The organism is Pseudomonas fluorescens (genome assembly GCF_902497875.1).
Classification (GTDB): Bacteria; Pseudomonadota; Gammaproteobacteria; order Pseudomonadales; family Pseudomonadaceae; genus Aquipseudomonas; species Aquipseudomonas fluorescens_BR.
The window spans coordinates 56,388-247,500 of sequence record NZ_CABVHY010000007.1 but is presented as its reverse complement, the minus strand read 5'-3'; the positions used below and the strand labels follow the sequence as shown (position 1 = coordinate 247,500).

The following is a 191,113-nucleotide window of genomic DNA, read 5'->3' as shown; positions in this document are numbered from 1 at the left end:
CCACTACCAGGCAGATTCCTAGGCATTACTCACCCGTCCGCCGCTCGCCACCAGGTACAAGTACCCGTGCTGCCGCTCGACTTGCATGTGTTAGGCCTGCCGCCAGCGTTCAATCTGAGCCATGATCAAACTCTTCAGTTCAAACATCTTTGGGTTTTTAAGAAACCCTAAACTTGGCTCAGCAATCGTTGGTTACATCTTTGATTTCTCGCGGAGTAACTTGTGATGCTGATAATCTTGTTGACTATCAGTCTGACTCCACAAGCACCCACACGAATTGCTTGATTCAGTTGTTAAAGAGCGGTTGGTTAAGATTTTTCGTCTCAACCGAGGCGCGCATTCTACGCTTTCCTCTGCTGCTGTCAAGCGGTTATTTTCAGAAGTTTTCAAAGTTTCCTTTTTAACTTCAACCACTTGGCGCTTCCGATCACTCGTTAGCGGGAGGCGAATTCTACAGCGTTACTCGCTGCTGTCAACACCTGTTTTACACCGCTTTCGACCGAGTGGATCGAACCGTCAATAGGGCCAAACCCGCCGACCTTACCAACTCCCTCTGGGCTTCGATGAACTGAAGCAGCCCGCTGTCGAAAACCGCGTAACTCTTTGTTTACCAAGGAGTTTTCCGTTTCGACTGCGCCGGAAGTGGGGCGAATTATAGACTTCCAGGATCTGCCGTCAAGGACTAATTACACCTTTGTTGCAGAAGATGTCTTTTTAGCTGTTAACCGGGGAATTCGGCGCATGACGGATGGAATACGCAACGCTAATAGCAGCGCGCCTATAGAAGCATAGATCGCCCACTCCTTCAGATCCGCCCGGACGATCCAAAGCATATGCAGCAGCCCAAGCCCCAGGATCACATAAGCCAGGCGATGCAACTTCTTCCAGCCAGCACCGAGGCGCCGCTGACTGTAACGATTGGAAGTGACCGCCAATACCAGCAAACCCAGAAACCCAATACTGCCGACAATGATATAGGGCCGCTTGCGCAACTCGACCCCCAGCTGCGACCAGTCAAGGCCGAGGATAAACACCAGGTAGGCCGCCAGATGCAGGACCACGTAAGCAAAGCACCACAAACCCAACTGTCGGCGCACGGCAATCCATCCCGCCCAACCGCTCAGCCGCTGCAGAGGCGTAATGCTCAGGGTGATCAACAATAGGGTCAGCGTGCCCAAACCCAGGCGATCAACCAGCACCTTCCCCGGATCCGGCCCCAGGGCGAAGATCCAGGCCTGGTACAACCAGAGCAGCGGCCACACCGCCGCCACTATAAAGACGCCAATGCGCCATAACGGATAACGCATTAATAGTTCGTCCGCAGATCGAGGCCGGCATATAAAGAAGCCACCTCATCGGAGTAGCCGTTGAACATCTGCGTCTCGCGCACATTGGGACTGAACAGCCCGCTCGGTAGACGCCGTTCGCGCGCCTGAGTCCAGCGCGGATGGTCCACCTCAGGATTGACGTTGGCGTAGAACCCATACTCATCCGCCGCAATGCTCTGCCAGGTGGTTTTCGGCTGCTCGCTGACCAGGCTGATGCGCACGATGGATTTGATGCTCTTGAAACCGTATTTCCACGGCACCACCAGACGCAACGGCGCGCCGTTCTGATTAGGCAGCTCACGTCCATACATACCCACGGCCAGAATCGCCAAAGGGTTCATCGCCTCATCCAGGCGAAGCCCTTCTACATAGGGCCAGTCGATCAGGGCAAAGCCGGAACGCTGGCCCGGCATGCTCTTGGGATCCTGCAGGGTTTCGAAACGGATGAATCTTGCCTTGGAGGTCGGTTCGACCTGCTTGAGCAACGCCGAGACGGGAAAGCCGATCCAGGGGATCACCATCGACCAGGCCTCGACGCAGCGTAGACGGTAGATCCGCTCCTCCAACTGATAGGGCTTCATGAAGTCTTCCAGGGCATAACGCCCGGGCTTGCCGACCTCACCATCCACCACCACGCTCCACGGCTCGGTTTTCAGCGTACCGGCGTTTTGTGCCGGGTCACCTTTATCAGTGCCAAACTCATAGAAGTTGTTGTAGTGGGTCGCGTCTTTGAATGGGGTGATCGCCTCATCCTTGACCGTGACAGCCTGCCATTGGGTTGTCGGCAGCTTCTCGGTAAACCAGGCCGGCGCCTTACCCGGCTCGACATCCGCATAACGTGCGGCCGTATCGGCACTCGCCCAGCGCGGCAGACTGCTGACAGCCAGCGCGGTCATGGCGCCGCCCAGCACGCTGCGGCGAGAGTAGTAGAGAGATTCTGGCGTGACATCCGACTCTTGGCAGTCAGACGACTTGGGCAACTTGATTAACATGACAACTCCGCAGCATTGGAGGACTGATGCACCAATAGACTGCGGAGTATGAGGGATATTACATCACTCGACTTTTTTGTGACGGCGCAGACGCAGCAAGTACTGCACCGGGCCGGAAGCCGCATAGGCGAGGAATACCAGCAGCAGAATGCGCGGCGGATCACTGAACACCACGGCGAACACCAGCACCACCGCGAGAATCGCGACAAATGGCACCCGCCCTTTCAGATCCAGCTCCTTGAAGCTGTTGTACTTGATGTTGCTGACCATCAGCATACCGGCAGCCGCCACCATCAGCGCCACGAGGAAGGACATCTTGGAACCCTGGATGCCGTAGTCGCTGAACGCCCAGACAATCCCGGCGACTACACCTGCCGCGGCCGGACTGGCCAGACCGATGAAATAACGTTTGTCCGCGGTACCCACCTGAGTATTGAAACGTGCCAGACGCAACGCCGCGCCCGCCACATAGATGAAAGCGACCATCCAGCCCACTTTACCCATGTCACCCAACGCCCAGCCAAATGCCAGTAACGCGGGTGCGACACCAAAGGCGACCATATCGGACAACGAGTCATATTCAGCGCCGAAGGCGCTCTGGGTGTTGGTCATTCGGGCAACACGACCATCCAGCCCGTCGAGCACCATGGCGACGAAGATCGCGATCGCAGCAAACGCAAAATACTTGCTCGCGCTGACCGCGTCACCGGCACTCAAGGCACTTTGGGCGCTCATGGAGCTGATGATGGAGTAGAACCCCGCGAACAGGTTCGCGGTGGTAAACAAATTCGGCAGAAGATAGATACCACGATGCCGGACTTTACGGCCTTCAGCGTCATGCCCTTCTTCGACATGCTCATCGATCGGTAGCAGGCTTTCGGCGTCAGAGGCCTTGTTTGGCTCTTCGGGACGTTCGCTCATGGACATTACCTTGCAACGGTGTGGAGAATTTCGACAGGTGTCTGCGACGAGGGTTCGCGCGCAAACGATCCAGCTTTATACCAGAACCTGTCTGCCCAAACGAAAAAACGCGGCCTAAGCCGCGTTTTCTCTTCAAGGCCGGAACTTAGTTCTTGGCTTTGTCGACGATTTTGTTGGCACCGATCCACGGCATCATCGAGCGCAGTTGCTCGCCGATGATTTCGATACCGTGAGCGGCGTTGTTACGACGCTTGGCGGTCATCGATGGGTAGCCGGTAGCACCTTCGCTGATGAACATCTTGGCGTACTCACCGTCCTGAATGCGTTTCAGGGCGTTGCGCATGGCTTGACGGGATTCGGCGTTGATCACTTCCGGACCCGTCACGTACTCGCCGTATTCAGCGTTGTTGGAGATCGAGTAGTTCATGTTGGCGATACCGCCTTCGTACATGAGGTCGACGATCAGCTTCAGTTCGTGCAGGCATTCGAAGTAGGCCATTTCCGGCGCGTAGCCAGCTTCAACCAGGGTTTCGAAACCGGCTTTGACCAGTTCAACGGTACCGCCGCACAGAACGGCTTGTTCGCCGAACAGGTCGGTTTCAGTCTCGTCCTTGAAGGTGGTTTCGATGATGCCGGTACGACCACCGCCAACGCCGGCAGCGTAGGACAGCGCAACGTTTTTGGCGTTGCCGGAAGCATCCTGATAGATAGCGATCAGGTCAGGGATACCGCCGCCTTTGACGAACTCGGAACGCACGGTGTGGCCTGGAGCTTTCGGCGCGATCATGATCACGTCGAGGTCAGCGCGTGGCACTACCTGGTTGTAGTGGATCGCGAAGCCGTGGGAGAAGGCCAGAGTTGCGCCCTTCTTGATGTTCGGCTCGATTTCGTCTTTGTACAGCGCGGACTGGAACTCGTCCGGGGTCAGGATCATGACCAGGTCGGCAGCGGCAACAGCGCTGGCAACGTCGGTCACTTTCAGGCCGTGAGCTTCGGCCTTGGCAACGGTGGCCGAGCCTTTACGCAGACCGACAGTGACGTCAACGCCGGAATCTTTCAGGTTGCAAGCTTGTGCGTGGCCTTGTGAGCCGTAACCGATGATGGCTACTTTCTTGCCCTGGATGATCGACAGGTCACAGTCTTTTTCGTAATAAACTTTCATGAATTTCCCCTATATATCCAGGCCGTTCAGGCCATTCGCTAATTTGGTTTAGATGCTCAGCACTTTGTCGCCACGGGCAATCCCGGTGACGCCACTGCGTACGGTTTCCAGTATCGCGGCCGTGCCGATAGACTGAATGAAGCTGTCGAGTTTGTCGCTGGTACCGGTCAGTTGAACGGTATACACGCTGGCACTGACATCGACGATCTGCCCACGATAAATATCGGTAGTGCGCTTGATCTCGGCGCGCTGGGCGCCAGTGGCCTTGACCTTGACCAGCATCAGTTCGCGCTCGATATGAGCACTTTCCGACAGGTCGACCAGCTTGACCACTTCGATCAGCTTGTTCAGGTTCTTGGTGATCTGTTCGATCACTTCATCGTGCCCCACGGTGGTCAGCGTCAGACGCGACAGAGTCGGGTCTTCGGTCGGCGCCACAGTCAGGCTTTCGATGTTGTAGTTACGCTGCGAAAACAGGCCGACAACGCGAGACAAGGCGCCCGGTTCGTTTTCCAGAAGCAAGGAGATAATGTGCCGCATGATTAAGTACGCTCCGTCTTGCTCAGCCACATATCGCGCATCGAGCCGTCTTTGATCTGCATCGGGTAGACGTGCTCGCTGGTGTCGACTGCAATATCGAGCACCACCAGGCGATCCTTGAGGGCGAACGCCTCCTCCATCTTCGACTTCAAGTCTTTCGAGTCGGTAATGCGCACGCCGACGTGACCATAGGCCTCTGCCAGCTTGACGAAGTCAGGCAGCGACTCCATGTAGGAGTGCGAGTGACGGCTGCCGTAACTCATGTCTTGCCACTGGCGAACCATACCCAGAACACCGTTGTTCAGGATGACGATTTTTACCGGCAAACCATATTGCAAACAGGTGGACAGTTCCTGAATGTTCATCTGGATACTGCCCTCGCCCGTCACGCAGACGACGTCGGCATCCGGGAAGCTCAACTTGATGCCCATGGCCGCAGGGAAACCGAAGCCCATCGTGCCCAGCCCACCGGAGTTGATCCAGCGGTTAGGCTTGTTGAACCGGTAGTACTGCGCCGCGAACATCTGGTGCTGACCCACGTCGGAAGTGATGTAGGCATCGCCTTTGGTCACTTCGCTGAGGGTTTCGATCACGGTCTGCGGCTTGATGATGCTGCCGTCGCCCTTATCGTAAGGGAACAGGCCACGATCACCGCGCCACTCCTCGACTTGCTTCCACCAGCTGGCAACGGACTCCTTGTTCGGGGTCTCGCCGATCTCCTTGAGGGTCGCGACCATTTCGGTCAGCACGCTCTCGACCGGACCCACGATAGGCACGTCTGCCTTGATGGTCTTGGAGATCGAAGCGGGGTCGATGTCGATGTGAATGATCTTGGCATTCGGACAGAACTTGGCCGGGCCGTTGATTACCCGATCATCGAAACGCGCACCGACCGCAAGGATCACGTCGGCATGGTGCATGGCAAGGTTGGCAGTGTAGCTGCCGTGCATGCCGAGCATGCCGATGAACTGCCGATCAGTGCCAGGGTATGCGCCCAGGCCCATCAACGTATTGGTCACCGGCAGATTGAGCATTTGCGCCAGTTCGGTCAGCGGTGCAGAACCGCCGCCCAGAATCACCCCACCGCCCGCATAAAGCACCGGACGCTTGGCCGCCAGCAGCATTTCCGCGGCTTTGCGGATTTGTCCGGAGTGCCCGCGAACAGCCGGGCTGTAGGAGCGCAGCTTGGCTTTTTTCGGGAAGATGTATTCGAACTTCTCGGCCGGGTTGGTCATGTCTTTCGGGATATCGACCACGACCGGGCCAGGACGACCGGATTGCGCCAGGTAGAACGCTTTCTTCATGACTTCCGGGATTTCCGACGCATGCTTGATCATGAAGCTGTGTTTCACGATCGGCCGGGAGATACCGATCATGTCGGTTTCCTGGAATGCGTCGGTGCCCACCATGGTGCTAGGCACCTGGCCGGAAATGATCACCATCGGAATGGAGTCCATGTAGGCCGTGGCAATACCGGTGATGGCGTTGGTCGCGCCCGGGCCAGAGGTCACCAGTACCACGCCGGCTTTACCGGTGGCACGAGCGTAGCCGTCAGCCATATGGGTCGCAGCCTGTTCGTGCCGAACCAGGATGTGAGTCACTTCCGGTTCTTTGAACAGCGCATCGTAAACATGAAGCAGAGCACCACCCGGGTACCCGTAGATATATTTGACGCCTTCGTCACGCAAAAAGCGGACGAGCATCTCACCGCCAGATAAAAGCTCCACGTTGTTCACCTCTAAAACGCCAGAATACCGTCCACTCACAAGGGAACGGGTCTTAATAGGTTTACTGCTTAGCAGAGCATGAGCGACGGTGGTCGCCGACTACGTCAGCACTGACTGAGCAAGTATTGGGAACTCCCCAAGTGTTGCGGGGGTTTCCCACCCAGCGCGAGGTAACGCGTTGCGGGTGTAACAGGTCGGCGCGGATGTGCACCTCATGATCTGCTGAGCGGGTCTGCTTCTGGCAGTCCCTCTACAGCGGACTTTGGATTCTTCTGTTTCGCCCTCTCCAAGTCAAGTCGTCAAATGCTTTATTCGAACTAAGCGCATGAGAAAGCAAGAAAAAACCTCTAAACAGCATCTGTGTTAGCTTCAATTGCGCAACCCATGACAAGGAAATGGCATGCGAACGTTTTTCTTCACTGCGAGCTTGCTGATCAGCCTGAGCCCTTTGTGCATGGCCGCTCAGATCTACAAATGGGTCGACGCTCAGGGCGTTACCCACTTCGATGCACAACCGCCCCAAGGCCAGGCCGCCACCACCGTGACGCCCTCCCCGCCCGCCGGCAAACCGACCGCAGCGCCGCCACACAGCAGCGCCATCGGCGATCAACAGGCCATCGACAACAAAGTGAAAAAGCAGGTTGCCGAGCAGCAAGCCCGGTTAAAGGCGTTCTGTGAGCAGGCCCGAACCAATCTGGCTCAACTGCAGAACAATCCGCGCTTACGGGAGGAGGTCGACGGTGGGATGCGCCGCCTCACCGACGAACAACGTCAGGATCGCATCACCGAAGCACAGAAGCAGATTGCGGATAACTGCCAGTAGGTACCTGTAGGAGCCGAGCTTGCTCCGGGCGGCGTTCCGACGATGACGGCCTGACATTCAAAAGATATGTTGAACGTTACACCGCTATCGCGAGCAAGCTCGGCTCCTACAAGGGTTCGGGGTCAGCGGGAGGCGGTGATCAGCAGATCGAATTCCTTGAGCAGGATCTGCAGCCGCCGATCCTTGCCCTGGACATTTCGGGCAGCGAAGACCATTTCGGCCATCTCCTGAATACCCGAAACATTGGGCAGCGGTAGATCGTTTTCCAGAATCGCTTTCATCCGCGGCAGAAAGATCCATTGCAGCCATTGCTCGAAGTCCAGGGTATCGATCGAGAATGGTTCGACACTGCTTAGAGCTTCTGCCGATGGCGAGACTTCGTCCCACCAACCCTGCACCCGCAGTTCACGTTCGATCAACAGCAGCTGCTCGGCGATCTTCGGAAAGCGCGCATCCATCAGAGACTTACCTTGGCCTTCTGCCGGGCCAGTGCGGCACCCGCTGGATCACCCTGCTTCTCACGCGCCTGAGCGATCAACCCCCACAGGCTTGCCTGAAGAGCCGGGCGACCATTGGCGAAGCTCAGCCCGCGACGAGCGAACTGCTCGGCTTGCGCCGCATCACCCTGGGCCATGCGCACCTGCGCCAAACGGTAGAGCACTTGGGGTTCGCGCGGGGCGACACGCTGGGCGCGTTCCAGGCTGGAGGATGCGCCGTTGAGGTCGCCGCCGGCCTGTTGCTGCTGAGCAGTGGTGAGCAAGGCCAGTACCGGACCGTCCAGTTGTTCGTCGGCCGACAGCCCGCCGGAGTTCGACGGAGGAATCCCGCTCGGCGTCGACGGCAGGTTGTAGGTGCCCTGATTGATCGGTGCCGATTGAACCGGCGCAGAATCCATCGGCCCGGGCGTGATCGGCCCCGGGGTAATGGGTGTAGTACTGATCGGTGCCGAAGCGGCTGCAGCGCCACCCGGGATCATCACCATCACGCCTTCGCCTTGCGGAATGGCTTGAGTCTGGGCTTGCGTCGGACGCTGTACGGTCGTCTGACGGGAGCCACCATTGGCCTGGATCCGCTCACTGTTGGAAACGGCACTGCCGGAGTCCACCACCGGGATCGAACCGCGCTGCACACTGGCGCAACCATTGAGCAAAGCCAGAGCTGTAATAGCTGGAATCCACCACTTGTTCACTTCAAACCCTCTTCGCTTAATTCATCCAGCCTTTGACCCAATCCATCACCGCATCGGCGGGTGCAGGGCTTTCGCCAGCACACGCGGCACCGGGTGGTGGTTCACTGCCGCGAATATACGGCATCTGCACCGCGCCTGGACAACTCGCTTCGGAACCCTGCCCGGTACGGGAGTCGACCCAGGCCTGAACCACATTATCCGGCTGTGGCATATCCAGCGGCAACGGATCCGCCTTGCGCATGAAACTGGTCCAGACCTGCAGGGCACCCGTGGCACCGGTGAATGGCGTCTTGCCGTTGTCATCGCGACCCATCCAGACCACCGCCAGCAGATCCTGGCTGAAACCGGCGAACCAGCTGTCCCGCGAATCGTTACTGGTGCCGGTCTTGCCCGCCAGTGCCAGAGTTTTCGGCAGGGAGTTGTAGACCGAACTGCCGGTACCTTCACGCATCACCCGCTGCATCGCGCTCTGAATCAGGAAGATCGAACCCGGATCAAAGCGCTGCTGAATCTGGAATGGATAACGCTTGAGCGGTTCGCCTTCGGCGGTCAGCACGCTACGAATCCCGCGCATCGGCGTATTGAATCCACCGTTGGCCAGCGTCTGGTACATGGTCGCCACTTCCATCGGGCTCAAGCCGCCGGCCCCCAGCAACATCGACGGGAAGGCCGGAAATTCACGCTCAACACCAAGCCGCGCGAGCGTCTTGAGGACATTCGGCACGCCGACTGCCAGGCCAAGCCGGGCGGTCGACAGGTTGTAGGAGTGCGCCAAACCTTGATACAGGAATACCGTGCCGTGGGAGCGACGATCATAGTTCTGCGGCTTCCAGACCTGCCCATCGGCGCCTTTCACCGAAAAAGACTCATCGGAGAGCCAACTGGTCAAGGTGTACTGGCTCGGCTTCTCAAGCGCGGTCAGGTAAACCGCCGGCTTGATCAGGGAGCCGATCGGACGCACTGCATCCAGCGCCCGGTTGAACCCGGCAAAACCAGCCTGACGACTGCCAATCATGGCCTGGACTTCCCCGGTTTCCGGGTTGGTCACCACCATCGCGGCTTCGACCTCATCCGAGCCCTTGCGCCCGGCCAGACGCTTGAAGGTATCGTTGACCGAAGCCTCGGCCTTCATCTGCAGGATCGGATCGAAACTGGTGAAAATCCGCAAGCCCTCTTCGGTCAAGTCTTCGTCGCGGTAATCTTCGCGCAGCTGGCGCTTGACCAGGTCAATGAAGCCCGGGTACGAAGTGTCGGCCAGACTGCCGCGCTTGGTCACGCCCAGTGGCATCTTCTTCGCCGCGGCCACCTGCTCGGCGGTCGCGACACCCTGCTCTTGCAACACATCGAGCACCAGGTTACGCCGCTCGAGCGCGCGCTCTGGATTACGCCGCGGGTTGTAGGAAGACGGCCCCTTGACCATGCCCACCAACAACGCCACCTGATGCAGCTTGAGTTCAGACAGCGGTTGGCTGAAGAAGAACTGGCTGGCCAAGCCGAAACCGTGCACCGCACGCTGACCGTCCTGACCGACGAAGACTTCGTTGAGGTAAGCCTCGAGGATTTCGCGCTTGTCGTAATGCAGCTCAAGCAGCAAGGCCATCATCGCCTCGGTCAACTTGCGGGTCAGGCTGCGTTCGTTGGTCAGGTAGAAGTTCTTGACCAGTTGCTGGGTCAAGGTACTGCCACCCTGGCGCATGTGTCCCGACGAGGTGTTGATCCACACAGCCCGGGCGATCGACTTGGGCGAGACGCCGAAGTGATGATAGAAATCCCGGTCCTCCACCGCGACCAGCGTCTCGAGCAGGTATGGCGGTACCTGATCGATCTTGATCAGGATGCGATCCTCTAGATTTTTCGGGTAAAGACCGCCGATCAACAGGGGTTCAAGACGCACCACCGCGACTTTCGAACCGTTAGTCCCCGAGAGCCCGGCCACATAGTCGCCGGAGAAACGCACGCGTACCGGCTGAGCCTGCTCCATCCCTTCATAGAACTGGAAGCCGCGGGTATTCAAGTCGACCGTGTTGCCACTGACCGCGGCTGCGCCCGGACCATTGGCGACACTTTCGCGCCGGTAACCGAGCGCATCGAGCTCGATCAGAAAATCTTCCTTACTGAGCTTTTGTCCGACGAACAGCTCCAGCGGTCGGGCATAAACCTTGGCCGGAATGGTCCAGCGCTTGCCGGAGAACTTCTCCTGGACCACGGCATCGAGATAAACCGCAAAGCCGGCGAGCACCACCAGGGCGACCAGACTGAGCTTCAGAGCCCAGCCCAGCCAAGGGCGCAGGCCAGCAGACGGGGGTTTGGAACGGGAACGGGGGGATCGGGTACGAGTCATGGCGGCGGATTATACGCACTTTATTCATACTCAACAGGAGCCCTCCGAGGTTTGCACGACAGCCGCATGCGGCCATAATGACGTCCTTGAATTTTCCCGACTCTGAAGGATCGCCTGTGAGCCAGTCCCTGATCGCCGCCCTGCAAAACCCGGCCCTCTATCCCCATCCCGTAGACGGTTTCCAGGTTATCGAGACGCACATCTCCTGGGTGCTGCTGACAGGCCCCTACGCCTATAAAGTGAAGAAGCCGGTCAATTTCGGCTTCCTCGACTTCACCGGCCTGGAGGCTCGCGAACACTTCTGCGGCGAAGAACTGCGCCTGAACCAGCGCCTGACCCATGATTTGTATCTGGAAGTGCTGCCGATCACCGGCAGCGCCGATGCACCGCAATTGGCTGGCAGTGGTCCGGTGATCGACTACGCGCTGAAAATGCGCCAGTTCCCGCAAAGCCAGTTGCTCAGCACCTTGCAAGCCAATGGCGAACTGACCACCGCACACATTGACCAGATGGCCCGGCAGATCGCCCTGTTCCACCTCAGTGCGCCCGTGGTCCCGACAGACCACGAAGCCGGCACCCCGGAAAGCGTGATGGCACCGGTACGGCAGAATTTCGAACAGATCCGCCCGTTCCTCAGCGACAAGGCCGACCTGCTGCAACTCGAGGCTCTGCAAGCCTGGGCTGAAAGCAGCTTCGAGCGCCTCAAGCCACTGTTCGCCCAGCGCAAGGCCGAAGGTTTTATCCGCGAATGTCATGGCGACATTCACTTGGGCAATGCCACGGTAATCGACGGCGAAGTGGTGATCTTCGACTGCATCGAGTTCAACGAACCCTTCCGTTTCACTGACGTGTACGCCGACACCGGTTTCCTTGCGATGGACCTGGAAGATCGCGGCCTTAAAAGCCTGGCCCGACGGTTCATCAGTCAGTACCTGGAGCTGACCGGCGATTACCGCGGACTTGAGCTGCTGAACTTCTACAAAGCCTACCGCGCGCTGGTTCGCGCCAAGGTCAGCCTGTTCAGCATGCCCGCCGAAGCCGATCCGGTACTGCGTGCGACCACCCTGCGCCAGTACCGCAACTACGCCAATCTGGCAGAAAGCTACAGCACCATCCCATCGCGCTTTCTGGCGATCACCCACGGTGTTTCGGCCGTCGGCAAGAGTTATGTGGCCACGCGCCTGGTGGAAGCACTGGGTGCGATCCGCCTGCGCTCCGACGTCGAACGCAAACGCCTGTTCGGTGAGCAACAGGTGCCGAATGATCCACAAGTCGGGATCTACAGCGCCGAGTCGAGCGCTGTCACCTACGCCCACCTGCATGAGATTGCCGCGGTCATTCTGCGCGCCGGCTTCCCGGTGGTGATCGACGCCACCTACCTCAAGCGCGAACAGCGCGATGGCGCCGCGAAAATCGCCGAAGCCACCGGCGCGCCGTTCCTGATCCTCGACTGCAACGCACCGCAAGCGGTGATCGAGAGCTGGCTGGCGCGACGTCAGGCGGACAAGAACGATCCGTCCGACGCGACCATGGCGGTTATCGAAGCTCAGCAAGCCACTCGTGAAGCGCTGACGCCAGCAGAGATCCTCTGCAGCAAACGCGTCCAGACCAATGAAAGCGGCACCCTGGATACCGTAGTTGCACAAATTCGCCAGCGCATGCCCGGCCTGTAAGCAACTATCGAGGTCGTGGAACCGATAACAGTTTCGCGACCTCAAGACAGTGGCACTATACTGGCGTCATAAATCCAACAGGTGACGTCCCATGAGCCAGCCAAAATTCCTCGACACCCCGCTTTACGCGCTGCTGCACAAAGACGACATTACCGGCTTCAATAACGAGAGGCCAAAAGACGCGCCTGTCGATATGCGCGGCGGTGATTTCCGCGGCCTCGATCTGCGCGAACTGAATGCCGAAGATATTGACTTCACGGATGCCTACTTCCGTTCGGCTGACTTGCGCGGTCTGGACTTGCGCAGTGCCTGCATGGAAGGCGCAAGCCTGGCACATGCGCAAATCTCTGGAGCGTACTTCCCGCCAGAACTGACGGCAGATGAAATTCTGATGTCGGTCAATTTCGGTACGCGCTTGCGCTACCGCACCAAGTAACGTCTTCCCCTCCTCAGAGTCCGGCGCCCTTGCTGTGCGCTGGGCAGGGCGTTGCGCGCCTTGCAGTCATCCAGCCTGCCCGCCGACAACTTCCCCCCTACTGCGCTTACAGCGCTTTCCATAGCCCTCTGGGCGGGCGGCTTAGAAGCTTTTTCAACGAAACCGACCAAACAACCACGCTTTTCCTACTGACCGCTACACTCCTTGAAACTCGCCCACGCTTGTTCGGCCGTCGCAAGGAGGCTTGATGAATGATGAACTGCAACACCTGAAGAACCTTGGCAAGACGTCGGCGCAATGGCTGCATGCCGTGGGCATCCATAGTGCTTCGGACTTGCGTCGACTGGGAGCGGTGGATGCGTATCGCGCTGTGCGAACCAGGGGGTTTCGCGCGTCGAAAGTGCTGTTGTATGCCATTGAAGGGGCTCTGATGGACGTGCATTGGAACGACATTCCGGCAGAGCGCAAAGAGGCCTTGAACAAACAGCTGGAAGCCATATCGGCACGCCATAAAAACTGAGCCGACGCGATTGTCATTTACTTACTCGGGGGCACCGGCCTGCGCCGAGGCACTGATCAATCGACTGCTACCTGGTCCAGGACCTGCGGAGCAAGAAAATCATCCATCCGGTTCGCCTCAAATAAACTCTCCGGGCCCCTGCTTACCGGGCGAGCCGAAAGAGTCTGCCACTCGATTCAGCGAAATGCGTAAATCAGCTGTTGACACAGAAATGAGAATCGTTATGATTGGCGCAACTGGTCGCGAGATCAGTCGATGACCTGGAAGACCAGTGGTTCGGACTCTCAGATTATCTCCTCATCAGGCTAATCACGGTTATTTGACCCGGCTTTTTTGCCGGGTCTTTTTTTGCCTGTCAAAAAGTCGCTGAAGCCTTTGCCAAGCGCCAGATCAACGCTACCGGCCAGGTCCTTGCTCCAGACAGGCGAGCAGTTCATCCAGCAAGCCCGAAGCACCAATGCGCATATGACTGGCACTTACCCAGTCGGCCCCCATGCGCTGCCGGGCAAGCCCGATATACAGGCGGGCATCCGCCAGCGTACGAATCCCCCCGGAAACCTTGAGGCCGACCTCGGCTCCCTGCTCGGCGATGGCCTCCAGCATGATTCGCGCGGATTGCTCCGTGGCATTGATCGCCACCTTGCCGGTGCTGGTCTTGATGAAATCCGCGCCTGCGGCAATCGCGTCCAGGCTGGCCCGGCGAATCAGCTGCGGATCGCGCAGTTCACCGGTTTCCAGAATCGCTTTGAGCAGCACCGATCCTGAACAGACTTTCCGGCAGGCGGCCAGCAACTCCCGGCCGATGTCGCAATCCCCTGCCAGCAACCCATGAAAGGGGTAGACCACATCTACCTCATCCGCTCCCGCAGCTATAGCCTGCGCGACCTGGGTGACGGTTGAAGCGATGTTGCTACCGCCGTAAGGGAAGTTGGCAACGGTTGCCACCCGGACCTGCGCCCCTCCCAGGCTGTTCAGGGTGTTGCGTGCCAGGCCGACAAACCGCGGATAGACGCAGACCGCCGCCACCGGACCAAAAGGAGTCATTGCGCGCAGGCAAAGCCTGACGATAGCTGCGTCATCATCATCGGCATTCAGCGAGGTCAGATCGAGCAAGCTGATTGCCAGGCGAGCCAGCTGTTTATCCGGTTGATCCATAGGTTCCCCCACCTTCAATGGTCGGCACAATGGATAAACAATAAAGCAGTCAGTCGAATGAGTGCCTGACTTTGAACCAGTTAGGACACTAACTACGCGACTAACAGAAACTTCCGATACAGGAGGTATGCCTTTGATCAAATCATGCAGTTCCTTCGCCCCATCTGCACGCAGGCAGGACGGCGAATGCCTCAACTGAGGTTTATGGACCAAGGACGGGCGTGAACGCAACGTGCCTGACTGTGGATGCCCCCCCCGTTGGCGGGTCTGCCGCCACCCAGCAAGCCCAGGACAAGGCTGCCCGCCAGATCATCAGCCGCGAGCTGGGCCATGAGAAAACCCGGATTACCGCCGTGTAACCTGGGGCGACAGCACCGACATATCTGACAGTCCAATACGCCAAGCGTAGTAGGACGTCTCTCGATTGCCACGCCTCTATTGAGGCGTGAAATGACGTCTGCCTAGAGTGCGATACAAGTTGGCTGATTGACTGACGCTACCCCCCTGGCAAGGAGCGCTCATGCCCCGTCAAAGCGACCTACATTTTACCTTCGAACCCTTACAAGGGGAAGCCTTCGAAGTGGTCTCCTTCAAGCTCGATGAAGGCCTGTCCCAGCCCTTCAAGCTGAAGTTGGAGTTGGCCAGCCATGACAACGGCTATCGACTTCAATCGCGTGCTCGATCTGGCCGCACTGTTCACCCTCCCGCAGACGCGATCGGAACGGGCAATCCGTTTGCAGATCCGCAGCCCTCCCCAGTGCCGCTTGGCGCATTCCTCGGGCGCTACACGTCGCTGAAGAACAATCAGCGTGCCTTCGCTGGCTATCGGTATCGCATCACCGATGGTGCGGCCGTGCTTGCCGAAGGTCTGACCCGTTCCTCTGGCGAAACGGACTGGGCCACCACCGAGGCGACTCAATCGGTGCGAGCCCATAAAGCAATCATGCGTGACGATCAGCGAATCACCGAGGCCTGGCATTCCAATGTAGCAGCCACCGGCGACCAGGTCTTGAGCTGCACTTCTGACGAGCTTTTTCAGGATGACTTTCTTGATAAACACACCGGAGACCTTGACTGATGCCAGCCCCTGCCGCCGTACCACTTCTTGCGGGCGCGTACCGCGCCTATCGCGTGTATCAGGCTCACGAAGCCACCATGACCGCCGCCGATATGGCTCAGCTTGCACGGGAAATTGCCGAGCGCCAAGGCCAGATCAAGCAAGTGCTGCGCGAGACCATCGAAGCGCTGACCCGTGAAATCGATATCAAGAGTTCGACCTTTGCCGTAGTGGATCGGGGCGGCAACAGCACCGTCTCCCGACGCGGTAATGAGAACGTGACCTTCAAGGAATACATCGAACGCAAAGTGCCGTTTCGCCCGGCCATCAGCCAGGTGTGCAACGTCGCGTTGCAGATGCCGATCAAGGTGCCAAGGCGCATTCGCAAGAAAATCGCCGGCGATATCGTGGAAACCACCATTGAGATCGCCCTCAAGCAAACCACCGCCTCGTTGTTGTTTGAAGCCGTGGACGAGGTGCTGGATTGGCGCAGCCCGCTCAAGGCCGAGCCCAATTACAACCAAAGAAGTCAGAAGGCGCTGCTGGGCGAGCCCGCGACCCGCCCCAAGCGATTTGGCAAGGTGTTCCCGTTTTGGCCGCGCCCCAGGGAAAGCCTGGCGCCGGATCTGGTGGTCGTCGAGTACCGGCAGGAGCCCTTTGAAACCGAGAACGTGTTTGCCGCGATCGAGATCAAGTTTCCGCGGGATTGGGTAAGGGATGAACAAATGAAAGATTACGTGGAGCTCATGAAACCAAGAACAGGCATCAACCCGGAGAAAATTGGCAAGGAGAAAGTGGCGCTGTTGCGGGTGCCGGAGGATTGCACCGGTTTTGCAACGGATGACAAGAAGACACCCTCACACAAAGGTAAAGGCGGAAGGAGCTAAGGATGAGTACCACCCATGGATTGTTTGATGACGAAGAACGTGAAGAATTTATTGAGTTGCTCAAGGACTGGCCTAACTCGTACTGGGGTACAGATGAAGCCCAGCACAGCGTCAGCCCGTTTATCAGTTTCTACTTCCCGGCGGGCCCGGAAAATCACCTAGAAGCATCGCTGCTGCTGGTGGATATTCACGAAGCCTTTGAACAGCTGCTTGGGGAGCCTTACACCATTGCTATGCACCCAGCCGCCGCACGTCCCCATCGTTATCCCGCACGCCGGCCAAATCTACGCGAGCAGGCCAGAAAAACCTCCCAATACAAGTATTTTGTTTTCTCTTTTACTGATGAAGAGAACCATGCCACTTCTCCTACGACTGCGGGCTATTTTTGGCGCAGTTGGTTTAAGGGTGAGGATCGTAAAACGGGTTACTCATCAATTGTGTTTTATTACCGCTGGCAATGGTGGCAAGACAACCGTGAGGCATGGCGCCGCTTTGTCCTGAAGACGATTGACCTGCTCAAGGCGCATCAGGTCTACAGCGGTTTTGCCATGGCCAATCCTCTTGAGTTTGGCACGCGAGCAGCCGTCACCACCTGGGAACGGGCGTTGACGCCCGCCTTCCATGGACTGGATATCGACTATGCCTATGGCATGGACGATGAACTACTGAACGGCGTTCGTCCCCCCACCTGGGCCTTCCTGCTCGCCAATCACTGGCGCGACAAACTGGGCCTGACCCGTGAACAGGTACGCACGGCATTGGCGCATCCGCGCATCAGCATCACCGAATTGCACAACGGCCAGTGGATCGAACTGGGCGAACAACCGGAGCTCTATCCGGTCGAGCAAGGTGTGCCAGAGCTGCCCATGCTCCTGAACAAGCTGCTGAAGCCCATCCGTTACGACGACTTGGGCCTGCTGGGTTTCGGTCAATGGGATGGCGATCCCAACGAGCGTTTCACCGACGCCGACAGCCGACGCTGGATGGCCCGTTTTGACGCCGACAGTGACTGGCCGACACCCGCATCGCGTTTCATCGCGCCGCCGTCCACCTCAGGTCACGCTGGTCCCCAGCTGCCTGTCAGTGTCATTTCCGGCATGGCCTGCACTCAAGCCGGGTGGTGGCTCGTCCCAGGTCAGTCGGATTCCCGGCGAGCATTCAAGCAGGGCGATAGGTTGCCTGCCTTTGCCAGCGAGTCAGACGACGGATTGGTGCTCTGGCAACGTGACCCTGATCAAACCCCGCCTGAGCCAGCCCGTCACGCCCGCAGCAATGAACCGGCCCCTCGCGCAGGGCGCTGGGAAATGGAGAAAGATCGCTGCGTCGACTGCGATGTCCGGTTGAACGAACCTCTTCCACGCCATGAAGGCCAGATCGTTCGCTGGCACTGGACCGTCAGCGGCATGCGCGCGCGCAGTGGCGAACCCTGTCCGTATCCCGGCGCTTGGCTGTGCGAGTACAAACCGGGAAGCAGGCACGTCATCGAATACGAAACTCCCATGCCGAAGGTCGATGGCGAAATCGTCGTCTGGCTCTGGATGGGGCTAGAGCCCACCTGAGCCCGATAATCGGCTGCCAAGGCGCGGATATCGGGCCCAGCCTGTTACTGCCCTTCAATGACAGCCCGTAGCTGCACAATGAGATTGCTCGCTCGAATTATTTGCCGATACGCCATCATCTATTTACGCATTTCAGCGCAATAGTCCTGCTCCGGCCTGGCCGCGGTGTACCAGACGTAATCCGCCACTTCTGGTGCGACCTCGGCACCTTGCTCGGCCAGCATCAGCACCAGCGTCCCATCCGCCGCCCCGAGATCAAGCAGATGCACCGGCACACCGACATCCTTGCGCGCGTGGTAAGCGCCGACAAATAACAGCGAAGGGGCAGGTGCCGCCAGCAGGCGCTCAGCCATCCGCCGGTCTCGTTGCTGTTGGACTGCCAGCATGGCGGGCATTTGCGATTCCGGCAGCAGGTCACAATGGGATTCGCGGATTTGTTCCAGCAACTCGAGCCTGACCGAATCGGAGTTCGAACGAGCACCGCTCAACGCTGGCGCCTGGGTATAAATCTTCCGTATTTCAGCGCTGTCCAGGTTGGCCGCCAGCAATGGATAAGGCTGCGCCAGGGTAAAGCGCACGATAGGTCCATACAGCTTCCAGTCCCAGCCGGATTGCCATGCCAGGGCTTCAGGCAAGTCATCAGGCCAACCCGTGATCTTCTGTTGAATGCGGACCTGGTCGACGCTGGGTTGCTGGTCTGGCGTCAGCATTTCCAATAGCAGGCTGCCTTGGCCACGGCGCTCAGACAACGCCTGCAACAACTTCAATTGCAGCCGATGGTGATCGGGGTTGTCGTGCTGCTCGCCGACGATGACCCGTGGCGCCTTGGCCAGGCGTGCGACCAGTTCATCGGCAGTCAGCGATTGCCCATTGCGCAGATCACGAATCATGCCGGCGCGCTCTTTCGAACTGCTTGTTGCCGGCTCGATTGGCGACACCCTCGCAGTTTGACAAGCGCTGAGCAGTATCAAAGCCAGTAGCAGAATCGCGCGCATGGGTTCCTTCCAGAAAATCGGCTTAACGGGCAATGATCAAGGGATGCCCACGTTCCGGATGGGGCTGCACCAGCACCTCCAGACCGAACACCGCTTTGAGCGGCTCCGGTTGCAGCACCCTCCCCGGGCTATCCAGCGCATAGGGGCGTCCACCCGCAAGCAGCAATAGACGATCACAATAGCGTGCTGCCAGGTTCAGATCATGCAGAATCACCAGCACTGAAGCACCACGACCGGCAAACTCGCGAATGGCCTGCAAGGTGGTGTGCTGATGCAGCGGGTCGAGCATCGAAGTCGGCTCGTCGAGCAATAATGTCTGCCCTGCCTGCCCAGGCCACAATTGCGCCAGGACCCGCGCCAAGTGTACCCGCTGTCGTTCGCCTCCGGACAACGCCAGGTAACTGCGACCGCTCAGGTGCCCGGCGTCAGCAGCCTCCAGCGCGGCGGCGATAATTTCCTGGTCGCGGACTCGGCCGCTTTGATGGGGCAAGCGCCCCATGCCGACCACTTCCTCGACCCGAAAGGCAAAATCCAGGGTTGAAGTTTGTGGCAATACCGCCAGACGTTGCGCCCTTTGCACGCCCTCCCAGTGTCCCAACTCACGCTCATCCAGCCAGACCTTGCCCTGACTTGGCGGCAATTCACCGCACAAGGCGCCGAGCAAGGTGCTCTTGCCCGCACCGTTGGGCCCAAGTACGCCGAGCACTTCGCCTGGCTGGAGTTGCAGATTGATATCCGCTAGCACCGTCTGCTTGCCGCGGCGGACCTGGAGGTTTTCCGCTCGCAGCATCAGGCGCGCCCTCGCAACAGTAAATACAGAAAGAACGGTGCGCCGATAAACGCCGTGACTATGCCGATCGGCAGCTCGGCAGGGGCCAGGGCCAAACGCGCCAGGAGATCGGCAAACAGCAGCAGGCTCGCCCCCGCCAATACCGAGGCCGGCAACAAGACTCGATGATCCGGCCCGGCCAGCAGTCGCACCAGATGCGGTACCACCAAGCCGACAAATCCGATCATGCCGGCCGCCGCAACAGCCGCCCCGACCCCGAGCGCGGTGCAGAACACCAATTCACGTTTGAGTCTTTCGACATCGATGCCCAGATGGCTGGCTTCCGACTCGCCCAGCAACAGCGCGTTCAGCGCCTTGGCCCGCCGCGGCAACCACAACGCTACCGCCGCACTCACCAGCAACAGCGGCCAGAGCCTGGAATAACTGGCGCCGTTAAGACTCCCCAGATTCCAGAAGGCCAGGGTGCGCAAGGTGGCGTCATCCGCCAGATAGGTGAACAGGCCGACCGCCGAACCGGCCAGCGCGGTCAAGGCGATGCCTGCCAGCAACATGGTCGCCACATTGGTTTGGCCATTGCGCCGACCGAGGCGATAGACCAGCGCCGTCACCCCCAACCCGCCGATAAAGGCACAGAGTGAAAGCAAGTAGGGCCCCAGCGCCTCAGGCAGGCCACCAAACAGCGAACCACCGACGATCGCGATCGCCGCGCCCAATGCCGCGCCGCTGGAAACGCCGACCAACCCCGGGTCGGCCAGTGGATTACGAAACAGACCCTGCATCGCCACGCCGGACAATGCCAGGACCCCGCCTACCGCCAGGCCCAACAAGGTCCGGGGCAGACGGATCTGCCCGAGAATCAATTCGGCCTGTTCCAGACCGTCCGCGGCTATTGGCAGCCCGAGCAAACGCAACGCGGCGCGCAAGGTGTCGAGCAACGGCAGACTGACCGGTCCGAGAGCCAATGACAGCCAGATCGCCAGCAAACACAGCAGGCTCAGCCCGATAAACAACGCTCGCGGTTTAACCAGAATGGTCATGGGGCAGTATTAGCCTTGGCCGGTTCAGCGGGGTAAAAACCACTCGAGAGTTTCACCAGGCTCGCCGGCAGACGTGGCCCGAGCCCACCCACCAGCAAGGTCGGATCGAGCTCGAACACCCGCCCGCCCTTGGCGGCACGGGTTGCAGCAAGGATCGGATTCTCTCTGAACAGCGCGGCGCGGGCCGCCTCGCCGGATAGACTGCGGTCGGCGAACACCAGCACTTCGGGATTGAGACTGGCCAGCGACTCGACCGAAAAGGCTTTGTAGCCGCTATGGGTCGCCAGATTCTGACCACCGGCCTGTTGCAGCAGCCAGTCTGCCGCGGTGTCCTTGCCAGCCACCAAAGGCTTGCCACCGGCATTGCCCACCAGTAACAACACCCTCGGGGCCGATTGCCGGGTCTGCGCCTGACTGACCCAGGCTTTGTGCTGCGAAAGTTGCAGCTGATAGTCCTGGAACAGTTGCGCGGCTTGGTCTTCGTTCCCCAAGAGCTTGCCCAGATGCTGCAAGTTACCCTGCAAGGCCGGCAGCTCCGGCTGCGCCGAAAACAACTCGACCTGCACGCCGGCGCTGCGAATCTGCACCAGCGTCGGCGGCGGGCCCATTTCTTCGGTCCCCACCAGAATCTGCGGGCGCAAACTTAAAATGCCTTCAGCCGACAACTGCCGCTGATAGCCGATACTGGGCAGCGCCTTGAGTGACTCCGGGTGCTGGCTCGTAGTGTCCACCCCGACCAGCTTCGACTCGCCGCCCAATGCACTGACCCATTCCGACAACGCGCCACCGGCACTGACCCAGCGCTGCGGCAAATCGGCCGCAGCGCCCCCCCGGCTGAGCAGAAGTGCGACACAGAACGCAATAGCGCTGGTACTCAGGCGCATAAAAGGTTTTCCTTTGAAGGGGCGGCACACTGGATCACGGGTCAATCCGAGATCCCGAGGATCCTCGGCAGCATACTCCGCAAGCACGTGGACAACGGGCGAGCGGCCATTTGATAATTGTTTGCATTTGCACGTCAAGCACCGACGTGTTTCGTCACATACCCTGCGAGCACGCCATGACAGCCACGGCGCAGAGCCTGCGGCACCTGAGGATAGCCATGAAGTTTCTTTGCACCCACGCCGAGCTGGTCAATGCCAGCAGTCGCGGTTTTGATATCGACGGCCAGAAGCTGTTTGCCGTGCGCCGCGAAGGCGAGGTCTACGTCTATATCAATCGCTGCCCGCACCGGGGGGTTGCGCTGGAATGGCAGCCCGACCAGTTTCTCGACCGCAGCGCCAGTCTGATCCAGTGCGCCACCCACGGCGCACTGTTCCTGATCGAAACCGGCGAATGTGTTTCCGGTCCCTGTGCCGGGCAGTCCTTGACCGCCCTCACGTGCAAGGAAGATGACCAAGGCATTTGGGTCCAGCTTTAGTTCAGAATGACCTGCAGGCGGCGGTCGACGCAGACCTCTTCAGCCGTCAGCCGCACACCGTAAGCCAACACCTCGACCCCGCACGCAACCGCCTCGCGCAGCGCCGCGGCGTACACCGGGTCGATTTCCTCGGCCGGACGTACTGCCTCGATGCCGGTCAGATTGACGCAATACAACTGCACCGCGCGAATGCCGTCTCGCGCCAGACAAGCCAGCTCGCGCAGGTGTTTGGCCCCGCGCTGGGTCACCGCGTCAGGAAAGGCTGCTATCGCCAGGCCATCAAAGCCTAGCGTGACACTTTTGACTTCGACAAAGGCCGGGCCGCCTGGGTAATCCAGGCGGAAATCGATCCTGCTGCTTTCCTGCCCGTAAGCGACTTCGCGCTTGAGCCCGGTAAACCCATTGAGCTCAGTGATCAGACCGGCGTGCAATGCCTCCTCGATCAAACCATTGGCCCGCGCCGTGTTTACGCACGCCAGGCGCCCCTGCGGGGTTTCGCTGATCTCCCAGGTGCCGGGCAATTTGCGTTTGGGGTCATTGGAGCGACTGAACCAGACCTGCCCACCCTCGACCATGCAGTTGAACATCGAACCGGTATTGGGGCAGTGAATGGTCAGCAACTCGCCGTCAACGGTTTCGATATCCGCCAAAAACCGCTTGTAGCGACGAATCAACCGACCTTCTTCGAGTGGAGGATGAAAGCGCATCAGCCCTGCCAGCTCCGCAAACCGCGGGCAATCCGCTCGACGGCTTCCTGCAGACGATCCAGATTCTGGGTGTAGGCAAACCGCACATGATGGCCGGCCTGATAACGACCGAAATCCAGCCCCGGGGTAATCGCCACGTGCTCGGTTTCGAGGAAATGTCGGCAGAAAGCGAAGGCATCTCCGCCAAACGCGCTGATATCCGCATACAAATAGAACGCGCCTTCCGGCTCCACGGCAATCCCGAAGCCCAGTTCGCGCAAGGCCGGCAACAGGAAGTCACGCCGGCGGCCGAATTCGGCGCGACGCTCTTCAAGGATACTCAGGGTATCGGGCTCGAAGCAGGCCAACGCGGCGTGCTGGGCCATGCTTGGGGCGCTGATGTAGAGATTTTGCGCGAGTTTTTCCAGTTCTCCGACCGCGGCGGGTGGCGCCACCAGCCACCCCAGGCGCCAGCCGGTCATGCCGAAGTATTTCGAGAAGCTGTTGAGGACAAACGCCTCGTTATCGACCTCTAGCACGCTGGCCGCATCAGTGCCATAGGTCAGGCCATGATAAATCTCGTCCACCACCAGATGACCGTTGCGCGCCTTGATTGCGGTCGACAACCTGGCCAGCTCGTCACGCGTCAGAATCGTCCCGGTCGGGTTGGCTGGAGAAGCCACCAACGCCCCGACGCTGTCCTGATTCCAATGGCGTGCGACCAGCTCCGGGGTCAACTGATAACGCACATCCGGGCCGACCGGCACCAGCTGCGCCGCGCCTTCCACCAGACGCAGAAAGTGCCGGTTGCACGGGTAACCCGGATCCGCCAGCAACCAGTGCTTGCCCGGATCGACCAGCAAACTGCTGGCGAGCAACAATGCCCCCGAACCACCGGGGGTGATCAGAATGCGCTCGGGATCGATGTCCAGGCCATAACGCTGCTGGTAGAAACCCGAGATCGCCGCGCGCAACTCCGGGATCCCACGGGCGGCGGTGTAACGGGTCTTCCCCGCAGTCAGCGCGGCCTGGCCGGCCTTGATGATCGGCTCGGCCGTGGTGAAGTCCGGCTCGCCGATTTCCAGGTGAATCACATCGTGTCCGGCCGCCTGCAGCTCGTTGGCACGCGCCAGCAACGCCATAACGTGGAAAGGTTCGATAGCGCGGCTGCGCGCACTGTAGGGCTGAGCCATTAGCCTTCCTTCAAGGGTGAGCAAAAACCCGATTCTACCCAACTTCTACCCAGTGGCGGGAACGAGCGAGAGCCTAAAACGGTCTTAACCATCAGATAGCTGGAACAACTCATGCGTTTGGCCCGGGATTGACTAAAATCAATATTTGATCAGGCCTCCAGACCCGCCAGACAAGGGTTTGCAACCTTTTGCAAGCATCGCGGACCGCAGCCTCGTCAACAGGGAGTGGCGCGGTCCGATTTGATCTGGTAAGTTCGCCCGCTTGCAGCCGCAGGGCCGGCAGGTGTCGGTGATGGAGCAATCCTGCGCAATGGATTACAAGAGTAGAGGCGGTCCTTCATGCCCACCCAAGCAAAGCAACAGAGCAGCCAACTGATTAGCGGCTTCGAACCCTACGTTCCGACCAAGGGTGAGGAGTACATGGGCGAGCCCATGCGCAAACATTTCACCAAGATCCTGAACAAGTGGAAACAGGACTTGATGCAGGAAGTCGACCGCACTGTTGATCATATGAAAGACGAAGCGGCCAACTTCCCTGACCCGGCCGACCGTGCCAGTCAGGAAGAAGAGTTCAGCCTTGAACTGCGCGCCCGTGATCGCGAGCGCAAGCTGATCAAGAAAATCGACAAGACCCTGCAACTGATCGAAGATGAAGAATATGGCTGGTGCGAGTCCTGCGGCGTAGAGATCGGTATTCGCCGACTGGAAGCACGCCCTACCGCCGACATGTGCGTTGATTGCAAAACCCTGGCGGAAATCAAGGAAAAGCAGGTCGGCAAGTAACAGCCGGCCTGAACGAAAAAACGGAGCGTGCGAACGCTCCGTTTTTGTTTGTGGCTTTTGATCTCCAATAATCCCCGGATTTCCCAGTAGCATCCGCCCCATGACTGCCATCACCTCATCCGCTTATATCGGGCGCTTCGCCCCCACTCCCAGTGGTCATCTGCACTTCGGGTCGCTGGTCGCCGCCGTGGCCTCGTACCTTGACGCCCGCTCTATCGGCGGACGCTGGTTGATGCGCATGGAAGACCTCGACCCGCCACGGGAAGAGCCCGGCGCCCAGGCCGCGATCCTCAACGCCCTGGAAAACTACGGTTTTGAATGGGACGGCGAAATGGTTCGCCAGAGTGATCGCCACGACGCTTACGCCCAGGTGCTCGACCGCCTGTTCAATCAAGGCCTGGCCTACGCCTGCACCTGCTCGCGCAAAACGCTTGAGCCCTATCACGGCATTTACCCCGGATTCTGTCGCAACGCTGGCCACGCCCGCGAAGGCACCGCCATCCGTCTGCGGGTACCGGAACTGGAATACCACTTCGAGGACCGGGTACAGGGCGAATTCCGTCAGCACCTGGGTCGCGACGTGGGTGATTTTGTCATCCGTCGCCGCGACGGGCTGTATGCCTATCAACTGGCGGTGGTGCTCGACGACGCCTGGCAAGGTGTGACTGACATCGTCCGCGGAGCCGATTTGCTGGACTCCACGCCGCGCCAGCTCTATCTGCAGGAGTTGCTCGGTTTTCCACAACCGCGCTATCTGCACGTGCCGCTGATCACCCAACCGAACGGTCACAAGCTGGGCAAGTCCTACCGTTCGCCGCCGTTGACCGACCATCAAGCCACGCCGTTGCTACTGCGCGCGCTACGTGCGCTGGGCCAGAACCCCGCGAGCGAACTGGACGACGCAAGCCCCCGGGAAGTGCTGAACTGGGGTATCCGGCACTGGGATGCGCTGAAGATACCGCGCACACTGACGCTGCCCGAAGCGCAAATACGCTGACGCCACTTGCAGCTTGGCGCCCATCCGTTACCATCGCCGCACGTTTTCGGGCACGCGCACTATAAAGAGAGGCCAGGATGTACATCTATCGTTTGGTCCTGCTCCTGGTAGTCGGGATCTATCTGTTCTCCCCGGCCATCATGGATTGGTGGATCGACGCCACTGGCGCCTGGTACCGCCCTTATCTGCTCTGGCTGATTCTGATCGTTGTGACCTTCATCCTGCAGAGCCAAAAAGATGCCGATGAGCTTTAGCCTGACCCAGATGATCCTGATCAGCGCCGCCTACCTGGCGGTGCTGTTCGGTGTGGCCTGGATCAGTGAACGCGGGATGATCCCGCGCTCGATCATTCGCCACCCGCTGACCTACACCCTGTCACTGGGTGTGTATGCCAGCGCCTGGGCGTTTTACGGTACGGTTGGCCTGGCCTATCAGTACGGTTACGGCTTTCTTTCCAGTTACCTCGGGGTTTCCGGGGCCTTCCTGCTGGCGCCGGTGCTGCTCTACCCGATCCTGAAAATCACCCGCACCTACCAGCTCTCGTCCCTGGCTGACCTGTTCGCGTTCCGCTTTCGCAGTACCTGGGCCGGTGCACTGACGACGATTTTCATGCTGATCGGGGTCTTGCCGCTGCTGGCATTGCAGATTCAGGCAGTCGCCGATTCCATCGGCATCCTTACCCGCGAACCAGTGCAGCATCGCGTGGCCCTGAGCTTCTGCGCATTGATTACCCTGTTCACCATCTTCTTCGGCTCCCGGCATATCGCGACCCGGGAAAAGCACGAAGGGCTGGTGTTCGCGATCGCCTTTGAGTCGGTGATCAAACTGATCGCCATCGGCGGCGTCGGCCTGTATGCCTTGTACGGCGTATTCGACGGCCCGCAACAGCTCGAACTGTGGCTGCTGCAGAACCAGACCGCCCTCGCCGCCCTGCACACACCACTGCAAGAAGGCCCATGGCGCACGCTGTTGCTGGTGTTCTTCGCCTCGGCGATCGTCATGCCGCACATGTACCACATGACGTTCACCGAGAACCTCAATCCGCGCTCTCTAGTCAGTGCCAGCTGGGGCTTGCCGCTGTTTCTGCTGCTGATGAGCCTGGCAGTGCCGCTGATCCTCTGGGCCGGCTTGAAACTGGGCGCCACCACCAACCCGGAATACTTCACCCTGGGTATCGGCATCGCCGCCAACAGTAAGCCCCTGGCGTTATTGGCCTATGTCGGCGGGCTGTCGGCAGCCAGCGGACTGATCATCGTCACCACCCTGGCACTGTCGGGGATGGCCCTGAACCACCTGGTGCTGCCGCTCTATCAGCCGCCGGCCGAAGGCAACATCTACCGCTGGCTGAAGTGGACCCGCCGGGCGCTGATCGTCGCGATCATCATGGCCGGCTACGCGTTCTACCTGCTATTGGGCGCCGAGCAGGATCTGGCCAACCTCGGCATTGTTGCCTTTGTTGCCACTTTGCAATTCCTTCCCGGGGTGTTGTCGGTGCTGTATTGGCCGACCGCCAACCGTCGCGGCTTCATTGCCGGACTGCTGGCGGGGATTCTGGTGTGGCTGGTGACTATGTTGTTGCCGTTGATCGGCAATCTGCAGGGTTTCTACATTCCGCTGCTGAACATGATTTACGTGCTCGATGACACCAGCTGGCATATGGCAGCCATCGCCTCGCTTGCTGCCAACGTGCTGATGTTCACCCTGATCTCGCTGTTTACCAATGCCAGCCCCGAAGAGGCCAGCGCCGCCGAAGCCTGCGCGGTGGATAACGTTCGTCGCCCGCAACGCCGGGAACTGCACGCCGCCTCGCCTCAGGAATTCGCCACGCAACTGGCCAAGCCCCTGGGAGCCAAGGCCGCGCAGAAAGAAGTCGAACAGGCCTTGCGCGATCTGTATTTGCCCTTCGATGAGCGCCGCCCTTATGCCTTGCGCCGGCTACGCGATCGCATCGAGGCCAATCTGTCGGGCCTGATGGGGCCGAGCGTGGCTCAAGACATGGTCGAAACCTTCCTGCCGTACAAGGCCGGCGGCGAAAACTATGTCACTGAAGATATCCACTTTATCGAAAGCCGCCTCGAGGACTATCACTCGCGCCTGACCGGCCTGGCCGCCGAGCTCGACGCCCTGCGCCGTTATCACCGGCAGACCCTGCAGGAGCTGCCGATGGGCGTCTGCTCGCTGGCCAAGGACCAGGAAATCCTCATGTGGAACAAAGCCATGGAGGAGCTGACCGGTATTGCCGCCCAGCGTGTGGTCGGTTCGCGCTTGAGCACCCTGGGCGATCCGTGGAGGGAGTTGCTGCAAGGCTTCATCAACCTCCCGGACGAGCACCTGCACAAACAACACCTGGCCCTCGACGGTCAGACCCGTTGGCTGAACCTGCACAAGGCCGCCATCGACGAGCCGTTGGCTCCCGGTAACAGCGGACTGGTGCTGCTGGTGGAAGACCTGACCGAAACCCAGATGCTTGAGGACAAGCTGGTACACTCCGAGCGGCTGGCGAGTATCGGCCGCCTGGCGGCCGGCGTGGCCCATGAAATCGGTAACCCGATCACCGGCATCGCCTGCCTCGCGCAAAACCTGCGTGAAGAGCGCGAAGAAGACAGCGAACTGACCGAAATCAGCGGGCAGATCCTCGAACAAACCAAGCGCATCTCGCGCATCGTCCAGTCACTGATGAGCTTTGCCCACGCCGGCAGCCATCAAAACAGTGACGAGCCGGTGTGCCTGGCCGAAGTAGCGCAGGATGCCATTGGCTTGCTGGCACTGAACCGACGCAACTTCGAAGTGCAGTTCTACAACCTGTGCGACCCCGAACACTGGGTCGACGGCGACCCGCAGCGGCTCGCCCAGGTTCTGATCAACCTGCTGTCCAATGCCCGCGATGCCTCACCGCCGGGCAGTGCAGTACGGGTCAAGAGCGAAGCCGGCGAACACACGGTCGACCTGATCGTCGAAGACGAAGGCAGCGGTATCCCACAGAACATCATGGACCGATTGTTCGAACCTTTCTTCACCACCAAGGATCCTGGCGAAGGCACCGGTCTGGGCCTTGCACTGGTCTATTCCATCGTTGAAGAGCATTATGGACAAATCACCATCGACAGCCCGGCTGACACACAAAGCCAGCGCGGCACCCGTATCCGGGTGACCTTACCGCGTCATGTCGAAGCGACGTCCGCTGTGAACTGAGACCGTCGAGAGTATCGAATCAATGCCGCACATTTTGATCGTCGAAGACGAAACAATTATCCGCTCCGCCTTGCGCCGGCTGCTGGAACGTAACCAGTACCAGGTCAGCGAAGCCGGTTCCGTGCAGGAAGCACAAGAGCGTTTCAGCATTCCCTCGTTCGACCTGATCGTCAGTGACCTGCGCCTTCCCGGCGCACCGGGTACCGAGCTGATCAAGCTTGGCCAAGGCACTCCGGTGCTGATCATGACCAGCTACGCCAGCCTGCGCTCGGCCGTCGACTCGATGAAGATGGGCGCGGTGGATTACATCGCCAAGCCTTTCGATCACGACGAAATGCTCCAGGCCGCTGCACGGATCCTGCGTGACCGGCAAACGGCGCAGAGTACCGCGGGCGAACCGGTCGTCGGCAAAGCCAGCAATGGCGCCGCGAAAAACGCTGTCGACAACAGCAACGGCGAGATCGGCATCATCGGCTCCTGCCCGCCGATGCTGGATATGTACAGCAAGATCCGCAAAGTCGCGCCCACCGATTCCAATGTGCTGATCCAGGGTGAATCCGGTACCGGCAAGGAACTGGTGGCCCGCGCCCTGCACAACCTGTCCAAACGCGCCAAGGCGCCGATGATTTCGGTGAACTGCGCGGCTATCCCGGAAAGCCTCATCGAGTCCGAACTGTTCGGCCACGAAAAAGGCGCTTTCACTGGCGCCAGCGCCGGTCGCGCCGGTCTGGTCGAAGCGGCGGATGGTGGCACCTTGTTCCTCGATGAAATCGGCGAACTGCCATTGGAAGCCCAGGCGCGCTTGCTGCGCGTGCTGCAGGAAGGCGAGATCCGCCGCGTCGGCTCGGTGCAGTCGCAGAAGGTCGATGTCCGACTGATCGCTGCTACCCACCGTGACCTCAAAAGCCTGGCAAAGATCGGCCAGTTCCGCGAAGACCTGTATTACCGCCTTCACGTCATCGCCCTGAAACTGCCGGCGCTGCGTGAACGTGGCGCCGACGTCAACGAAATCGCCACCGCTTTCCTCGCCCGGCAAAGTGCCCGGGTCAACCGCACGGACCTGAGGTTCGCCGCGGACGCCGAGCAGGCGATTCGTCATTATTCCTGGCCGGGTAACGTGCGGGAACTGGAAAACGCGGTGGAACGCGCGGTCATCCTGTGCGAGAGCCCGGAGATTTCCGCCGAACTGCTGGGCATCGATATCGAGCTGAGCGATCTGGAAGACGATGACTTCATCGGCCTGGCACCGCAACAGGGCAGCGCCAGCAACACCAGCCACGAACCTACCGAAGACTTGTCGCTGGAAGACTACTTCCAGCATTTCGTTCTCGAGCATCAGGATCACATGACCGAGACCGAGCTTGCCCGCAAACTCGGGGTCAGCCGCAAATGCCTGTGGGAACGGCGCCAGCGCCTGGGCATTCCACGACGCAAGACCGGGGTTGCCAGCGAGAGCTGATGCGCGCGGGTAACACCCGCACCCGTGAAGAAACTGTTACCTCAGGTTTTTCACGTAACAGAAGCCGGGGTTTACGGTAACGAAACCCCGGCTTTTTTTCGCCCGAAAAAACCTCTCAAACCCTCCAAACCCCCGGTTTTACTGGCCTTTGCAAAAGTTGGCACGACACCTGCTATATGTTTAGTACAAAAACAATAACAAGCAATGCAACAAACAATAAAAATAAGACGAAACGGCTCACGCACAATAAAAACAACACGGCGGAGGCGCAGCTAACTGATTCTTTTGGAGAGGCGTTGTATTTGGGGCTTGCCCCGCAACCAGGCCGAGAACAACAAAAAACTGTCCTAAGACAGAGCCTGAACTGGTTGGATCACTGGATCATGCAACACAGCGACCAAAGCAATCCGTTTGCTCTTGGCTCCCGATTGGGAGGGTCACGAAGGTAAGAACGCGTGACGAGGGCACTCAACAAAAACAAAAAGCCCGACACCAATAATAAAAATAGAGCATGCAACTACTTCTTGGGGAGCTTCGGCTCCCCTTGTGGTTTCTGGCGTTTGACCTACACGCAGCCGGACGCAGCCTCGCAAACCCGGTCAGCTGCTACAGCTTTGCGCACGCTTCCTACACCATCCCCCGACTAAATGCTAGAATCCCGGCCCATCATGCGGTCATTCTTCGTTATGGCCGAACATTCCTTCAAACAGTGCATCCCATGCTGAAGAAGCTGTTCCAGTCATTCCGTTCTCCCTTGCGTCGTACGCAACACATCCGCAGCACGCCTGAAGTGCTCAACAGCAGCCAGCATTCGCTGCAGCGCGCTCAATTCAGCCGTTATGCGGTCAATATCGTCGAACGCCTGCAGAACGCCGGTTACCAGGCTTACCTGGTCGGTGGTTGCGTGCGCGACATGCTGCTCAATATCACGCCCAAAGACTTCGACGTCGCCACCAGCGCCACGCCGGAACAGGTTCGCGCCGAATTTCGCAATGCGCGAATCATCGGCCGCCGGTTCAAACTGGTGCATATCCACTTTGGTCGCGAAATTATCGAAGTCGCGACCTTCCGCGCCAATCACCCGCAAAACGATGAAGAGGAAGACAGCAACCAGTCCTCCCGCAACGAAAGCGGGCGGATACTGCGAGACAACGTCTACGGTACGCTGGAAGAAGACGCCCAGCGTCGCGACTTCACCATCAATGCCCTGTATTACGATCCGATCAGTGAGCGCATTCTCGACTACGCCAATGGCGTACACGACATCCGCAATCGCCTGATCCGCCTCATTGGCGATCCACGGCAGCGTTATCAGGAAGATCCGGTACGGATGTTGCGGGCCGTGCGCTTCGCCGCCAAGCTGGATTTCGGCATCGAGAAGCACAGCGCTACGCCGATTCGCGACCTGGCGCCGATGCTGCGCGAGATCCCTTCGGCACGACTGTTCGAAGAAGTGCTCAAGCTGTTCCTCTCGGGCCATGCCGCAGACACCTTCGAGATGCTGGTGGACCTGCAGTTGTTCGATCCACTGTTCCCGGCCAGCGCCGAGGCACTGGAGCACAACCCGACCTACACCCACACCCTGATCAGCGAAGCCTTGATCAACACTGACCTGCGCATCAAGCAGAACAAGCCGGTCACCCCAGCGTTCCTCTTCGCTGCCCTGCTCTGGCCTGCCCTGCCGGCTCGCGTACTGCGCTTGCAGGCCCGCGGCATGCCGCCGATTCCAGCCATGCAGGAAGCGGCTCACGAGCTGATCAGCGAGCAGTGCCAGCGCATCGCGATTCCGAAACGCTTCACCCTGCCGATCCGCGAGATCTGGGACATGCAGGAACGCCTCCCACGGCGCAGTGGCAAACGTGCCGATCTGCTACTGGATAACCCGCGCTTCCGTGCCGGTTACGATTTCTTGCTGCTGCGCGAAAGCGCCGGCGAACAGACCGATGGCCTGGGCGAGTGGTGGACCGATTATCAGGACGCCAACGACAGCGAGCGTCGCGACATGATTCGCGACCTCAGCGGCAAGGACGACGGTGCCAGCGGTGCCCCGCGCAAGCGTCGCCGTAGCGGCGGCAGCAAACGTAAACGCACGACCACGGTCGGCACTCCGAGCGCTTCGGGCGAGTAAAGCGATGGAACGTATCTACATCGGCATGGGCAGCAATCTGGCTGACCCGGCGGACCAATTGCGCAATGCCATCGATGCATTGGCGCAATTGCCGCAGACCGAACTGTCAGGCGTCTCGGCCTTCTATCAAAGCGACTCCCTGCTCCCCGGCCAACCACGCTATACCAACGCAGTGGCGGCGCTGGACAGCCGTCTCGCGCCCCTGGAACTGCTCGATGCGCTGCAAGCCATCGAAAACGCTCAGGGTCGCGAGCGCAATGAACGCTGGGGGCCGCGCACGCTGGACCTGGACATCCTGCTGTTCGGTGACCGGTTGATCGACGAACCACGCCTCAAAGTTCCGCATTACCACATGCAAGCCCGAGCCTTTGTGCTCTATCCCTTGGCCGACCTGGCCCCGCCGGACCTGCAACTGGCTGACGGACGCCTTCTCAGCGCCTTGCTCGCCGACTGTCCGTTTGTCGGACTGGAACGTCTGCCAAGGTTCGATTTTGATTTTCTGTAGGAGCCGAGCTTGCTCGCGATCGAGACGACGCGGTCTATCTGCAACACCGCGTTATCGTTCATCGCGAGCAAGCTCGCTCCTACAGAGTCTGCAGCGCTGCTGAATCGCATCAGTTACACGGGTAACACTGCCTGCGTAACAATGCGGTAACACACACAATTGACTTCCCGAGTTCTCCTCACGACTATAGGCGTCCCACTGCCGCCAACCCGGCATTAAAGGGCGCCATCCAGGCCTTATAAGCACGACAAAAGACCGTGCGCCTGTATAAACGAAACATCACGCGCGTTACTCGCAGTAGTTTTCACAGCGCCTGAATGAGGACACTTTTCATGCCAGACATTACCCTGACCACCTTGCAGAGCCTCAAGCTCAAAGGTGAAAAGATCGCCATGCTGACCTGCTATGACGCGACCTTTGCTCACGCCTGCTGCGAGGCGGGCGTCGATGTGCTGCTGGTGGGCGATTCCCTCGGCATGGTCTTGCAAGGACATGACAGCACCCTGCCAGTCTCCACCGCGGACATGGCTTACCACGTTGCCGCAGTCAAACGCGGTAACGCCGGAGCACTGATCCTCGCCGACCTACCCTTCATGGCCTATGCAACCACCGAACAGGCGATGATCAACAGCGCCCTGCTGATGCAGGCTGGCGCACACATGGTCAAAGTCGAGGGCGCGCTGTGGCTGGCGGACTCGATCCGGCTGCTGGCCGAACGTGGCGTGCCGGTCTGCGCGCACATGGGGCTGACGCCGCAATCGGTGAACATCCTTGGCGGTTATAAAGTCCAGGGTCGCAATGAAAACCAGGCCCGGCAGATGCGCGCTGATGCCATCGCCCTGGAGCAGGCAGGCGCCGCCATGTTGCTACTCGAATGCGTACCGAGCGAGCTGGCTGCTGAAATTACTCAGGCGGTGGGTATTCCAGTGATAGGAATAGGCGCCGGTAGCGCCACCGACGGTCAGGTCCTGGTGCTGCACGACATGCTCGGCCTGTCGCTGACTGGTCGCGCGCCGAAGTTCGTGAAAAATTTCATGGCCGGACAGGACAGTGTTCAGGCGGCCTTGAGCGCCTATGTCACTGAAGTCAAAGCGGTAACTTTCCCTGGACCTGAACACGGATTCTCTGCATGAACACTGTCAAGACCGTGCGCGAACTGCGCGCCGCCGTAGCTCGCGCCCGCAATGAAGGCAAGCGGATCGGTTTCGTGCCGACCATGGGCAACCTGCACAGTGGCCATGCGGCGCTGGTGACCAAGGCGGCCCAGCGGGTGGACTTCGTGGTGGCGAGCATTTTCGTCAATCCGCTGCAGTTTGGTGCCGGCGAAGACCTCGATAAATATCCACGGACCCTTGCCGCCGACCAGGAGACATTGCTCCAGGCCGGCTGCCATTTGCTGTTTGCCCCGACCGTCGAAGAAATGTACCCGGACGGCATGACCGGCCAGACGCGCGTCAGTGTTCCGCAATTGTCCGAAGGCCTGTGCGGCGCCAGCCGTCCCGGTCACTTCGAAGGCGTGGCGACGGTGGTCAACAAGTTGTTCAACATGGTCCAGCCAGACCTGGCGATCTTCGGTGAGAAAGACTTCCAGCAACTGGCGGTTATTCGCGCCCTGGTCCATGACCTGAACCTGCCGATCCAGATCATTGGTGAGCCGACCGTACGCGCGGCTGATGGCCTGGCGCTGTCATCGCGCAATGGATTCCTCAGTGAAGAGCAACGCGCCATCGCCCCGGAGCTGTATCGCAGCCTGAGCCAGATTGCCAAAGCCATTGAACAGGGCGAGCGCGATTACCCCAAGCTACTGTCGGCGCAGAAACAACAGCTCGAAGGCGTCGGTTTCCGGCCCGATTACCTGGAAATCCGCCAGGCAATCAGCCTGCGTCCGGCCACCGCGGATGATCGCGACCTGGTGATCCTCGTCGCGGCCTTTTTGGGCACTACACGGTTGATCGACAACTTGCATCTGAACCTCGACGCTGCGGTTCAAACGGCAAAATCAAAAGATTAAACAGCACGATCAAACAATAACGGCAAGATCCAAAGATCGCAGCCTGCGGCAGCTCCTACGCGCCTGTGGGCGCTGCCCGCCGTTCGATTCCACCCTGGAAAAACACTTATGCACGCCATCATGCTCAAAGCCAAGCTGCATCGCGCCGAAGTCACCCACGCTGTGCTCGACTACGAAGGCTCTTGCGCCATCGATGGCGAATGGCTGGACTTGTCCGGGATCCGTGAGTACGAACAGATCCAGATCTACAACATCGACAACGGCGAACGCTTTACCACCTACGCGATCCGTGGTGAAGAAGGTTCGCGGATGATTTCGGTCAACGGCGCGGCCGCGCACAAAGCCAAGGTCGGAGACCGGGTGATCATTTGCGCCTACGCCCATTACAGCGAAGCCGAATTGCTCAACTTCAAGCCGCGCATGCTCTACATGGCACCGGGCAATGAACTGAGCCATACCAGCAATGCCATCCCGGTACAGGTCGCCTGACCCACTGCGCATTTCTCTGCATTGAAAGCCCGCCTGTTGCATTCACCTGACGCGCCGGTATAAAAAAGTACCGGCCGCAGGGCAGACAAAGCCAAGACAGATCAAGACGCGAGGTTTACTGTAATCGCCCCTGCGCAACTAAATCGTGTCAACGTAGGCTGACCGGAGTGGGTCTTGCGATTGAGCGAGACATTCCGGGCTTTTCAGTGTCCAAAAGGCAGTTCTAGTAAAAGGAAATCCGCAGCGATGGCGTACTACCGCACTCCACACGACGTTACCGCTCTGCCCGCTTGGCAAGCGTTGAATGAACACCGCGAAGCCATGCAAGACTTCAGCATGCGTGAAGCCTTCAATGCCGACCCTCAGCGCTTCAATGAATTCACCTTGAGCAGCTGTGGGCTGTTTCTCGATTATTCGAAAAACCTGATCAACAAAGAAACCCGCGACCTGCTGGTTGGCCTGGGCAAAGAAGCCGGCCTGCAAGAGGCGATCAAAGCACTGTTCGACGGCGAACTGGTCAACTCCTCGGAGGGTCGCCCGGCCCTGCACACCGCACTGCGCCGCCCGGTGGGCGACAAGCTGTCGGTGAACGGCGTCAACGTGATGCCGGAAGTGCATAAGGTCCTGAACCAGATCACCGAGCTTGTTGGCCGTATCCATGACGGTCTGTGGCGCGGGTACACCGAGAAGCCGATCACTGACGTGGTGAATATTGGGATCGGTGGGTCGTTCCTCGGTCCGGAGCTGGTCTCCGAAGCGCTGCTGTCCTACGCCCAGAAGGGCGTGCGCTGCCATTATCTGGCGAACATCGATGGCAGCGAATTCCACGAACTGTCGATGAAGATTCGCGCCGAGACCACACTGTTCATCGTTTCATCGAAGTCTTTCAACACCCTGGAAACCCTGAAAAACGCTCAGGCCGCTCGCGCCTGGTACCTGGCCCAGGGCGGCTCCGAAGCCGAGCTGTATCGTCATTTCATCGCGGTCTCGAGCAACAATGCTGCCGCTGTGGCGTTCGGTATCCGCGAAGAGAACATCTTCCCGATGTGGGACTGGGTCGGCGGGCGTTACTCGCTGTGGTCGGCCATTGGTTTGCCCATCGCGCTGGCCATTGGTATGTCGAACTTCAAGGAACTGCTGTCCGGTGCCTACACCATGGACCAGCACTTCCAGAGCGCGCCATTCGAACAGAACATGCCGGTACTGCTGGCGCTGCTCGGCGTCTGGTATGGCAACTTCTGGGGCGCGCAAAGCCACGCGATCCTGCCGTACGACCACTACCTGCGCAACATCACCAAGCACTTGCAGCAGCTGGACATGGAATCCAACGGCAAGAGCGTGCGCCAGGACGGTACACCGGTGACTACCGACACCGGTCCGGTGATCTGGGGCGGCGTCGGTTGCAATGGCCAGCACGCCTACCACCAGTTGCTGCACCAGGGCACCCAACTGATTCCGGCCGACTTCATTGTGCCGATCGTCAGCTACAACCCGGTGGCCGACCATCACCAATGGCTGTACGCCAACTGTCTGTCGCAAAGCCAGGCGCTGATGCTCGGCAAGACTCGCGCCGAAGCCGAATCCGAATTGCGTGACAAAGGCCTGGCCGAAGACGAAGTGCAAAAGCTTGCACCGCACAAGGTGATCCCGGGCAACCGTCCGAGCAATACCCTGGTGGTCGAACGCATCAGCCCACGTCGCCTCGGCGCACTGGTGGCGATGTACGAACACAAAGTCTTCGTGCAGAGCGTGATCTGGGGCATCAACGCCTTCGACCAGTGGGGCGTGGAACTGGGTAAAGAACTTGGCAAGGGCGTCTACAACCGTCTGACCGGCAGCGAGGAAACACCGGCTGATGATGCGTCCACCCAAGGCCTGATCAACTACTTCCGCGGTCGTCACCGCGGGTGATACGCTGACGGGGCGGTTTGCCCGCCCCTGCAGTTTGCAGCTTACGACAGTTCCTACGGCACCGGGTTGACCGCAAAATCGGTGGCGTGCTCGGTCCCTGTAGGAGCTGCCGAAGGCTGCGATCTTTTGACGTTGAAGATCAAAAGATCGCAGCCTTCGGCAGCTCCTACGAGGGTCGCACAGCTCCCCTCTTGTCGCAAAAACAAGAATAAGGAACCGTCATGATCGATATCAGCCAATTTCCTGAAGCCGATGCCGTCCGCCGGGCTGCACAACTGAGTCAGGACGACTACCAGCGGCTGTACCGCCAATCCATCGAGCAACCCGATATCTTCTGGGCCGAACAGGCCACGCGCTTTCTCGACTGGTCGACACCGTGGCAAAGCGTGCAACAGGCGGACCTGAAAACCGGTGCGGCAAGTTGGTTTGCCGGCGCTCAGTTGAACGTCAGTTACAACTGCATCGACCGCCATCTGGAACAGCGCGGCGATCAGGTCGCAATCATCTGGGAAGGCGACGACCCCGTCGAATCGGCGCAGATTACCTACAAAAAACTCCATCACAACGTCTGCCGGCTGGCCAATGTGCTGAAAAGTCGCGGCGTGAAAAAAGGCGACCGGGTCTGCATCTACATGCCGATGATCCCCGAAGCCGCTTATGCCATGCTCGCCTGCACGCGGATTGGTGCGGTGCACTCGGTGGTCTTTGGCGGTTTTTCCCCGGATTCCCTGCGCGACCGGATTCTCGACGCCGACTGCCGCACAGTGATCACCGCCGATGAAGGCGTACGTGGCGGCAAATTCATCCCACTCAAGCAGAACGTCGACAAAGCGCTGCTCAGTTGCCCGGACGTCAGCACGGTGTTGGTGGTCGAGCGCACTCAGGGTGAGGTCAACTGGGTCGAAGGCCGTGACCTCTGGTATCACCAGGCTCTGCGCAGCATGACCGATGACTGCCCACCCGAACCAATGGACGCCGAAGACCCGCTGTTCATCCTCTACACCTCCGGCAGCACCGGCAAACCCAAAGGCGTGCTGCACAGCACCGGCGGCTATTTGCTGCAAGCGGCGATGACTTTCAAGTACGTGCTCGATTACCGGGATGGCGAAGTCTTCTGGTGCACCGCCGATGTCGGCTGGGTCACCGGCCACAGCTACATTGTCTACGGCCCGCTGGCCAATGGCGCGACTACGCTGATCTTCGAAGGAGTGCCGAGCTACCCGAGCAGCTCACGGTTCTGGGAAGTGATTGACAAGCATCACGTCAATATTTTCTACACCGCACCGACCGCCTTGCGCGCCCTGATGCGCGAAGGACCGGGGCCGCTGAAGGAAACCTCGCGCAGCAGTCTGCGGCTGCTGGGCACTGTAGGCGAACCGATCAACCCGGAAGCCTGGGAATGGTATTTCAATGCCGTCGGCGAACAACGTTGCCCCATCGTCGATACCTGGTGGCAGACCGAGACCGGCGGCATCATGCTCAGCCCGCTGGTCAGCGCCAGTCGGGTCAAACCTGGCTGCGCCACCCAACCGATGTTCGGCGTGCAGCCGGTACTGCTGGACGATCAGGGTAAGGAAATCAGCGGTGCCGGCAGCGGCATACTGGCGATCAAGGCCAGCTGGCCAGCGCAGATCCGTAGCGTTTACGGCGACCCGAAACGCATGCTCGAAACCTATTTCAAACCCTACCCCGGTTACTACTTCACCGGCGACGGCGCCCGACGCGATGAAGACGGCGACTACTGGATCACCGGGCGTATCGATGACGTGATCAACGTGTCCGGGCACCGCATCGGTACCGCTGAGGTCGAAAGCGCGCTGGTGCTCCACGACAGCATCGCCGAGGCCGCCGTGGTCGGTTACCCCCATGACGTGAAGGGCCAGGGGATCTATGCCTTTGTCACGCCGATGAATGGCACCGAACCAAACGATGCCTTGAAGCAAGAACTGCTGGCCCATGTCAGCAAGGAAATCGGCAGTTTTGCCAAACCGGATCTGATCCAGTGGGCGCCGGCCTTGCCGAAGACCCGTTCAGGCAAGATCATGCGGCGGATTCTGCGCAAGATTGCCTGCAATGAACTGGACAGCCTTGGCGATACCTCGACCCTGGCCGATCCGAGCGTGGTCGAGGGTCTGATCGACAAACGCCTGAACCAATAACCCTGCGCGGCCGATGCCGCGCCTTCACCTGAGCGGTCATGGAATTCATTCGTCGTCGTATCGAAACACAGGTCATGAGCCTGACCGGCTTGTCCCTGGGCAAGCTCGACCTGGAAAACCCCAAGGGCGATCCCGGCCTGTTCGGCCCGGATTCGGTCAGCTGGCAAGTGCATGGCGACTTCAGCAGTATGTTGATCGGCGGCATCAGCGCCTTGATGCTACAGGCCCTGCATCCGCTGGCCCTGGCCGGTGTCTGGGATCACTCGAACTTTCGCGAGGACATGCTCGGCCGCCTGCGACGCACCGGCCAGTTCATTTCCGGCACCACCTTCGGCTCGCGGCAGGATGCCGAGTGGCTGATCGACAAGGTTCGCACCATCCACCTGCAAGTGGTCGGCACCGCGCCCGATGGCCGGCCTTATGCCGCCAGCGATCCGGATCTGCTGACCTGGGTGCATGTAGCCGAGGTCAGCAACTTTCTGGCGGCCCACCTGCGTTACCGCAATCCGAATCTGTCACTGGCTGATCAGGACCGCTATTACGCGGAAATCGCCCTGGTCGCCGAACGTCTTGGCGCCCGAAACGTGCCGCGCTCTCGAGAGGAGATCGCCGACTACCTTGCACGAATCCGCCCGCAGCTGTTGTGTGACCAACGCAGCCGCGAAGTGCTCCGTCTACTGCTGGACGCGCCTTCACCCAGCCAGTTGGCCAAGCCCTTCGGCGCGTTGATGATGCAGGCCGGTATCGACCTGTTACCGGACTGGGCCAGCGCCATGCTCGGTGTCAGCCAGGGTCCGGTGCAACGCCAGCTGATCCGTGCCGGCGTCAAGCGCAGTGCGCCGCTGCTGCGCTGGGCCGTGCGCAACGGCTCGGTGCATCGCGCCAGAAGGCGCATGGGCTTGCTGAGCTGAGAGCGGTTCATACCTGCGGGCTTGGCTCTATGCCCGAGGAATGTGCAAAGCCAAAGATTCCCATTGCCCTTAGCTGTTAAACTCTCGCGCCAAATTCCCCTGCAAGGCGCCCAGCATGTCTTCCTTGAATCAGGCGCTGCGCGCCGCTCTCGATCATCGCCAGGACCTGCTGGCTGAGCTGCATCGGCAAGGCACCGACTGCTATCGGCTGTTCCATGGCAGCCAGGAAGGCGCCGCCGGCCTGACTATCGACCGTTACGGCCCGCAACTGCTGGTGCAAAGCTTCCATCAGTCGCTGGAGCGCGACGCACTCCTGCAACTGCACGAAACCATCAATCAACACCTCGGCCTGCACAGCCTGCTGGTTTACAACGACCGTTCCAAGGGCAATTCGCGCATCGATCGGGACGACCCGGTCTACCGTGCCGAAGACGCTGCGCTGGAAGATCTGGTCGGCCACGAATGGGGCCTGAACTACCGGGTCCGTGGCCGCCACGCCGGGCAGGATCCGCTGTTGTTTCTCGACCTGCGCAATGCCCGCGGCTGGGTCAAGGAGCACAGCGCCGGCAAAAGCGTGCTGAACCTGTTCGCCTACACCTGTGGCGTTGGCTTGAGTGCTGCCGCTGGCGGCGCCAGGGAAGTGTGCAACCTGGACTTTGCCGAGGGCAACCTGGCGGTCGGCCGTGAGAACGGGCAACTCAATCCACAATTGCCGAAGATGCAGTTCATCCAGTCCGACTATTTTGCGGCGATCCGTCAGCTGGCCGGTTTGCCGATCATTCAGCGTCGCCACAAATTGCCGAGCTACCCACGCCTGGAACAGCGCCAGTACGACCTGGTCCTGCTCGACCCGCCAGCCTGGGCAAAAAGCGCTTTCGGCACCGTTGACCTGTTACGCGACTATCAAAGCCTGCTCAAACCGGCCCTGCTGACCACCGCCGAAAATGGCGTGCTGATCTGCTGTAACAACCTGGCAAAGGTCAGCATGGACGACTGGCGTGAACAGGTTTTGCGCTGTGCCGAGAAAGCCGGACGACCGGTGCGCGACTGGCAGGCATTGCCCCCAGGCAGCGATTTCCCGTCCATGGATCAGCAACCACCACTGAAAACCTTGATCCTGCAACTCTGATCCAGACAAGTCCTGCACGAATAAAGGCAGTTACTTCGGAACCGGAATCGCGTGCCATACTCCAACGCACTTCCGATCCAGATAGATGACGCCGCACATGCCCAAAGGATTGATCCGCGCCCTTGGCGCCTTGTTAACCGCTCTCGCCCTTTATAGCTTGCTGGGGTTTTTGATTTTACCGGGCATCGCCTTGCGGGTCGCCAATCAACAACTGGCCAACTACGCCACGGTACCGGCACGCATCGAGCGGATCGAGCTCAATCCGTTCAGCCTTGAACTGAACCTGTGGGGGCTGAAAATCGGTGAGCCGGGCAAGGAGCAAGTGGCGTTCGAGCGCCTTTACGCCAACCTGCAGCTTGATAGCCTGTGGACCCGTACCCTGCACCTGGCCGATGTCGAATTGCTCAACCCCAAGAGCGAGATCCTCTTCGCCAAGGACGGCAAGCTCAATCTGGTTCAGCTGTTCAAGCTCCCGGCCAGCGAGCCGACTCCGGCCGATCCGGACAGCAAGCCCTTTCCGCTACGCATCGAACGGATCAAGCTGGCCGGCGGCTACATGCACTTTCAGGATGTACGCCCCAGTGAGCCGATCGAGTTTCTCTATGACAAGCTCGACTTCGAGCTGAAAAATCTCAGTACGTTGCCCGACGATAACGCCGATATGACCCTGGTCGCCGTCGGCCCCAACGGTGGGCAACTTGACTGGACCGGTAACTTCAGTCTGGTGCCGATTGCCTCCGAAGGTAAGCTCAAACTCACCAACGGCCAGATGAAAGCCGTTTGGCCCTATGTGCGTGATGCCGTGCCGTTGGTCCTGGAAAACGGCGTTTTGAATCTGAGCACCGATTACAAATTCAATCTCTCCAAAGAAACCGAACTGCTCCTGAGCAACGCCTCGTTGAGCGTCGCGCCCTTCGCCATCAAGGCCCTGGATGGTCGGCCGCTGGCGCGTCTCGCACGGCTGGACATCAGCGAAACCACGGTCGACCTGGCCAAACAGCAGGTGGTGGTCGGCAAGATCCGTAGTCAAAAACTGGAACCCTGGGCCGCTCGCGAAGCCGATGGTCAGCTCGACTGGCAGAAATTGTTCGCCAGCCAACCGGCCAAACCCGTAGCGGAACCGGCGCCAGCCACTGCCTCGCCCAAGCCAGAGCCCACGGCACCGAGCAAGCCATGGCAGGTGCTGCTCAAGGATGTGCAATTGCGCGACTACCAGGTCCATCTGGTCGACCGCCAGGCGCAACCTGCGGTGGAGCTGGATCTTGGCCCGCTGAACCTGGACCTGCAAAACTTCGACAGCCTCAATCAGTCACCCTTCACCCTCAAACTCGATAGCGGACTGGGCAAGCAAGGCAGGCTCCAGGCCAGTGGCGAAGTTAATCTGAACCCGGTCAGCGCCAGGCTGCAGGTGCAGACCAAAGACATCGACCTGCGCGTCGCCCAGTCCTATATCAGTCCGTTCATTCGCCTGGAACTGCGCAGCGGCATGCTCGGCAGTGATCTGGCGGTCGATCTGAAAAGCACCGAGCCGCTGGCGTTCAACGTCACCGGTCGGGCTCAGGTCGATCAACTGCACACCCTGGACACCTTGAAGACCCGCGACTTCCTCAAGTGGCAGCAACTGGTGCTCGAAGGTTTGAATTACCAACATGGCGACAGCCTGTCGATTACCAGGGTCAACCTGTTTCAGCCCTATGTGCGCTTCATGATCAACGAGGATCGCACCACCAACATCGATGACCTGCTGATCCCGCAACCCACCGACAGCGCCAGCAAAGGCGCGGCGAAACCGGCCGCCAGCCAGGAAAAACCGCTGGGCATCCATATTGGTGAAATTGCCATCAACGATGGTTCGGCCAACTTCGCCGACTTCAGCCTGACGCCCAACTTTGCCACCGCCGTTCAACAACTCAATGGCCAGATCGGCACCATCGACAGTCGCCAGACAAAACCGGCGAATGTGGATATCAAAGGCAAGGTCGACCGTTACGCACCGGTCACCATCAAAGGCAGCGTGAACCCGTTCGACCCGATGGCCGCGCTGGATATCGCCACCAGCTTCAAACGCGTCGAGCTGACCACCCTGACCCCCTACTCGGGCAAGTTCGCGGGCTTTCGCATCCGCAAGGGTCGACTCAATCTCGACCTGCATTACAAGATCATCAAGGGCCTGTTGACTGCCGAAAACAAAGTGGTGGTCGAGCAACTGCAACTGGGTGAAAAGGTCGACAGCCCGGATGCCGTGGACCTGCCGATTCGCCTGGCGATCGCGTTGCTCAAAGACACTGACGGCAAAATCTCCATCGAGCTGCCCGTCAGTGGTGACTTGAACAACCCTCAGTTCAGCGTGATGCCGATTGTCTGGCAGACCCTGCGCAATCTGGTATTGCGCGCCGCTCAAGCGCCGTTCAAGTTCATTGGTGGACTGGTCAGCGGTGGCGGCTCCGAGGAACTCGGCACCGTGGCGTTTGCCCCAGGTTCCAGTGACCTGAGCAAAGACGCCGAATCAGCCTTGACCAAACTGGCCAATGCCCTCAAAGAGCGGCCAGCCCTGCGCCTGGAGATCGAAGGCACCAGCGCGCAAACCAGTGACGGCCCATTGATTGCAGAACAGCGGCTCGAACGTGAGTATCAGTACAACTATTACAAAATCCTCCAGCGTCGCGGTGACAAGGTCCCGGCCCAGGCCTCGCTCCTGGAGGTTCCGGAGGATGAGAAAGCCCCGCTGCTCGAAGGCATCTACCGTATCCGCCTGAAAACCCAGCCACCGGCCGAATGGAAACAACTAAGCCGCGATGAACGCACCGCAAAACTGCGCCAGGGTGTGATCAAGTTCTGGAGCGAAAGCGAAGTGCTCCTGCGCCAATTGGGACAAGATCGGGCCAGCAGCATCAAGGATTACCTGGTGGACAAAGGTCAGTTGGCCGATGACCGCGTGTACTTCATCGACGCCAGCCTTGGTCAGGCGCAAAGCGATGGCCGGGTGATCACGCCGCTGCACCTGGAGGCGGAGTGATCATGGGCGTCCGTTCGTTCATCGGCCTGGCATTGGCGCTTACCGCCAGCCAGGCGCTGGCGGCCGATACCCTGCGCTGTGGCAGTCAATTGATCAGCGTGGGAGACCGTTCCAGCGAGGTGATGCAGAAATGTGGCGAGCCGGCTTCCCGTGATGTTCTGGGCTACAAACGCAGTGTCAACAAACGTGAGGAGTTTCAGGTCGAAGAGTGGATATACGGGCCCAACAGCGGCATGTATCAGTATCTGCGCTTTGAAGGTAATCGATTGGTGCAGATCAACAGCAAGCGCGGCAACTGATACCTCCCCGCCATTCACCCGCAACTTTCCTGCCGCCCAAATAGAACAGGCCCCGACACGACTGCCGGGGCCTGTAATGACCACATCCTTGTGGTCTTTCGCATGAACTTTGAAGGGAAGACCGGCGTATTACTGGATCGCCTGCCGTCCCTCTTCTCCCGGTCCAGGCGAGAAGCTTGAACCTTACTCGGATTTCAGGCCATCAGCCGAAACCGCTTGAACACCTTTGATTTTCTTGGTGATAGCGACTGCCGTTGCTTTCTGTGCGTCAGTTACCGCGACAGTAGAGGACAGCGATACCACACCTTTGTTGGTCTCGACTTTGATGTCGGTACCAGGAATGCCTTTTTCGGTGAGCAGATCAGCCTTCACTTTGGTAGTGATATAGGTGTCGGAAGCAGCTTCCTCGACCTTGGTGACTTCACCTGCCGCGAGGACCATTGGCGCCTGAGTGGCTTGAGTGGTCTGGGCGAACGCAACGTTGGCCATAGTCAGGGTCAGAGCGGTAGCAGTTGCGGCAGCGATTGCGAACTTCTTCATACGAGTAACTCCTGTTTATCTAGAAATTCTGCGCCGTGTCACTGGGGCAGGGTTACTGGATATATTGCAGGCGCTGTGCCAACTACCGATCAAAAAATAAATACATATAAATCAATAGGTTACGAGATACGCAAAAATCCGGAATCGTGCAGATTGCATGACCCGTGCGTAATCTGCATGCAAGTTGCGGGTTTTCAAGAAGACCTAACGCCCTGAATTACCGACACTTTCCGGCGCATTCTTGGGGTCGGAAGCCATGACGGTAAAAAAACCGATCCAGTCGTCAACAAATAGTTAAAAAAATGCCCCATCAGGGACGGGGCATTTGAACCTGCATTACGGCTAAACCTTGGCCACGGCTGCCTCACAGGCTTTTGGAGCGTAATCAGCCGGCACAGTAGTGCCACAGGTCCAGACTCCGGTAGCGGAACGCGTGATGGTGATTGATTGGCCTAGCACTGGAGCTGGAGCATTCACGAACGTGCAAGCCATACTTCCTGTTCCATCAGCCGGTGTACCCGCCACTACGATGGTGCAATTGGATGTAGTCGCCGTACCACCAATCGTAGTTATGGTTGGCGTAGTACCCTGATTCATGTTGTCTTCAAACCCGACTTTAAGTGCGGTGATCTCTGCCAAACCGGCAGTGACTTTGGCTTTAGCTTGATACTTGGAGTAAGCCGGTAGTGCAAACGTGGCCAAGATGCCGATGATCGCGACCACGATCAACAGCTCAATCAAGGTAAAACCCTTTTGATTATGCATAGACAAGCTCCAAGCATTAAGTGAAGTCTCATGACTTTAACAGGTAAAAGCACAGCACATGCCAAGCCCTTTGGAGCCTTTTCTGTAGCCGCGCATAGGTGATGTCGCACCGCCATCACCGCGAAAACTGCACACACTGAGGTTTTTTGTCACCCAACCTCCGCGATTAGGCTCATCCGCCGGACTAGGCTATAAGTCTTTGACTGTTTGCGGTTGGTACTCGAATGAATGACATCGCCCTTTCCGGTCTGGCCAAGCAATTGGTGCTGGCCGAGTTGCTCACCGACAAAGGCGCGCAACATGCGTCTCAGCAGGCCCAGCGCAGTCACCTGTCCCTGGTGACCTACCTGGTGCAGAACAAGCTGGTCAAAAGCCGGCAAGTGGCACGCATCGCCTCTGAACATTTTGGTATGGCCTTCCTTGACCTGAGTTGCCTCGACAAGGAAACCCAGCCTCGCGGTCTGATCAGCGAGAAGCTGGCGCGTCAACATCAGGCCCTGCCCCTCTGGCGGCGTGGCAACAAATTGTTTGTCGGCATTTCCGACCCGACCAATCATCAAGCTATCAACGATATCCAGTTCAGTACCGGGCTGACCACCGAAGCCATCCTGGTCGAAGATGACAAGCTCAGCGACGCCATCGACAGGTTCTTCGACACACCGTCCAGCAGCCTGGATGAACTGGCCGATGTCGATCTGGATGGCCTGGACATCGAGTCGGCCGATGACAAAAAACCCGATGCGATTGCCGGACAAGACGCTGACGATGCGCCCGTGGTGCGCTTCGTCCACAAGATGCTGCTGGACGCAATCAAAGGCGGCTCCTCGGATTTGCATTTCGAACCCTATGAAAAGCTCTACCGGGTCCGTCTGCGTACCGATGGCATTCTGCGCGAGATCGCCAGACCGCCCATCCACCTCGCGGGCAGGATCGCCGCGCGCCTGAAGGTCATGGCCAGCCTGGATATCTCCGAACGCCGCAAGCCCCAGGACGGGCGGATCAAAATGCGCATCTCGAACAGCAAGTCCATCGACTTGCGGGTCAACACCCTGCCGACGCTCTGGGGCGAAAAGGTCGTGATGCGGATTCTCGACCCGTCCAATGCGCAGATGGGCATTGATGCCCTCGGCTATGAGCCCGACCAGAAAGACCTGTACATGACCGCGCTGAAACAGCCTCAGGGGTTGATTCTGGTCACCGGGCCGACGGGGTCAGGCAAGACCATTTCGCTGTATACCGGACTCAACATCCTCAATACCGTGGACATCAATATCTCCACCGTCGAGGACCCGGTCGAGATCAACATGGAAGGCATCAACCAGGTCAACGTCAATCCCAAGCAGGGGCTGGATTTTGCCCAGGCCCTGCGCTCGTTCCTGCGTCAGGACCCGGATGTGATCATGGTCGGTGAAATCCGCGACCTGGAGACCGCCGAGATCGCCATCAAGGCGGCGCAGACCGGGCACCTGGTGCTGTCGACCCTGCACACTAACAGTGCCGCGCAAACCCTTACCCGCCTGCACAACATGGGCATTCCCGGGTTCAATATCGCCACCTCGGTGCACCTGATCATCGCCCAGCGCCTGGCCCGCAAGCTTTGTAGCGACTGCAAGAGCGAAATCGACGTACCGCACGAGACCCAGCGCAAGGAAGGCTTCGGTGAGGAACATATCGGCACGTTCAAGATCTATGAACCGGGCGGTTGCGATCATTGCAATGGCGGATACAAGGGCCGCGTCGGGATCTTTGAAGTGGTGAAGAACACCCATGACCTGCAACGCCTGATCATGGCTGAAGGCAATTCATTGGAGATCGACGCCCAGATGCGCAAGGACGGTTTCAACGACTTGCGTACCTCCGGCCTGCTCAAGGTCATGCAGGGTATTACCAGCCTTGAGGAAATCAACCGGGTCACCAAGGATTAATCAATGGCGGTCAAAGCAGTAAAAGTCAGTGTTTACACCTGGGAAGGCGTCGACAGGAAAGGCACCAGAATGACCGGTGAACTGAGCGGTCACAACCCGCCACTGATCAAGGCACAGTTGCGCAAGCAAGGTATTACTCCGGGCAAGGTACGCAAGAAAAGCAGCTCGATCTTCAGCGCTGGCAAACGGATAAAACCCCTCGATATCGCCCTGTTCACCCGTCAGATGGCAACCATGATGAAAGCCGGAGTGCCATTGCTGCAGTCCTTCGACATCATCGGTGAGGGTTTCGATAACCCGAACATGCGCAAGCTGGTGGACGAGGTGAAACAGGAAGTTGCCGCCGGCAACACCTTTGCCGCCGCGCTGCGCAAAAAGCCCCAGTATTTCGATGACTTGTACTGCAACCTGGTGGACGCCGGTGAGCAGGCCGGGGCCCTGGAAACCTTGCTGGAACGGGTGGCGACCTACAAGGAAAAGAGCGAAAGCCTCAAGGCCAAGATCAAGAAGGCCATGACCTATCCACTGGCGGTGATCTTCGTTGCAATCATCGTGACCGGCATTCTTCTGGTCAAGGTGGTCCCACAGTTCAAAACGGTATTTTCCGGTTTTGGCGCAGAGCTCCCGACCTTCACCCTGATGGTCATCGCCCTCTCCGAGTTCATGCAGGAATGGTGGTGGCTGATATTGATCGGGATCGCCGCCGTCCTGTTTGGTTTTCGCCATGCACGCAAACGCTCTCAACGCTTTCGCGACTGGCTGGACGTCAACCTGTTGAAACTGCCACTGGTGGGCGCGCTGATGTACAAATCAGCGGTGGCCCGTTATGCCCGTACGCTGTCCACCACCTTTGCCGCCGGAGTTCCGCTGGTCGAAGCCCTGAACTCGGTGGCTGGGGCCACGGGTAACGTCGTGTTCAAAAACGCGGTCAATCGCATCAAGCAGGATGTCTCGACCGGCATGCAGCTGAATTTTTCCATGCGCACCTCCGGGATCTTTCCGAATATGGCGATCCAGATGACCGCTATCGGCGAAGAGTCCGGCGCACTGGACGATATGCTGGAAAAGGTCGCAACTTATTATGAGGGCGAAGTCGACAATATGGTCGATAATCTGACCAGCCTGATGGAGCCATTCATCATGGTGATTCTTGGCATCGTCGTCGGCGGTCTGGTGGTTGCCATGTACCTGCCTATCTTCCAACTTGGTTCTGCGATCTGAATATGCCCTTGAGCGATTTTCTGGCCAGCTATCCGCTGGCCTTTGTTTTATCTGCGCTGGCCCTGGGCCTGATCGTCGGCAGCTTCCTCAACGTAGTGGTCTGGCGCCTGCCAAAAATGCTCGAACGCGAATGGCGAGACCAGGCCCATGATGTGCTGGAATTACCCGCGGATCCTCCCGGCCCGACCTACAACCTGCTGCTACCGCACTCCCAATGCCCGCACTGTGCTCACCGGATCCGGTCCTGGGAAAACATTCCGCTCCTCAGTTATCTGCTGCTCCGGGGCCGCTGTTCGAAGTGCAAGGCACCGATCAGCAAACGCTACCCGGTCACCGAACTGGCCTGCGGCCTTCTCAGCGCCTTCGTCGCCTGGCATTTCGGTTTTGGCTGGGAGGCGGGGCTTGCATTGATCCTGAGCTGGGGCTTGCTGGCGATGAGCCTGATCGACGCCGACCATCAATTGCTGCCGGATGTGTTGGTGCTGCCGTTGCTCTGGTTGGGACTGATCGTCAACAGTTTCGGTCTGTTTACATCGCTGCATGATGCGTTGTGGGGCGCGGTGCTCGGTTACCTGAGCCTGTGGTCGGTGTATTGGCTGTTCAAGCTGCTCACCGGCAAGGACGGCATCGGCTATGGCGACTTCAAGCTGCTGGCGATGCTCGGTGCCTGGGGCGGGTGGCAAATTCTGCCGCTGACGATTCTACTGTCATCCCTGGTCGGTGCCGTGCTGGGGCTGATTTTATTGCGCCTGCGTGAAGCGAAAACCTCGACGCCCATCCCTTTCGGTCCCTATCTGGCAATTGCCGGCTGGATTGCGTTGCTCTGGGGTGGTCAAATAACCGACTCCTATTGGCAGTTTGTCGGTTTCAAATGACTAGCTCTGTTCTCAAGCCCTGGATTCTTGGCCTGACCGGCGGCATCGGTAGCGGTAAAAGCGCCGCTGCCCAGCACTTCATCGATCTGGGCGTGCATCTGGTGGACGCCGATCATGCCGCCCGCTGGGTGGTCGAACCGGGGCGTGCGGCATTGGCGCAGATTGCCGAGCACTTCGGTGGCGGTGTGCTGCAGCCGGACGGCCAGCTGGATCGCGCGGCGCTGCGCAAGCTGATCTTCGAAGTTCCTGAACAACGGCTCTGGCTCGAATCCCTGCTGCACCCCCTGATCGCAAAGGAGATCGCCAGTCATCTGGCCCGTGCCGAGTCGCCTTATGCGATTCTGGTTTCACCGCTGCTGATTGAGTCCGGGCAGTACGCGCAGACTCAACGTATTCTGGTGATCGATGCGCCAGAACGGCTGCAAATCGAGCGAACCCTTCAACGCGACCAGACCAGCGAGCAGCAGGTCCAGGCAATTCTCAAGGCCCAGGCCAGTCGTGAGGATCGCTTGCGCCATGCCAACGATGTGCTGGTCAATGATCGCGATCTAAACTGGTTGCATAGCGAGGTCGAACGCCTGCATCACTTTTATCTTACTTTGCGTGGAGGCCAGTCATGAGCCAACCCCTGACCGTCGAATGCCCAACCTGCGGCGCCCCAGTGGAATGGAGCGCAGCCAATCCCGACCGGCCGTTCTGTTCGCAGCGCTGCAAACTGATTGATTTGGGCGCCTGGGCGTCTGAAGAGCACAAGATCCCGGTCAGCCCGGATGCCGAAGACGAGATGTTCTCGGAGGACTTCGATCCGCGTAGGCACTAATTATAAAATCACGGCCGCATAAACCCGTAGTCCTTGCCTTCGTCGAGGTTTTCGGCAAGAAACTGTAACTCATCCGCCAGATCCTCGAAACTGCGCACGCCCTTGCTCTGCTGCACCACTGCACTGAGCAAGGCGCGCAGGCTCAACCCCGGGTCAAAACCCACTTCCTGCGCCGAATCCAGACTTCTGTTCAGTTCCTGTCTTGCCCACTCATAGACACTCATGTTCATACTCCTGAAGATTTTCCAGAGCATGCAGGGCTGGAGGCGTTCGGGCCTTGATGTGGATCAAGGTCGTCACCGCCCTGGCTCGTCGTCCTTCCAGGGTGCCGACAGATAGCGGGTTCGATTGAAGGTCTCCAGCCATTCGGGGTAGAACACCACCAACGCACTGACCACCATGCCGTTGATAAAGGCCTCGGGAAAAATGATCAGCCACAGATAGCCGACAAAATCCTCCAGCCATTCCGGCATCGCGAAGCGCCCGTCGAACCACAACAGGCCGAGGGCCAGCAGCAGGCACAGCAACGCCGAGAGTGCCGCGGCAAAAAACCCCGAGCAAAAAATATACACGAAGGGATTACGCGGTTGCGCCCGCTCGACAAGGATTGCGCAACACTCGGTGACCAGCACCGGTAGCAGGACCAGCAAAGCGCCATTGATCCCGACGGCCGCCAGATCCTGACGGCCCAAAGCCACCAAGCCGAGTTGCGCGACCAGGCCGCCGACGATTGCCAATGGCCAGTCCAGCAGCAAGGTCACCGCGGTCATGCCGATAAAGTGATAGGACACGCCGGTATCGAAGTCCCGGCGCACCAGCCACAGCACAAACAGCGTGAACACCGTACCGAACAGCAGATGCTGACGCCGACGGTCAGTGAACAGTTCGACCCAGGGCGCTCGCAGCACCGCCCAGGCCAGCACCGGCGCATAAATCAGCCAGCCGACCGTGAGGGTTTCCGGCGCCAGCACCTGTGCACTGATCATGGCCAGGCGTGCTGCTGTGCCGCGCCCACGTTCAGCGCCGGCGCCCACATCGGCACAAGGCTCAGTAACACCACTGGGCAAAACTTCACGTCAGACTCCTCGCCGCACAGGAACATGTGGTCAGTCTACACCGCCCTTCCCGCCCTCTTCGATCAAGTCTGGCCCTGAACGTTCAGGCCCAATGCCGCGGATCGTTCATCACCGCTTCGTGCTCGGCAAACAACCTGGGCAACTCTGCCTTGAGAAAATCTACCCAGGTTCGAACCTTGGCATCGAGAAAGCTGCGCGACGGATAGACTGCATAGACATTGCGCTCCCGCGGACGATAGGCCGGCAGCAGGCGCACCAGCCGGCCCTCGCTCACCGGCTGCGTCGCGCTATAAAACGGCAGCAGACTGATGCCCATGCCGGCTTCGGAAGCCTTGACCATCGACTCGGCAACATTGCACTGAAAGGTCTTGCCGGGAATCACGCAGTGCTCACCCTGCTCGTCATGGAACAGCCACTGATCGCTGTACAACGGGTCAAGCATGCGTAAACAGCGGTGCTCATTCAGCGCCGCCGGGTTGCTCGGGACCCCGTGGCGTTGCAGGTACTCCCGTGAGGCGCAGGGCACGCTGTAGATCTGCCCGATGACCTGGGCGACAAATTGTGAATCAGCCAATTCCTGGGCAATCGAGATGACCACGTCATGACCTTCTTCCAGCAGGTCGGGATTGCGTTGCGAGAGGGTCAATTCGAACACTACATCGGGGTAGAGCTCTGAGTATCGAGCGATCAGCGGGGTAATCAATACACCCAGGGCGTTCATGCTGTGGACCCGCAAGCGACCGCTGGGTTTGAGATGAGCGCCGCGGGCTTCGGCAGTGGCCACGTCCATGTCCTCGAGTATCTGCCGGCCACGCAACAGAAATCGTTCGCCGGCGTCGGTCAGGCCCAGACGCCGGGTAGTGCGTTGCAGCAGGCGCGCTTGCACATGCTGCTCCAGATCGGCGACCAACCGCGAAACCTGCGCGGTCGATAAGTCGAGCGCCTGCGCTGCCGCGGTAAAACTGCTGCTGTCCACCACGCGGACGAACACCCGCAGGCTATTGAGCAAATCCATTATTTCTCCAGACGCTTTGACTGTTGCACTTCATGTAAGGCTGCATCAAGCAAAGCCCTCTTTATCCACAGCAGGCAAGGAATAAACTTCAAACATCGGAATCACCACAGAGAACAATGAAATGAAAAACTTGATCAGCCTGGTGCTGGCGGTCATGGCCACCTCGGTCATGGCGGCCGACAACGAGCAAATTCCGGCCACTACGTACAACCCTGCGCAGCCTCCGGATATCGCCAAGGTCATCTCGGTAACGCCCACTGCCAACGCCTGCGAAGTGGTGCCCGCGACCATGGTTTATGTCGATCACCAGGGTCAGACCCATCGCCTGGATTATCAGGTAATGGGCGGCTGCTCGGGCAGTTCTTGAGCAACGCCTGAAAACCAGGGCGGGCAGCACGATTCACGAGACTATCCGTTTCGCCTGCAATGCCAACTGATGCAGACTGGCCAGGCGCTGCAGGATGCGTTCGACCACTTCCACCCTGGCCGTCGCACCGCTTTTCAGCTCGCCCATCGAGTGCAACGCGATCTCGGCCTTTTCCAGGCCCAGGCGTGTCGAACCCGCCAAGTGTTCGATACCCTGCCGCGCATGCTCGGCGGACTGTTCCAGGCCGGTGGCGATCTGTCGGATCTGCGCGCTGGACTCGGCAGCCTGGCGCGACAGATTGCGCACCTCGTCCGCCACCACCGCGAATCCGCGCCCATGAGCGCCAGCTCGCGCCGCCTCGATGGCGGCATTCAAGGCCAGCAGATTGGTCTGCCTGGCGATGTCCTGAATGCTGCCGACAATGGCGCCGATTCGTACCGACTGGCTGCCCAGCTCGTTGAACACCTGATCCAGCCCCTGCATGTAGAGGTTGAGATCGCCAAGCACAGTCGCCGAAGATTGCATGCTTTGCGCACTTGATTTCACCCGTTCGCCCGCAGCTCGGGCCAACTGATCGGCGAAACGCATGTCTTCCTCGGTCTGCAACACCGCCTGGGTCAATTGCTCCAGAGTGGCCTGCACCTCGCCCGGCCATAGCGGTTCGGGAATCTGCGCCGCGGGCGGGACAACAGCCACCGGCGCGCTGAAGACGGCCACCTCCGGCTCGCGCGCTGGCGGAGCCTGTTGCACCACCGTCGGCTGGCGATGATAAAGCGTCGCCGCGAGCAACAATGCGAGGTTGATCCCGCCAGCCAGCAGCAAGCGCCCGCTATCGCCCCAAGCCAACACCACAGCACCCACGCCTGCGATGAGCAGCAGCAGACCCGCCGAGAATTTAGCTGTCATATGAACCTCCATGCCTATCAGAGCAGCGTCCAGGTGTAACTGAGGATCAACCGGTTCTCGTCGATATCGCTACGGTAGTTTGAGCGCGCCATGACGTTGCGCACGCGCATCCCGAGCCCTTTCAAGGTTCCATTCTGCACCACGTAGCCGATATCCAGATCGCGCTCGCGATCCTTGCCTTCGAAGCCCTTGCCGGTGTCGACGTTATTGCCGGTGATGTAACGCACGGTGCTGGTCAGGCCAGGCAAGCCCAACGCCGCAAAATCGTAGTCATAACGCGCCTGCCAGGAACGCTCATCGGTGAAGGCGAACTCATAGGTCGGTACTTCGTTGCCCAGCGGTGAGATGTTGGCGAATACCCGCGGAAAAGCACTATCGCCATACATGCCCTGATAGCCGACATAGAAGGTATGGCCACCGCGCTTGGCCGAGAGCAAGGAGAAAAACGCCTGGTTATCGATGTTGCCCAGCAGCTTTTTACCGTCCTCCCGGGAGTCGAAGTAACCGAGGTTGGCCCCCAGGGTCCAGTCACCGAACGGCTCGCTGTGCTTGAGGCCGAGGAAGCGCTGGTTGTAGATATCCTCCAGCTGCCCATACCAGGCACTGACCGAGGTGCGCTTGTCATTGAAGGCGTACTCGCCGCCGGCAAAATTGAAACCGTCACTGCTGACCTGGCGTTGCGGCACATGACCGAGCATCGCCTGCATTTTTTCGTCGCCAGCCTCGTTGCGCAGGCTGGTTGAATTCAAATGACCGCCCTGCAAGGTCAGGCCATTGATCTCGGCGGAGCTGATGCTCGCCCCCTGGTAGCTGGGGGGCAGCAAGCGAATATCGCTGAAGGCCAGCACCGGTAGATTGGGCTGCAACTCCCCGACTCGCACCTCGGTCCTGGAGTAACGCAGCTTTAGTGCGCCCTCCAGGCGGCTGTACTCATCCGCCGCGCGACCATCGCTCTGCACCGGCAACAACCCGGTGTTGACCCGGTCCGGGCTGCTGTCGAGCTTGATCCCCAACAGGCCGATGACATCCACGCCGACGCCGATCGGCCCCTGGGTGTAACCCGATTTGACGTTGAGGATAAAGCCTTGCGCCCACTCCTCGGCCTTCGACTGCTGGTTGGCCCCGACGATGTCGGAAAAATCGCGACTGAAGTAATAATTGCGGGCCTGCAGGGTAGCGCTGGCATCCTCGAAGAAGCCGCTCTCGGCGGCCATCAGGCTGCTGGAAAAACCCAAGGCGAGAGCCAGGGACAACACTGAACGAGTTGCTTGGAAAGTCTGTTTCATCGTTTTGCTCTTATTGTTATTGGTCGACAGGTTGCAATGCTCCACCCGGGCCTCTTTCGCTGCGGGTGGTGAGGGACTTCAGCGCGCCACCTCCTGGCCGCTGGTTGTCGGAGTCGCGGGGGCTGGTCGCCGGGCACTCAACAACAGGTGCGCGGCGATGCCGAAAATCAGCCCCCAGAAAGCCGCGGACAAGCCGAACAGTGACATCCCCGAGGCGGTGACCAGAAAGGTCACCAGCGCTGCCTCGCGGTCCTCCGCTACCGCCATGGCGCCCGCCAGCGCGCCGCCAATCGCGGCGAACAGCGCCAGCCCGGCCAGGGCCGCAATCAACTCTTTGGGGAAGGCGGAAAACAACGAGACCAGGGTCGCGCCGAAGATCCCCAGCAGCAGGTAGCAGAAACCGCCCACGACCCCGGCGACATAGCGCTTGCGGGGATCCTCATGGGCCTCGCGCCCAGTGCAGATGGCCGCAGTAATCGCCGCCAGATTCAGCCCATGGCAGCCGAAAGGCGCCAATAGCGCAGTACCCAGCGCGCTGCTGGCAATGATCGGGCTGGCCGGCGTGGCATAACCGCTGGCCCGCAGCACCGCCATGCCCGGAACGAATTGGCCGGTCAGTGCCACCATCACCAGCGGCAAGGCGATGTTCAGGGTCGCGCTCAGGCTGAACTGCGGGGTGATCCACACCGGTGTGGCCAGGCCGATCACTAGCGCCTCGCGATGCAGGTCTCCGGCGATAAAGGCGATGGAGCAACCGACCAGCAGCACCATCAACACCGCATAACGCGGCATCAGCCGCTTGCACACCAGGTAAGTGACAAACATCGCCAGCACCAGCATCGGCTTGCCCTGCAAGGAAACGAACAACCCGGTGCCGAAGCTGAACAGAATGCCCGCCAGCATCGCCGCGGCGATCGCGGAGGGCAGCTTGCTGATGATGCGATCGAAGGCCCCCGACACCCCCACCACAAAGATGATCAAACTACTGACCAGGTAGGCGCCCACCGCCTCCTCCATGGAGATCCCCGGCAGCAGCGCCACCAGCAATGCCGAGCCGGGTGCCGACCAGGCAATGATCACCGGCACCCGATAACGCAGGCTCAGGCCGATGCCCAGCACTGCACTGCCAATGGAAATCGCCCACACCCAGGACGACAGCACTTCCCGGGACAGCTGGGCGGTTTCGGCCGCCTGGAAAATGATCACCAGGGGACCCGCATAGGAGATCACCGTGGCGATAAACCCGGCGACCGCTGCGGACAGAGAAAAGTCGTGGAAAAATGCTTTCATGAAACCTCGCCGCAAGATTCATCAGGCGATCCGTGGCGCGCGGCCTGGATGCTCTTGTCTGGGGGAAATCGAGTCGTTCACGCGTAACCGGCGGCACGGCACACGGCCGCACCACCGGTCGTCAGACTCAGGTGCTGGTCGTCGACAGCGTCGAGGCAACGCCACGTGCAGAGCGTTGGCTGCTGATGGCGAACAAGGTCATGGCGATGGCAGCAATAGCCCCCGGCACAGCGAAGGCCATGAAGTTGAGCTGCAACGGCAGGTTGATACCCAGCAGCGCGCCGCCCAACAGCGGTCCGACGATGGCACCATTGCGGCCGATGCCCGAGGCCCAGCCCAGGCCGGTGGAGCGAATGGTCATGGAGTAAAACTGCGCGGCACAGGCATACAGCAGAATTTGCGAACCGATGGTGGTCGCACCGGCGATGGCGATCAGCAGGTACAGCACGGGCGTCGGGCTCTTGAAGCCGAGCAAGGTGATCGACACTGCGGCAATGGTAAAGAACACCGCCAATACTCGCGGCAGGTTGAGTTTGTCGCCCAGCACCCCGCCGCCTACCGCACCGAAGATTGCACCGAAATTCAGTACCAGCAGGAAGGACAGGCTCGAACCCAGGCTGTAACCGGCATTGGCCATCAACTTCGGCAGCCAGGAGCTCAAGGCGTAGACCATCAGCAGGCAGCAGAAAAACGCCACCCAGAGCATCAGCGTGCGCATTGCCCGACCTTCACGGAACAGTTGCAGAACCGGCTTGCCAGTACCTTTTACATCGGTCATGTGCAACTGGTCGGAGACTTGTGCCACATACGCCGGGTCGATCCGTTCGAGGACGTTGCGCGCCTCCTCATTGCGCCCCTGGCGCAGCATGAAACCTACCGATTCAGGCAGGAAGTACATGATCAGTGGTAACAGCAGCAACGGCAGCGCCGCCACATAGAACACCGACTGCCAACCGAAGCTGGGGATCAGCACAATGCCCAGGCCGGCGGAGAGCATGCCGCCCACCGAGTATCCGCTGAACATGATGGCCACCAGGGTGCTGCGGATTTTCTTCGGCGCGTACTCGTTCATCAGCGCCACCACATTGGGCATCACGCCGCCAATGCCGAGGCCGGCAATGAACCGGCAAATACCGAATTCTGTCGGGTTACTGGCAAAACCATTGAGTACGGTGAAGCCACTGAAGAGTATCACGCAGATGGTGATGGCCTTTTTCCGGCCGATCTTGTCCGAGAGCGGGCCGAAAAACAGCGCCCCGAACATCATGCCGAACAGCGCATAACTGCCTAGCGCGCCGGCTTCAAGCGGGCTCAAACCCCACTCCTTCATCAGCATCGGCAATACCACGCCGTAAATCACCAGGTCATAGCCATCGAAGATGATGATCAGGGCACACCAGAACAGCACCATCCAGTGGAAGCGGTTGAAGCGAGCGTTGTCGATAACCTCATGTACGTCGATATTGCGCATGGCATCTGTCTCTTGTTGTTGTTTTTAGAACGACGGACGAGAACTCCATCGTTTTTTATGCAGGCCAGGTCAGGGTAGGGAGGCAAAACAGCCTGCAATATCCGCTTAGTGCAGATCGCTATCCGTTTTGTGCACGGGCGTGCTCAAGGGTCCAAGGTCGGAAATCTCAGTTCGCAGACAGGGCCTTGTTTATTTTTGTGCGACAGAAAGTATTCTTTCGGATCACATTTGGACGCTAAGCTTGGGCTATGGATGACTCAGATTATTTACGCCTGCTTACCATCGCGGCCGAACAGGCCAATGCGTTCCTGTCCAATGCCCGCAAATGGGAGCGTGAGCGTTGGGTCTGCCAGCGCCTGCTGCAAGGCTTGAACATCCCCTACCGCGTCGACGAATTCGCGCCCGCCGCGGAGCCGCCGGATGTGCTGTTCCGTGACGCCAGTTTCGAGGTGTTCTTCGTGCTCGATGAAGGCCGACGCCTGAACGATGAGTGGCGAGATGAGCTGCAGCGCCGGCGCAGCGCGTTTTCCTTGAGCCAGCTGGTGCGCCGCGAAGCCAAACCCAGGCGTATTCCGGCCAACGAATTCTTGTTACGGCTGGCGCCGACCCTGCGCAAAAAAGCGCATAACTACAAGGAACGCGGCATGGACCTGGGCGAGCTGGATATCATCGCCTTCGCCAGCCTCAAGCGGGAAGTGCTCGATCTCAACAGCCACTTCCCACCGCCGACCGAGTACCTGCGCCAAGGCTGGCGCTCGCTGTCGCTGGTCGGTCCGACCTTCGCCCGTGTGCTGTTCGCCCACCCGGACGCGCCGGATTTCCTGCGCAACAACCTGGGCCGCAGTATCGTCTTCGACGTCGGTATCAGCCTGTGAGTCCGTTGCAAGAATTGCTTGCCGATGTTCCCCAGCAGGGTCGGGTGCGCTGGATTGGTGTGCGCCCCGAGTCGCGTTCGGCGATGGTCGAACTGGAAGTGGTCGAAGCTCGCCGCGAAGCCGGCCTCACCGGCGATCACGCACGCCCCGGGGCGCGCAATGCGCGACAGGTGACCTTGATTCAATGGGAGCATTTTGCCGTTATCGGTTCGCTATTGGCTCGCTCGACGGATCAACCGGTGACCCCGCAGGATTTGCGGCGAAACCTGGTGATCAGCGGGATCAATCTGTTCAGCCTCAAAGGCCGACGCTTCAAGATCGGCCAGGCGATTCTGGAAACCACCGGCTGGTGCCAACCCTGCGCCCGTCTTGAGCAACGTCTTGGCCACGGGACCTTTCAGGCCGTTCGTGGACATGGCGGAATCACTGCACGAGTGATACAAAGTGGGATCATTCGCCTGGATGACCGGGTCTGCGTCGAGCCGCTGCAGGCGAGCGGCTATGCTCCGTTCCATGCTGGATAACTCTGCGCTGTAGCTTCTATAAATTTCGCAACGTCTACCTGACGAGGCCTTTATGACCAGCCGCCTGAACCCCGACGACCAAAAGCATGTCGAAGAGTACCTGCAACTGCCCCAGAACCGAGTCGAGCGCCGGCCTTTCCGGCCATGGCTGCTCCTCGTGGTGGTATTGGCAGTGACTATTGGCCTGGGTTTGCTGAGCCGCCTTTTGAGTTACCTGACGCTATGAGCTGCGTGGCGCTCGCTCGGGTAACTGCACCGATTTCTTTTAGCCTTGCGAGATATCCCCATGACCCATCGTATTATCATCGTTGGCGGCGGCGCCGGCGGTCTGGAGTTGGCTACCCGCCTGGGTAAGACTCTGGGCAAACGCGGTACGGCCAGTGTGCTACTGGTCGACGCGAACCTGACCCACATCTGGAAACCGCTGTTGCACGAAGTCGCGGCCGGTTCGCTGAATTCCTCTGAAGACGAACTCAATTATGTTGCCCAGGCCAAATGGAACCACTTCGAGTTCCAGCTGGGGCGCATGAGCGGGCTCGATCGCCAGCAGAAAAAAATTCAGCTGGCGGCGACCCTCGACGATAAAGGCCAGGAGCTGGTCCCGGCTCGCGAACTGAGCTACGACTCACTGGTGATTGCCGTCGGCAGCACCACCAACGACTTTGGCACCCAGGGCGCGGCAGAACACTGCCTGTTCCTCGACACCCGCAAACAGGCCGAGCGCTTCCATCAGCAATTGCTCAATCACTACCTGCGCGCCCACGCCGGGCAAACCGATACGCTCGAACAAATCAGCGTGGCCATCGTCGGGGCCGGCGCCACCGGTGTCGAACTGGCGGCCGAGCTGCATAACGCAGCCCATGAACTGGCAGCCTATGGTCTGGACCGGATCAAGCCGGAAAACATGCACATCACCCTGATCGAGGCCGGCCCGCGGGTCCTGCCGGCATTGCCGGAGCGGATTGGCGGGCCGGTGCATAAAACCCTGGAGAAACTCGGGGTCACGGTACTGACCAACGCAGCAGTCAGCGAAGTCACCTCCGAAGCGCTGATAACCAGCAGCGGCCAGGTGATTCCTGCCAGCCTGAAGGTTTGGGCTGCGGGGATTCGTGCGCCAGGTTTCCTCAAGGACATCGATGGCCTGGAAACCAACCGGATCAACCAGCTGCAAGTCTTGCCGACCCTGCAAACCACCCGCGACGAGAACATCTTCGCCTTCGGCGATTGCGCGGCCTGCCCGCAGCCGGGCACCGATCGCAACGTGCCGCCACGGGCGCAAGCGGCGCATCAACAGGCCTCACTGCTGGCCAAATCGCTGAAATTGCGCATCGAAGGCAAAGCCCTGCCGCAGTACAAGTACACCGATTATGGCTCGCTCATCTCGCTGTCGCGTTTTTCGGCTGTGGGTAACTTGATGGGCAATCTGACCGGCAGCGTGATGCTCGAAGGCTGGCTGGCGCGGATGTTCTATGTGTCGCTGTATCGGATGCACCAGATGGCGCTCTATGGCGCTTTCCGCACGGCGATGCTGATGCTGGGCAGCAGGATTGGGCGCGGGACTGAGCCGCGGCTCAAGTTGCACTGACATCTTCGGCGCCTGACAGGGCCTCATCATAGGCAGGCCCTAATTTGGGCGCCCCAAAAAGATCGCAGCCTGCGGCAGCTCCTACGGTTTTGCGTACCCGGCGTAGGAGCTGCCGCAGGCTGCGATCTTGGCGATCTCGCCCGCGCTGAAAGTCTGTGGGTTATTGGCTGCTTTTGTGTCTCACTGTATCCCTACCCTACGATTCAACCCTTCGCTTACAAACTCCCCCTCGCACGACACAGTAGCGATACACCACGCCCGCTAAATGGCCACACCCGAGCAAGGCACTGCCTGCTTCGGTTACCGCCGCACTTGCGTGGCGTCCTTTATCGAGCGGTTGTGTCGTGCAACCCAGGAGATTTGAAATGTCCCGTACCACTACTCTCGGCAAAAACACCATTGGCCTGCTCGGCGCTGTCCTGGCCGGTGGCATGATGTTGTCCGGCTCCGTGTTTGCCTCACAGCCTCTGACTCAGGGCTACCTGCTCGCATCGGCCGAACAGGTGGTGAAAACTCCTGAAGGCAAGTGTGGCGAAGGTAAGTGCGGAGATGAATCAATGGCCAAGACCGACACTGATGACGATGGCCAGGTGTCCCGTGCGGAATTCTTGAAAGTTGCGCCCAAGGCCGACTTCGACAAGATCGACACCAACCACGATGGTCAAATCTCGGAACAAGAGGCGTTCGATAACGTGAAAGCCAACTACGAAACCAATGGCAAAAAAATGCCGAAGGGCTTGTTCGAACACCTGAAAGACAATAGCTAAGACCTGAAGCGACGCACGCCCCGCTTCTCTCCCCAGAGAAACGGGGCTTTTTTTGCGATTGCATAAGACAAAAAAAATCCCCGTATCTTTCGATACGAGGATTTTTAATATGGTCGGGGTAAGGGGATTCGAACTCCTGACATCCTGCTCCCAAAGCAGGCGCGCTACCGGACTGCGCTATACCCCGGTAAAAAAAAGGCACCTATAAAAGGCGCCTTCTACGATCAGCGCTTTTGGCCTCTGATCTTAAGATTCGATTCCAGCGCTAGCTGGTTTCAAAAATGGTGGGTCGTGTGGGATTCGAACCTACGACCAATTGGTTAAAAGCCAACTGCTCTACCAACTGAGCTAACGACCCAAAAATGGTCGGGGTAAGGGGATTCGAACTCCTGACATCCTGCTCCCAAAGCAGGCGCGCTACCGGACTGCGCTATACCCCGGTAAAAAAAAGGCACCTATAAAAGGCGCCTTCTACGATCAGCGCTTTTGGCCTCTGATCTTAAGATTCGATTCCAGCGCTAGCTGGTTTCAAAAATGGTGGGTCGTGTGGGATTCGAACCTACGACCAATTGGTTAAAAGCCAACTGCTCTACCAACTGAGCTAACGACCCAAAAATGGTCGGGGTAAGGGGATTCGAACTCCTGACATCCTGCTCCCAAAGCAGGCGCGCTACCGGACTGCGCTATACCCCGGTAAAAAAAAGGCACCTATAAAAGGCGCCTTCTACGATCAGCGCTTTTGGCCTCTGATCTTAAGATTCGATTCCAGCGCTAGCTGGTTTCAAAAATGGTGGGTCGTGTGGGATTCGAACCTACGACCAATTGGTTAAAAGCCAACTGCTCTACCAACTGAGCTAACGACCCAAAAATGGTCGGGGTAAGGGGATTCGAACTCCTGACATCCTGCTCCCAAAGCAGGCGCGCTACCGGACTGCGCTATACCCCGGTAAAAAAAAGGCACCTATAAAAGGCGCCTTCTACGATCAGCGCTTTTGGCCTCTGATCTTAAGATTCGATTCCAGCGCTAGCTGGTTTCAAAAATGGTGGGTCGTGTGGGATTCGAACCTACGACCAATTGGTTAAAAGCCAACTGCTCTACCAACTGAGCTAACGACCCAAAAATGGTCGGGGTAAGGGGATTCGAACTCCTGACATCCTGCTCCCAAAGCAGGCGCGCTACCGGACTGCGCTATACCCCGGTTTGAAATTGGCTCCGTGACCAGGACTCGAACCTGGGACCCAATGATTAACAGTCATTTGCTCTACCGACTGAGCTATCACGGAACTACATATTTCAATTACAACTTTTACCGCTACTTCGCTCTCTTCGACCCGTTCGCATCGCTGCGTTCGTGTGTCTGAGGCGCGCTATTCTACAATTTTAAAACACCCTGTCAACCCTTTAAATTGCTTTCAAGACAATGATTTGCGTCTTGTTTCAGATTTCTCCTTGGGGAGAAGAAACCCTTGGGGTGACATGCTGCGGGGCGCACTTTACAAGCCTTTTCCTTACAGTTCAATGCCCTAACGAAAAAAAGGCCTCGCAACGCGAGGCCTCTCTTCTTATTGAGCCGCCAAGGCTCAGTGGAAGACGATTTCGTCGTCCTCCACCGTGGCCTTCACGGTGACCCCAGGCAAGAAACTGCCGGAAAGGATCATCTGCGCCAACGGGTTCTCGATCCAGCGCTGAATCGCTCGTTTGAGCGGACGTGCGCCATAGACCGGGTCGTACCCGACCGCGATCAACTTATCCAGCGCCTCGCGACTCAGCTCCAGCTTCAGCTCGCGCTCAGCCAGACGGCTGCGCAGGCGACCCAGCTGGATTTCGGTGATGCCAGCGATCTGATCCCGGGCCAGAGGCTCGAAGATCACCACTTCATCAATCCGGTTGATGAACTCCGGACGGAAATGGCTGGACACCGCATCCATCACCGCGGCCCGCTGCGCTTCGCGATCCCCCACCAGTTCCTGGATCTGTACCGAGCCCAGGTTGGAGGTCATCACGATCACGGTATTGCGAAAATCCACGGTTCGCCCGTGACTGTCAGTCAGCCGACCGTCTTCCAGCACTTGCAGCAACACGTTGAACACGTCCGGATGGGCCTTCTCGACCTCGTCCAGGAGGATCACCGAATAAGGCTTGCGACGCACTGCCTCGGTCAGGTAACCGCCTTCCTCGTAGCCTACGTAGCCTGGTGGCGCACCAATCAGCCGCGCCACGGAGTGTTTCTCCATGAATTCGGACATGTCGATCCGCACCATCGCCTCTTCAGTATCAAAGAGGAACTCGGCCAGCGCCTTGCACAGCTCGGTCTTACCCACACCGGTCGGGCCGAGGAACATAAACGAGCCGCTTGGGCGGTTCGGATCGGACAACCCGGCACGGGAACGACGTACGGCGTTGGATACCGCGATCACCGCCTCGTCCTGACCGATCACACGCTGGTGCAACAGGCTTTCCATCTTCAGCAGTTTGTCGCGCTCACCTTCGAGCATTTTCGACACGGGAATACCGGTCCACTTGGAAACGACTTCGGCAATTTCTTCCTCGGTCACTTTGCTGCGCAGCAACTGGTTTTCACTTTTACCATGCTGATCGACCATCTGCAGGCTGCGCTCAAGGTCCGGGATCACTCCGTACTGCAGCTCGGCCATGCGGTTGAGGTCGCCTTTACGGCGGGCAGTTTCCAGTTCCTGACGGGACTGTTCGATTTTCTGCTGGATCTGCGCCGAACCCTGCACTTCAGCTTTTTCCGCGGACCAGATTTCTTCCAGGTCAGAATACTCGCGCTCGAGCCGGACAATTTCTTCCTGCAGCTTTTCCAGACGCTTCTTCGCCGCTTCGTCGTCTTCTTTCTTCAGCGCCTGGGATTCAACCTTCAGTTGAATCAAACGCCGCTCCAGACGATCCAGCACTTCCGGCTTGGAGTCGATTTCCATGCGAATGCGGCTGGCTGCTTCATCGATCAGGTCGATGGCCTTATCCGGCAACTGGCGGTCGGTGATGTACCTATGGCTCAGCTTGGCCGCGGCAATGATCGCACCGTCGGTGATCGCCACCTTGTGATGCACCTCATAACGCTCTTTCAAGCCGCGCAGGATCGCAATGGTGTCTTCTTCGCTCGGCTCGTCGACCAGAACCTTTTGGAAACGCCGCTCGAGCGCTGCGTCCTTCTCTATATATTGGCGGTATTCGTTGAGCGTGGTCGCGCCAACGCAATGCAGCTCACCCCGCGCCAGAGCCGGCTTGAGCATATTGCCGGCATCCATCGAGCCTTCGCCCTTGCCGGCGCCGACCATGGTGTGCAATTCGTCGATGAACAGGATGATCTGCCCTTCCTGCTTCGACAGCTCATTGAGCAACGATTTCATGCGCTCTTCGAACTCGCCGCGGTACTTGGCGCCAGCAATCAGCGAGCCCATATCCAGCGAAAGCAGGCGTTTGCCTTTCAGGCCATCCGGCACTTCGCCGTTGATGATCCGTTGTGCCAGGCCTTCGGCGATCGCGGTTTTACCCACGCCAGGCTCGCCGATCAGTACCGGGTTGTTCTTGGTGCGGCGTTGCAGGACCTGGATGGTCCGGCGAATTTCGTCGTCACGGCCGATCACCGGGTCAAGCTTGCCTTCTTCGGCGCGCTTGGTCAGGTCAACGGTGTATTTGTCCAGGGCCTGGCGCGATTCTTCGTGGTTGGGGTCATTGACCGCCTCACCACCGCGCAGATTGTTGATCGCATTTTCCAGGGCTTTCTTGCTGACGCCCTGCCCCAGCAGCAATTTGCCGAGCTTGCTGTTCTCGTCCATGGCGGCGAGTAGCACCAGCTCGCTGGAAATAAACTGGTCGCCTTTTTGCTGCGCCAGGCGATCGGCCTGATTGAGCAGGCGCGCCAGATCCTGCGACATGTTCACATCGCCAGTGGGGTTCTGGATTTTCGGTAGTTGGTCGAGCTCTTTGGTCAGCTCTTTGCGCAGGCTGTTGATGTCAAAGCCCACTTGCATCAGCAACGGCTTGATCGAGCCGCCCTGCTGTTCAAGCAGCGCTTGCATCAAGTGCGCAGGTTCAATGCCCGGATGATCGAGGCCTACTGCCAGAGACTGAGCATCGGACAGGGCCAACTGTAACTTGCTGGTTAAACGGTCTATACGCATGAGTCACCTTCCTAGTTGGGCAGGCCGGTCGATGGACACACCTAAATGAAGAAACCTGCCAGATACCTCACTAGATGCGGTCGATTCTGGAAGATTCAAGCGGCGCGGGGTTGACGCAGGTCAGGAGAGTCTAGCGCTCCAGCCAGACAAGGGAAGCAAACCGACCGGTGCGAGGACTGCGGCGGTAAGAATAGAAGCGCGGGTCGGTCACCGTGCAGAAACCGCCACCATACACCGCCGTGACGCCGCGAGCGGCCAGACGCAAACGCGCCAGGGCATAGATGTCGGCCATGAACTTGCCGGCATTGCGGCTCGGGACAAAGGCCTGGTCCGCTTCGGGGAGTTGCTGGACAAAGGCCTCACGGACTTCCGGGCCGACTTCGAAGGCTTGCGGGCCGATGGCTGGACCGAGCCAGACCAGCACCTCGGAAGGCGGCACGGCGAGACTGTCCAACGTGGCTTCCAGCACCCCAGCCGCCAGCCCACGCCAACCGGCATGGGCCGCCGCGATACGGCTGCCGGCACGGTCGCAGAACAGCGCAGGCAGGCAATCGGCGGTCATCACCGTGCAGGCAATACCCGGCGTCGCCGACCAACTGGCGTCGGCGGTCGCGACCAGGCCCGGATCTGCTTGGGCCACGGCAATTCCGTGAACCTGCTGCAACCAGGCCGGCTGGATGGAGAAGTGATCGGTCAGGCGCCGGCGATTCTCGGCGACGGCCTGAGGGCTGTCGTCGACATGGTCGCCAAGGTTGAGGCTGTCGAACGGCGCCAGACTGACGCCGCCCGCACGAGTGGTGACGCAGGCTTTCACCCCGGCCGGCGCAGGCCAGTCAGGAATCAGCCAGTGGGTCATCCGATGAACGCCTCACGGTCCTGCTTGAGCAACGACAGCAACCAGACGAAGTCGTCCGGCAGCGGCGATTCCCAGCTCATGCGCTTACCGGTCGTCGGATGATCCAACTCCAGGAAACGCGCATGCAGGGCCTGCCGCGGGAAGGTTTTCAGCGATTCGACCATGGTCAGGCTGGCTGCCGGCGGGATGCGGAAACGTCCGCCATAGGCGGGATCTCCGACCAACGGGTAGTTGATGTGCGCCATGTGCACGCGAATCTGGTGCGTTCGACCGGTTTCCAGCTTGACCCGCACATGAGTGTGGGAGCGGAAACGCTCGAGCACGCGGTAATGACTGACCGCCTGCTTGCCGCCTTCCATCACTGCCATGCGTTGACGCTGCTGGCCGTGACGACCGATCGGCGCATTGATCTTGCCGCCGGCGGTGACCACACCGATCACAATGCACTCGTAGATTCGGCTGACGCTGCGGCTTTGCAGCTGGGTGACCAGCTGTGTCTGCGCCTGAATCGTCTTGGCCACCACCATCAAACCGGTGGTGTCCTTGTCGAGACGGTGCACGATACCGGCGCGCGGCACATTGATGATGTCCGGCACATGGTGCAGCAGTGCGTTGAGCAGGGTGCCGTCGGCATGACCGGCAGCCGGATGCACCACCAGGCCCGCGGGCTTGTTGATGACCAGGATGTCATCGTCTTCATAGACGATATCCAGCTTGATGTCCTGAGCGATCCATTCTCCCTGAGCTTCCTGCTCGGCGGTCAGCTCAAGGATCGCACCGCCATGAACAATGTCTCGCGGGCGGATAACCGCTCCATCCACAGTCAGGCGGCCGTCTTTGATCCAGGCGGAAAGGCGCGAGCGCGAGTGCTCAGCGAATAATTGTGCGGCGACTTGATCGAGGCGTTGGCCGCCCAATTCGGACGGCACCTCTGCGCGAAGTTCAATTTTATCGGACATGCTCAGACTAGGCGTCGGCACAGCTTTTGGTTTCGGCTGCGCGCTTGTGGTTAAATACGGCGTCTTTTGCCCCGAAGCTTTTCAACGGGGCGCTCATCATAACAGGACGGCCACGCCCAAGACAGCGGCCGTCATAGGGACGCAAGCCGCCATGCAAGTGAAACACCTGCTGCTGATCGCCATCCTCGCATTGACCGCTGCTTGCTCATCGAAGGAAGTGGTCGACGAAAACCTCAGCGAGGTCGAGCTGTACCAGCAGGCACAGGCCGACCTGGACAACAACAGCTATACCAGCGCCACCGCCAAGCTGAAGGCGCTGGAGTCGCGCTATCCGTTCGGTCGCTACGCCGATCAGGCTCAACTCGAGCTGATCTATGCGAACTACAAGAACGCCGAACCGGAGGCTGCCAAGTCCGCGGCCGAGCGTTTCATTCGCCTGCACCCGCAGCACCCGAACGTGGATTATGCGTACTACCTCAAGGGCCTGACCTCTTTTGACCAGGACGTCGGTCTGCTGGCGCGCTTCCTGCCGCTGGACATGACCAAGCGTGACCCGGGTGCCGCGCGTGACTCCTACAATGAGTTCGCCCAGCTCACCAGCCGCTACCCGAACAGCCGTTACGCCCCGGACGCCAAGCAGCGCATGATTTACCTGCGCAACCTGCTGGCCGCCTACGAAATCCACGTCGCCGACTACTACCTGACCCGTCAGGCCTATGTAGCCGCTGCCAACCGTGGTCGTTATGTGGTGGAAAACTTCCAGGAAACCCCTGCGGTCGGCGACGGCCTGGCGGTGATGGTCGAGTCCTACCAGCGCCTGCACCTGGACGATCTGGCCAATACCAGCCTGGAAACCCTGAAGCTCAACTACCCGAACCACCCGACCCTGGTGGACGGTCAGTTCGTGCCGCGAGTTGCCGAAGCAGACAACCGCTCATGGCTGAGCAAGGCAACCCTGGGCCTGATTGAATCCCGTCCACCGCTGCCGCCGGGAGAAACCCGCGCCAACCAGGACGTGCAGAAGCAATTCCAGGACGCCAAGGACGCAATTCCGGCCGAGCTCAAGCCTAAAGACGGCGACGGCGATGTCATCGAAGAAGAAAAACCCGAAGCTGAAGGCAATAACGAAGACCGTTCATGGTTCAGCTACATGACCTTCGGCGTGTTTGACTGACGCTGACATGATGGCAAAAAGGGAGACTTTCGAGTCTCCCTTTTTTATTTCGGCGTTTTATTGCGCTGTGCGCAGGGAGTGTCCTTGGCTAAACTGCCAATTCACTCGTCGAAAAGCTGCTCATCATGCTTCGTTTACTGTTCTGGATCGCTCTGATTGCTGCTGCGGTATGGCTCTGGCGCAAGTTCAAACACTCCCCTTCCGTGGCCAATACACCCGACGAGAAAATCGCCGCGCCCATGGTCCGCTGCGCCCACTGTGGCGTGCACTTGCCGCGAGATCGAGCGTTGAGTCTTCAACAACAATGGTATTGCAGCCAGGCTCACCTGGAGCAAGGCCCGGGTACGCGTGACCGTTGAGACCTTAAGCGCTGGTGGCAAGCCCGGCGCTTGCTGAGGCTCTATCACTTTTACCGTTCAAGTATCGGCATCACCCTGGTGCTGCTGATTTCCAGCGGCATGGACAACCCGCTACTGGAGTTCGCGATCTCAAGGCTCCGGCCTGGGTCTCTATCTGTCCCATGAGCTGTGCGAAAGCAACCAGACCCGCCTAGACTTGATATCACGCCAAGGCGGCGGTTGCTTTCGCATCTCCTTTGCTCACGGACGGAAACAGTCTTGAATACCAGCCCACGGCAAAAAGTCCTGATCGTTAATAATGAGCCGGATATCCGCGACCTCCTGGAAATCACTTTAGGCCGGATGAAGCTCGACACCCAAAGTGCTCGCAATGTCGGCGAAGCCCGCGACTGGCTGACCCGGGAGGCCTTTGACCTGTGCCTGACCAATATGCGCCTGCCCGACGGTACCGGACAGGAGCTGGTGCAGCACATCCAGCAGTGCCACCCACAGGTTCGGGTCGCAATTATTACCGCCTACCTCGAGACGGCGATCAACTCGCTGAAAACCGGCGCCTTCGACTTTCTGACCAATCCGGTTGACCTCCCCCGACTGCGGGAGTTGGTCAGCCGCGCCCTGCTTCTGCCGACAGCGAGCGCCCGACCGCCCTCCTTCGACAGGCGCCTGCTCGGCGATTCGCTGCCAATGCGCAACCTGCGCAAACAGGTCGATAAACTCGCTCGCAGCCAGGCCCCGGTGTACATCAGTGGTGAGTCCGGCAGCGGCAAGGAGTTGGTGGCCCGGGTGATTCATGAGCTGGGCCCGCGCGCCAGCCAACCCTTTGTGCCGGTCAACTGCGGGGCAATTCCGTGGGAACTGATGGATAGCGAGTTTTTCGGCCATCATAAAGGTAGCTTCAGCGGCGCCACCGAAGACAAGGCCGGGCTGTTCCAGGCGGCCAATGGTGGCACGCTGTTCCTCGACGAGGTGGCCGACCTCCCCTTGGCGATGCAGGTCAAATTGCTGCGGGCGATTCAGGAGAAAGCCATTTTCAGCATCGGCGGGCAACAGGAGGTGGTGATCGATGTGCGCATTTTGTCTGCCACGCAAAAGGACCTGAACGCCGAAGTCGCCGCCGGACGCTTTCGTCAGGACCTGTACTACCGTTTGAATGTGATCGAACTGCGGATGCCGCCCTTGCGCGAGCGACGCGAAGATATCGAACCGTTGGCCCGTAATGTTCTTCAGCGACTGGCGGCAAACAGCGGTTTGCCGCCGGCCAGGCTTAATCCGCAAGCGCTTGATGCGCTGAAAAACTATAGATTCCCGGGCAATGTGCGCGAGCTGGAGAACATGCTCGAACGTGCATACGCCCTCTGCGAAAATCAACAGATCGAGGCGAGCGACCTGCGTCTGGCGCAAGGCAGTTACACAGGCGAACCCGGTTTACCGGATCTGACGCAGATCAACAACCTGGAGAGTTACCTGGAAAGCGTCGAACGCAAACTGCTCCTCCAGGCCCTCGAAGAAACCCACTGGAACCGCACGGCAGCGGCTCAGCGCCTGAGCCTGTCGTTTCATTCGATGCGGTATCGGCTGAAGAAGCTGGGGCTGGATTGAGTGGGAGATAACGCCAAAACCGCATCGCCAGTTGAGGGTTTGAGCCGCTAAATCCGCCCGGTGGGTGCATACGGTGCCGGATCAATGATCGGCTCGCGGTCCAGCATCAGGTCGGCGAGTAACTGACAGGAGGCCGGGGCCAGCACCAGGCCATTGCGGTAATGCCCGCAGTTCAGCCACAGCCCTTCAATGCCCGGGACCCTGCCAATATAAGGAATACCCTCTGGCGAAGCCGGTCGCAACCCCGCCCAATGCCCCACCACTTCAGCATCCGCCAGCGCAGGAATCAGTTCGATGGCCGAGGCCTTGAGGCTTTCCAGCGCGGGTTGGGTGGGCGTTTTGTCGAAACCCTCATGCTCCAGCGTGCTGCCGATCAAAATGTGGCCGTCACGGCGTGGAATCGCATAACGCCTTTTGGCCAGGACTATGCTCGAGAGGAAACCCGGCGCGCATTTGTAAAGGATCATTTGCCCCTTTACCGGCTCGACCGGCAACTCAAGGCCCAGGCTCTGCAACAACTCGCCACTCCAGGCGCCCGCCGACAGTACCACCCGGTCAGCCCGAATCTCGCCCGCTGAGGTCTGAACCCCCACGACACCCTCGCCTTCGCGAATGAATCCGCTGACTTCGCAGTGCTCATGAATAGTCACGTTAGGCAACGCCGACAACGCGGCCTTGAGCGACTTCACCAGCCGCGGATTGCGCACGTTGGCCACATTCGCCATGTAGATCGCCCGCGAAAAACCGCTGCCCAGCACCGGCACCGCATCGTGGGCCGCTGATATGTCCACCTTGCTCAGTGGGCGGCTTTCCCGCTCCGCCCAAGCCAGTGCCTCGGCTTCGTCATTCAGATCCAGCCAATACAGGCCAGTGGTGTGCACCTCAGGATCAACCCCGGTTGCGGCAAACAGGCGCTCGCCCAGTTGTGGATAAAAATCCTGCGACCAATGGGCCAACGCGGTGACCGCCGGGCTATAGCGCCACGGGTACAACGGCGAAACAATCCCGCCACCGGCCCAGGACGACTCCTGCCCCACATTCGAGCGATCCAGCAGGATCACCTGCTGCACTTCAGACGCCAGATTAAACGCGGTCAGCAGGCCGATAACCCCACCGCCGACAATCACCACTTGCTGTTGCTTGGCCATCTTCTGATCCAACAATGAAAAAATCAGGGGTGCAGAATGCGCCCGAAAAAGTTATCAGCGACCCCAGCAATCTTTGGCTTCCAGACCATCAGCCGCATCGGCAATGGTTCTGAGGCCAGTATTGGTGATGATGAAATCCCCACACTTGTCGCTCGCCATCATCGATCCGCTTTTACGGGCTGCCGTCAGGGAGAAGGTCTGAGCGGCGAGTGTCGGGGTAATTGTGTAGTTGTCGTTGCCCTCGCTGATGACGGGGGGACTGGCATTGGTATACACACCATTTTTCGAATAGAACCGTTCCAGGTTTTGCGCCTGCTCGGAGAGCAGCCCGGCAATTTCTGTACGGTGAGCTTTCTTCACGTATTCGGTTATGCCCGGGTAGCCTATGGTCACCAGAATACCGATGATCGCGATCACAATCATGATTTCGATCAAGGTGAAACCTTGGTTGAATCTGCGCATGGATTAACTCTCACTCACTGTATTTGTCGCCACATGATCCGTCCGGTTCCAACGCCTGGAGCTGGATCGTCCTTGACACCCTCCTTTTCAACGTACGAGGCAACCTCACCGCCGGAGTCGGCCACTAGCTTGCGGGTCGCATTGTTGACCACTGCAACCAGCGTTGGATTGCCGCTGCTGACAATGACACCGCTGGACTGCCGGTCCGCGCTGTCAATTTCTCCGTTGCCGCTGGTATCGAGTACGGCATAGCTGAGCATCTTACCGCTGAACGCATCCAGCTCGATCAATTTGCCGGTACCAAAGCTGGAACAGGGATCAGTGGTATCCACGCTGGCAGTGGTAAATACAATGCGTTCCGCCACCAGGTTGGCCTGATTGATGACGCGCTCGCCGGTCAATACGTTGTTGTAGACCAAGGGTATATACCAGCCCTTGTGTGCGGGATAGGTCACTTCATTTTGGGTCGTGGTAATGAATTGCCCTGTACTCCCGGAGAACACTCCGGTCACCGCCTGGGCCTGCAAATTGGCGACGGTGATCTGGCCGGTACCGCCATCGGCATCCCAAATGCCATAGAACGCTTGCAGATCCTTGGTCAATTTATCCGCGGTCTCATTAAATTTCCCCGTACCGAAAAACACCACTTTGCCATTGGTGGGATGGTCCACCAGTAAGGGTTGTGCAGTGATTGGCTGGGTCGCGCCGCCAGGAGCGGTAAATAACGGCTTGCCGGAAAAAGCCAGCCCCCAGGTGGTGGGGGAGGAGCTACTCAAATCAAACTTCCATAACCGGCCCTTCAGGTCACCGCCATAGGCGGCTTGCACCACGTTTTGCGCATCGACCTTGAGCTTCACTGAAGAGAGCCCATTGGTGGTTTCATTCTCGTTGATGACGATTTTCTTGATCAGCGAACCATTGCGAACATCCACCACGTACAACGCGGCCACGCCGGAGTTGCTGCCATAACCGTTGGCAATGAACGCAGCCCAACGGCCATCCGCCAAGCGTGCCACTTCCGGGCGGGCGTAGGCATAACCCAGATCATTGAAGGTGTGACCCGTAGTGGCCGTCGCCGGAGCACTGATTTCCCACAGGGCTTTGGTCGCATTCCCCTCAGTTGCGTCAAACAGCTGTACCGCATAGAAGGTTTTACCGCCCGCCCCTACTCCGCCAACAGCGAGGGTTTTCCAGGCGCTATCGAGCTGGGCATCAAAGACCCCGACCTGACCGTCATTGAGAAACTTGTGACCAGTGCCATTGATATAGCCGGTATCGGCGATGTAATGCAGGGAAGCCAACACACTGGAAGGCATGTAGGCGTAACGCCGGGCGCCATTGGCCGGGTCGATGACACTCAGAAAACCATCGTTGGCATTCACCACCAGACTGGCCGACATGCTCTTGGCTTTGGTGACCAGGTAAGTGCTGTAAGTCGTATTGCCCACTTGGTCAGAGGCGGTTTTGTCCGTAGGTGCCACATACAGCAACGGTGAGTTGATGATGTCCCCGAGCAGGACGGATCGGACCTTCAAACCGGCTTTGTTGATGCCTTTGCTCCATTCCACCAGGTCAATACCGGTAATACCCGTCGGCAGACTCTGACTGAGCGCAGTCTTCTGAGTAGTGGAAAAGTTGTTATAGGCCAGGGTGATGGCCTTGTTATCCGTGGTGTGCCAGGACTGGAAGGTTGGCGCTGTGGCGGCGGGCACGATGGCTGTGTCAGTGGTCCATTGCACTGACGCAGTATCGACCGTACCGCGCGAGGTAAAGCCATAGGCCTTGATCGTGCCACGCCAGTCCTTGGGGTCATAGCTGGTCTGGAAAAAACGCGAGGTGGTGGTCAAGGTGGTCCCGCTGGTCGCGCCACTGCCACCCGATCCGGCCTTGGAAGTGATTTCGCTCAAGGCGGATGACAGCGCACTGCTGAGACCGGCACTGTTGCTGGCCTGGTAATACCTGCCTTGCCCGTAGGAGGCCGCATCGGACAGCATCTGATTGGCTGCGGTAAAGCCCACGGTGTAGGTGTTCATGTTCTGCTTGAGAAAATCGGCTGACTCCCAGCTTTTGCCTACCAGATCGTTGCCGATCGTACGCATGTCAATGTCGAAGGCGAACTTGGCAATGTCGTCCAGATACAGCGTGTCACCTTCGGCATCACCGCTCAGATTGGCGCCGTCGCTCACTTTGGTCTCCCAATTGGGCAGCTTGTTGCTACCCAGGGGGTCGTTGGTAGGGAAGGTTCTGTCGAAGGTCGGTAAACCATCGGTGATTACCACACCGTAGTTCTTCTGGCAGCGATACTGGATCGGGCTGGTGTAGGTCGAGGGGGTCGAGTTGTAGAACGGCGTCATGCCACGGAAGTAACGGGTGATTTCGTAATAGGTTTCGGCCAGCGGTGTATTCGCTACCGCGTCCAGATTACCGATCGCGTCGGTCAGCGCCTTGAAATTGGCATCGGCTTTAGTCTGGGTCACCGTGCCACTGACTACTGACAAATCAGTGACCGGAAGGGCGATATAGCCGCCAGGACCCGAGTTGTTGCTGGACGGCGGATTGAACGTTGCCAGGCCGATGCGCGACGAGCGGTTGCTGGTCACTAATGACGAGGACACATTGCGCGCCACGTTCATTCGATAGTCGTTGGGGATGGCGCCAGTGCCCGTGGTGAAATCCTTGTCAGATCCATTGGCCAGCGCAAGCAGGTAGGCCAGGTAATTGGCTGTGTAACGAGTTTTCTCGCCCCCCACCGGATCAGGAAGCTTCAGGCAAACCGAGTCCAATCCTAGAAAGCCGCGATAGAAGCCATACCACCTGCCATTTGTGGTGTTTGTGGAACATCCCCCGCGATTCAAACTCGACAAAAGGATATTGGCATCTTTCATACCAAGGTTCTGGCCACTGAAGCACGAGGTATTGGAACTGCATATGGCCACTTGAGAGCGACTGGTAGCCGGGTTGAAATCAGCCGCCCAGATAATATTGTTCATACTGCCCGAATCATCGATCAGCAGCATCACATTGGGCGCCACCACGGCGGCGCTTAGTAGTGGCGAGTCCGAGGGCGTGAACGCGTATGCCGGCGCTGCCAGGTACAGGCTCGATAAGGCGCCGCAAAATAGCTGCAACAACCAATGTCGCCAGCCTGCACGGGCCTGATCACTTCGCATAAACACTCTCCAGAACACTGCGCGAGTTACCCACCAGCCCCACCGCCGTAACGCGATACAGCGTCACGGTGGTGCCGCTCATGCCGATGGCGTCTTTTGTGGTGCCGATGTTCTGTACCCCATAAAAGCCGTTACCGGCGCCGATCCAGGTCACTCCCGAGCCTGACTTGGAAAGTCCGGCCGCAACCACGGTCGAGGAATCCGCAGGGGGCATGCATTGAGCACCCGCGCACACCGGCAGTGAGTAGGCTGGCAGTTGCACCGCACTTTCACCGACCCGCAGCACCGACTCGGCCAATTGAAAGGACTGATTGCGCAGTGTCACGCTGCCGGCCATTTTTTCCTGCAAGGTCGCGTTCTGCATCGACGAAACACCGATCAGCGTCAGCAGCAAAAGAAACACCAGGCTGACCAACAGTGCCATGCCGCGCTCGGATTTTTTCGTCATTCGAGGAATACTCATCGGCACGCCACCTACTGGCGCAGGTTGCGTAAAGCGACAACCACGTTGTAAGTCTGATTTTGCACGCGGTTGTTCGGATCCGTCAGGGTCAAGGTCAAGCGCACACTGCGTATAAGCAATGGATCGGGCGGGTTGAGGCTGTAGCTGGAAGCATTGCCACCGACGGTACTGGCGACTCCGAAGGTGACGTCGAACGCGCTGACGTTATTGACCAACACCTGGCCAGCGTCGGCGGCTGTGCCTGTATTCATCCATAATTGATTGTTGCGCAAGGTATAGGTCAGTCGACGAATCGGGAACGCCAACTGCCCCGCCTGGGGCACACGTATGTCGCTATAGACCGTTGCGAAGTTTCGACAATCGGAGATAACGGTCCAGGTCGGCTTACCGCCGTTACTGCCGATGTCGGCCGTCACCAGGGTCAGCTTGTGATTGGCATTGTCCCAACGGATGGGCTTTTGCGAGTTGAGCGCAAAGTCCGAGGCTGTGCTCGAATCGATGATCGTACCCAGGCAACCGAACATACCGACCATGCGGATTTCCTGAAGCATTTTGCTCAGGACGAAACGCGCATCTTCCTGCATGTTGGCTGACGCATTCTGGGTGAGGTAGGTATTTTTCGCCGAGATGAATACCTGTGCAACGCCCAGCACCACGATCAGCCCCAATGCCAACGCCACCATCAACTCGATCAGGCCAAAACCTCTGGCATGTCTTTTCATGGCGTCACCAGTGGGTCGACAGCAAGACGGCTGGTCAGGACAAAGGTTCGCTGACCACTGTCCTGTTCCGGGTTGGCGCCTCCGGCAGCCCGCGAATCGTCCCAGTTGATGGTGATCGTGAACACCCGCTGGTTCGCCACAATGGTACCGGTCGCCGTTGAACCGCCAAAGGCGACGATATTGGTAGTGAAGTCATAGAGGTCCTGATCCCGGACGTTATTCAGGTTACCCGTAGTAGGAGGCGTGATGGTGTAGTCGGCGCCGGAGCTGTTGCTGTAGCTGGCCCGGATCCGGTCCATCATGTCATACGCGATAAAACTGGCCTGGGTGGTCTTCAGCGAACTGTCGGTGTACTTCAGTGCATTAAGCTGAACCGCCGCGGCACCCAGCAACCCCACGGAGAGGATCAAGAGCGCAACCAGTACTTCAATCAGGGTCATGCCGTCCTGTGCACGCTTGTCCAATCCCGTCATCCGCAGTTTCCACCTAAAACAATTCGTCCATTGAGACACACATTGATCGTCCTTGTTTGCGCACCCAACACATAATTAATGGTCACGGCCATAGCAGGGGCAGACAACACACCCAGATTGTTGAATTCGATGTTGGTGACACCTGAGGTTAGCGTCAACGTGGCGCCACTGCTCATGGCTGGAATAACCCGCAATACCTTTTCAGGGATGTCAGGCTCGGTACTCAGACCGGTATAAATCTTCAGCTCCGTGCTCCAGGCGCTGCCATCCTTCGACTTGATATGCGTGGGTATACCCCGGTCAATCGCCTCCAACCGTGTGGAATTGAGCCCACGCAGCAAGTCACCGACCTCGGTATCGGCTTTTGAGCTCTGTACCGACCGGGTAAAACTCGGAATGGCCATCGTCAGCAGAATCACAGAAACCGCCAGCGTGACCATCAACTCGATCAGCGTAAAACCCTTTACGCGGTGTTGCATCCCTCACTCCTCAACGGCCATCGTCTATAACTAGCTTGCAACCTGAACCTTCGACCACCGAATGTACGCTTGATTACAAGCGCCTGCGCACGGATTGCGCAGTCACCGCATCTCCATGGAGGGAGACGTCATGTATCAGAAAGGTTTCAGCCTGATTGAACTGCTCATCGGCGTGGCAATTGCCGCGCTCCTGGTGCAACTGGTCAGCCCGTCATTCAAGGAACTGCTCGAGTCGGTACGCCGAGAGAATGCTGCTCAGACGCTGGCCAGCGGCCTGCGCAACGCCCGCACCGAAGCCATCCTGCGTAACCAGGCCACCGTCATCCATGCCGTGGATGACGACTGGAGCCTGGGCTGGAGAATCATTCTGGACATCAGCGGCAAGGGTCACGAAGACAGCGACAACCCTATATTGCTGGAGCGCCAGGACAGCGGACGGCTGACGATTGTCGGGAATGGCCCGGTGAAGACCCATGTGCGTTTCACCGGTCAGGGCGAAGCACTGCTGCCTGGCGGCGGCTTTCGCGCCGGGACCGTGCATGTCTGTGCTACGGACCAGGGCATCAGTCGCCATCAAGTAGTACTGGCCAAAACCGGCCGCATCAGCCTGCGCAGCGATAAAACCGAGCAGAAGCTGTGCGTTGGAGGAGAAGACTCAGAGCAGGGAGCGAACTCGTAACTCTTTAGGCATGGAAAAGGTGATGTTTTCTTCGCGACCGGCCAGCTCATCGGCACCGGTGGCACCCCAGGCCTGCAATTGTTGAATCACGCCACGCACCAGCACTTCCGGGGCCGAAGCGCCAGCGGTGATGCCGATCCGCTCGACGCCATCGAACCAGCTGCGTTGCAGGTCTTCGGCACCGTCGATCAGATAGGCCGGGGTGGCCATGCGCTCGGCCAGCTCGCGCAAGCGGTTGGAGTTGGAGCTGTTGGGGCTGCCGACCACCAGCACCACATCGCACTCGTCGGCCAGTTGCTTGACGGCATCCTGACGGTTTTGCGTGGCGTAGCAGATGTCGTCCTTGCGCGGACCGCCAATCGCCGGGAAGCGACTGCGTAATGCGTCGATGACCCGGCTGGTGTCATCCATGGACAAGGTGGTCTGAGTCACGAACGCCAGTTTGTCCGGGTTGTGCACCTGCAACGCAGCGACATCCTTTTCATCTTCGACCAGGTAGATCGCGCCGCCATTGCTGCCATCGTACTGGCCCATGGTGCCTTCCACTTCCGGGTGACCGGCATGGCCGATGAGGATGCATTCACGACCGTCACGGCTGTACCGCGCGACCTCGATGTGCACCTTGGTCACCAGTGGGCAGGTCGCATCGAAGACTTTCAGGCCACGACCCGCCGCTTCGGTACGTACTGCCTGGGAAACACCGTGGGCGCTGAAGATCACGATGACGTCGTCCGGCACCTGGTCCAGCTCTTCGACGAAGATCGCGCCGCGAGCGCGCAGGTCTTCGACGACAAATTTGTTGTGGACCACTTCGTGGCGCACATAGATCGGCGGCCCGAAGACTTCCAGGGCGCGATTGACGATTTCGATCGCCCGGTCTACACCGGCGCAGAAGCCACGGGGATTGGCGAGTTTGATTTGCATACTGTGCCTCGTGGCTTGCGCGTAAAAAATACTAATGACTGCCTGTTAATCGAACGCAAGGCCCGAAAACAGTGAAGATTCCCTGTGGGAGCGAGCTTGCTCGCGATAGCGGCGTAACAGTCGACATCAATGTTGAATGTTATCAAGTCATCGCGAGCAAGCTCGCTCCCACAATTTTAAAGCGCTTTAACGTCGATAATTTCAACATCAAAGTTCAAGGTTTTACCAGCCAGCGGGTGGTTGAAGTCGATGGTCACCTGAGCGTCATCGAAGGCTTTGACCACACCGGGCAGCTCGGTATTCGCCGCATCGTTGAAGATCACCAGCAGGCCTTCGGACAGCTCCATATCCTGGAACTGCGAACGCGGGATGATCTGCACGTTTTGCGGGTTAGGCTGACCGAAAGCGTTTTCCGGCGCAATCTGCAGGTTACGCTTGTCGCCAGCCTTGAAGCCGAACAGTGCGACTTCGAAACCTGGCAACAGGTTGCCATCACCGACCTTGAAGGTCGCCGGGGCTTTGTCGAAAGTACTGTCGACGGTGTCGCCGTTCTCCAGGCGCAATGCGAAATGCAAGGTGACTTCCGTGTTCTGGCCAATGCGTTGCTCTGCCAATAACTGCTCAGTCATGAACGGCTTCTCCGGTTTTCTTGCTCTTGAACATATCCAGCGCCAGCATCACTGCGCCAACGCTGATGGCGCTGTCGGCAACGTTGAACGCCGGGAAATACCAGCGGTTCTGCCAATGCACCAGAATAAAATCGATCACATGGCCCAGGGCAATGCGGTCGTACAGGTTACCCAAGGCACCACCGAGCACCAACGCCAGCGCGACCGCCAGCCAGGTTTCGTTGCGTCCCAGACGCTTGAGCCAAACCACCAGCACGGCGCTGACCACGATCGCGATCAGGGCAAACAGCCAGCGCTGCCAGCCGGAGCTGCCAGCCAGGAAGCTGAACGCCGCGCCGGTGTTGTAGGCCAGGGTCCAGCTGAAGTAGTCCGGGATCACCACGATTTGCTGGTACATCGCCAGCGAGCCTTCGAAGTAGAACTTGCTGGCCTGGTCAATGACCAGTACCAGCATGCTCAACCAGAGCCAGCTCAGCCGTCCGAAACGGCTAGCAGGGTTAGGCATAGTGACGAACCTCGCCGGCACCGCTGATGTTGTCGACACAACGACCGCAGATTTCCGGATGCTCAGGGTTCACGCCAACGTCTTCACGGCAGTGCCAGCAACGTGCGCACTTGGCGAACGCGGACTTGACCACTTTGAGCTTGAGGCCAGCCACTTCGGTTTGCACCGCATCGGCCGGTGCTTGCGCAAATGGCGCAACGCTGGCAGTCGAGGTGATCAGCACGAAGCGCAGTTCGTTGCTCAGCTTGGCCAGATCGGCACTCAGCGCTTCCTCGGCGAACAGCGTCACTTCGGCTTGCAGGTTGCCACCGACGGCCTTGGCCGCGCGCTGGATTTCCATTTCCTTGTTGACTGCGACCTTGACCGCCATGATCCGCTCCCAGTAGGCGCGGTCCAGCTCGATGCCTTCCGGCAGTTCGCTGAGGCCTTCGTACCAGGTGTTGAGCATGACCGATTCGTTGCGCTCGCCCGGCAGGTACTGCCACAGCTCGTCTGCGGTGAAGGCCAGAATCGGGGCGATCCAGCGCACCAGTGCTTCGGAGATGTGGAACAACGCGGTCTGGCAGGAGCGCCGGGCCTTGCTGTCGGTGCCCGTGGTGTACTGACGGTCCTTGATGATATCCAGGTAGAAACCGCCCAGCTCCTGCACGCAGAAGTTGTGGACCTTGGAATAGACGTTCCAGAAACGGTACTCACCGTAGTGCTCTTGCAATTCACGTTGCAGCAGCAAGGTGCGATCCACGGCCCAACGGTCCAGCGCGAGCATTTCTTCGGCTGGCAGGATGTCGGTGGCCGGGTTGAAACCGCTCAGGTTCGACAGCAGGAAGCGCGCGGTGTTGCGGATCCGCCGGTAGGCGTCCGCACTGCGCTGCAGGATCTGCTCGGAAACTGCGATTTCGCCCGAGTAATCGGTGGAAGCTACCCACAGACGCATAATGTCGGCGCCCAGGGTGTCGTTGACCTTCTGCGGCGCGATCACGTTGCCCAGGGACTTGGACATCTTGCGACCGCTCTCGTCGACGGTGAAACCGTGGGTCAGCAACTCGCGGTACGGCGCGTGGTTGTCGATGGCGCAACCGGTCAGCAGCGACGAGTGGAACCAGCCGCGATGCTGGTCGGAACCTTCCAGGTACAGGTCGGCACGCGGGCCGGTCTCGTGGCCGATGGAATGCGAACCGCGCAGCACGTGCCAGTGAGTGGTACCCGAGTCGAACCAGACGTCGAGGGTGTCGCTGATCTTGTCGTAGAGCGGCGCTTCTTCACCGAGCAACTCGGCCGCGTCCATCTTGAACCAGGCTTCGATGCCTTCGACTTCAACGCGCTTGGCAACTTCTTCCATCAGCTCGACGGTACGCGGGTGCAGTTCACCGCTTTCCTTGTTCAGGAAGAACGGGATCGGCACGCCCCAGTTACGCTGGCGGGAGATACACCAGTCCGGACGGTTGGCGATCATCGAATGCAGACGCGCCTGGCCCCAGGCCGGAATGAATGCGGTTTCTTCGATGGCCTTGATCGCACGCTTGCGCAGGGTCTCGCCGGTCGCCGGTTGTTTGTCCATGCCGACGAACCACTGCGCGGTGGCGCGGTAGATCAGCGGAGTCTTGTGGCGCCAGCAGTGCATGTAGCTGTGGCTAATGGTTTCGGTGTGCAGCAGCGCACCGACCTCAGCGAGCTTGTCGACGATGGCCGGGTTGGCCTTCCAGATGAACTGGCCGCCGAAGAACTCCAACGAAGGCGCATACACGCCATTGCTTTGCACTGGAACGAGGATGTCGTCGTTGACCATGCCATACCGCTTGCAGGTCACGAAGTCGTCTTCACCATAGGCCGGTGCGGAGTGGACCACCCCGGTGCCGGCGCCCAGTTCGACGTAGTCGGCCAGGTAAACCGGCGACAGACGATCGTAGAACGGATGACGGAAATTGATCAGCTCCAGCGCCGCGCCCGCAGCGGTGGCAATCACCGAACCTTCCAGGTTGTAGCGAGCCAGGCAGGATTCGACCAGCTCTTCAGCCAACACCAGCAGCTTGTCGCCGACATCGACCAGGGCGTAGTTGAACTCCGGGTGAACGTTCAGCGCCTGGTTGGCCGGGATGGTCCACGGGGTGGTGGTCCAGATCACGATCGAGGCCGGTTTGCTCAACATAGCCAGGCCGAAAGCGGTCGCCAATTGGGCTTCGTCAGCAATCGGGAAGGCGACATCGATGGTCGAGGATTTTTTGTCCTGGTATTCGACTTCGGCTTCAGCCAGCGCAGAGCCGCAATCGAAGCACCAGTTCACAGGCTTGAGACCCTTGAACACGAAACCGCCCTTGACCATTTCCGCCAGGGCACGGATTTCGCCGGCCTCGTTGGCAAAGTCCATGGTCTTGTACGGATTGGCGAAGTCACCCAGCACGCCGAGGCGGATGAATTCGGACTTCTGTCCTTCGATCTGCTCGGTGGCGTAGGCACGGCACAGCTCACGGGTTTCGTCAGCCGACAGGCCTTTGCCGTGGGTCACTTCGATCTTGTGTTCGATCGGCAGGCCATGGCAATCCCAGCCCGGAACATAGGGCGCGTCGAATCCCGAAAGGGTTTTCGAGCGGATGATCATGTCCTTGAGAATCTTGTTCAGCGCATGACCGATGTGAATGGTGCCGTTGGCGTACGGAGGACCGTCGTGCAGTACGAACTTCGGACGATCCTTACCAATCTCACGCAACTTCTGGTACAGGCCAATGCTGTCCCAGCGCTGCAGAATCTGCGGTTCGCGCTGAGGCAGGCCGGCCTTCATTGGGAAGGCGGTGTCCGGAAGGTTTAGCGTGGCTTTATAGTCGGTCATTTATGGCTCTTCATTAGCGATTTGCGCTAGGTGCGGCATGGGCACGGGCGGCGGCGACATCCGCATTGATCGCCGTCTTCAGCGCCTCCAGAGAGGCGAAACGCTGCTCTTCGCGCAGCTTGTGGTGGAAAACCACCGTCACACGCCGGTCATACAGATCGCCGGCAAAATCTAGAATATGCACTTCCAGGTGGGCCTTGCCATCACCTTGGACCGTTGGCCGAACGCCGATATTGGCGACGCCTGGCCAGGTCTTGCCGTCGATGTCGACACTCACCAGGTAAACCCCGGTCAGCGGCACGCGACGGCGCTTGAGTTGTATGTTGGCCGTCGGCGTACCCAATTGGCGCGCCAGCTTCTGGCCATGCAACACCCGCCCGGCAATGCGGAACGGACGACCGAGCAAACGTTCGGCCAAAGCGAAATCGGCAGCGGCCAGGGCATTGCGGACCTGGGTGCTACTGACGCGAATACCGTCCAGCTCGACGGTCTGCGCTGCTTCGACAGTGAAGCCCTGGGCGACTCCGGCCTGTTGCAGGAAGTCGAAATCACCGACCCGGTCGCACCCGAAACGGAAGTCGTCACCGACCTCCAGATGCTGCACGCCCAGGCCATCGACCAGGATGGTGTCGACGAATTCAGCGGCGCTGAGCTTGCTCAAGCGCTGGTTGAAGGCCAGGCACAAGACCCGGTCGACCCCCTCTTCCGCCAGCAATTGCAGCTTGTCACGCAAGCGTGCCAAGCGGGCTGGCGCCGTGTCCGGGGCGAAAAATTCACGGGGCTGCGGCTCGAAAATCACCACGCAGCTGGGCACGCCCAACTCGAGCGCACGCTCACGCAGTCGGGCCAGGATCGCCTGGTGACCACGGTGAACACCGTCAAAGTTGCCAATAGTGGCGACACAGCCCCGATGCTGGGGGCGCAGATTGTGGAGGCCTCGAACCAGCTGCATAACGCGCTTCTTGCTCATAAAGTGGTCGATTATAACCACACCCGGCGGCTGACGACAGGCAACACCGTAACCAAAGTGATCGAACCGACAAAACCGACGCTTTATCAGGGATTATCTTCAATCCGTCGTCAACTCAGCGCCTTGCGATTGAAATCTTTCAAACGGAAACCCATCAGCGCCAGCATACCGAAATACGCCACGATGCCCGCTGCGACCAAAGCCCCCAGACGCAGGAAACGCTCGAGCATGTGGCCCTGCTCCCATGCTGGCATCAGGTGCATCAAACCCAACAATACCGCGGACATCACCACCACCGCGACCAGCAGTTTCAGGCTGAATTTACCCCAGCCCGGCTGCGGCTGATACATCTGCTGCTTGCGCAGCTGGTAAAACAGGAGGCTCGCGTTGATGCAGGCGCCAATACTGATGGCCAGGGCCAGACCCGCGTGCTGCAGGGGACCGATCAACACCAGGTTGAACAGTTGCGTGACGACCAGGGTGAAAATCGCGATTTTTACCGGTGTCCGGATGTTCTGCTGCGCATAGAAGCCCGGAGCCAGCACCTTGATCACAATGATCCCGAGCAGACCCACCGAATAAGCGATCAATGCCCGTTGCGTCATGGTCGCATCAAAGGCGCTGAATTGGCCGTACTGGAACAGCGAAACGGTCAGCGGTTCGGCCAGTATTCCCAGCGCCAGCGAGCACGGCAGCACCAGCATGAAACACAGGCGCAGGCCCCAGTCGAGAATTCGCGAGTATTCGTGGCGATCGTTGCTCGCGTAGGTCCGGGCCAGTGTTGGCAGCAGAATGGTCCCCAGCGCTACACCGAGCACGCCAGATGGCAGCTCCATCAATCGGTCGGCGTAATACATCCAGGACACCGAGCCGGCCACCAGAAACGAAGCAAATATGGTGTTGATAATCAGCGAAATCTGGCTGACCGACACCCCGAGAATCGCCGGCAGCATCTGCTTCATCACCCGCCAGACTCCGCTATCGCGCAGATTCAGGCGTGGCAGCACGAGCATGCCGATTTTCCTCAGGTGCGGCAGCTGGTAGAGCAATTGCGCCAGACCGCCTACCAGCACCGCCCAGCCCAGCGCCATGACGGGCGGATCGAAGTAAGGCGTCAGGAATAGAGCAAAGATAATCATGCTGACGTTGAGCAAGGTCGGCACGAAGGCAGGAACAGAGAAGCGGTTCCAGGTATTGAGGATCGCCCCCGCCAGCGAAGACAGGGAGATCAGTAATATATAGGGGAACGTCACCCGCAGCAGGTCGGAAGTCAGCGCGAATTTTTCCGGCGTATCGGCAAACCCCGGCGCGGTCGCCCAGATCACCCAGGGCGCGGCCAGTATCCCGGCGATCGTGACCAGTGCCAGGACCAGTGTCAGCAACCCTGAAACGTAGGCGATAAAAGTTCGCGTTGCCTCATCACCCTGCTGGCTTTTGTATTCCGCCAGAATCGGTACGAAAGCCTGGGAAAAAGCCCCCTCAGCGAAGATCCGGCGTAGCAGATTGGGCAATTTAAACGCAATAAAGAACGCATCCGTAGCCATCCCGGCGCCAAATGTGCGCGCGATAATGGTGTCACGCACAAACCCCAGAACCCGGGAAAGCATCGTGATAGAGCTGACGGCGGCCAACGACTTGAGCAGATTCATTGAAAGAGTTTTAGCCTGTAGATAAAGAGCAGGCGAACTAAGCGCCCACATATGCGATACTCCGCGCCGCAGCAGCACAGAGCCAAAGCTCGCGAGTTTACAGGTCAAGCGCCGGAAATAAATATCCGCCTCTTTTAGATCGACCACTCAGCGGAACGCATCACCCGCCCTTGACAAGACTTCATCTCATCGGCATGATTCGCGGCCTATTTTGTTTGCTATTTCCCAAAAAGTCTTTCGAGGAGCTCGACGGTGGCCAACACACCTTCCGCCAAAAAACGTGCAAAACAGGCTGAGAAGCGTCGCAGCCACAACGCCAGCCTGCGTTCCATGGTTCGTACCTACATCAAGAATGTAGTTAAGGCCATTGACGCAAAAGACGCTGAAAAAGCACAAGCTGCTTACGTTCTGGCCGTGCCAGTTATCGACCGTATGGCCGATAAAGGCATCATCCACAAGAACAAAGCTGCTCGCCATAAAGGCCGTTTGAATGGCCACATCAAGGCTCTGAACCTTGCTGTAGCAGCCTAAGCGACACGCTTTGTTAAAAAACCGACCTCCGGGTCGGTTTTTTATTGCCTGCGATTTAATGGCTCCGCGCAAAAAAATGTGGGAGCGAGCTTGCTCGCGATGACTGACTAACATTCAACATCTATGTCGACTGTAATGCAGCTATCGCGAGCAGGCTCGCTCCCACAATTTGGATCTTCGCTAAATTATTGGGCGTGCGCCCACGGCAGGATCGGGATCGCAGTGACCGCATTCTGCGGGCTGCCTTCGATCAAGCGGTCGCTGTAGACCAAATACACCAGGGTATTGCGTTTCTTGTCGAGGAAGCGCACCACCTGCATGGTCTTGAACACCAGCGAGGTGCGCTCCTTGAACACCTCATCACCATCCTTGAGCTCACCCTTGAAGCTGATGGGCCCGACCTGACGACAGGCAATGGAGGCCTCGGCACGATCCTCGGCCAGCCCCAGACCACCCTTCACGCCGCCGGTCTTGGCCCGCGAGAGGTAACAAGTCACGCCCTCGACCTTGGGGTCATCAAACGCCTCAACGACGATGCGGTCATTCGGGCCGACGAATTTGAACACCGTAGACACCTGGCCAATCTCCTCGGCCGAGGCCAGCAGTGGCAGCGCCAACAGCAGACCCAACAATCCTTTTGCTACACGCATTCAACTTTCCTCAAACCAGGATCAGGTTATCCCGGTGAACCAGTTCCGGCTCAGCCATATAACCCAACAGACCGACAATCGCCTCTGACGACTGACCGATGATCTTTTGCGCTTCCAGAGCACTGTAGTTGGCCAGGCCACGGGCGATTTCACGACCATCCGGGGCCACGCAGACCACCATTTCGCCACGCCGGAAACTGCCCTGGACCAACTTCACCCCGACCGGCAGCAAACTTTTGTTGCCCTGAGACAGCGCCGAAACCGCGCCAGCATCCAGCACCAGGGTGCCGCGAGTCTGCAAATGCCCGGCCAGCCACTGCTTGCGCGCCGCCAGCATGCCGCGCTCAGGCGACAACAGGGTGCCAATGCGCTCGCCAGCCTTCAGCCGATCCAACACACGCTCCAGACGCCCGCCCACGATGATCGTGTGCGCACCGGAACGCGCAGCCAGCCGTGCCGCACGCAGCTTGGTCTGCATGCCGCCACGACCAAGCGCACCACCCGTGCCGCCAGCCACGGCATCCAGCGCCGGATCATCGGCGCGAGCTTCGTAAATCAGCTTGGCATTGGGGTTGTTGCGCGGGTCCGCATCGAACATGCCGTCGCGATCGGTGAGAATCACTAACAGATCCGCCTCGACCAGGTTCGCCACCAACGCCGCCAGGGTGTCGTTATCGCCAAAACGGATCTCGTCGGTCACCACGGTGTCGTTTTCGTTGATGACCGGGATTACCTTGAGCTCAACCAGCGCACGCAAGGTGCTGCGGGCATTGAGGTAGCGCTTGCGATCGGACAGGTCGTCATGGGTCAGGAGGATTTGCGCCGTGTGCCGGCCATGTTCGGCAAAACTCGACTCCCAGGCCTGCACCAGGCCCATCTGCCCAATCGCCGCCGCGGCCTGCAACTCGTGCATGGCACTCGGTCGTGCAGTCCAGCCCAAGCGGCTCATGCCCGCCGCAACCGCACCGGAGGAAACCAGCACCAGCTCGACGCCCGCCTCATGCAGGGCCACCATCTGCTCGACCCAGACACCCATTGCCGCGCGATCCAGACCCTTGCCGTCCGCCGTCAGCAACGCGCTGCCAATCTTCACGACCCAGCGCCGCGCACCTGCCACCTTGCTCCGCATTTTATTCAACCTTGGCTTGGGAGCAGCGCGACCGAGCGCTGCCCATGACATTATTCGTATTCTTGCGTTTTGCAGATACCAAAACGCCGCTCAATGAGCGGCGCCTTGGAAACTGGCGTGCGGACGATGATAACACCGCGCCCGGCCAGATTGATTGCTTCGCGAAGGAGCCTCAGTGCACACCAGCAATCTTCAATACCCTAAAAGATCGCAGCCTACGGCAGCTCCTACACAATGAATCAGTCGCGGACGTAAATGATTTCCGGACCGTCTTCATCATCCACATCTTCTTCATCCCAATCATCGTCGCCGATGTCATGGACCGACTTGACGCCGCTGCGACGCAGGGCACGCTGGTCGTCCAGAGCCTGCAATTGGGCACGGGCTTCGTCTTCGATTCGCTGATCGAGATCCGCCAGCTCTTCCTTGTAAGCCGGGTCGTTAGCCAGGCGATCAGCACGATCTTCCATGTAACGCATGATGTCGTGACACAGACGCTCGGTGCCTTGCTTGGCGATGGCCGAGATCACGTAGACCGGACCGGTCCACTCCAGACGATCGACGATTTCCTTGACCCGAGCGTCGTGCTCTTCCTCAAGGATCTGGTCGCACTTGTTCAACACCAGCCAACGATCACGCTCAGCCAGGGACGGGCTGAACTTGGTGAGCTCGCTGACGATCACTTCGGCAGCGTCTGGCGCACTGGCGTCATCCAGCGGCGCCATGTCGACAAGGTGCAGCAGCAGACGGGTACGCGACAAGTGCTTGAGGAAACGAATCCCCAGGCCCGCACCGTCGGAAGCACCTTCGATCAGACCCGGAATGTCCGCGACCACGAAGCTTTTCCAGCGATCGACGCTGACCACACCCAGGTTTGGCACCAGGGTGGTGAACGGATAATCGGCAACCTTTGGCTTGGCCGCCGAGACCGAACGGATAAAGGTACTTTTGCCAGCATTCGGCAAGCCCAGCAGACCGACGTCCGCCAACACCTTCATTTCCAGCTTGAGGTCACGCGCCTCACCCGGCTTACCCGGAGTGGTCTGGCGCGGAGCACGGTTGGTACTGGATTTGAAACGCGTATTGCCCAGACCATGCCAGCCGCCATGAGCCACCAGTAGACGCTGGCCAGCCTTGGTCAGGTCGCCAATGATTTCCTGGGTCGCAGAGTCAATCACGGTAGTGCCGACCGGAACTCGCAACACCAGCTCTTCACCTTTTTTACCGGTGCAGTCGGTGCTGCCGCCGTTGGCGCCGCGCTCGGCATCGAAGTGCCGGGTGTAGCGATAGTCCACCAGGGTGTTGAGGTTTTCGTCGGCGATCATGTAGACCGAGCCGCCATCACCACCATCACCACCGTTCGGACCACCGTTCTCGATGAATTTTTCCCGACGGAAACTCATACAGCCATTGCCGCCATCACCGGCCTTTACTCGAATCGAAACTTCATCAACAAACTTCATTACAAAACGCCTCTCGCCGCACGGGCGAGCTGAAAAACACTAAGACATAAGACTCTTGCAAAAATGAGCGCAGCGACCTCAATCAACGACCGCAAAATCCAGCGCTGGCAGCCCATACAAACAGTTTTGCAAGAGACTCACCCCACAAACGAAAAAGCCCCGTCGCAAGACAGGGCTTTTCCAGCATTACGCAATTACGCCGCGACGACTTCAGTCTTCGGGACGATGCTTACGTAACGGCGACCGAAGGCGCCTTTAACCTGGAACTTGATCACGCCTTCGATTTTAGCGAAAAGGGTGTGATCCTTGCCCATGCCAACACCGTAACCGGCGTGGAATTGGGTGCCGCGCTGACGCACGATGATGTTGCCCGGAATGATAACCTGGCCGCCATACATCTTCACGCCAAGGCGTTTGGCTTCTGAGTCGCGACCGTTACGGGTACTACCACCAGCTTTTTTGTGTGCCATGAGTTCAATTCTCCTAGTGAGGAATTAGGCTGAAATTAAGCCTGAATACCGGTGATTTTGATCTCGGTGTACCACTGGCGGTGGCCCATACGCTTCATGTGGTGCTTACGGCGACGGAACTTGATGATGCGGATTTTATCGTGACGACCTTGGGAAATCACTTCAGCAACAACGGTAGCGCCAGGAACAACTGGGGCACCGATATTCACGTCGTCGCCATTGGCAACCAACAGAACGCGATCAAAAGTAACGGATTCGCCGGTAGCGATTTCCAGTTTCTCGATCTTCAGGTATTCACCTGGGGCGACCTTGTATTGCTTGCCACCAGTAACGATTACTGCATAAGACATGGTATTTCTCCGATAATCCTGCTCACCCAGCTCTTTATAAGAAGAGGTATTGGCTGGCATGGCTGCATGAGGCTGGAACGGCCCAAATGCAATTGCGTAAGGCAGGTGCTGCCCAGGAAGTTCAGGGTGCGCGATTGTACGCAAGCTGCATTGACGATGCAAGTGCCTGAGCATAGCGCCTTGACACCTGCTGACCTGAGTCCTAGCATGCCGCGCAACCCTTCTGGAGCAACTGTCGCTGATGCAACCCCAAGCTTTCTACCGCGCGGTGGCGGACGATTTCCACGCCGTCGACGGCATCATCAAGAAGCAGCTGACTTCCCGAGTGCCGCTGGTATCGAAAATCGGCGACTACATTACCTCGGCCGGTGGCAAACGCCTGCGTCCATTACTCGTGCTGCTGTGTGGCAAAGCCCTGGGTCGCGAAGGCGATGACATGCGCCTGCTCGCCGCGACCATCGAGTTCCTGCACACGGCCACCCTGCTGCACGACGACGTGGTCGACATGTCCGGCATGCGCCGTGGCCGCTCGACCGCCAACGCCATGTGGGGCAACGCCCCAAGCGTGCTGGTCGGCGACTTCCTGTATTCGCGTTCCTTCGAGATGATGGTCGAACTGGGCTCGATGCCAGTGATGAAGATCCTCTCGCAAGCCACGCGAATTATCGCTGAAGGCGAAGTGTTGCAGCTGTCCAAGGTTCGTGACGCCAGTACCACCGAAGAAACCTACATGGAAGTCATCCGCGGCAAGACCGCGATGCTTTTCGAGGCTTCGACCCACAGTGCTGCGGCCCTGGCCGGCGCCACACCGGAACAGAGCGAGGCCCTGCGCACCTTTGGTGATCACCTGGGTGTAGCTTTCCAGCTGGTTGATGATTTGCTGGATTACCGTGGCGACGCAGAAACCCTGGGCAAGAACGTCGGAGACGATCTGGCCGAAGGCAAACCGACCCTGCCGCTGATCTACACCATGCGCGAAGGGACCCCGGAGCAAGCCGCACTGGTGCGTCAGGCGATCCAGAAAGGTGGCATCGAAGACCTCGAAAGCATCCGCGCCGCCGTGGAAGCCTCGGGATCTCTGGATTACACCGCCCGACTGGCCCGCGATTACGTGGCCCGCGCGATTGCCTGCCTCGACACCCTGCCCCCCAGCGAGTATCGCGATGCGCTGGTGGAGTTGAGTGAGTTTGCGGTCGCACGCACGCATTAATCTCAAAGCAAGATCAAAAAATCGCAGCCTGCGGCAGCTCCTACAGGATTTACGTACACCGATTGTTCGCCGGTGTACGACCCTGGCGGAACTGCCGCTGGCTGCGATCTTTTTTTGGCCAGCACCACCCAACCCTCCCCCCGCAAAAACCCTATATAATGTGCGCTTTTAGCCATCCTGAATCCAAGGAGCCTTAGTGAGCACGTTGCCACCCTGCCCAAAATGCAATTCCGAATACACCTACGAAGACGGTGCTCAGTTGATCTGCCCGGAATGCGCCCATGAGTGGACCGCCGGCGGTGAAGCCGAGGTTGTGTCCGATGATTCCGTCAAGAAAGACTCGGTCGGTAACGTCCTGCAAGATGGCGATACCATCACTGTAATCAAGGACCTCAAGGTCAAGGGCACCTCGCTGGTGGTTAAAGTCGGCACCAAGGTCAAGAACATCCGCCTGTGCGATGGCGACCACGACATCGACTGCAAGATCGACGGCATCGGCCCGATGAAGCTCAAATCCGAGTTCGTCAGAAAGGTCGTCTGAACCTGCTGCCTCCATCCCGTGCCCTGTGCGGGATGGCCCTTGCTCTAATACTCCCCGCGCATCAACAGCAAAACGCCAGCCCTTTTGCCTGACAACAATACCCACACAAAAAAACCAAGAAATAGCCAATAGACGCTTGCTATTATTTGAATAAGAATTATTCTCATTGAACCTTCAGCGGAGATGAGAACGATGACTTACTTGATAGATGCCTGGCTGGACCGCCCACATCCTTACCTGCGGATCCTGCATCGGGAAACCGGAGAAGTCTGTGCGGTATTGGAAGAAGAAGCCTTGAATGAGCTACAGGACCAGGGCGACCTGGACGTCAGCGGCCTGAGTTCCAGCGAGCCGATGGTGCTCAAGGAAATGGTGCGCAACCTGTTTCTGTTCTGCTATGCCCGAGCGTTGCGCCCGGCAGGGGATCTGAATACCAGGTTCCAGATATGAGAATCACTGCAAAAAACTGTGGGAGCGAGCTTGCTCGCGATGAGGCCGGCACATTCAACAGTGATGTTGACTGACAAACCGCTATCGCGAGCAAGCTCGCTCCTACAGGGCCCACATTCACATTGAATCAGGTCTTACAGAACGTCGAGCAGTTCGACGTCGAATACCAGTACGCTGTGCGGCGGGATGCTGCCCACGCCTTGCGCGCCGTAAGCCAGCTCGCTCGGCACGTACAGACGCCATTTGCTACCGGCGTTCATCAGTTGCAGGGCTTCGGTCCAGCCAGCGATCACGCCGCCAACCGGAAATTCTGCAGGCTGCCCACGATCGTAGGAGCTGTCGAACACAGTGCCGTCGATCAGCGTGCCGTGGTAGTGAGTACGCACGCTGTCTTCGCGCGATGGCTTGGCGCCTTCACCGGCGGTCAGCACTTCGAATTGCAGGCCGGAAGCCAGAGTGGTGATGCCGTCACGCTTGGCGTTTTCAGCCAGGAACTCCAGACCAGCACCAGCAGCCGCTTCAGCCTTGGCAGCCGCTTCGGCTTGCATGATTTCACGGATTACCTTGAAGCTGGCGGACATCTCTTCCTGACCAACACGGCTTTCCTTGCCGGCGAAGGCGTCGGTCAGGCCAGCCAGGATCGCGTCCAGGTTAACGCCCGGTGGTGGGTTGTCGCGCAGTTGGTCGCCCAGCTGACGGCCAATGCCGTAGCTGACGCGGGTTTCGTCGGTGGACAGATTTACTTCGGACATAACACTGCTCCGCTGTGCGGACGGCTCGGAAACTTGCCGTGCGTGCACAGCTCATTCCGGAGCGCCCGGAACCAAAAGGGCGAGCAGACTAGCACACAAGTCGGGCGGGTGATGAGCACCCGTGCGCCCGATCAGGAAGTACCGGAAGCGATTGGCACCCGCAAGGTTTCCTCGGTGCTGGACGACATCCCGCACATTTCATCATGAACCGAGGTGTGAATCAGATTGAATGGCAGCTTCGGAAAAGCATGCAGCACTTCTCGGGCATGCTCCACCGAGCGCACATGCATCATCTGGCCATGGGTGTCGCTCAATGGAAAGGCCGCGCCGTGCATCCGCGCCTCAATCAGGTAGATACCGCCTTCGAGAGAGATCAGGTTGATCTCGTCGACCTTCCCGGCAACGGCATAGGCATTCAACTCTTGCAGATTCATGAGCGCACCTCGCGCAATTCAAGCCCAAGACAGTTACAGGCATATGCCTCGCCGTGTAAAAGTACAAGCCAGAAACGCCGCCGCCCGTCCGTTTCACCACGACCCTGTGGCGAGCGAGCCTGTTGTGGCGAGCGAGCTTGCTCGCGCCGGCCGATCCGCGCCCGGGTGCAGCAGTCGTAAACCGGCTGATGGGTTCTACCTGACAAAGCGCGGTTGCAGGTTTTAGGGCCGCTTCGCGGCCCAGCGGGAGCAAGCTCCTCGCCACATGTCAGTGCTTGGTCAGCTTGTCCAGGTAACCCATGGCAAAGGCCGAGATTACGAAGGTCATGTGAATGATCACGAACCACTTCAAGTGCTCGGGATCGATATTCTTCGCGTCCATGAATACGCGAAGCAGGTGGATGGACGAAATCGCCACGATCGAGGCAGCCACCTTCATTTTCAATGAAGAGGAGTCCATCGTGCCCAGCCAGTTGAGCTTTTCCTTGTTCTCATCGATGTCGAGCTGGGAAACGAAGTTCTCGTAACCGGAGATCATCACCATCACCAGCAGACCGCCGACCAGCGCCATGTCAATCAACGACAACAGCACCAGAATCAACTCCGACTCGACCATCGAGAATACGTTAGGGATAACGTGAAAGACTTCCTGGAAGAACTTCAGCGCCAGCGCCAGCAAACCCAGGGACAGACCGAAGTAGATCGGCGCCAGCAGCCAGCGCGAGGCGTACATTGCATTTTCGATAAAACGTTCCATTGAATCTCACAAGGTCTGGAAATGGCGGCGAGTATAACAGCCGGGCAAAAACCCATAAACCGCTGGAAAATCCATGGCCTGCAGCTCTGCCTGGCGGTTTTCTGCTAGTGTCGCAGTCAATCACGTTGCTCACTGACGTCGGACAGGAAGTTTGAAAAATGGATTTGCGATTGCTTTCAACCAGTGCCGGTCTGTGCATCGCGCTGCTGGTCAGTGGCTGCTCACCCAGCGATGAGAAGCAGCAGGTCAGCCTCGAAGAGAAGACCGCGCAGTTCGAAAAGTCACCGGATTTGATCCAGGATCCGCAGCTCAAGGAGGCCGTGGCCGATCTCGGCGGCTCCCTGTTGTTGCTCGAACGGGCCCGGCTCAAACTTCAGAGCAAACCGATCGAAACCGAGTATGGCGAAGATGCCATGGCCCTGCTCAAGCACTATCCAAGCCCGCAAGCCTTGGTCGACACCTACGTCAATGGCTTGTTTGTGTTGCGAAGATCATCCAGTTCCGACTACCTGATCGACCTGCAGCCGGTGTTCCCGTTCAACTTCAACATGCCGGCCGGGTTTCCGTTCCCTCTCGACCTGCAATGGCAATCCGTGACGTTGAGCGACAAGCAGGTCATCGCGTTTCAATCCGAATGGTCGGAAACCGACCCCGGTATTCAGTTGAGCCCTTCAAGCTCCAACCTGACCAGCCCCGATGACCTGACGGTGACCTACCCCTACGTCGAGGGGCTGGAAGTCGACAACAAGCACCAGCCTCAACCGGTGATGTTGCAAGGTCAGCTGGAAGTCATTGCCCCACGCAAAGTACTCACCTTCGACCTGACCAGGCAGGACGTGGGTAAAACACATACGGATGAAAACATCAGTGTCACCCTGCTGGCCCTGGACGAGAACTGCGCGCAAATCGAAATGAGCAACAGCGCAGCCCTGACGGCCGACGTCGGCGCAGCTGCGCTCAATCCGTTGATGGTTCAGGCGAGGGACTCTACCGGGCAGTTTCTTTCGCGTTCGGGCTCGATCAACGAGAACGCCGACCAAATCGCCTTCTATGAAAAACAACTGGCCGAGATGCAGAAACAGCAGGCCTGGAGCGAGACCTTCGAGAACCAGCTCAAGGACCAGCAACACGCCTTCGAACGTCAGCAGGCCCGTCATTACACCAAGGTCTATTTCAACGGCACCATCGACGCACTGGAAGTCAGCGTACTCGACTTCTCGGGCGCCACACTGACGCGCAAAGACCTGAAACTGCCGGTGCGACAGTTCGATCGCAATACCACCGGGAAGACCATCCAGAGCCTGTCATTGCCGGTGGTGGTGTATGACGACCAGGCGCTGACCTGGCTCAAGGATGCCACGCTCGATGAGGCAACCCTGAAAAAGCGCATCACCATCAGCCAGTCGATCGAAGAGTCCAGCGCCGCGCGCATCGAGTTCGATCACCCGAAAACCTTCAATGATGAACTGCTGGGTTCGTCGTTCAGTGCCGGCGACTCTCCGGTAACTTTTTTCACCCAGGGTGACGACGATAAACGCGGCGACCCCATCGAGCTGCCAGTCGAAGCCTATGACGTCGATCCGCTACGTTCCACTATCACTTACGACCTGAATTTGTTTCCGGAAACGCCGGCCTATGCCATAGGCTCGATGCCGTTGTTTCTCGCCAAAATTGAAAAAAACGCCCTCGCCGCGAACCAACTGCCCAAGGGCCTGGCGTTCAAGGGCAATGCCCTGGTGGTCGACCAGAAGCTGTTTCCGGCGCAGGACTGGCGCTTTTACGCCAAGGACGACAGCGGCAGTTATTTGAAGGAGATCCTTGTGGTCAGCCACAGCGCAACCCCGGACGAGCCGGCGCTGCTGGATGTGCATTATTTCTACGGCCAGCCGAGCCAGCTGGAAACCTACCAGCGCACCGACCTGAACACGGTCGAATATGGCTTCGAAGTCAAACTCGACAGGGCACACACAGAAAACCCTGTCGAGTAACGGTTCAGTGCCTGGGTTGTCACTAAAAATCGCTGGGGCGAGAACGCCCTCCGTTGATTTCGCGCAACTGGGCCTGTAGATGCAGGCACCAGATTTGCGGATCGTCGGCCAGCTCGTAGCCATGCAAGGTCAGGCTTTCAACGATGGTTTCAAGGATTGATTCGGCCACGAAAGGTCCATGGAACGGGCCTTGAGCCTTGATCGCGGAAGGTTGTTCACCGGCCATTCCGGCGGCGAAGAGTAAGGTCCACATCCCGGTATCTCCTGCAAGCGGACGAATGCTGCATTCAATACGGGTGACCAGGCCCAGGCATTGGCGTGTAAGGCAGAGGTTGCGCGACATGGCGGCGACCCTCGGTAGATCCGGTATTCAGCCTTGACTCAAAGGCTGGCTCGATCCAGTGATTACTGTCGATATCCTTGCCCTGAGAATAGAGGAAAAGTCCGGACTGCAAGGCCTGCAAAGACCAGCGGCGCCAAATGGTCACTTTGTGAACATTGACGCCATCTTTGTGGCGGGGGGCGGCCCCCAAAGATCGCAGCCTGCGGCAGCTCCGGATGCGCATTCACCGGCTATTTCGTGGGTGTACGCGATCGTGTAGGAGCTGCCGCAGGCTGCGATCTTTGCCTTTGTCTTAAAGCGGTTTGGTCTCTGCCAACGCCTCTTGAGCCGCCTCTTTTTCCGCCTCCTTGAGATCGTCCTCGCTGATCATTTCTGCGATCACTCGCAGGCGTTCCACCACCCGTGCGTTGACACTGCCCTCAGGGAACTGGCCCTCCGCATCCGGCTCGCCGGCAGGTTCACCGACCAGCAGGCTCAGCGCTTCATCAGCCTGGCGCACCGCGTAGACATGGAACTGCCCGGCGCGCACCGCCGACAGCACGCGCTCATCGAGCATCAAGGTCGCGACGTTGGCCTGCGGGATGATCGCGCCCTGCTCGCCGGTCAAACCGCGGGCTTCGCAGAGACGGAAGAAACCTTCGATCTTCTCGTTGACCCCACCGACCGCCTGGACCTCGCCGAACTGATTGATCGACCCGGTGATCGCAAAGCACTGCTTGAGCGGGGTTTTCGACAGTGCCGAGATCAAGGTGCAGGCTTCGCCCAGAGAGGCGCTGTCACCATCGACATAACCGTAGGACTGCTCCAGGGCGATACTTGCGGAGATCGCCAACGGGAATTCCTGGGCATAACGACTGCCCAGGTACCCGGTAAGGATCATCACTCCCTTGGAATGGATCGGCTGCCCGAGGTTGACCTCCCGCTCGATATCGACAATGCCGCTACCGCCCGGATAGACGGTGGCGGAGATCCGTGCCGGGACACCGAACGCCGAGTCACCGACTTCCAGCACGGTCAGCCCGTTGCACTTGCCCACCGCCGCTCCCGTGGTGTCGATCAGGATGATCCCCGCCAGCATGTCGTCGAGAATCCGCGCAGAGACCCGGCCGGTGCGAGTCGCCTTGGCTTTTAGCGCTCGTTCGATATGTCCGGCGTCGGTCATTTCGTCGTTGGCCAGATGGCGGATGAAATCCGCCTCGCTGACCAGCTGGAACAGATCGCCGATACGCGCCGACAATCGCCCCTGATGCTCGGCCAGCCGCGCACTGTAGGTCGCCAGACGCGCCACCGCATCGGCGGTCAGCGGCGCCATGCCTTCTTCCGACGTACGGGTTTTCAGCAGCTGAGCGAACTGCTCGAGGCTTTCATCGACCATCGGGATGTCTTCGTCGAAGTCCACCAGCACCCGGAACATTTCCTGGAAGTCCGGATCCAGGTCTTGCAGCGTGTAGTACAACTGCCGGGCGCCAATGATGATGACCTTGACCTGCAACGGGATTACCTGAGGTGACAGGGTTACCGTCGCCAGCCGCCCCAGTTCACCCAGCGGCGACTCCATTTTCAGTTTGCGCGACTGCAATGCACGCTTCAGCGCATCCCAGACGAAGGGCTCGCTGAGCATTTTTTCGGCTTCAAGGATCAGGAAGCCGCCATTGGCCCGATGCAGAGCCCCCGGGCGCAGTTGTCGGTAGGTGGTGTAGAGGGCGCCCTGATCGGTGCTGTATTCGATACGCCCGAACAGGTTGTCATAGGTCGGGTGCGGTTCGAAGACCACCGGTGCGCCACCGCTGGCATGGTGCCCTACCACAAGACTGGGCAAGTACTGCTCGTCCAGCAGCTTGCGGGCCACCGCGTCGGGCTTGCTGTCGTCGACCAGTTGCTCGACCACGGTTTTCAGCAGGTAGACCTGCATGGCTTGCAGATAACCGCACACCCCGGCGTTTTCCGCGTACTTCTCCGACAGCGGTGACAGCAGCGGCTGCAAGGCCAGAGTGATGGTTTCTTCGTTGAGCTGGCGCATCTGGTTGCTGGATTCGCGCTTCCACTGCGGCAGGCTTGCCAGCTCTTCGTTGAGGCGTTCTTCCAGTTCGGCTATATCGACGTGAAAACGCTCGCGATCGGCTTCCGGTAGTTGCGAAAACTCGGCCTCGTCCAGCGCCTTGCCTTCGCTCATCGGGGTGAAGGCGATGTTGGTGCTGTCGCGATAAAGGGCGACTTCCTTTTCCAGCGCCAGACGCTCGATCACATCCAGCGCGCGGTCGTAGCGCTGGTTGAAGGCGCGGTCGATGGCACTTTTTTTCTGCTGGTAGGAGGGATGTTCGAACACCGCCGGAAAGGTCGCCAGCAGGTTGTCGATCAAGCCATTGATATCGGTAATGAATGCCCCCGCCGCTCCTGAAGGCAGCTCCAGCGCCCGCGGTTCGCGCGGCTCATCGAAATTGTTGACGTAGACCCAGTCCGCCGGGGTTTGCAGGCGTTTGCCTTCGGCCTTGAGGTAACGTTTGACGAAAGAAAACCGGCCGGTGCCGGGCTCGCCCATGACAAATACATTGTAACCGGGGCGTGGCATGGCCACGCCGAACTGCAAGGCTTCGACCGCTCGTTCCTGGCCAAGCACACCGCGAAAAGGCTCCAGATCATTGGTGGTAGAGAAGCTGAACTGTTCAGCGGAAAACGGACGGGTCAGCGCTTCGGGCGCTAGACGCAAGCTGGCAGCAACAGGATCAGGCATCGGGCTTCCTTACATCAGGCGGGGCAGATGACGGCATTCTGGCGCCGGGTACACCCGGCTGGCAAGGCACGCTGCAGGCGAAAGCATAGACCAGGGAAAAACCCCGCGCAGACCCGGGAAAAAGAAGCTGTTTCGAGGAATGTTTTTGCAAAAAATAACGGAACCCTTGGATCGTGCCTAAACTCCAAACTGCGCGGCTGGGCTAATAACCGGCCCGACGGCGTCAGCTTGGCGCCCGAACCCTTGTCCATTGGTATGCACCTAAAGAGAACAACGCTATGAAACGGATTCTTCTCGGTACTCTTTTCACCGCTGTATCCATCCATGCAATGGCCCAAGCGCCAGGCGGCCCGGATTGCGGTTGGGGCAACATGCTGTTCGAAGGTCAGCGTGGCACCCCGGCTCATTTCCTCGCCTCCACCACCAACGGCACCTCCGGTAACGCTACCTTTGGTATGACTTCCGGCACTAACGGTTGCTCGACCAACTCTGCGCTGACTTACGGTGGCAAGTCCTGGATTGCCATGAATGGCATGATGAACGAGCTCTCCGAAGACATGGCCAAGGGGCAGGGCGAAGCCCTGACGACCTACGCCGTGGTGCTGGGCGTAGCCCCTGAAGACCGCGCGCATTTCGCCGCAGTCACTCATCAACACTTCCAGCAAATCTTCAGCAAAGCCGATGTAACAGCGGATGATGTGCACACCAACACCCTGGCCGTGCTCAAAGGCGACGCTCGTCTGGCCAAATACGCTACCCAAGCTTAAGCTCCACTCGCCCGCTCCTTTCGAGGGGCGGCATTTGTTTTTTGGACCTGTCCCGCCTTGGGTCTTTTTTTTTCGAATTCTAAGTTGCCCACCATGCTCAAACGCCTTGCCTCTCTGGCGCTCTGTGTCTGCGCCCCGCTGTGCGCCGCGCCTCACATCGACAACCAAGGTTTGCAGCAACTGGCCAATGACCCCTTCTGGATTTCCCTGGGTCACTATGAATCCGCCAAGCTCGGCGGCTGGCGCAGCCATGTCAGCGAGCCGAAGTTTTTCCTCGCGGCCGATGGGGCACAGCGTCCGGACCATGAGCTGGAGGCGACCGTGCACGCACTGTATGCTCCGGCCAGCGCTGGCGAGAAGCACGCGCAATGCGTCTATCCGGCCCGCACTCGCTGGCTGAAAGCACAGCTGGGGCTGAACGACCTGCCCGTTGTGCAGTGCGCCGAGTTCACCCAGTGGTTCAAGGATGTTGCACCGCATAGCGCGGTAATGATCTTCCCGGCGGCTTACCTGAACAGTCCGTCGTCGATGTTTGGCCACACCTTGCTGCGGATCGACCAGGCCGACGTGCAAAGCAACAATACCGCCCTGCTCAGCTATGCGATCAACTTCGGCGCTTACATCGAAGGCTCGGACAACAGCATTCTCTACGCCTGGAAAGGTCTGATGGGCGGCTATCCCGGGCTGTTCGCCCTGGTGCCTTATCAGGAGAAGCTTTCTGAGTACCGCAGCCTGGAAAATCGTGACCTATGGGAATACCGGCTGAACCTGACCCAGGCCGAGACCGAGCGGATGGTCGAGCACGTCTGGGAGCTCAAGCAGATACGGTTCGACTACTTCTTCTTTGATGAAAACTGTTCCTACCGCCTGCTCGAACTGCTGCAAGTGGCGCGACCGGGCCTGAAGCTGACCGAACAATTCCCGCTGACCGCCATCCCCACCGACACTGTAAAAGCGGTGAAAGAAGCCGGGCTGGTGGAGAAGATCGACTACAGGCCATCCCGCGAACGCGAACTGCTGAGCCGCGCCGAGCCATTGAGCGGCGAGGACCAGGATTGGGTGCTGAAAGTCAGTGCCGACCAGAAACAATTGCAGGATCCAGCTTTCAAGGCCCTGCCACGGGCCCGCCAGGCACTGATCATCGACGCGGCCTACCGTCTCGAACGCTACCGCGCCAACGGCCAGGAGCGCGATCCACAACGCGCACAACGCAGCTTCGAGTTGTTGCGGGCGATCAACCAGAACCCGGCGCCGGAGCTTTCGATCGAGCGCCCGGGCCTGCCTGAGAACGGTCACGAATCGCGCACCTGGCAAGCCGGCATCGGCACCCGGGGCGACCAGGCTTTTGGCGAATATGGCCTGCGCATGGCTTATCACGATCTCAACGATAATGCCGAGAGCTTTCCCCTCGGGGCGCAAATCGAAATCCTGCAGATGAAACTGCGCCAGTACGAAGGCAATAACTGGCAGTTACAGCAACTGGACCTGGCGACCATTCGCTCGCTGACCCCGCGCAACGAGCTGCTGAAGCCCCTTTCATGGCAAGTCACCGGCGGCCTGGAGCGCGTGCCGGGCAAGCATGACGATGAAACCCTGGTCAGCCATGTCAATGGCGGTGCCGGTGGTACCTGGCAACTCAGTGAGCAGATGCTCGGCTTTGCCCTTGGCACCGCGCGCGTCGAGCACAATCCCGACTTTGCCGGGTTCATCGCCCCGGCGGCCGGCTTCAACACCGGACTGCTATGGCGCAACCCGCTGGGCAATCTCAGCCTTGAAGCCAAAGGCGATTACTTCACCAACGGCGAAGTGCGTCGCAGCCTGAGCCTCAATCAGCAGTGGGAGTTGTCGCGCAATCTCGGCCTGCGTTTGAGTGCGCAGCGCGAGTTCAGCCATATGGCGTCGCCGGAGAATGAAGTGATGCTTGAGGTGAAGTGGTATCACTATTGAGATTGAGCCATACCGGTAGGAGCCGAGCTTGCTCGCGATGGGCGTCAACGATAACGCGCACTACCTGAAACACTTCAGTGTTCTTGAGATCATCGCGAGTAAGCTCGGCGCCTACAGATTTGCAGTGTTGCCGGAAAGATCGCAGCCTGCGGCAGCTCCTACGGGATGGCGTACATCCTCAGCACCCCGGATACACGTGGTCCGCGTAGGAGCTGCCGCAGGCTGCGATCTTTTGATCTTGATGCCCAACACATTTCTCACAGAGCTTTCACAATCACCCGACAAACCCACTCCTAAACTTACCTCATAGGCCGTTCCACGGCGTGGGAGTCTGAGATGTGGCGGTGCTGGGCTGCAGTGGTGGTGTTGGGGTTGCTGGCAGGGTGCGAGTCGACCCACGAGCATTTGCTCGCCGAGGGCTATCCACTAGCCTTCGCCGATGGTTTCGATGACGGTTGCAGCAGTGGTCGTCAGGCTGCTGGAGTAATCAGCGGCCAATTCAGGAAAAACGTCCCGCGCTATCTCAAGGATGCGCAATACGCCGAGGGCTGGAGCGATGGCTTCCGGCAGTGTCAGGCCATGCGTGAGAACCAGGAGCGCAACGATTACCGCAATCGGCATTGGGATGACCGCGAACGCGCCTGGCAGCAACAGAAGGATCAGGACAAGGCGCGGGCTTATCGCTCGCAATAAGTCGCTTTCGGACATTCGTCGAAACTAAATGGCTGCGACCATGGCCCAAACTCCAACAAGGGAGAAATGCCATGAGCCGCGCCTTCGTCAATGAAGATCAAGCCGCTGCGCAAGCCGACCAACCGGTAGAACGCCAGGTCAGTGCGCAGCCTAATTACGTCACCCCCGGTGGACTGGGCCTGCTGCAGGCCAAAGTTGCTGAACTGCAGGCGCAACACAGTGAGCAATCGGCGCTGGGGGAGCGCGCGGACAAGCAGCGTCTGGCCGATATCGAACGCGACCTGCGCTACTTCAATCAGCGCCTGCAAAGCGCTCAAGTGGTCACTCAGGCGTCGTCGACCGAGAAAGCGCAGATTGGCAGCTGGGTCACCTTTGCCGACGAACACAACGTCGAGCAGCGCGTGCAACTGGTCGGCGAAGACCAGGCCGATGCCGCCCGCGGCCTGATCAATTGGGGCTCACCGCTGGGGCGTGCGCTGCTTGGCGCACACCCTGGCGATGAAGTGCTGTGGAAGCGACCGGCCGGCGATAAACGGGTCGAAGTCCTGCGCATTGAACCGGCTTACACCACGCCTTGAGCCAGCATGGCATCGGCAACTTTGACGAAGCCGGCGATGTTCGCCCCTTTGACATAGTTGATCCGGCCATTCTCTTCGCCGTAATGCACGCACGCGTGATGGATCGACTGCATGATGTTGTGCAACTTGCTGTCGACCTCACCTGCGGTCCACAGCAGACGCATGGCATTCTGTGACATTTCCAGGCCGCTGACCGCCACACCACCGGCGTTCGACGCTTTGCCCGGCGCAAACAGGATCCCGGCTTCGATAAAGATATCCACAGCCTCCAGGGTAGTCGGCATGTTGGCGCCCTCGGCCACGCAGAGACAGCCATTGCGCAATAAGGTCCGCGCCGCGTCGGCGTCCAGTTCGTTCTGGGTCGCACACGGCAGGGCGATGTCGCAGGCCAGATTCCAAGGGCATTGACCGGCGAGGAACTCCAGACCGAAACGCGCGGCCAACTCGCTGATGCGTCCGCGCTTGACGTTTTTCAGCTCCAGCACGGCCAGCCATTGCTCTTCGCTCAAACCGGCTTCGCAATACAACGTGCCTTCGGAGTCGGACAGGGAAATGACCTTGCCGCCCAGGTCCATGACTTTGCGTGCAGCGTATTGCGCGACGTTGCCCGAGCCGGAGATCGCCACCCGCTTGCCTTCGACTTTCTCGCCGCTGCGCTTGAGCATTTCTTCGGCGAAGTACACACAACCGAAACCGGTGGCTTCCGGGCGGATCAGGCTACCGCCGTAGCTCATGCCCTTGCCGGTCAGCACGCTGGTGAACTGGTTGCTCAGGCGCTTGTACTGGCCGAACAGGAAGCCGATCTCGCGAGCCCCGACACCGATGTCACCGGCCGGAACGTCCACGTCCGCACCGATGTGGCGATACAACTCGCTCATGAACGCCTGGCAGAAGCGCATGACCTCGGCGTCGCTTTTGCCTTTCGGATTGAAGTCCGAACCGCCCTTGCCGCCGCCCATGGGCAGCGAGGTCAGGGAGTTCTTGAAGGTTTGTTCAAAGGCGAGGAATTTCAGCACGCCCAGGTTCACCGACGGATGGAAGCGCAGGCCGCCCTTGTAGGGGCCAATAGCGCTGTTCATCTGTATCCGGAAACCACGGTTGACCTGGACTTTGCCGTGATCGTCGACCCATGAAACCCGGAACACGATGGCCCGCTCCGGCTCGCAGATCCGCTCGAGGATGCCTGAAGTCAGATAGTGCGGATTGGCCTCGAGAAACGGCCACAAGCTACGCAGCACCTCTTCCACTGCCTGATGGAATTCGGGTTGGTCCGGGTCGCGTTTTTTCAGGCGGGCGAGGAAGTCTTCGACGGATTCGATCATGAAAAGTCTCGGCAAATTTATGTCGTTAACGGAAATTTGTCGCGGACTTTATCAATTCATGCCGCACCGTGACAGAGCGAAATGTCGCATTTATGAATTTAAATGGTGCGACTGATATAAATTAATCAGGTTCTCAGCGTTTTTCGCACCAACCTGGTGATACCTGATCTGGATTTTGCACCAGAAAATACATAGCCATCGCGAGCAAGCTCGCTCCCACATTAGATTGGCTGTGAAGTACAGAAGTAAGCACGCCACAGATCCATTGTGGGAGCGAGCCTGCTCGCGATACAGGCGCCTCGGTGCGCCGGAAAAACACAAAAAAAACGGAGCCCCGAAGGGCTCCGTTTTTCATGCAACCAGCCTGATCAGGCCAGTTTTTTGTGCCGTACCCGGTGCGGCTGGGCAGCGGCTTCACCGAGACGCTTCTTGCGATCGGCTTCGTACTCGCTGTAGTTGCCTTCGAAGAACACCGCTTGCGAGTCGTCTTCGTACGCCAGGATGTGAGTCGCGACGCGGTCAAGGAACCACCGATCGTGAGAGATCACAATGGCGGCGCCCGGGAAGTCGAGCAAGGCTTCTTCCAGGGATCGCAGGGTTTCGACGTCGAGGTCGTTGGACGGTTCGTCGAGCAGCAGGACGTTGCCGCCCTCCTTCAGGGTCAGCGCCAGGTGCAAGCGACCGCGCTCACCACCGGACAAGTCCTTGACGAACTTCTGCTGATCGCCGCCCTTGAAGTTGAAGCGACCGACATAGGTACGCGACGGAATTTCATAGTTACCGATGCGGATCTGGTCGGAACCATCGGAGATCTGCTGGAACACCGTCTTGCTGCCATCGAGGTCTTCGCGGCTCTGATCCACGCAGGCCAGCTGCACGGTTTCACCGACTTCAATGGTGCCGGAATCCGGAGTTTCCTTGCCCATCAACATGCGGAATAGGGTCGACTTACCGGCACCGTTACCACCGATTACGCCGACGATCGCCCCTTTAGGCATGGAGAACGACAGGTTGTCGATCAGCACGCGATCGCCGTAACCCTTGGAAACGTTCTTGAATTCGATGACCTTGTCACCCAGGCGCGGACCGGCCGGGATGTAGATCTCATTGGTTTCGCTGCGCTTCTGGAATTCCTGCGACTGCATTTCTTCGAAGCGTTGCAGACGAGCCTTGGATTTCGACTGACGGGCTTTGGCGCCTTTGCGCACCCATTCCAGCTCGTCTTTCATGGCCTTTTCATGGGCCGACTGCTGCTTGGATTCCTGGGCCAGACGATCGGACTTGGCTTCCAGCCAACCCGAATAGTTGCCCTCGTAAGGAATACCGGCGCCGCGGTCGAGCTCGAGGATCCAGCCAGCGACGTTGTCCAGGAAGTACCGGTCGTGCGTGATCGCAACCACGGTGCCTGGGAAGTCGTGGAGGAAATGCTCCAGCCAGGCCACGGAGTCGGCGTCCAGGTGGTTGGTCGGTTCGTCGAGCAGCAGCATGTCCGGCGCGGACAGCAGCAGACGGCACAAGGCCACACGACGCTTTTCACCACCGGACAGAAATTCGATCTTCGCGTCCCACGCCGGCAGACGCAGCGCATCGGCGGCAACTTCCAGTTGACGATCAAGGTTATGACCGTCGCCTGCTTGCAGGATGGCTTCGAGCTTGGCTTGTTCGGCCGCCAGCTTGTCGAAGTCGGCGTCCGGGTCGGCGTATTCGGCGTAGACCTGATCCAGGCGCGCCTGGGCATCCTTGATCACGCTGACTGCTTCCTCGACCACTTCACGCACGGTCTTGGTTGGATCCAGCAGGGGCTCTTGCGGCAGATAGCCGATGTTCAGCTCGGGCATTGGCCGTGCTTCGCCATCGAACTCGGAGTCGACGCCCGCCATGATTTTCAACAGGGTGGACTTACCCGAACCGTTGAGGCCGAGCACGCCGATCTTGGCGCCCGGGAAGAATGACAGAGAAATGTTTTTCAGGATTTCCCGCTTCGGCGGAACAACTTTGCTCAGCCGATGCATGGTGAAGACGTATTGAGCCATGGAGAACCTAGCGTCAGTGACTGATGAATTAATGCGCGAGCGAAGCTCGGGCCAGGCCATGCGCGGCGCCAGCGATTGATTGCAATCGATACCTGCGCGCGGAAAAAGCCTGAGTTCAGGAGCTGGAACGCCCCCGCGTAACCGGCAAAGCTACCCTAATGTAAGAAACCCGTCCAGCCAGCAGGCGCTGGCACTTTGCCACAACTCAAGGCATGCTAGCCGCCCTTCGGCCGTCCGGCTTATAGTGCACGTCGCGCCATTCCAGCCAAAACCGCAGGATCTCAGTTTGCCCAATGTCACTGTGCCATCTTCCGTGAGCGCGTCGATCCCTGCGCCCGGCTCACCCCTGCGCGGCACGCTCAAAGGCGGGTTGGCGACGCTGGTCCTGTTGCTGCTCGCCCTGCTGCTCTGGCAGTTGCTGGATCAACTGCAGGAAACCCAGAAAAACCAGCGTCAATACACTATCGACTACAGCGCCGACCTGGCTGCGCAGGTCAGCCTGAATATGGCCCTCAATGCGCAAATCGCCCTGAATCTGCTACCGATCGTCGAACAACCGCAAAATGATGAACAACAGCAGGCGTTGCTGCGCAAGCTCCAGCAGTCTTTGCCCGATCTACGCAGCATTGCGCTGCTGAGTCCCTCGGGAACCCTCCTCAGTGATAGCGCCAAAGACAGCCAGGACGCCGACTACCTGAGCGGGCTGGTCCGGCGCAGTCACGTCCAGGCCCACTATTTCAGCAATGCCGATGACGGTTCAGTGGTGCATTTGCTGCTGCGTCAGACCAGTGGTAGCAGCCGCGGCTATTGGGCGTTGCGCCTGACTCCGACTTTTTTCTCCTCGCTGACCAAGCAGAGCGAAGCCGGCATCCGTCCGCTGTGGGTAGTGGAAAACCGCCTCACTCACCAGGTCATCAGCCGTGACGATGCGCTGCCATCGCCCAAACCTGTCACGCTGACACCCGATGACGTGGCCAATAGCGTGCTGGTGGTGCCGCTCAGCAACAGCGACTGGCAACTACGCGGACTGTTCGATCGGCAACGAGTGATTGAACAGCTGTTACCGGCGTTTATTGCCAAATGCCTGCTGGGGCTGGCTTTCTCACTGTTACCGGTGATTGCCCTGCTGAACATGCGCCGGCGCCAACGTCAGTTGCACGAAGGCCGCCGTCGTTACCAGGATATTTTCGAGGGCACGGGCGTGGCCCTGTGCGTGCTCGACCTTTCAGGACTGCAAGCACTCTTCGACAAAGCTCAACTGCATGACAGCCAACAGCTGCGGCGCTGGCTGGAGAACCGCGAGCAGCGCCAGCAATTGCTGCAAGAGCTGCGCATCACCGAGGTCAATCAGGTCGCCTTGCGCCTGCTCAATGTTGAATCCTGCGAGCAAGCCTGGCATCTGTTGATCGAAGGCCGGCCGCTGGACAACAGTGCCATCGGCGACCAATTGCTCGACGCGGTGCTCAATCAACAGAAGCAGCTTGAACTGGAAATCAAGCTCAAGGACGTTCAAGGCAATGATCAGCACCTGTGGCTGGTTATGCGTCTGCCGGAAGATCCGCACGACTATCAAGCAGTGATTCTCAGCATCAGCGACATCACCAGTCGCAAACTCATTGAACTGTCCCTGCTTGAGCGCGAAGGTTTCTGGTCGGATGTCGTGCGTACCGTACCCGATCATCTCTATGTGCAGGATGTGATCAGCCAGCGGATAATCTTCAGCAACCACCACCTGGGCCAGACACTCGGTTACAACAAATCCGAACTGCAGCAGATGGGCGAGTATTTCTGGGACATCCTGCTGCACCCCGAAGACTCCGATCACTATCACTGTTTACGTCAGGAACAGCGCCAGTCCGGCTATGCACAGTTAATGCAATGCCAGCTGCGCTTCCGTCATCGCAACAATCAATGGCGGCGTTTCGATATCCGCGAACAGGCGCTGGCCCGCGACAAAGACGATCACGTCACGCGCATCATCGGCGTGGCCAAGGACATTACCGACCAGATCGAAGCCAGCGAGTCCCTGCGCGACAGCGAACAGCGCTACCGCATGCTCGCCGAAAGCATCAGCGACGTGATTTTCTCCACCGACAGTAAGCTGGCACTCAATTACGTCAGCCCGTCGGTGCAGGCGGTACTCGGTTATGACGCCGAGTGGTTTTTTTCCAACGGCTGGCAATCGATCATCGCCAACCCGCAACAGCTGACCGGTATCTACACCCTGATGGAGCGCGTCAGCAAAGCCCTGGATCAACCGGAACAACTGGCGCAATTGCGCAGTCAGGTGCAGACCCAACTGTTCCTCTTTGACTGTCTGCGGGCCGACGGACGCAAAATTCCGATCGAGCTGCGACTGGTGCTGGTATGGGATGAACACGGCGCCTTCGAAGGCGTGCTCGGTGTCGGTCGCGACATCAGCCAGCAACGCCGCGCGGAAAAAGACCTGCGCCTGGCGGCTACGGTTTTCGAGCACTCGACCTCGGCGATTCTGATCACCGACCCGGCCGGTTATATCGTCCAGGCCAACGAGGCCTTCAGCCGCGTCAGCGGTTATGCCGTGACCCAGGTCCTCGATCAGTTGCCGAACATGCTCACCGTCGACGAGCAACAGGAAGCTCATCTGCGTTATGTGCTCAAACAGCTTCATCAGCACAGCACCTGGGAAGGTGAAGTCTGGCTCAAGCGGCGCAATGGCGAACATTACCCGGCCTGGGTCGGAATCACCGCCGTGCTCGACGACGAGGGCGACCTGGCCAGCTATGTCTGCTTCTTTAGCGACATCAGTGAACGCAAGGCCAGTGAACAGCGCATCCACCGCCTGGCCTATTACGACGCCCTGACCCATCTGCCCAACCGCACGCTGTTCCAGGACCGTCTGCATACCGCACTGCAATCGGCCGAACGGCAGAAGTCCTGGGTAGTGCTGATGTTCCTCGACCTCGACCGTTTCAAACCGATCAACGACTCCCTCGGTCACGCCGCCGGCGATCGCATGCTCAAGGAAATGGCCACGCGCCTGCTCGGTTGTGTCGACGATGACGACACCGTGGCGCGCATGGGCGGCGATGAGTTCACCTTGCTCCTGCAACCGCGCGCCAGCCGCGAAATAGCGCTGAACCGGGCCATTCACGTGGCCGAACAGATTCTCGCCAGCCTGGTGAAACCGTTCGTCCTCGAAGGCCGGGAATTCTTTGTCACCGCCAGTATCGGCATTGCCTTGAGTCCGCAAGATGGCAATGAGCTGAGCCAGCTGATGAAGAACGCCGACACCGCGATGTACCACGCCAAGGAGCGTGGCAAGAACAACTTCCAGTTCTACCAGGCCGACATGAACGCCAGCGCCCTGGAGCGCCTGGAGCTGGAAAGCGATCTGCGCCATGCCCTTGAGCAAGATGAGTTCGTTCTTTACTACCAGCCGCAATTCAGTGGCGACGGTAAACGCCTGACCGGCGCCGAAGCCCTGCTGCGCTGGCGTCATCCACGACGCGGGCTGGTGCCGCCGGGAGATTTCATTCCGGTGCTCGAAGAGCTCGGACTGGTGGTGGATGTCGGCGACTGGGTGATCAGCGAAGCCTGCCGTCAGCTCAAAACCTGGCACCAGGCCAAGGTCCGGGTGCCAAAAGTTTCGGTGAATATTTCGGCCCGGCAGTTCTCCGACGGCCAGCTCGGCACGCGGATCGCTACCATTCTCAGGGAAACCGGTTTGCCACCGGCCTGTCTTGAGCTGGAGCTGACCGAAAGTATTCTGATGCGCGAAGTCAATGAGGCACTGCAGATCCTCGCCAGCCTGAAAAACCTTGGTCTGAGTATTGCGGTCGATGACTTCGGCACCGGCTATTCATCGCTGAATTACCTGAAGCAGTTTCCGATCGATGTACTGAAAATCGACCGTACCTTCGTTGACGGCCTGCCGTCCGGCGAACAGGACGCACAGATCGCCCGTGCGATCATCGCCATGGCCCACAGTTTGAACCTGGCGGTAATCGCCGAGGGCGTGGAAACCCATGAGCAGCTCGACTTCCTGCGCGAGCATGGCTGCGACGAGGTTCAGGGCTACCTGTTCGGCCGCCCGATGCCGGCCAACCGCTTCGAAGCGCAGTTCAGTAATGATGCGTTGTTTATGCTTGATTGAGGTTTTGTGGTGCGGCTGATGGCCCTATCGCGAGCAGGCTCGCTCCCACAGGGGAACGCATTTCAAATGTGGGAGCAGCCGGTCGACGCTCGACTGCTCGCGATGAGGTCGGCACGATCACCGCTGATCGCTGCATGAACACCACTTGTCTGCGACATGATGTCCTTTCATATGCCATCTAAAACCCATTGGGTTAGAATGCCCTCCTTTTCTGCCCCCGATCCTTGAGGACCGCCATGTTCAGCCGTGATTTGACTATTGCCAAGTACGACGCCGATCTCTTTGCCGCCATGGAGCAAGAAGCTCAGCGCCAGGAAGAGCACATTGAGCTGATCGCTTCGGAAAACTACACCAGCCCAGCGGTGATGGAAGCTCAAGGCTCGGTACTGACCAACAAGTACGCCGAAGGTTACCCAGGCAAGCGCTACTACGGTGGTTGCGAGTTCGTCGACGTGGTCGAGCAGCTGGCGATCGATCGCGCCAAAGAGCTGTTCGGCGCCGATTACGCCAACGTTCAACCACACGCCGGCTCTCAAGCCAACAGCGCGGTTTACCTGGCACTGCTGCAAGCCGGTGACACCATTCTGGGCATGAGCCTGGCCCACGGTGGTCACTTGACCCACGGTGCCAGCGTTTCCTCCTCCGGCAAGCTGTACAACGCCGTGCAGTACGGCATCGACGGCAATGGCCTGATCGATTACGACGAAGTCGAGCGCCTGGCGGTTGAACACAAGCCGAAAATGATCGTCGCCGGCTTCTCTGCCTACTCGCAGATCCTCGACTTCCCGCGCTTTCGCGAAATCGCCGACAAGGTCGGTGCCTACCTGTTCGTCGACATGGCTCACGTGGCCGGTCTGGTCGCCGCAGGCGTCTACCCGAACCCGGTTCCTTTCGCTGACGTCGTGACCACCACTACCCACAAGACCCTGCGCGGTCCACGTGGCGGCCTGATCCTGGCCCGTGCCAACGCCGACATCGAGAAGAAGCTGAACTCCGCGGTATTCCCGGGCGCCCAGGGCGGTCCGCTGGAACACGTGATCGCCGCCAAAGCGATCTGCTTCAAGGAAGCGCTGCAGCCTGAGTTCAAGACCTACCAGCAACAAGTGGTCAAGAACGCCAAGGCCATGGCCGGTGTGTTCATTGAGCGCGGTTTCGACGTGGTTTCCGGTGGTACCGAGAACCACCTGTTCCTGCTGTCGCTGATCAAGCAGGACATCTCCGGTAAAGACGCCGACGCCGCTCTGGGCAAGGCATTCATCACCGTAAACAAAAACTCCGTGCCAAACGATCCACGCTCCCCGTTCGTCACCTCCGGCCTGCGCTTCGGCACTCCGGCTGTGACCACTCGTGGCTTCAAGGAAGCAGAGTGCAAAGAACTGGCTGGCTGGATCTGCGACATCCTGGCTGACCTGAACAACGACGCCGTTATCGACGCCGTCCGCGAGAAGGTCAAGACCATCTGCGCCAAGCTGCCGGTATACGGCGCTTAATTGCACCGCTAAACCGCAGTCATGAAAAACCGGCTAGTGATGGCCGGTTTTTTTTCGCCTGAAAATCCTTAACGGCTGCACTCGATCCCAAGGAGCTACCGAAGGCTGCGATCTTTGATATTGATCTTCATCGGTTTCTCAGGCGCCAAAATCAACGTCAAAAGATCGCAGCCTTCGGCAGCTCCTACGGGGAATGCGCGAAGCCAGAAATTTCTTAACTGACTGGCATTGGGGCTTGCCCGCGAAAGCGCCCTGAAGGGCGCTAATACTCTCAATTTTTTAATCAGCCTCGACCCGCGCAAAGCCCGCGCGAATTTTCTCTTCCGGCAACTCATCGGCAATGAACACGATCACGCTTTCACGCGCTTCGTCTTGAGCCCACTCGGTATCCCAGTCGAAACCATACAGTTTCAGCACCCCCTGAAATACCATGCGCCGTGGCTCGCCGACGATGTTCAGCACGCCTTTGTAACGCAGCAATTGCTTGCCGTGCTCTTCCAGCAACTCGTTCATGAACTCGCTGAGCTTGTCGATATCCAGCGGTTTGTCAGTGCGCAGCACCAGGCTGGAGATGCGGTCGATGCTCGGTGCCTTGTTCACCGGCCGCAAGCTCAAACCACCACCCAGATCAGCGTTGAGGTTGAAGCCGCGGACATCCAGCAGTTCGGCCAGGTCGATCTTGCCGTGATCGACCACCCGAATCGGTGCACGCCGGTTGATCCGGGTCAGCCGTTCGCTGAGTGCGGTAAAGGCCTGCTCATCCACCAAGTCCCGCTTGCTCACCAGCAAACGGTCGGCGAAGCCGATCTGCGCCTGGGCGATGGTCTGGGTCAGATGCTGCTCAGCATGGGCCGCGTCGACCAGGGTGATGATGCCGTCGAGGATATAGCGCTCGCGCAGTTCTTCATCGATGAAAAAAGTCTGCGCAACAGGCGCGGGATCGGCCAGCCCGGTGCATTCGATCACCAGTCGGTCGAAGGCGATTTCGCCACTGTCCAGACGCTCCAGCAGCAGGTACAGCGCCTTGGTCAGATCGGTGTGGATGGTGCAGCAGACGCAGCCGTTGGACAGCGTCATGACTTGCACCGGCTCGTCGCCCAGCAGCTGGGTGTCGATGCCGGCGTCGCTGAATTCGTTTTCAATCACGGCTATTTTCAAGCCGTGCTCGGCCTTGAGCAGATGGCGCAACAGCGTGGTTTTGCCGGCGCCGAGAAAGCCGCTGAGGATCGTGACGGGGATGGGAGAGGACAAACTCGATTCTCCTGATTCACATAAATAAAAAATGGGAGTGGGCGCAAGCCCACTCCCACATCATTGCATCATATGACTACGCATAGCGTGGTCAGCAGCACTTCGGACCACCCTTGCTGCCGTAGCGTGCCTCCTGGCGCTCCCGAAAGAACGCCTCGTAAGTCATCATCGGCTTGTCCGGGTGTTTGTTTTGCATATGCTCGACGTAGTTGTCGTAGTCGGGCATGCCGACCATCAGGCGCGCGGCCTGACCGAGGTATTTACCGAGGCGACTCAGGTCATTGAACATGTCTGCAATCCTCGATCACGCGTCTGGTAGAGCCTGGTACGGCGCTTCTTTGTCCGTACGTTCTTTGGTACCCCAGGCCGCAATACCGACCTTGAGCGCAAAGAACAGGATGCTGAACACCACGAGCAGGAACAACGCCGTCAGGGTCGCGTTGGTGTAGGCGTTGTAGATCACGTGCTGCATCTGCTCGATGCTTTTGGCCGGCGCGAGCACCTGACCGTTGGCCAAGGCATCACTGTATTTTTTGGCCAGAGACAAGAAGCCGATCGCCGGGTTGGCGTCGAACAGTTTGATGAAGCCGGCGGTGGTGGTGCAGATCAGCAGCCATACGGCGGGCAACATGGTGACCCAGACGTAGCGTTGGCGTTTCATTTTGATCAGCACGACTGTCGCCAGCATCAGCGCGATACCGGCCAGCATCTGGTTGGAGATACCGAACAGTGGCCACAAGGTGTTGATACCGCCCAGTGGATCGATCACGCCTTGATAGAGCAGGTAACCCCACATCGCCACGCAACCCGCGGTCGCAATCAGGTTGGCGGTCCAGGACTCCGTACGCTTGAGCGCCGGAACGAAGGAACCGAGCAAATCCTGGAGCATGAAACGTCCGGCACGGGTACCGGCGTCGACTGCGGTCAGGATGAACAGCGCCTCGAACAGAATCGCGAAGTGGTACCAGAACGCCATGGTGTTTTCACCCGGCAGGAGCGTGTGCAGGATCTGCGCGATCCCGACCGCCAGGGTCGGCGCACCGCCGGCACGGGCCAGGATGGTGGTTTCACCGATGTCCTTGGCCACGGCTTGCAGGGCTTCCGGAGTAATGGCGAAGCCCCAGTTGCTGACCGTCTGGGCCACCGCAACCACATCGCCACCGACGATAGCCGCGGGACTGTTCATCGCGAAGTAGACACCCGGTTCGATCACCGAAGCAGCCACCATGGCCATAATGGCCACGAAGGACTCCATCAGCATGCCGCCGTAACCGATGTAACGGGCATGACCTTCGTTAGCCAGCAGTTTCGGGGTAGTCCCGGAAGCGATCAGGGCGTGGAAACCCGACACCGCACCGCAGGCAATGGTGATGAACAGGAACGGGAACAGCCCGCCTTTCCAGACCGGACCGGTACCGTCGGTGAACTGGGTCAGCGCCGGCATTTTCAGCTCGGGCATGGTGACCAGGATGCCGATCGCCAGGGCGACGATGGTCCCGATCTTGAGGAAGGTCGACAGGTAGTCGCGCGGCGCCAGAATCAACCACACCGGCAGGACCGCGGCCACGAAGCCGTAGCCGATCAGCATCCAGGTGATCTGGATCCCGGTAAAGGTGAAGGCTTTGGCCCACACGGGATCAGCGGCAACCTGCCCACCCAGCCAGATCGAACCGAGCAGCAACAGCACCCCGACAATCGAGATTTCACCGATGCGGCCCGGACGGATGTAGCGCATGTAAATGCCCATGAACATCGCGATCGGGATGGTCGCCATCACCGTGAAAATACCCCACGGGCTCTCGGCCAGGGCCTTGACCACGATCAGTGCCAGCACCGCGAGGATGATGACCATGATCAGGAAGCAGCCAAACAGCGCAATGGTGCCGGGGATACGGCCCATTTCTTCACGGACCATGTCACCCAGGGAACGGCCGTTACGTCGGGTCGACATGAACAGGACCATGAAGTCCTGCACGGCGCCGGCAAACACCACCCCGGCAATCAGCCAGAGCGTGCCGGGCAGGTAGCCCATTTGCGCCGCCAGCACCGGGCCGACCAGAGGTCCTGCGCCCGCAATGGCTGCGAAGTGGTGACCGAACAGCACATGTTTGTTGGTCGGCACATAGTCCAGACCATCATTGTTGAGTACGGCGGGGGTGGCCCGAAGTGGATCGATCTGCATCACATGCTTGGCGATGAACAGACTGTAATAGCGGTAGGCAACAAGGTAGATAGCGACTGCGGCAACTACGATCCACAGGGCGTTGATCGCTTCGCCACGGCGCAAGGCCACGACACTCAGCGCGACCGCTCCAATGACAGCCAGCGCAAACCAGGCGAGGTGTTTCACCAGACGGGACATTGCGTCTCTCCTGCCGACAGTCGGTGGACTGCGGCGGTAATTATTATAAGAGTGCCGCGTTATGCGCAGCCCGCCTAATATCCGCGCATGTCTTCAATAACGAAATCCGCAGTACTACGTAAGCGCTTTCTACGTAGTACTACCGAGACAGGTCCTGACAACGTCGATCCGCGTGTAGGACCGAAGCCTTTTTGACATATCATGCCCAATCCCTGACACCCGCCGACAGCCCTGCCGCACCGCCGCCCGGCCTGGACAGGAGTAACCATGCAGCTCAAACACAAAATCGTAGCCTTGGGTATTTTGCCGCTGATACTGGCCGTTGCCGTTATTTGCGCACTGGTGATTTTCCAGCATCGCCAATTGGGCGATCAGCAGGCACAACTTATCGAAGACAGCATCCTCGCCAGCAAGCGCGCGGAACTGAAAAACTACGTTGAAATGGCCAAAAGCTTGATCGAACCCTTGTATGCCGGTGGTCAGGGTGATGAGCTGGCACAACAGCGAGTACTCGAAGAGTTAAGCAAACTCAGCTTTGGTATCGACGGCTACTTTTTTGTATATGACCGCCAGGGCCGCAGTCTGATGCACGCCCGGCAATCGGAATTGGTTGGCAAGTATCTGTGGGAGATGACCGACCCACACGGTTTGCCAGTGATCCAGGCATTATTGAAAAGCGCTGAATCCGGAGAAGGTTTCCAGCGTTACGCGTGGAAGAAGCCATCGACCGGCCAGGTCACGGACAAACTGGCCTATGTCGTCATGCTTGATCGCTGGGGCTGGATGCTCGGCACCGGCATCTATCTTGAAGATGTCAAATTGGCCACGCAGCAAGCTCGCGCTGAAGTCGCGCAAGGTATTCAGGCAACCATGCTAGCGATCGCAGCCGTTGCGCTGATCGCCGTGCTACTGGTCTTCGCCAGCGGCATGACCTTGAACGTCAGTGAACACCGCCTGGCAGACAAAAAACTTCAGAGACTCAATCAGCGAATCGTCAGCCTGCAGGAAGAAGAACGGTCGCGCGTGTCCCGTGAGTTGCATGACGGTATCAGTCAGTTGCTGGTATCGATAAAGTTTCAGTTCGAACTGGCAAGCCATGTGCTGGAAGCGGGTCGCGAGAATGGCCTGAGCATTTTGCGAGAGGCCACCGAGCGCTTGGGTGGCGCTATCGGGGAAATCCGCACTATCTCCCACGACCTGCGCTCGTCGTTACTCGACACTCTGGGGCTGCCCGCCGCCATCGGGCAGTTGGCGGCCGAATTTGAAAAGCGCAGCGGCCTGCACGTGAACTATGAAAGCAACCTGTTCGATTATCATCTGGTCGACGGTGCCGCAGTGGCTTTGTTCCGTATCGCGCAAGAAGCCCTGACCAACATTGAGCGGCACGCTCAGGCCAGCAATGTATCCATCACTCTGCACGGTTCTGAAAATGCTTTACGCTTGATCGTCGTCGATGACGGTATTGGCTTTAATGTCACTCGGGTCGAGCGCCTGCATGGCGGTATAGGACTGCGCAATATACGTGAAAGGGTCGAGCATTTCGGCGGCCGATTCGATCTTCATTCAGTGCCTGGAAGGAGTGAACTGGACGTCCTGCTGCCCATGGCCATTATCAACACCTGAAGTTGATCCCTCGATAACAACAAGAGTGATGCCCCTATGAGCCTGCCCTACCCGATCCGCATCGCCCTGGTCGACGATCATTCACTGGTTCGCGATGGCATCCGCGCCTTGCTGGCGGTGATGGAGTCTTTAGACGTAGTGGGCGAAGCCGAGAGTGGCACCGAGGCTATCGAAATGGTCGGACGGACCCTCCCCGACCTCCTGCTGGTCGACATTGGCCTGAAAGACATGAATGGGCTGGAGCTGACCCGGGCGTTGCGCCAGCAATACCCATCGATCAAGATTCTCATATTGAGCATGTACGATAACCATGAGTACGTGAGCGAATCCGTACGTTCGGGGGCCAGTGGCTATGTGCTGAAAAATGCACCGTCGCGCGAAATCATCGCAGCGATCGAAGCGATTGCCAGCGGTGGCACCTTCTACAGTGCCGAAATTGCGCAAAAACTGGCCGCAGGAAAACACCTCCAAAACGAACTGACCCCCCGGGAAAGTCAGGTTCTGTCGAGGATGGTCCAGGGGTTGAACAACAAGGAAATGGCTCGGGAACTCGACATTAGCGTGCGCACCGTCGAAACCCACCGCCTGAGCATCCGCCGCAAACTGAACATCGACAAACCCGCCGCATTGCTCAATTACGCGATGGAACATGGGTTGATTGTTCGCTGAAAATACTCGCCCAACCTGGTGATTCCAGAAATGAAAACGCGCCACGACTGGCGTGACGCGTTCGGTCAAACGCTGCCCCCTATATCAAGGGCTCAGCAGCACTTCGGACCACCCTTGCCGCCGTAACGAGCCTCCTGGCGCTCCCGAAAGAACGCCTCGTAAGTCATCATCGGCTTGTCCGGGTGTTTGGTTTGCATATGCTCGACGTAGTTGTCGTAGTCGGGCATGCCGACCATCAGGCGCGCGGCCTGACCGAGGTATTTACCGAGGCGACTCAGGTCATTGAACATGTCTGCAATCCTCGATCAAGCATCCGGCTGGGCCTGAAATGGCGTTTCTTTATCCGTGCGTTCTTTGGTGCCCCAGGCGGCGATACCGACCTTGAGCGCAAAGAACAGGATGCTGAACACCACGAGCAGGAACAACGCCGTCAGGGTCGCGTTGGTGTAGGCGTTGTAGATCACGTGCTGCATCTGCTCGATGCTTTTGGCCGGCGCGAGCACCTGACCGTTGGCCAAGGCATCACTGTATTTCTTGGCCAGAGACAAGAAGCCGATCGCCGGGTTGGCGTCGAACAGTTTGATGAAGCCGGCGGTGGTGGTGCAGATCAGCAGCCATACGGCGGGCAACATGGTGACCCAGACGTAGCGTTGGCGCTTCATTTTGATCAGCACGACCGTCGCCAGCATCAGTGCGATACCGGCCAACATCTGGTTGGAGATACCGAACAGTGGCCACAAGGTGTTGATGCCGCCCAATGGGTCGATCACACCTTGATAGAGCAGGTAACCCCACATCGCCACGCAACCCGCGGTCGCAATCAGGTTGGCGGTCCAGGACTCCGTACGCTTGAGCGCCGGAACGAAGGAACCGAGCAAATCCTGGAGCATGAAACGTCCGGCACGGGTACCGGCGTCGACTGCGGTCAGGATGAACAGCGCCTCGAACAGAATCGCGAAGTGGTACCAGAACGCCATGGTGTTTTCACCCGGCAGGAGCGTGTGCAGGATCTGCGCGATCCCGACCGCCAGGGTCGGCGCACCGCCGGCACGGGCCAGGATGGTGGTTTCGCCGATGTCCTTGGCCACGGCTTGCAGGGCTTCCGGAGTAATGGCGAAGCCCCAGCTGCTGACCGTCTGGGCCACCGCAACCACATCACCGCCGACGATAGCCGCGGGGCTGTTCATCGCGAAGTAGACACCCGGTTCGATCACCGAAGCAGCCACCATGGCCATGATGGCCACGAAGGATTCCATCAGCATGCCGCCGTAACCGATGTAACGGGCATGGCCTTCGTTAGCCAGCAGTTTCGGGGTAGTCCCGGAAGCGATCAGGGCGTGGAAACCCGACACCGCACCGCAGGCAATGGTGATGAACAGGAACGGGAACAGCCCGCCTTTCCAGACCGGACCGGTACCGTCGGTGAACTGGGTCAGCGCCGGCATTTTCAGATCGGGCATGGTGATCAGGATGCCGATCGCCAGGGCGACGATGGTACCGATCTTGAGGAAGGTCGACAGGTAGTCGCGCGGCGCCAGGATCAGCCACACCGGCAGGACCGCGGCCACGAAGCCGTAGCCGACCAGCATCCAGGTGATCTGGATTCCGGTAAAGGTGAAGGCTTTGGCCCATACGGGATCAGCGGCGATTTGCCCGCCGAGCCAGATCGAACCGAGCAGCAACAGCACTCCGACAATAGAGATTTCACCGATGCGGCCCGGGCGGATGTAGCGCATGTAAATGCCCATGAACATCGCGATCGGGATGGTTGCCATCACCGTGAAAATACCCCACGGGCTCTCGGCCAGGGCCTTGACCACGATCAGTGCCAGCACCGCGAGGATGATGACCATGATCAGGAAGCAGCCAAACAGCGCGATGGTGCCGGGGATACGGCCCATTTCTTCACGGACCATGTCACCCAGGGAACGGCCGTTGCGGCGGGTCGACATGAACAGGACCATGAAGTCCTGCACGGCGCCCGCCAGTACCACACCGGCAATCAGCCAGAGCGTGCCGGGCAGGTAGCCCATTTGCGCCGCCAGCACCGGGCCGACCAGAGGTCCTGCGCCCGCAATGGCTGCGAAGTGGTGACCGAAAAGGATGTGTTTGTTGGTCGGCACATAGTCCAGACCATCATTGTTAAGCACTGCGGGGGTGGCCCGAAGTGGATCGAGCTGCATCACGTGGTTAGCGATGAACAGACTGTAGTAACGATAAGCAACCAGATAAATGGCCACTGCAGCGACTACAATCCACAAGGCGTTGATCGCCTCGCCGCGGCGCAAGGCCACTACGCCCAGGGCGCATGCTCCCAGGATTGCCAGCAGCAGCCAGGGTAGGTGGCGTAGCAGGCTATTATTATTTTTCATCTTTTTTATTCCAGCCAGGGTGGACTTGAGATAAAGCCATCCCGAGTTTAGCCCCGATTGCACCAAAGGCCATACCCTAGAGCCTTGTTTCGGGTACGACGCCAGTGGCGACTCTTGCAAATGCCGGTCTATAGTCAGCGCACATAAAGAGGATTGCGCCATGAGCGACCACACTGCAGATCGCCGCCGCTTCAAACGTTTTGCCTTCGACGCGAGGACTGAACTGAGCCAGGGTGAGCACCGCTGGCCGGTGCAGTTGATTGATCTGTCCCTCAAAGGTCTGCTGGTTAAACGCCCCGATCCCTGGACGGGTGATGAGACGCAACCTTTCGCAGCGGATATACATTTGAGCGACGACGTCGAAGTCAGGATGGACGTACAACTGACCCACGATGATCACGGCCAGCTGGGTTTCGTCTGCCTGCACATCAACCTTGAGTCAATCGAACACCTGCGAAGGCTGATTGAGTTGAATCTGGGGGATGTAGACGAGCTGGAGCGGGAACTGGGAGCGCTGATCGAAGTTTGATCACCACTCCAATTCGCCTGGTGTTTATGCGAACAACGCATCCAATGCCTGCTCGAGGCGTGTCACCGCAATAATTTCCAGCCCGGGCGGCGCCTCTTTCGGTGCATTGCCCTTGGGTACGATGGCCCGTTTAAAGCCGTGTTTGGCAGCTTCTTTCAGCCGTTCCTGACCGCTGGGCACTGGCCGTACCTCGCCAGACAGGCCCACTTCGCCAAATACCAGCAGATCATGGGGCAACGGCCGGTTGCGCAGGCTGGACATCACCGCCGCCATCAAAGCCAGGTCGGAAGCCGTTTCCAACACTTTGACTCCGCCGACCACGTTGAGGAAGACATCCTGATCGTGGGTCGGAATACCACCATGTCGATGCAGGACCGCCAAGAGCATGGCCAGTCGATTCTGGTCCAGGCCCAGGGTCACCCGACGCGGGTTGGCCAGGTGGCTATCGTCCACCAGAGCCTGGACTTCCACTAGCATCGGCCGGGTGCCTTCCCAGGTTGCCATCACCACACTGCCCGGCACTTCTTCCTGAGCTCGCGTGAGGAAAATCGCCGACGGGTTGGAGACTTCCTTCAACCCTTTGTCGGTCATGCCGAACACACCCAGTTCGTTGACTGCGCCGAAACGGTTTTTCACCGCCCGCAGCAGACGCAGACGACCATCCGATTCGCCTTCGAAATACAGCACGGTATCGACCATGTGCTCCAGCACTCGCGGCCCGGCCAGTGCGCCCTCTTTAGTGACATGACCGACCAGGAAAATCGCGGTACCGCTCTGTTTTGCATAGCGCACCAGCAACGCCGCACTTTCGCGCACCTGAGACACGCCACCCGGTGCCGACTGCAGTTGTTCGGTGAAGATTGTCTGGATCGAGTCGATCACCATGACTTTCGGCTTTTCTACCCGCGCCGTGGCAATGATGGTCTCGATGCAGGTTTCAGTCATGACCCGCAGCTTGTCCTGAGGCAGTCCCAGGCGACGGGCGCGCATGGCCACTTGCTGCTGGGATTCTTCACCGGTGACGTACAGCGCCGGCATACGTGCCGCGAGGCTGCACAAGGTCTGCAACAAAATGGTCGACTTGCCGATGCCCGGGTCGCCGCCGATCAGCACCACCGAGCCATCCACCAGACCACCGCCGAGTACTCGGTCGAGTTCACCGGACGCCGTGGAAAAGCGCGGAATCTCTTCGACGCTGACTTCGGCCAGGGTCTTGATCTGAGCCTGCTGCCCGGTCCAGCCGGTACGACCGCTGGGGGCCGCTGCGCCACCGCTTTCCACCATGGTTTCGGTCAGCGTGTTCCAGGCGCCGCACTCGCCGCACTGGCCACCCCACTTGGGAAAGGTTGCGCCGCACTCGGTGCAGCCGTACATGCGCTTTGCCTTGGCCATCGGAACTCCAACGAAAAACCGCGATGATAGCTCAGCTGGCGGCGATCAGTGCCTTTGACTGGCAACGCGTCGAACATTGGCAGTCAAACGGCAGCCAACTGGCCGCTGCCATGACAAAGTGCTCGGTTGATAGCGTCGGATACGGTTCAGCGCCACTCATCCAACTTTTTGTACATCCATATCAAGTATCTAAACGGATGAAAAACAAACTTCTACATGCATTGCCCCTTCAGAAGCTGGATGTATAAGTTTTAGCCCTGGACCAACATCCTGATAAAACTGGCGCCCCCATCAGTAGTCATATGCCAGCCGTACCCACTCTAAAAACTGGTACGGATTTTTGATTCAAGATAATTGACACCCTATAAACCGTTGCAACTAAACCTCTTGACGCACTTCACCTTTTATATAGACCCATCCAAACAGATAGAGCAATCGCCCTCCCTGAAATTCGAACACGTACGCGTTGTTTGGCGTATGGAATAGAAATCGAATTGCCTTAAATATACACGCCCGCGGCGAAGTCCCTGGCCTTGCTCGAATCCTTGAGGTTTCGATCACGCACGGAGCTGGAGCGCCTGGGGCCGCGCTTCATCGTGTAGCAGCACCGAATCGCGCAGTAAGTGGTTGTTTCGAGCAAGATGCGTATTGCTGATTTACACTGCACTCACCAACCTCATCTGTAACAAGGAATAACCTATGGGCGTGATCAGTGAGTTCAAGGCCTTCGCGGTCAAAGGTAACGTGGTCGACATGGCCGTTGGGATCATTATCGGCGCAGCCTTCGGCAAAATCGTTTCGTCATTTGTAGGCGATGTGGTGATGCCGCCCATTGGCCTGCTGATCGGCGGGGTGGACTTCAGTGATCTGGCAATCACCCTCAAGGCAGCCCAAGGCGAGGCACCCGCGGTGATGCTGGCCTACGGCAAATTCATCCAAAGCATGATCGACTTCATCATCGTCGCCCTTGCGATCTTCATGGGCGTCAAAGCCATCAATCGTCTGAAACGCGAAGAGGCCGTTGCGCCAACCCTGCCACCGGTTCCTACCAAGGAAGAGGAGTTGCTGGAGGAAATCCGCGACCTGCTCAAAGCGCAGAACAACAGGCCCTGAACGGGCTCTGTCGCCGTGGTAAACGGCGTCATTACGGCGCCGTCTCTTACCAGTAATTTTCCACCGCAACCTGCCCGGGCTTGCGGCTCAGGCTTAGCCGCATATCGCGCGCTTTAAGCAGGTTGCGCGTGTCATCGATCATTTGCGGGTTACCGCAGAGCATCACCCGCGAATGCTCGGCAGTCAGCTCCACGCCTGCGGCACGTTCCAATTCGCCATTTTCTATCATCCGGGTGATCCGCCCGTTCAACGCACCTGGGTGCTGCTCGCGGGTGACCGTCGCAATGAACTGCAGTTTATGTCCGTACTCTGCCAGGTACTCGCGCTGTGCCAGTCCGGCGATCAACTCCTGGTAGGCGAGTTCTCTTGCTTCGCGCGCACTGTAGACCAGGATGATTCGCTCGAATTTCTCCCAGACTTCGAAATCCTGAAGGATCGATAAAAATGGCGCAACGCCGGTACCTGTGGCCATCAACCACAGATCACGGCCGTCGGCAAAGCGATCAAGGGTCAGAAAACCGAACGCCTGCCGGTCGACCAGTAACGTATCGCCCTCGACCAAACGACTCAGCTCGCTGGTGAACTCGCCACCCGGCACCACGATGGAAAAGAACTCAAGAAACTCGTCATGCGGCGAAGAGACCATGGAATAGGCCCGCCAGACCACGCTGCCATCGGCCTTGCAAACGCCCAGACGCGCGAACTGCCCAGCCCGAAAGCGGAAGCCAGGATCTCGCGTGGTACGTAAAGTGAACAGGCCCGGGGTCAATGGTTGCACCTCGAGCAGGGTTTGCCGGGTGAATTTTTCGACGCTGGCGGTCATGAGGCGCTCCTGGGTCAGGTAGCTCAGTGTCTCGCAAAGCGTGGTAGATAAACACCGTAGTGTTTGTAGTGGCATTGCGGCCATCCCGTCGAATTCATTCAACCTGACGGAACCCATTTAAACCAAAACAATTAAATAACTATTCCGTTAGAGCGGAAAGCATCAGGACAGCTTCAACTAATACAATTATTCACAAATAATGACTTATTGCCATCAGCGCTCGATCGTATACCACCCAAACCCAAGCCTACATGCTAAATGATAAACACCATATCAAAAAAACCTGACTTTATTCACCTGCTTTAGAAGCAAACAAGAACGAAACATTCCATTTCAAGAAGAAAATATTTACTCTGAATACGTAGGACCTGTCCTACACTCGGATTTCAGATCCAATACCAGCACCCCAGAAGCACACATGGAGAGTCCTATGGAAATCTGGACGGAAGCCCAGCTTCGAAAGTTGAATCAAGAACATGATTTACAGGCCGTCTTTGAAATTGCCTTGAATTTGACTCGCGAAATAGGCTTTGAATTTTGTGCGTTCACCGTAAGCGCCCACTCGTATCAACAGCAGACGCAGGCCCTCAGAATCAACAATTACTCGAGCGACTGGAACAACAAATACGAAACGTCCAATTACGTGGCAATCGACCCGATTGTTCACCACTGCAATCAATCGGTCATCCCCATCGTCTGGAGCGACCAGGCCTTCGCCAACAGCCCTGCCTACTGGGAAGACGTGCAAACCCACGGGATGCGCCATGGCATTTCGCAGTCGGTGCATGACCCCCGCGGGGTCTGCAGCATGCTGAGCCTTTCGCGAAGCAGTAAGCCGATCAGTGGCAGCGAACTCTATGAGAAGGCCGCGCATATCATCTGGCTTTGCTTTGCCTTGCATCGTGCCGTTGTCGAACAGTTGCGGCGCGACTTTCCTTTTCGTCCCTCCGGAAATTTAACGCCCCGGGAAACCGAGGTTCTGAAATGGTCGGCCGAAGGCAAGACCGCCGCGGAAATCGCAAAAATCCTCAATCTCTCGGAACGGACTGTGAATTTCCATGTGAGTACCTCAATAAAAAAGATGGGGGTCAACAATAAGATCGCCGCAGTCGTACATGCGGTAATGAAGGGATTGCTTGACCCATACCCTACGACAGATACAGCCTTGTGGAGGCGCGCGTTGCAAACCGATAAAACCTGCAAGTAATTCAGAAGAAAAAAACGTACCATTTACCACCCTATCTGAGTGATGACGCGGGTTGCCCGGCACCGCGACGCAGTCCACTCGGACGATCCTGCAAGCATCCATGCCGCGCAGGTTCCTGCGGGACACCCCTTGATTACCCAGAGTCCCCCGCCCCATGCCCCTGCTCGAAAGCCCTTTCACCCAACTCGACCTGATCCGCCAGCCTGAACAACAGAACGAACCCTTGCAGGCCTTTGATGCAGCCGATGAATACCTGCTCAACTATCTGGCCGAGCAACAGCCGCCAGCGGATACCCGGGTATTGGTGCTCAACGACAGCTTTGGCGCTCTGGCTGCCAGCCTGGTCGGGCATGTGCAGGTCATCAGCAGCGGCGACTCGTTTCTGGCCAGCCAGGCGCTGGAGAAAAACCTGGTGCGCAACGGCCGGGCCTTCGACGCAGTGTCGTTCGTCCCCGCCAGCGAGATACCGGCCGGGCCGTTCGACCGGGTGTTGATCCGGGTGCCGAAAACCCTCGCATTGCTGGAAGAACAATTGATTCGCCTGCAGGACCAACTGGCTCCCGGTGCCCAAGTGATTGCCGGCGCCATGGTCAAGCACCTGCCCCGCGCCGCTGGCGATTTGCTGGAGCGTTACATCGGTCCGGTACAAGCATCGCTGGCGACGAAAAAAGCTCGCCTGCTGATCGCTACTCCTGAAAGCAAAAAGCCGAGCGTATCGCCCTACCCGACTCGTTACGCCCTGGACGAGCCTGCAATCGAATTGCTGAACCATGCCAATGTGTTCTGCCGCGAAGGGCTGGATATCGGCACGCGGGCGTTTCTCCCACATCTGCCGAAGAACCTTGGCAGCGCGCAGGTTGCGGATCTGGGCTGCGGTAACGGCGTGCTGGCCATCGCCAGTGCGCTGCAAAACCCTCAGGCCCGGTACACGCTGGTCGACGAGTCCTTCATGGCGGTGCAATCAGCGAGCGAAAACTGGCGCACGGCTCTGGGTGAGCGTGAAGTGATCGTCCGCGCGGGCGATGGCCTCGCAGGGCAAGAACCGCAATCCCTTGATGTGGTGCTGTGCAACCCGCCGTTTCACCAGCAACAGGTAGTCGGGGACTTCCTCGCCTGGCGGATGTTTCAGCAAGCCCGAGAAGCACTGGTGGTCGGCGGCGCACTGTATATCGTCGGCAATCGTCATCTGGGTTATCACAGCAAACTGGCGCGGCTGTTCCGTGGCGTCGAGCAAGTGGCAGCCACACCCAAGTTCGTGATTCTCAAAGCACGGAAGTAACCCCCCCTTCTCACGGCGTACACAATCGCGCAGCCAATCGTGTACACCCTGGAAATCAAAGAAAAAAAAACCCTCCGTCAGGAGGGTTATAAAGCCGTGCCGCAAGGCACGGGATGGGATTGGGTGTGGCGAATATCAGTGTGTGGTCAGGCCGGCGGCGTTCATGAACATGCGCATCAGGCCGGCAACAATGGCCAGGGCCAGTACACTGCCGGTCCAGATCACCGCCAGCCAGCCGAGTCGCTGCCACAGCGGCTTTTTCTCGGCCTGTTCGATTTCCTGCAAAGAATGTTTACCGGTCATTGCCTGGAATCCTCTTTGGGGTTCGGTGGTGCCTGCGAAGACGCTATCGCGAGCAAGGCTCGCATAGGGGCTGGCGATTTTCTGGCGGGTCTGGGGATGCCAGAGATCAAGATCAAAAGATCGCAGCCTATCGGCAGCTCCTGCCTAGTGATAACCGTCTTCGTGGGTGACCTTGCCACGGAACACATAGTAGCTCCAGAAGGTATACCCCAAAATGAACGGGATGATGAACAGCGTGCCGACCAGCATGAAACCCTGGCTTTGCGGCGGCGCGGCAGCGTCCCAAATCGAGATCGACGGCGGCACGATGTTCGGCCACAGGCTGATACCCAGACCACTGTAGCCGAGGAAGATCAGCACCAGGGTTAGCAGGAACGGCGTGTAATGGGCATTGCGGGCCACGGCGCGGACCAGACCGTACATGGTCACCAGCACCAGAATAGGTACCGGCAGGAACCAGAACAGGTTCGGCAGGGTAAACCAGCGAGCGGCGATCTCGGCATGGGCCAGCGGCGTCCAGATACTGACGATGCCGATCAGCGCCAGCACCACGAAGGCCAACGGTCGCGCCAGGTCATGCATCTGTTCCTGCAACTTGCCTTCGGTCTTCATGATCAGCCAAGTGCAGCCGAGCAAGGCATAAGCCACCACCAGCGCCGCGCCGCAGAACAGCGTGAAAGGCGTGAACCAGTCCAGCGAACCGCCGGCGAACTGGCGATTGACCACCGGAAAACCATCAATGAATGCCCCCAGCGCCACGCCCTGAAAGAAGGTCGCCGTGATGGAACCACCGATAAAGGCCTTGTCCCAGAGGTGGCGCTTGTCGTCCCTGGCCTTGAAGCGGAACTCGAACGCAACGCCGCGGAAGATCAGCCCGATCAGCATCAGTATCAACGGCAGGTAGAGCGCCGAGAGCACGACCGAGTAGGCCAGCGGGAACGCGCCAAAGAGTGCGGCACCGCCCAGCACCAGCCAGGTTTCATTACCGTCCCAGACCGGCGCGACGGTGTTCATCATTACGTCGCGGTCGCGCTTGCCCTTGATGAACGGGAAAAGAATCCCGATCCCCAGATCGAAGCCATCCATGACCACGTACATCATGATGCCGAAGATGATGATCACGGCCCAGATCAGCGGAAGATCAATACCCATGACTCAATTCCCCTTGTTCAGGCTGTCGCCGTGATTGCCATCATCCGCGGCGGAAAGCGGACGGGCCGGAGTACGTTTCTGGCCAGGACCACCGTGGCTCGGCTCGGCGCCCTCGTTGATCACCGGACCTTTGCGCACCAGTCGCATCATGTAACCCAGGCCCGCGCCAAACAGCGAGAAATACACCACGACGAATAGCACCAGGGTGATGCTCATCTGGGTAAAGCTATGCCCGGAGGAGGCGTCCGCCGTACGCATCAATCCGTAGATCACCCACGGCTGACGACCGATTTCGGTAGTGAACCAGCCAGCCAGGATCGCGATCAGCCCGGATGGCCCCATCCACAGCGCCAGATACAGGAACGGACGGGACGAGTAGAGGGCATCACGCTTGCGCAACCAAAGGCTCCACAAACCGGTGAAAATCATCAGCATACCGAGCCCGACCATAATCCGGAACGACCAGAAAACAATGGTCGAATTCGCTCGGTCCTCAGGTGGGAACTCCTTGAGCGCCGGTACTTGCTTGTCCAGCGAGTGGGTCAGAATCAGGCTGCCCAGGTAGGGTATTTCGACGGCAAAATGAGTCTTCTCGGCTTTCATGTCTGGCCAGCCGAACAGGATCAACGGGGTCGGTTCATCGCCGACATTCTCCCAGTGACCCTCGATCGCGGCGATTTTCGCCGGTTGATGCTTAAGGGTATTGAGGCCGTGGAAGTCACCGATCACCGCCTGGATCGGCGCCACGATCAGCGCCATCCACATCGCCATCGACAACATCGTGCGGATCGCCGGGTTGTCCCGACCGCGCAACAGATGCCAGGCCGCGGAAGAACCGACGAAGAAGGCGGTAGCGACGAAGGCCGCGGTGGACATGTGCAGCAGACGGTAGGGGAAGGACGGGTTGAAAATAACCGCCAGCCAGTCCACCGGAATCACCTGGCCATTGACGATTTCATAACCTTGCGGAGTCTGCATCCAGCTGTTGGAGGCGAGAATCCAGAAGGTCGAGATCAGCGTACCGATGGCCACCATGACGGTGGCGAAGAAGTGCAGTTTGCGCCCGACCTTGTTCCAGCCGAACAGCATCACTCCGAGGAAGCCTGCCTCCAGGAAGAACGCCGTCAGCACTTCATAAGTCAGCAGTGGCCCGGTGACCGAGCCGGCGAAATCGGAGAAGCGGCTCCAGTTAGTGCCGAACTGATAGGCCATGACCAGCCCGGACACCACGCCCATGCCGAAGTTGACAGCAAAGATCTTCGACCAGAAGTGATACAGGTCACGGTACGTATCGTTATGCGTCTTCAGCCACAGGCCTTCGAGCACCGCCAGGTAACTCGCCAGGCCAATGGTGATGGCCGGAAACAGGATGTGGAACGAAATGGTGAACGCGAACTGAATTCGGGCGAGATCAAGTGCCTCCAAACCGAACATAAGTCTTCCTCTGTCAGGTAATACCGGCTGCCGGCTGAAGGCCTGCACCCACTGCCCCCACGGATATGGAGTGCGGCGAATTCGAATTCGTTCTTTTTAAAACAGCACCACGCAGGGATTCTGGCCATCTGGCCGCCAGAGCTTTTCCGAAATGGAATTGATCTGGATCAAGCAACGCTCAAAGAGTAGTCCCATTTCCGGGCCTGGACTGTGTGGTCTTTTGTCGCGTGACAGGTTGCCTCACTCGGCACACTGCCCGTTATGGCGCCACAGAGATATCGCCATGGCCAAACTAGGTGTTTAGCTAACTAAATTGTCTGCAGCTGCAACTTCTGGTTACAGCTTGGTGATAATCTCGCCCTTCCCCCGGCCCAGACCTGTCTTCAGATGCCTAGCCAAACCCCGCTGCTGCTGCGCCATCACCGCCCTTTCATTGCGTTCTGGCTGGCTCGGGTGTTTACCGCCAGTGGTTTCCAGATGCTCACCGTGGCTATCGGCTGGAATCTCTACCAACTGACCGGCAGTGTCCTGGACCTCGGCTGGGTCGGGCTGGTGGAGTTCGCGCCACGGGTGCTGTTCATGCTCCATACCGGGCATGTGGCGGACCGTTATGACCGCCGTAAGGTCGCGGCTCTCTGCCAGTCCCTGCAAGCCTTGATCGCCCTGGCGCTGGTCATTGGCAGCGCCTCCGACAACGTCACTCGGGAAATGATCTTTATCCTCGCGTTCCTGCTGGGTGCCGCCCGCTCGTTCGAAATGCCGACGACTCAAGCCTTGCTGCCGACTATTGTCCCCAGCGCACTGTTCCCGCGAGCCGTTGCCGCGTCACAGTCGGCTCAGCAATCGGCGACCATCGTCGCGCCAGCCTTGGGCGGCTTGCTTTACGCCTTCGGCAGCGTCTGGGTCTACGGTCCGACGGTGATTTTGTACCTCATCGCCTGCCTGTTGATGCTCAACCTGCCGGCCCGGCAAACGCCGCTGAACAAAGGCAAGGCCACGCTCGATTCGTTGCTGGCCGGAATTCGCTTCATTCGCAGTCGTCCGGACATTCTCGGGGCGATTTCTCTGGACCTGTTTGCCGTACTGCTGGGCGGTGCGACAGCGTTGCTGCCGGTGTTCGCCAAAGACATCCTGCTCACCGGGCCCTGGGGGCTCGGATTGCTGCGCTCGGCTCCTGCGGTCGGCGCTTTGTTGATGTCGCTGTGGCTGGCGCGTTTCGCCGTGGAACGCCAGGTCGGGCGAATCATGTTCACCGCGGTCGGGGTATTCGGAGTCGCGACTATCGCCTTCGGCCTGTCGACCTCGTTCTGGTTCTCTCTCGCGGTGCTGGTGGTGCTGGGCGCGGCGGACATGATCAGCATGGTGATCCGCGCCTCCTTCGTGCAACTGGAAACCCCGGACGAGATGCGCGGCCGGGTCAGCGCCGTGAACGGATTGTTCATTGGCGCTTCAAACCAGTTGGGCGAGTTCGAATCCGGAGTGACCGCTCACTGGTTAGGCACCGTGCCGGCAGTGGTGCTCGGCGGGATCGGTACCCTGGTGGTCACCGGGGTGTGGATCAAGCTGTTCCCGACCCTGGCCAAGCGCGATCACATGCATGTGCCGGCCGAGGAAGCAAAAGCCTGACGCTGCTTGTCGAGGGTGATCGGAAGTCCCGCGTCTGGAACGTGCTGGTATTGGTAAGGCACGGACATGGCTGGGGGTTCAGGTCGACTACGACCTCTGGCAAGCCGAGCATCGCGAGCAGCCGGTTATCGAACCTATTGCTGTCCATGCCTGAACGCGGCTAAACCAGCAAATCCCCCGCCACCGCCGCCCGCTTGCCCTTGCCGCATAGTTGCTCCACCAGAGTCAAAGCCAACTCCAGCGTCGCCCCGGAGCCCTGGGCAGTGATGCAGTTACCGTCCACCACGATCGGCTGGTCGATGAAGGTGCAGCCGGACAAATAATGGCTGACCGTCGGCAGGCAGGTCATGCGTCGCTGGCGCAGAACGCCGTAAGTCTGCAAGGCCACTGCCGGAGCTTCGGCGATGCCGGCAAACAGGCGTCCGGCCGCCGCATGGTCCTTGACCAATTGCAGCAAGGGTTGATGGGCCGCCAGATGCTGCACGCCGACCATGCCTCCGGGCAATACGATCAGGTCGAAATGCTGTGCCAGCACATCCACCAGCATGCCGTCGGAGGTCACCCGGGTGCCGCGGGCGCAGGTGAGCATGCGCCGCGACTCGATGCTGGCCACTACCACTTCTATTTTTGCGCGGCGCAACACGTCGATCAGGGTCACGCTTTGCAGGTCGTCGATGCCTTCGGCGAGGGGGATCAGGGCTCTAAAGGTCATGGGCTAATTCCACACAATGATCGTTCAAGCTTAGTCAGCTTTCCCGACAAAGGTCCGGGCAGTGCGATTACTTGATGTAGATCTGCGCTGACAGCGTGTTTTGCGGTGGATTGATCGATGTGTTGCTAAAGGTAAAATGCCCTTGCTGCTTGCCGGCCAGATCGAAGACATAGAGATAGCCGACAATTTTCCCTGTTGAGGAGCACTCCACCAGATTATCGCTGGCGTTTGCGCAAACCCGTGTACGCGTACCATCCACGCCGAGCCCGTCCAGCGCAACCCGCGGTTGCCGTCCATAGCCCTGCTCCAGCACGTAGACCTTGATGTTTGGCCCCTGGTGATCGCAGCGCGTCTGCGCCTGGTCTTGCGCCACATCTTCAAAACCACAGGCCGGTGATTCGACCTTGAGAACCCTGACCTCAGTCAATGGCGCAGCCGAGGCCGCCAAAGCCGTTTGCACGCCCATCAGCAAGCACCCCAACAGTCCAAGGCCCACACTGCTCTTTGTGCAATACATATCTACCCCCAAAACCTGCGCGCAGTATGCCCCACTCCCGGCCATGGCAAAACAACGCCGACGATCGCAGCCATTCGCGCACGCTGCTGGTATGATGCGCGGCTTTTTCCGACCCACAGAAAATCCACAGGCGCTTCAAGTAGTCTGTGCTTTGCTATTCAGGTCGATACATTCACGGCGCCCGACGCGCCACGGGGAGCGGACATGCTGGAAAGGCTGTTTCAACTCAAGGAACACAACACCAACGTGCGGACCGAGATTCTTGCGGGCCTCACGACCTTCCTGGCCATGGCCTACATTCTGTTCGTCAACCCGAGCATCCTCGGCGAGACCGGCATGGACAAGGGTGCGGTGTTTGTCGCGACCTGTCTGGCGGCGGCCATCGGTTCGACCGTGATGGGCCTGATCGCCAACTACCCGATCGCCCTGGCGCCGGGCATGGGCTTGAACGCCTTCTTTACCTACACCGTGGTCCTGAACATGGGCCATACCTGGCAAGTGGCGCTGGGGGCGGTGTTCATCTCAGCGGTGATGTTTTTCCTGTTGTCGATCTTTCGCATTCGCGAATGGATCATCAACAGCATCCCGCTGGCGTTGCGCTCGGCAATTGCCGCTGGTATTGGTTTGTTTCTGGCGCTGATTGCCCTGCACAACGCTGGTATCGTGGTAGGCAACCCGGCCACCATGCTTGGCCTGGGCGATCTGAAACAACCGGCTCCGATCCTCGCTACCCTGGGTTTCGCCCTGATCGTTGCCCTTGAAGCGCTGAAGATTCGCGGCGCGGTTCTGATCGGTATTCTCTCGGTGACAATCGTTTCCATTGCGCTGGGCTTCACCCCGTTCGGCGGCGTGATGTCGATGCCGCCATCGCTGGCGCCGACCTTCCTGCAACTGGATATCATGGGCGCACTGGACATCGGGCTGGTCAGCGTAATCTTCGCCTTCCTGTTCGTTGACCTGTTCGACAACTCCGGCACGCTGATCGGTGTAGCCAAGCGCGCAGGGTTGATGGGCAAGGACGGCCACATGCCGAAAATGGGCCGTGCGTTGATCGCCGACAGTACCGCGGCCATGGCCGGTTCCTTGCTGGGCACCTCGACCACTACCAGTTACATCGAATCGGCAGCAGGCGTCAGCGCCGGTGGCCGTACCGGTTTGACCGCCGTTGTCGTGGCGATCCTGTTTCTCTTGGCGCTGTTCTTTTCACCACTGGCCAGCAGTGTTCCAGCCTTCGCTACCGCTCCAGCCTTGCTGTTCGTCGCGGTATTGATGACCTCCGGGCTGGCTGAAATAGACTGGGACGACATCACCGTTGCCGCGCCGGTGGTCGTCACCGCCCTGGCCATGCCGTTCACCTACTCCATCGCCAACGGCATCGCCTTCGGCTTCATTTCCTGGACCGCCATCAAACTGCTGTCCGGTCGTGGCCGTGAACTGAACTCGGCGCTGGTGATTCTATCGATTCTGTTCGTGATCAAGTTGGGTTGGTTCAACGCATGAGTGCTCCGTCTTTCGATTCCGGGTCCTACACCCTTCAGCTCAATGAAAAAGCTGCGCGCCTGCGCGAGTTGCTCGCGCCGTTCGATGCGCCCGAGCCTCAGGTGTTTGACTCACCGCTGAAAAATTTCCGGCTGCGCACCGAATTCCGCCTGTGGCGCGAAGACGGCCAGCGCCACTATGCGATGTTCGCCCCTGGGGACAATCGCACGGCGATCCTGATCGAAGAGTTCCCGATCGCCAGCCTGCGCATCAATCAATTAATGCCGCAGCTCAAAGCCGCGTGGCAAGCCAGCGCAGCCTTGAGTCACAAGCTGTTTCAGGTGGATTTCCTGACGACCCTGGCTGGCGATGCGATGATCACCCTGTGCTATCACCGCCCTCTGGACGAGCACTGGCAAGTGGCTGCCAAACAGCTGGCCGCCGATTTGAATGTCAGCGTGATTGGCCGCTCCAAGGGCAAACGTGAAGTGATCGGCCGCGATTATGTGGTCGAGAAGTTTGATGTCGGCGGCCGCACGTTCAGCTACCGCCAACCAGAAGGCGCCTTCACCCAGCCCAACGGCACGGTCAACCAGAAGATGCTCAACTGGGCCTTCGACGCCCTCGGCGAATGCTCGGATGATTTGCTCGAGTTGTATTGCGGCAACGGCAACTTTACCCTGCCGCTGGCGACCCGCGTGCGCAAGGTGCTGGCCACCGAAATCAGCAAGACTTCGGTGAATGCTGCGCTGAGCAACCTCAGCGAAAACGCTGTAGATAATGTCAGCCTGGTGCGTTTGTCCGCCGAAGAGCTGACCGAAGCGCTGAACGAGGTTCGCCCGTTCCGACGCCTGCATGACATCGACCTCAAGAGCTACGAGTTTGGCAGCGTGTTCGTCGATCCGCCGCGCGCCGGCATGGACCCGGACACCTGCGAGTTGACCCGGCGCTTCGAGAATATTCTTTATATCTCGTGCAACCCGGAAACCCTCGCAGCCAATATCGCGCAACTGCATGACACCCACCGCATCAGCCAATGTGCGATGTTCGACCAGTTCCCGTGGACCCATCACATGGAGTCCGGGGTGTTGTTGACCCGACGCTGAAACCGATCTGACAAACACATACAGCCGTCGCAATGACGGCTGTTTCATCTGGGTCATCCGGGCTATTCAAAGAGCAACATCGACCTTGCGCGGGCGACCACCCTTCTTGCCGTTGGCACGTGCCGCCTGCGCTTTGGCAATGCTGCTCTGGCGACCATTATGAGAGGCGACCACTACCGCCGCCATGTCCATCAACGGCTTGCTGGCCGATATCAGGCCGGCAATGGAAACCTGTAAATCCCGCGCCTCATGACAGATCGCGGTACCTGCAAAACCGACTTCCAGGCTGTCGAAATCCGCGACTGTGAAATCTTCAAACTCCGAGTAATTCTTTATCGGCAGGAGAATTCTGCTGCCGTCTGCAAAACCGATAGACAGGCACTGTTCCTGAAATTTCACCGTGGTCGCGTTCACCCCTCCACTGCGGCGGGCCTGGCCACGCTCTATCGCCTGATCCAGAACAGCCTCGGTCACCGGCCGGTCGATTTGCGCCTTGGCCTTTAGCGTTTTCATAGTTCGATCTCCACCCCTTCGGGCGCGTCAAGCAGCCCCAGCAGGGTTCTATTTCCTTCTATCTCATAGCGAGCAGACTCAATCAGATAAGTCGTGCTGCCAGGTCCTTTGGTTGCAACCACTTCATCCGCCAGCCAATCCCAGGACTGATTGTCCAGGCAGACCGTGTTTAATCGGCTCCACCAGACGCTGCGAGCCTGCTGCAAATGGGCAGGCTGTTTCAGCTCCTGGCGTAACCCCTCAAGAACCGCCACAGGTGGACGGCGCGAATAGGGAATGACATCCCAGAGCTCGACGCCATTGTGCCAAAAGCTGAATTTGAAACGAGCACTCCATCTGCCGCCATCCACATGCACGTGAGGCGGACAATGTTCGTCGCGCAGCATGACCACCATCACCAATCCTTTGTACTTGCATATCTTCATGCTAACCCATCCGTTAGGTTTTAGAACCCCTTGGATTCTGTTTTCCGTGTGTGATCCGACGGCTGGCAGTTTTTCCACACCGCTAGCGGTTGAGATTAGTTCTGGCGACGGGCAACGGTTCTCGTCTCACGCCGCAAAGTAGTAAGCAATCCTTGCAACCCTACCTTCGGCCCTGGAGCTGAATGTCCGATCAGCGAACACTTCTTTACGTCCTTGCCCGTCTGGGGGTCGTCCTGTAATTGACCAAATTAACTAGTTAGTACATTTTATCTCCGCAGGCTGATCCACTCGGCCAACGCCAAAAACAACAATGGAGATACCCATGCCACCTATCGTTCTGGTGCTCAACGGCCCAAACCTGAATTTGCTCGGTACCCGCGAGCCAGCAACTTATGGTCATGAAACCCTGGCGGACATTTCGATCTTGTGCGGCCGCGCCGCAGAGGAGTTCGGTCTGGCCGTGGAGTTTCGCCAGACCAATCACGAAGGCGAGTTGCTCGACTGGATTCACAGTGCCCGCCGCCGTTGCGCCGCCATCGTGATCAACCCGGCAGCCTGGACCCACACTTCAGTGGCGATCCGCGATGCGTTGGTGGCGAGCGAACTGCCCGTGATCGAGGTACACCTGTCCAACGTCCACGCCCGCGAGCCGTTCCGTCATCACTCGTTCGTATCGGCGATCGCCACGGCGGTGCTCTGTGGATTTGGCAGCAATGGCTATCGCCTGGCGCTGGCGCATTTGAGCCAGCGGTTGAAGGGGTGATCAATATGTCGCGGAACAATTGTGTACTGGCCGGCCTGATTGGCGCGGGCATCCAGGCCTCACGCACACCCTCGCTGCACGAACACGAAGGCGATGCCCAAGGCCTGCGCTACCTCTATCGACTGATCGACCTGGATCAGTTGAAGCTCGACAGCAGCGCCCTGCCCGACCTGCTGCTGGCCGCCGAGCGCATGAACTTCACCGGACTGAATATCACCTTCCCGTGCAAGCAAGTAATCCTGCCATTGCTCGACGAACTCTCAGCGCAAGCCCGTGGCATCGGCGCGGTGAACACCGTGGTGTTCAAGGAGGGCAAGCGCATCGGCCACAATACTGATTGCCTGGGTTTCGCCGAGGGTTTTCGGCGCGGCTTGATCGGCGTCGCCCGGGAGCGCGTGGTGCAGATGGGGGCTGGCGGTGCGGGGGCAGCGGTGGCCCACGCACTGCTGAGCGAAGGTGTGCAACAGCTGAGCATTTTCGATGTGGAAACCAGCCGCGCGCAAAGCCTGGCAGACAATCTCAACAAGCACTTTGGTGCCGGCCGCGCCTGTGCAGGAAACGATCTGCCAAGTGCACTGGCGCAAGCCGATGGCTTGGTGAACACCACGCCGATGGGCATGGCCAAGCTGCCTGGCATGCCGGTATCGGTGGAGTTGCTGCGCGCGCAATTATGGGTCGCTGAGATCGTTTACTTCCCGCTGGAAACCGAACTGCTGCGCAACGCCCGCGCTTTGGGTTGTCGCACGCTGGATGGCGGCACCATGGCAGTGTTCCAGGCGGTGAAGGCGTTTGAATTATTCAGCGGGGTAGTGCCCGATGCGCAGCGGATGCTGGAGCATTTTCAGAGCATGAATGGTTGAAAAGCAAAGATCGCAGCCTATCGGCAGCTCTTACAGACGGCGGGGTGTCATGCCGTTCCGCAGCCCGTAGGAGCTGCCGAAGGCTGCGATCTTTTGGCAGCACACGACTTGAAGCGTCAAGCCTGTAGATACCTCAACACCGCCTCGCAAATCATCTCGCGATGGCGCTGTTTGATCGCTTCATCCGGCAGGTCGATCTGAAAGATTTCGCCGAGGGTATGGCGATTCGAGACCCGGTAGAAGCAGAACGAACTGATCAGCAAATGCACGTCCAGCGGTTCAAGCCCGCTGCGGAACACCCCTTGCTCAACTCCTTTGTGCAGAATTTCACCCAGCGCATGGAGGATGGTGTTGTTCATCGCCTTGATCGCGTCGGACTGCTTCACAAATTCGGCGTTGTGGATGTTCTCGATGCTGACGATACGCACGAAATCGACATTGTGGTCGTGGTGATCGAAGGTGAATTCCACCAGCCGCCGAATGGCCTCGCGAGGCTCCAGCGCAGCCAGGTGCAGACGGCTCTCGGTGTTGCGGATATCACCGTAGAGTTTTTCCAGCACTTCGACGTAGAGCTGTTCCTTACTGCCGAAGTAGTAATAGATCATGCGCTTGGAGGTGTGGATTCGCTCGGCGATGGCATCAACACGAGCACCCGAAAGCCCCTGCTGGACGAACTCGACAATGGCTTCTTGAAGAATGTTCTCGCGGGTCTTTTCCGGGTTGTTCTTGCGACTCTTGCGCGGCGCGAGAACAGGCTCGTCGGTCGCTACAGAGAGTTCTGAGGTCATTGTCATTCCGGGCTCACGGCCACCACTGCACAGACTGCCGATTATGAGCCGCACCGCGCCGGGAAAGAAAGCACGGAGGCGGCTGTTTACCCCATCCCATTACGAAATCCCTACAACTTGGCGTGCCGCACACCCCCGCTACGCGACTTCGCCATCGCTGCCAGACGCACCGCTACGTTCGCCGCGCCATACCCCGCATAGCCATTCTTGCGCTGGATAATCTCGAAGAAGAAACGTCCTTCGAAGGGTTCAGTATAGACGTGGAACAGCTCGCCACCTTGTGCGTCGCGGTCGTACAACACGTTGTAGTACGCCAGTTCGCTGAGGAATTCGTCGTCGAAATCGAAGCGTGCCGCGAGGTCGTCATAGTAGTTGAGCGGGATGTCCAGCAGTGGCACACCGGCTTCTTTGGCCCGCCTGACTTCGACGAAGATGTCCTCACAATCGAAGGCGATGTGGTGCACCCCGGAACCGCGATAACTGGACAGGGCGTGAGAAATCGCCGTGTTGCGGTTCTCGGAGATGTTCAGCGGCAAACGAATCGAGCTGCATCGGCTGCGCAGTGCTCGGCTCTTCACCAGGCCATAAGGATCCGGCAGCACCACTTCATCGTCGGCTTCGAAATCCAGCAGGCTTTTGTAGAACAGCACCCAGCTGTCGAGACTGTCCGCCGGCAGTGCCATGGCCATATGATCGATGCGCTTGAGGCCACCGCTGGCGGTCGACGCCGGTTGCAGGTTGAAGTCAGTGTCATAGAGGGTTTTCCCGTCTGCGTCCCGGTCCACCAGGTAAATCAGGCTGCCATCCGGTGCCCGCACCGCCGCCAGCTCAAGCTCGTTTGGCCCGACCAGGCCGCGATAAGGCTGACCTTTATAAGCCACTGCCCGGGCCAGCGCGCTGGCGCTGTCCTTGACCCGGATCGCGGTGGCGCACAGCGACGGACCGTGGGCTTCGAAAAAACTGTGGGCAAAGGAATAGGGTTCGGAGTTGAGGATCAGGTTGATATCACCCTGACGCAACAGACTGACACTCTTGGAGCGATGCTGGCCGGCCTTGACGAAGCCCAGCCGTTCCAGCCAATGGGACAGCTTGGCGCCGAGGCTTTCATCCACCGCAAACTCAAGAAACTCGATACCGTCGTACTCGCTGGCCGCAGGCGTAGCGAACAGCGTATCGAGATTGGCCAGCGGCACGGCTTCTTGTTGCAGACGCTCGCGAGTCTTTTCTTCCAGATAGAGCAGCGAACGCAGACCATCGGCGGCATTGGCCCGAGGCGGCGCGGCGCGGAAACCGTCATTGAAGATTTCCAGCGACAACGGCCCGCTGTAGCCGCTCTTGATGATCGGCGCGAGGAAACCTGGCAAGTCAAACTCGCCTTGTCCCGGGAAACAGCGGAAATGCCGGCTCCACTCTAGAACGTCCATGGCCAGAATCGGCGCATCGGCCATTTGCACGAAGAAGATTTTGTCGCCGGGAATCTCGGCAATGACACTCGGGTCGCCCTTGAGCGACAAGGTATGAAAACTGTCCAACAACACCCCAAGGCTCGGGTGATCGGCCTGGCGAACAATGTTCCAGACCTGTTGATAAGTGTTCACATGCCGGCCCCAGGCCAAGGCTTCATAACCGATGCGCAAGCCACGAGCGCCGGCGCGCTCGGCCAGCAGCCGCAAGTCATCGATCAGGATCTGCTCATCACCGACACTGTCTGCCGAGGCGTTGCTGCACACCAGCACCAGGTCGGTGCCCAACTCCTGCATCAGGTCGAACTTGCGCTCGGCCCGTTCGAGATTGCGTGGCAAGCGCTCGCGTCGGCAGCCTTCAAAATCGCGGAACGGTTGAAACAGCGTGATGGCGATACCCAGGTCCGCGCACATCTGCCTGATTTCCCGCGGGCTGCCGTCGTAATAGAGAAGATCATTCTCGAAAATCTCCACCCCGTCGAAACCGGCGGCGGCAATGGCTTCAAGCTTTTCCGGCAGGGTGCCGCTCAAGGAAACGGTGGCAATGGAACGCTGCATGTTTCAACTCCCGATGTTATGTGCACAGAACTCGTAGCAGCTGGCGAAGCCTGTGTTCGGCCGCGTAGCGGTCGTAAAATGGACGACCGCGATTCATCTGACACACCGAGTCAGCTTGATTGCGACCGCTTCGCGGCCGAACGCAGCCTTCGGCAGCTGCTACGGAGTTAGCGCTGTGAATTATTGAGCCGGCCCGTCCATACGGCAATTCAAAGTGTACGAACTAGTTAGTTTTATGGGCGATTATCGAACAGAATGGCCGTTGACGAATTGACGATTTTTCGCTCACTGCGCACCATCGACAGCACATTGAGCCCGCTGGCAAAAGCGGGGTTCAGTGACCAAAGACCCAGAACAGACCATAAAAATTTCAAAAATCGGGTACACCCCTATGCTCACATTCAACGTCTTGCTCTTGCGCTCTACCGACTCTGCGCCTTGCCTTGCGCCCACTCGCTCCCCGCTTCCGGACGCTTCAAGTGCCTTGGGCTGAACCGTACCTGCTCGCTGAATAAACCGCTTTCGTCCGCTCAGCCCAGGCTTGAGTCGACGAGAACACTCAGCCGATCAATCATTGGTTTGACTCCGGGCAAGCCCACGCCCCCTGACGATTGATCACGCGCCCTTGAAGTCCCGACGAGCATCGCTCGTCAGTCATTGAACGGATGGCCCATATGATTCCTACTCAAAGCTCACGCATGGCCTCTGGCCTGGGTGCCGCGTCCGGCGGCGTAGGTGACAAGATTCGCTCGGCAATGGCCGTCGGCAAGACCCGTTGGGGCATGCTGGCACTGGTGTTTTTTGCCACCACACTGAACTACATCGACCGCGCCGCACTGGGTGTGATGCAACCCATCCTCGCCAAGGAAATGAGCTGGACGGCGATGGACTACGCCAACATCAACTTCTGGTTCCAGGTCGGCTACGCCATCGGTTTCGTGCTGCAGGGGCGACTGATCGACCGGGTTGGCGTCAAACGGGTATTTTTCTGCGCGGTGCTGCTCTGGAGCCTGGCGACCGGTGCTCACGGCCTGGCGACTTCCGCGGTCGGCTTTATGGTCTGCCGATTCATCCTCGGCCTGACCGAAGCGGCCAACTATCCGGCCTGCGTAAAAACCACCCGGTTGTGGTTTCCCGCCGGTGAGCGCGCCGTGGCCACCGGTATCTTCAATGCGGGGACCAACGTCGGGGCGATGTTCACCCCCATGCTGCTACCGCTGATCCTCCACGTTTGGGGCTGGCAGGCGGCGTTCCTCTGCATGTCGGCGCTGGGCGGGATCTGGCTGGTTTTCTGGGGTCTGAAATACTTCAACCCGGAAGATCACCCTTCGGTCAAACAATCCGAACTGGACTATATCCAGCAGGAAGTCGAACCGGAACCAACCCGCGTGCCCTTCTCGCGGATCCTGCGTATGCGTGGCACCTGGGCCTTCGCCCTGGCCTACTCGCTCACCGCGCCGGTGTTCTGGTTCTACCTGTACTGGCTGCCGCCCTTTCTGAACCAGCAATACAACCTGGGCATCAACGTGACCCAAATGGGTATCCCGCTGATCATCATTTACCTGACCGCCGACTTCGGCAGCGTCGGCGGCGGCATTCTGTCCTCGTTCCTGATCGGTCGTGGAATCAACCCGATCAAGGCACGGCTGATGTCGATGCTGCTGTTCGCCTGCTGCATCATCGGCGTTGTCATGGCGGCAGGTTCGAGCAATCTGTGGGTCGCGGTGTTCGCCATCTCCCTGGCCATCGGTGCACACCAGGCCTGGACCGCGAACATCTGGAGCCTGGTGATGGATTACACGCCCAAACACATGATGAGCACGGTGTTCGGCTTCGGCGGCATGTGCGCAGCCATCGGCGGGATGTTCATGACCCAGTTGGTCGGCCATATCCTGACCATCACCAACAACAACTACACCGTGCTGTTCACCATGATTCCGGCGATGTATTTCATCGCGCTGATCTGGATGTACTTCATGGCGCCGCGCAAGATCCCGACAATCGAAGACTGATCCAGCCTCTCCCGCAGGCCTGGTTCCAGGCCTGCGCATCTCTGCGGCGTTGATTCATCACTGGCGCCGCTGTTGCCAGACCGCCGCCAGCCCGCTGAGACAAATCACCCCGATGCCAAACACGGTTGTCAGGCTCGGTGTGTGGGAAAACAGCAGCCAGCCAAGCAGACCGGCGAAGACAATCTGGCAATAACCAAAGGGTGCCAGCAATGCCGGTGCCGCGTGGCGGAATGCTTGGGTCAGGAACAGATGCGCCGTCATGCCAAAAGCCCCCAGCGCGACCATCAGCAAGCCATCGCCAACGCCCGGCGCTTGCCAGAAGAACGGCACCAAGGCACTCATCACCAGGGTGTTGCACAGGCCGGCAAAAAAGTTGCTGGTAGTCGGGCTGTCGAGCTCACTGAGCTTGCGCGTGAGCAATTGATAGAAGCAGAAAAACAGCGCCGAGCAGAATGGCAACAGCACCGCCGGCGTGAACAACTCGCCGCCGGGATGAACAATGATCAACACCCCGATGAAACCGCAGATCACCGCCAGCCATTGGCCGCGGGTAACGTGCTCACCAAGCAGCGGCACCGACAGCGCCGTGACCAATACCGGCGCAAGAAAATTCACCGCCGTCGCTTCGGCCAGCGGGATGAACAACAGGCCGGTGGTGAACAACAGGCTGGTGCTGAGCAAGCACAGCGCCCGTAAAAACTGCAACAACGGGCGTTTGCTGCGCAATACCCGTAAACCCGATTGCGGCAGGAAAATCCCGGCCATCAGCAAGGTGTGAACCAGATACCGAGCCCAGACCACCATCACCACCGGGTAAAAACCAGAGAGGTATTTCGACAAGGCGTCATGGCTGGAAAATAAAAAAGTCGCCACCACAACCAACAGAATGCCCTTGAGGGGCTGATTGACACCGGAAAGGGGAGTGCTGAGGGTCATGAGGGCTCTCTTGAGTCATGCATCAAGGGCATAAACCCCTTCGTCGGCAATGAAGTGAATTTTGATTATTTAGAACTCAGTTCCACTTTCAATCAAGAGGCAGACACAATGTTGTGCGAATGACGAACGAATTATGGAACGTTCGACGCCATGCTTACATTTAGATCAACCGAAAAACTCAACTAAACAACTCCGACGCCTGGCTCGCCGCCGACAACTCGTCTGCAAACTTCAGCAGCAGCGGCGCCAGCTCGTGCAGTCGTGCCTGGGGCATTCGCGCACTCGGCCCGGCAACGCTGAGCACTCCGATGACCCGCCCATCCAGCGGATGACGCACCACCGCGGCAAGGGCCGAGGTGCCGACTGCCGAACTCTCTTCGACCCAGGCATAGCCGTGCTCGCGGGCCAGACGCAAACGCTCGAGCAACTCGATATTGGAACGTGGCGCATTCGGGCCCCGCTCCAACGGCACGTCCGTGGCCTGCCGTTCAACCAGCGATAGAGCTTCGGCATCGCTCAGGCACGCCAGCCAGGCATGTCCGGAAGCGGTATAGAACAGTGGCGCATCGCGGCCCATGTCCGGGTCGTAACGCAGGCCGGAACGAGCTCCCTGGGACTTGGCGATCCAGGTCTGGCGATCGCCCTCGATGACCCCCAGACGCACCAATTCACCCGTTTCCTGAGCCAGGCGATCAAGCACCGGCTGAACGATATCGGCCCCGCTGCTGGACAGGTAACGAAAGCCCATGGCGACCAGTTTGGTCGACAGGTGATAACGCAGATTGTCTGGATTCTGCCGTACGTAACCCAGGCGAATCAGCTCGGCGAGCAGCCGGTGGGTAGCGCTTTTCGGGATGTCCAGTTGCTCCGCCAGTGTCTGCATCGGGAGACCCCGCGGATCACTGGTGAGACTTTCCAGAACGCTGAAAACGCGTTCGATTTGACTGCCAGCCATGGGTGAAGGTCCAGAGGAATGTGCTGTTCAGATTATATTTTGAAATCAAGTTCCACAAAACCACAATCATTCGATGGTTTTCGAAGTGCTGTTTGGAAAACAGCATAAAACCATCGCCAGACGGAATTAGATGGGATTTCCATGTTCTATGGAGTTCTGGATATTTTCCGGCCACGAAGAAATCAGTGCCGTGAATGCTAAGGTGCAAGACAAATGCCGGACGACCGGACTGGCGCCAGTCCCACTCACCAGCAACACTCATCACCAAGCTTAAGTAGAGGATTCCCACATGCTATGGAAAAAAGGCCGACGCAGTGACAACGTGGTGGATGCTCGCGGTGACGATACTGGCGTTGGCGGCGGTGGGATGCGTTTCGGTGGTGGAAAGGGTCTTAGCCTGACAGCCATTGTGCTGATCGTCGGCATTGGCTGGCTGACCGGCCAGGACCCGATGCAGATTATCGGGGAACTCACCGGGCAGATGACCGAACAATCGGCACCGGCCACTCAACAAACTCGCAAGGCTCCACCGGCCAACGATGAGCAGGCGGAATTCGTTCGCTCCATCCTGGGCGACACCGAGGACACCTGGGGTCAGATTTTCCAGCAGGCCGGGCGCAACTATAAGAACCCGACGCTGATCCTGTTCAGCAACGGGGTGAACTCTGCCTGCGGTTTTGCCACCTCCGCCACCGGCCCTTTCTATTGCCCGGCGGACCAGAAGGTTTATCTGGACATGAGCTTCTTCCGCGAAATGTCCCAGCGTTTCTCTGCTGCCGGCGACTTTGCTCAAGCCTACGTGATCGCCCACGAAATCGGCCATCACGTACAAACCCTGCTCGGGGTTTCCGCGAAAATTCAGACTGCCCGGCAACAGGGCCAGCGCATGGAAGGCGACGGCGGTTTGCTGGTGCGTCAGGAACTGCAGGCCGACTGCCTGGCGGGTGTCTGGGCCAACAATGCGCAGAAACGCTTGAACTGGCTGGAGCCGGGAGACATCGAAGAAGCCCTGAACGCGGCCAATGCCATCGGTGATGACCGCTTGCAACAGCAGGGTCAGGGCCGCGTGGTGCCGGACTCATTCACCCATGGTTCCTCAGTGCAACGGGTTCGCTGGTTCAAGACCGGCTTTGCCCAAGGTCAGGTCAGCCAATGCGACACCTTTGCCGCGAAAAACCTGTAATGCGTACGTGGCTGCTGGCCCTACTGATCATCTGCGCCAGCACCCAGGCTGACGAGCAAGGGGTGAAGGCGATCAGCTCCGGGCGCTTGCAGGTGAAAGGCGGCGAGATGGCGGTGAGCGTAGGCCCCGCGCCGACTAAAATCGAGCGTGTGCTGATCGTCATTCATGGTCGTTCACGCAATGCTGAAATCCACCGCCAGAGCGCTGAACAAGCCGTCGATAAGGCCGGGCAAAACATGACCACTCTGGTGGTCGCCCCGCAATTTCTCAATGAAACCGATATCGCTGGCCATCAACTGCCGGACAGCGTATTGCGCTGGCAGGGCAATGACTGGATGGCCGGCGGCTTATCCACAGGTCAGGATCCTCTGAGTTCCTACAGTGTTATCGACGAAATCGTCGCCCGACTGGGTGATCACCAACAGTTTCCGGACGTGAAGGAAGTCGTCATCGCCGGTCACTCCGGTGGCGCGCAGGTGGTCCAGCGTTATGCGTTGTTGAGTCAGGATCAGCCAGCCCTCAAGACGGCCGGCGTACAGGTGCGCTACGTGATCGCCAACCCCTCGTCGTACGCCTATTTCAATGAGCAACGGCCGGTGGCCTTCAGTCACGCTGGTTGTCCGGCCTTCAATCGCTGGAAGTACGGGCTGAAGGACTTGCCCGCCTATGCCGGCGGGCAAACACCCGCACAACTGGAGGAAATCTACGTCAAACGTGACATCAGTTATTTACTCGGGCAGCAGGACAACGACCCGAATCAAACGGCGCTGGATAAAAGTTGTGAGGCGCAAGCCCAGGGCGCGAATCGGTTGATCCGCGGGCACAATTATTTTAACTATCTGAAGCGGCGCCACCCTCAAGGGCTCAATCAGCAGCTGATTGAAGTGCCCGGTGTCGGGCATGACGGGGACGGGATGTTCAAATCGCCCGAGGGGCAGAAGGCGTTGTTCAGGCAATAGAACCCTGGTGCCTGATCTGACGCCTTCGCGGGCAAGTCGGATCACCGCACCGCCGCGCCCACAGTTGACCGCGCTCACCCGTAGATGCTGCCGCAGGCTGCGATCTTTTGATCGTCAAGCGGACAACATTTGCCGCAACGCCAGACAATCCTGCGCATGCCAATCGGTCAATTCCGGCCAAGGATTATCCGGCAGATTGACCAGCACGGTCCGCGCACCCGCCGCGCGACCGCAGTCCAGGTCGAAGCGATAATCCCCGACCATCACCAACTCACTCGGTGCGATATTCCAGGCCTGGGCCAGTTTCAGCAAGCCACCGGGATGGGGTTTTGGCGGGGCCTCATCGCGGCCCAGCACATCCTCCACCGCAAAGCAGTCCGCCAGACCGATCGCTTCCAGGGTCACATGGGCCAGCTCACGGGCGTTGCGGGTCAGGATGCCAAGGCGATAGCCGCGCCCCGCCAACTCGCGCACCAACTCCACCGCACCGGGGGCCGGCCGCGAACCCAGCGCCAGATCGCGTTCGTGCTCAAGCAACCAGGCATGTTTGGCCGCTGCCTCATCAGCCGGCAGCGCGGCGAGATGGGTCAGGATGTCGTGTTCAGCGGGAATCGCCAGCGCTTCGCGAATCGCCGCAAAGTCGTGCACGGCAATCGTCAGCGTGCCGTCCATGTCGAACACCCAATACCGCACCTCGCCCAGACTCATGCCCAATCCTTGCGATGACGAATCAAGCCTTCCTGAGTGACCGACGCCACCAATTGCCCGGCGCGATTGAATACGCTGCCACGGGAAAATCCGCGGGAGTTTCCGGCCCACGGGCTGTCCATCGCATAGAGCAGCCAGTCATCGGCACGCAGGTCGCCGTGGAACCACAAGGCGTGGTCGAGGCTGGCGACCTGCATGTCTTTCTGCCAGACCGACTTGCCGTGGGGCAGCAGTGAGGTGGTCAACAGGCCGAAGTCCGAGGCGTAGGCCAGCAGGTACTTGTGCAGTGCCGGCGAGTCGGCCAGGGCGCCATCAGCACGGAACCAGACGTATTTGATCGGATCGCCAGGTTGTGGGTTGTAGGGGTCTTTTTCGGTGACCGGGCGCACTTCTATCGGTTTGGCGCACAGCAGCTTGTCGCGCATGTGTTCCGGGATCAGATGCGCATACTGCTGAGTGATTTCCAGTTCCGTTGGCAGATTCTCCGGCCCGACCACTTGTGGCATCTGCAGTTGGTGTTCGAACCCTTCTTCGTCAAATTGAAACGAAGCGCTGCAGGTGAAGATCGGATTGCCCTTCTGGATCGCCGTGACGCGACGGGTACTGAAACTGCCGCCATCGCGCACTCGATCAACCTGATAGACCACCGGCAGAGCGGCGTCGCCGGGGCGCAGAAAATACCCGTGCATCGAATGCACATGACGCGCTTCTTCGACAGTCTGGCTGGCGGCCGACAACGACTGACCCAGTACCTGGCCGCCGAACAACTGACGGAAGCCCAGGTCCTGGCTGCGACCGCGAAAGAGGTTTTCTTCGATCGGTTCCAGGGTCAGCAGGTCGACCAGATCTTCCAACACGTGGCTCATTCAGACTCTCCTCACACAGAGCAATGCCGCGCAGTCTTGGCTGCGGCGGTCGATTCAGTTTTTGGCCCGAGCCAACAATGGACCCATTGTAAACGTCCAGGCAGGCTTATCCATGCAAGGTTTCCAGCCATTGTTCACGCGTGATGCGGTACAGCACATGATGGCGCAACGGATCATCGCTGCCGAGCTTCGGATGCTCGAAGTCGTGCACGGGGTCGTAGTGCATGCCGATCGCCTGCATGACTTTCTGCGACGGCTGGTTTTTCGCAGTGGTAAACGCCACGACCTCCTTCAGCGACAACCGGTCAAAGCCGCAACGCAGAGCGGTCCAGGCTGCTTCGCTGGCATAACCCAATCCCCAATGTTCACGAGCCAGACGCCAGCCGATTTCAGTCGCAGGGGTAAAAGGTGCATCGAATCCCACCACGGCGAGCCCGGTAAAGCCGATAAACGCCCCGGTATCCTTGCGCTCCAGTGCCCACAGGCCGAAGCCATGCTCGGCAAAATGACCGCGTATTCGCCCGATCAATCCCGCACTTTCCAGACGACTCAAGGGCGCCGGGAAATAGCGCATGACCTGGGGATCGGCACACATGGCTGCAAATTCCGGCAAATCACCATCTTGCCACTGACGCAACAGCAGTCGTGCGCTCTCAAGTTCCAGTATCGGCTCCATCGTGCCCCTCCGTTTCCATGCCGCAAGTCTACATCGCTGGTAGGATCCTTCACTCATTCCTACATACCTGCCTAGATAAATCTGCCATGCCCCTGCCGCTGATCTATCACGAAGACTACAGTCCCGAGTTTCCGGCGGAACATCGCTTCCCCATGGACAAGTTTCGCCTGCTGCGCGATCACCTGGTCGACAGTGGCCTGACCCGTGACTCCGAGCTGTTGCGTGCGCAACTATGCCCGTCGGAGATTCTCGCCCTCGCCCATGACCCGGGCTATATCGAACGTTATATGAGCGGCGAGTTGTCCCGCGAAGATCAACGACGTCTCGGTCTGCCCTGGAGCGAAGCACTGGCCCGGCGCACCGTGCGAGCGGTGGGCGGTTCGCTGCTGGCCGCCGAGCAGGCGCTGGAACATGGCCTGGCCTGCCACCTGGCTGGCGGTACTCATCACGCCCATTACGACCATCCGGCCGGGTTCTGCATTTTCAACGACCTGGCAGTGATCAGCCGCTACCTGCTGGAAAGCGGCCGGGTGGGCCGGGTCCTGATCTTTGATTGCGACGTACACCAGGGCGACGGCACTGCACGCATTCTGGAAAATACACCGGACGCCGTGACCGTTTCCCTGCATTGCGAAAAGAACTTTCCGGCACGTAAAGCCCAAAGCGATTGGGACATCCCGTTGGCGATGGGCATGGGTGACAGGGACTACCTCAAGGTGGTCGACGATGCCTTGAACTACCTGCTGCCGCTCTACCAGCCGGACCTGGTGCTGTATGACGCCGGGGTCGATGTGCACAAGGATGACGCGCTGGGCTACCTGAAGTTGACCGACGAGGGTGTCGCTGCTCGTGATGAAAGCGTGCTGCGCCACTGTCTGGGGCGCGACATTCCGGTGGTCGGAGTGATTGGTGGCGGTTACAGCAAGGACCGTAAAGCCCTGGCGCGACGCCATGGGATTCTCCATCACAGCGCGCAACGGGTCTGGGTGTCATCAGGTTGTCACTGAGTTGTGGGTGCTTTACCCACAATGCCTGTGGAACTGCCTGTGGATAACCTGAGTGAAAGGCCCTGCAGGCCAGAGTGTATATAGCCTGCAAACTGCTGGTTGTTTTTTGATCAACCAAAAGCTTCGCGGGCGAATCGGATCGCCGCACCGCCGCTCCCACAAGAACGGTGCACGGCCATTGTGCTGATAGAATGCCCGCCCTATTCCGCCGAACCGCAGCTCACGCCATGACCCAGTCTTCCGCCAACCTCCCCCACCACGTCACCATCATCGGTGGCGGCCCCGCCGGCCTGATGGCGGCTGAGGTATTGAGCCAGGCAGGGGTCAAGGTCGAGCTGTACGACGGCATGCCCTCCGTGGGTCGCAAGTTCCTGCTGGCTGGCGTCGGCGGGATGAACATCACCCATTCCGAAGCCTACCCGGCGTTTCTCTCGCGTTATGCCGAACGGGCGCCGCAGATTGCTCCGCTGCTGCGCGAGTTCGGTGCCGAGGCGCTGTGCGAGTGGATTCATGGGTTAGGCATCGAAACCTTTGTCGGCAGTTCCGGGCGGGTATTTCCTACCGACATGAAAGCCGCCCCCCTGCTACGCGCCTGGCTCAAGCGCCTACGCGAGGCGGGCGTAGTTATCCACACCCGTCACCGCTGGCTTGGCTGGAACAGCGATGGCAGCCTGCGCATCGACAGCCCGGAAGGCGAAAAAGCAGTGCACACCGATGCGTTGTTACTGGCCCTTGGCGGCGGCAGTTGGGCACGCCTGGGCTCGGATGGCGCCTGGATGCTGCCACTGGAACAACGTGGAATTTCCCTGGCGCGCCTGCAACCGAGCAACTGCGGTTTCGACGTGACGGCCTGGAGCGATCTGCTGGTCAGCAAATTCGCCGGCGCACCACTGAAAAACATCGCCATCGGCCTGAATGACGATGTGCCGCGACTGGGGGAATGCGTGATCACCGCGACGGGCATCGAAGGCAGCCTGATTTATGCACTGTCTGCAGCGATCCGCGAGGCTATCAATCAAAACGGCTCGGCGACCCTTCACCTCGACCTGCTGCCGGGTAAAACCCTCGACAGGATTCAAACAGCGCTGGCCAAGCCTCGCGGCGCTCGCTCAATGAGCAAGCACCTGCACAGCCAGCTCGGTATCGACGGCGTGAAAGCAGCCCTGTTGCGTGAACTGACGCCTGCCGGCTGCTTTACCGATCCGCTGTTGCTGGCCACTGCGATCAAAGCCCTGCCCCTGACCCTGGTAAAAACCCGGCCACTGGATGAAGCCATCAGCAGTGCTGGCGGCGTGCCGTTCGAAGCGATGAATGAACGCTTGATGCTCAACCAGCTGCCCGGCGTTTTTTGCGCCGGCGAAATGCTCGACTGGGAAGCGCCGACTGGCGGCTATCTGCTCACCGCATGCTTTGCCAGTGGGCGAGTGGCAGGATTGGGGATGGTGGAGTGGTTGAAGCGCCGGGCACCGTAACTGTGGCGAGGGGGCTTGCCCCCGCTGGGTCGCGGAGCGACCCTTAAAAACTGCAAAGGCGTTGTATCAGGCACACCGCATTCGCCGATTTTACGACTGCTTCGCAGCCGAGCGGGGGCAAGCCCCCTCGCCACGATGGTCTACTGTCTGGCTTAAGGCTTGCGCTTACGCGGCCCGGTGTTGAACACCGGTACCTTGCGCACAGGCTTGATCGCCGGCGCTTCAGCCGCCACTTCGCCGCTGTCCACCCATTTGCCCAGGTTGCGTTTACCGCCACCCGAGACTTTGGGTTTCTTCGCCTTTTTCGGTTTCTTGATAACCTGGCCACTGGCATCGGTGTCCGGCACACGGTGCTCGGGTTCGAAATCCTGCTCTTGCTCGCGAGTCAGCGTCTGACGGGTCAAGGTCTCGATGGCCGACAGCATATTCACTTCATCGGCACACACCAATGAAATCGCCTCGCCGGTAGCGCCCGCACGACCGGTACGGCCGATACGGTGGATGTAGTCCTCAGCCACGATCGGCAGGTCGAAATTCACCACCAACGGCAAGTCTTCGATATCCAGACCACGGGCCGCCACATCGGTGGCCACCAGAATCTGGATCTCGCTGGCCTTGAACCGGTCCAGCGCACGCTGGCGAGTGGCTTGTGGTTTGTCGCCGTGAATACCGTCGGCATTCACACTCAGGCCCTGGAGTTTTTCCACCAGTTGATCGACGCCGTTACGGGTCTTGGCGAATACCAGCACCTGCTTCCAGCGGTTTTTGCGCATCAGGTGAATGAACAGCTCCGCCTTGCGCTTCTTGTCCACCGTCACCACCCACTGCTTGACGGTGTTGGCGGCGACGTTGCGCGGGCTGACCTCAATGCTCAGCGGGTCATTGAGCATCTGCCCGGCCAGCAGGCGGATTGCATCGGAGAAGGTCGCGGAGAACAACAGTGTCTGACGTTGCTTGGGCAGGACCCGGTAAATATTCCCCAGCTCTTCGGAAAATCCGAGGTCGAGCATGCGGTCGGCTTCGTCGAGGATCAGGGTTTGCAACTGGTTGAACTTCAGCGCTTTCTGCCGGTACAGATCCAGCAAGCGCCCCGGAGTCGCCACCAGCACATCAACGCCCTTGCGCAGCTTCATCATCTGCGGGTTGATGCTGACGCCACCGTACACCGCATAGGTGCTCAGAGGCAGGTGCTCGGCATATTGGCGAACGCTTTCGTGAACCTGCTCGGCCAGCTCGCGGGTCGGCACCAGGATTAGCGCGCGCACCGAGTTACTCGCAACCTTCGGCCCTTCCATGGCCAGCAACTGCAGCAGCGGCACGGCGAAACCGGCGGTCTTGCCGGTACCGGTCTGGGCCGCGGCCATCAAGTCGCGACCGGCCAGCACCGCCGGGATGGCTTGCACCTGCACCGGCGTCGGGGTCTGGTAACCGAGCGTCTCAAGGGCGCGCAGCAAGGGTTCGATCAAGCCAAGAGTGGCGAAAGTCATGGGGGTACCGTAGGGAAATGTCAGCGCATGTGAGCAATGCGCCGCAGTTTACCCTAATTCACTGCGGATTCTGCCTGCGCCACTGCGGCAAGCTGATCAACACCACGGCACTGATGATCACCGCCATCGCCAGAGCCTCTTCGATACCGATGCTTTCACCGGCAAAGACGATGCCCAGCAATACGGCCACGGCCGGGTTGACGTAGGCATAGCTGGTCGCCGCGGCCGGACGGACGTTTTTCAGCAGGTACATATAGGCGTTGAAGGCGATGATCGAACCGAAGCCGATCAGATAGGCCAGGGCAACCCAGCCTTCTATTGGGGGCAGACTATCCAGGTGCTCGCCGCTGAGCGCACTGGCAATCATCAGCACCACACCGCCAACCAGCATTTCCGCGGCGCTGGCCATCGGCCCTTGAGGCAACGGTAAATGTTTGCTCCAGACCGAGCCAAACGCCCAGGCTGCTGCCGCGAAGATCAGCAACACCGCGCCCAGCGGGCTCGACTGCAAGTTTGAGCCGAAGTTGAGCATGGCAATGCCGATCAGCCCGAGAGCAATCCCGGCCCACTCCAGGCGAGTATTACGCGCGCCCCAGAAGTAGCCGCAGAGCAAGGTGAACAGCGGTACCGTCGCCACCGCCAGCGCCGCGACCCCGGAGGCCACGCCCATGTGCTCTGCCACCGTCACCGCGCCGTTGCCGCAACTGAGCAGCAGGACTCCGATCATCCCTGCCGCCTTCCATTGCGGCCAGGTCGGAGCGGGCACCCCACGCCAACGCAGAAAGCCGTACATCAAGGCTCCGGCAATGATGAAACGAATCCCCCCGAGCATCAGCGGCGGCCAGTACTGCACGCCGATTCGAATCACCAGATAGGTGGATCCCCAAATCACATACAACGCAAAAAACGCAGAAATCAGCGGCAACGTAATTCGGCGTGGGCCAGGCATGGAAAGCTCGACGGCAGACATGGGAAGCTCGAATCTGGACAGGTGGAGCGCTAGTTTAGAAAGCAGCGGGGCAAAATTTAAGTTACAAAACCTGTTTATAGCGCCCGTACACTTTTCAAAACACGGAGATCAGCGCTATAAACCGTGCATTCAAAAGTCCTGAGCTCCAGGAGCCGAATCATGGACAAATACGACCGCCAGCTCCTCAACGCCCTGTTGGAAAATGGCCGGGCGACCTACGCGCAACTGGCGCGCAAGGTCAACCTGTCCGCCCCGGCCGTCGCCGAGCGCGTGGCCAAACTCGAAGCCTGCGGGGTGATCACGGGTTACCAGGCGAAAATCGACATGGCCAAGGTCGGCCTGCCGATCCAGTGCGTCATCGAACTGCGCCTGAGCCACCACGGCAGCCAGAAAACCTACGATGAACTGATCAAGATCCCGCAACTGACCGAATGCCACCGAGTCACCGGCGACCCCTGCGTCATCATGCAAGCCGCTGTCGGTTCGATGCCGGAACTCGAAGACTTGATCAACCGCATCGCCCAGTTCGGGTTTAGCAAGACTTCGATCGTGCTATCGAGCGCGATTGAAAAACGCGTGCCGCTGGGGCATCTGGAGGGGAATGGCAGGAATGGGGGGTGACGCTAAAAGATCGCAGCCTGCGGCAGCTCCTACAGGATCCTCATACGCCAGGCGTACGCGATCGGCGTAGGAGCTGCCGCAGGCTGCGATCGTTTGATCTTGCTTCTAGAACCCGCGATGGCGCTTCAGATGCTCATTGATCTTCGCCGCCGGCACCTTCTGCAAGCTGCACAACAGATCATGGGACAACTCCCGCAGACCATGCCGCTGCCGCAGTTCCTGGGCCAGGTGCGTCGTCAGGTTGGCGGCCATTTCGGCGTCGGCCATGGCCCGGTGAGCCTGGCCGGTGTGGGGCAGTTGGGCGAAGGTGGTGAGGGTGCCAAGCTTGTGGTTCGGCGCGGCCGGCATCAGGCGCCGGGCGAGTAACAGGGAGCAGGCGAAGTTCTGCAGGCGAGTGCGTTTGATCCGCCCCAGTTCGTAGTCCCAGAACTTCTGGTCGAACGCAGCGTTGTGGGCCAACAGCGGTGTGGTGCCGACGAATTCGTTGACTTCGTTCATCACCTGTTCCGCCGAGGGTGCGCTGCGCACCATGGCGTTGCTGATACCGGTCAGGCTTTCGATAAAGCCCGGGACGCGCACGCCGGCGTTCATCAAGCTCTGGTAGCGCTCGACAATGCGCCCCTGCTCAAGAATCACCACGGCAATTTCCGTGGCCCGGCAAGCGCTGCTCGGGGAGATCCCGGTGGTTTCAAAGTCGATGACCGCTATCCGTTCCAAACCTGTTCCCACTCCATCAAAAAGTAATCGAATTCAGTTTTTAAGCAGCAACACGCCTTCGATCGGCACATAGCGGCTGGCGGCGCGTATCAACGAGTTGGCGGTCAGGCCCGGCACGCCGTAGGCGACTGCTTCAACGCCGTGCTTGCTGATAATGCGTTCAAGCAGCATGTCAAAATCACCGTCGCCGGAGGCCAGCACCACCTCATCGACGTTCGCCGCGGCGTCCATGATATCGATGGTAATGCCCACGTCCCAGTCGCCCTTGGCCGAACCGTCGCTGCGCTGGATATAAGGCTTGAGCTTTACCGTGAAGCCGAGGTTGCGCAGGATCTGCTGGAACTGCTGCTGCTTGCTGTCACCGCGATCGATGGCGTAGGCATACGCCTCGACAATCTGCCCACGCTGACTGATGTCTGCCCACAGGGCCGCATAGTTGAAGTGACAGCCATAGGCCTGACGCACGGTGTAGTAGAGGTTTTGGACATCGGCGAACACCGCAATTTTTTTCACCGCAAATCCTCATGGCGCAAGCGCGCACAGGCTGAATCAGGCGCAATGCCCGAAAAGTCGCCCAGTATGCCAGCCAGAAGGAAATTTCCGCGAATAATCGGACCGGAGCGCCAAGGCGCTCCGGACGAATGGTGCATCAGACGAAGGAATCGTCGTCGCTGAAGAAGGATGAGCTGTCATCGTTGTAGTCGGCGTCGGTAATCCCGCCCTGATCATTACCGTAGGAATCGTTACCGGCCATGCGCTGGTCATCATTACCCGGGTCATTACCGCTGTCATTGACTTGAGCCGGCTCTTCCTTGGCGACTTCGGCGACTTCCGGCGGTTGCTGATTGCTGTGGAACAGGCTGCTGATGCCTTGCGCCAGCATCACGCCACCCGCCACCCCGGCTGCGGTTCGCAATGCGCCACCGAGGAAGCTATTACCACCTGCCGGGGACTGTTGTTGGGCAGCCGCGTAGTTCTGTTGCGAGCCACCGAAGTTTTGCCGGGGCGCTACGCCCGGCTGGGCGTTGAACGACGGCCGTGCTGGCTCACGCCAGCCACCGGTCGAGGCCGGAGCACCAGCGCCCGCTGTCGGTTGCGAGTCTCGGGAACCACCACCGAAGATGCTCGACAGGAAGCCGCCACCACCACCGCTTGGCGCGGGAGTGGCCATTTGGGTCTTGGCTTGTTGCAGTTCGGCCTGCAGTTGCTGGTTTTGCTGAGCGAGTTGTTTGTTCTGTTCGTCGAGGCTTTTGAGCGCAGCCTCCTGCACCAGAATCGCCTGGGTCATGAAATACCCTGCCGCAGGCTGGCGATTCAGATGTTCCTTGATCCGTGTCTCGGCCTGGGCGTCGCGCGGGTCTGAATCCGCTTCGGCTTGCTGCAGCCGTGAAAACAGGCCATCGATCAGGGTTTGTTCTTCGCTGTTCATGGCGACCTCGTTAGATTGCCGGAAAAATCGTCGCCCTTTCCGTTGTGGATAAGGTGCCCCTGCAGTAATGGGGCGTGCTGCGCCGCCTTTCAATGGCCTTTACCCAACGTTTACGTTTGCTCCTGCGGGCCCTGCATCGGTTAAAGTGTCGAACTGCTTTTTACCTGCGATACCGACTGATGAATCCGTTAGATGTGCTCCGCGACTCTTTGTACTTCTTCAAGCGCAACCTCGGCCAGATCGTGCCGTTGTGCCTGCCGTTGGTGGTGCTCGAAGCGTTGCTGCAACAACTTGTCGAACACTCCCAGGGCTCGGATGCCTTTCCGGGTTACAGCGTGATCGTCGGGCTGCTGATTTATCCCCTGTATACCGCTGCGCTGATCCTTTTTCTGGATGCCCGCAGTCGAGGCGAATCACCGCGCACCCGAGATCTGCTGGCAATGTCGACCCGTCTGTGGCCGCGCTTCGCGCTCCTGACAGCAATCAACACCTTGTTGATTTTGGTGGGCCTGTCGCTGTACTTCCTGCCAGGGTTGTGGCTGATGGTGACGCTGGCCTTTGCCGAGTACCTGCTAGTGTTGCGAGGCCTGCAACCACTGGCTGCCATCAAGGAAAGCTTTCGCCTGACCCGTGGCAATTTCCTGCGCATCCTGACCTGTATCCTGTGCGTGATGGCACCGTTGTGGATACTCAAGGGCGCAAGTCTTGCGGTGTATCCCGAGCCGCAGAACCCGGCATTCGCGCTGTTGATCGACAGCATCCACAGCTTCCTGCAACTCTTTACCAGCGTCGTGTTGTTCCGCCTGTTCATGTTGATTAGCGAAGTACCCGACAAAAATGATGGAAGTATCTGACAGGCCTGCCCTTTGGATCCGACACGGCTCTCGGGTATGCTCGTGCTTAATCCTGCAACGCCATAAGCCGAGCCGATGACCCGTCTACTGCGCTACACCCTGCTGGGCCTGCTGATCATTGCCGGTCTGATGTCAGCCGTGATCCATAGCCTGACCTGGCGCCCGGGAGCCAAAGAGCGGCTGCCGGTCAGTTGCAGTACCCAGGCACCGCCTCTCGTGCCCGGCCAGGCGCTCAAGGTCATGACCTGGAACGTCCAGTACCTGGCGGGCAAACGCTATGTGTTCTGGAATGACCTGGCCAACGGCAATGACGAACGCCCCACCACCGAAGACATGGCCTTCAGTCTTGATGAAGTGGCGCGGGTGATCCGCGATGAACAACCCGATATCGTCCTGCTGCAAGAGCTCGATGAAGGCGCCAAGGCCAGCGACTATCAACACCAGCTGAAACTGCTCCAGGAACGCCTGACCGATCTTTACCCCTGCAGCACCCATGCATTCGACTGGAAGGCTGACTTCATTCCGGACCCGCATATTTTCGGCAGTGTCGGCCGGCAACTGGCGACATTGAGCCGCTACCAGATCAAACACGCCGAACGCCTGCAGCTCCCCGAGGCACCGGCCAATATCATCAGTCGTCAATTCCAGCCAAAAAATGCGCTGCTGGTGAGTTATCTGCCGTTGAGCGATGGAGGGCAGATGGCAGTAATCAATACCCATCTGGATCGATCGATGCAGCCTGACGACACTCTGCCAGAGCAAGTGAGCGCCATCGCCAAGGTGCTCGACAAGTTGGAAAGCCGTGGCACACCCTGGTTGATTGGCGGCGATCTTAATCTGCTGCCGCTCGGCCAGTATCAACGACTCACCCCCGAGCAACGCTCACCCTACTCCGCCGACAGCGCGCTGCATGTACTCTGGGACAAATACCCGATGATTCCCACCAACAGCGAAGCCAGCGGTATCGACCGCGCGCACTGGCTGACCCACTACCCCAATGACCCAGCCCTGAACGGCCCGGACCGCACCCTTGACTACCTGTTTTACAGCCCACGAATCAAACGGGTCGAGGCCCGAGTGAGGCAAAACGATACGCTGAGAATCTCCGATCATTTGCCGGTGATTGCACGGTTCCTTCTGCCTGCGGCGCTGTAGATCAAAAACTGTGGCGAGGGAGCAATTGTGGCGAGGGGGCTTGCCCCCGCTGGGGCGCGCAGCGGCCCTAAAACATGCAATCACATTTTATCAGGCATGCCGCGTTCACAGGCTTTGCGGCTGCTTCGCAGCCGAACGGGGCGATGCGGCGTTCCGACAAGCTCCCTCACCACAAACCTGGCTTATTTACGCGGCTTGATCCGCGCTGTCGCTTCGGCCACCAGCGGATCATCCGGCCAGTAGTGTTTCGGATAACGCCCCTTCAGATCCTTCTTCACCTCGGCATAGGTACTGCGCCAGAAGTTCGCCAGGTCCTGCGTTACCTGCACCGGACGCCGCGCGGGTGACAGCAGGTGCAACTTGACCACTTGCCGGCCACCGGCAATGCGCGGGGTTTCGGCCAGGCCGAACAACTCCTGCAAACGCACCGCCAGAATCGGCGGCTGCTCGCTGTAGTCCAGGCGAATCGACGAGCCGGAAGGCACTGTCAGATGATGCGGCGCCAGCTCATCCAGGCGTTGAGGCAGTGGCCACGGCAGCAGGTTATGGACGATGCTGGACAGGTCCAGATTGGCGAAGTGACTGAGCCGCGACACCCTTCCCAGATACGGCAACAACCAATGCTCCAAACCTGCCAGCAACGCCGCATCGCTGACATCCGGCCATTCGCTATGCCCTTTTTCCTCCCTATCCAACTGCCGTAACAACGCCACCCGCGCTTGCCACTGGCGCAGTTCCGGCGTCCATGGCAGCAGTTCGAGCCCTTTACGCCGCACCAGATTGACCAATGCCTGGCTGCGTGCGGTTTCATCCAGCCCGGTCAGCGGTTCCCTGCTGAGTATCAGTTCGCCCACCTTGCGCTGGCGCTCGGCTCGCAGCACACCTTCGCGTTCATCCCAATCTAGCTGATCGACAATGCGCACTTGTTCAGCCAACACCGAATCAAACAGCGCCGGATCAAAATCCGCCGCCAGATAAATTCGTTCTTCGCGCTGCCCCTGACGACTGCCCAGATCGGCAATCACCAGCCAGGGTTGCTTCATCAGGCTATCGGCCTCGGCGAACAGCGCGGCGCGACCGTTGGCCAGGCGATATTCGGCGCCACCGGCACGCCGCTGCTGCGCGACACGATCCGGATAGGCCAGGGCCAGCAGCGCGCCAAGCCAGCGCGGATGATCCGGATCGTTGACCGGTTCCTGTGCCTTGCCCCGCAGATAACCGCGATATTGTCGAGCCAGTTGCCGGGCTCGCTGAACGCCACCTTGAGCACCGCGAGTCGCTCGCTCTTCGCCGGACAACAGCACCAGCCTGCTGTGCAAATCCGCACCGGCGCCGCGCAAGATGTCCCGCTCACCCAACAATGCGGCGACGTCGCAAGCCATGTCCGCCAACCCCAGCGCCTGCCCGCGCAACAACAAATGAGCGATACGCGGATGGGCTGGCAGTTCGGCCATCGCCTGACCGTGACGGGTCAGCTTCCAGTCCTCAGCTGTCTTGCCCTCCAGTGCACCCAAGCGTTCCAGCAAATCCTGAGCCTGTGCATAAGCTGCCGCTGGCGGCACATCGAGCCAGATCAATTGCCCAGGCAGAACGCCCCAACGCCCCAACTGCAGAGCCAGGCCGGCAAGGTCAGCCGAAAGAATCTCGGCACTGGCGTAAGCCGCCAACTGCTCATGCTGATCCTGCGACCACAGGCGATAACACACGCCCGGCTCCAGGCGCCCCGCTCGCCCGGCGCGCTGTGTAGCGCTGGCGCGGGAGATCCGTTGCGTGTCGAGGCGAGTCATGCCGCTGCCCGGATCGAAACGCGGCACCCGCGCCAACCCGGCATCGATCACTACCCGCACGCCATCGATGGTCAGGCTGGTCTCGGCGATGTTGGTGGCCAGCACCACTTTGCGCTGACCGGGCGGTGCCGGGTCGATGGCGGCGCGTTGCGCATTCAGGTCCAGTTCGCCGTGCAACGGACACAGCAGCACTTTAGTGCGTTCACCCAGCGCCTCGACCAACTGTTGATGGACCCGACGGATTTCCGCCTGGCCCGGCAGAAACACCAGCAGACTGCCACTTTCGTCGCTCAAGGCGTCGAGGATGGTCTGCACCACCCGTGGTTCGATGAATTCCCCCGGCTGAAACGCCCGACCCCAGCGCATCGTCACCGGGTACATGCGCCCTTCGCTGCGCAAAATAGGCGCGTCATCCAGCAGGCCTGCGAGCCGTTCGCCTTCCAGGGTCGCCGACATCAAGAGAATCTTCAGCGGCTGTTCGTCACGAAACAGGTCGCGACCATTCAGGCTCAACGCCAGCGCCAGATCAGCGTCGAGGCTGCGCTCGTGGAACTCGTCGAAGATCAGCAGGCCGACACCGTCCAGCGCCGGGTCATCTTGCAGGCGTCGAGTGAGAATCCCCTCGGTGACCACTTCGATTCGGGTATTGGGCCCCACCTTGCTGTCGAGACGAATGCGATAGCCCACGGTTTCGCCGACCTTTTCCCCCAGCTCACTGGCCAGTCGTTCGGCGGCCGCGCGGGCGGCGAGGCGACGCGGCTCGAGCATCAGGATGGTTTGCCCGGCCAGCCACGGCTCATTCAACAACGCCAATGGCACGCGGGTGGTTTTACCGGCGCCGGGCGGTGCTTCGAGTACGGCTTCGTGGCGTGTCGCCAAGGCTTCACGCAGCGCGGGTAGAACTTCATCGATCGGCAGAGAAATCATGCTGGCTCCCCAGGGCGTGCTCACAGTAAATTGCGGGTCGCGTTGGAGCTGTGGACGTGCCAGGCAAGGCGCGGGACGCCGGTAAGGGTCGTTTCCTTGCCAAGTCCCGCAACGCAGCATGGCGCGTTCACAGCTTCAACCCGAAGGGCCGAACCCCGGAAAGCGCAATCCGCCGTTACTCGTTTTTGATTGGGGAAAACCAAACCTCACTCCTCATGTACTCTTGCGTGTTCCGGGGTGATGGCGCGACCGCAATTTATTGTGAGCACGCCCTGCGAGCCGCGAGTATAACGGCGAACTGCATAGCGTTAATCAGGGTCTGTATTGATACCAGGGACGCTTTTTCACCATTTCGTTTCGAATTTGATCAGGAGATCCATATGCGTATTCCCTTCCGTGTAGTTGGCGGCGTTCTGCTCGCTACCCTGCTGACCCAAATGACCGCGTGCGGCACGATTTTCTTCCCGGACCGTCGCGGCCAGATCGAAGGCAAGATCGACCCGGTGGTGGCCGCCCTCGACGCCGTGGGCCTGCTGTTCTATGTCATTCCAGGGCTGATTGCGTTTGGCGTGGACTTCGCCACGGGTGCTATCTACCTGGAACCCGGCAGGACCGCCCAGGTCGCCCCGGAAAAACTCCAGCAGGCCATCGGTGCCGACGGCAAGGTCGATAACAGCAAGTTGCAGGCTATTCTCGAAAGCGAACTGGGCCGCACCTTCCCACTGGATGATCCACGGTTGATCCAGCACAAAGGCAGCGCACAGCAACTGGCCATGTACGGTCTGCAACCCGCCGCTTGAAGTGGCGTATTCGAAGGAACGTAAACGCCCATGACCAGTAGTACCGAACACGCTCGCCTGCTGCGTCTGGCGACCCGCGCCTCGCTGGCGGTGGCGGGCATTCTGATTGTGACCAAGGCGATCGCCTGGTGGTTGAGCGGTTCGGTCAGCCTGCTGGCGGGTCTGACCGACTCCCTGCTCGACGGTGCCGCGTCGTTTCTCAATCTGCTGGCGGTGCATTACGCGCTGCGCCCGGCAGACGAGGATCATCGTTACGGACATGGCAAGGCCGAGTCCCTCTCGGGCATGGCCCAGGCGCTGTTCATTGCCGTCAGTGCGGTATTGATTGGCGTGCAGGCGATCGAACGTCTGCAGAACCCGGAGCCCTTGGGGGCTCCTTGGGTGGGTATCGCCGTGATGCTGCTGTCACTGGCGCTGACGGTCGCGCTGCTGATGCTGCAACACCGGGTGATCCGCGAAACCGGCTCGACCGCGGTACGTGCCGACTCGCTGCATTATCGTTCCGATCTGCTGCTCAATAGCAGCATCCTGCTGGCGCTGGTACTGGCCAGCTTCGGTTGGGAACAGCTGGATGCCTGGTTTGGTCTGGCGATTGCGGTATACATCCTCTGGAGCGCCGTACACATCGCCAAGGAAAGTGTCGCGGTATTGATGGACGAAGAATTGCCGCCGGACGTCAGCCAGCACATGCTTGAGCTGGCCTGCAGCGTGCCCGGTGTGCTCGGCGCCCATGACCTGCGCACACGGATCTCCGGCAATCACTGGTTCGTGCAATTGCATCTGGAACTGCCGGGTGAATTGACCTTATCCGTCGCCCACGGCATCAGCGATCGCGCCGCCGAAGCGATCACCGCCGCTTACCCGCGAGCCGAGGTGTTGGTGCACGCCGACCCGCAGGAAGTGGTGAGCGCTGCAAAGACCTGAGGTCTTCGACTAATAACTGACCTGGTACCCGCGGCTGCTCAGGCAATTGCCCTGGGCCTGGCGATAGGTTTGCACCACCGCTGGCGCCGGTTGATAGGTGACCGCCGCCGGATCGAAGCCGCTCTGCTCGACCGCCCAGCGATAGCAGTCGTAGCCATCCTGATTGACCTGCTCGGGCGTCTGCCCGTTCGCCGGATAGGCGACCACGTCGTAGCCATTGCTGACCGGTTGCGGTTGAGGATTGCCCATGGGTGGGTCGACCACCACGTATTGCTGGGTGCTGGACTCATACGCGTAGTAGGAGCCTGCCGCCAAAAAGAGCAACGCGCCGCCGATCCAGACTTCCTGCGCGTAATCCGGTAGATAGCTGACGCGGATCCCGTGCGGAGGCCTGACCACTACATAACGCGGGCCTTGCGGGCGATACCAGTAACCGCTGGAGTAAAAGTAGTCCTGACCGCGATAGGGCACGCGGTAATTGCGATCAGGGAATCGATCGATCACATAACCCGGACGATATTGCGGGCCAGGCCCCCAACCGTTGCCATGCCCATCCGGGCGACCCGGCCAGCGATGGTCATTGGAGTGATCTTTGTAGTCTGAGCGCGAACCAGGGCCGCCTGACTGCCAATGCGGGTTGTTATCGTTGCGCCGGGGAATGTCCTGATAGTAACCACGCTGTGGCTGCTGAGTCTGGCGGACGGTGTCCGGGCGGCTTTGAATCGGCAGGTTATTGCTCGGCTGCGACGCAGGCCGGCCTTGGCCATTGAGATCATGCTGCCCACGACTCTGCCCCTGTGCGCCAGGATTGCGGCCGTTGTGCTCGAACTGTTGGCTGTTGTCGCCGCGAATAATCTCGTTCTGCTGGCGCGGTTGGTTATTCTGCGGACGTGGCTGAGGGTTTTCCGGACGCTGTTGATTGTTTCCCGAGCGCCCTTCGGCGCCATGATCACGCTGGCCACCGCTACCGGCACCCGTGTGTTGAGGACGTTGCCCGTCATCCCGCTCATCGGCCTGTAATTGCGCGCCGACACTCATGCACAGCAAACCAACACCTGCCAAACGCCAGATGCGCGACTTCATGCTATTCCTCACTGCGGTTCAGGACCTATCCATCAGACTGGAAAAGCCTGGGGCGGTTCTGCAACAGGTTATCAGTCACGAGACTTATTTCGCAGGCATAAAAAAAGGAGACCTGTCGGCCTCCCTTTGAGAACTTCGTCCGTGCTCGACGCTTATGACGCCGGCTCACCTCACTCCGTCTTCTGGACAGTGTGTAGCCCGGGGGCCGACTCAACCCTGTGGGGTTGGCGACCGCAGCTGGCCTGATTCGGCGAGCCGCACTGGACTGTTTGTCCGGGCAGTGATTCTGGTAATAAGAATAGGCTTGAGGCGCCGGCAGAGGATTGCGAATATTGCTCAAATAAACATAGCTTGCGCAATTTTTAACTAAAGATAGATAATTAGCCGCAATAGTTACGACAAAGGACTGATCCATGAGCAAACTAGACCGATACGACCTGAGCATTTTGGCGGAATTGCAGCGGGACGCGCGCATCTCTAATCAGGAGCTGGCCGAGCGTATCGGGCTGTCACCCTCACCCTGCTCGCGGCGGGTCAAGCAACTGGAAGACGACGGCTATATTTCCCGCCAGGTCGCCCTGCTCGACCGCAAAATGCTCGGCCTGAGCCTGACCGCCTATGTGCTGATCGGCATGGACCGGCACACCCCCGAGCGCTTCGAGAACTTCGAAGCGGCGATTCGCAACCTGCCGCAGGTGCTCGAATGCAGCCTGGTGACGGGTATGGACGCCGACTATCAACTCAAGGTGGTGGTACCGGACATGGATCACTACCAGAAGCTGTTGCTCGGCCACCTGACCCGCATCGAAGGCGTGACCAGCGTGCGCTCGAGCTTTGTACTCAATCAGGTGCTCAATAGCACCGAGTTGCCGTTGACTCATTTGCGCGGCTGAACACAATTCCCCTGTGGCGAGGGAGCTTGCTCCCGCTGGGCTGCGAAGCAGCCCTAAAAATCAGCCAACCAGGTTTTTCAGACAGAACGCGTCAACCAATTTGCGACCGCTTCGCGCTCGAGCGGGAGCAAGCTCCCTCGCCACAGTATGAGTTCGTCCGCAGGGCTGCGACAGGTCGACGCACGTCAATACACCACCAATCCCCCTTGGCGTATACTCCGCCGGCCTTTTTTTGCCCTGCCGCGCTGGAGAGTTTCAATGGATCCTGCAGTATTCGAAGAGTGGATGATGACCGGTCTGGTGACCATCCTGATCATTTTCATGGGTTTCATCGTCTGGGATCTGGCGAAGAAGTCCAAGGCCGGGCGGTTTGGCTCCTTTATTCTGTTCTTCGTATTGGGTCTGGGCGTTGCCGCCTTCGTGATCAAAAGCGTGGTCATCGGGCTGATCGAGTCCGGCACCTTATAAACGCGCAGGGACTTCTTTCCACTGGCCCTGATCAAGCCCTTCGATAGTCCAGTCGCCGATTCGCACCCGCACCAGACGCAGGGTCGGCAAGCCCACCGCAGCCGTCATCCGTCGCACCTGACGGTTGCGCCCTTCGCGAATCACCAGCTCCAGCCAACTGGTCGGCACACTCTTGCGGAACCGCACCGGCGGATTGCGCGGCCATAGCTGTGGCTCTTCAAGCTGCCGCGCCTCGGCCGGCAAGGTCATGCCGTCATTCAACTCGACGCCGTCGCGCAACCGCTGCAATTGTTCAGCGCTGGGCTCGCCTTCCACCTGCACCCAGTAGGTCTTGGCCAGTTTATGTTTCGGATCGGCGATCCGCGCCTGGAGCTGGCCGTCGTTGGTCAGCAACAGCAAGCCTTCGCTGTCCCGATCCAGCCGACCTGCCGGATAAATGCCGGGGATCTCGATAAAGTCCTTGAGCGTCGCCCGCCCTTCGCCGTCGCTGAATTGAGTCAGCACATCAAATGGCTTGTTGAACAGGATCAGCTTTGGCTCGGCCGGTGGTGCCTTGGCGACACGCCGTGGTGCTGAGGAAGATTGCGGGTTATTCGCGCCAGGGCGGCGGGAAGCAGGACGAGGTGGACGAGGCATGGCAAAAGGGACATCTAACGGTCAGGACTGGCAATGCTAGTACCCCGACCGCTAAATGACCATCGCAACTATCAGCGGAACGGCGGTTCGTCGAAGCTGCGCAGCTTGCGTGAGTGCAGCGAATTGAGCTCGGTACGCAGCAGATCCACCGCGGCGATGCCGATCTTCAAATGCTGGCTGACCGCACGTTCGTAGAACGCGTTGGCCGAACCTGGCAGTTTGATTTCGCTGTGCAGCGGCTTGTCCGAAACACACAACAAGGTGCCGTAAGGCACCCGTAAACGATAACCCTGGGCCGCGATGGTGCCGCTTTCCATGTCCACCGCCACGGCACGCGACAGGTTGATCAGCGGACGCTCCTGAGCCCAGCGCAATTCCCAGTTACGGTCGTCGTAGGTCAGCACGGTACCGGTGCGCAGGCGTTTTTTCAGATCATCGCCTTTCTCGCCGGTGACGTTGGCCGCGGCTTGCTGCAAGGCCATCTGCACTTCGGCCAGGGCCGGGATCGGAATATTGGGTGGTACGACCCGATCAAGGATTCCGTCGCGGCGCATATAGGCGTGAGCCAGCACGTAGTCGCCAATGGTCTGCGACTGACGCAAGCCGCCGCAGTGCCCGATCATCAGCCAGCAGTGCGGACGCAGCACAGCCAAATGGTCGGTGATGTTTTTCGCGTTGGACGGACCGACTCCGATGTTCACCAGGGTCACGCCATGACCGTCACTGGCTTGCAGGTGATAGGCCGGCATCTGATAACGATGCCATACCACTCCGGCGGCAATCGCCGAGGCCTCGCCGTGGTCCATGCTCTTTTCGATGATCACATTGCCCGGCAACACCATGCGCACGAAGCGTGGATCGCTGCGCAATTGCTCCAGGCCGTGCACGATGAACTGGTCGACATAGCGGTGATAGTTGGTCAGCAGGATCCACGGCTGCACATGCCGCCAGTCGCTGCCGGTGTAGTGCACCAGACGACGCAGCGAGAAATCGACCCGCGCCGCGTCGAACAGCGCCAATGGCAGTGGGTCGGTGTTTTCCCAATCGTACAGGCCATCGGCGATGCCATCGGTAGCGGCCGACAGGTCGGTGCTGGGGAACACCCGAGCCAACGCCGCAGCGGTGACACCGGAACCACCGAGTTCATCGCCCTGCTCGACCACATAGGGATACGGAATATTCTGCTCGCTGACGCCCACTTCCACCGTCACGGTGAAGTCGTGCATCAGCGGCACCAGTTGCTCCAGCAGGTAATTACGAAAGGCGGCAGGATGGGTGACGGTGACGCTGTAGGTGCCAGGCAGCTGGACCTTGGCGTAAGCCCGAGTGGTCTGTGGGACCTCGCCCTGGCAGAGATAGGTCAAGCGCAGTTCAGGGTAACGAAACAGGGCGCGCTGCTCGGCGTCCGGTTCAATGCGATCCTTCAGGTACTGCTTGAGGGCCTGGCTGAGCGCGGTGGTCGCACGCTTGTGCAGAGCCGCAAGCCGGTCTACGGCTTGCTCGGCGGTTTGAACGACAATAAAAGCTTCGGTCACGATGAGCATCCTGTGTTCTGATCTGCAGGCCTTCATCTTGCCTGCAAGTCAGCGCGATCAGAAGCCCTGAGGTGTCGAACGCGCAACAATCGCCTCGACGTCCAGACCTCGTGGCAGCGTGCCATAGACCCGACCGGCGGTTCCCAGGCGACTGGCAATGAAAGCATCGCTGACGCTGGCATTGCCCGCCTCCAGCAACAGCTTGGCCTGCAGCCCCAGTGCGATGTCTTCAGTCAGCTGCCGAGCGCGGTACTGAATGTCGCTGGTGTCCTTGAACGCCGCCTGCAACTGGCTGATGTGCGCCGCCAGGCGCTTGTCGCCGTGGCCATCGCCCAATTCGCTGAACAACACATCCAGCACCCCCGGCTCTTTCGACAAGGCCCGTAACACGTCGAGGCACTGCACGTTGCCGGAACCTTCCCACGTCGAGTTCACTGGCGCCTCGCGGTACAGACGCGGCAGGATACTTTCCTCGACATAGCCGGCACCGCCCATGCATTCGGCGGCTTCGTTGATCATCGCCGGTGCCCGTTTGCAGATCCAGTACTTGCCCACAGCCGTCACCAGCCGGGCGAATTTGGCTTCCTGCGAGTCATCCAGTTGATCCAGTGCTCGCCCCATGCGCAGGCTCAAGGCCAGGGCGGCCTCGCTTTCCAGGGCCAGATCGGCCAGCACGTTCTGCATCAAGGGTTGTTCGCTGAGCAACTTGCCGCCGACCATCCGATGCGCACAGTGATGGCTGGCCTGGGTCAGCGCCTGGCGCATCAGGGCGCTGGAACCGACCATGCAATCGAAGCGGGTCATGGCAACCATCTCGATAATGGTCGGCACGCCGCGGCCTTCCTCACCGACCATCCAGGCCAGGGCACCACGGAACTCCACTTCACTGGAGGCGTTGGAGCAATTGCCGAGTTTGTTTTTCAGGCGCTGGATGTAGAACTGGTTACGGGTGTCATCCGGGCGATGGCGCGGCAGCAGGAAGCAGGTCAAACCCTTGTCGGTCTGGGCCAGAGTCAGGAAGGCATCGCACATCGGGGCCGAACAGAACCATTTGTGGCCGATCAGCTCATAGGCCTGGCCCGGACCTGCGGCCCCCACCGGAAAAGCCTTGGTGGTATTGGCCCGGACATCGGTGCCGCCCTGCTTCTCAGTCATCGCCATGCCGATGGTGGCGCCGGTCTTGTGGGCGATGCCGACGTTACGCGGGTCATATTCGGTGGCGAGAACTTTCGGTAGCCATTGTTCGGCGATGTCCGGTTGCAAGCGCAGCGCCGGCACCGAGGCGAACGTCATGGTCAACGGACAACCGCTGCCGGCCTCGGCCTGGCTATGCAGGTAGGTCATGGCCGCGCGGGCTACGTGGGCGCCGGACTGCGGATCGGTCCAGGGCAATGAGGTCAAACCATGCTCGACGGCGGTCCGCATCAGCTGGTGGTAGGCCGGGTGAAACTCCACCAGATCGATGCGATGACCATAACGGTCATGACTGACGAACACAGGCTTGTTCTGATTGGCCAGAAACCCCGCTTCCATCAACGGCCCACCCGCCAACGCGCCATAGCCGTCAATCCGTGATTCGGCCCAACCAGCGCCAAATCGCCGCGCCCATTCCTGTAGCGGCAGGTCGATGCGATAGAGGTTGGTGCCATCCAGTGAGGGTGGCTGATTGGTGACCTCGTGGGTTTCGGCGAACTGATGCAGGTTCATGGCGGGGCTCCCTTGGGGTGAATCAAGACCCCAGTTAAGCACCACCCCCCACTCGAAAAAAGTGGCATATACGCCTAATTATCGGCGCTTTCACCTTGTTTAGGGCATAGCACCCGACGATACAAAATCGCCTGCAACTCTTCGAATTTCACCGGTTTGCTCAAATACTCGGTTACCCCCACCGCCTGGCAACGCTCGCGTTCGGCATTCGGTGTCACCGCCAGCACCGGCAGCTGCGCGTACCCTGGCAGAGCCCGCAATTGGCAGCAGAGCGAAACGCCGTCGAGCCGCGCCAGCTGGCTATGAAGCAACACTGCATCGAAGGATTCGCGTCGTAGCAGATCCAGGGTCGCCCGAGCGCTGTCCGCCGTCAGCACCCGATAGCCCAACTTGAGCAACATGCCACGTACCACCAGTTGCTCAATGCTGCTGTCATCGATCAACAATACGCGGCACTCCTGAGGCGTACGTCGGGTTATCGGCGCATTCGCCGGGAGGGCTTGCCCAACAACCGAAGGTCGCGCGCTATCGCTATCAAACTCGACTTCCAACTGGAAACAACTACCACGGCCCGGTTCTGATTGATGGGTCAACCCCCCCCCGAGCAACTCGATCAATTGCCGGCAAATCGCCAGGCCGACACCCAGCCCGCCATATTCGCGGGTCATCGAACCGTCGAGCTGGAAGAATCGTTGATACAGGGTGGCTTCATCCAGGTTCGTGAAGCCGATACCGGTGTCGATCACCGCGAAGCACAACGCGACCCGGCCCTCACCTGCCGACTTCCCGGTGACTCGCAGAACCAGGCCACCGACCCGGGTAAACTTGATGGCGTTATCGAGCAAGCATTCCAGGCATTGGGCCAGTTTTGCGCTGTCGCCTTGCAAGCGATCTGGCAAGCCCTTCGCCACCTCGAGCTGAAAATCCAGCGCCTTGCTCATGGCATTCGCGGCGAACTGCATTTGCAGTGCATCGAGCACCCCACGCAGGCTGAAATCTTGCCGTTGCACCTTGAGCCTGCCGGCCTGCAACTCGGTCAGGGTGAGGATCCCATTGACCATGCGCATCATGTCCCGCGCCGAGCCCGCGGCCGTCTGTTGATACTGCTCCAGCTCCGGGTCGAGATCGACGGTCTGCATCAGTTCCAGCGAACCGATCACCCCATTCATCGGCGTGCGCAACTCATGGGTCAGGGTCGAGAGGAATTCGTCCTTGAGCCGGTTGCTGTGGGCCAGCTGCTGGTTTAACACTTCGAGCTTCTGACCGGCATCGAGCAAAGTCCGGGCCTGCTGCTCGCGCATCGAGTTAATACGATCGGCCAACGCCAGTGACAGCAATGCCACCTCAAGTGCCGAACCGATCTGGCTGGAATACATGGTCAGGAACACGTTAGGCAGGTAGCCCAGTACCATCAGCGTGTTGATCACTCCACCGAACAGAAACGCCGACCAGGCGATGATGAAATACCGGGCCACCCGCAGACCGCGGCACCAGACGAAGACCCCGGCCGCAAAGATCGTCACGGTAAAAGCCAGGGCCAACGCCGTCGCCAGGCGCAAGGCCAGGGCATAGCTGGTCATCAACGACAGTGCCACCACTACCGCACTGCACGCGATCAGTCCGAGCAGCAACCGGTCGAGCCAGCGACTGTGGCTGGCGGTCTGCAGAAAGCTGCGGGCAAACTGACTGCCGAAAAGCCCCGCAGCGCCAATGAAGAAGGGAGTCGAGGCGTTGGCCCACCAGGGATTGTCTGGCCAGAAATACTCCACCGCCGCACCGTTCACCGACAGCTGGTACAAACCGAACGACGCTATGTACAAGATGTAGTAAAGGTAGCTGGTGTCCCGGACGGCAAGGTAGATGAACAGGTTGTAGATCAGCATGCCCAGCAACACGCCATAGATCATGCCCAGCACGTACAGGCGCTGTGGCTGTTCTTCCAGGTAGAAAGTACTCGACCAAAGCGTCAAGGGTGCCTGGATCGAACCCTGGCTTTGCAGGCGCAAGTACAGGGTTTTGCGTTGATCAGGGGCAAAATCCAGGTCGAACAGATAGTTGTTCTGGCGGATCTGCCGACTGGCAAACGGCAAGGCGTCGCCCGTACGCTGGGCCAATCGATAGCCGCCAGCGGCATCGGGCAGGTACACGTCGAGATGATCGAGTGGCGGATAGGCCAGTTCCAACAGCCAGGTGCGCTGCGCCGCCGGATTGCCCGGACGATAATGCAGGTCGATTTTCAGCCAGAACGCCGAATGCGAGTAACCGGCATTGAGTGTGGCCTTATCATGAGCCTTGAAGCTGCCGGCCAAAGCCTGCGAGCTGACATCGGCGATAGTCGCCTCGCCGCTCACGTCTTCGAACACCTGCATCACTCGCCCCAGGGGAAGGCTTTGAGTGTTCTCATTGAACTCGGCTGCACCGGCCAGCATCGGCAAGCTCAGCAGCAACATCAGCAAATAGCGCATAGAGCCCCAGCATGGCCTGTCCGGTTGAATCAGGAAGCCCCCCATTTCCCTTGAGTAGACGTAAGACCGGCAATATCTGTGATTGATTTGGATCCACTCTAGCATAGCCGTTGATGGCCATTGAACACCATTGAAATTTTTACGTTAAAGGCTCTAGTACGGGCGTCTCAGCGCCACCCACTGATCTAGAGCCGTTTGCCCGACCCCGTTCGGGCGCTGCCATAAAAAGTGAAACGGATACGCCGCGGACAGCTCCGAAAAAAAGCGTTTGGTGGTAAGCTCGCGCACCATGAATATCTACAGTTCTCGCCCCGTTGTCCTCTGTCTCTCCGGCCACGACCCAAGTGGTGGCGCCGGCCTGCAGGCAGATATCGAAGCCCTGCTCGCTCAGGGTTGTCATGCCGCCCCGGCAGTTACCGCGCTGACTGTGCAAGACACCGTCAACGTCAGCGACTTCCGCGTTCTCGACCGTGAGTGGGTATTGGCTCAAGCCAATGCCGTGCTCAACGACTCGACTGTCGCGGCGGTCAAGCTGGGCATGCTCGGCTCGCTGGAAATGGTCGACACTGTGGTCGAGCTGCTCCAGGCGCATCGGCATTTGCCGCTGGTCTGCGACCCGGTGTTGCGCGCCGGTGGCGGCGGGCGCCTGGGCAAGGATGAAGTCGGCTACGCCATGCGCGAACGCCTGCTGCCGCTGGCGACCATTGCGACCCCTAACCTTCCTGAAGCTCGCATCCTCGCTGAACTGCCTGAAGGCACCCCCGACGAATGCGCAGAAAAACTCCTGCCCTATTGCCAACACCTGCTGATCACCGGCGGCCATGGCGATGAGCATGAAGTGCACAACCGCCTGTACAGCCGCGATGGCAGCCGCCAGACCTTCACCTGCCAGCGTTTGCCTGGCAGCTATCACGGTTCGGGCTGCACCCTGGCCAGCGCCCTGGCCGGTCGCCTGGCCTTGGGTGAAAACCTCGCCAGCGCCGTGCAATCGGCACTGAACTACACTTGGCGCACACTGCGCGATGCCGAACAACTCGGCAAAGGCCAGTTCGTCCCGCGCCGGCTGCCACTGGATTTTTGCTCGTAACGCCATGAGGCTTGCTCGATGAAACTACGTGGCCTGTATGCCATTACCGACAGTCAACTGTTGGCCGGCAAGTTCCTGCCCTATGTGGAAGCGGCACTGGAGGGCGGTGTCACGCTGCTGCAGTATCGCGACAAGAGCTCCGACGAAGCCCGTCGGCTGCGCGAAGCCGAAACCCTGCGCACCTTGTGTGAGCGCTACAACGCCAAATTGATTATCAATGACGATGCCGAATTGGCCGCGCGCCTTGGCGTCGGTGTCCATCTGGGCCAGACCGACGGCCCGTTGACCCCGGCCCGGGCCCTGCTCGGGCGCAACGCGATCATCGGCTCGACCTGCCACGCCCAGCTCGAACTCGCCGAACAGGCCGCAAAGGAAGGCGCCAGCTATGTCGCCTTCGGCCGCTTCTTCAACTCCAATACCAAGCCCGGCGTGCCGGCGGCCACTCTCGACTTGCTCGACCAGGCCCGCAGCAAATTGCACCTGCCGATTTGTGTGATTGGCGGCATCACCCTGGAAAACGCCGCCCCGCTGGTGGCCCATGGCGCCGACCTGCTGGCTGTGGTCCACGGCCTGTTCGGTGCCGCGACTACCCAGGAAGTGACGCAACGCGCGCGCGCTTTCAAAGCCCTGTTTGATATCTAAATAGCCGAATCCTGATTCAGAGAGCCCGACCATGTCTCGTTCCGAAACCCTGTTTGCCAATGCCCAGAAACACATTCCCGGCGGCGTGAACTCGCCCGTTCGCGCCTTCAAGAGCGTCGGTGGCACCCCGCTGTTCTTCAAGCACGCCGAAGGCGCCTACGTAACGGACGAAGATGACAAGCGTTACGTCGACTACGTCGGCTCCTGGGGCCCGATGATCCTCGGCCACAGCCATCCGCAAGTGCTCGATGCAGTGCGCAAGCAGCTCGAACACGGGCTGTCCTATGGCGCGCCGACCGAAATGGAAACCCAGATGGCCGATCTGGTCTGCTCCATCGTGCCCTCGATGGAAATGGTCCGCATGGTCAGTTCCGGCACTGAAGCGACCATGAGTGCGATTCGTCTGGCCCGTGGCTTCACCGGTCGCGATAGCATCATCAAGTTCGAAGGTTGCTACCACGGCCACTCCGACAGCTTGCTGGTCAAGGCCGGTTCCGGCGCGCTGACCCAAGGTGTGCCCAGCTCTGCCGGGGTACCCGCCGCATTCGCCAGACACACCCTGACCTTGCCGTTCAACGACATCGGCGCCGTCGAGCAGATGCTCGGTGAAGTCGGCCAGGAAGTGGCCTGCATCATCGTCGAGCCGGTGGCTGGCAACATGAACTGCGTGCCACCGGCACCGGGTTTCCTCGAAGGCCTGCGCACGCTTTGCGACAAACACGGCGTAGTGCTGATTTTCGACGAAGTGATGACCGGTTTCCGCGTCGCGCTGGGTGGCGCCCAGGCCCATTACGGCATCACCCCGGACCTGAGCACCTTCGGCAAGATCATTGGCGGCGGCATGCCGGTAGGCTGCTTCGGTGGCAAACGCGAAATCATGTCGCACATCGCCCCGTTGGGCCCGGTCTACCAGGCCGGTACGCTGTCCGGTAACCCGCTGGCCATGGCTGCGGGCCTGACCACCCTGCGCCTGATCAGCCGTCCGGGCTTCCACGCCGAGCTGAGTGACTACACCAGTCGCCTGCTCGACGGCCTGCAACAGCGTGCCGACGCGGCCGGCATTCCGTTCGTGACCACCCAGGCCGGCGGCATGTTCGGCTTGTACTTCAGCGGCGCCGACGACATCGTCACCTTTGATGACGTCATGGCCAGCGACGCCGGCCTGTTCAAGCGCTTCTTCCACCTGATGCTCGAGGGTGGCGTGTACCTGGCACCCAGCGCCTTTGAAGCCGGTTTCACTTCGATCGCCCATGGCGATGCCGAGCTGCAACTGACCCTCGATGCGGCCGAACGCGCTTTTGCTGCACTGAAGTAAGCACCTGCAGACTGACGCCGGTGGACACCGGCGTCAGCTTTTGCCGCCTGCCGCAGCCGATTTTCCTTCTGCGCACTGGCAAAATCGCCGAAAGCGGAAGATATAGTCCCCGCGCAGCAGAAAAACGAGTAAAGACTTTGTAAGGTTGGCCCCGCTTATTTCATAATGCGCGCTTATTGGATCCCCCAGTGGATCCACGCGCCCCTCAGAGGTAAGTCGATTCCCATGAACCGCACCGGCCGCGCCCTTGCATTGGGCTGCCTGTTGCTCCTTCAGCCCCTGCTCGCGCATGCACAAGCAGGCGGCAACTCGTTGTTGATCCCAGCGATGGGTCGTTGCACCCTCAATACTCAGCCGCAAGACCTGGCCGAGGCGCTCGCCGCCTGCCAGCAAGCAGCGGATACCGGGGATGCACAGGCACAATACGAGTTGGGCGAATTCTATTACGATGGAAAAAATACCCCGCGCGACCTCAATCAAGCCCTGAATTACTTCGAAAAAGCCTCTCTGCAAGGCCACGCCCAGGCGCAATTCAAGCTCGGCAGCATGTTTTTCCATGGCGAGGGTGTGCCGGCCAACAACGTCCAGGCCTATATCGTGCTGAAGATGGCAGCGGTCAATGGCGCCGAAGATGCACTGGACACCGCCGACGAAGTCGCCGAGCACATGCAGCGTGACGAGCTGGAAGTCGCGACCCAGGTGCTGGGACAGATTTTCCGCAAATACCTGCTGGAATTGCAAAGCGCCGATGGGCGTTCGCCGTTTGCGCCGCTGCCTTGAATCCTGCCTGACCGAATGCCTGGCAGGCTTTTGTGGCGAGCGGGCTTGCCCGCGCTGGAGCGCGAAGCGGTCCTAAAACCTGCAATCGAACTCCGCCTGGCACACTGCGCCGGTTGGATTGCGACTGCTTCGCAGTCGAGCGGGGGCAAGCCCCCTCGCCACAAGAAAGCCCCACTCACCATAAAGTACTGAGTGTTACTTATCCGGCATCGGCATCGGGAATGGCATGACGTTGCTCATACCGCGGGCTTCGGTGATCTTCGGCGTACCCAGACGCTCGACTTCGTCGATGCGCACGATCGAATGCATCGGTACAAAACTGCGAACCACACCTTCGAACTGCGCCTTGAGCTTTTCTTCGCCGGGGTCGACGACCAGCTGTGTGCGCTCGCCAAAGACGAACTCTTCCACTTCCAGGAAACCCCACAGATCACTTTGATAGATCTGCTTGGCGTACATTTCGAACACCTGGCCTTGGTTGAGGAAAATCACCTTGTAGATTGGAGCTTCACGTTTGGTCATGGTGGGAGGGCAACAAATCGGGGGATATATATGAGGGCGCGAACTATAGCATAGCTACCCGATGCACAACGCTAGGAACCTCGGGTGATGACCACTATAATGCGCGGTTCTTTGAATCACTTGATGACCCCTCCATGGCCAAGAAGCTTTACATCGAAACCCACGGTTGCCAGATGAACGAGTACGACAGCTCGCGCATGGTCGATCTGCTGGGTGAACATCAGGCCCTGGAAGTCACCGCCCGCGCCGAAGACGCGGACGTCATCCTGCTTAATACCTGTTCGATCCGCGAGCGCGCCCAGGACCGGGTGTACTCACAGCTCGGCCGTTGGCGCGAATTGAAACTGGCCAACCCGGACATAGTGATCGCCGTCGGCGGTTGCGTGGCCAGTCAGGAAGGCGCGGCGATCCGCGACCGTGCGCCGTACGTCGACGTAGTGTTCGGCCCGCAAACCTTGCACCGCTTGCCGGAAATGATCGACGCCGCGCGCCTGACCAAGTTGCCGCAGGTCGACGTCTCGTTCCCGGAAATCGAAAAATTCGACCACCTGCCGGAACCGCGCATCGACGGCCCGAGCGCCTACGTCTCGGTCATGGAAGGTTGTAGCAAGTACTGCACATTCTGCGTGGTGCCCTACACCCGCGGCGAAGAAGTCAGCCGACCGTTCGACGACGTGCTGGCGGAAATCATTCACCTGGCCGAAAACGGAGTGCGCGAAGTCACCCTGCTCGGTCAGAACGTCAACGGCTACCGCGGTCAGACCCATGATGGTCGCCTGGCGGACCTCGCCGAACTGATCCGGGTAGTTGCCGCCGTCGACGGCATCGAGCGCATCCGTTACACCACCTCCCACCCGCTGGAATTCTCCGACAGCCTGATCCAGGCCCACGCCGAAGTACCGGAACTGGTCAAACACCTGCATTTGCCGGTGCAATCGGGTTCGGATCGTATTCTGGCAGCGATGAAACGCAACCACACCGCACTGGAATACAAGTCCAAGCTGCGCAAGCTGCGAGCCGCGGTACCGGGCATCTGCATCAGCTCGGACTTCATCGTCGGCTTCCCCGGCGAGACCGAAAAAGACTTCCAGCAGACCATGAAGCTGATCGAAGACGTCGGCTTCGACTTTTCCTATTCGTTTGTCTACAGCCAGCGCCCGGGCACCCCGGCAGCCGATTTGCCCGACGAAACACCGGAAGCGCTGAAAAAAGAACGCCTGAACGCTTTGCAACATCGACTCAACCAGCAAGGTTTCGAGATCAGCCGACAAATGGTCGGCTCGATCCAGCGCATTCTGGTGACCGATTATTCGAAGAAAGACCCGGGTGAATTGCAGGGGCGGACCGAAAATAATCGTATCGTCAACTTCCGCTGCGACAATCCACAGCTGATCGGACAATTCGCCGACGTGCATATCGATGCCGCGCAACCGCACTCGCTGCGCGGCTCGCTGATCCAGTAACACTGCATCCCCCCCCGCGGGAGCGAACTTGCTCGCGAAGAGGCCGTCACACTCAGCATCCATGTTGAATGTCAGTGCTCCATCGCGAGCAAGCTCGCTCCTACAGGGGTGGTGTTTGACGTTGCGTTATTTAAGAGCTTTCGCACCCGGCCCACTGGCGTTATCCTTGATTTCATCTTAATTGCCCCAGGGCGGCTAAAAACGACCTTGAACGCACCCATCGAACCACATCGCTTCATCCTCGAGCCCTTTGAGGCTCACCGCTTCGCCAATCTGTGCGGGCAGTTCAACGAGCATTTGCGCTTGATCGAACAGCGCCTGACTATCGAGATCCGCAACCGCGGAAACCAATTCGAACTGATCGGCGAACCCAAACACACCACCTCCGCGGAAAACATCCTGCGCCGCCTGTACCGGGAAACCAAGGGTACCGAGCTGTCGCCGGACACGGTTCACCTGTTCCTGCAAGAGTCTGCCGTGCAAGAGCTGGACAACCATCCGTCCGCCGAACCCGCCGTCGCACTGCGCACCAAAAAAGGCATGATTCGCCCTCGCGGCTTGAATCAGCAGCGCTATGTGAAGGAAATCCTCGGCAACGACATCAACTTCGGCATCGGCCCGGCCGGTACCGGCAAGACCTATCTGGCGGTTGCCTGCGCGGTCGACGCTTTGGAGCGCGAGCAAGTACGCCGCATCCTACTGGTGCGCCCAGCGGTTGAAGCCGGCGAAAAGCTCGGCTTCCTGCCCGGCGACCTGGCGCAAAAAATCGACCCGTACCTGCGTCCGCTGTATGACGCGCTGTACGAAATGCTCGGCTTTGAACACGTCGCCAAACTGATCGAACGTCAAGTGATCGAGATCGCGCCGCTGGCCTATATGCGCGGACGAACGTTGAACAACAGCTTCATCATTCTCGACGAAAGCCAGAACACCACCGTCGAGCAGATGAAGATGTTCCTGACGCGGATCGGCTTCGGCTCAACTGCGGTCATCACCGGCGACATCACCCAGGTCGACCTGCCCAAGGGCACCAAGTCAGGGCTGAACCATGTGATCGATGTGCTCAAGGACGTGCCGGGCATCAGCTTTACCCACTTCACCTCCAAAGACGTTGTGCGCCATCCGCTGGTGCAGCGCATCGTTGAAGCCTATGAGCGCTTCGAGAATCGCGTCGACGACGATTCGACCCGGCTCTCTACCGCCAGGGATACTCGCCGCGATGCTTGAGCTTGATCTGCAGCTTGAAAGCCAAATGCCCGCTCCCAGCGAAGCCGAGTTCCGCCAATGGTGCGAACTGGCCCTGCGCCAGCGCACTGCCGACTCGGAACTGACCATTCGCCTGGTCGACGAACCCGAAGGGCGCGAACTGAACCACACCTGGCGGCATAAGGATTACGCCACTAATGTGCTGTCCTTCCCGGCCGATGTGCCAGACGAACTGCTGGACATCCCGCTGCTCGGCGACCTGGTGATCTGCGTACCGGTAGTCGAGCGCGAAGCCGCCGAACAAGGCAAGGCACTCGACGCGCACTGGGCGCATCTGGTCATCCACGGCTGCTTGCATCTGCTGGGTTACGACCACATAGATGACGATGAAGCCGAAGAAATGGAAGCACTGGAACGAACGTTGCTTGCCGAGCTGGGTCATCCTGACCCTTATGCGGACGACGAAACCGACTCCTCCCCCACTGATACAACAAAGGATTCAGAGTAATCGCTATGAGCGAAGATCGATCGAGCAACGGGCAAAAGTCCTGGCTGGGTAAACTCACCCAAGCTTTTGCCCACGAGCCGAAAAACCGTCAGGAGCTTCTGGAGCTGCTGCGCGAAGCCCATCAGAACAAGTTGCTGGACAGCGAAGCGCTGGCTATCGTCGAAGGCGCCATCCAGGTCGCGGACCTGCAAGTACGGGACATCATGGTTCCGCGCTCGCAGATGATCAGCATCAAGGCGACTCAGACACCCCGCGAATTCCTGCCAGCGGTCATCGATTCCGCGCACTCGCGCTACCCGGTGATCGGTGAAAGCCACGACGACGTCATGGGCGTCCTGCTGGCCAAGGATTTGCTCCCGCTGATCCTCAAGGAAAACGGTGACAGCTTCAACGTCAGGGATTTGCTGCGTCCGGCGACCTTCGTCCCCGAGTCCAAGCGCCTGAACGTGCTGCTGCGCGAATTTCGCGCCAACCATAACCACATGGCCATCGTCATCGACGAATACGGCGGTGTGGCGGGCCTGGTAACCATCGAAGACGTACTGGAACAGATAGTCGGCGACATCGAAGACGAACACGACGTCGAGGAAGACAGCTACATCAAGCCACTGCCCAGTGGTGACTTCCTGATCAAGGCGCTGACGCCGATCGAAAACTTTAACGAGTTTTTTACCAGCGAGTTTTCCGACGATGAGTTCGACACGGTCGGCGGCCTGGTGATGAGTGCGTTCGGGCACCTGCCTAAACGGAACGAGATCACCGAAATCGGCCCCTATCGCTTCCGTATCCTGAACGCCGATAGCCGGCGGATTCACCTGCTGCGCCTGACACCCATAGCCCGTTAAGGATCGACATGCTGCGCTTAACCCGTCCCGGCTGGCCCGGTAATCTGCTGGCCGTGGCGGCCGGTGCACTCACCACCCTGACACTGGCGCCGTACGATATCTGGCCACTGGCGCTGCTCGCGCTGGGGATCTTCTATGCCGGCTTGCGCGATCTGACGCCCCGTCAGGCACTGGGTCGTGGCTGGTGCTATGGCTTCGGCCTGTTTGCCGCCGGCACCAGCTGGATCTACGTCAGCATCCACACCTACGGCGGCGCCTCTGCGCTGCTCGCCGGCCTGTTGATGTTTGCCTTCTTTGCCGCCATCGCCTGGTTTTTTGCCCTGCCCGCCTGGATTTGGGCACGCTGGCTGCGGCGTAACGAAGCGCCCCTGGCCGACGCCCTGGCCTTTGCCGCGCTGTGGCTGGCCCAGGAAGCTTTCCGTGGCTGGTTTCTCACGGGCTTCCCTTGGCTGTATTCCGGTTATAGCCAGCTCGACGGACCTCTCGCCGGCCTCGCACCGCTGGGCGGCATGTGGCTGATTTCCTTCACCCTGGCCCTGACGGCGGCGCTGCTGTACAACCTGCCGCGCCTGGTCCGTAGCGCACGCAAGGCGTTCATCGCCGCCGGCCTGCTGTTGCTGATCGCGCCTTGGGGCATTGGCCTGGCACTCAAGGGTCACGCCTGGACCAGTCCCTCTGGCGACCCGCTGTCCGTCGCGGCGATCCAGGGCAATATCGAGCAAAGCATGAAGTGGGACCCGGAGCAGTTGAACTCGCAACTGGCCCTGTACCGCGACCTGAGCTTCAGCTCCAAGCGTGTCGACTTGCTGATCTGGCCAGAAACGGCGATCCCGGTACTTAAGGAATCAGCCGAAGGTTACCTGAGCATGCTCGGCAACTTCGCCGCAGAGCGCAATTCCGCACTGATTACCGGAGTACCGATCCGCCAGGTAATGCATCAGGAAAAGCGCTACTTCAATGGCATCACCGTGGTCGGCGAAGGTGATGGCACCTACCTGAAACAGAAACTGGTGCCGTTTGGCGAGTACGTACCGTTACAGGATTTGCTGCGCGGGCTGATTGCCTTCTTTGACTTGCCGATGTCGGACTTCGCGCGCGGCCCGGCTGATCAGCCGTTGCTGCAAGCCAAGGGGTACCAGATTGCTCCGTTCATCTGCTACGAAGTGGTTTACCCGGAGTTCGCCGCCAGCCTTTCAGCCCGCAGCGACCTGCTGCTGACCATCAGCAACGACACCTGGTTCGGCACCTCCATCGGTCCGCTGCAACATTTACAGATGGCACAGATGCGCGCGCTGGAAGCCGGGCGCTGGATGATTCGCGCCACCAATAACGGCGTTACCGGCCTGATCGACCCTTTCGGCAAGATCACCGTGCAGATCCCGCAGTTCCAGCGCGGGATTCTCTACGGCGAAGTGGTGCCGATGCACAACCTGACGCCGTACCTGCAATGGCGTTCGTGGCCGCTGATCATTGTCTGTGTATTGCTGTTCGGCTGGGCGCTGCTGGCCAGCCGGATGGCCAAAACCGTTTAACATTCAGAATCCGGGTGCCGCAAAAAGATCGTCCGAACGCGGCCCGAACCTGCGGCAGCTCCTACGGGATTTACGTACACCCGAAAATCACGGGTGAATGCGGTACGTGTAGGAGCTGCCGCAGGCTGCGATCTTTTGACTTTCAGCGGTAAAACAACGAATACCCAATCTGCCCCACTGCCTCATTCAGCAACTGCCCTGATTGCCAGATCGACTTGAACTCCGGCATCCAGCCACCCAGTGGTCGGGCGTTATCCCCGCCTAAAAAACCTACCGGCGCCGCGACAACAGTGAAACCTGCGCGCTCGAAACTCCACACCGAACGCGACATGTGCCAGGCCTGAGTCACCACGACCACTCGTTTGATACCCAAAGGCTGCAGCACTTCGGCGGTGAACTGGGCGTTTTCCCAGGTCGTGCGGCTGCGACCTTCCTGCCACCTGACCGTTACGCCAAAATCATCCCGCATCGACTCGGCCATCAGCGCCGCCTCGGTGGGCGGTGTTCCGTAATGCAAACCGCCACTGGTCAACACCGGCAGGCCCGAAGCCTTGGCCAGTCGAGCCGCATAGCGCTCGCGCTCCAGGCCGACACCGGTCGGTTGATCTGTGCCCCACGCCGGATCGCCGCGCTCCCGACCCGAGCCCAATAACACAATCGCATCCGCACGCTCGGCCAGCGTCGCCCATTCGCTACGCGCCAGCGGCGGTTCACGCTCCAGCGCATGGGCGCTCCACTCGACGACAATCGGCAGGCTCATCAGCCAGAAGCCCCCCGCCCCCAATACAAAGCACAGCCCCGCCAGACGTGGCCGGGAGCGACGAAACCACCAGGCGAACAACAGCAGCAGCAAAAGAATGCCGGGAGGCAAAAGAAGTTGTTTAACGAAATAGCGAAAAGGCATCGAGCATCTCCATAGATGCTCGAAGCCTAAGGGGGTTGAAGCTATGCAACAATAGTTGCTGAAGGCGTTTCCTTCGAAAGCCTTTGATTCTTGATGTCATGCAGAGTGCCCGAAAGGGCTGCATACACTTATTTGAACTGGAGGGACCGGACCTTTACCGCTTCCCCACCGACTGCCTTGTCCCGCAACCAGATGATCTTGGCCGAACGTGGTGCTTCTTTATATTTGATAGCTTCCAATACGTTGGAATGCGCTTCACGTTCACTGCGGTTCAGATAGGCCTTGATCAACTCGAACTCAGCGTGACTCAAACCACGTAACTCCAACTCGACAGGACGTTCATCGCGTAACCGACCTGCCGTTTTTGCCGCATCCAAGGCCAGACCAAGACGGTCTATCAGCCGTTCGTACAGCTCGGGTTTTGTTACTTTTCGCTGCGACTCAACCATCCGCTCACCTCATTGAAGATAAGACTCACTCCCCCTTTAAGAGCTTAGTCTCGCTGAAGCAACAGGCCTGTTGCCGCGACCAACGGCCCGCGGAAGCCCGCTGGTGCAATCAGGGTTTCCCTCGATAGAGCGCGGTCATGTATGCTACGGCGCTTCCTGTAACTCCACTTCCAGCTCGACTGGGCACCGAAAACGCCACATTTGGCGTCGTCACCGTCCAGCGTCGCATTGAAGAGGATTAGGCCACCCCTATTCAGTTCAAAAGTAGCCATGCACGAACAATATCAGCCCCGTGAAATCGAAGCCGCCGCCCAGTCATTCTGGGATGAGCAAAAGTCCTTTGAAGTCAGTGAACAGCCAGGCAAGGAGACTTTCTACTGCCTGTCGATGTTCCCTTACCCCAGCGGCAAGCTACACATGGGGCACGTGCGTAACTACACCATCGGCGACGTGATCTCCCGCTATCAGCGCATGCAAGGCAAAAACGTCCTGCAACCCATGGGTTGGGACGCCTTCGGCATGCCCGCGGAAAACGCCGCGATGAAAAACAACGTAGCGCCCGCCAAGTGGACCTACGAAAACATCGCCTACATGAAAACCCAGCTGCGCAGCCTGGGCCTGGCGGTGGACTGGTCCCGCGAAGTGACCACCTGCAAGCCGGATTACTATCGCTGGGAACAATGGCTGTTCACTCGCCTGTTCGAAAAAGGCGTGATCTACCGCAAGAACGGCACCGTCAACTGGGACCCGGTGGACCAGACCGTTCTGGCCAACGAACAGGTGATCGACGGCCGCGGCTGGCGTTCCGGCGCGCTGATCGAGAAGCGCGAAATCCCGATGTACTACTTCAAGATCACCGCTTATGCGGATGAGCTGCTGGAGAGTCTCGACGATTTGCCGGGCTGGCCCGAGCAAGTCAAAACCATGCAGCGTAACTGGATTGGCAAATCCCGCGGCATGGAAGTGCAGTTCCCTTACGACCAGGCCTCCATTGGCGAAGCCGGCGTAATGAAAGTCTTCACCACCCGTCCGGACACCCTGATGGGCGCGACCTACGTCGCAGTGGCCGCCGAACACCATCTGGCGACCCTGGCCGCAAAAGGCAACCCTGAGCTGCAAGCCTTCATCGCCGAATGCAAAGGCGGCAGCGTGGCGGAAGCCGACGTCGCCACTCAAGAGAAGAAAGGCCTACCGACTTCGCTGTTCGTAGAGCACCCATTGACCGGCGAAAAACTGCCCGTCTGGGTCGCCAACTATGTGCTCATGCACTACGGCGACGGCGCGGTCATGGCCGTACCGGCGCACGACGAGCGCGACTTCGAGTTCGCCACCAAGTACAGCTTGCCGATCAAACCCGTAGTGCGCACCAGCGCCGGCGATGAAACGCCTGCTCCCTGGCAGGATGCCTACGGCGAGCACGGCCAGTTGATCAATTCCGGCGAGTTCGACGGCCTGGACTTCCCTGGCGCGTTCGATGCGATCGAAGTGGCGCTGATCAAGAAAAACCTTGGCGCCTCCCGCACCCAGTTCCGCCTGCGCGACTGGGGCATCAGCCGTCAGCGTTACTGGGGCTGTCCGATCCCGATCGTCCACTGCGACAGCTGCGGTGACGTGCCGGTGCCGGAAAACCAACTGCCAGTGGTGCTGCCCGAGGACGTCGTACCCGACGGCGCCGGTTCGCCATTGGCGCGCTTGCCCGCGTTCTACGAGTGCAGCTGCCCGAAATGCGGCAAGCCGGCCAAGCGCGAAACCGACACCATGGACACCTTTGTCGAGTCGTCCTGGTACTACGCCCGCTACGCCTCGCCGCATTACGAGGGTGGCCTGGTCGACCCGGCCGCAGCCAACCACTGGTTGCCGGTCGATCAGTACATCGGCGGTATCGAACACGCAATTCTTCACCTGCTCTACGCGCGCTTCTTCCACAAGCTGATGCGCGACGAAGGCCTGGTCAGCTCCAACGAGCCGTTCAAGAACCTGCTGACCCAAGGCATGGTGATCGCCGAGACTTACTACCGTCGCGAAGCCAACGGCAGCCTGACCTGGTTCAACCCGGCGGATGTCGAGCTGGAACGCGACAGCAAAGCCAAAATCATCGGCGCCAAGCTGATCAGCGACGGTCTGCCGGTGGAAATCGGTGGCACCGAGAAGATGGCCAAGTCGAAGAACAACGGCGTTGACCCGCAATCGATGATCGACCAGTACGGCGCCGATACCTGCCGGCTGTTCATGATGTTCGCCTCGCCGCCGGACATGAGCCTGGAGTGGTCCGACTCCGGCGTCGAAGGCTCCCATCGCTTCCTCAAGCGCGTCTGGCGCCTGGCACAAGCTCACGTCAGCCAAGGCCTGTCGGGCGCATTGGATCTCGCTACGCTGAACGACGAGCAAAAAGTCATTCGCCGGGCGATCCACCTGGCCATCAAACAAGCCAGTCAGGATGTCGGCCAGCATCACAAATTCAACACCGCCATCGCTCAGGTGATGACGCTGATGAACGTGCTGGAAAAAGCGCCGCAAGCTACCGGTCAGGACCGCGCGCTGTTGCACGAAGGTCTGGAAACCGTTGCCCTGCTGTTGGCGCCGATCACTCCGCACATCAGCCATGAGCTGTGGCACCAGCTGGGCCACCAAGGCGCAGTCATCGATGCCAACTGGCCAGCACTAGACGAAAATGCCTTGGTGCAGGACAGCCTGCAGCTTGTCATTCAAGTGAATGGCAAACTGCGCGGTCACATCGAAATGCCCGCCAGCGCCAGCCGCGAAGAGGTGGAAGCTGCAGCACGGACCAATGAAAACGTACTGCGCTTCACCGAAGGCCTGACTATTCGCAAGGTGATCGTCGTGCCTGGCAAGCTAGTCAATATCGTCGCTAGCTAATTGGATCAGGCGCCAGGTCCTGGACCTGGCGCCGAACAAAACCTCCAGGGCCGCGCAGTCGGCCCACATGGTTTCAAGGGGAGCATCAAGATGATCAAACGCAATCTGCTGGTTATGGGCCTCGCGGTACTGCTGAGCGCCTGCGGCTTCCAGCTGCGCGGTACCGGCACTACCGATCTCGCTATCAGAGAGCTCGACCTGAGTGCCCGTAACGCCTATGGCGAGACCGTCACGCAGCTGCGTCAGATATTGCAAGGCAGCGGCGTCAAAGTCTATGCCGGCGCACCGTACAAGCTGACGCTGACCAATGAACAGGAATCCCAGCGCAGCCTCAGCTATGCCGGCGCAGGACGCTCGGCCGAGTATGAGCTGACCACCGTGCTGTTCTATGAAATCCAGGGGCACGACAACCTGCCGTTGCTCAGTGACTCACTGCAAGTGCAAAAGGTCTTCCTCCACGACGGCAACAACCTGGTAGGTTCTGACCAGGAAGCCGCCCAAGTGCGCCAGGAATTACGTCGCGACCTCGTGCAACGGATGATGCTGCGTCTGCAGCAGCTGAGCCCGGCACAACTGGATCAACTGCAGCAAACCGCCGATGCCAGGGCCAAGGCCGAGGCCGACGCCCTGAGAGCGGCACAAGAGGCTGAAGCGCAAACGCCTCGCCAGTCGCCTCTGCAGCTGCAGAACCAGTAAGCCTTACGGGGCGCTCAAGCGCCCCGTTTGCCTCCTCCTATGAAACTCGCCCCCGCCCAACTCGCCAAACACCTGCAAGGCAACCTTGCGCCTGTGTACATCATCAGCGGAGATGATCCGCTGCTGTGTCAGGAAGCCGCCGATGCCATTCGTGCCGCTGCCCGTCAGCAAGGCTTCGATGAGCGCCAGGTGTTCAGCGCCGACGCCAGCTTCGATTGGGGCACGCTCCTACAAGCGGGCGCCAGCATGTCGCTGTTCGCCGAAAAACGTGTGCTGGAGCTGCGCCTGCCTTCCGGCAAGCCCGGTGACAAGGGCGCCGCGGCGTTCATCGAATACTGCTCGCGCCCCCCGGAAGACACCCTGCTGCTGATCAGTCTGCCCAAGCTCGACGGCAGTGCGCAGAAGACCAAGTGGGGCAAGGCACTGATCGAAGGTCAGCAGACCCAGTTCTTGCAAATCTGGCCGGTGGACGCCAACCAACTGCCGCAATGGATTCGCCAACGCCTGTCCCAGGCCGGCCTTAGCGCCAGCCAGGACGCCGTCGAGCTGATTGCGGCGCGGGTTGAAGGCAACCTGCTGGCTGCTGCCCAGGAAATCGAAAAGCTCAAGCTGATGGCCGAAGGCGGTCAGATCACCGTTGAAACCGTGCAAGCGGCGGTGGCCGACAGTGCGCGCTTCGATGTATTCGGGCTGACCGATGCGATTCTCAACGGCGAAGCGGCGCATGCCCTGCGTATGCTCGAAGGGCTGCGCGGTGAAGGCGTCGAACCGCCGGTGATTCTCTGGGCGCTGGCCCGGGAGCTGCGTCTGCTGGCCAACCTGTCGCTGCAATACAGCCAGGGCATCCCACTGGACAAAGCCTTCAGCCAGGCCCGACCACCAGTCTGGGACAAGCGCAAGCCACTGATGAGCAAAGCCCTGCAACGCCACTCGGCGCAGCGCTGGGGGCAACTGCTGCTCGATGCTCAGCGTATCGACGCACAGATCAAAGGTCAGGCGGCGGGCTCGCCATGGATGAGCCTCAGCCGTTTGTCGCTGTTGATGGCCGGTCAGCGTTTGGCATTGCCGGCGGAATGAACCCTTTGTGACCGCTGCGCGGTCATTCGCGGCCGAAAGGTCCTACAAAGTGCAGGGTCTAGACAGACGCCCCATCTTGTCCGATGATCGGCAACGCAAAACCCCACCCCAAAAGCGAGATCCCATCATGAGCAATAAGCCATCAACGCATGGCCCCAACAAGGCCAAATCCATTATCGCCCAGCCTCTGTTTCGCAGCCGTCAGGAACAACCAGGCAAGGGCAAAGGCAGCTACCGCCGCGAAGCCTTCCAGTCTAAAAGCTGGGAGGCTTCTTACTTTCAGACCGCCTGAAAGCAAGCAACCCCTCAACATGTTAAGGTCGGCACCTGATTCGTATTTTCTGGACCTGTGCATGCCCTTTTGTCTTTCCCGTCGTTGGCATTTACGCCAATTGATCGCTGCCTCCAGCCTTATTCTGTTAGTCGCCTGCGCGGAAAAACCCACCGCCGCCGACGCTCAACCGCTTCAGAACGTTGCTGTCGTCCCTGCGCCCGCCGTGATTCCTCCCGTCGTTCCGACTGGCGATAACCTGGAAATCCGTCCGACGCAGTCGTTCAATGAATGGCAGACCGCCTTTCGCCAGGACGCCCTGGTCGCCGGCATCAGCCCCAGCCTGTTCGATCGCGCGTTTGCCGGTGTTACACCGGACATGAGCGTGATCCGCGCCGACCGCAGCCAACCGGAGTTTTCCCGCCCGGTGTGGGAATACCTCGATGGCGCGCTGTCTGCCTTGCGGGTGCGCAAGGGCCAAGGACTGCTCTACGAATACGCCGACACCCTGCAAAGCATCGAACAGCGTTATGGCGTTGATCGCCAGGCACTAGTGGCGGTCTGGGGCATGGAAAGCAACTTCGGCAGCTTCCAGGGCGATAAATCGGTGATCCGCTCGCTGGCCACCCTGGCCTACGAAGGTCGGCGCCCAGGCTTTGCCCATGCCCAATTGCTCGCCGCCCTGCAGATTCTGCAGCAGGGTGATATCGAGCCCGAGAAAATGCTCGGCTCCTGGGCCGGCGCCATGGGGCAGACCCAGTTCATCCCGACCACCTACAACACCCACGCGGTGGACTTCGATGGCGATGGACGGCGCGATATCTGGGGCAGCCCGGCCGATGCCCTGGCTTCGACCGCCCACTACCTGCAAAGCTCTGGCTGGCAGAAGGGCCAGCCGTGGGGCTTCGAGGTACAACTGGCGAGCGGTTTCGACTATGCGCTGGCCGATGGCTCGATCCGCAAGTCCGTCGCCGAGTGGATGCAGCTAGGGCTCAAGCTGCCTGCGGGTACGAGCGTACCGGCAGGCTCCGAACAACTGTCCGCGGCCCTGTTGCTGCCGGCCGGTTATCGCGGCCCGGCATTCCTGATCCTCGATAATTTCCGGGCCATTCTCAAGTACAACAACTCGTCGTCCTATGCCTTGGCCGTCAGCCTGCTGTCCGAACGCTTCAGCGGTGCCGGGCTGATCGGCGGTGAATGGCCCAAGGATGACCTGCCGTTGAGCCGTTCCGAACGGATCGAGCTGCAAAGCCTGCTCAGCATGAATAACTACGATGCCGGCACTGCCGACGGCATCATCGGCGCCAACACCCGCAAGGCGATACGCGCGGCGCAGCAGTCGTTTGGCTGGCCGGCGGATGGCTATCCGACGCATAAGTTGCTGGAGAGTTTGCGCAGTCGCTAGATAGCCGTATGGCTACAACCGCATCGCGAGCAAGCTCGCTCCCACATTAGATTGTGTGAACACTGAAGATCCAGTGTGGGAGCGAGCTTGCTCGCGATGACTATCGACCAGGCAAGGAATATCTAAGGCCTGCTCACCACATCCTGCTCCAGCACCAACTCCTGAGCCCCCGCATCCAACCGGACCATCGCCCCCATCGGCAGGGTCAGGTTCGGGTCGCAATGGCCACTGCGCCAGCCCGCCAGTACCGGAATCCACAGCGGCTCGAAGGTTTGCTTGAGCAACCCGGCCAATGCCTGGG

Annotated in this window: 175 protein-coding genes, 10 tRNA genes, 1 rRNA gene and 3 pseudogenes (2 of these 189 only partly in view); 89 read left to right on the top strand and 100 right to left on the bottom strand. The window is 59.2% G+C overall.

Going from position 1 to position 191,113, the window contains the following annotated elements:
* The 7 genes from F8N85_RS09510 to F8N85_RS09475 all read right to left on the bottom strand — a co-directional run.
* Positions 1-141 (bottom strand): 16S ribosomal RNA (locus tag F8N85_RS09510) (it extends 1,398 nt beyond the left edge of the window).
* Positions 142-686: 545 nt separating this feature from the next.
* Entirely contained in the window at positions 687-1,307 is a 621-nt protein-coding gene (msrQ, locus tag F8N85_RS09500; protein WP_150803360.1) for a protein-methionine-sulfoxide reductase heme-binding subunit MsrQ, read from the bottom strand.
* Positions 1,307-2,320, bottom strand: a complete 1,014-nt coding sequence (gene msrP / locus F8N85_RS09495; RefSeq protein ID WP_150803359.1) for a protein-methionine-sulfoxide reductase catalytic subunit MsrP — start codon at positions 2,318-2,320, stop codon at positions 1,307-1,309. Before msrP ends, msrQ begins: the two co-directional genes overlap by 1 nt.
* A 63-nt stretch (positions 2,321-2,383) precedes the next feature.
* A complete protein-coding gene (pssA, locus tag F8N85_RS09490) occupies positions 2,384-3,241 on the bottom strand; it encodes a CDP-diacylglycerol--serine O-phosphatidyltransferase (RefSeq protein WP_150803358.1) in 858 nt (285 codons plus the stop codon).
* Between the two features lie 145 nt (positions 3,242-3,386).
* Positions 3,387-4,403 (bottom strand): ketol-acid reductoisomerase, encoded by a 1,017-nt coding sequence (ilvC, locus tag F8N85_RS09485; protein ID WP_150643297.1) that lies wholly within the window; start codon positions 4,401-4,403, stop codon positions 3,387-3,389.
* A gap of 48 nt (positions 4,404-4,451) precedes the next feature.
* Positions 4,452-4,943 (bottom strand): acetolactate synthase small subunit, encoded by a 492-nt coding sequence (gene ilvN, locus F8N85_RS09480; RefSeq protein ID WP_150643298.1) that lies wholly within the window; start codon positions 4,941-4,943, stop codon positions 4,452-4,454.
* Between the two features lie 2 nt (positions 4,944-4,945).
* Positions 4,946-6,670: an acetolactate synthase 3 large subunit gene (locus F8N85_RS09475; protein ID WP_150803357.1), complete on the bottom strand. Its 1,725-nt coding sequence runs from the start codon at positions 6,668-6,670 to the stop codon at positions 4,946-4,948.
* A 400-nt stretch (positions 6,671-7,070) separates the two neighbouring features.
* Between F8N85_RS09475 and F8N85_RS09470 the strand changes: the two genes are divergently transcribed.
* The gene (locus F8N85_RS09470) at positions 7,071-7,493 is read left to right on the top strand and encodes a DUF4124 domain-containing protein (RefSeq protein ID WP_150803356.1); all 423 of its coding nucleotides are present in this window, start codon (positions 7,071-7,073) and stop codon (positions 7,491-7,493) included.
* A 122-nt stretch (positions 7,494-7,615) separates the two neighbouring features.
* Here F8N85_RS09470 and F8N85_RS09465 read toward each other — a convergent pair whose 3' ends face one another.
* The 3 genes from F8N85_RS09465 to mrcB are packed head-to-tail and all read right to left on the bottom strand — an operon-like array spanning position 7,616 to position 11,023.
* Positions 7,616-7,951, bottom strand: coding sequence for a YqcC family protein (locus F8N85_RS09465; RefSeq protein WP_150803355.1), 336 nt, complete (start codon positions 7,949-7,951; stop codon positions 7,616-7,618).
* On the bottom strand, positions 7,951-8,682 hold the full coding sequence (locus tag F8N85_RS09460; protein WP_150803354.1) for a tetratricopeptide repeat protein: 732 nt from the start codon (positions 8,680-8,682) through the stop codon (positions 7,951-7,953). Before F8N85_RS09460 ends, F8N85_RS09465 begins: the two co-directional genes overlap by 1 nt.
* 16 nt (positions 8,683-8,698) lie before the next feature.
* Positions 8,699-11,023, bottom strand: a complete 2,325-nt coding sequence (gene mrcB, locus F8N85_RS09455; protein WP_150803353.1) for a penicillin-binding protein 1B — start codon at positions 11,021-11,023, stop codon at positions 8,699-8,701.
* A 116-nt stretch (positions 11,024-11,139) separates the two neighbouring features.
* On the opposite strand from mrcB, the gene F8N85_RS09450 reads away from it, so the two are divergent.
* From F8N85_RS09450 to F8N85_RS09440, 3 genes are all read left to right on the top strand, one after another.
* Entirely contained in the window at positions 11,140-12,696 is a 1,557-nt protein-coding gene (locus tag F8N85_RS09450; RefSeq protein ID WP_150803352.1) for an AAA family ATPase, read from the top strand.
* A gap of 91 nt (positions 12,697-12,787) precedes the next feature.
* Entirely contained in the window at positions 12,788-13,132 is a 345-nt protein-coding gene (locus tag F8N85_RS09445; RefSeq protein ID WP_150803351.1) for a pentapeptide repeat-containing protein, read from the top strand.
* 247 nt (positions 13,133-13,379) lie between these two features.
* Complete coding sequence (locus F8N85_RS09440; RefSeq protein ID WP_150803350.1) at positions 13,380-13,652, top strand: TfoX/Sxy family protein; 273 nt, start codon at positions 13,380-13,382, stop codon at positions 13,650-13,652.
* Between the two features lie 396 nt (positions 13,653-14,048).
* Here the strand turns inward: F8N85_RS09440 and deoC are convergent, their stop codons facing one another.
* Positions 14,049-14,807, bottom strand: coding sequence for a deoxyribose-phosphate aldolase (deoC, locus tag F8N85_RS09435; protein WP_150803349.1), 759 nt, complete (start codon positions 14,805-14,807; stop codon positions 14,049-14,051).
* Between the two features lie 520 nt (positions 14,808-15,327).
* On the opposite strand from deoC, the gene F8N85_RS34900 reads away from it, so the two are divergent.
* Genes F8N85_RS34900 through F8N85_RS09415 form a run of 3 tightly spaced genes read left to right on the top strand, consistent with a single transcriptional unit; the run spans position 15,328 to position 18,310 of the window.
* Positions 15,328-15,885: a hypothetical protein gene (locus tag F8N85_RS34900; RefSeq protein ID WP_224795664.1), complete on the top strand. Its 558-nt coding sequence runs from the start codon at positions 15,328-15,330 to the stop codon at positions 15,883-15,885.
* Complete coding sequence (locus F8N85_RS09420; protein WP_150803347.1) at positions 15,885-16,751, top strand: VRR-NUC domain-containing protein; 867 nt, start codon at positions 15,885-15,887, stop codon at positions 16,749-16,751. Before F8N85_RS34900 ends, F8N85_RS09420 begins: the two co-directional genes overlap by 1 nt.
* 2 nt (positions 16,752-16,753) lie before the next feature.
* Positions 16,754-18,310, top strand: coding sequence for a type VI immunity family protein (locus F8N85_RS09415; protein ID WP_150803346.1), 1,557 nt, complete (start codon positions 16,754-16,756; stop codon positions 18,308-18,310).
* 119 nt (positions 18,311-18,429) lie between these two features.
* Here F8N85_RS09415 and F8N85_RS09410 read toward each other — a convergent pair whose 3' ends face one another.
* The 4 genes from F8N85_RS09410 to F8N85_RS09395 are packed head-to-tail and all read right to left on the bottom strand — an operon-like array spanning position 18,430 to position 22,016.
* Positions 18,430-19,305, bottom strand: coding sequence for a ChaN family lipoprotein (locus F8N85_RS09410; protein ID WP_150803345.1), 876 nt, complete (start codon positions 19,303-19,305; stop codon positions 18,430-18,432).
* Between the two features lie 22 nt (positions 19,306-19,327).
* A complete protein-coding gene (locus F8N85_RS09405) occupies positions 19,328-20,095 on the bottom strand; it encodes a heme ABC transporter ATP-binding protein (RefSeq protein ID WP_150803344.1) in 768 nt (255 codons plus the stop codon).
* Positions 20,095-21,078: a FecCD family ABC transporter permease gene (locus tag F8N85_RS09400; RefSeq protein ID WP_191636150.1), complete on the bottom strand. Its 984-nt coding sequence runs from the start codon at positions 21,076-21,078 to the stop codon at positions 20,095-20,097. Before F8N85_RS09400 ends, F8N85_RS09405 begins: the two co-directional genes overlap by 1 nt.
* 50 nt (positions 21,079-21,128) lie before the next feature.
* A complete protein-coding gene (locus tag F8N85_RS09395; RefSeq protein WP_150803342.1) occupies positions 21,129-22,016 on the bottom strand; it encodes a heme/hemin ABC transporter substrate-binding protein in 888 nt (295 codons plus the stop codon).
* Positions 22,017-22,234: 218 nt separating this feature from the next.
* Between F8N85_RS09395 and F8N85_RS09390 the strand changes: the two genes are divergently transcribed.
* Entirely contained in the window at positions 22,235-22,552 is a 318-nt protein-coding gene (locus F8N85_RS09390) for a Rieske (2Fe-2S) protein (RefSeq protein ID WP_150803341.1), read from the top strand.
* On the opposite strand, the gene sfsA is transcribed toward F8N85_RS09390, so the two are convergent.
* Both sfsA and F8N85_RS09380 read right to left on the bottom strand, forming a co-directional pair.
* The gene (gene sfsA, locus F8N85_RS09385; protein WP_150803340.1) at positions 22,549-23,259 is read right to left on the bottom strand and encodes a DNA/RNA nuclease SfsA; all 711 of its coding nucleotides are present in this window, start codon (positions 23,257-23,259) and stop codon (positions 22,549-22,551) included. The genes F8N85_RS09390 and sfsA overlap by 4 nt on opposite strands.
* The gene (locus F8N85_RS09380) at positions 23,259-24,431 is read right to left on the bottom strand and encodes a pyridoxal phosphate-dependent aminotransferase (RefSeq protein ID WP_150803339.1); all 1,173 of its coding nucleotides are present in this window, start codon (positions 24,429-24,431) and stop codon (positions 23,259-23,261) included. Before F8N85_RS09380 ends, sfsA begins: the two co-directional genes overlap by 1 nt.
* A gap of 339 nt (positions 24,432-24,770) precedes the next feature.
* On the opposite strand from F8N85_RS09380, the gene dksA reads away from it, so the two are divergent.
* The 16 genes from dksA (at position 24,771) to F8N85_RS09295 (ending at position 45,420) form a co-directional block, all read left to right on the top strand.
* Positions 24,771-25,214 carry an RNA polymerase-binding protein DksA gene (dksA, locus tag F8N85_RS09375; RefSeq protein ID WP_150643317.1) on the top strand — a complete coding sequence of 148 codons (444 nt, stop codon included), beginning with the start codon at positions 24,771-24,773 and terminating at the stop codon, positions 25,212-25,214.
* Positions 25,215-25,314: 100 nt separating this feature from the next.
* The gene (gene gluQRS, locus F8N85_RS09370) at positions 25,315-26,211 is read left to right on the top strand and encodes a tRNA glutamyl-Q(34) synthetase GluQRS (protein ID WP_150803338.1); all 897 of its coding nucleotides are present in this window, start codon (positions 25,315-25,317) and stop codon (positions 26,209-26,211) included.
* Between the two features lie 77 nt (positions 26,212-26,288).
* Positions 26,289-26,465 (top strand): hypothetical protein, encoded by a 177-nt coding sequence (locus F8N85_RS09365; RefSeq protein WP_003176118.1) that lies wholly within the window; start codon positions 26,289-26,291, stop codon positions 26,463-26,465.
* On the top strand, positions 26,449-29,403 hold the full coding sequence (locus tag F8N85_RS09360) for a sensor histidine kinase (protein ID WP_191636144.1): 2,955 nt from the start codon (positions 26,449-26,451) through the stop codon (positions 29,401-29,403). Before F8N85_RS09365 ends, F8N85_RS09360 begins: the two co-directional genes overlap by 17 nt.
* A 22-nt stretch (positions 29,404-29,425) precedes the next feature.
* Positions 29,426-30,862 (top strand): sigma-54-dependent transcriptional regulator, encoded by a 1,437-nt coding sequence (locus tag F8N85_RS09355; protein ID WP_150803337.1) that lies wholly within the window; start codon positions 29,426-29,428, stop codon positions 30,860-30,862.
* A gap of 718 nt (positions 30,863-31,580) precedes the next feature.
* Positions 31,581-32,990 carry a polynucleotide adenylyltransferase PcnB gene (locus F8N85_RS09345; protein ID WP_150803335.1) on the top strand — a complete coding sequence of 470 codons (1,410 nt, stop codon included), beginning with the start codon at positions 31,581-31,583 and terminating at the stop codon, positions 32,988-32,990.
* Positions 32,991-32,994: 4 nt separating this feature from the next.
* Positions 32,995-33,495: a 2-amino-4-hydroxy-6-hydroxymethyldihydropteridine diphosphokinase gene (gene folK, locus F8N85_RS09340; RefSeq protein ID WP_150803334.1), complete on the top strand. Its 501-nt coding sequence runs from the start codon at positions 32,995-32,997 to the stop codon at positions 33,493-33,495.
* Positions 33,496-33,827: 332 nt separating this feature from the next.
* Positions 33,828-34,628: a 3-methyl-2-oxobutanoate hydroxymethyltransferase gene (panB, locus tag F8N85_RS09335; protein ID WP_150803333.1), complete on the top strand. Its 801-nt coding sequence runs from the start codon at positions 33,828-33,830 to the stop codon at positions 34,626-34,628.
* Positions 34,625-35,506 carry a pantoate--beta-alanine ligase gene (panC, locus tag F8N85_RS09330; protein ID WP_150803332.1) on the top strand — a complete coding sequence of 294 codons (882 nt, stop codon included), beginning with the start codon at positions 34,625-34,627 and terminating at the stop codon, positions 35,504-35,506. The genes panB and panC overlap by 4 nt, the downstream gene beginning before the upstream one ends.
* Before the next feature lie 108 nt (positions 35,507-35,614).
* Positions 35,615-35,995 carry an aspartate 1-decarboxylase gene (gene panD / locus F8N85_RS09325; RefSeq protein ID WP_008153310.1) on the top strand — a complete coding sequence of 127 codons (381 nt, stop codon included), beginning with the start codon at positions 35,615-35,617 and terminating at the stop codon, positions 35,993-35,995.
* Between the two features lie 246 nt (positions 35,996-36,241).
* Positions 36,242-37,906 carry a glucose-6-phosphate isomerase gene (gene pgi / locus F8N85_RS09320; RefSeq protein WP_150803331.1) on the top strand — a complete coding sequence of 555 codons (1,665 nt, stop codon included), beginning with the start codon at positions 36,242-36,244 and terminating at the stop codon, positions 37,904-37,906.
* Between the two features lie 221 nt (positions 37,907-38,127).
* Positions 38,128-40,065 carry an acetate--CoA ligase gene (acs, locus tag F8N85_RS09315; RefSeq protein WP_150803330.1) on the top strand — a complete coding sequence of 646 codons (1,938 nt, stop codon included), beginning with the start codon at positions 38,128-38,130 and terminating at the stop codon, positions 40,063-40,065.
* 38 nt (positions 40,066-40,103) lie between these two features.
* Positions 40,104-40,976, top strand: a complete 873-nt coding sequence (locus F8N85_RS09310) for an oxygenase MpaB family protein (RefSeq protein WP_150803329.1) — start codon at positions 40,104-40,106, stop codon at positions 40,974-40,976.
* Positions 40,977-41,091: 115 nt separating this feature from the next.
* On the top strand, positions 41,092-42,105 hold the full coding sequence (locus tag F8N85_RS09305; protein ID WP_150803328.1) for a class I SAM-dependent rRNA methyltransferase: 1,014 nt from the start codon (positions 41,092-41,094) through the stop codon (positions 42,103-42,105).
* A gap of 97 nt (positions 42,106-42,202) precedes the next feature.
* Positions 42,203-45,121: a DUF748 domain-containing protein gene (locus F8N85_RS09300; protein ID WP_150803327.1), complete on the top strand. Its 2,919-nt coding sequence runs from the start codon at positions 42,203-42,205 to the stop codon at positions 45,119-45,121.
* Positions 45,122-45,123: 2 nt separating this feature from the next.
* The gene (locus F8N85_RS09295) at positions 45,124-45,420 is read left to right on the top strand and encodes a DUF2845 domain-containing protein (protein ID WP_150803326.1); all 297 of its coding nucleotides are present in this window, start codon (positions 45,124-45,126) and stop codon (positions 45,418-45,420) included.
* A gap of 183 nt (positions 45,421-45,603) precedes the next feature.
* On the opposite strand, the gene F8N85_RS09290 is transcribed toward F8N85_RS09295, so the two are convergent.
* Positions 45,604-45,960, bottom strand: coding sequence for a BON domain-containing protein (locus F8N85_RS09290; RefSeq protein WP_150803325.1), 357 nt, complete (start codon positions 45,958-45,960; stop codon positions 45,604-45,606).
* Between the two features lie 342 nt (positions 45,961-46,302).
* On the bottom strand, positions 46,303-46,725 hold the full coding sequence (locus tag F8N85_RS09285; protein ID WP_150803324.1) for a pilin: 423 nt from the start codon (positions 46,723-46,725) through the stop codon (positions 46,303-46,305).
* Between the two features lie 224 nt (positions 46,726-46,949).
* Here F8N85_RS09285 and pilB point away from each other — a divergent pair, with 224 nt between their 5' ends.
* From pilB to yacG, 5 genes are read left to right on the top strand one after another with little or no spacing between them, the layout of a single operon-like run.
* Positions 46,950-48,650 carry a type IV-A pilus assembly ATPase PilB gene (gene pilB, locus F8N85_RS09280; protein ID WP_150803323.1) on the top strand — a complete coding sequence of 567 codons (1,701 nt, stop codon included), beginning with the start codon at positions 46,950-46,952 and terminating at the stop codon, positions 48,648-48,650.
* 3 nt (positions 48,651-48,653) lie between these two features.
* Positions 48,654-49,871 (top strand): type II secretion system F family protein, encoded by a 1,218-nt coding sequence (locus tag F8N85_RS09275; RefSeq protein WP_150803322.1) that lies wholly within the window; start codon positions 48,654-48,656, stop codon positions 49,869-49,871.
* Positions 49,872-49,873: 2 nt separating this feature from the next.
* Positions 49,874-50,746 carry a prepilin peptidase gene (locus F8N85_RS09270; protein WP_150803321.1) on the top strand — a complete coding sequence of 291 codons (873 nt, stop codon included), beginning with the start codon at positions 49,874-49,876 and terminating at the stop codon, positions 50,744-50,746.
* A complete protein-coding gene (gene coaE, locus F8N85_RS09265; protein ID WP_150803320.1) occupies positions 50,743-51,366 on the top strand; it encodes a dephospho-CoA kinase in 624 nt (207 codons plus the stop codon). The genes F8N85_RS09270 and coaE overlap by 4 nt, the downstream gene beginning before the upstream one ends.
* On the top strand, positions 51,363-51,566 hold the full coding sequence (yacG, locus tag F8N85_RS09260; protein WP_150803319.1) for a DNA gyrase inhibitor YacG: 204 nt from the start codon (positions 51,363-51,365) through the stop codon (positions 51,564-51,566). Before coaE ends, yacG begins: the two co-directional genes overlap by 4 nt.
* Before the next feature lie 8 nt (positions 51,567-51,574).
* Here the strand turns inward: yacG and F8N85_RS09255 are convergent, their stop codons facing one another.
* The 3 genes from F8N85_RS09255 to F8N85_RS09245 form a co-directional block, all read right to left on the bottom strand.
* The gene (locus F8N85_RS09255) at positions 51,575-51,790 is read right to left on the bottom strand and encodes a hypothetical protein (protein ID WP_150803318.1); all 216 of its coding nucleotides are present in this window, start codon (positions 51,788-51,790) and stop codon (positions 51,575-51,577) included.
* A 72-nt stretch (positions 51,791-51,862) separates the two neighbouring features.
* Positions 51,863-52,552 (bottom strand): energy-coupling factor ABC transporter permease, encoded by a 690-nt coding sequence (locus F8N85_RS09250; RefSeq protein ID WP_150803317.1) that lies wholly within the window; start codon positions 52,550-52,552, stop codon positions 51,863-51,865.
* 172 nt (positions 52,553-52,724) lie between these two features.
* The gene (locus tag F8N85_RS09245) at positions 52,725-53,657 is read right to left on the bottom strand and encodes a LysR family transcriptional regulator (RefSeq protein WP_150803316.1); all 933 of its coding nucleotides are present in this window, start codon (positions 53,655-53,657) and stop codon (positions 52,725-52,727) included.
* Between the two features lie 121 nt (positions 53,658-53,778).
* On the opposite strand from F8N85_RS09245, the gene F8N85_RS09240 reads away from it, so the two are divergent.
* The gene (locus tag F8N85_RS09240) at positions 53,779-54,024 is read left to right on the top strand and encodes a DUF2790 domain-containing protein (protein ID WP_150803315.1); all 246 of its coding nucleotides are present in this window, start codon (positions 53,779-53,781) and stop codon (positions 54,022-54,024) included.
* A 33-nt stretch (positions 54,025-54,057) separates the two neighbouring features.
* Here F8N85_RS09240 and F8N85_RS35720 read toward each other — a convergent pair.
* The 4 genes and pseudogenes from F8N85_RS35720 to F8N85_RS09220 all read right to left on the bottom strand — a co-directional run.
* Positions 54,058-54,477 (bottom strand): annotated as a pseudogene (locus tag F8N85_RS35720) (methyl-accepting chemotaxis protein); the annotation flags it as partial.
* Positions 54,478-54,947: 470 nt separating this feature from the next.
* Positions 54,948-56,216: an OprD family porin gene (locus F8N85_RS09230; protein WP_150803314.1), complete on the bottom strand. Its 1,269-nt coding sequence runs from the start codon at positions 56,214-56,216 to the stop codon at positions 54,948-54,950.
* A 78-nt stretch (positions 56,217-56,294) separates the two neighbouring features.
* Positions 56,295-57,506, bottom strand: coding sequence for a benzoate/H(+) symporter BenE family transporter (locus F8N85_RS09225; RefSeq protein WP_150803313.1), 1,212 nt, complete (start codon positions 57,504-57,506; stop codon positions 56,295-56,297).
* Positions 57,507-57,633: 127 nt separating this feature from the next.
* Positions 57,634-58,977, bottom strand: a complete 1,344-nt coding sequence (locus F8N85_RS09220; protein WP_150803312.1) for an aromatic acid/H+ symport family MFS transporter — start codon at positions 58,975-58,977, stop codon at positions 57,634-57,636.
* A 248-nt stretch (positions 58,978-59,225) separates the two neighbouring features.
* Here F8N85_RS09220 and F8N85_RS09215 point away from each other — a divergent pair, with 248 nt between their 5' ends.
* The 5 genes from F8N85_RS09215 (at position 59,226) to F8N85_RS09195 (ending at position 62,728) form a co-directional block, all read left to right on the top strand.
* Positions 59,226-59,852 (top strand): DUF1780 domain-containing protein, encoded by a 627-nt coding sequence (locus F8N85_RS09215; RefSeq protein WP_150643345.1) that lies wholly within the window; start codon positions 59,226-59,228, stop codon positions 59,850-59,852.
* Positions 59,849-60,376: an MOSC domain-containing protein gene (locus F8N85_RS09210; protein ID WP_150803311.1), complete on the top strand. Its 528-nt coding sequence runs from the start codon at positions 59,849-59,851 to the stop codon at positions 60,374-60,376. The genes F8N85_RS09215 and F8N85_RS09210 overlap by 4 nt, the downstream gene beginning before the upstream one ends.
* Before the next feature lie 52 nt (positions 60,377-60,428).
* Entirely contained in the window at positions 60,429-60,602 is a 174-nt protein-coding gene (locus F8N85_RS09205; RefSeq protein ID WP_150803310.1) for a DUF3094 family protein, read from the top strand.
* A gap of 60 nt (positions 60,603-60,662) precedes the next feature.
* On the top strand, positions 60,663-61,961 hold the full coding sequence (locus F8N85_RS09200; protein WP_150803309.1) for an NAD(P)/FAD-dependent oxidoreductase: 1,299 nt from the start codon (positions 60,663-60,665) through the stop codon (positions 61,959-61,961).
* 365 nt (positions 61,962-62,326) lie between these two features.
* Positions 62,327-62,728 (top strand): EF-hand domain-containing protein, encoded by a 402-nt coding sequence (locus F8N85_RS09195; protein ID WP_150803308.1) that lies wholly within the window; start codon positions 62,327-62,329, stop codon positions 62,726-62,728.
* A 110-nt stretch (positions 62,729-62,838) separates the two neighbouring features.
* On the opposite strand, the gene F8N85_RS09190 is transcribed toward F8N85_RS09195, so the two are convergent.
* The 13 genes from F8N85_RS09190 to rluD all read right to left on the bottom strand — a co-directional run bounded on the left by F8N85_RS09190 (position 62,839) and on the right by rluD (position 68,689).
* Positions 62,839-62,915: transfer RNA gene (locus F8N85_RS09190), tRNA-Pro, on the bottom strand.
* Between the two features lie 95 nt (positions 62,916-63,010).
* Positions 63,011-63,086 (bottom strand) — tRNA-Lys (locus tag F8N85_RS09185).
* A gap of 5 nt (positions 63,087-63,091) precedes the next feature.
* A tRNA-Pro gene (locus F8N85_RS09180) sits at positions 63,092-63,168 on the bottom strand.
* A gap of 95 nt (positions 63,169-63,263) precedes the next feature.
* Positions 63,264-63,339: transfer RNA gene (locus F8N85_RS09175), tRNA-Lys, on the bottom strand.
* 5 nt (positions 63,340-63,344) lie between these two features.
* Positions 63,345-63,421 (bottom strand) — tRNA-Pro (locus tag F8N85_RS09170).
* A 95-nt stretch (positions 63,422-63,516) separates the two neighbouring features.
* Positions 63,517-63,592, bottom strand: a tRNA-Lys gene (locus F8N85_RS09165).
* A gap of 5 nt (positions 63,593-63,597) precedes the next feature.
* A tRNA-Pro gene (locus F8N85_RS09160) sits at positions 63,598-63,674 on the bottom strand.
* A 95-nt stretch (positions 63,675-63,769) separates the two neighbouring features.
* Positions 63,770-63,845, bottom strand: a tRNA-Lys gene (locus F8N85_RS09155).
* 5 nt (positions 63,846-63,850) lie between these two features.
* Positions 63,851-63,927: transfer RNA gene (locus F8N85_RS09150), tRNA-Pro, on the bottom strand.
* A 9-nt stretch (positions 63,928-63,936) separates the two neighbouring features.
* Positions 63,937-64,012, bottom strand: a tRNA-Asn gene (locus F8N85_RS09145).
* Between the two features lie 297 nt (positions 64,013-64,309).
* Entirely contained in the window at positions 64,310-66,874 is a 2,565-nt protein-coding gene (gene clpB, locus F8N85_RS09140; RefSeq protein ID WP_150803307.1) for an ATP-dependent chaperone ClpB, read from the bottom strand.
* A gap of 130 nt (positions 66,875-67,004) precedes the next feature.
* Complete coding sequence (gene pgeF / locus F8N85_RS09135) at positions 67,005-67,730, bottom strand: peptidoglycan editing factor PgeF (protein ID WP_150803306.1); 726 nt, start codon at positions 67,728-67,730, stop codon at positions 67,005-67,007.
* On the bottom strand, positions 67,727-68,689 hold the full coding sequence (gene rluD / locus F8N85_RS09130) for a 23S rRNA pseudouridine(1911/1915/1917) synthase RluD (protein ID WP_150641101.1): 963 nt from the start codon (positions 68,687-68,689) through the stop codon (positions 67,727-67,729). The genes pgeF and rluD overlap by 4 nt, the downstream gene beginning before the upstream one ends.
* A gap of 151 nt (positions 68,690-68,840) precedes the next feature.
* Between rluD and F8N85_RS09125 the strand changes: the two genes are divergently transcribed.
* From F8N85_RS09125 to F8N85_RS09110, 4 genes and pseudogenes are all read left to right on the top strand, one after another.
* The gene (locus F8N85_RS09125; RefSeq protein WP_150803305.1) at positions 68,841-69,863 is read left to right on the top strand and encodes an outer membrane protein assembly factor BamD; all 1,023 of its coding nucleotides are present in this window, start codon (positions 68,841-68,843) and stop codon (positions 69,861-69,863) included.
* 125 nt (positions 69,864-69,988) lie between these two features.
* Positions 69,989-70,222, top strand: coding sequence for a PP0621 family protein (locus F8N85_RS09120; RefSeq protein ID WP_150803304.1), 234 nt, complete (start codon positions 69,989-69,991; stop codon positions 70,220-70,222).
* A gap of 124 nt (positions 70,223-70,346) precedes the next feature.
* Positions 70,347-70,484 (top strand): annotated as a pseudogene (locus tag F8N85_RS35715) (hypothetical protein); the annotation flags it as partial.
* Complete coding sequence (locus tag F8N85_RS09110; protein WP_150803303.1) at positions 70,481-71,821, top strand: sigma-54-dependent transcriptional regulator; 1,341 nt, start codon at positions 70,481-70,483, stop codon at positions 71,819-71,821. The pseudogene F8N85_RS35715 and the gene F8N85_RS09110, both read left to right, overlap by 4 nt.
* A gap of 47 nt (positions 71,822-71,868) precedes the next feature.
* On the opposite strand, the gene thiO is transcribed toward F8N85_RS09110, so the two are convergent.
* Genes thiO through F8N85_RS09075 form a run of 7 tightly spaced genes read right to left on the bottom strand, consistent with a single transcriptional unit; the run spans position 71,869 to position 78,738 of the window.
* Positions 71,869-72,969 (bottom strand): glycine oxidase ThiO, encoded by a 1,101-nt coding sequence (gene thiO / locus F8N85_RS09105; RefSeq protein ID WP_150803302.1) that lies wholly within the window; start codon positions 72,967-72,969, stop codon positions 71,869-71,871.
* A 54-nt stretch (positions 72,970-73,023) separates the two neighbouring features.
* Positions 73,024-73,431, bottom strand: coding sequence for a type IV pilin protein (locus F8N85_RS09100; protein WP_150803301.1), 408 nt, complete (start codon positions 73,429-73,431; stop codon positions 73,024-73,026).
* Positions 73,432-73,445: 14 nt separating this feature from the next.
* A complete protein-coding gene (locus F8N85_RS09095; RefSeq protein ID WP_150803300.1) occupies positions 73,446-76,601 on the bottom strand; it encodes a pilus assembly protein in 3,156 nt (1,051 codons plus the stop codon).
* Positions 76,591-77,064 carry a PilX N-terminal domain-containing pilus assembly protein gene (locus tag F8N85_RS09090; RefSeq protein ID WP_150803299.1) on the bottom strand — a complete coding sequence of 158 codons (474 nt, stop codon included), beginning with the start codon at positions 77,062-77,064 and terminating at the stop codon, positions 76,591-76,593. Before F8N85_RS09090 ends, F8N85_RS09095 begins: the two co-directional genes overlap by 11 nt.
* A gap of 11 nt (positions 77,065-77,075) precedes the next feature.
* Complete coding sequence (locus tag F8N85_RS09085; RefSeq protein WP_150803298.1) at positions 77,076-77,786, bottom strand: PilW family protein; 711 nt, start codon at positions 77,784-77,786, stop codon at positions 77,076-77,078.
* Positions 77,783-78,259 carry a type IV pilus modification protein PilV gene (gene pilV, locus F8N85_RS09080; RefSeq protein WP_150803297.1) on the bottom strand — a complete coding sequence of 159 codons (477 nt, stop codon included), beginning with the start codon at positions 78,257-78,259 and terminating at the stop codon, positions 77,783-77,785. Before pilV ends, F8N85_RS09085 begins: the two co-directional genes overlap by 4 nt.
* On the bottom strand, positions 78,256-78,738 hold the full coding sequence (locus F8N85_RS09075) for a Tfp pilus assembly protein FimT/FimU (RefSeq protein WP_150803296.1): 483 nt from the start codon (positions 78,736-78,738) through the stop codon (positions 78,256-78,258). The genes pilV and F8N85_RS09075 overlap by 4 nt, the downstream gene beginning before the upstream one ends.
* 130 nt (positions 78,739-78,868) lie before the next feature.
* On the opposite strand from F8N85_RS09075, the gene F8N85_RS09070 reads away from it, so the two are divergent.
* A complete protein-coding gene (locus tag F8N85_RS09070; RefSeq protein ID WP_150803295.1) occupies positions 78,869-79,417 on the top strand; it encodes a GspH/FimT family pseudopilin in 549 nt (182 codons plus the stop codon).
* Here F8N85_RS09070 and ispH read toward each other — a convergent pair.
* From ispH to murJ, 6 genes are all read right to left on the bottom strand, one after another.
* Positions 79,394-80,341 (bottom strand): 4-hydroxy-3-methylbut-2-enyl diphosphate reductase, encoded by a 948-nt coding sequence (gene ispH, locus F8N85_RS09065; RefSeq protein WP_150803294.1) that lies wholly within the window; start codon positions 80,339-80,341, stop codon positions 79,394-79,396. The genes F8N85_RS09070 and ispH overlap by 24 nt on opposite strands.
* 176 nt (positions 80,342-80,517) lie before the next feature.
* Positions 80,518-80,955, bottom strand: coding sequence for an FKBP-type peptidyl-prolyl cis-trans isomerase (gene fkpB / locus F8N85_RS09055; protein ID WP_191636149.1), 438 nt, complete (start codon positions 80,953-80,955; stop codon positions 80,518-80,520).
* Between the two features lie 7 nt (positions 80,956-80,962).
* Positions 80,963-81,475 carry a signal peptidase II gene (gene lspA, locus F8N85_RS09050; protein WP_150803291.1) on the bottom strand — a complete coding sequence of 171 codons (513 nt, stop codon included), beginning with the start codon at positions 81,473-81,475 and terminating at the stop codon, positions 80,963-80,965.
* Positions 81,468-84,299, bottom strand: a complete 2,832-nt coding sequence (ileS, locus tag F8N85_RS09045; RefSeq protein ID WP_150803290.1) for an isoleucine--tRNA ligase — start codon at positions 84,297-84,299, stop codon at positions 81,468-81,470. The genes lspA and ileS overlap by 8 nt, the downstream gene beginning before the upstream one ends.
* A 13-nt stretch (positions 84,300-84,312) precedes the next feature.
* Positions 84,313-85,251, bottom strand: coding sequence for a bifunctional riboflavin kinase/FAD synthetase (gene ribF, locus F8N85_RS09040; protein ID WP_191636143.1), 939 nt, complete (start codon positions 85,249-85,251; stop codon positions 84,313-84,315).
* A 128-nt stretch (positions 85,252-85,379) separates the two neighbouring features.
* Positions 85,380-86,918 (bottom strand): murein biosynthesis integral membrane protein MurJ, encoded by a 1,539-nt coding sequence (gene murJ / locus F8N85_RS09035; protein ID WP_150803288.1) that lies wholly within the window; start codon positions 86,916-86,918, stop codon positions 85,380-85,382.
* A gap of 252 nt (positions 86,919-87,170) precedes the next feature.
* Here murJ and rpsT point away from each other — a divergent pair, with 252 nt between their 5' ends.
* The gene (gene rpsT, locus F8N85_RS09025) at positions 87,171-87,449 is read left to right on the top strand and encodes a 30S ribosomal protein S20 (RefSeq protein WP_029292043.1); all 279 of its coding nucleotides are present in this window, start codon (positions 87,171-87,173) and stop codon (positions 87,447-87,449) included.
* A 185-nt stretch (positions 87,450-87,634) separates the two neighbouring features.
* Here rpsT and F8N85_RS09020 read toward each other — a convergent pair whose 3' ends face one another.
* The 5 genes from F8N85_RS09020 to rplU all read right to left on the bottom strand — a co-directional run bounded on the left by F8N85_RS09020 (position 87,635) and on the right by rplU (position 91,511).
* Positions 87,635-88,099 carry a CreA family protein gene (locus tag F8N85_RS09020; RefSeq protein ID WP_150803287.1) on the bottom strand — a complete coding sequence of 155 codons (465 nt, stop codon included), beginning with the start codon at positions 88,097-88,099 and terminating at the stop codon, positions 87,635-87,637.
* Between the two features lie 10 nt (positions 88,100-88,109).
* Positions 88,110-89,228: a glutamate 5-kinase gene (gene proB / locus F8N85_RS09015; protein WP_150803286.1), complete on the bottom strand. Its 1,119-nt coding sequence runs from the start codon at positions 89,226-89,228 to the stop codon at positions 88,110-88,112.
* 239 nt (positions 89,229-89,467) lie between these two features.
* Positions 89,468-90,691 carry an Obg family GTPase CgtA gene (cgtA, locus tag F8N85_RS09010; protein ID WP_150641121.1) on the bottom strand — a complete coding sequence of 408 codons (1,224 nt, stop codon included), beginning with the start codon at positions 90,689-90,691 and terminating at the stop codon, positions 89,468-89,470.
* A gap of 194 nt (positions 90,692-90,885) precedes the next feature.
* The gene (rpmA, locus tag F8N85_RS09005; RefSeq protein ID WP_150641122.1) at positions 90,886-91,161 is read right to left on the bottom strand and encodes a 50S ribosomal protein L27; all 276 of its coding nucleotides are present in this window, start codon (positions 91,159-91,161) and stop codon (positions 90,886-90,888) included.
* A 35-nt stretch (positions 91,162-91,196) separates the two neighbouring features.
* Positions 91,197-91,511 (bottom strand): 50S ribosomal protein L21, encoded by a 315-nt coding sequence (gene rplU / locus F8N85_RS09000; protein ID WP_003443915.1) that lies wholly within the window; start codon positions 91,509-91,511, stop codon positions 91,197-91,199.
* A 241-nt stretch (positions 91,512-91,752) separates the two neighbouring features.
* Here rplU and F8N85_RS08995 point away from each other — a divergent pair, with 241 nt between their 5' ends.
* The 3 genes from F8N85_RS08995 (at position 91,753) to F8N85_RS08985 (ending at position 93,712) form a co-directional block, all read left to right on the top strand.
* Complete coding sequence (locus F8N85_RS08995) at positions 91,753-92,721, top strand: polyprenyl synthetase family protein (protein ID WP_150803285.1); 969 nt, start codon at positions 91,753-91,755, stop codon at positions 92,719-92,721.
* Positions 92,722-92,917: 196 nt separating this feature from the next.
* Complete coding sequence (locus F8N85_RS08990) at positions 92,918-93,262, top strand: zinc ribbon domain-containing protein YjdM (protein ID WP_150803284.1); 345 nt, start codon at positions 92,918-92,920, stop codon at positions 93,260-93,262.
* A 192-nt stretch (positions 93,263-93,454) separates the two neighbouring features.
* Positions 93,455-93,712, top strand: a complete 258-nt coding sequence (locus tag F8N85_RS08985; protein WP_150803283.1) for a hypothetical protein — start codon at positions 93,455-93,457, stop codon at positions 93,710-93,712.
* A gap of 134 nt (positions 93,713-93,846) precedes the next feature.
* On the opposite strand, the gene F8N85_RS08975 is transcribed toward F8N85_RS08985, so the two are convergent.
* The 3 genes from F8N85_RS08975 to F8N85_RS08965 all read right to left on the bottom strand — a co-directional run bounded on the left by F8N85_RS08975 (position 93,847) and on the right by F8N85_RS08965 (position 95,655).
* Positions 93,847-94,464, bottom strand: a complete 618-nt coding sequence (locus F8N85_RS08975) for an FKBP-type peptidyl-prolyl cis-trans isomerase (protein ID WP_150803281.1) — start codon at positions 94,462-94,464, stop codon at positions 93,847-93,849.
* 131 nt (positions 94,465-94,595) lie between these two features.
* On the bottom strand, positions 94,596-94,898 hold the full coding sequence (locus F8N85_RS08970; protein ID WP_150803280.1) for a DUF6482 family protein: 303 nt from the start codon (positions 94,896-94,898) through the stop codon (positions 94,596-94,598).
* A 268-nt stretch (positions 94,899-95,166) separates the two neighbouring features.
* The gene (locus F8N85_RS08965; RefSeq protein ID WP_150803279.1) at positions 95,167-95,655 is read right to left on the bottom strand and encodes a TIGR00645 family protein; all 489 of its coding nucleotides are present in this window, start codon (positions 95,653-95,655) and stop codon (positions 95,167-95,169) included.
* Positions 95,656-95,813: 158 nt separating this feature from the next.
* On the opposite strand from F8N85_RS08965, the gene F8N85_RS08960 reads away from it, so the two are divergent.
* A complete protein-coding gene (locus F8N85_RS08960; protein ID WP_150803278.1) occupies positions 95,814-97,643 on the top strand; it encodes a hypothetical protein in 1,830 nt (609 codons plus the stop codon).
* A 22-nt stretch (positions 97,644-97,665) separates the two neighbouring features.
* Here F8N85_RS08960 and F8N85_RS08955 read toward each other — a convergent pair whose 3' ends face one another.
* Positions 97,666-97,986, bottom strand: coding sequence for a hypothetical protein (locus tag F8N85_RS08955; protein WP_150803277.1), 321 nt, complete (start codon positions 97,984-97,986; stop codon positions 97,666-97,668).
* Between the two features lie 292 nt (positions 97,987-98,278).
* Positions 98,279-100,717, bottom strand: coding sequence for a Lon protease family protein (locus F8N85_RS08950; protein WP_150803276.1), 2,439 nt, complete (start codon positions 100,715-100,717; stop codon positions 98,279-98,281).
* Between the two features lie 278 nt (positions 100,718-100,995).
* Here F8N85_RS08950 and F8N85_RS08940 point away from each other — a divergent pair, with 278 nt between their 5' ends.
* The 4 genes from F8N85_RS08940 to F8N85_RS08925 all read left to right on the top strand — a co-directional run bounded on the left by F8N85_RS08940 (position 100,996) and on the right by F8N85_RS08925 (position 104,702).
* Positions 100,996-101,484, top strand: a complete 489-nt coding sequence (locus F8N85_RS08940; RefSeq protein WP_150803274.1) for a DUF3015 domain-containing protein — start codon at positions 100,996-100,998, stop codon at positions 101,482-101,484.
* Positions 101,485-101,577: 93 nt separating this feature from the next.
* Positions 101,578-103,431, top strand: coding sequence for a DUF4105 domain-containing protein (locus F8N85_RS08935; RefSeq protein WP_150803273.1), 1,854 nt, complete (start codon positions 101,578-101,580; stop codon positions 103,429-103,431).
* A gap of 336 nt (positions 103,432-103,767) precedes the next feature.
* Entirely contained in the window at positions 103,768-104,124 is a 357-nt protein-coding gene (locus tag F8N85_RS08930) for a hypothetical protein (RefSeq protein ID WP_150803272.1), read from the top strand.
* A 71-nt stretch (positions 104,125-104,195) separates the two neighbouring features.
* Complete coding sequence (locus tag F8N85_RS08925) at positions 104,196-104,702, top strand: GreA/GreB family elongation factor (protein ID WP_150803271.1); 507 nt, start codon at positions 104,196-104,198, stop codon at positions 104,700-104,702.
* On the opposite strand, the gene gdhA is transcribed toward F8N85_RS08925, so the two are convergent.
* Together gdhA and ettA are read right to left on the bottom strand one after the other, a co-directional pair.
* The gene (gene gdhA / locus F8N85_RS08920; RefSeq protein WP_150803270.1) at positions 104,687-106,024 is read right to left on the bottom strand and encodes an NADP-specific glutamate dehydrogenase; all 1,338 of its coding nucleotides are present in this window, start codon (positions 106,022-106,024) and stop codon (positions 104,687-104,689) included. The two genes, F8N85_RS08925 and gdhA, sit on opposite strands and share 16 nt — an antisense overlap.
* Positions 106,025-106,392: 368 nt before the next feature.
* A complete protein-coding gene (gene ettA / locus F8N85_RS08915; RefSeq protein WP_150803269.1) occupies positions 106,393-108,057 on the bottom strand; it encodes an energy-dependent translational throttle protein EttA in 1,665 nt (554 codons plus the stop codon).
* Positions 108,058-108,343: 286 nt separating this feature from the next.
* On the opposite strand from ettA, the gene F8N85_RS08910 reads away from it, so the two are divergent.
* Both F8N85_RS08910 and glyA read left to right on the top strand, forming a co-directional pair.
* Complete coding sequence (locus F8N85_RS08910; protein ID WP_150803268.1) at positions 108,344-112,192, top strand: EAL domain-containing protein; 3,849 nt, start codon at positions 108,344-108,346, stop codon at positions 112,190-112,192.
* 236 nt (positions 112,193-112,428) lie between these two features.
* The gene (glyA, locus tag F8N85_RS08905) at positions 112,429-113,682 is read left to right on the top strand and encodes a serine hydroxymethyltransferase (RefSeq protein ID WP_150803267.1); all 1,254 of its coding nucleotides are present in this window, start codon (positions 112,429-112,431) and stop codon (positions 113,680-113,682) included.
* A 279-nt stretch (positions 113,683-113,961) separates the two neighbouring features.
* Here glyA and yjiA read toward each other — a convergent pair whose 3' ends face one another.
* The 3 genes from yjiA to F8N85_RS08890 all read right to left on the bottom strand — a co-directional run bounded on the left by yjiA (position 113,962) and on the right by F8N85_RS08890 (position 117,295).
* Positions 113,962-114,933, bottom strand: coding sequence for a GTPase (gene yjiA / locus F8N85_RS08900; protein ID WP_150803266.1), 972 nt, complete (start codon positions 114,931-114,933; stop codon positions 113,962-113,964).
* A 91-nt stretch (positions 114,934-115,024) separates the two neighbouring features.
* On the bottom strand, positions 115,025-115,222 hold the full coding sequence (locus F8N85_RS08895) for a YbdD/YjiX family protein (protein WP_150803265.1): 198 nt from the start codon (positions 115,220-115,222) through the stop codon (positions 115,025-115,027).
* Positions 115,223-115,237: 15 nt separating this feature from the next.
* Positions 115,238-117,295 carry a carbon starvation CstA family protein gene (locus F8N85_RS08890; RefSeq protein WP_150803264.1) on the bottom strand — a complete coding sequence of 686 codons (2,058 nt, stop codon included), beginning with the start codon at positions 117,293-117,295 and terminating at the stop codon, positions 115,238-115,240.
* A gap of 267 nt (positions 117,296-117,562) precedes the next feature.
* Between F8N85_RS08890 and F8N85_RS08885 the strand changes: the two genes are divergently transcribed.
* The gene (locus F8N85_RS08885) at positions 117,563-118,918 is read left to right on the top strand and encodes a cache domain-containing protein (protein WP_150803263.1); all 1,356 of its coding nucleotides are present in this window, start codon (positions 117,563-117,565) and stop codon (positions 118,916-118,918) included.
* 36 nt (positions 118,919-118,954) lie between these two features.
* Positions 118,955-119,587: a response regulator gene (locus F8N85_RS08880; RefSeq protein WP_150803262.1), complete on the top strand. Its 633-nt coding sequence runs from the start codon at positions 118,955-118,957 to the stop codon at positions 119,585-119,587.
* Positions 119,588-119,679: 92 nt separating this feature from the next.
* On the opposite strand, the gene F8N85_RS08875 is transcribed toward F8N85_RS08880, so the two are convergent.
* Positions 119,680-119,877, bottom strand: coding sequence for a YbdD/YjiX family protein (locus F8N85_RS08875; protein ID WP_150803261.1), 198 nt, complete (start codon positions 119,875-119,877; stop codon positions 119,680-119,682).
* 15 nt (positions 119,878-119,892) lie between these two features.
* Positions 119,893-121,959, bottom strand: a complete 2,067-nt coding sequence (locus F8N85_RS08870) for a carbon starvation CstA family protein (RefSeq protein WP_150803260.1) — start codon at positions 121,957-121,959, stop codon at positions 119,893-119,895.
* A gap of 160 nt (positions 121,960-122,119) precedes the next feature.
* Here F8N85_RS08870 and F8N85_RS08865 point away from each other — a divergent pair, with 160 nt between their 5' ends.
* Positions 122,120-122,488, top strand: coding sequence for a PilZ domain-containing protein (locus F8N85_RS08865; protein ID WP_150803259.1), 369 nt, complete (start codon positions 122,120-122,122; stop codon positions 122,486-122,488).
* A gap of 24 nt (positions 122,489-122,512) precedes the next feature.
* On the opposite strand, the gene radA is transcribed toward F8N85_RS08865, so the two are convergent.
* Positions 122,513-123,880 (bottom strand): DNA repair protein RadA, encoded by a 1,368-nt coding sequence (radA, locus tag F8N85_RS08860; protein ID WP_150641151.1) that lies wholly within the window; start codon positions 123,878-123,880, stop codon positions 122,513-122,515.
* 699 nt (positions 123,881-124,579) lie between these two features.
* Between radA and mscL the strand changes: the two genes are divergently transcribed.
* Complete coding sequence (gene mscL, locus F8N85_RS08855) at positions 124,580-124,993, top strand: large-conductance mechanosensitive channel protein MscL (RefSeq protein ID WP_150803258.1); 414 nt, start codon at positions 124,580-124,582, stop codon at positions 124,991-124,993.
* A 46-nt stretch (positions 124,994-125,039) separates the two neighbouring features.
* Here the strand turns inward: mscL and F8N85_RS08850 are convergent, their stop codons facing one another.
* Positions 125,040-125,816, bottom strand: a complete 777-nt coding sequence (locus F8N85_RS08850) for a ferredoxin--NADP reductase (protein WP_150803257.1) — start codon at positions 125,814-125,816, stop codon at positions 125,040-125,042.
* Positions 125,817-126,246: 430 nt separating this feature from the next.
* Here F8N85_RS08850 and F8N85_RS08845 point away from each other — a divergent pair, with 430 nt between their 5' ends.
* Together F8N85_RS08845 and F8N85_RS08840 are read left to right on the top strand one after the other, a co-directional pair.
* Complete coding sequence (locus tag F8N85_RS08845; RefSeq protein ID WP_150803256.1) at positions 126,247-127,023, top strand: helix-turn-helix transcriptional regulator; 777 nt, start codon at positions 126,247-126,249, stop codon at positions 127,021-127,023.
* Between the two features lie 154 nt (positions 127,024-127,177).
* A complete protein-coding gene (locus tag F8N85_RS08840) occupies positions 127,178-128,302 on the top strand; it encodes a methyltransferase (protein WP_150803255.1) in 1,125 nt (374 codons plus the stop codon).
* A 135-nt stretch (positions 128,303-128,437) separates the two neighbouring features.
* Here the strand turns inward: F8N85_RS08840 and F8N85_RS08835 are convergent, their stop codons facing one another.
* From F8N85_RS08835 to F8N85_RS08825, 3 genes are all read right to left on the bottom strand, one after another.
* The gene (locus F8N85_RS08835) at positions 128,438-128,605 is read right to left on the bottom strand and encodes a DUF2474 domain-containing protein (RefSeq protein ID WP_150803254.1); all 168 of its coding nucleotides are present in this window, start codon (positions 128,603-128,605) and stop codon (positions 128,438-128,440) included.
* Between the two features lie 144 nt (positions 128,606-128,749).
* Positions 128,750-129,757, bottom strand: coding sequence for a cytochrome d ubiquinol oxidase subunit II (cydB, locus tag F8N85_RS08830; RefSeq protein WP_150641157.1), 1,008 nt, complete (start codon positions 129,755-129,757; stop codon positions 128,750-128,752).
* Positions 129,758-129,760: 3 nt separating this feature from the next.
* Positions 129,761-131,191 (bottom strand): cytochrome ubiquinol oxidase subunit I, encoded by a 1,431-nt coding sequence (locus F8N85_RS08825; protein WP_150803253.1) that lies wholly within the window; start codon positions 131,189-131,191, stop codon positions 129,761-129,763.
* 387 nt (positions 131,192-131,578) lie between these two features.
* Here F8N85_RS08825 and F8N85_RS08820 point away from each other — a divergent pair, with 387 nt between their 5' ends.
* Positions 131,579-132,817 (top strand): MFS transporter, encoded by a 1,239-nt coding sequence (locus F8N85_RS08820; protein WP_150803252.1) that lies wholly within the window; start codon positions 131,579-131,581, stop codon positions 132,815-132,817.
* Positions 132,818-132,848: 31 nt separating this feature from the next.
* Positions 132,849-132,971, top strand: a pseudogene (locus F8N85_RS34890) (addiction module antidote protein, HigA family); the annotation flags it as partial.
* Between the two features lie 6 nt (positions 132,972-132,977).
* Here the strand turns inward: F8N85_RS34890 and F8N85_RS08810 are convergent.
* Positions 132,978-133,529 carry a DJ-1 family glyoxalase III gene (locus F8N85_RS08810; protein ID WP_150803251.1) on the bottom strand — a complete coding sequence of 184 codons (552 nt, stop codon included), beginning with the start codon at positions 133,527-133,529 and terminating at the stop codon, positions 132,978-132,980.
* Between the two features lie 67 nt (positions 133,530-133,596).
* Complete coding sequence (locus F8N85_RS08805; protein WP_150803250.1) at positions 133,597-134,046, bottom strand: DUF4879 domain-containing protein; 450 nt, start codon at positions 134,044-134,046, stop codon at positions 133,597-133,599.
* Between the two features lie 204 nt (positions 134,047-134,250).
* Between F8N85_RS08805 and F8N85_RS08800 the strand changes: the two genes are divergently transcribed.
* Both F8N85_RS08800 and trmA read left to right on the top strand, forming a co-directional pair.
* On the top strand, positions 134,251-135,546 hold the full coding sequence (locus F8N85_RS08800; protein ID WP_150803249.1) for an NCS2 family permease: 1,296 nt from the start codon (positions 134,251-134,253) through the stop codon (positions 135,544-135,546).
* Positions 135,543-136,631 (top strand): tRNA (uridine(54)-C5)-methyltransferase TrmA, encoded by a 1,089-nt coding sequence (gene trmA, locus F8N85_RS08795; RefSeq protein WP_150803248.1) that lies wholly within the window; start codon positions 135,543-135,545, stop codon positions 136,629-136,631. Before F8N85_RS08800 ends, trmA begins: the two co-directional genes overlap by 4 nt.
* A gap of 66 nt (positions 136,632-136,697) precedes the next feature.
* On the opposite strand, the gene F8N85_RS08790 is transcribed toward trmA, so the two are convergent.
* Both F8N85_RS08790 and F8N85_RS08785 read right to left on the bottom strand, forming a co-directional pair.
* On the bottom strand, positions 136,698-137,144 hold the full coding sequence (locus F8N85_RS08790; protein ID WP_150803247.1) for a DUF2442 domain-containing protein: 447 nt from the start codon (positions 137,142-137,144) through the stop codon (positions 136,698-136,700).
* Complete coding sequence (locus F8N85_RS08785; RefSeq protein WP_150803246.1) at positions 137,141-137,569, bottom strand: DUF4160 domain-containing protein; 429 nt, start codon at positions 137,567-137,569, stop codon at positions 137,141-137,143. Before F8N85_RS08785 ends, F8N85_RS08790 begins: the two co-directional genes overlap by 4 nt.
* Before the next feature lie 322 nt (positions 137,570-137,891).
* Between F8N85_RS08785 and aroQ the strand changes: the two genes are divergently transcribed.
* The gene (aroQ, locus tag F8N85_RS08780) at positions 137,892-138,332 is read left to right on the top strand and encodes a type II 3-dehydroquinate dehydratase (protein WP_150803245.1); all 441 of its coding nucleotides are present in this window, start codon (positions 137,892-137,894) and stop codon (positions 138,330-138,332) included.
* 5 nt (positions 138,333-138,337) lie between these two features.
* Positions 138,338-139,192, top strand: coding sequence for a shikimate dehydrogenase (locus F8N85_RS08775; protein ID WP_150803244.1), 855 nt, complete (start codon positions 138,338-138,340; stop codon positions 139,190-139,192).
* A gap of 116 nt (positions 139,193-139,308) precedes the next feature.
* Here F8N85_RS08775 and F8N85_RS08770 read toward each other — a convergent pair whose 3' ends face one another.
* Both F8N85_RS08770 and quiC read right to left on the bottom strand, forming a co-directional pair.
* The gene (locus tag F8N85_RS08770; protein ID WP_150803243.1) at positions 139,309-139,986 is read right to left on the bottom strand and encodes a TetR/AcrR family transcriptional regulator; all 678 of its coding nucleotides are present in this window, start codon (positions 139,984-139,986) and stop codon (positions 139,309-139,311) included.
* A 104-nt stretch (positions 139,987-140,090) separates the two neighbouring features.
* Positions 140,091-142,001 (bottom strand): 3-dehydroshikimate dehydratase QuiC, encoded by a 1,911-nt coding sequence (gene quiC / locus F8N85_RS08765; RefSeq protein WP_150803242.1) that lies wholly within the window; start codon positions 141,999-142,001, stop codon positions 140,091-140,093.
* Between the two features lie 674 nt (positions 142,002-142,675).
* Between quiC and F8N85_RS08760 the strand changes: the two genes are divergently transcribed.
* The gene (locus F8N85_RS08760) at positions 142,676-144,013 is read left to right on the top strand and encodes an MFS transporter (protein WP_150803241.1); all 1,338 of its coding nucleotides are present in this window, start codon (positions 142,676-142,678) and stop codon (positions 144,011-144,013) included.
* A gap of 57 nt (positions 144,014-144,070) precedes the next feature.
* Here F8N85_RS08760 and F8N85_RS08755 read toward each other — a convergent pair whose 3' ends face one another.
* Both F8N85_RS08755 and F8N85_RS08750 read right to left on the bottom strand, forming a co-directional pair.
* The gene (locus F8N85_RS08755; RefSeq protein WP_150803240.1) at positions 144,071-144,949 is read right to left on the bottom strand and encodes a DMT family transporter; all 879 of its coding nucleotides are present in this window, start codon (positions 144,947-144,949) and stop codon (positions 144,071-144,073) included.
* A 178-nt stretch (positions 144,950-145,127) separates the two neighbouring features.
* The gene (locus F8N85_RS08750) at positions 145,128-145,904 is read right to left on the bottom strand and encodes an IclR family transcriptional regulator (RefSeq protein ID WP_150803239.1); all 777 of its coding nucleotides are present in this window, start codon (positions 145,902-145,904) and stop codon (positions 145,128-145,130) included.
* A gap of 289 nt (positions 145,905-146,193) precedes the next feature.
* Between F8N85_RS08750 and F8N85_RS08745 the strand changes: the two genes are divergently transcribed.
* The gene (locus F8N85_RS08745; protein WP_150803238.1) at positions 146,194-147,087 is read left to right on the top strand and encodes a neutral zinc metallopeptidase; all 894 of its coding nucleotides are present in this window, start codon (positions 146,194-146,196) and stop codon (positions 147,085-147,087) included.
* The gene (locus F8N85_RS08740; RefSeq protein ID WP_150803237.1) at positions 147,087-148,046 is read left to right on the top strand and encodes an alpha/beta hydrolase; all 960 of its coding nucleotides are present in this window, start codon (positions 147,087-147,089) and stop codon (positions 148,044-148,046) included. The genes F8N85_RS08745 and F8N85_RS08740 overlap by 1 nt, the downstream gene beginning before the upstream one ends.
* Positions 148,047-148,160: 114 nt before the next feature.
* Here the strand turns inward: F8N85_RS08740 and F8N85_RS08735 are convergent, their stop codons facing one another.
* The 3 genes from F8N85_RS08735 to F8N85_RS08725 all read right to left on the bottom strand — a co-directional run bounded on the left by F8N85_RS08735 (position 148,161) and on the right by F8N85_RS08725 (position 150,296).
* Positions 148,161-148,754: an HAD family hydrolase gene (locus tag F8N85_RS08735; RefSeq protein WP_150803236.1), complete on the bottom strand. Its 594-nt coding sequence runs from the start codon at positions 148,752-148,754 to the stop codon at positions 148,161-148,163.
* Positions 148,751-149,620, bottom strand: a complete 870-nt coding sequence (tesB, locus tag F8N85_RS08730; protein ID WP_150803235.1) for an acyl-CoA thioesterase II — start codon at positions 149,618-149,620, stop codon at positions 148,751-148,753. Before tesB ends, F8N85_RS08735 begins: the two co-directional genes overlap by 4 nt.
* Positions 149,621-149,726: 106 nt before the next feature.
* Entirely contained in the window at positions 149,727-150,296 is a 570-nt protein-coding gene (locus tag F8N85_RS08725; protein WP_150803234.1) for a GNAT family N-acetyltransferase, read from the bottom strand.
* Between the two features lie 86 nt (positions 150,297-150,382).
* Between F8N85_RS08725 and F8N85_RS08720 the strand changes: the two genes are divergently transcribed.
* Positions 150,383-151,303: a histone deacetylase gene (locus F8N85_RS08720; RefSeq protein ID WP_150803233.1), complete on the top strand. Its 921-nt coding sequence runs from the start codon at positions 150,383-150,385 to the stop codon at positions 151,301-151,303.
* Between the two features lie 227 nt (positions 151,304-151,530).
* On the top strand, positions 151,531-152,775 hold the full coding sequence (locus F8N85_RS08715; RefSeq protein ID WP_191636142.1) for a TIGR03862 family flavoprotein: 1,245 nt from the start codon (positions 151,531-151,533) through the stop codon (positions 152,773-152,775).
* A 152-nt stretch (positions 152,776-152,927) separates the two neighbouring features.
* On the opposite strand, the gene F8N85_RS08710 is transcribed toward F8N85_RS08715, so the two are convergent.
* Together F8N85_RS08710 and yedA are read right to left on the bottom strand one after the other, a co-directional pair.
* The gene (locus tag F8N85_RS08710; RefSeq protein WP_150803231.1) at positions 152,928-154,262 is read right to left on the bottom strand and encodes a DEAD/DEAH box helicase; all 1,335 of its coding nucleotides are present in this window, start codon (positions 154,260-154,262) and stop codon (positions 152,928-152,930) included.
* Between the two features lie 58 nt (positions 154,263-154,320).
* Positions 154,321-155,211 (bottom strand): drug/metabolite exporter YedA, encoded by an 891-nt coding sequence (gene yedA, locus F8N85_RS08705; protein WP_150803230.1) that lies wholly within the window; start codon positions 155,209-155,211, stop codon positions 154,321-154,323.
* 180 nt (positions 155,212-155,391) lie between these two features.
* Here yedA and F8N85_RS08700 point away from each other — a divergent pair, with 180 nt between their 5' ends.
* The gene (locus tag F8N85_RS08700; RefSeq protein WP_150803229.1) at positions 155,392-155,853 is read left to right on the top strand and encodes an Lrp/AsnC family transcriptional regulator; all 462 of its coding nucleotides are present in this window, start codon (positions 155,392-155,394) and stop codon (positions 155,851-155,853) included.
* 105 nt (positions 155,854-155,958) lie between these two features.
* Here the strand turns inward: F8N85_RS08700 and F8N85_RS08695 are convergent, their stop codons facing one another.
* The 3 genes from F8N85_RS08695 to F8N85_RS08685 all read right to left on the bottom strand — a co-directional run bounded on the left by F8N85_RS08695 (position 155,959) and on the right by F8N85_RS08685 (position 157,999).
* Positions 155,959-156,570, bottom strand: a complete 612-nt coding sequence (locus F8N85_RS08695) for a PolC-type DNA polymerase III (RefSeq protein ID WP_150803228.1) — start codon at positions 156,568-156,570, stop codon at positions 155,959-155,961.
* A 33-nt stretch (positions 156,571-156,603) separates the two neighbouring features.
* Positions 156,604-157,083 carry an NYN domain-containing protein gene (locus F8N85_RS08690; protein WP_150803227.1) on the bottom strand — a complete coding sequence of 160 codons (480 nt, stop codon included), beginning with the start codon at positions 157,081-157,083 and terminating at the stop codon, positions 156,604-156,606.
* 136 nt (positions 157,084-157,219) lie between these two features.
* On the bottom strand, positions 157,220-157,999 hold the full coding sequence (locus F8N85_RS08685; protein WP_150803226.1) for a DUF2076 domain-containing protein: 780 nt from the start codon (positions 157,997-157,999) through the stop codon (positions 157,220-157,222).
* Positions 158,000-158,178: 179 nt separating this feature from the next.
* On the opposite strand from F8N85_RS08685, the gene F8N85_RS08680 reads away from it, so the two are divergent.
* A complete protein-coding gene (locus tag F8N85_RS08680) occupies positions 158,179-158,853 on the top strand; it encodes a YciC family protein (protein ID WP_224795662.1) in 675 nt (224 codons plus the stop codon).
* Positions 158,854-158,928: 75 nt separating this feature from the next.
* Complete coding sequence (locus tag F8N85_RS08675) at positions 158,929-160,008, top strand: endonuclease/exonuclease/phosphatase family protein (protein WP_150803225.1); 1,080 nt, start codon at positions 158,929-158,931, stop codon at positions 160,006-160,008.
* A 182-nt stretch (positions 160,009-160,190) separates the two neighbouring features.
* Here the strand turns inward: F8N85_RS08675 and hrpB are convergent, their stop codons facing one another.
* On the bottom strand, positions 160,191-162,722 hold the full coding sequence (gene hrpB / locus F8N85_RS08670; protein ID WP_150803224.1) for an ATP-dependent helicase HrpB: 2,532 nt from the start codon (positions 162,720-162,722) through the stop codon (positions 160,191-160,193).
* Between the two features lie 380 nt (positions 162,723-163,102).
* Between hrpB and F8N85_RS08665 the strand changes: the two genes are divergently transcribed.
* Both F8N85_RS08665 and F8N85_RS08660 read left to right on the top strand, forming a co-directional pair.
* Positions 163,103-163,522, top strand: a complete 420-nt coding sequence (locus tag F8N85_RS08665) for a polyribonucleotide nucleotidyltransferase (protein ID WP_150803223.1) — start codon at positions 163,103-163,105, stop codon at positions 163,520-163,522.
* Between the two features lie 30 nt (positions 163,523-163,552).
* Positions 163,553-164,446, top strand: a complete 894-nt coding sequence (locus F8N85_RS08660; protein WP_150803222.1) for a cation diffusion facilitator family transporter — start codon at positions 163,553-163,555, stop codon at positions 164,444-164,446.
* A 9-nt stretch (positions 164,447-164,455) separates the two neighbouring features.
* Here the strand turns inward: F8N85_RS08660 and F8N85_RS08655 are convergent, their stop codons facing one another.
* Complete coding sequence (locus F8N85_RS08655) at positions 164,456-165,529, bottom strand: DUF6515 family protein (protein ID WP_150803221.1); 1,074 nt, start codon at positions 165,527-165,529, stop codon at positions 164,456-164,458.
* Between the two features lie 413 nt (positions 165,530-165,942).
* Between F8N85_RS08655 and F8N85_RS08650 the strand changes: the two genes are divergently transcribed.
* Together F8N85_RS08650 and F8N85_RS08645 are read left to right on the top strand one after the other, a co-directional pair.
* Positions 165,943-166,422, top strand: coding sequence for an Lrp/AsnC family transcriptional regulator (locus F8N85_RS08650; RefSeq protein WP_020295307.1), 480 nt, complete (start codon positions 165,943-165,945; stop codon positions 166,420-166,422).
* A gap of 258 nt (positions 166,423-166,680) precedes the next feature.
* On the top strand, positions 166,681-166,890 hold the full coding sequence (locus F8N85_RS08645; RefSeq protein WP_008022976.1) for a DUF2788 domain-containing protein: 210 nt from the start codon (positions 166,681-166,683) through the stop codon (positions 166,888-166,890).
* Here F8N85_RS08645 and F8N85_RS08640 read toward each other — a convergent pair.
* From F8N85_RS08640 to F8N85_RS08625, 4 genes are all read right to left on the bottom strand, one after another.
* Complete coding sequence (locus tag F8N85_RS08640; protein ID WP_150803220.1) at positions 166,885-167,526, bottom strand: pseudouridine synthase; 642 nt, start codon at positions 167,524-167,526, stop codon at positions 166,885-166,887. The two genes, F8N85_RS08645 and F8N85_RS08640, sit on opposite strands and share 6 nt — an antisense overlap.
* 71 nt (positions 167,527-167,597) lie before the next feature.
* Positions 167,598-169,097, bottom strand: coding sequence for an AMP nucleosidase (gene amn / locus F8N85_RS08635; protein WP_191636141.1), 1,500 nt, complete (start codon positions 169,095-169,097; stop codon positions 167,598-167,600).
* A gap of 21 nt (positions 169,098-169,118) precedes the next feature.
* Entirely contained in the window at positions 169,119-170,768 is a 1,650-nt protein-coding gene (locus F8N85_RS08630; protein ID WP_150803218.1) for an acyl-CoA dehydrogenase family protein, read from the bottom strand.
* Between the two features lie 74 nt (positions 170,769-170,842).
* On the bottom strand, positions 170,843-173,233 hold the full coding sequence (locus F8N85_RS08625) for a hybrid sensor histidine kinase/response regulator (RefSeq protein ID WP_150803217.1): 2,391 nt from the start codon (positions 173,231-173,233) through the stop codon (positions 170,843-170,845).
* Between the two features lie 289 nt (positions 173,234-173,522).
* Between F8N85_RS08625 and F8N85_RS08620 the strand changes: the two genes are divergently transcribed.
* From F8N85_RS08620 to F8N85_RS08605, 4 genes are all read left to right on the top strand, one after another.
* Entirely contained in the window at positions 173,523-174,320 is a 798-nt protein-coding gene (locus F8N85_RS08620) for a hydroxymethylpyrimidine/phosphomethylpyrimidine kinase (RefSeq protein ID WP_150803216.1), read from the top strand.
* An 18-nt stretch (positions 174,321-174,338) separates the two neighbouring features.
* Complete coding sequence (thiE, locus tag F8N85_RS08615; RefSeq protein ID WP_150803215.1) at positions 174,339-174,962, top strand: thiamine phosphate synthase; 624 nt, start codon at positions 174,339-174,341, stop codon at positions 174,960-174,962.
* 31 nt (positions 174,963-174,993) lie between these two features.
* Positions 174,994-176,277 (top strand): glutamate-1-semialdehyde 2,1-aminomutase, encoded by a 1,284-nt coding sequence (gene hemL / locus F8N85_RS08610; RefSeq protein WP_150803214.1) that lies wholly within the window; start codon positions 174,994-174,996, stop codon positions 176,275-176,277.
* A gap of 225 nt (positions 176,278-176,502) precedes the next feature.
* The gene (locus F8N85_RS08605; protein WP_150803213.1) at positions 176,503-177,057 is read left to right on the top strand and encodes a tetratricopeptide repeat protein; all 555 of its coding nucleotides are present in this window, start codon (positions 176,503-176,505) and stop codon (positions 177,055-177,057) included.
* Positions 177,058-177,252: 195 nt separating this feature from the next.
* On the opposite strand, the gene F8N85_RS08600 is transcribed toward F8N85_RS08605, so the two are convergent.
* Complete coding sequence (locus tag F8N85_RS08600) at positions 177,253-177,579, bottom strand: DUF1820 family protein (protein ID WP_150641200.1); 327 nt, start codon at positions 177,577-177,579, stop codon at positions 177,253-177,255.
* A gap of 134 nt (positions 177,580-177,713) precedes the next feature.
* Between F8N85_RS08600 and miaB the strand changes: the two genes are divergently transcribed.
* The 5 genes from miaB (at position 177,714) to lnt (ending at position 183,133) form a co-directional block, all read left to right on the top strand.
* The gene (gene miaB, locus F8N85_RS08595) at positions 177,714-179,042 is read left to right on the top strand and encodes a tRNA (N6-isopentenyl adenosine(37)-C2)-methylthiotransferase MiaB (protein ID WP_150803212.1); all 1,329 of its coding nucleotides are present in this window, start codon (positions 177,714-177,716) and stop codon (positions 179,040-179,042) included.
* Positions 179,043-179,249: 207 nt separating this feature from the next.
* On the top strand, positions 179,250-180,269 hold the full coding sequence (locus F8N85_RS08590; protein ID WP_150803211.1) for a PhoH family protein: 1,020 nt from the start codon (positions 179,250-179,252) through the stop codon (positions 180,267-180,269).
* Positions 180,262-180,756 carry an rRNA maturation RNase YbeY gene (gene ybeY / locus F8N85_RS08585; protein ID WP_150803210.1) on the top strand — a complete coding sequence of 165 codons (495 nt, stop codon included), beginning with the start codon at positions 180,262-180,264 and terminating at the stop codon, positions 180,754-180,756. Before F8N85_RS08590 ends, ybeY begins: the two co-directional genes overlap by 8 nt.
* A gap of 5 nt (positions 180,757-180,761) precedes the next feature.
* A complete protein-coding gene (locus F8N85_RS08580; protein WP_150803209.1) occupies positions 180,762-181,601 on the top strand; it encodes an HlyC/CorC family transporter in 840 nt (279 codons plus the stop codon).
* A gap of 8 nt (positions 181,602-181,609) precedes the next feature.
* On the top strand, positions 181,610-183,133 hold the full coding sequence (gene lnt / locus F8N85_RS08575; protein ID WP_150803208.1) for an apolipoprotein N-acyltransferase: 1,524 nt from the start codon (positions 181,610-181,612) through the stop codon (positions 183,131-183,133).
* Positions 183,134-183,275: 142 nt separating this feature from the next.
* Here the strand turns inward: lnt and F8N85_RS08570 are convergent, their stop codons facing one another.
* Both F8N85_RS08570 and F8N85_RS08565 read right to left on the bottom strand, forming a co-directional pair.
* Complete coding sequence (locus F8N85_RS08570) at positions 183,276-184,037, bottom strand: YdcF family protein (RefSeq protein ID WP_150803207.1); 762 nt, start codon at positions 184,035-184,037, stop codon at positions 183,276-183,278.
* A 128-nt stretch (positions 184,038-184,165) separates the two neighbouring features.
* Positions 184,166-184,486 carry a hypothetical protein gene (locus tag F8N85_RS08565; protein ID WP_150803206.1) on the bottom strand — a complete coding sequence of 107 codons (321 nt, stop codon included), beginning with the start codon at positions 184,484-184,486 and terminating at the stop codon, positions 184,166-184,168.
* A gap of 270 nt (positions 184,487-184,756) precedes the next feature.
* Here F8N85_RS08565 and leuS point away from each other — a divergent pair, with 270 nt between their 5' ends.
* The 5 genes from leuS (at position 184,757) to F8N85_RS08540 (ending at position 190,812) form a co-directional block, all read left to right on the top strand.
* The gene (gene leuS / locus F8N85_RS08560) at positions 184,757-187,363 is read left to right on the top strand and encodes a leucine--tRNA ligase (protein ID WP_150803205.1); all 2,607 of its coding nucleotides are present in this window, start codon (positions 184,757-184,759) and stop codon (positions 187,361-187,363) included.
* A gap of 90 nt (positions 187,364-187,453) precedes the next feature.
* Positions 187,454-188,059, top strand: coding sequence for an LPS assembly lipoprotein LptE (lptE, locus tag F8N85_RS08555; protein ID WP_150803204.1), 606 nt, complete (start codon positions 187,454-187,456; stop codon positions 188,057-188,059).
* 39 nt (positions 188,060-188,098) lie between these two features.
* A complete protein-coding gene (holA, locus tag F8N85_RS08550; RefSeq protein WP_150803203.1) occupies positions 188,099-189,136 on the top strand; it encodes a DNA polymerase III subunit delta in 1,038 nt (345 codons plus the stop codon).
* A 127-nt stretch (positions 189,137-189,263) separates the two neighbouring features.
* Positions 189,264-189,428: an alternative ribosome rescue factor ArfA gene (arfA, locus tag F8N85_RS08545; protein ID WP_150803202.1), complete on the top strand. Its 165-nt coding sequence runs from the start codon at positions 189,264-189,266 to the stop codon at positions 189,426-189,428.
* Positions 189,429-189,489: 61 nt separating this feature from the next.
* The gene (locus F8N85_RS08540; RefSeq protein ID WP_150803201.1) at positions 189,490-190,812 is read left to right on the top strand and encodes a lytic murein transglycosylase; all 1,323 of its coding nucleotides are present in this window, start codon (positions 189,490-189,492) and stop codon (positions 190,810-190,812) included.
* Between the two features lie 122 nt (positions 190,813-190,934).
* Here the strand turns inward: F8N85_RS08540 and F8N85_RS08535 are convergent, their stop codons facing one another.
* Positions 190,935-191,113, bottom strand: the final stretch of a protein-coding gene (locus F8N85_RS08535) for a S66 peptidase family protein (RefSeq protein WP_150803200.1). The gene runs 772 nt beyond the window's last position; only the last 179 of its 951 coding nucleotides appear in the window; its start codon lies off the right edge, out of view — the gene reads right to left on this strand; its stop codon occupies positions 190,935-190,937.

Excerpts from the sequence above, each read along its gene's own strand:
- F8N85_RS08885 (WP_150803263.1), top strand. The coding sequence starts at position 117,563 with ATGCAGCTCAAACACAAAATCGTAGCCTTGGGTATTTTGCCGCTGATA.
- F8N85_RS08870 (WP_150803260.1), bottom strand. The coding sequence starts at position 121,959 with ATGAAAAATAATAATAGCCTGCTACGCCACCTACCCTGGCTGCTGCTG.
- F8N85_RS08650 (WP_020295307.1), top strand. The coding sequence starts at position 165,943 with ATGAGCAAACTAGACCGATACGACCTGAGCATTTTGGCGGAATTGCAG.
- F8N85_RS08955 (WP_150803277.1), bottom strand. The coding sequence starts at position 97,986 with ATGTCGCGCAACCTCTGCCTTACACGCCAATGCCTGGGCCTGGTCACC.
- proB (WP_150803286.1), bottom strand. The coding sequence starts at position 89,228 with ATGCGGAGCAAGGTGGCAGGTGCGCGGCGCTGGGTCGTGAAGATTGGC.
- F8N85_RS08565 (WP_150803206.1), bottom strand. The coding sequence starts at position 184,486 with ATGGTTGAGTCGCAGCGAAAAGTAACAAAACCCGAGCTGTACGAACGG.
- F8N85_RS09200 (WP_150803309.1), top strand. The coding sequence starts at position 60,663 with ATGACCCATCGTATTATCATCGTTGGCGGCGGCGCCGGCGGTCTGGAG.
- F8N85_RS09395 (WP_150803342.1), bottom strand. The coding sequence starts at position 22,016 with ATGCGCCTGAGTACCAGCGCTATTGCGTTCTGTGTCGCACTTCTGCTC.
- ispH (WP_150803294.1), bottom strand. The coding sequence starts at position 80,341 with ATGCAAATCAAACTCGCCAATCCCCGTGGCTTCTGCGCCGGTGTAGAC.
- cydB (WP_150641157.1), bottom strand. The coding sequence starts at position 129,757 with ATGGGTATTGATCTTCCGCTGATCTGGGCCGTGATCATCATCTTCGGC.
- lspA (WP_150803291.1), bottom strand. The coding sequence starts at position 81,475 with ATGCCTAACCCTGCTAGCCGTTTCGGACGGCTGAGCTGGCTCTGGTTG.
- F8N85_RS08880 (WP_150803262.1), top strand. The coding sequence starts at position 118,955 with ATGAGCCTGCCCTACCCGATCCGCATCGCCCTGGTCGACGATCATTCA.
- sfsA (WP_150803340.1), bottom strand. The coding sequence starts at position 23,259 with ATGCGCTTTCATCCTCCACTCGAAGAAGGTCGGTTGATTCGTCGCTAC.
- F8N85_RS09365 (WP_003176118.1), top strand. The coding sequence starts at position 26,289 with ATGTACATCTATCGTTTGGTCCTGCTCCTGGTAGTCGGGATCTATCTG.
- ilvN (WP_150643298.1), bottom strand. The coding sequence starts at position 4,943 with ATGCGGCACATTATCTCCTTGCTTCTGGAAAACGAACCGGGCGCCTTG.
- folK (WP_150803334.1), top strand. The coding sequence starts at position 32,995 with ATGGAACGTATCTACATCGGCATGGGCAGCAATCTGGCTGACCCGGCG.
- F8N85_RS34900 (WP_224795664.1), top strand. The coding sequence starts at position 15,328 with ATGCCCCGTCAAAGCGACCTACATTTTACCTTCGAACCCTTACAAGGG.
- F8N85_RS08950 (WP_150803276.1), bottom strand. The coding sequence starts at position 100,717 with ATGCCTGATCCTGTTGCTGCCAGCTTGCGTCTAGCGCCCGAAGCGCTG.
- clpB (WP_150803307.1), bottom strand. The coding sequence starts at position 66,874 with ATGCGTATAGACCGTTTAACCAGCAAGTTACAGTTGGCCCTGTCCGAT.
- F8N85_RS09355 (WP_150803337.1), top strand. The coding sequence starts at position 29,426 with ATGCCGCACATTTTGATCGTCGAAGACGAAACAATTATCCGCTCCGCC.
- F8N85_RS09440 (WP_150803350.1), top strand. The coding sequence starts at position 13,380 with ATGAATGATGAACTGCAACACCTGAAGAACCTTGGCAAGACGTCGGCG.
- gdhA (WP_150803270.1), bottom strand. The coding sequence starts at position 106,024 with ATGATCGAATCCGTCGAAGACTTCCTCGCCCGCCTGAAAAAACGCGAC.
- F8N85_RS08540 (WP_150803201.1), top strand. The coding sequence starts at position 189,490 with ATGCCCTTTTGTCTTTCCCGTCGTTGGCATTTACGCCAATTGATCGCT.
- F8N85_RS09270 (WP_150803321.1), top strand. The coding sequence starts at position 49,874 with ATGCCCTTGAGCGATTTTCTGGCCAGCTATCCGCTGGCCTTTGTTTTA.
- F8N85_RS08755 (WP_150803240.1), bottom strand. The coding sequence starts at position 144,949 with ATGACCCTCAGCACTCCCCTTTCCGGTGTCAATCAGCCCCTCAAGGGC.
- F8N85_RS08890 (WP_150803264.1), bottom strand. The coding sequence starts at position 117,295 with ATGTCCCGTCTGGTGAAACACCTCGCCTGGTTTGCGCTGGCTGTCATT.
- dksA (WP_150643317.1), top strand. The coding sequence starts at position 24,771 with ATGCCCACCCAAGCAAAGCAACAGAGCAGCCAACTGATTAGCGGCTTC.
- F8N85_RS09090 (WP_150803299.1), bottom strand. The coding sequence starts at position 77,064 with ATGAGTATTCCTCGAATGACGAAAAAATCCGAGCGCGGCATGGCACTG.
- F8N85_RS08805 (WP_150803250.1), bottom strand. The coding sequence starts at position 134,046 with ATGTATTGCACAAAGAGCAGTGTGGGCCTTGGACTGTTGGGGTGCTTG.
- msrP (WP_150803359.1), bottom strand. The coding sequence starts at position 2,320 with ATGTTAATCAAGTTGCCCAAGTCGTCTGACTGCCAAGAGTCGGATGTC.
- F8N85_RS08760 (WP_150803241.1), top strand. The coding sequence starts at position 142,676 with ATGATTCCTACTCAAAGCTCACGCATGGCCTCTGGCCTGGGTGCCGCG.
- F8N85_RS08925 (WP_150803271.1), top strand. The coding sequence starts at position 104,196 with ATGAGCCGCGCCTTCGTCAATGAAGATCAAGCCGCTGCGCAAGCCGAC.
- F8N85_RS09295 (WP_150803326.1), top strand. The coding sequence starts at position 45,124 with ATGGGCGTCCGTTCGTTCATCGGCCTGGCATTGGCGCTTACCGCCAGC.
- F8N85_RS09120 (WP_150803304.1), top strand. The coding sequence starts at position 69,989 with ATGCTTCGTTTACTGTTCTGGATCGCTCTGATTGCTGCTGCGGTATGG.
- F8N85_RS08715 (WP_191636142.1), top strand. The coding sequence starts at position 151,531 with ATGACCCAGTCTTCCGCCAACCTCCCCCACCACGTCACCATCATCGGT.
- F8N85_RS09085 (WP_150803298.1), bottom strand. The coding sequence starts at position 77,786 with ATGAAAAGACATGCCAGAGGTTTTGGCCTGATCGAGTTGATGGTGGCG.
- F8N85_RS09250 (WP_150803317.1), bottom strand. The coding sequence starts at position 52,552 with ATGATCAGTGCACAGGTGCTGGCGCCGGAAACCCTCACGGTCGGCTGG.
- F8N85_RS08810 (WP_150803251.1), bottom strand. The coding sequence starts at position 133,529 with ATGACCTTTAGAGCCCTGATCCCCCTCGCCGAAGGCATCGACGACCTG.
- F8N85_RS09255 (WP_150803318.1), bottom strand. The coding sequence starts at position 51,790 with ATGAGTGTCTATGAGTGGGCAAGACAGGAACTGAACAGAAGTCTGGAT.
- F8N85_RS08965 (WP_150803279.1), bottom strand. The coding sequence starts at position 95,655 with ATGGAACGTTTTATCGAAAATGCAATGTACGCCTCGCGCTGGCTGCTG.
- F8N85_RS08640 (WP_150803220.1), bottom strand. The coding sequence starts at position 167,526 with ATGCCTCGTCCACCTCGTCCTGCTTCCCGCCGCCCTGGCGCGAATAAC.
- F8N85_RS09410 (WP_150803345.1), bottom strand. The coding sequence starts at position 19,305 with ATGCGCGCGATTCTGCTACTGGCTTTGATACTGCTCAGCGCTTGTCAA.
- F8N85_RS08685 (WP_150803226.1), bottom strand. The coding sequence starts at position 157,999 with ATGAACAGCGAAGAACAAACCCTGATCGATGGCCTGTTTTCACGGCTG.
- F8N85_RS08865 (WP_150803259.1), top strand. The coding sequence starts at position 122,120 with ATGAGCGACCACACTGCAGATCGCCGCCGCTTCAAACGTTTTGCCTTC.
- hemL (WP_150803214.1), top strand. The coding sequence starts at position 174,994 with ATGTCTCGTTCCGAAACCCTGTTTGCCAATGCCCAGAAACACATTCCC.
- F8N85_RS08665 (WP_150803223.1), top strand. The coding sequence starts at position 163,103 with ATGCGTATTCCCTTCCGTGTAGTTGGCGGCGTTCTGCTCGCTACCCTG.
- F8N85_RS08675 (WP_150803225.1), top strand. The coding sequence starts at position 158,929 with ATGACCCGTCTACTGCGCTACACCCTGCTGGGCCTGCTGATCATTGCC.
- F8N85_RS09215 (WP_150643345.1), top strand. The coding sequence starts at position 59,226 with ATGGATGACTCAGATTATTTACGCCTGCTTACCATCGCGGCCGAACAG.
- mscL (WP_150803258.1), top strand. The coding sequence starts at position 124,580 with ATGGGCGTGATCAGTGAGTTCAAGGCCTTCGCGGTCAAAGGTAACGTG.
- F8N85_RS09020 (WP_150803287.1), bottom strand. The coding sequence starts at position 88,099 with ATGCGTGTAGCAAAAGGATTGTTGGGTCTGCTGTTGGCGCTGCCACTG.
- leuS (WP_150803205.1), top strand. The coding sequence starts at position 184,757 with ATGCACGAACAATATCAGCCCCGTGAAATCGAAGCCGCCGCCCAGTCA.
- thiE (WP_150803215.1), top strand. The coding sequence starts at position 174,339 with ATGAAACTACGTGGCCTGTATGCCATTACCGACAGTCAACTGTTGGCC.
- F8N85_RS09310 (WP_150803329.1), top strand. The coding sequence starts at position 40,104 with ATGGAATTCATTCGTCGTCGTATCGAAACACAGGTCATGAGCCTGACC.
- hrpB (WP_150803224.1), bottom strand. The coding sequence starts at position 162,722 with ATGATTTCTCTGCCGATCGATGAAGTTCTACCCGCGCTGCGTGAAGCC.
- thiO (WP_150803302.1), bottom strand. The coding sequence starts at position 72,969 with ATGGCCAAGCAACAGCAAGTGGTGATTGTCGGCGGTGGGGTTATCGGC.
- F8N85_RS09070 (WP_150803295.1), top strand. The coding sequence starts at position 78,869 with ATGTATCAGAAAGGTTTCAGCCTGATTGAACTGCTCATCGGCGTGGCA.
- F8N85_RS08930 (WP_150803272.1), top strand. The coding sequence starts at position 103,768 with ATGTGGCGGTGCTGGGCTGCAGTGGTGGTGTTGGGGTTGCTGGCAGGG.
- radA (WP_150641151.1), bottom strand. The coding sequence starts at position 123,880 with ATGGCCAAGGCAAAGCGCATGTACGGCTGCACCGAGTGCGGCGCAACC.
- F8N85_RS09285 (WP_150803324.1), bottom strand. The coding sequence starts at position 46,725 with ATGCATAATCAAAAGGGTTTTACCTTGATTGAGCTGTTGATCGTGGTC.
- F8N85_RS08820 (WP_150803252.1), top strand. The coding sequence starts at position 131,579 with ATGCCTAGCCAAACCCCGCTGCTGCTGCGCCATCACCGCCCTTTCATT.
- ileS (WP_150803290.1), bottom strand. The coding sequence starts at position 84,299 with ATGACCGACTATAAAGCCACGCTAAACCTTCCGGACACCGCCTTCCCA.
- F8N85_RS08940 (WP_150803274.1), top strand. The coding sequence starts at position 100,996 with ATGAAACGGATTCTTCTCGGTACTCTTTTCACCGCTGTATCCATCCAT.
- F8N85_RS09360 (WP_191636144.1), top strand. The coding sequence starts at position 26,449 with ATGCCGATGAGCTTTAGCCTGACCCAGATGATCCTGATCAGCGCCGCC.
- F8N85_RS08620 (WP_150803216.1), top strand. The coding sequence starts at position 173,523 with ATGAATATCTACAGTTCTCGCCCCGTTGTCCTCTGTCTCTCCGGCCAC.
- F8N85_RS08660 (WP_150803222.1), top strand. The coding sequence starts at position 163,553 with ATGACCAGTAGTACCGAACACGCTCGCCTGCTGCGTCTGGCGACCCGC.
- F8N85_RS08750 (WP_150803239.1), bottom strand. The coding sequence starts at position 145,904 with ATGGCTGGCAGTCAAATCGAACGCGTTTTCAGCGTTCTGGAAAGTCTC.
- F8N85_RS08630 (WP_150803218.1), bottom strand. The coding sequence starts at position 170,768 with ATGAACCTGCATCAGTTCGCCGAAACCCACGAGGTCACCAATCAGCCA.
- F8N85_RS08600 (WP_150641200.1), bottom strand. The coding sequence starts at position 177,579 with ATGACCAAACGTGAAGCTCCAATCTACAAGGTGATTTTCCTCAACCAA.
- aroQ (WP_150803245.1), top strand. The coding sequence starts at position 137,892 with ATGCCACCTATCGTTCTGGTGCTCAACGGCCCAAACCTGAATTTGCTC.
- F8N85_RS09465 (WP_150803355.1), bottom strand. The coding sequence starts at position 7,951 with ATGGATGCGCGCTTTCCGAAGATCGCCGAGCAGCTGCTGTTGATCGAA.
- F8N85_RS09470 (WP_150803356.1), top strand. The coding sequence starts at position 7,071 with ATGCGAACGTTTTTCTTCACTGCGAGCTTGCTGATCAGCCTGAGCCCT.
- F8N85_RS09100 (WP_150803301.1), bottom strand. The coding sequence starts at position 73,431 with ATGCGCAGATTCAACCAAGGTTTCACCTTGATCGAAATCATGATTGTG.
- F8N85_RS08800 (WP_150803249.1), top strand. The coding sequence starts at position 134,251 with ATGCTGGAAAGGCTGTTTCAACTCAAGGAACACAACACCAACGTGCGG.
- F8N85_RS08850 (WP_150803257.1), bottom strand. The coding sequence starts at position 125,816 with ATGACCGCCAGCGTCGAAAAATTCACCCGGCAAACCCTGCTCGAGGTG.
- arfA (WP_150803202.1), top strand. The coding sequence starts at position 189,264 with ATGAGCAATAAGCCATCAACGCATGGCCCCAACAAGGCCAAATCCATT.
- cgtA (WP_150641121.1), bottom strand. The coding sequence starts at position 90,691 with ATGAAGTTTGTTGATGAAGTTTCGATTCGAGTAAAGGCCGGTGATGGC.
- miaB (WP_150803212.1), top strand. The coding sequence starts at position 177,714 with ATGGCCAAGAAGCTTTACATCGAAACCCACGGTTGCCAGATGAACGAG.
- F8N85_RS08680 (WP_224795662.1), top strand. The coding sequence starts at position 158,179 with ATGAATCCGTTAGATGTGCTCCGCGACTCTTTGTACTTCTTCAAGCGC.
- F8N85_RS09380 (WP_150803339.1), bottom strand. The coding sequence starts at position 24,431 with ATGGCTCAGCCCTACAGTGCGCGCAGCCGCGCTATCGAACCTTTCCAC.
- pilB (WP_150803323.1), top strand. The coding sequence starts at position 46,950 with ATGAATGACATCGCCCTTTCCGGTCTGGCCAAGCAATTGGTGCTGGCC.
- F8N85_RS08645 (WP_008022976.1), top strand. The coding sequence starts at position 166,681 with ATGGATCCTGCAGTATTCGAAGAGTGGATGATGACCGGTCTGGTGACC.
- tesB (WP_150803235.1), bottom strand. The coding sequence starts at position 149,620 with ATGAGCCACGTGTTGGAAGATCTGGTCGACCTGCTGACCCTGGAACCG.
- F8N85_RS08960 (WP_150803278.1), top strand. The coding sequence starts at position 95,814 with ATGGATTTGCGATTGCTTTCAACCAGTGCCGGTCTGTGCATCGCGCTG.
- F8N85_RS08785 (WP_150803246.1), bottom strand. The coding sequence starts at position 137,569 with ATGAAGATATGCAAGTACAAAGGATTGGTGATGGTGGTCATGCTGCGC.
- F8N85_RS08580 (WP_150803209.1), top strand. The coding sequence starts at position 180,762 with ATGAGCGAAGATCGATCGAGCAACGGGCAAAAGTCCTGGCTGGGTAAA.
- F8N85_RS08700 (WP_150803229.1), top strand. The coding sequence starts at position 155,392 with ATGGACAAATACGACCGCCAGCTCCTCAACGCCCTGTTGGAAAATGGC.
- F8N85_RS08735 (WP_150803236.1), bottom strand. The coding sequence starts at position 148,754 with ATGAGTCTGGGCGAGGTGCGGTATTGGGTGTTCGACATGGACGGCACG.
- F8N85_RS08835 (WP_150803254.1), bottom strand. The coding sequence starts at position 128,605 with ATGACCGGTAAACATTCTTTGCAGGAAATCGAACAGGCCGAGAAAAAG.
- F8N85_RS08845 (WP_150803256.1), top strand. The coding sequence starts at position 126,247 with ATGGAAATCTGGACGGAAGCCCAGCTTCGAAAGTTGAATCAAGAACAT.
- yedA (WP_150803230.1), bottom strand. The coding sequence starts at position 155,211 with ATGCCTGGCCCACGCCGAATTACGTTGCCGCTGATTTCTGCGTTTTTT.
- pgi (WP_150803331.1), top strand. The coding sequence starts at position 36,242 with ATGGCGTACTACCGCACTCCACACGACGTTACCGCTCTGCCCGCTTGG.
- pssA (WP_150803358.1), bottom strand. The coding sequence starts at position 3,241 with ATGAGCGAACGTCCCGAAGAGCCAAACAAGGCCTCTGACGCCGAAAGC.
- F8N85_RS08985 (WP_150803283.1), top strand. The coding sequence starts at position 93,455 with ATGACTTACTTGATAGATGCCTGGCTGGACCGCCCACATCCTTACCTG.
- pgeF (WP_150803306.1), bottom strand. The coding sequence starts at position 67,730 with ATGACCCACTGGCTGATTCCTGACTGGCCTGCGCCGGCCGGGGTGAAA.
- F8N85_RS09300 (WP_150803327.1), top strand. The coding sequence starts at position 42,203 with ATGCCCAAAGGATTGATCCGCGCCCTTGGCGCCTTGTTAACCGCTCTC.
- murJ (WP_150803288.1), bottom strand. The coding sequence starts at position 86,918 with ATGAATCTGCTCAAGTCGTTGGCCGCCGTCAGCTCTATCACGATGCTT.
- F8N85_RS09220 (WP_150803312.1), bottom strand. The coding sequence starts at position 58,977 with ATGCGCAATATCGACGTACATGAGGTTATCGACAACGCTCGCTTCAAC.
- F8N85_RS09245 (WP_150803316.1), bottom strand. The coding sequence starts at position 53,657 with ATGGATTTGCTCAATAGCCTGCGGGTGTTCGTCCGCGTGGTGGACAGC.
- F8N85_RS09445 (WP_150803351.1), top strand. The coding sequence starts at position 12,788 with ATGAGCCAGCCAAAATTCCTCGACACCCCGCTTTACGCGCTGCTGCAC.
- F8N85_RS09420 (WP_150803347.1), top strand. The coding sequence starts at position 15,885 with ATGCCAGCCCCTGCCGCCGTACCACTTCTTGCGGGCGCGTACCGCGCC.
- trmA (WP_150803248.1), top strand. The coding sequence starts at position 135,543 with ATGAGTGCTCCGTCTTTCGATTCCGGGTCCTACACCCTTCAGCTCAAT.
- F8N85_RS08875 (WP_150803261.1), bottom strand. The coding sequence starts at position 119,877 with ATGTTCAATGACCTGAGTCGCCTCGGTAAATACCTCGGTCAGGCCGCG.
- ilvC (WP_150643297.1), bottom strand. The coding sequence starts at position 4,403 with ATGAAAGTTTATTACGAAAAAGACTGTGACCTGTCGATCATCCAGGGC.
- F8N85_RS09205 (WP_150803310.1), top strand. The coding sequence starts at position 60,429 with ATGACCAGCCGCCTGAACCCCGACGACCAAAAGCATGTCGAAGAGTAC.
- F8N85_RS08790 (WP_150803247.1), bottom strand. The coding sequence starts at position 137,144 with ATGAAAACGCTAAAGGCCAAGGCGCAAATCGACCGGCCGGTGACCGAG.
- F8N85_RS09075 (WP_150803296.1), bottom strand. The coding sequence starts at position 78,738 with ATGCAACACCGCGTAAAGGGTTTTACGCTGATCGAGTTGATGGTCACG.
- F8N85_RS09225 (WP_150803313.1), bottom strand. The coding sequence starts at position 57,506 with ATGAAAGCATTTTTCCACGACTTTTCTCTGTCCGCAGCGGTCGCCGGG.
- F8N85_RS08970 (WP_150803280.1), bottom strand. The coding sequence starts at position 94,898 with ATGAATCTGCAAGAGTTGAATGCCTATGCCGTTGCCGGGAAGGTCGAC.
- coaE (WP_150803320.1), top strand. The coding sequence starts at position 50,743 with ATGACTAGCTCTGTTCTCAAGCCCTGGATTCTTGGCCTGACCGGCGGC.
- rluD (WP_150641101.1), bottom strand. The coding sequence starts at position 68,689 with ATGTCCGATAAAATTGAACTTCGCGCAGAGGTGCCGTCCGAATTGGGC.
- F8N85_RS09125 (WP_150803305.1), top strand. The coding sequence starts at position 68,841 with ATGCAAGTGAAACACCTGCTGCTGATCGCCATCCTCGCATTGACCGCT.
- ettA (WP_150803269.1), bottom strand. The coding sequence starts at position 108,057 with ATGGCTCAATACGTCTTCACCATGCATCGGCTGAGCAAAGTTGTTCCG.
- F8N85_RS08975 (WP_150803281.1), bottom strand. The coding sequence starts at position 94,464 with ATGTCCGAAGTAAATCTGTCCACCGACGAAACCCGCGTCAGCTACGGC.
- F8N85_RS08625 (WP_150803217.1), bottom strand. The coding sequence starts at position 173,233 with ATGCGCTATTTGCTGATGTTGCTGCTGAGCTTGCCGATGCTGGCCGGT.
- F8N85_RS09290 (WP_150803325.1), bottom strand. The coding sequence starts at position 45,960 with ATGAAGAAGTTCGCAATCGCTGCCGCAACTGCTACCGCTCTGACCCTG.
- panC (WP_150803332.1), top strand. The coding sequence starts at position 34,625 with ATGAACACTGTCAAGACCGTGCGCGAACTGCGCGCCGCCGTAGCTCGC.
- rpmA (WP_150641122.1), bottom strand. The coding sequence starts at position 91,161 with ATGGCACACAAAAAAGCTGGTGGTAGTACCCGTAACGGTCGCGACTCA.
- F8N85_RS08725 (WP_150803234.1), bottom strand. The coding sequence starts at position 150,296 with ATGGAGCCGATACTGGAACTTGAGAGCGCACGACTGCTGTTGCGTCAG.
- F8N85_RS09390 (WP_150803341.1), top strand. The coding sequence starts at position 22,235 with ATGAAGTTTCTTTGCACCCACGCCGAGCTGGTCAATGCCAGCAGTCGC.
- F8N85_RS09345 (WP_150803335.1), top strand. The coding sequence starts at position 31,581 with ATGCTGAAGAAGCTGTTCCAGTCATTCCGTTCTCCCTTGCGTCGTACG.
- F8N85_RS09195 (WP_150803308.1), top strand. The coding sequence starts at position 62,327 with ATGTCCCGTACCACTACTCTCGGCAAAAACACCATTGGCCTGCTCGGC.
- F8N85_RS08710 (WP_150803231.1), bottom strand. The coding sequence starts at position 154,262 with ATGACTTTCGCCACTCTTGGCTTGATCGAACCCTTGCTGCGCGCCCTT.
- F8N85_RS09230 (WP_150803314.1), bottom strand. The coding sequence starts at position 56,216 with ATGAAACAGACTTTCCAAGCAACTCGTTCAGTGTTGTCCCTGGCTCTC.
- mrcB (WP_150803353.1), bottom strand. The coding sequence starts at position 11,023 with ATGACTCGTACCCGATCCCCCCGTTCCCGTTCCAAACCCCCGTCTGCT.
- gluQRS (WP_150803338.1), top strand. The coding sequence starts at position 25,315 with ATGACTGCCATCACCTCATCCGCTTATATCGGGCGCTTCGCCCCCACT.
- msrQ (WP_150803360.1), bottom strand. The coding sequence starts at position 1,307 with ATGCGTTATCCGTTATGGCGCATTGGCGTCTTTATAGTGGCGGCGGTG.
- F8N85_RS09275 (WP_150803322.1), top strand. The coding sequence starts at position 48,654 with ATGGCGGTCAAAGCAGTAAAAGTCAGTGTTTACACCTGGGAAGGCGTC.
- amn (WP_191636141.1), bottom strand. The coding sequence starts at position 169,097 with ATGAAGGCCTGCAGATCAGAACACAGGATGCTCATCGTGACCGAAGCT.
- F8N85_RS08935 (WP_150803273.1), top strand. The coding sequence starts at position 101,578 with ATGCTCAAACGCCTTGCCTCTCTGGCGCTCTGTGTCTGCGCCCCGCTG.
- F8N85_RS08825 (WP_150803253.1), bottom strand. The coding sequence starts at position 131,191 with ATGTTCGGTTTGGAGGCACTTGATCTCGCCCGAATTCAGTTCGCGTTC.
- panB (WP_150803333.1), top strand. The coding sequence starts at position 33,828 with ATGCCAGACATTACCCTGACCACCTTGCAGAGCCTCAAGCTCAAAGGT.
- yacG (WP_150803319.1), top strand. The coding sequence starts at position 51,363 with ATGAGCCAACCCCTGACCGTCGAATGCCCAACCTGCGGCGCCCCAGTG.
- F8N85_RS08745 (WP_150803238.1), top strand. The coding sequence starts at position 146,194 with ATGCTATGGAAAAAAGGCCGACGCAGTGACAACGTGGTGGATGCTCGC.
- acs (WP_150803330.1), top strand. The coding sequence starts at position 38,128 with ATGATCGATATCAGCCAATTTCCTGAAGCCGATGCCGTCCGCCGGGCT.
- F8N85_RS08655 (WP_150803221.1), bottom strand. The coding sequence starts at position 165,529 with ATGAAGTCGCGCATCTGGCGTTTGGCAGGTGTTGGTTTGCTGTGCATG.
- ribF (WP_191636143.1), bottom strand. The coding sequence starts at position 85,251 with ATGCAGCTGGTTCGAGGCCTCCACAATCTGCGCCCCCAGCATCGGGGC.
- quiC (WP_150803242.1), bottom strand. The coding sequence starts at position 142,001 with ATGCAGCGTTCCATTGCCACCGTTTCCTTGAGCGGCACCCTGCCGGAA.
- F8N85_RS08570 (WP_150803207.1), bottom strand. The coding sequence starts at position 184,037 with ATGCCTTTTCGCTATTTCGTTAAACAACTTCTTTTGCCTCCCGGCATT.
- F8N85_RS08895 (WP_150803265.1), bottom strand. The coding sequence starts at position 115,222 with ATGTTCAATGACCTGAGTCGCCTCGGTAAATACCTCGGTCAGGCCGCG.
- F8N85_RS08775 (WP_150803244.1), top strand. The coding sequence starts at position 138,338 with ATGTCGCGGAACAATTGTGTACTGGCCGGCCTGATTGGCGCGGGCATC.
- lptE (WP_150803204.1), top strand. The coding sequence starts at position 187,454 with ATGATCAAACGCAATCTGCTGGTTATGGGCCTCGCGGTACTGCTGAGC.
- F8N85_RS09415 (WP_150803346.1), top strand. The coding sequence starts at position 16,754 with ATGAGTACCACCCATGGATTGTTTGATGACGAAGAACGTGAAGAATTT.
- deoC (WP_150803349.1), bottom strand. The coding sequence starts at position 14,807 with ATGGATCAACCGGATAAACAGCTGGCTCGCCTGGCAATCAGCTTGCTC.
- F8N85_RS08995 (WP_150803285.1), top strand. The coding sequence starts at position 91,753 with ATGCAACCCCAAGCTTTCTACCGCGCGGTGGCGGACGATTTCCACGCC.
- F8N85_RS08740 (WP_150803237.1), top strand. The coding sequence starts at position 147,087 with ATGCGTACGTGGCTGCTGGCCCTACTGATCATCTGCGCCAGCACCCAG.
- F8N85_RS09305 (WP_150803328.1), top strand. The coding sequence starts at position 41,092 with ATGTCTTCCTTGAATCAGGCGCTGCGCGCCGCTCTCGATCATCGCCAG.
- panD (WP_008153310.1), top strand. The coding sequence starts at position 35,615 with ATGCACGCCATCATGCTCAAAGCCAAGCTGCATCGCGCCGAAGTCACC.
- F8N85_RS08720 (WP_150803233.1), top strand. The coding sequence starts at position 150,383 with ATGCCCCTGCCGCTGATCTATCACGAAGACTACAGTCCCGAGTTTCCG.
- F8N85_RS09405 (WP_150803344.1), bottom strand. The coding sequence starts at position 20,095 with ATGCTGCGAGCGGAAAACCTCCAGGTCCGCCGCGGCAAGCAGACGGTG.
- F8N85_RS08840 (WP_150803255.1), top strand. The coding sequence starts at position 127,178 with ATGCCCCTGCTCGAAAGCCCTTTCACCCAACTCGACCTGATCCGCCAG.
- F8N85_RS08770 (WP_150803243.1), bottom strand. The coding sequence starts at position 139,986 with ATGACAATGACCTCAGAACTCTCTGTAGCGACCGACGAGCCTGTTCTC.
- F8N85_RS08605 (WP_150803213.1), top strand. The coding sequence starts at position 176,503 with ATGAACCGCACCGGCCGCGCCCTTGCATTGGGCTGCCTGTTGCTCCTT.
- ybeY (WP_150803210.1), top strand. The coding sequence starts at position 180,262 with ATGCTTGAGCTTGATCTGCAGCTTGAAAGCCAAATGCCCGCTCCCAGC.
- pilV (WP_150803297.1), bottom strand. The coding sequence starts at position 78,259 with ATGACGGGATTGGACAAGCGTGCACAGGACGGCATGACCCTGATTGAA.
- F8N85_RS09095 (WP_150803300.1), bottom strand. The coding sequence starts at position 76,601 with ATGCGAAGTGATCAGGCCCGTGCAGGCTGGCGACATTGGTTGTTGCAG.
- F8N85_RS09240 (WP_150803315.1), top strand. The coding sequence starts at position 53,779 with ATGAAAAACTTGATCAGCCTGGTGCTGGCGGTCATGGCCACCTCGGTC.
- lnt (WP_150803208.1), top strand. The coding sequence starts at position 181,610 with ATGCTGCGCTTAACCCGTCCCGGCTGGCCCGGTAATCTGCTGGCCGTG.
- glyA (WP_150803267.1), top strand. The coding sequence starts at position 112,429 with ATGTTCAGCCGTGATTTGACTATTGCCAAGTACGACGCCGATCTCTTT.
- rplU (WP_003443915.1), bottom strand. The coding sequence starts at position 91,511 with ATGTCTTATGCAGTAATCGTTACTGGTGGCAAGCAATACAAGGTCGCC.
- holA (WP_150803203.1), top strand. The coding sequence starts at position 188,099 with ATGAAACTCGCCCCCGCCCAACTCGCCAAACACCTGCAAGGCAACCTT.